This is a genomic window from Roseibium sp., assembly GCF_965216085.1.
In the GTDB taxonomy this organism is placed as follows: domain Bacteria; phylum Pseudomonadota; class Alphaproteobacteria; order Rhizobiales; family Stappiaceae; genus Roseibium.
Window position 1 is genome coordinate 1,378,470 of sequence record NZ_OZ244138.1, and the last position, 230,686, is coordinate 1,609,155.

At 54.8% G+C, this 230,686-nt stretch carries 196 protein-coding genes, 1 tRNA gene, 1 other RNA gene and 1 pseudogene (2 of these 199 only partly in view); 121 read left to right on the forward strand and 78 right to left on the reverse strand.

The features are described 5' to 3' along the window. The 4 genes from pgsA to ACOOFE_RS06365 form a co-directional block, all read left to right on the forward strand. Positions 1-75: the 3' end of a CDP-diacylglycerol--glycerol-3-phosphate 3-phosphatidyltransferase gene (gene pgsA / locus ACOOFE_RS06350; protein WP_141185627.1), read on the forward strand. It extends 507 nt beyond the left edge of the window; the window shows 75 of its 582 coding nt (coding positions 508-582); the start codon falls outside the window, past its left edge; the stop codon is at positions 73-75. Positions 76-112: 37 nt separating this feature from the next. Next, positions 113-364 (forward strand): molybdopterin converting factor subunit 1, encoded by a 252-nt coding sequence (moaD, locus tag ACOOFE_RS06355; protein WP_420414179.1) that lies wholly within the window; start codon positions 113-115, stop codon positions 362-364. A gap of 3 nt (positions 365-367) precedes the next feature. Beyond that, positions 368-835 (forward strand): molybdenum cofactor biosynthesis protein MoaE, encoded by a 468-nt coding sequence (locus ACOOFE_RS06360; protein ID WP_420414180.1) that lies wholly within the window; start codon positions 368-370, stop codon positions 833-835. Positions 836-928: 93 nt separating this feature from the next. Further along, entirely contained in the window at positions 929-2,227 is a 1,299-nt protein-coding gene (locus tag ACOOFE_RS06365; RefSeq protein ID WP_420414181.1) for a multidrug effflux MFS transporter, read from the forward strand. A 41-nt stretch (positions 2,228-2,268) separates the two neighbouring features. Here ACOOFE_RS06365 and ACOOFE_RS06370 read toward each other — a convergent pair whose 3' ends face one another. From ACOOFE_RS06370 to ACOOFE_RS06400, 7 genes are all read right to left on the reverse strand, one after another. Further along, positions 2,269-2,919: a glutathione S-transferase family protein gene (locus tag ACOOFE_RS06370; RefSeq protein WP_420414182.1), complete on the reverse strand. Its 651-nt coding sequence runs from the start codon at positions 2,917-2,919 to the stop codon at positions 2,269-2,271. A gap of 38 nt (positions 2,920-2,957) precedes the next feature. Next, positions 2,958-3,614, reverse strand: coding sequence for a ribonuclease T2 family protein (locus ACOOFE_RS06375; protein ID WP_420414183.1), 657 nt, complete (start codon positions 3,612-3,614; stop codon positions 2,958-2,960). 21 nt (positions 3,615-3,635) lie between these two features. Beyond that, positions 3,636-4,082: a cytoplasmic protein gene (locus ACOOFE_RS06380; protein ID WP_420414184.1), complete on the reverse strand. Its 447-nt coding sequence runs from the start codon at positions 4,080-4,082 to the stop codon at positions 3,636-3,638. A gap of 88 nt (positions 4,083-4,170) precedes the next feature. Continuing rightward, on the reverse strand, positions 4,171-5,019 hold the full coding sequence (locus tag ACOOFE_RS06385; RefSeq protein ID WP_420414185.1) for a 23S rRNA (adenine(2030)-N(6))-methyltransferase RlmJ: 849 nt from the start codon (positions 5,017-5,019) through the stop codon (positions 4,171-4,173). Then, positions 5,016-5,543, reverse strand: a complete 528-nt coding sequence (locus ACOOFE_RS06390) for a GNAT family N-acetyltransferase (protein WP_420414186.1) — start codon at positions 5,541-5,543, stop codon at positions 5,016-5,018. The genes ACOOFE_RS06385 and ACOOFE_RS06390 overlap by 4 nt, the downstream gene beginning before the upstream one ends. Before the next feature lie 138 nt (positions 5,544-5,681). Further along, entirely contained in the window at positions 5,682-6,518 is an 837-nt protein-coding gene (locus ACOOFE_RS06395) for a cold-shock protein (RefSeq protein WP_420414187.1), read from the reverse strand. A 211-nt stretch (positions 6,519-6,729) separates the two neighbouring features. Further along, positions 6,730-7,827 carry a DUF1176 domain-containing protein gene (locus ACOOFE_RS06400; protein WP_420414188.1) on the reverse strand — a complete coding sequence of 366 codons (1,098 nt, stop codon included), beginning with the start codon at positions 7,825-7,827 and terminating at the stop codon, positions 6,730-6,732. A gap of 242 nt (positions 7,828-8,069) precedes the next feature. On the opposite strand from ACOOFE_RS06400, the gene ACOOFE_RS06405 reads away from it, so the two are divergent. Next, on the forward strand, positions 8,070-8,690 hold the full coding sequence (locus ACOOFE_RS06405; protein ID WP_420415550.1) for an MBL fold metallo-hydrolase: 621 nt from the start codon (positions 8,070-8,072) through the stop codon (positions 8,688-8,690). Positions 8,691-8,707: 17 nt separating this feature from the next. Here ACOOFE_RS06405 and ACOOFE_RS06410 read toward each other — a convergent pair whose 3' ends face one another. The 4 genes from ACOOFE_RS06410 to ACOOFE_RS06425 form a co-directional block, all read right to left on the reverse strand. Then, on the reverse strand, positions 8,708-9,709 hold the full coding sequence (locus ACOOFE_RS06410) for a DUF1402 family protein (RefSeq protein WP_420414189.1): 1,002 nt from the start codon (positions 9,707-9,709) through the stop codon (positions 8,708-8,710). 258 nt (positions 9,710-9,967) lie between these two features. Next, positions 9,968-10,309, reverse strand: a complete 342-nt coding sequence (locus tag ACOOFE_RS06415; RefSeq protein WP_420414190.1) for a DUF6665 family protein — start codon at positions 10,307-10,309, stop codon at positions 9,968-9,970. Positions 10,310-10,353: 44 nt separating this feature from the next. Then, positions 10,354-11,610, reverse strand: coding sequence for an MFS transporter (locus tag ACOOFE_RS06420; protein ID WP_420414191.1), 1,257 nt, complete (start codon positions 11,608-11,610; stop codon positions 10,354-10,356). Between the two features lie 72 nt (positions 11,611-11,682). Then, positions 11,683-12,246 (reverse strand): chalcone isomerase family protein, encoded by a 564-nt coding sequence (locus ACOOFE_RS06425; protein ID WP_420414192.1) that lies wholly within the window; start codon positions 12,244-12,246, stop codon positions 11,683-11,685. A gap of 305 nt (positions 12,247-12,551) precedes the next feature. Between ACOOFE_RS06425 and ACOOFE_RS06430 the strand changes: the two genes are divergently transcribed. Further along, on the forward strand, positions 12,552-14,189 hold the full coding sequence (locus ACOOFE_RS06430) for a methyl-accepting chemotaxis protein (RefSeq protein WP_420414193.1): 1,638 nt from the start codon (positions 12,552-12,554) through the stop codon (positions 14,187-14,189). Positions 14,190-14,496: 307 nt separating this feature from the next. After that, a complete protein-coding gene (gene clpS, locus ACOOFE_RS06435) occupies positions 14,497-14,799 on the forward strand; it encodes an ATP-dependent Clp protease adapter ClpS (RefSeq protein WP_141185639.1) in 303 nt (100 codons plus the stop codon). Positions 14,800-14,890: 91 nt separating this feature from the next. On the opposite strand, the gene ACOOFE_RS06440 is transcribed toward clpS, so the two are convergent. Together ACOOFE_RS06440 and ACOOFE_RS06445 are read right to left on the reverse strand one after the other, a co-directional pair. After that, positions 14,891-16,369, reverse strand: coding sequence for a hypothetical protein (locus ACOOFE_RS06440; RefSeq protein ID WP_420414194.1), 1,479 nt, complete (start codon positions 16,367-16,369; stop codon positions 14,891-14,893). 282 nt (positions 16,370-16,651) lie between these two features. Further along, positions 16,652-17,800 (reverse strand): trypsin-like serine protease, encoded by a 1,149-nt coding sequence (locus ACOOFE_RS06445; RefSeq protein ID WP_420414195.1) that lies wholly within the window; start codon positions 17,798-17,800, stop codon positions 16,652-16,654. Positions 17,801-18,241: 441 nt separating this feature from the next. Between ACOOFE_RS06445 and ACOOFE_RS06450 the strand changes: the two genes are divergently transcribed. Next, on the forward strand, positions 18,242-18,451 hold the full coding sequence (locus ACOOFE_RS06450; RefSeq protein WP_141185643.1) for a cold-shock protein: 210 nt from the start codon (positions 18,242-18,244) through the stop codon (positions 18,449-18,451). Positions 18,452-18,704: 253 nt separating this feature from the next. After that, positions 18,705-18,998, forward strand: a pseudogene (locus ACOOFE_RS06455) (GIY-YIG nuclease family protein). A 793-nt stretch (positions 18,999-19,791) separates the two neighbouring features. Here ACOOFE_RS06455 and ACOOFE_RS06460 read toward each other — a convergent pair. The 3 genes from ACOOFE_RS06460 to ACOOFE_RS06470 form a co-directional block, all read right to left on the reverse strand. Further along, the gene (locus ACOOFE_RS06460) at positions 19,792-21,405 is read right to left on the reverse strand and encodes an anti-phage dCTP deaminase (RefSeq protein ID WP_420414196.1); all 1,614 of its coding nucleotides are present in this window, start codon (positions 21,403-21,405) and stop codon (positions 19,792-19,794) included. Positions 21,406-21,520: 115 nt separating this feature from the next. Beyond that, on the reverse strand, positions 21,521-24,394 hold the full coding sequence (uvrB, locus tag ACOOFE_RS06465; RefSeq protein WP_420414197.1) for an excinuclease ABC subunit UvrB: 2,874 nt from the start codon (positions 24,392-24,394) through the stop codon (positions 21,521-21,523). 98 nt (positions 24,395-24,492) lie between these two features. Further along, positions 24,493-24,858 carry a MarR family winged helix-turn-helix transcriptional regulator gene (locus ACOOFE_RS06470; protein WP_420414198.1) on the reverse strand — a complete coding sequence of 122 codons (366 nt, stop codon included), beginning with the start codon at positions 24,856-24,858 and terminating at the stop codon, positions 24,493-24,495. Positions 24,859-25,022: 164 nt separating this feature from the next. Here ACOOFE_RS06470 and ACOOFE_RS06475 point away from each other — a divergent pair, with 164 nt between their 5' ends. Continuing rightward, on the forward strand, positions 25,023-26,252 hold the full coding sequence (locus ACOOFE_RS06475; protein ID WP_420414199.1) for an alpha/beta fold hydrolase: 1,230 nt from the start codon (positions 25,023-25,025) through the stop codon (positions 26,250-26,252). Positions 26,253-26,523: 271 nt separating this feature from the next. Here ACOOFE_RS06475 and betC read toward each other — a convergent pair whose 3' ends face one another. The 4 genes from betC to ACOOFE_RS06495 form a co-directional block, all read right to left on the reverse strand. Continuing rightward, the gene (betC, locus tag ACOOFE_RS06480) at positions 26,524-28,041 is read right to left on the reverse strand and encodes a choline-sulfatase (protein ID WP_420414200.1); all 1,518 of its coding nucleotides are present in this window, start codon (positions 28,039-28,041) and stop codon (positions 26,524-26,526) included. A gap of 393 nt (positions 28,042-28,434) precedes the next feature. After that, positions 28,435-30,957 carry a methyl-accepting chemotaxis protein gene (locus ACOOFE_RS06485; RefSeq protein WP_420414201.1) on the reverse strand — a complete coding sequence of 841 codons (2,523 nt, stop codon included), beginning with the start codon at positions 30,955-30,957 and terminating at the stop codon, positions 28,435-28,437. A gap of 157 nt (positions 30,958-31,114) precedes the next feature. Continuing rightward, complete coding sequence (locus tag ACOOFE_RS06490) at positions 31,115-31,843, reverse strand: substrate-binding periplasmic protein (protein WP_420414202.1); 729 nt, start codon at positions 31,841-31,843, stop codon at positions 31,115-31,117. 155 nt (positions 31,844-31,998) lie between these two features. Further along, the gene (locus ACOOFE_RS06495; protein ID WP_420414203.1) at positions 31,999-32,838 is read right to left on the reverse strand and encodes a LysR family transcriptional regulator; all 840 of its coding nucleotides are present in this window, start codon (positions 32,836-32,838) and stop codon (positions 31,999-32,001) included. A gap of 110 nt (positions 32,839-32,948) precedes the next feature. Between ACOOFE_RS06495 and ACOOFE_RS06500 the strand changes: the two genes are divergently transcribed. Together ACOOFE_RS06500 and ACOOFE_RS06505 are read left to right on the forward strand one after the other, a co-directional pair. Continuing rightward, the gene (locus ACOOFE_RS06500) at positions 32,949-33,239 is read left to right on the forward strand and encodes a hypothetical protein (protein ID WP_141185652.1); all 291 of its coding nucleotides are present in this window, start codon (positions 32,949-32,951) and stop codon (positions 33,237-33,239) included. 5 nt (positions 33,240-33,244) lie between these two features. Then, positions 33,245-33,901, forward strand: coding sequence for a hypothetical protein (locus tag ACOOFE_RS06505; protein ID WP_420414204.1), 657 nt, complete (start codon positions 33,245-33,247; stop codon positions 33,899-33,901). Between the two features lie 49 nt (positions 33,902-33,950). On the opposite strand, the gene ACOOFE_RS06510 is transcribed toward ACOOFE_RS06505, so the two are convergent. After that, positions 33,951-34,238, reverse strand: a complete 288-nt coding sequence (locus ACOOFE_RS06510; protein WP_420414205.1) for a SelT/SelW/SelH family protein — start codon at positions 34,236-34,238, stop codon at positions 33,951-33,953. Positions 34,239-34,278: 40 nt separating this feature from the next. Here ACOOFE_RS06510 and ACOOFE_RS06515 point away from each other — a divergent pair, with 40 nt between their 5' ends. Both ACOOFE_RS06515 and ACOOFE_RS06520 read left to right on the forward strand, forming a co-directional pair. After that, on the forward strand, positions 34,279-35,196 hold the full coding sequence (locus ACOOFE_RS06515; RefSeq protein WP_420414206.1) for a phosphotransferase: 918 nt from the start codon (positions 34,279-34,281) through the stop codon (positions 35,194-35,196). A 175-nt stretch (positions 35,197-35,371) separates the two neighbouring features. Continuing rightward, positions 35,372-35,794, forward strand: coding sequence for a BLUF domain-containing protein (locus tag ACOOFE_RS06520; RefSeq protein WP_420414207.1), 423 nt, complete (start codon positions 35,372-35,374; stop codon positions 35,792-35,794). A 24-nt stretch (positions 35,795-35,818) separates the two neighbouring features. Here the strand turns inward: ACOOFE_RS06520 and ACOOFE_RS06525 are convergent, their stop codons facing one another. The 4 genes from ACOOFE_RS06525 to ACOOFE_RS06540 all read right to left on the reverse strand — a co-directional run bounded on the left by ACOOFE_RS06525 (position 35,819) and on the right by ACOOFE_RS06540 (position 38,563). Further along, positions 35,819-36,817 carry a heparan-alpha-glucosaminide N-acetyltransferase gene (locus tag ACOOFE_RS06525; protein WP_420414208.1) on the reverse strand — a complete coding sequence of 333 codons (999 nt, stop codon included), beginning with the start codon at positions 36,815-36,817 and terminating at the stop codon, positions 35,819-35,821. Between the two features lie 412 nt (positions 36,818-37,229). Beyond that, entirely contained in the window at positions 37,230-37,640 is a 411-nt protein-coding gene (locus ACOOFE_RS06530; RefSeq protein WP_141185659.1) for a DUF3775 domain-containing protein, read from the reverse strand. 260 nt (positions 37,641-37,900) lie between these two features. Further along, on the reverse strand, positions 37,901-38,101 hold the full coding sequence (locus ACOOFE_RS06535) for a hypothetical protein (protein WP_420414209.1): 201 nt from the start codon (positions 38,099-38,101) through the stop codon (positions 37,901-37,903). A gap of 252 nt (positions 38,102-38,353) precedes the next feature. Beyond that, positions 38,354-38,563, reverse strand: a complete 210-nt coding sequence (locus tag ACOOFE_RS06540) for a hypothetical protein (protein ID WP_420414210.1) — start codon at positions 38,561-38,563, stop codon at positions 38,354-38,356. Between the two features lie 327 nt (positions 38,564-38,890). Between ACOOFE_RS06540 and ACOOFE_RS06545 the strand changes: the two genes are divergently transcribed. Together ACOOFE_RS06545 and ACOOFE_RS06550 are read left to right on the forward strand one after the other, a co-directional pair. Further along, a complete protein-coding gene (locus tag ACOOFE_RS06545) occupies positions 38,891-40,018 on the forward strand; it encodes a hypothetical protein (RefSeq protein ID WP_420414211.1) in 1,128 nt (375 codons plus the stop codon). Between the two features lie 199 nt (positions 40,019-40,217). Beyond that, positions 40,218-41,417: a pyridoxal phosphate-dependent aminotransferase gene (locus tag ACOOFE_RS06550; protein WP_420414212.1), complete on the forward strand. Its 1,200-nt coding sequence runs from the start codon at positions 40,218-40,220 to the stop codon at positions 41,415-41,417. Between the two features lie 80 nt (positions 41,418-41,497). On the opposite strand, the gene ACOOFE_RS06555 is transcribed toward ACOOFE_RS06550, so the two are convergent. Next, the gene (locus tag ACOOFE_RS06555) at positions 41,498-41,806 is read right to left on the reverse strand and encodes an NIPSNAP family protein (RefSeq protein WP_420414213.1); all 309 of its coding nucleotides are present in this window, start codon (positions 41,804-41,806) and stop codon (positions 41,498-41,500) included. A 143-nt stretch (positions 41,807-41,949) separates the two neighbouring features. After that, positions 41,950-43,995: a methyl-accepting chemotaxis protein gene (locus ACOOFE_RS06560; protein ID WP_420414214.1), complete on the reverse strand. Its 2,046-nt coding sequence runs from the start codon at positions 43,993-43,995 to the stop codon at positions 41,950-41,952. 371 nt (positions 43,996-44,366) lie between these two features. Here ACOOFE_RS06560 and ACOOFE_RS06565 point away from each other — a divergent pair, with 371 nt between their 5' ends. Both ACOOFE_RS06565 and ACOOFE_RS06570 read left to right on the forward strand, forming a co-directional pair. Continuing rightward, positions 44,367-44,978 (forward strand): hypothetical protein, encoded by a 612-nt coding sequence (locus ACOOFE_RS06565; RefSeq protein WP_420414215.1) that lies wholly within the window; start codon positions 44,367-44,369, stop codon positions 44,976-44,978. A 376-nt stretch (positions 44,979-45,354) separates the two neighbouring features. Beyond that, positions 45,355-47,853 (forward strand): hypothetical protein, encoded by a 2,499-nt coding sequence (locus ACOOFE_RS06570; protein WP_420414216.1) that lies wholly within the window; start codon positions 45,355-45,357, stop codon positions 47,851-47,853. A 23-nt stretch (positions 47,854-47,876) separates the two neighbouring features. Here the strand turns inward: ACOOFE_RS06570 and ACOOFE_RS06575 are convergent, their stop codons facing one another. Both ACOOFE_RS06575 and ACOOFE_RS06580 read right to left on the reverse strand, forming a co-directional pair. Next, entirely contained in the window at positions 47,877-48,197 is a 321-nt protein-coding gene (locus tag ACOOFE_RS06575; protein WP_420414217.1) for a hypothetical protein, read from the reverse strand. Continuing rightward, the gene (locus tag ACOOFE_RS06580) at positions 48,194-49,522 is read right to left on the reverse strand and encodes an MFS transporter (protein ID WP_420414218.1); all 1,329 of its coding nucleotides are present in this window, start codon (positions 49,520-49,522) and stop codon (positions 48,194-48,196) included. The genes ACOOFE_RS06575 and ACOOFE_RS06580 overlap by 4 nt, the downstream gene beginning before the upstream one ends. A gap of 432 nt (positions 49,523-49,954) precedes the next feature. Between ACOOFE_RS06580 and ACOOFE_RS06585 the strand changes: the two genes are divergently transcribed. From ACOOFE_RS06585 to ACOOFE_RS06595, 3 genes are all read left to right on the forward strand, one after another. Further along, complete coding sequence (locus ACOOFE_RS06585) at positions 49,955-52,018, forward strand: elongation factor G (protein ID WP_420414219.1); 2,064 nt, start codon at positions 49,955-49,957, stop codon at positions 52,016-52,018. A gap of 120 nt (positions 52,019-52,138) precedes the next feature. Next, positions 52,139-53,101 (forward strand): protein-methionine-sulfoxide reductase catalytic subunit MsrP, encoded by a 963-nt coding sequence (gene msrP / locus ACOOFE_RS06590; RefSeq protein WP_420414220.1) that lies wholly within the window; start codon positions 52,139-52,141, stop codon positions 53,099-53,101. Positions 53,102-53,258: 157 nt separating this feature from the next. Beyond that, a complete protein-coding gene (locus ACOOFE_RS06595) occupies positions 53,259-55,940 on the forward strand; it encodes an EAL domain-containing protein (RefSeq protein ID WP_420414221.1) in 2,682 nt (893 codons plus the stop codon). 213 nt (positions 55,941-56,153) lie between these two features. On the opposite strand, the gene ACOOFE_RS06600 is transcribed toward ACOOFE_RS06595, so the two are convergent. Beyond that, a complete protein-coding gene (locus ACOOFE_RS06600) occupies positions 56,154-56,486 on the reverse strand; it encodes a hypothetical protein (RefSeq protein WP_420414222.1) in 333 nt (110 codons plus the stop codon). Positions 56,487-56,572: 86 nt separating this feature from the next. On the opposite strand from ACOOFE_RS06600, the gene ACOOFE_RS06605 reads away from it, so the two are divergent. Then, positions 56,573-57,358, forward strand: a complete 786-nt coding sequence (locus tag ACOOFE_RS06605; RefSeq protein WP_420414223.1) for a substrate-binding periplasmic protein — start codon at positions 56,573-56,575, stop codon at positions 57,356-57,358. Positions 57,359-57,427: 69 nt separating this feature from the next. Here ACOOFE_RS06605 and ACOOFE_RS06610 read toward each other — a convergent pair whose 3' ends face one another. From ACOOFE_RS06610 to ACOOFE_RS06620, 3 genes are read right to left on the reverse strand one after another with little or no spacing between them, the layout of a single operon-like run. Next, positions 57,428-58,324, reverse strand: coding sequence for a LysR family transcriptional regulator (locus ACOOFE_RS06610; protein WP_141185673.1), 897 nt, complete (start codon positions 58,322-58,324; stop codon positions 57,428-57,430). Positions 58,325-58,358: 34 nt separating this feature from the next. Next, positions 58,359-59,327, reverse strand: coding sequence for a thioredoxin-disulfide reductase (trxB, locus tag ACOOFE_RS06615; RefSeq protein WP_420414224.1), 969 nt, complete (start codon positions 59,325-59,327; stop codon positions 58,359-58,361). A 9-nt stretch (positions 59,328-59,336) separates the two neighbouring features. Next, on the reverse strand, positions 59,337-60,377 hold the full coding sequence (locus tag ACOOFE_RS06620) for a mitochondrial fission ELM1 family protein (RefSeq protein WP_420414225.1): 1,041 nt from the start codon (positions 60,375-60,377) through the stop codon (positions 59,337-59,339). A 199-nt stretch (positions 60,378-60,576) separates the two neighbouring features. Here ACOOFE_RS06620 and ACOOFE_RS06625 point away from each other — a divergent pair, with 199 nt between their 5' ends. Further along, a complete protein-coding gene (locus ACOOFE_RS06625; RefSeq protein WP_141185675.1) occupies positions 60,577-61,047 on the forward strand; it encodes an Lrp/AsnC family transcriptional regulator in 471 nt (156 codons plus the stop codon). Between the two features lie 14 nt (positions 61,048-61,061). Here ACOOFE_RS06625 and ACOOFE_RS06630 read toward each other — a convergent pair whose 3' ends face one another. The 4 genes from ACOOFE_RS06630 to ACOOFE_RS06645 form a co-directional block, all read right to left on the reverse strand. Next, positions 61,062-61,559 (reverse strand): hypothetical protein, encoded by a 498-nt coding sequence (locus ACOOFE_RS06630; RefSeq protein ID WP_420414226.1) that lies wholly within the window; start codon positions 61,557-61,559, stop codon positions 61,062-61,064. Positions 61,560-61,699: 140 nt separating this feature from the next. Beyond that, the gene (greA, locus tag ACOOFE_RS06635) at positions 61,700-62,173 is read right to left on the reverse strand and encodes a transcription elongation factor GreA (protein WP_420414227.1); all 474 of its coding nucleotides are present in this window, start codon (positions 62,171-62,173) and stop codon (positions 61,700-61,702) included. Positions 62,174-62,284: 111 nt separating this feature from the next. Then, a complete protein-coding gene (carB, locus tag ACOOFE_RS06640; protein WP_420414228.1) occupies positions 62,285-65,647 on the reverse strand; it encodes a carbamoyl-phosphate synthase large subunit in 3,363 nt (1,120 codons plus the stop codon). Positions 65,648-65,814: 167 nt separating this feature from the next. Beyond that, entirely contained in the window at positions 65,815-66,096 is a 282-nt protein-coding gene (locus tag ACOOFE_RS06645; RefSeq protein ID WP_420414229.1) for a helix-turn-helix domain-containing protein, read from the reverse strand. Positions 66,097-67,047: 951 nt separating this feature from the next. On the opposite strand from ACOOFE_RS06645, the gene ACOOFE_RS06650 reads away from it, so the two are divergent. Together ACOOFE_RS06650 and ACOOFE_RS06655 are read left to right on the forward strand one after the other, a co-directional pair. Next, positions 67,048-67,485: a MerR family transcriptional regulator gene (locus ACOOFE_RS06650; RefSeq protein WP_420414230.1), complete on the forward strand. Its 438-nt coding sequence runs from the start codon at positions 67,048-67,050 to the stop codon at positions 67,483-67,485. Between the two features lie 330 nt (positions 67,486-67,815). After that, positions 67,816-68,103 (forward strand): DUF6868 family protein, encoded by a 288-nt coding sequence (locus tag ACOOFE_RS06655; protein WP_420414231.1) that lies wholly within the window; start codon positions 67,816-67,818, stop codon positions 68,101-68,103. A 102-nt stretch (positions 68,104-68,205) separates the two neighbouring features. Here ACOOFE_RS06655 and carA read toward each other — a convergent pair whose 3' ends face one another. Beyond that, the gene (carA, locus tag ACOOFE_RS06660) at positions 68,206-69,387 is read right to left on the reverse strand and encodes a glutamine-hydrolyzing carbamoyl-phosphate synthase small subunit (protein WP_420414232.1); all 1,182 of its coding nucleotides are present in this window, start codon (positions 69,385-69,387) and stop codon (positions 68,206-68,208) included. 245 nt (positions 69,388-69,632) lie between these two features. Here carA and ACOOFE_RS06665 point away from each other — a divergent pair, with 245 nt between their 5' ends. Together ACOOFE_RS06665 and dnaG are read left to right on the forward strand one after the other, a co-directional pair. Then, positions 69,633-70,133 carry a GatB/YqeY domain-containing protein gene (locus ACOOFE_RS06665; protein ID WP_420415551.1) on the forward strand — a complete coding sequence of 167 codons (501 nt, stop codon included), beginning with the start codon at positions 69,633-69,635 and terminating at the stop codon, positions 70,131-70,133. Positions 70,134-70,323: 190 nt separating this feature from the next. Continuing rightward, the gene (gene dnaG / locus ACOOFE_RS06670; RefSeq protein ID WP_420414233.1) at positions 70,324-72,279 is read left to right on the forward strand and encodes a DNA primase; all 1,956 of its coding nucleotides are present in this window, start codon (positions 70,324-70,326) and stop codon (positions 72,277-72,279) included. On the opposite strand, the gene ACOOFE_RS06675 is transcribed toward dnaG, so the two are convergent. Both ACOOFE_RS06675 and ACOOFE_RS06680 read right to left on the reverse strand, forming a co-directional pair. After that, entirely contained in the window at positions 72,247-73,293 is a 1,047-nt protein-coding gene (locus ACOOFE_RS06675) for a tripartite tricarboxylate transporter substrate binding protein (RefSeq protein WP_420414234.1), read from the reverse strand. The two genes, dnaG and ACOOFE_RS06675, sit on opposite strands and share 33 nt — an antisense overlap. An 84-nt stretch (positions 73,294-73,377) precedes the next feature. Next, positions 73,378-74,349 (reverse strand): Bug family tripartite tricarboxylate transporter substrate binding protein, encoded by a 972-nt coding sequence (locus tag ACOOFE_RS06680; RefSeq protein WP_420414235.1) that lies wholly within the window; start codon positions 74,347-74,349, stop codon positions 73,378-73,380. A gap of 754 nt (positions 74,350-75,103) precedes the next feature. On the opposite strand from ACOOFE_RS06680, the gene rpoD reads away from it, so the two are divergent. The 5 genes from rpoD (at position 75,104) to ubiV (ending at position 81,168) form a co-directional block, all read left to right on the forward strand. Further along, positions 75,104-77,131, forward strand: coding sequence for an RNA polymerase sigma factor RpoD (rpoD, locus tag ACOOFE_RS06685; RefSeq protein WP_420414236.1), 2,028 nt, complete (start codon positions 75,104-75,106; stop codon positions 77,129-77,131). Positions 77,132-77,239: 108 nt separating this feature from the next. After that, the gene (locus ACOOFE_RS06690; protein WP_420414237.1) at positions 77,240-78,595 is read left to right on the forward strand and encodes a DUF930 domain-containing protein; all 1,356 of its coding nucleotides are present in this window, start codon (positions 77,240-77,242) and stop codon (positions 78,593-78,595) included. A gap of 136 nt (positions 78,596-78,731) precedes the next feature. Beyond that, entirely contained in the window at positions 78,732-79,259 is a 528-nt protein-coding gene (gene ubiT, locus ACOOFE_RS06695; RefSeq protein ID WP_420414238.1) for a ubiquinone anaerobic biosynthesis accessory factor UbiT, read from the forward strand. A 9-nt stretch (positions 79,260-79,268) separates the two neighbouring features. Further along, positions 79,269-80,267 (forward strand): ubiquinone anaerobic biosynthesis protein UbiU, encoded by a 999-nt coding sequence (gene ubiU / locus ACOOFE_RS06700; RefSeq protein WP_420414239.1) that lies wholly within the window; start codon positions 79,269-79,271, stop codon positions 80,265-80,267. Between the two features lie 4 nt (positions 80,268-80,271). After that, positions 80,272-81,168 carry a ubiquinone anaerobic biosynthesis protein UbiV gene (gene ubiV / locus ACOOFE_RS06705; protein ID WP_420414240.1) on the forward strand — a complete coding sequence of 299 codons (897 nt, stop codon included), beginning with the start codon at positions 80,272-80,274 and terminating at the stop codon, positions 81,166-81,168. 48 nt (positions 81,169-81,216) lie between these two features. Here ubiV and ACOOFE_RS06710 read toward each other — a convergent pair whose 3' ends face one another. Further along, a complete protein-coding gene (locus ACOOFE_RS06710; protein WP_420414241.1) occupies positions 81,217-81,951 on the reverse strand; it encodes a substrate-binding periplasmic protein in 735 nt (244 codons plus the stop codon). 183 nt (positions 81,952-82,134) lie between these two features. Next, the gene (locus tag ACOOFE_RS06715) at positions 82,135-82,833 is read right to left on the reverse strand and encodes a substrate-binding periplasmic protein (protein ID WP_420414242.1); all 699 of its coding nucleotides are present in this window, start codon (positions 82,831-82,833) and stop codon (positions 82,135-82,137) included. Between the two features lie 415 nt (positions 82,834-83,248). Between ACOOFE_RS06715 and ACOOFE_RS06720 the strand changes: the two genes are divergently transcribed. From ACOOFE_RS06720 to ACOOFE_RS06735, 4 genes are all read left to right on the forward strand, one after another. Then, a complete protein-coding gene (locus ACOOFE_RS06720) occupies positions 83,249-83,671 on the forward strand; it encodes a ketosteroid isomerase-related protein (RefSeq protein WP_420414243.1) in 423 nt (140 codons plus the stop codon). Positions 83,672-83,878: 207 nt separating this feature from the next. Beyond that, the gene (locus ACOOFE_RS06725) at positions 83,879-84,211 is read left to right on the forward strand and encodes an ArsR/SmtB family transcription factor (RefSeq protein WP_420414244.1); all 333 of its coding nucleotides are present in this window, start codon (positions 83,879-83,881) and stop codon (positions 84,209-84,211) included. Beyond that, positions 84,204-85,301 (forward strand): permease, encoded by a 1,098-nt coding sequence (locus ACOOFE_RS06730; protein WP_420414245.1) that lies wholly within the window; start codon positions 84,204-84,206, stop codon positions 85,299-85,301. Before ACOOFE_RS06725 ends, ACOOFE_RS06730 begins: the two co-directional genes overlap by 8 nt. 8 nt (positions 85,302-85,309) lie before the next feature. Continuing rightward, the gene (locus ACOOFE_RS06735) at positions 85,310-86,158 is read left to right on the forward strand and encodes a transglutaminase-like domain-containing protein (protein ID WP_420414246.1); all 849 of its coding nucleotides are present in this window, start codon (positions 85,310-85,312) and stop codon (positions 86,156-86,158) included. A gap of 96 nt (positions 86,159-86,254) precedes the next feature. Here ACOOFE_RS06735 and ACOOFE_RS06740 read toward each other — a convergent pair whose 3' ends face one another. Next, positions 86,255-86,944, reverse strand: a complete 690-nt coding sequence (locus ACOOFE_RS06740; protein WP_420414247.1) for a dimethylsulfonioproprionate lyase family protein — start codon at positions 86,942-86,944, stop codon at positions 86,255-86,257. Between the two features lie 178 nt (positions 86,945-87,122). Between ACOOFE_RS06740 and ACOOFE_RS06745 the strand changes: the two genes are divergently transcribed. The 5 genes from ACOOFE_RS06745 (at position 87,123) to ACOOFE_RS06765 (ending at position 92,427) form a co-directional block, all read left to right on the forward strand. Next, a complete protein-coding gene (locus ACOOFE_RS06745; protein WP_420414248.1) occupies positions 87,123-88,220 on the forward strand; it encodes an NAD(P)/FAD-dependent oxidoreductase in 1,098 nt (365 codons plus the stop codon). Positions 88,221-88,273: 53 nt separating this feature from the next. Continuing rightward, complete coding sequence (locus ACOOFE_RS06750) at positions 88,274-88,861, forward strand: GNAT family N-acetyltransferase (protein WP_420414249.1); 588 nt, start codon at positions 88,274-88,276, stop codon at positions 88,859-88,861. A 387-nt stretch (positions 88,862-89,248) separates the two neighbouring features. Then, entirely contained in the window at positions 89,249-90,433 is a 1,185-nt protein-coding gene (locus ACOOFE_RS06755; RefSeq protein ID WP_420414250.1) for an adenylate/guanylate cyclase domain-containing protein, read from the forward strand. Between the two features lie 204 nt (positions 90,434-90,637). Further along, positions 90,638-91,402 carry a substrate-binding periplasmic protein gene (locus ACOOFE_RS06760; RefSeq protein ID WP_420414251.1) on the forward strand — a complete coding sequence of 255 codons (765 nt, stop codon included), beginning with the start codon at positions 90,638-90,640 and terminating at the stop codon, positions 91,400-91,402. 284 nt (positions 91,403-91,686) lie between these two features. Continuing rightward, positions 91,687-92,427 carry a substrate-binding periplasmic protein gene (locus tag ACOOFE_RS06765; protein ID WP_420414252.1) on the forward strand — a complete coding sequence of 247 codons (741 nt, stop codon included), beginning with the start codon at positions 91,687-91,689 and terminating at the stop codon, positions 92,425-92,427. 47 nt (positions 92,428-92,474) lie between these two features. On the opposite strand, the gene ACOOFE_RS06770 is transcribed toward ACOOFE_RS06765, so the two are convergent. Further along, positions 92,475-93,245 carry an SIMPL domain-containing protein gene (locus ACOOFE_RS06770; RefSeq protein ID WP_420414253.1) on the reverse strand — a complete coding sequence of 257 codons (771 nt, stop codon included), beginning with the start codon at positions 93,243-93,245 and terminating at the stop codon, positions 92,475-92,477. 117 nt (positions 93,246-93,362) lie between these two features. Then, complete coding sequence (locus tag ACOOFE_RS06775; RefSeq protein WP_420414254.1) at positions 93,363-94,439, reverse strand: AI-2E family transporter; 1,077 nt, start codon at positions 94,437-94,439, stop codon at positions 93,363-93,365. 509 nt (positions 94,440-94,948) lie between these two features. On the opposite strand from ACOOFE_RS06775, the gene ACOOFE_RS06780 reads away from it, so the two are divergent. The 3 genes from ACOOFE_RS06780 (at position 94,949) to ACOOFE_RS06790 (ending at position 97,519) form a co-directional block, all read left to right on the forward strand. Continuing rightward, positions 94,949-95,788 carry an aspartyl/asparaginyl beta-hydroxylase domain-containing protein gene (locus ACOOFE_RS06780; protein ID WP_420414255.1) on the forward strand — a complete coding sequence of 280 codons (840 nt, stop codon included), beginning with the start codon at positions 94,949-94,951 and terminating at the stop codon, positions 95,786-95,788. Positions 95,789-96,162: 374 nt separating this feature from the next. Further along, positions 96,163-96,239, forward strand: a tRNA-Ile gene (locus ACOOFE_RS06785). A gap of 347 nt (positions 96,240-96,586) precedes the next feature. Then, the gene (locus tag ACOOFE_RS06790) at positions 96,587-97,519 is read left to right on the forward strand and encodes a GGDEF domain-containing protein (protein WP_420414256.1); all 933 of its coding nucleotides are present in this window, start codon (positions 96,587-96,589) and stop codon (positions 97,517-97,519) included. Between the two features lie 123 nt (positions 97,520-97,642). On the opposite strand, the gene ACOOFE_RS06795 is transcribed toward ACOOFE_RS06790, so the two are convergent. Next, the gene (locus ACOOFE_RS06795; RefSeq protein ID WP_420414257.1) at positions 97,643-102,226 is read right to left on the reverse strand and encodes an Ig-like domain-containing protein; all 4,584 of its coding nucleotides are present in this window, start codon (positions 102,224-102,226) and stop codon (positions 97,643-97,645) included. Between the two features lie 45 nt (positions 102,227-102,271). Here ACOOFE_RS06795 and ACOOFE_RS06800 point away from each other — a divergent pair, with 45 nt between their 5' ends. The 6 genes from ACOOFE_RS06800 (at position 102,272) to ACOOFE_RS06825 (ending at position 109,183) form a co-directional block, all read left to right on the forward strand. Further along, positions 102,272-102,469, forward strand: a complete 198-nt coding sequence (locus ACOOFE_RS06800) for a hypothetical protein (protein ID WP_420414258.1) — start codon at positions 102,272-102,274, stop codon at positions 102,467-102,469. A gap of 142 nt (positions 102,470-102,611) precedes the next feature. Then, positions 102,612-103,535, forward strand: a complete 924-nt coding sequence (locus ACOOFE_RS06805; protein ID WP_141185706.1) for a LysR family transcriptional regulator — start codon at positions 102,612-102,614, stop codon at positions 103,533-103,535. Then, positions 103,532-104,809 (forward strand): spinster family MFS transporter, encoded by a 1,278-nt coding sequence (locus tag ACOOFE_RS06810; protein WP_420414259.1) that lies wholly within the window; start codon positions 103,532-103,534, stop codon positions 104,807-104,809. The genes ACOOFE_RS06805 and ACOOFE_RS06810 overlap by 4 nt, the downstream gene beginning before the upstream one ends. 281 nt (positions 104,810-105,090) lie before the next feature. Continuing rightward, positions 105,091-105,891: a substrate-binding periplasmic protein gene (locus ACOOFE_RS06815; RefSeq protein WP_420414260.1), complete on the forward strand. Its 801-nt coding sequence runs from the start codon at positions 105,091-105,093 to the stop codon at positions 105,889-105,891. 140 nt (positions 105,892-106,031) lie between these two features. Next, complete coding sequence (locus ACOOFE_RS06820; protein WP_420414261.1) at positions 106,032-107,192, forward strand: YcaO-like family protein; 1,161 nt, start codon at positions 106,032-106,034, stop codon at positions 107,190-107,192. 35 nt (positions 107,193-107,227) lie between these two features. Then, a complete protein-coding gene (locus ACOOFE_RS06825; protein ID WP_420414262.1) occupies positions 107,228-109,183 on the forward strand; it encodes a BTAD domain-containing putative transcriptional regulator in 1,956 nt (651 codons plus the stop codon). A gap of 46 nt (positions 109,184-109,229) precedes the next feature. Here ACOOFE_RS06825 and ACOOFE_RS06830 read toward each other — a convergent pair whose 3' ends face one another. The 4 genes from ACOOFE_RS06830 to ACOOFE_RS06845 all read right to left on the reverse strand — a co-directional run bounded on the left by ACOOFE_RS06830 (position 109,230) and on the right by ACOOFE_RS06845 (position 113,622). Continuing rightward, positions 109,230-109,670, reverse strand: a complete 441-nt coding sequence (locus ACOOFE_RS06830; RefSeq protein ID WP_420414263.1) for a hypothetical protein — start codon at positions 109,668-109,670, stop codon at positions 109,230-109,232. A 33-nt stretch (positions 109,671-109,703) separates the two neighbouring features. Next, entirely contained in the window at positions 109,704-111,425 is a 1,722-nt protein-coding gene (locus ACOOFE_RS06835; protein ID WP_420414264.1) for a peroxidase family protein, read from the reverse strand. A gap of 344 nt (positions 111,426-111,769) precedes the next feature. Beyond that, on the reverse strand, positions 111,770-112,960 hold the full coding sequence (locus ACOOFE_RS06840) for a hypothetical protein (RefSeq protein WP_420414265.1): 1,191 nt from the start codon (positions 112,958-112,960) through the stop codon (positions 111,770-111,772). Further along, a complete protein-coding gene (locus ACOOFE_RS06845; RefSeq protein ID WP_420414266.1) occupies positions 112,957-113,622 on the reverse strand; it encodes a GNAT family N-acetyltransferase in 666 nt (221 codons plus the stop codon). The genes ACOOFE_RS06840 and ACOOFE_RS06845 overlap by 4 nt, the downstream gene beginning before the upstream one ends. A gap of 188 nt (positions 113,623-113,810) precedes the next feature. Here ACOOFE_RS06845 and gcvA point away from each other — a divergent pair, with 188 nt between their 5' ends. Next, positions 113,811-114,683: a transcriptional regulator GcvA gene (gene gcvA / locus ACOOFE_RS06850; RefSeq protein ID WP_420414267.1), complete on the forward strand. Its 873-nt coding sequence runs from the start codon at positions 113,811-113,813 to the stop codon at positions 114,681-114,683. A 12-nt stretch (positions 114,684-114,695) separates the two neighbouring features. Here gcvA and ACOOFE_RS06855 read toward each other — a convergent pair whose 3' ends face one another. From ACOOFE_RS06855 to ACOOFE_RS06875, 5 genes are all read right to left on the reverse strand, one after another. Then, entirely contained in the window at positions 114,696-115,865 is a 1,170-nt protein-coding gene (locus tag ACOOFE_RS06855) for a M20 aminoacylase family protein (protein WP_420414268.1), read from the reverse strand. Positions 115,866-115,903: 38 nt separating this feature from the next. After that, positions 115,904-116,719: an ABC transporter permease gene (locus ACOOFE_RS06860; RefSeq protein ID WP_420414269.1), complete on the reverse strand. Its 816-nt coding sequence runs from the start codon at positions 116,717-116,719 to the stop codon at positions 115,904-115,906. A gap of 1 nt (position 116,720) precedes the next feature. Further along, positions 116,721-117,449: an ABC transporter permease gene (locus ACOOFE_RS06865; RefSeq protein WP_420414270.1), complete on the reverse strand. Its 729-nt coding sequence runs from the start codon at positions 117,447-117,449 to the stop codon at positions 116,721-116,723. Positions 117,450-117,527: 78 nt separating this feature from the next. Beyond that, on the reverse strand, positions 117,528-118,307 hold the full coding sequence (locus ACOOFE_RS06870; RefSeq protein WP_420414271.1) for a transporter substrate-binding domain-containing protein: 780 nt from the start codon (positions 118,305-118,307) through the stop codon (positions 117,528-117,530). A gap of 131 nt (positions 118,308-118,438) precedes the next feature. Further along, complete coding sequence (locus ACOOFE_RS06875) at positions 118,439-119,212, reverse strand: ABC transporter ATP-binding protein (protein ID WP_141188706.1); 774 nt, start codon at positions 119,210-119,212, stop codon at positions 118,439-118,441. Positions 119,213-119,549: 337 nt separating this feature from the next. Here ACOOFE_RS06875 and ACOOFE_RS06880 point away from each other — a divergent pair, with 337 nt between their 5' ends. From ACOOFE_RS06880 to ACOOFE_RS06960, 17 genes are all read left to right on the forward strand, one after another. After that, entirely contained in the window at positions 119,550-120,185 is a 636-nt protein-coding gene (locus ACOOFE_RS06880) for a TetR family transcriptional regulator C-terminal domain-containing protein (RefSeq protein WP_420414272.1), read from the forward strand. A gap of 19 nt (positions 120,186-120,204) precedes the next feature. Continuing rightward, positions 120,205-121,401, forward strand: a complete 1,197-nt coding sequence (locus tag ACOOFE_RS06885) for a pyridoxal phosphate-dependent aminotransferase (protein WP_420414273.1) — start codon at positions 120,205-120,207, stop codon at positions 121,399-121,401. Further along, positions 121,392-123,005, forward strand: coding sequence for a 5-guanidino-2-oxopentanoate decarboxylase (locus tag ACOOFE_RS06890; protein ID WP_420414274.1), 1,614 nt, complete (start codon positions 121,392-121,394; stop codon positions 123,003-123,005). The genes ACOOFE_RS06885 and ACOOFE_RS06890 overlap by 10 nt, the downstream gene beginning before the upstream one ends. A gap of 603 nt (positions 123,006-123,608) precedes the next feature. Next, a complete protein-coding gene (locus ACOOFE_RS06895) occupies positions 123,609-123,869 on the forward strand; it encodes a DUF4212 domain-containing protein (RefSeq protein WP_141185723.1) in 261 nt (86 codons plus the stop codon). A 14-nt stretch (positions 123,870-123,883) separates the two neighbouring features. After that, the gene (locus ACOOFE_RS06900; RefSeq protein WP_420414275.1) at positions 123,884-125,668 is read left to right on the forward strand and encodes a sodium:solute symporter family protein; all 1,785 of its coding nucleotides are present in this window, start codon (positions 123,884-123,886) and stop codon (positions 125,666-125,668) included. A 105-nt stretch (positions 125,669-125,773) separates the two neighbouring features. Continuing rightward, the gene (locus tag ACOOFE_RS06905) at positions 125,774-127,603 is read left to right on the forward strand and encodes a DUF294 nucleotidyltransferase-like domain-containing protein (RefSeq protein WP_420414276.1); all 1,830 of its coding nucleotides are present in this window, start codon (positions 125,774-125,776) and stop codon (positions 127,601-127,603) included. Between the two features lie 55 nt (positions 127,604-127,658). Further along, on the forward strand, positions 127,659-128,180 hold the full coding sequence (locus ACOOFE_RS06910) for a hypothetical protein (RefSeq protein ID WP_420414277.1): 522 nt from the start codon (positions 127,659-127,661) through the stop codon (positions 128,178-128,180). Next, positions 128,180-129,592, forward strand: coding sequence for an exonuclease domain-containing protein (locus tag ACOOFE_RS06915; protein WP_420414278.1), 1,413 nt, complete (start codon positions 128,180-128,182; stop codon positions 129,590-129,592). The genes ACOOFE_RS06910 and ACOOFE_RS06915 overlap by 1 nt, the downstream gene beginning before the upstream one ends. 398 nt (positions 129,593-129,990) lie before the next feature. Beyond that, positions 129,991-131,727: an ABC transporter substrate-binding protein gene (locus tag ACOOFE_RS06920; RefSeq protein WP_141185727.1), complete on the forward strand. Its 1,737-nt coding sequence runs from the start codon at positions 129,991-129,993 to the stop codon at positions 131,725-131,727. Between the two features lie 128 nt (positions 131,728-131,855). Then, on the forward strand, positions 131,856-132,920 hold the full coding sequence (locus ACOOFE_RS06925) for an ABC transporter ATP-binding protein (RefSeq protein WP_420414279.1): 1,065 nt from the start codon (positions 131,856-131,858) through the stop codon (positions 132,918-132,920). 12 nt (positions 132,921-132,932) lie between these two features. Continuing rightward, positions 132,933-134,021: an ABC transporter ATP-binding protein gene (locus tag ACOOFE_RS06930; RefSeq protein ID WP_420414280.1), complete on the forward strand. Its 1,089-nt coding sequence runs from the start codon at positions 132,933-132,935 to the stop codon at positions 134,019-134,021. Beyond that, entirely contained in the window at positions 134,021-134,887 is an 867-nt protein-coding gene (locus ACOOFE_RS06935) for a carbohydrate ABC transporter permease (protein WP_420414281.1), read from the forward strand. The genes ACOOFE_RS06930 and ACOOFE_RS06935 overlap by 1 nt, the downstream gene beginning before the upstream one ends. Before the next feature lie 10 nt (positions 134,888-134,897). Further along, the gene (locus ACOOFE_RS06940) at positions 134,898-135,695 is read left to right on the forward strand and encodes a carbohydrate ABC transporter permease (protein ID WP_141185731.1); all 798 of its coding nucleotides are present in this window, start codon (positions 134,898-134,900) and stop codon (positions 135,693-135,695) included. Continuing rightward, positions 135,695-135,973 carry a DUF2160 domain-containing protein gene (locus ACOOFE_RS06945; protein WP_420414282.1) on the forward strand — a complete coding sequence of 93 codons (279 nt, stop codon included), beginning with the start codon at positions 135,695-135,697 and terminating at the stop codon, positions 135,971-135,973. Before ACOOFE_RS06940 ends, ACOOFE_RS06945 begins: the two co-directional genes overlap by 1 nt. Positions 135,974-136,073: 100 nt before the next feature. Then, positions 136,074-136,469 (forward strand): BlaI/MecI/CopY family transcriptional regulator, encoded by a 396-nt coding sequence (locus ACOOFE_RS06950; RefSeq protein ID WP_141185733.1) that lies wholly within the window; start codon positions 136,074-136,076, stop codon positions 136,467-136,469. Then, entirely contained in the window at positions 136,456-137,607 is a 1,152-nt protein-coding gene (locus ACOOFE_RS06955) for a M56 family metallopeptidase (RefSeq protein ID WP_420414283.1), read from the forward strand. Before ACOOFE_RS06950 ends, ACOOFE_RS06955 begins: the two co-directional genes overlap by 14 nt. Positions 137,608-138,678: 1,071 nt before the next feature. Continuing rightward, on the forward strand, positions 138,679-139,842 hold the full coding sequence (locus ACOOFE_RS06960; RefSeq protein WP_420414284.1) for a DUF2336 domain-containing protein: 1,164 nt from the start codon (positions 138,679-138,681) through the stop codon (positions 139,840-139,842). Positions 139,843-139,867: 25 nt separating this feature from the next. Here ACOOFE_RS06960 and ACOOFE_RS06965 read toward each other — a convergent pair whose 3' ends face one another. Continuing rightward, positions 139,868-140,494: a LysE family translocator gene (locus ACOOFE_RS06965; RefSeq protein WP_420414285.1), complete on the reverse strand. Its 627-nt coding sequence runs from the start codon at positions 140,492-140,494 to the stop codon at positions 139,868-139,870. A gap of 89 nt (positions 140,495-140,583) precedes the next feature. Between ACOOFE_RS06965 and ACOOFE_RS06970 the strand changes: the two genes are divergently transcribed. Beyond that, the gene (locus ACOOFE_RS06970) at positions 140,584-141,330 is read left to right on the forward strand and encodes an extensin family protein (RefSeq protein WP_420414286.1); all 747 of its coding nucleotides are present in this window, start codon (positions 140,584-140,586) and stop codon (positions 141,328-141,330) included. Positions 141,331-141,398: 68 nt separating this feature from the next. Here the strand turns inward: ACOOFE_RS06970 and ACOOFE_RS06975 are convergent, their stop codons facing one another. Then, positions 141,399-141,830 carry a BA14K family protein gene (locus ACOOFE_RS06975; RefSeq protein WP_420414287.1) on the reverse strand — a complete coding sequence of 144 codons (432 nt, stop codon included), beginning with the start codon at positions 141,828-141,830 and terminating at the stop codon, positions 141,399-141,401. Between the two features lie 198 nt (positions 141,831-142,028). Between ACOOFE_RS06975 and ACOOFE_RS06980 the strand changes: the two genes are divergently transcribed. Then, positions 142,029-142,811 (forward strand): HugZ family protein, encoded by a 783-nt coding sequence (locus tag ACOOFE_RS06980; RefSeq protein WP_420414288.1) that lies wholly within the window; start codon positions 142,029-142,031, stop codon positions 142,809-142,811. Between the two features lie 38 nt (positions 142,812-142,849). Here ACOOFE_RS06980 and ACOOFE_RS06985 read toward each other — a convergent pair whose 3' ends face one another. From ACOOFE_RS06985 to ACOOFE_RS07000, 4 genes are all read right to left on the reverse strand, one after another. Next, positions 142,850-143,773, reverse strand: coding sequence for a diguanylate cyclase (locus ACOOFE_RS06985; protein ID WP_420414289.1), 924 nt, complete (start codon positions 143,771-143,773; stop codon positions 142,850-142,852). A 492-nt stretch (positions 143,774-144,265) separates the two neighbouring features. Beyond that, positions 144,266-146,020 (reverse strand): methyl-accepting chemotaxis protein, encoded by a 1,755-nt coding sequence (locus ACOOFE_RS06990; protein ID WP_420414290.1) that lies wholly within the window; start codon positions 146,018-146,020, stop codon positions 144,266-144,268. A gap of 252 nt (positions 146,021-146,272) precedes the next feature. Beyond that, a complete protein-coding gene (locus ACOOFE_RS06995) occupies positions 146,273-147,190 on the reverse strand; it encodes a diguanylate cyclase (protein ID WP_420414291.1) in 918 nt (305 codons plus the stop codon). Positions 147,191-147,560: 370 nt separating this feature from the next. Next, a complete protein-coding gene (locus ACOOFE_RS07000) occupies positions 147,561-151,145 on the reverse strand; it encodes a hydantoinase B/oxoprolinase family protein (RefSeq protein ID WP_420414292.1) in 3,585 nt (1,194 codons plus the stop codon). A 193-nt stretch (positions 151,146-151,338) separates the two neighbouring features. Between ACOOFE_RS07000 and ACOOFE_RS07005 the strand changes: the two genes are divergently transcribed. The 8 genes from ACOOFE_RS07005 (at position 151,339) to arsH (ending at position 157,942) form a co-directional block, all read left to right on the forward strand. Beyond that, a complete protein-coding gene (locus ACOOFE_RS07005; protein ID WP_420414293.1) occupies positions 151,339-152,580 on the forward strand; it encodes a glycosyltransferase family 87 protein in 1,242 nt (413 codons plus the stop codon). A gap of 328 nt (positions 152,581-152,908) precedes the next feature. Further along, on the forward strand, positions 152,909-153,907 hold the full coding sequence (locus ACOOFE_RS07010) for a TRAP transporter substrate-binding protein (protein ID WP_420414294.1): 999 nt from the start codon (positions 152,909-152,911) through the stop codon (positions 153,905-153,907). A gap of 65 nt (positions 153,908-153,972) precedes the next feature. Next, positions 153,973-154,530, forward strand: coding sequence for a TRAP transporter small permease (locus tag ACOOFE_RS07015; protein WP_420414295.1), 558 nt, complete (start codon positions 153,973-153,975; stop codon positions 154,528-154,530). Then, positions 154,530-155,834: a TRAP transporter large permease gene (locus ACOOFE_RS07020; RefSeq protein WP_141188709.1), complete on the forward strand. Its 1,305-nt coding sequence runs from the start codon at positions 154,530-154,532 to the stop codon at positions 155,832-155,834. Before ACOOFE_RS07015 ends, ACOOFE_RS07020 begins: the two co-directional genes overlap by 1 nt. Before the next feature lie 34 nt (positions 155,835-155,868). Next, the gene (locus tag ACOOFE_RS07025) at positions 155,869-156,405 is read left to right on the forward strand and encodes a winged helix DNA-binding protein (protein ID WP_420414296.1); all 537 of its coding nucleotides are present in this window, start codon (positions 155,869-155,871) and stop codon (positions 156,403-156,405) included. A gap of 68 nt (positions 156,406-156,473) precedes the next feature. Beyond that, positions 156,474-156,815: an ArsR/SmtB family transcription factor gene (locus ACOOFE_RS07030; RefSeq protein WP_420414297.1), complete on the forward strand. Its 342-nt coding sequence runs from the start codon at positions 156,474-156,476 to the stop codon at positions 156,813-156,815. Between the two features lie 13 nt (positions 156,816-156,828). Next, entirely contained in the window at positions 156,829-157,242 is a 414-nt protein-coding gene (gene arsC / locus ACOOFE_RS07035) for an arsenate reductase (glutaredoxin) (protein WP_420414298.1), read from the forward strand. Further along, entirely contained in the window at positions 157,235-157,942 is a 708-nt protein-coding gene (gene arsH, locus ACOOFE_RS07040; RefSeq protein WP_420414299.1) for an arsenical resistance protein ArsH, read from the forward strand. Before arsC ends, arsH begins: the two co-directional genes overlap by 8 nt. Before the next feature lie 14 nt (positions 157,943-157,956). On the opposite strand, the gene ACOOFE_RS07045 is transcribed toward arsH, so the two are convergent. Continuing rightward, entirely contained in the window at positions 157,957-160,101 is a 2,145-nt protein-coding gene (locus ACOOFE_RS07045) for a putative bifunctional diguanylate cyclase/phosphodiesterase (RefSeq protein WP_420414300.1), read from the reverse strand. Between the two features lie 322 nt (positions 160,102-160,423). Between ACOOFE_RS07045 and ACOOFE_RS07050 the strand changes: the two genes are divergently transcribed. Together ACOOFE_RS07050 and ACOOFE_RS07055 are read left to right on the forward strand one after the other, a co-directional pair. After that, positions 160,424-161,119 (forward strand): TerB family tellurite resistance protein, encoded by a 696-nt coding sequence (locus tag ACOOFE_RS07050; RefSeq protein ID WP_420414301.1) that lies wholly within the window; start codon positions 160,424-160,426, stop codon positions 161,117-161,119. Beyond that, a complete protein-coding gene (locus ACOOFE_RS07055) occupies positions 161,116-161,877 on the forward strand; it encodes an N-acetylmuramoyl-L-alanine amidase (protein ID WP_420414302.1) in 762 nt (253 codons plus the stop codon). The genes ACOOFE_RS07050 and ACOOFE_RS07055 overlap by 4 nt, the downstream gene beginning before the upstream one ends. A 204-nt stretch (positions 161,878-162,081) precedes the next feature. On the opposite strand, the gene ACOOFE_RS07060 is transcribed toward ACOOFE_RS07055, so the two are convergent. Next, entirely contained in the window at positions 162,082-162,771 is a 690-nt protein-coding gene (locus ACOOFE_RS07060) for a hypothetical protein (RefSeq protein ID WP_420414303.1), read from the reverse strand. A gap of 348 nt (positions 162,772-163,119) precedes the next feature. Between ACOOFE_RS07060 and ACOOFE_RS07065 the strand changes: the two genes are divergently transcribed. Continuing rightward, positions 163,120-163,671, forward strand: coding sequence for a lytic transglycosylase domain-containing protein (locus ACOOFE_RS07065; RefSeq protein ID WP_420414304.1), 552 nt, complete (start codon positions 163,120-163,122; stop codon positions 163,669-163,671). Positions 163,672-163,758: 87 nt separating this feature from the next. Here ACOOFE_RS07065 and ACOOFE_RS07070 read toward each other — a convergent pair whose 3' ends face one another. Next, a complete protein-coding gene (locus ACOOFE_RS07070; RefSeq protein WP_420414305.1) occupies positions 163,759-164,421 on the reverse strand; it encodes a pyridoxamine 5'-phosphate oxidase family protein in 663 nt (220 codons plus the stop codon). Between the two features lie 83 nt (positions 164,422-164,504). On the opposite strand from ACOOFE_RS07070, the gene ACOOFE_RS07075 reads away from it, so the two are divergent. Then, entirely contained in the window at positions 164,505-165,968 is a 1,464-nt protein-coding gene (locus tag ACOOFE_RS07075) for a PLP-dependent aminotransferase family protein (protein ID WP_420414306.1), read from the forward strand. Between the two features lie 32 nt (positions 165,969-166,000). Here the strand turns inward: ACOOFE_RS07075 and ACOOFE_RS07080 are convergent, their stop codons facing one another. The 5 genes from ACOOFE_RS07080 to ACOOFE_RS07100 all read right to left on the reverse strand — a co-directional run bounded on the left by ACOOFE_RS07080 (position 166,001) and on the right by ACOOFE_RS07100 (position 170,364). After that, positions 166,001-167,602 (reverse strand): Na/Pi cotransporter family protein, encoded by a 1,602-nt coding sequence (locus ACOOFE_RS07080; protein WP_420414307.1) that lies wholly within the window; start codon positions 167,600-167,602, stop codon positions 166,001-166,003. 140 nt (positions 167,603-167,742) lie between these two features. Next, positions 167,743-168,396, reverse strand: a complete 654-nt coding sequence (locus ACOOFE_RS07085; RefSeq protein WP_141185758.1) for a 3-oxoacid CoA-transferase subunit B — start codon at positions 168,394-168,396, stop codon at positions 167,743-167,745. After that, entirely contained in the window at positions 168,396-169,049 is a 654-nt protein-coding gene (locus ACOOFE_RS07090; RefSeq protein ID WP_420414308.1) for a CoA transferase subunit A, read from the reverse strand. The genes ACOOFE_RS07085 and ACOOFE_RS07090 overlap by 1 nt, the downstream gene beginning before the upstream one ends. Before the next feature lie 102 nt (positions 169,050-169,151). Next, positions 169,152-169,742, reverse strand: a complete 591-nt coding sequence (locus tag ACOOFE_RS07095) for a TetR/AcrR family transcriptional regulator (protein WP_420414309.1) — start codon at positions 169,740-169,742, stop codon at positions 169,152-169,154. A 52-nt stretch (positions 169,743-169,794) separates the two neighbouring features. Then, on the reverse strand, positions 169,795-170,364 hold the full coding sequence (locus ACOOFE_RS07100) for a carboxymuconolactone decarboxylase family protein (RefSeq protein WP_420414310.1): 570 nt from the start codon (positions 170,362-170,364) through the stop codon (positions 169,795-169,797). A gap of 344 nt (positions 170,365-170,708) precedes the next feature. Here ACOOFE_RS07100 and ACOOFE_RS07105 point away from each other — a divergent pair, with 344 nt between their 5' ends. From ACOOFE_RS07105 to rnpB, 4 genes are all read left to right on the forward strand, one after another. Continuing rightward, a complete protein-coding gene (locus ACOOFE_RS07105; protein ID WP_420414311.1) occupies positions 170,709-171,311 on the forward strand; it encodes a Crp/Fnr family transcriptional regulator in 603 nt (200 codons plus the stop codon). A gap of 69 nt (positions 171,312-171,380) precedes the next feature. Further along, positions 171,381-172,112 carry an SDR family NAD(P)-dependent oxidoreductase gene (locus tag ACOOFE_RS07110; RefSeq protein ID WP_420414312.1) on the forward strand — a complete coding sequence of 244 codons (732 nt, stop codon included), beginning with the start codon at positions 171,381-171,383 and terminating at the stop codon, positions 172,110-172,112. Positions 172,113-172,445: 333 nt separating this feature from the next. Beyond that, a complete protein-coding gene (locus ACOOFE_RS07115; RefSeq protein ID WP_420414313.1) occupies positions 172,446-175,262 on the forward strand; it encodes a DUF2339 domain-containing protein in 2,817 nt (938 codons plus the stop codon). Positions 175,263-175,337: 75 nt separating this feature from the next. Beyond that, an RNA gene (gene rnpB / locus ACOOFE_RS07120) (RNase P RNA component class A) lies at positions 175,338-175,737 on the forward strand. 12 nt (positions 175,738-175,749) lie between these two features. Here the strand turns inward: rnpB and ACOOFE_RS07125 are convergent. Continuing rightward, the gene (locus ACOOFE_RS07125; RefSeq protein ID WP_420414314.1) at positions 175,750-177,237 is read right to left on the reverse strand and encodes a flavin-containing monooxygenase; all 1,488 of its coding nucleotides are present in this window, start codon (positions 177,235-177,237) and stop codon (positions 175,750-175,752) included. 27 nt (positions 177,238-177,264) lie between these two features. Then, on the reverse strand, positions 177,265-177,711 hold the full coding sequence (locus ACOOFE_RS07130) for a cupin domain-containing protein (protein WP_420414315.1): 447 nt from the start codon (positions 177,709-177,711) through the stop codon (positions 177,265-177,267). Between the two features lie 158 nt (positions 177,712-177,869). Between ACOOFE_RS07130 and ACOOFE_RS07135 the strand changes: the two genes are divergently transcribed. The 25 genes from ACOOFE_RS07135 to ACOOFE_RS07255 all read left to right on the forward strand — a co-directional run bounded on the left by ACOOFE_RS07135 (position 177,870) and on the right by ACOOFE_RS07255 (position 215,242). Next, positions 177,870-178,871 (forward strand): AraC family transcriptional regulator, encoded by a 1,002-nt coding sequence (locus tag ACOOFE_RS07135; RefSeq protein ID WP_420414316.1) that lies wholly within the window; start codon positions 177,870-177,872, stop codon positions 178,869-178,871. Between the two features lie 248 nt (positions 178,872-179,119). Continuing rightward, positions 179,120-182,134 carry a hypothetical protein gene (locus ACOOFE_RS07140; protein ID WP_420414317.1) on the forward strand — a complete coding sequence of 1,005 codons (3,015 nt, stop codon included), beginning with the start codon at positions 179,120-179,122 and terminating at the stop codon, positions 182,132-182,134. A gap of 460 nt (positions 182,135-182,594) precedes the next feature. Continuing rightward, complete coding sequence (locus ACOOFE_RS07145; protein WP_141185768.1) at positions 182,595-183,062, forward strand: division/cell wall cluster transcriptional repressor MraZ; 468 nt, start codon at positions 182,595-182,597, stop codon at positions 183,060-183,062. Beyond that, the gene (gene rsmH, locus ACOOFE_RS07150) at positions 183,059-184,099 is read left to right on the forward strand and encodes a 16S rRNA (cytosine(1402)-N(4))-methyltransferase RsmH (RefSeq protein ID WP_420414318.1); all 1,041 of its coding nucleotides are present in this window, start codon (positions 183,059-183,061) and stop codon (positions 184,097-184,099) included. The genes ACOOFE_RS07145 and rsmH overlap by 4 nt, the downstream gene beginning before the upstream one ends. Position 184,100: 1 nt before the next feature. Continuing rightward, on the forward strand, positions 184,101-184,457 hold the full coding sequence (gene ftsL, locus ACOOFE_RS07155; RefSeq protein WP_420414319.1) for a cell division protein FtsL: 357 nt from the start codon (positions 184,101-184,103) through the stop codon (positions 184,455-184,457). 12 nt (positions 184,458-184,469) lie between these two features. After that, positions 184,470-186,182, forward strand: coding sequence for a peptidoglycan D,D-transpeptidase FtsI family protein (locus ACOOFE_RS07160; protein ID WP_420414320.1), 1,713 nt, complete (start codon positions 184,470-184,472; stop codon positions 186,180-186,182). A gap of 104 nt (positions 186,183-186,286) precedes the next feature. Then, positions 186,287-187,756 carry a UDP-N-acetylmuramoyl-L-alanyl-D-glutamate--2,6-diaminopimelate ligase gene (locus tag ACOOFE_RS07165; RefSeq protein WP_420414321.1) on the forward strand — a complete coding sequence of 490 codons (1,470 nt, stop codon included), beginning with the start codon at positions 186,287-186,289 and terminating at the stop codon, positions 187,754-187,756. After that, the gene (locus ACOOFE_RS07170; RefSeq protein WP_420414322.1) at positions 187,753-189,183 is read left to right on the forward strand and encodes a UDP-N-acetylmuramoylalanyl-D-glutamyl-2,6-diaminopimelate--D-alanyl-D-alanine ligase; all 1,431 of its coding nucleotides are present in this window, start codon (positions 187,753-187,755) and stop codon (positions 189,181-189,183) included. Before ACOOFE_RS07165 ends, ACOOFE_RS07170 begins: the two co-directional genes overlap by 4 nt. A 10-nt stretch (positions 189,184-189,193) precedes the next feature. Next, entirely contained in the window at positions 189,194-190,276 is a 1,083-nt protein-coding gene (gene mraY, locus ACOOFE_RS07175; protein WP_141185774.1) for a phospho-N-acetylmuramoyl-pentapeptide-transferase, read from the forward strand. A 5-nt stretch (positions 190,277-190,281) separates the two neighbouring features. Beyond that, entirely contained in the window at positions 190,282-191,682 is a 1,401-nt protein-coding gene (gene murD, locus ACOOFE_RS07180; RefSeq protein WP_420414323.1) for a UDP-N-acetylmuramoyl-L-alanine--D-glutamate ligase, read from the forward strand. Further along, entirely contained in the window at positions 191,683-192,840 is a 1,158-nt protein-coding gene (locus tag ACOOFE_RS07185; protein ID WP_420414324.1) for an FtsW/RodA/SpoVE family cell cycle protein, read from the forward strand. It abuts the gene before it with no gap. 17 nt (positions 192,841-192,857) lie between these two features. Next, the gene (gene murG, locus ACOOFE_RS07190) at positions 192,858-193,964 is read left to right on the forward strand and encodes an undecaprenyldiphospho-muramoylpentapeptide beta-N-acetylglucosaminyltransferase (protein ID WP_420414325.1); all 1,107 of its coding nucleotides are present in this window, start codon (positions 192,858-192,860) and stop codon (positions 193,962-193,964) included. Continuing rightward, positions 193,961-195,376, forward strand: coding sequence for a UDP-N-acetylmuramate--L-alanine ligase (gene murC / locus ACOOFE_RS07195; protein ID WP_420414326.1), 1,416 nt, complete (start codon positions 193,961-193,963; stop codon positions 195,374-195,376). The genes murG and murC overlap by 4 nt, the downstream gene beginning before the upstream one ends. Further along, a complete protein-coding gene (murB, locus tag ACOOFE_RS07200) occupies positions 195,373-196,332 on the forward strand; it encodes a UDP-N-acetylmuramate dehydrogenase (RefSeq protein WP_420414327.1) in 960 nt (319 codons plus the stop codon). Before murC ends, murB begins: the two co-directional genes overlap by 4 nt. A gap of 111 nt (positions 196,333-196,443) precedes the next feature. After that, positions 196,444-197,370 carry a D-alanine--D-alanine ligase gene (locus tag ACOOFE_RS07205; RefSeq protein WP_420414328.1) on the forward strand — a complete coding sequence of 309 codons (927 nt, stop codon included), beginning with the start codon at positions 196,444-196,446 and terminating at the stop codon, positions 197,368-197,370. Continuing rightward, positions 197,358-198,272, forward strand: a complete 915-nt coding sequence (locus tag ACOOFE_RS07210; RefSeq protein WP_420414329.1) for a cell division protein FtsQ/DivIB — start codon at positions 197,358-197,360, stop codon at positions 198,270-198,272. Before ACOOFE_RS07205 ends, ACOOFE_RS07210 begins: the two co-directional genes overlap by 13 nt. Further along, positions 198,269-199,591 carry a cell division protein FtsA gene (gene ftsA / locus ACOOFE_RS07215; protein WP_420414330.1) on the forward strand — a complete coding sequence of 441 codons (1,323 nt, stop codon included), beginning with the start codon at positions 198,269-198,271 and terminating at the stop codon, positions 199,589-199,591. Before ACOOFE_RS07210 ends, ftsA begins: the two co-directional genes overlap by 4 nt. A gap of 112 nt (positions 199,592-199,703) precedes the next feature. Then, entirely contained in the window at positions 199,704-201,461 is a 1,758-nt protein-coding gene (gene ftsZ, locus ACOOFE_RS07220; RefSeq protein ID WP_420414331.1) for a cell division protein FtsZ, read from the forward strand. A 257-nt stretch (positions 201,462-201,718) separates the two neighbouring features. After that, positions 201,719-202,663: a UDP-3-O-acyl-N-acetylglucosamine deacetylase gene (gene lpxC / locus ACOOFE_RS07225; protein ID WP_420414332.1), complete on the forward strand. Its 945-nt coding sequence runs from the start codon at positions 201,719-201,721 to the stop codon at positions 202,661-202,663. 228 nt (positions 202,664-202,891) lie between these two features. After that, a complete protein-coding gene (locus tag ACOOFE_RS07230; protein ID WP_420414333.1) occupies positions 202,892-203,755 on the forward strand; it encodes an outer membrane protein assembly factor BamD in 864 nt (287 codons plus the stop codon). A gap of 65 nt (positions 203,756-203,820) precedes the next feature. Next, positions 203,821-205,482, forward strand: a complete 1,662-nt coding sequence (gene recN / locus ACOOFE_RS07235; protein WP_420414334.1) for a DNA repair protein RecN — start codon at positions 203,821-203,823, stop codon at positions 205,480-205,482. Between the two features lie 13 nt (positions 205,483-205,495). Beyond that, a complete protein-coding gene (gene ligA, locus ACOOFE_RS07240) occupies positions 205,496-207,667 on the forward strand; it encodes an NAD-dependent DNA ligase LigA (RefSeq protein ID WP_420414335.1) in 2,172 nt (723 codons plus the stop codon). A gap of 336 nt (positions 207,668-208,003) precedes the next feature. Next, complete coding sequence (locus ACOOFE_RS07245; RefSeq protein WP_420414336.1) at positions 208,004-210,061, forward strand: methyl-accepting chemotaxis protein; 2,058 nt, start codon at positions 208,004-208,006, stop codon at positions 210,059-210,061. A 623-nt stretch (positions 210,062-210,684) separates the two neighbouring features. After that, positions 210,685-212,664, forward strand: coding sequence for a bifunctional 2',3'-cyclic-nucleotide 2'-phosphodiesterase/3'-nucleotidase (locus ACOOFE_RS07250; RefSeq protein ID WP_420414337.1), 1,980 nt, complete (start codon positions 210,685-210,687; stop codon positions 212,662-212,664). A 133-nt stretch (positions 212,665-212,797) separates the two neighbouring features. Further along, complete coding sequence (locus ACOOFE_RS07255) at positions 212,798-215,242, forward strand: ATP-dependent helicase (RefSeq protein ID WP_420414338.1); 2,445 nt, start codon at positions 212,798-212,800, stop codon at positions 215,240-215,242. 27 nt (positions 215,243-215,269) lie between these two features. Here ACOOFE_RS07255 and ACOOFE_RS07260 read toward each other — a convergent pair whose 3' ends face one another. The 3 genes from ACOOFE_RS07260 to ACOOFE_RS07270 all read right to left on the reverse strand — a co-directional run bounded on the left by ACOOFE_RS07260 (position 215,270) and on the right by ACOOFE_RS07270 (position 216,827). Further along, positions 215,270-215,848 carry a tetratricopeptide repeat protein gene (locus ACOOFE_RS07260; RefSeq protein WP_420414339.1) on the reverse strand — a complete coding sequence of 193 codons (579 nt, stop codon included), beginning with the start codon at positions 215,846-215,848 and terminating at the stop codon, positions 215,270-215,272. A 100-nt stretch (positions 215,849-215,948) separates the two neighbouring features. Next, the gene (locus tag ACOOFE_RS07265) at positions 215,949-216,152 is read right to left on the reverse strand and encodes a hypothetical protein (protein WP_420414340.1); all 204 of its coding nucleotides are present in this window, start codon (positions 216,150-216,152) and stop codon (positions 215,949-215,951) included. A 192-nt stretch (positions 216,153-216,344) separates the two neighbouring features. Then, on the reverse strand, positions 216,345-216,827 hold the full coding sequence (locus ACOOFE_RS07270; RefSeq protein ID WP_420414341.1) for a hypothetical protein: 483 nt from the start codon (positions 216,825-216,827) through the stop codon (positions 216,345-216,347). Positions 216,828-217,012: 185 nt separating this feature from the next. On the opposite strand from ACOOFE_RS07270, the gene ACOOFE_RS07275 reads away from it, so the two are divergent. The 3 genes from ACOOFE_RS07275 to ACOOFE_RS07285 all read left to right on the forward strand — a co-directional run bounded on the left by ACOOFE_RS07275 (position 217,013) and on the right by ACOOFE_RS07285 (position 220,071). Continuing rightward, positions 217,013-217,741 (forward strand): response regulator, encoded by a 729-nt coding sequence (locus ACOOFE_RS07275; protein WP_420414342.1) that lies wholly within the window; start codon positions 217,013-217,015, stop codon positions 217,739-217,741. After that, complete coding sequence (locus tag ACOOFE_RS07280) at positions 217,734-219,065, forward strand: ATP-binding protein (RefSeq protein ID WP_420414343.1); 1,332 nt, start codon at positions 217,734-217,736, stop codon at positions 219,063-219,065. Before ACOOFE_RS07275 ends, ACOOFE_RS07280 begins: the two co-directional genes overlap by 8 nt. A gap of 115 nt (positions 219,066-219,180) precedes the next feature. Then, entirely contained in the window at positions 219,181-220,071 is an 891-nt protein-coding gene (locus ACOOFE_RS07285; protein ID WP_420414344.1) for a 50S ribosomal protein L11 methyltransferase, read from the forward strand. Between the two features lie 76 nt (positions 220,072-220,147). On the opposite strand, the gene ACOOFE_RS07290 is transcribed toward ACOOFE_RS07285, so the two are convergent. Then, entirely contained in the window at positions 220,148-221,602 is a 1,455-nt protein-coding gene (locus ACOOFE_RS07290; RefSeq protein WP_420414345.1) for an alanine/glycine:cation symporter family protein, read from the reverse strand. A 157-nt stretch (positions 221,603-221,759) separates the two neighbouring features. Here ACOOFE_RS07290 and ACOOFE_RS07295 point away from each other — a divergent pair, with 157 nt between their 5' ends. Beyond that, the gene (locus ACOOFE_RS07295) at positions 221,760-222,572 is read left to right on the forward strand and encodes a helix-turn-helix domain-containing protein (RefSeq protein WP_420414346.1); all 813 of its coding nucleotides are present in this window, start codon (positions 221,760-221,762) and stop codon (positions 222,570-222,572) included. A gap of 21 nt (positions 222,573-222,593) precedes the next feature. On the opposite strand, the gene ACOOFE_RS07300 is transcribed toward ACOOFE_RS07295, so the two are convergent. Continuing rightward, positions 222,594-223,544, reverse strand: a complete 951-nt coding sequence (locus tag ACOOFE_RS07300; protein WP_420414347.1) for an asparaginase — start codon at positions 223,542-223,544, stop codon at positions 222,594-222,596. A 227-nt stretch (positions 223,545-223,771) separates the two neighbouring features. Between ACOOFE_RS07300 and ACOOFE_RS07305 the strand changes: the two genes are divergently transcribed. Beyond that, positions 223,772-225,118, forward strand: a complete 1,347-nt coding sequence (locus ACOOFE_RS07305) for an aspartate ammonia-lyase (RefSeq protein ID WP_420414348.1) — start codon at positions 223,772-223,774, stop codon at positions 225,116-225,118. Between the two features lie 96 nt (positions 225,119-225,214). Here ACOOFE_RS07305 and ACOOFE_RS07310 read toward each other — a convergent pair whose 3' ends face one another. After that, positions 225,215-225,418 (reverse strand): hypothetical protein, encoded by a 204-nt coding sequence (locus ACOOFE_RS07310; protein ID WP_209011236.1) that lies wholly within the window; start codon positions 225,416-225,418, stop codon positions 225,215-225,217. Between the two features lie 248 nt (positions 225,419-225,666). Between ACOOFE_RS07310 and ACOOFE_RS07315 the strand changes: the two genes are divergently transcribed. From ACOOFE_RS07315 to ACOOFE_RS07335, 5 genes are all read left to right on the forward strand, one after another. Next, positions 225,667-227,481: an aminopeptidase P family protein gene (locus tag ACOOFE_RS07315; RefSeq protein ID WP_420414349.1), complete on the forward strand. Its 1,815-nt coding sequence runs from the start codon at positions 225,667-225,669 to the stop codon at positions 227,479-227,481. Positions 227,482-227,640: 159 nt separating this feature from the next. Then, complete coding sequence (locus ACOOFE_RS07320) at positions 227,641-228,405, forward strand: class II aldolase/adducin family protein (protein WP_420414350.1); 765 nt, start codon at positions 227,641-227,643, stop codon at positions 228,403-228,405. 122 nt (positions 228,406-228,527) lie between these two features. Continuing rightward, positions 228,528-229,121, forward strand: a complete 594-nt coding sequence (locus tag ACOOFE_RS07325) for a DJ-1/PfpI family protein (protein WP_420414351.1) — start codon at positions 228,528-228,530, stop codon at positions 229,119-229,121. A gap of 163 nt (positions 229,122-229,284) precedes the next feature. Continuing rightward, positions 229,285-229,635: a ribbon-helix-helix domain-containing protein gene (locus ACOOFE_RS07330; RefSeq protein WP_141185806.1), complete on the forward strand. Its 351-nt coding sequence runs from the start codon at positions 229,285-229,287 to the stop codon at positions 229,633-229,635. 386 nt (positions 229,636-230,021) lie between these two features. Continuing rightward, positions 230,022-230,372: a ribbon-helix-helix domain-containing protein gene (locus ACOOFE_RS07335; protein WP_420414352.1), complete on the forward strand. Its 351-nt coding sequence runs from the start codon at positions 230,022-230,024 to the stop codon at positions 230,370-230,372. Positions 230,373-230,386: 14 nt separating this feature from the next. Here the strand turns inward: ACOOFE_RS07335 and ACOOFE_RS07340 are convergent, their stop codons facing one another. Continuing rightward, on the reverse strand, positions 230,387-230,686 hold the end of the coding sequence (locus tag ACOOFE_RS07340; RefSeq protein WP_420414353.1) for an NAD(P)/FAD-dependent oxidoreductase. 810 nt of this gene lie beyond the right edge of the window; only the last 300 of its 1,110 coding nucleotides appear in the window; its start codon lies beyond the right edge, outside the window; it ends in the stop codon at positions 230,387-230,389.

A 230,686-nucleotide genomic window follows, 5' to 3' on the forward strand; every position in this document is an offset into this window, starting at 1 on the left:
ACTCTGACCCTATATACGGGCTATGATTATTTCCGGGCCGGTATTGGGCATTTGATTACGGAACAAGCCCCGTAAGCAGGCCTTTCAAAACCGGACAACGGTCGAGGTGTTTATGAATATTCGATATTTCGCTTGGGTACGTGAGCGTGTCGGCCTAGAGGAAGAAGCGATTGACGTTCCGACTGAAGTTGTGACCGTCGCGGATCTGATCGGCCACCTGAAATCGCTGGATGACCGGCATGCCTTTGCCTTTGAAGATGGAGATGCCATCCGCGTTGCCCTTGATCAGATGCATGTGGAGGCAGACGCCGAGATTGGCAACGCCAAGGAAGCGGCCTTTTTTCCGCCTATGACGGGGGGATAGTCGATGTCCGTTGAGGCAACCGTCCGGGTTCAAGCCAGGGATTTTGAGGCTCAGGTAGAAGCGGACCAACTGGCAAAGGGACGCAAAGATGTTGGTGCTCTCGTCAGCTTTACCGGACTTTGCCGGGATGAAGCCGGCACATTGGCCGCTTTGGAGCTTGAGCATTATCCCGGGATGGCAGAGGCGGAACTCGGACGCATTGCCGGTGAAGCTTTGAAACGATGGCCTTTGACAGGACTTACCGTAGTTCACCGGTATGGAAAAATCAGGCCGGGTGAGCAAATTGTACTCGTCGTTGCCGCGTCTGCTCACCGGCGGGCCGCTTTTGAAGCTGCAGACTTTTTGATGGATTTCTTGAAGACCCGGGCACCGTTCTGGAAAAAAGAACACTTCTTGTCCGGACAATCGGAAAGCTGGGTTGCTGCAAAGGCAGACGACGATGCCGACGCAGGCAGGTGGATAGAATCCTAACGGCCTTTCAGCCTATATGGTAGATCGGTGCAACACTTCACCTCTTCCGGCTCTCATTCCGGGAGATCTCATCGCGCTTGAACGGACCAACTTGTGAAACACAGCGATACTGCGACTGAATACTCCCCTGCCGCCTCCGGCACTGCACCGGCAGCCGGAAGGGGCAAAGCCGAGGTTCTGCGCGACCCAGGAATCCCGTTTGCCGAATTTGTGACCATCATTGCGCTTTTGATGGCGCTGAATGCCCTGGCTATCGATGTCATGCTTCCGGCGCTGCCCGCCATAGGCGAGGCGCTCAAAATTCAGGAAGAAAACAACCGGCAAATGGTCTTGCTGCTTTATCTCGTCGGCTTTGGCGGTGGGCAGCTGTTCTTCGGCCCGATTGCGGACTCCTTGGGCAGGCGCAAGGTTTTGATCGGCGGACTTGCCCTTTACAGCCTTGCCAGTGTCGCGGCGATCTTGACCAATGACCTGACCCAGTTTCTCGCTGCCCGGGTTCTGCAAGGGGTGGGCTGCGCTGCCGCCCGAGTGACAGCCCTTTCCATTGTCCGCGATTGTTTCACCGGCCGGCGGATGGCGAAGGTGATGTCTCTTGTAATGATGGTGTTTATGGCTGTGCCGATTGTGGCGCCCTCCATCGGACAGGCGATCTTGTTTGTTGCTGGCTGGCACTGGATCTTCACGATGCTGCTTGCGGCTGGTGTCGGCATGCTTGCCTGGACCGGTCTGCGTCTGCCTGAAACGCTGGCGCCGGAACACCGCCAGCCGATGGTGGTGTCAAACATCGCCGGGGCCTATTGGAAAGCGCTGACGACCCAGGTCACCTTCGGCTACACCATCGGCCTCGCGTTCATCTTCGGCGGCTTGTTTGCCTTTTTGGCCATGTCTCAGCAGATCTTCGTCGACGTGTTTGGGCTCGGCGCCTATTTCCCGCTGGTGTTTGCCGCAATTGCCATTGCCATGGCTGGGTCGTCCTTCATGAACGCGCGGTTGGTCGAGGCGATCGGTATGCGGCGCCTGTCGCATGCAGCTGCATTGGCTTTTACCGCTCTGGGATTTTCGATCGCCGCGGTTGCTGCGGCCGGATTTGAGAACCTTTGGATCTTCCTGATTTTGACCACCCTGGTCATGACGACCTTCGGTTTTCTTGGGGCAAACTTCAACACCATGGCCATGGAGCCTCTTGGTGACATTGCCGGAACCGCATCGTCGGTCATTGGCTTTGTCAGTACGCTCGGGGGCGCGATCCTTGGTTACCTGATGGGGCAGATGTTCGACGGATCGACCTTGCCCCTTGGCCTGGCATTTGGCTTTTATGGGGTTGCTGCAATCGCCTGCATCTTGTTTGCCGAAAAAGGCAGCATGTTTCATGCGCTGGAACGAGGCGAGTAAGACTAAAGAAAAAGCCGGACAGATGCCCGGCTTCTCGTGAACTACCGCAGTGGTGCGGGATCATTTTCCGGAACCGGAGCCGGAGGAAGTTTGGTGTCGGTAAAAGCCGGGACCACGGCTTCAAAAGCGTTCAACCAAGCCACAAGTTTTGGGTGACCTGAGCGCCAGTCGCCGTTGTAACGGATATCTAAATAACCGAGTGCGCACGCGAGAGTTAGCGTTCCAGCGTTGATGTCATCTGCGGACGCCGGATGGGCTGGAGCATTGGCATCGAAATGTGCCAAAGCACGCTCCATCTTGGCCCCTTGATAGGCATCCCAGGCCGGGTCACGGTACTTTGGTTCCTTGAAGCGCTTTTCATAGACCCGCAGAATTGCTGCATCCATCAGGCCGTTTGCAAGCGATTGATCGCGCAGCACCAGATACCGGCTTTCTCCTTCGGGAAAGAGCTTTCCGCCACCGGCTAGAAAGTCGAGGTATTCAAGGATCACGGAGCTGTCGTAGATCACTTCGCCGTTTTCCAGGACCAAGGCTGGGATCTTACCAAGTGGGTTCTGGTTTCTGAGTTCGTCAGACGGGTCCGCCGTGTTGGCTTCCACGATTTCAATCTTGTCCTTCAGACCGAGAATGGCCATGGCAAGCTTGATCTTACGGCCAAAGGGGGAGGGCGGCGAAGATCGCAGTTTCATCATTCTCAAACTCCTGACAGGTTTTGATATAAGCGGGAATTCTATCGGGGGGCGGGCGGTGAGACGGTCAGCTTGCCGGACCGGCATCCGCTGCGGTCGACAGATTGGCAAGACCGGAACTCCAGGTCCTTTGTCATGCAAATTCGGATCTCTTCCAGCTCTCCGCGCTCACAGACGATAGAAATTGCATCATTGGAGAGACCGGGGTTGACGCTTTTGAAAGCGTTCTCGATGGCTTGAGGTGCCGCTTGCCCCCGCTTGCTCAAAGTCCGGAACGCTTTGGGAATAGAAACCTTCTTGTAAGCCTGACGGGTGAGGTCAAAATAGTCTTCAGGTTCCAAGCCGGAACAGGTGCCGTGTTTGCGCCACTGATGGAAGATCAAGCCATGGCTTGGCATGATGTCATCCATATCGAATGCAATCTGCCGGTCGATCCGCCGGCGTGTGGCATCACAGCTCTCGGGGTAGCCGCGTTCATATTGCGGCCAAAGCCCATGAACAATAAAGCGGAAGGGATTTGCCGACTTGCACTGATGCGGATTGGCGTCTGGGCCAGCTTGTTTGCAGTAAGCAGGGGACCAGGAAAGCGCCAGGACGTAAAAATCAAAATCGCCGGGTGTGTCGGCAGAAGCGGCTGGCGCGAACAGAGCTGTGAGCAGGACTGCAGCCAACCGCCGCAGATGTTTCGCCAGACGCATAACCTATTTTCCGAATTTGAACTATTGAGCTGTCAATGAGCGGCAGGAGCCACCATAGACATACCATTTGTCACGGCCAGTCAGGCAGGTTTCTACATTCCAGCCAAGACCAAACAGGCCCGCATGCGCTTCCAACAGATATTTTACCCGGACGCGGCTGCCGTCGGACAGTTTGGCGGTGCCGCTGCAATACCGGCGGGCAACCGGACTAACGACATTGGTTCTGAACGTGGTGTCGCGAATTTTATAAAGGTCGAGGATCCGGACACCGCCATAATAGGACGGAATGGCCCGTGTGACGGTTTTCTGAACTGCGTTCTGGACAGACGTTGCACTACAGCCTGGCAACTGATTGGACCCGCTTGTTGAGAAGTAAACACGGTGTTCCCCGGCAGAAGCAGCCACGGTCATGATCCCAGAAAAGGCCAGTGCTGCTAGGGCGGTTTGAGCGATGCGGAAAAACGTCACGGCATAACCTCCGGTAGTATCTCGCCCTGACGATGGGGGAGGCCCCAGGCAAGGTCAAGGTAGGATCGTATAAAATCGGCTCATTTGGTTATTCACCGACGATTTGCTTTACGCTCCAGTCCGCTCCGGGGCCCTGATGGACCACGTCACAAAGCCATGGAAGCACTTCTTTCATTTCTCCCATTAGGGTAAACGGCGGGTTAATTATGGTCATTCCAGAGCCCAACATGCGGGTGTCAGGACCGCTTTTCCCGGCATTTAATTCCAAGGCCAGGATGTCACGCAAACCGGCATCTGCGAATTCTCTATGCATTCGTGAAATGGCACTGGCCTCTTTCATGGGGTACCAAAGCGCAAAAGTGCCAGTTGGCCATTTGCGCCAGCCCTTGATGACCGCCTCGGTCATATCGGCAAATTCGCTGGTTTTCTCAAAAGCCGGATCGATCAGAACCAGACCGCGTTTTTCTTTTGGTGGCAAGAAGCTGCCCAGAGCGAGCCATCCATCCAAATGGATGGTTTTGACGTGATGGTCTCCAGCAAACAAATTGGACAAGGTCTTGAAGTCGGCTGGATGCAGTTCAGTCAGGGTCAGCCGGTCTTGTTTGCGCAAAAGCCGCCGGGAGAGTAGCGGGGAGCCGGGATAGATCCGTAAATCGCCGTCCGGGTTTTCTTTTCTGATGACATCTAACCAAGGGGCAAGAAGATCTGCGACATCAGCTGGGATTTCGGCTGCCAGAACCTTCCCGATGCCTTGTTGCCATTCGCCGGTCTTTTGGGTTTCTTCCGACGTAAGATCGTAGCAACCAATCCCGGCGTGCGTATCAAGAACACGGAAGGCTTTGTCCTTGCGCTGGAGATAGGTGATCAGCCGCGCCAGGACCGCGTGCTTGAGAACGTCGCCAATGTTTCCGGCATGATATGCGTGGCGGTAATTCATTCAGCAGCACCCGCCTTGGCAGTCACGGGATCCTTTTTAAGAAAGACCACCGCTTTTTCTCCATGATCCGCGGTGCCAATTTCTTCAAAACCGAGGCGTTGATGGAACCGGAGTGAGCCGGGATTGGGAGGCCGGGAGTTGACCTCACATACAAAACTGCGCCCGGTGTCTTCGAAATGCTCGAACAAAGCGTGATAAAGCTTTTCGCCAATCTTCAAACCGCGCCTGGATTCATCAACGCAGATCCGGTCAGTATAGGCGAAATTTGAAACCTCTTCGCTGAGCCACTTGTAATTGAGGCTGGAATAATCCGTGCCATCTCCGATGCAAAGGAGAAAACCTGCCGGTGTCCCATTAACTTCGGCAACTAGACAGATGAGCGCTTGATTGATGAGATCCAGCATCTCCGCAGCAGTTAGTTCATTCACCGCAGGCACAGCCGCAGTGTTTAGCGGAAGCAGATGGTTCAGGTCACCGGGTTGGAATGATCGGATGGCCGCAGTGGGCTGAGATGACGAAGTCATTGGATGCTCATAAAAGACAGAATTAGGCGAGTTATAAAGTGCCGTGGGGCGCAAGAAAAGAATTGAAGATACAAATAAAAACGGGCGCACAAAGTACGCCCGTTGTCACGGTTCTTCTAACTGGGTAAAGCGCCCGGCTTATTCGTAGTCTGGCTGCTCGCCGCTTCCAGGAATTGGAGCGTCTCCGCCGTCACCGTCGCTGCCTTCTTCAATCATCTGCAGGTTGACCGCTTTCGGGCCTTTACCCCGGCGGTCCGGTTCGGTCTCAAAGGAGATCCGCTGACCGCTGTCCAGAGACGCAAGGCCGGAGCGCTCCACTGCAGAAATATGCACGAACACATCCGTTTCGCCTTCATCTGGCGTGATGAAGCCGAAGCCTTTGTCGGACTTGAAGAATTTTACGACGCCAGACTGGCGCGGCCCACGTTCGACAGGTGGGAAATCCCGGCGCGGGCGGTCTCCGCCTTCACGGTTGCCGTAGCCGCCTTGTCCGCGGTCTCCGCCGCCATAACCACCGCGTCCGCCGCCGCCATAGCCGCCTTCGCGACCGCCGCCATAACCGCCGCGACCGCCACCGCCGCCGCCATAGCCGCCACCACCTTCGCGGCCACCGCCGCCGTAGCCGCCACGGCCGCCGCCGCCGTATCCACCGCCTTCACGGCCGCCACCGCCGTAGCCGCCGCCCTCGCGGCCACCGCCGCCATAACCACCTTCACGGCCGCCGCCGCCATAACCGCCGCGGCCGCCACCGCCACGATTGCCGTAGCCGCCACGGCCACCATCCCTGTCGTCGCGGCCTTGGCCGCCACCAAAGTCATTGTCGCGTCCGCCCCGGTAGCCGCCATCACGGCCGCCGCCGTAGTCACCACCAAAATCGCTTCCGCCAAAGTCACTGCCGAAGTCTTGCGGACCGCCAAACTCACGTTTGCCGCCGCGCCGACCACGCGACCGCCGGTCCGAATCCCCATCGTGCATTACTTAATCACCTTAATTTCCGTGCCATCCAGCACTAACACCAAGTCTCACCCGCCTTCTCAGTCGAGCCAATACAGGCGAGCACACTCATGTGCACTCACCAAACTACGGGATCGGGTTGAAACAGGTCTGCCGCACCCCTATCCAGCCGCTGCGGAAACATCATAAGGGCGCGTTTGTGAAAATCGCAAGAAAATCCTGGAGCGAATCGCTATTTAGGCGTGCTTTTTAAGGGCCAGGTGTTTGACCAATTGGACAAGTCTGGCTCGGTGCTGTCACACGTTTTGCGCGAGGCTTCTTCAAGTAACACCAAGCCGGTGCCGTTCCAGAGCCATCGGTTCCAAAGGCCGCATTCGCCGACACCGGAGCCTTTGAAGTAGCTAATCAGCTGCAAATCAGCCGGAATCCAAAGGGCATTGTAGATCAAATCGGTCGCTATTGGACCGTTTTCCGACATTCTGGCCACATGTACCTGGCGGGCAGCACCATCTTTTCCAGCATAAATTGCAACATAGGGGCTGTTGTAGGCCGAAGGGGCACCGCAAGGAAGGATATAAAGCGATGCCCCATCTTCCAGCGGGACACGGACTGCATTCAAACTGGCGAAAATAGTTGGATCAATTGTCGAGCACAGCCGGTTGGCATGCCAGATAGCGGAAACCTCGGCTGGCAATTCCTCGGGCGCCATAAGCGGCAGAGCGTGCGGTGCGTTGACGGCAGGATCTGTTCCTGGTGAAACGATTGCGGTTACCGTTCCGGTGCGGTTTTGGCGGTTGTCTAACCATAAGAGGCCGGACTTCAGTCCCTGTAACGGGACAGTAACGGATAGGGTATCTGTTCCGGTTTCATCTGGCATGTGTATCGTCAGCTCGGCACCGGTCTGCAGGGCCTCCAGAAGGGCTAGCGTAACAGCGCCTGTCGGATACCAAAATCCCTCGCCGCCAAGCGGGCGGAAACCGGCTGGAGATGAGACAGTTGGCTGAATTTCCCGCAGCTGTTCGATCGGCAAAGATTCAATAGTTTGGCCGTCTACATCGAAACGCAGAGTTCCTGTCTGAGGGAGAACGGTATTTGTGGTCAGCCGCAGGAGCGGCAAAGCATCGGCTTGCCAGTCCCGGACGATCCTCAGATCCACCCAGACGGACTGGTTGCGGGTCAAGGAAGAAGAAAAACACACGCCTGTGCTGGCACAGTCAACCGACCAAGTGTCAAAGACCGGAGCAGTTCGACCAGGCTGGGCCCCTACTTCGGCCCCGCTTCCCAAAACTAGGAAGGCTCCCACTACAGCGCTGAACAGTCGAGATGTCATTCGGTTCCGAACCTGATTTTTGGGCAAATCCTACAAGGACCTCTCATCTTGTACGAAATGGAGAGGGCAAGGTGAAGCCGCCGGAATGCAGAAACATACGGTGCTGGAGATTTGTCCCGTATTTGTTACAAGGTTCTTTCAATCTGTCCAACAAGGAGAATGCTGTGGCGCAGGACAAGCCGAATTCGGGTGAGGGGGCTGGCAACAGCACACAGGCAGAAGAACTGCCGCCAATCCAGATTATGATTATTCCTGTCACCGGGTTCCAGCAGAATTGCTCCGTGATCTGGAATCCAGCCACGATGGAAGGGGCTGTAGTGGATCCCGGCGGTGATGTCGATATGATCATGCAGGCGATTGAAGACAAATCCGTCAAAGTCGAAAAGATTGTTCTGACGCATGGTCATATTGATCATATTGGCGGCGCTGCCGATCTTGCTGAGCGCTTGTCGGTTCCGGTTGAAGGACCTCATGAAGCCGATCAACCGTTGATCGACCGGGTTGCCGATCAAGCTGCTCAGTTTGGTATGGGTGAAGCTAAGCCGGTCACTCCTGACAAATGGATGCAGGAAGGGGACGTCCTGGATATGGCGGGTCGGAGTTTCGATGTTCTACATTGCCCTGGCCACTCACCCGGGCACTTGGTGTTTATCGATAAGGAACTCCGATTGGCGATTTCGGGCGATGTGCTCTTTGCCGGCTCAATCGGCCGGACCGATCTTCCAGGTGGCGATCATGCGACCTTGATCCGGTCGATCACGGAAAAACTTCTGCCGCTGGGGGATGACATTTCCTTCCTGCCTGGGCACGGACCTGCATCCTCTTTTGGTCAGGAACGTCAGACCAATCCGTTTCTGACTTAAGTACCCTTTAGAGGACCTTAAAGAAGTGCGTTGAGGTCCTCAATCCGATCATTGACCAGCCAGCCATAATAGTTCTCTCGTGGCCAGGATTTGCCGCTCCGGCGGAATTTCGCTGCGCGGCTCCAGGGATCGCCGAGATTGTAAAGCGTTGCCGTCAGGCCTGGATTTTTAGAGATATCTACCTTTCCAACTGACTTATAGGCATCGATCGCATCGCGGATGATCGCGGCCATGTAGTGCAGGGATTGGTTTGGATCCATCGTTGCCTTGTAGACGGCTTCCGGGTTCGTGGACTTGAGCTTGCGGAAGTTGCTTTGCCTTGCCACGCGGTCGGTCATTTTAAGAACCGTCAGCGGGCTGAGTTGACCGAGGCCGAAACTCTGGCCGGAATAGAGCGGTTGAAAAAAGGCTTCGTTGAAGTTCTTGGAAGGGTATTTCGTGCCGTCAACGCGTTTGCCACGGAAGCGACTGTTCCAGACCTGCTCGTAACAAGACCAGCGCCGGTCGCTGCTTTTTTGTACGTGGTCTTTGCGGCAGCGGTCGAATTGCGGCCGTTTGACAAAGTCCTCCACTTGTTCGCCATCAAGCTCAAACTCGAACCGGATGCCGGCATATGCGAGTGCCTTCACATAGTAGGACTGCGCGCTGTCGAGCGTATCGTAGTTATAGGTGTGTTCGCCGACGATCGAGCCAATGATGTGAATAGGGTCAATCTTATAGCGCTTGGCAACACGTTTGATGGAGGACATCAAACGGCGATCCCGTTTGAGGACACCTAGAACCTTATTAAACTTGGCATCGTAGGACGATTTGGACGCCGATGTTCTTCGCGCGGAGGCATAAGGAATTTTGGGTTGGGAGCGGTAACGGTTTCCTTCCGGAACCACACGAACAGATTGTGCGTAGGCTTTGTTGACCAGGAAGCCAAGGCCCGGAGAGGACAGAGCAACCGTACCGATGAGTGTTGCGGCCACAATTAGGCGAACAGAAAACCTATGGACGACAGAATTTCGTTTCATGGTAATCGCTCGGGGCCAATTCTCATGGTTATTATCGTGGACCGGACCTGCGCCCAGTGAAACTTGATACCGACAGAATGTATATCTAACGCAGCGTTATTGGGAGATATTGATTTTATTATATGCGTGCGAAAAGAGCATTCTTGCCAGCGAGATGCAACTGCCACAACGTCTTACAGGCCGTCCATCAACAAGGAAGTGATATAAATCACAAAGGCATGTCCCTTCGTGAAAATGTGGGCCTTGGTAAAACTGTCATTATCGTTTGCCGGCAATCGGTCCCATGTGCAGCCGGACGTCCTTTGGCACGTTCATATGATCATAATAGGGTTTGTGCCGGATGAGCCCGCATAGTTCCCGTTGAATGGTAACGAACCACAGAGCTTCCCGCGCCACAGCGAGTTTTTCGCCAATCAACTCCTCGTCCTTGGGATGAAGCGTTTTGGCGTGTTCCAACTGAGTGAGTGCGATTTCCAATTTCTTTTGCAACCGGCCGAGGGTTGAGGCTTTTTCATTAAATATCTCATGCTGTAACGCGGCGGATAACGGATCTTGGGCTGCGTCAGGCCGGTAATAGATTTGAGGCGGGCGGATGGACATAATCTTGTTCCAGCTTTCCGTTTCGGGAGCGCACAACGGCTGCATTATACCGCAGACTTGTTTTTGGAGAGTGTATTGTCTGCCAAAACCAATCCGAAAAGCGCAGCCAATTTCAATAGGCAAGGCAAAGCGGCATATGTAAGGCTGAGCACCCATTCCAGCTTGGGAGTGAGCTCGGTTCCCGGGACGTAGCCGAACGATCCCAAAATGGGCAGCGCTAAGCCGGTTGCGGCTGCCAACGCGACTTTCGACAACAATGCCATCAGGGAAAACAGCCGAGACGCTTCTGCCTGGCGCGTGTCGGCTTCAATATGATCGGCCAATAGGGCAGGCGGCAGAGCCAAGTCTGCGCCAAGTGCTAAGCCGGACAGGCCGCAAACGGCTGCATATGCCAACAAATCCCCTTGTCCGAGAAAGACCGCCCAAATGAATGTAATTACCGCAAGTCCGAGAGAGATTTGCCAGGCACGGATTTTCCCGGCCTTTGCAGCTACCTTTATCCAAAGCGGCATGGAGGCGGCCCCGCTCAGGAAATAGATCAGCAGAAACAACCCAGTGTAGGGTTCTGCACCCAGACGGTCTCTGATGAAAAACATTACGAGCACGGCAGGAATGGCGCTGGCGAAGGTGTTCAAAAACACCAAAGCGTAAAAGCAAGCGCGCCACCTGTTTTTCAATAGAGCGCGCCAGGGTATTTGCTGCGATGACTTTGCTGGCCGGGAGAGCTCGGCCGATTTTGTCCAAAGGGACAGCAGATAAAGAGCGCCTGTGAGCAGAGGGATATAAGCAAGAGTAAGAACATGAAACGCAAAAGCCGGATCGGTCCATTGTGTCAGCAACGCCGGAGCAATCGCGGCAGCAAGCAGCCCCAGCAGTCCGAGAGCTTCGCGAGCGCCGGTGATACGGGTTCGTTCTGCTGTCGACACCTTCCATAATCCGCCGACAGTCTGGAGATTGATGGTTACGATAGAAAAGCCCGTCGTGCAGATCAGAACGGAGAAGGCAAACCAGGTGAGGGGGCTTGATTCCAACGGATGAAACAACATCCAAAAACCGGCCCCGAGCAGCACAACACCGGCCATTAGAATTTGAGGCCGTTGCTTGTAAAACCGGTCACTTAAGCTGCCAATCAAGGGGTCCTGAAACGCGTCCACGAGCCGGAGCAATAGGAGAATGAAACCCAAAGTACCAATTGGTTGGGCGAGCGTTACCGCATAAAAATCCGGCGCATGCAGGTAGATCGGGAGACCGGCAAAAGCCAAGGGAAAAGCAAGGGCGCCATATGTGAACAGCTCGAACAACTGGATCCGAGGTGCAGGGGCAGGACTACTGGGCCGATTGTTACCGACTGTTGCTGCTTGAAGCATGAATGATCAAGAACCGGCGCCAACTAGTTTTGCACGCAGTCTGGGATTTCCAGTGCGATTCCCCAGCCATATGGCAAAGAAGCGTTTTGAGAACGCCTTATCTGAGATCGCGCCGATTTTCCGGTTGCCAAAGTAAAACACGGTACTGCCGGACGCCGTTCTGACGCCAGTGATGGATTGGCCTGCTGAAACGTTCGGGAATATGGCTTCCATTTGTTTGGACCATTTTGCCAGCTGAGCTTTTGAAGCACCTTGTTTGCGCATCTCATCAGCCGATCGTTTGGCAATCGCTTGGCCTTTGAAATTGCGAAGGTAGGTCAACTTCAAGGCAAACGGTTTTGACGGTGAATATGCTCCCCCAGGTGCGTAAAGTGCAGCATCAAATACCTTGATACCCAAAAAAGTTAGGCGTCCTTGTCCAACCAAACTTGCTGAAGGGATGGATCTGGCTGCCGAACCGAGGTCTGCCCGTGCAGTGCTTACGCTGATGGGCGATCCGAAAGTGACCAGGACGAGGGCAAAAACAATGAGGTAACGAATTTTGAGAGCGGGAAGGCGTAGGTACTGCATTGGTCACTCCTTTAGTTATGCAGGACCTTACGCAGCACCGCCATCGACGGATTTCCGAAACTTGTCACAAATCCTTTGGTGAAAGCCTGAGGCTACCAGCGGATAGTTATTTCTATCGCAATAAATCGTGAGCAGATATTTTATTGGTTGACTTGATAGTTTTGCTCTTTTTCCAAATAAAAGCTTGTAGATTTTTCCAATAATCGGCTTGTTTTTGCTTATTTTTTGGCCTCCTGCGGGCCGCCCGATTAAGAGAAAATTTGCAGACTGCCTTTATAACTTCCCCGAACCTTATGGGGGACATTATGAAGTTCTGGCAATCAGTGAAATTTACCACGACAGTGCCAATCGTGGCTGTGGTAGCGTTGGCGTTCGTCGCCTTCGCGTATGTAACATCATCGCAACGTGTATCGGGCGTTCAGCACGCTTTCGAACAACAAATCAGTATGAGTGCCAACCTGACCAATCAGGCTTTGGGCAATGCGATTTGGGATTTCGACCAAGACTTGGCGAACACGCTGCTTGATCCATTGCTGGACAACCCTGACTTTTCCTGGGCGATCGTTCAGGAGAAAAACGGTGATGTATTTGCGTCCTTGAACCGGGCAGAAGCAGCAGGATCCAATGATGAACTGATCAGCCTTATCCCTGAGGAAATGCGCGGTGAAAATGCGTCTGAAACGACAGAGTTTTTTACTGGTTCAGAGTATCAAATCGGTATTAAGCCGATCACACGCAAGGACGGTGACACGGCCGAAACGCTCGGCATCATGTATGTTGCCTTTGATATCTCCGCGATTAACAGCGCCCGCAGTGAAGCGCTCATGACCGCATTGATTATCACCGTGATTGCAATTGTTGCCGTTTCCTTGGTTTTGGTTGCCTTGATCCGCCGTATCACCGGCCAGATCGGAATGCTGTCCGACACTATGGGCACGCTTTCTGACGGCAACTATGACATTAATATCCCGTATGTTGAGCGCGTCGATGAAATGGGTCAGATGGCTCGAACGGTCGAGATCTTCCGGGACAATGGTTTGCGCCAACGGGAACTGGAACAAGAACAGCAGCAAAACATTGAAAACGAGCGCCGCCGCCAGGCTGCTCTGGACGAGATGATCTCGGATTTCCGCGATGACAGCGGACGCCTACTGGAGCCGGTCTCCCAGTCGACGGATAGCATGGCCAATATCTCTGGTGTTCTTATGGACCTGTCCACTACGAACACAGAGCGGACTGCGTCTGTGGCAGCTGCTACCGAACAGGCCTATGCGAGCGTCCAGACGGTCGCATCGGCATCAGAAGAATTGTCGGCCTCCATCGGTGAGATCTCCCGCCAGATCAATGAAACCAGTGAAGTTGTCTCTACTGCAAATGACAAAGCCAACTCTGCGAATGAGCAAGTTGCGAGCCTTGCCGCTTCTGCTCAAAAGATCGGTGCAGTGTTGCAGCTCATTCAGGATATCGCCGAACAGACCAACCTATTGGCACTGAACGCCACGATTGAGGCTGCGCGTGCTGGTGAAGCCGGCAAAGGCTTTGCAGTTGTAGCAGCCGAAGTTAAGGAGCTGGCTACCCAGACCTCCAAGGCAACGGAAGAGATTTCCGCGCAGATCAATGCCATTCAGGGTGCGTCTTCGGACTCTGTAGCAGCGATCGAGGAAATTGCGACCATTATGGAAAAGGTCAACGAGTTCACCAACTCAATCACTCAGGCTCTGGAGCAACAGGGATCGGCAACTGCTGAAATCAGCAGTTCTATTCAGGAAGTTGCTTCTGGAACACGCGAGATCAGCGAGAACATGACGGGTGTTAAGGCTGCGGTTGATGATACCAGCCAGTCCGCTGGCGAGGTTTCTGCGACATCCTCTGAAGTGGCTCAAAACACCCGCCAACTGGCTGAGCGTATTGATGATTTCCTCAAAACCGTCGCAGCCGCTTAAGGTTCAAATCAGCCCCCGCCAGAGTGGCTGAAAAACACAGACCCCGCGCATTTAGCGCGGGGTTTTTTCTTGTCGGATGAAGGCAAGCCGGTGTCATGTTTTCTTTTCTCAACCAGTGCATTATAACTTAACCATCAAGCGGACGGCGTTTGCCCCGTTATTTGTTTCGTCCATGTTACATTTTTTAATGTGAAACGGCCGTTTGGGACGGCTTAGTCTCGGTCAAGAAGCTTGAAGTATTGGCTAAGAAATGGATGAATTCGAATCTTGGTAAGGCGATGGTGTTGGACCGGGAAATGGTAATGTAATGAGCGATCCTGATCTGAAATTCCGGCTTAAGAAACGCACGAAAGTTGAAAAACCCAAGCTCTACAAGGTCGTTCTTTTGAATGACGATTACACGCCAAGGGAGTTTGTCGTTTTGATCTTGAAGGGCGAATTCCGCTTGGACACAGCTCAGGCGGAAACGGTTATGATGACGGCTCATCAAAAAGGGGCTTGTGTGGTGTCGGTTTATCCCAAAGATGTTGCCGAAACCAAAACCATGCGTGCGCTGGATGCGGCCGGGCGGCTCGGTTATCCGCTACAGTTTAATGTCGAACCGGAGTAGGGCCCGCTTCGTTTTCTTGTCTCTCTAATGCAGAAAACCCGGCCATATCATAGGCCGGGTTTCGCATTTTGATAAACCTTAAGATTGCCGATCAGTCGCGCAGTTTGACGATCTTGTCGTCGCCACCTCCTGGCGTGTCGTCGTCCGGACCTTCGTCGACCGGCTCTGTGACATCATCCAGAATATCGGTGCTCGTGTCGGTTTTCACTTCGGGCAGCGGGTCGGTGATCCCCAAATCCGCAGCGAGGTCGAAGCTTTCCGTCAAACCCAGTTCCTCAGCCGGGCCGCGGCCTTCCATGGCCATCTGATAATTGGCAATGACGGCTTTCAACTGCGTAATCTGCTCGTTGGCGGTGTCTACCTGGATCTTGTAGCGCTGCAGACGTTTGTTCTCATCGACCAGATCTTCCAGATTGTCCGCGAATTTCTGGTTTTGATTACGCTGGTGATTAAGATCTGTAAGGGCCGAGTTGTAGCGCAAGTTGACCTCGCGCAGCTTGGCAGTGGTCGCCATCAGCTCGTTGCGGTCTTTCTCGTGATTCTTCTGAGCACTGTCGAGCAGGTGCTCAATTTCCTGCATGCGCTTGACCAGTTCGCGGCTGCGCTCCTTGATGGTGGAGTTTTCACGCGCCATTTCTTGCAAGGACTGTGCGCCGATCCGGCGCTGTGACGACAGGTTTTCGATCTCGGCGTTCAGTGCATAGACTTCATTGTCGTGCTTGCGTTGTTCTTCTTCCAGCCGCGACTTGGCGTAGACCAGTTCCTGATTGGCGACATCGAGGTGGGATTTCAGGTCGATGTTGTCATTACGGAAATCAATCAGTTCACGTTTGACCGCTTCCAGCTCGCTGGAAGCCTGATTGTTCTTGCGGATTTCCTCTTCCAGAAGCGCAGCGCTTTCAGAAAGGTTCTGCTGCAGCTCTTTCTCGCGGTGTTTGACGGCTTCCAGATCTGAGTTGAGGCTTTCCGCGTGTTTTTCCAGCGTTTCGAACTTCGCTGTCAGGTCATTCAGTTTACCGGACAGATCAGCAATTTGCGCGTTGGCATCTACCAGCGTGGCGCTTTGAAGCCGGTATTCTTCGTTGATCTTTTTATTGTTGTCGCGGATCGAAACAATATCGTTGCGCGCCGTTTCCAACGCAGTCCGGGTTTCGGTCGACCGTTTGCGCAGTGAATGAACTTCTGCCTGAGCGTCTTCAAGCTGCGTGGTTAGTGACTTCACCTTGTGCTCGGCGTCGAGCAGGTCGGTGGAGATTTTGGCGTTTTCCGATTTCAGCCGGACCTCGGTCTCCACGCTGGCGCGGGAGTTTTCGAGGTATTCCGCCATCATCCGGATGCTGGTCTGGCTTTCTGCGGCAAAGGCGGCCATCTGGTCGAAGGTCTGGGTGAGCCCGCCAATCCGGCCTTTGAGGCCGTCCAGCTGGTTCATCTTCTCCTGCATTCTTAAAGCGAAGGGGGACAGTTGTTCCACATTGGTGGTTGGTTCTTGTACCGGCTGCTGTCCTGTATCCGTCTCGATCGTCTGGTCCAGGTCTTGGCCCGGGTTCGAGGATTTCGAGAAAATGCCCATTCCGTGCTCCTGATGTGCCGCGCGCCAAATCCTAGCAACGCGGGATACGCAATACTATTAAGCCTTTTTTAACCCAAATGGCGGGGCCGTACAACGACTCAGACGGTGCGCAGTCACATTACACCGGTCAGCGTTACTGCAAAAAGAACGATATCCCCGGAAAGTCGGTGAAAATGACAGGATGGTTAACGGAAATTATAGCAAAATTTGCTGATAATAAAACAACTTAAGGTGTCGGTTTTCTTTGGGGTGCAGTCGAGTTTGTTCGGCTGCTTTTGAATGTTACGCAGTGTCAACGTAATACGCGATGCCTTCATAGGTCAGGGAGCCGACCGTCTGGATGCTGTCTCTTTCAGATTCTGAGGCTGTATAAAAGTGTGTGCCGGTAGAACTGTTGTAGAAACGGTAGAGGGCCACACTGGTGCCGCTGACCTCACTTGCATACCCTTGATAGGCAATGCCTTCGTAGATGAAATCCGGGAGATTGTTGGTGACGTGCGCCCGTTCGTCTTCGCTGGCCGTGTAAAAATGAGTGCCCGTCGACGTGTTATAAAGCCGGTAAACGTTGATCAGGCTAGATGGGTTGGTTGCCGCGTCGGCCGCCGCAAAGGCAACCCCTTCATAAGACATAGAAGAGGCCGCCGCGATGATCGTATCGCGTTCCGTGGTGTCGCCGGTGTAAAAATGCGTGCCGGTGAGCGTGTTGAAAAAGCGGAAGATGGCGTTTGCGGAGGCATCGATCACCGGCGGGTTGGCCGTCTCGATGTAACTGTCATTGCTGGCCATGGTGGAAGTCAGCCAGGCTTCATGGGCCGTGACCGAAGCCGCCGCGGCGCTGGTTGAGACGACCCCGACAACGCTGACATTGTCACCACTGCCGGTGAAGATCGGACCGCCGCTGTTCCCGGAATTGATTTCCAGATTGCGGGTATCAACGTAATTGTCGATTAGATCCTTAGAAGCAAAGGCGCTGTCATAGGTCAGGTTGTTGTTATAGGCACCTGGAAAGCCCAGTACACCGACGGTTCCGGAGGTGAAGCTGTAGTTGATGCCAAACCAGCCATAGGTATCGCCAACCGCTTCATTGAGTGACAACAAGGCGATGTCCCGTTCCGCCCCGCCGAGGCTGAAGGCGCGGTTGTCGCCGCTGTAAATCAGCCCGTCATTGTCAGGGTCGAAATCATCGTAGTAGCTTTGATTGGCCGGGGTGTAATAGGTCGGGTTGCTCTCATCCGGGTCATAAGAGAAATAGACTTTGATCTCGTCGGCCAGGCCGCCCAACTCAGCGGCGTAGATGGCATGGCTGGCGGTGAGTACATCATTGCGGCCGACAAGCACGCCGGAGCTGACATAAGACTGACGGCCCCAGGTCGATACGATATAGGCAACCGCTTGACCGGGAAAACTGTCGTCGTTCGCTTCTGTTGACATGCTTTTTCGTCTGCCTTCGGCTGCCTTGCTTTTTGTCTGCTCAGTAATCTAAACCGGCAGCGGCCCTTTTCTTCCCGAACCGCGCATCTTTATTCGCGAGGCCAATCGGTCTTTACCTGATAATGGATGGATCGTTAAATATTGCTGTAACTGAAATCACAGGATTTACACACTTGAAGGCCTTGTTGCCTGCAAAGTCACTTGCAGCACAGGTATCACAGCTGCCGGGCTTAATTGTGGCTATCAGACACCGCACAGAAAATAGTCTTTAATAAACCGCAATTGTCCGCTATCACGGTCAAATCGATATTGCTTGACGAACTTTGTACGCGTGTGGACTTCCATGCTCAGAACGATCTTCCCTCTCAACGTCGACTACGCGCGCCGGGCTGCATGACGCAGGACGGACATCTTCTTATGACCGATTGAAAGGACATCGTAATGGCCATCGGTACAGTTAAATTCTTCAACACCACCAAAGGCTTCGGCTTCATTCAGCCGGAAGATGGCGGCAATGACGTGTTCGTGCACATCTCCGCTGTTGAGCGCTCCGGCATGACAACTTTGAACGAAGGCCAGAAGGTCAGCTTTGAAGTTGTTCAGGACCGCCGCTCCGGCAAGTCCGCTGCTGACAATCTGTCTGCAGTCTAAGGCTTTTTCTGGACTGCGGGTCACCGGACAGGGAACCAGGTTCAGAAAACCGCTTCGAAAAGCCGGGCCACGTGCCCGGCTTTTTTTGTATTGGGGAGGGGCATCAGACCACGCCCCGGACCTGATCCGGGATCTGTTTGTCTATCTTGTCCTGGCACGGAGGCGGGGACGGCACGCAGAGGCGTAATCTTACCACACCCCAGACGTCATCCCATGGCTTGACCATGGGATCCATACCGTTTCCTATCCAAGAATGCAGAGGCGCTACTGGGTGTACATCCTGACAACGCGCAAGGGCGGCACGCTTTATACAGGCGTGACGAACGATCTCTCGAGACGGCTCTTCGAACATACATCCGGAACCGGTTCACGGTTCACCAACCGCTATTCAGTCAAGCGGCTGGTCTGATACGAAGAACATGCGACCGCTCCTGAAGCCATTGCCCGCGAAAAGGCGATCAAGCGCTGGCCACGCAATTGGAAGATCGAGCTGATTGAAACCATGAACTCGGATTGGTTCGATCTCGGCAGGTATTTGAACCGCTGATGTCCGTTTCTTGTGCACACTGTTCTTAGAAAGTGGTGAGGTCGCTGAATGGATCCATCCAAGACGGAAATGGTCAAGCCCGAGAATGTCGCGGTGTATCTTAATGGGCCGTACCACCCGCTCCTACGTCATTACCCGGCTCGACCGGGTAATCCATCCCGTGATGGTGTCCCAAGCAAGATCGTATCGTTAGGAAACGACACGGAGTGGATCCCACGACTAGTTATGGGATGACAGCGTGCGGGTTGGAAGGTCGTGCCACAGGCTCCGTCGTCATTACCCGAACTTGATCCGGTAACCAATCAATGATGACGATTACTCAAATAGTAATTCTATGACGAAATTACTTCAGTGTAATTTGGAAGCCTTTTGAATATATGTTGGCGAAAATTCGCTATTTCATTTTTATTGTCAAAGTCATGTATAAATAAAGTTGTTCCGGATTTGGAGCAATCAAAGAATTTTTCTTTTTGTATTTGAAAATCTCTGAACTGAGATCTGGTTTTCCTCATAAATACAGCAGGGAAATAGGTTACTGAATGGGACTTAAATTCATGGAGGAGTGCTTTTTGGTTAAACTTGGGCACTTCAAAGGTTGGAAAAACTCGAAGATCGGCGACAGCGGTAACTCGGAGATTGCTGATAAAGTGTATAACATTTTCCTGATGCAGATCTTTTATGTCCTTGATTAAGAACCTTTGCCTTATCATCTCAGAGTAATCAAAAAGATCGAGCTGAATCGCTTCACGAACAATTTCGTGCGTTGGGAAGGTAAGAATGTTTGAACCTTTGATCATTCTTTCACAAGGCCAGCTGCTGCTTTCTCAATATTCTCTAGCGCGTCTAATCTAGCGCCAGAAATCGGAGAACCCATCGTCTTATAGTCGAAACTGCCAGTGTCCTCATTCTTGAGCTCACCGCGCTTTATAAAGTGATCTTCATACATCCGAGGACCAACGCCTGTAAATGGTCGTACAGCCATTCTTGTTTGCTTTTCCGGGTCAACGACTTCATCCAATTGGATAGAATCGCTATGCAATTCTATTGCTAGGCTCTTAACGTAAGGTTCTACGTAATAAACCTCTCTAATGCCAGCAGTTACTAAATGTCTTGCGCAGTTATGGCACGGAAAGGTAGTGCAATAAAGTGTAGAGCCAACTATGTTCTTACCTTGTCGAGCGGCACTGAAAAGTGCATCCATTTCAGCATGAATTGATCTTGAATACTCGATGAGATCATTCACCTTGGGTACTGAAAGGGCTTTGAAATCTATTTGTTCAACTTTTTGAATAACGTCATCTTCACCCAATCGTGGGCTTGAGTTTTGGTTGAGTATATTAAGTATTTGACTTTTTATAGATTCGGCGATTTCTTCTTTTAGATCAGCTTTAAGTCTTGTGTTGTGGCAGCCGAGGAATTTTCCTCCATCTTGCAGGTCGAATTCCCAGTAAGCGCATCGTGCGTTCTTGTTGAGGTCTTCAAGGTTTGTTCCTCCTCCGTATTTCGGAACATCATTGGATCCAATTGATATCAATTCACCGTCAGTCGAGAGAATCGCCGCTCCGACTTGTCTGGATAAGCAGGAAGATCGAAGAGCGGCAGAATAGGCCATATAAATTGCGGTTTCTGAGGGGAATGGGCGATGAAACTCATTGCCAAGGATTAAATTTAGAAACCGTTTTAGGTCGGAATTTGATTGGATGGATCCCACATTATTTTTGTTATCATCCAGAAAAAAATCGGCTTGATGGAAAACTTTTCGAACTTGTTGACCATTTTTGTTCGAATTATCCATTTCATCGCGTAAAATGAAATAGTCTACTCGTTCTTCGTCAGCTCCCGCAAATTTCGCTTGAGATGAAACGTCTCCAAATAGACGCTCTTTTCTAGTTTTTTTGTCACAGTGTACAGCGATAAGCCTGAAACTTGATCCATATACGTCCCGAAAAAGTTCGACTTCTGAAGTGTGTTTAAATGAATCTATTATGTAGGCTATTTTTTCTCGGCCGACTTCCCGTGTGCCGCGTTTTTCAATTATTTTGTCTATAGCTAATGACGCAATCTTGTAATTCTTTCCGTCTCTTAACTCGTCTCCCGCATTCTGCAGGGCGATAGCTCTTTCGAGTGTGCTTCTTCCTTTCTCCATTGGATCTTCATTGTTGATGGCGGGGGGCGAAGTTTCGGCAAGCGTATCAGCAATAATACTGCTCATTTTTATGATTTGTGGTTCGTAGCCGGCCTGTTCTAATGCCACGTGTAAGGCCTTCCCTACAGAAGTGCATCCAGAACCCGCAAAACCTACTAACCCAATCACGAGTTCCGAAGATGCTTGTGCTAGAGATTGCCTTGTTTCACTTGCAGAAGACTGATTTTGATTAGCTGCTTGCGCAGGCGCTGCTACATTCATGAGTTGCCCGTGATTCGATACTATTGCACCTATTAAGATGCAATATTTCAAAATACTTCAACCATGAATTGTCGTTCAAAGGCCGGAAAATCGTGTGGGGCCAGACAAAATACAACTACTGCCCCGGCCGCCCGCTCTTCTTTGGCCGTCCGCGGCGTTTTTTCTCGTCCACCGGATCCTCATAAGACCCGGCGCCGATCTTGCCGCGCGGTGTAAGATGCGGCGCATCGTCTGCCTGGACGACGGGTGCCGGTTTTTGCGGCAGCGGGCCTTTTGTTAGTGGGACTTCCGTGCGCCCAACGGTCATTTCGTCGAGGCTTGGCTTATGAACCTTTGATTTGGCCTTGGCTGCTCGATCCTTCGCGGTTTCCTTCTTCTTGCCCGAAGCGCCTTCCTTGGTGCCGCCGGCGCCGAATTTCTTGTCGCCCTTGTAACCGCCGGTTTTCTGGTCGACGGCAGATTGCCGGGCCATGGCGTCGTCGGCGACCGCCAACTCCGTTTCCTGCAGACGCTTGATTTCGTCGCGCAGGCGGGCTGCGGTCTCGAAGTCGAGATCGGCGGCGGCGTCGCGCATCTGTTTTTCCAGATCGGAAATGTGAGCCTGCAGATTGTGGCCGACCAGCGCCCCTTCCTCGGCGAAGCCGGCATCGACCGTGACGTGGTCCTGCTCGTAAACCGATTCCAGAATGTCGCCGATGGAGCGGCGGACGCTTTCCGGCGTGATGCCGTGTTCGGCGTTGTAGGCCATCTGCTTGTCGCGGCGGCGGTTGGTTTCGGCAATCGCCCGCTCCATGGAGCCGGTCATGTTGTCGGCATAAAGGATCACCTTGCCGTCGACATTCCGGGCTGCACGGCCGATGGTCTGGATCAGCGAGGTTTCGGAGCGCAAAAAGCCTTCCTTGTCTGCATCCAGGATCGCGACCAGCGCACATTCGGGAATGTCGAGGCCCTCGCGCAGCAAGTTGATGCCAACCAGCACGTCGAAGGCGCCGAGGCGCAGATCCCTCAGGATCTCGATGCGTTCCAGCGTGTCGATGTCGGAGTGCATGTAGCGCACACGCACGCCGTTTTCGTGCAGATATTCGGTCAGATCCTCGGCCATACGCTTGGTCAAGGTGGTGACCAGTGTGCGGTAACCTTTCTGGGCGGTCTCCCGGACTTCCCCCAGAAGATCATCGACCTGAGACGTCGCCGGGCGGATCTCCACCGGCGGGTCGATCAGGCCGGTCGGGCGGATCACCTGTTCGGCAAAAACGCCGCCGGCTTCTTCCATTTCCCAGCTGCCCGGGGTGGCCGAGACCGCAATCGATTGCGGCCGCATGGCGTTCCACTCCTCAAAGCGCAGCGGGCGGTTGTCCATGCAGCTCGGGAGTCTGAAGCCGTACTCTGCCAGCGTCGCCTTGCGCCGGAAGTCGCCCCGGTACATGGCGCCGATCTGCGGAATGGTGACATGGCTCTCGTCGGCAAAAACGATGGCATTGTCCGGCAGATACTCAAACAGCGTAGGGGGCGGTTCACCCGGCTTGCGGCCGGTGAGATAGCGCGAGTAGTTCTCGATACCGGCGCAGGACCCGGTCGCCTCCAGCATTTCCAGGTCGAACATAGTGCGCTGTTCCAGCCGCTGGGCTTCCAAGAGGCGGCCGTGGGCGTTCAACTCTTCCAGCCGGTGTTTCAGCTCTTCCTTGATCGACTTTGTCGCCTGGTTCAGGGTCGGCTTGGGCGTCACATAGTGTGAGTTGGCGTAGATCTTGACGCTCTTCAGCTCGCCGGATTTCTGGCCGGTCAAAGGGTCGAACTCGGTGATTTGCTCGATCTCGTCGCCAAACAGCGAGATCCGCCAGGCCCGATCTTCATAGTGAGCGGGAAACAGCTCAATGGTATCCCCGCGGACGCGGAAGGTGCCGCGCTGGAAGGCGGCATCGTTGCGCTTGTACTGCAGGGCAACCAGATCGGCGATCAGCTGGCGCTGGTCGATCTGCTCACCCACCTCAATCGCGAAGGTCATCGCCGTGTAGGTTTCGACCGAGCCGATACCGTAGATGCAGGACACCGAAGCGACGATGATGACGTCGTCGCGCTCCAAAAGGGCGCGGGTGGCTGAGTGGCGCATCCGGTCGATCTGTTCGTTGATCGAGGATTCCTTCTCGATATAGGTGTCTGTGCGCGGGACGTAGGCTTCCGGCTGGTAGTAGTCGTAGTAGGAAACGAAATATTCGACTGCGTTGTCTGGAAAGAAGCTCTTGAACTCACCGTAAAGCTGGGCCGCCAGCGTCTTGTTTGGCGCCAGGATCAGCGCCGGGCGCTGGGTGCGGGAGATCACCTGCGCCATCGTATAAGTCTTGCCCGAACCGGTGACACCAAGCAGCACCTGGGTCTGGTCGCCGGTGTTCATGCCTTCGACAAGATCGGCAATGGCGGTCGGCTGGTCGCCCTTGGGCTCATACTCGGAGGCGAGCACGATCTCGACGCCGCCTTCGGATTTTGGCGGGCGTTCCGGCCGGTGCGGAACCCACTCCGCGCCGTTCTTGTGCAGGGGATTGCCGCTTTCGATCAGCGCCGACAGGGCTTCCACGGTGGCCGTTGCGCCCTGATTTCCGCCGAGTTCGCCATAGCGGCCGTCGGCGGCGGATTTTTTCTTGTTGTCCTTCTTGTGCTGCTTGAGCTTGGCTTCAAGCGCCTCGGCCTCTTCCAGGCTCATGTCCAGCCCGGCGACCGGGTTCAACCCGCCGGCCGCCCGTTCGCGCGCACTTTCTGCCTTGCCGATGGACGTGCCGCGGGCGGATTTGGTGGGCTTTTCTTTTTTGGACGCTGGCTTTTTTGCTGCGGCCTTTTTGGGCGCAGGTTTGTCTGCTTCTTCCGATATCTCGGCGGCCCAATCGGAAATCGAGCCGGACAGAGGGGCGCCAGACAAGGGCTTCTGCGGGGCCTCGCCGAAGCCGTCGGGCGTCTTGGTTTCGTCTGCAGATGTTTTTGGGGGGCGCTTGCTCATGGCTGCAATATGGTCCGAGTCCGCGCGTGAGAAAACCCCTCCGTTGCGGCTTTGTTCCAGTTTCTCAGACTTCTTGCCAGTCTCCTGACAGAAGGGTGTCAGGAGAAGGGGACTTCGTTGAGTTCCTGCAAAAGGCCACGGAGCGTTTCGAGTTTCTCCCGGCCGAGTTTTTCAGCGAGTTCTTGTTCCATCTCTGCAACCAGCGCCTGGGCTTTTTTTCGCGCTTCCAATCCCTTTTCGGTGGGAACTGGCATCTTGTCCCGCAAGTTTCCGGGGACGGGGTCGAGCCGGAGGGCGCCGGCTTCGACCAGCCGGTGGACTGCCGAGTGGATCGACTGGCGGGTAACGCCCCGGTCGCGGGCCAGTTCTGACACCGTACGTGGGTGGCGGCAGATGGTCATGAACAGGTTGGCATCGGCCGGTCGAACCACATCGAGCCCAGTGCCTTTGCGTAGTTCGATCATGCGCTTATCCAATTTCTGCCAGGTGTCCTGCAACAGACCGCGGATCGTTGGGCGTGCCGAGTTTGAGTGTTTTTTGTCAGTCGAGGTTGACATTATATCCTGTGTAGCTACGTATATCGTCAGTCTGGACTGACAATTTTGCTCGCGTTAAAGAAGGACATAGCATGTGCCGAACAATATTCTTAGCTGCATGTATCGCCGCAGGATTTGCATTCACAGGAGCGGCGCCGGCTCAGGAGCTTGATGGCAACCAGTTCAGGGCTCCCAGCGAAGGTTCTTGGTATCACCCGATCGACCCGGAAACCTGGCTTCACGTTGGCGGACGACCGCAAGAAATTGCAGCCGCACTGACACGAATCAAAGAGACAGCTCCCAGCGATACACTTCCCGATGATCCGTCGCGCCGTGGGGCCGGAAGCTGGATCGAAACCTGGACCGAGTTGGGCAAAACGGCATTGGCAGAGGCTGATGACTTGAACGATGACGACAAACCGGAGGCGGCCGCCAGCCGCTACCGTGATGCATTCAGCTATTTTCTGCGGGCGTCATCGCCACATACGAATGACCCGGAACAGCGTTCGGCTTTGGCCCTGGCTTGGCAAGCCTACGAAAAGGCTGGACAGTTTTTGCCTGTACCTATCCGAAAGCTGGATATCCCGTTCGATGGCGAGGAATTTTCCACTTGGTTGCATCTTCCCAAAGGTGACGGTCCGTTTCCTGTGGTGATCGTTTCCATGGGATCGGATGTAACGAAAGAGGAACTTCTTCCGTACTTCATCAAACAGCTGGCTGTTCGGAAAATCGCCATGCTGAGTCTCGATATGCCAGGGAATGGAAGCTCAACGGCCTATTCATTTTCACCGGATCTGGACAAGTTGCACGCCGCCGCAGCCCTCCATCTCAAAACGTTGCCCGAGATCGATGGCCGAAACATCTTTGTTCAAGGCGCCAGCTTTGGCGGAACACCGGCCGCACGGGCGTGGGCTGCCCGGCCGGATCTTGACCTGGCCGGTGTCATTTACATGTGCGGCCCGCTGCACCGGCCCTTCATGGCTCCGCCGGATGCCTACAGCCAGTTTCCGGCCTTTACGATGGATGGTGTTCGCGCCCGGCTTGGCCTCGACATCAGCGCAAGCTTTGAAGAAATGTCGGTGGGTCTCCGTCCCTTGTCATTAAAAAGCCAAGGGTTGTTTGAGGGGCCGCGGATTGACACCCCGCTTCTCGCAATTCTGACAAACCGGGACCCTGTGGCGCCGTTGGGCGACGTTCAGTCGCTGATGGCTCGCGGTTCGGATGTCACCCTGCACGTGACCGACGAACCGGGCCACTGTCCGCAACGGGACCCACGGGAGGCGATCGCCGCAAGCTGGATTGCTGGAAAAATCCGCGACTAGGACAGCAGGAGAACCGTCAAGGCAGGTCGGCGTTTCACCACCTGCCTTGATCTCCTGATGCCCAATCAGGCAAGAGGTTGCTGAGATGGCGACAACAAGAGCGATCGCTAACGCTTCGCTTAAGTGGTTGGGCGATGTAGACGCCATCTCATGGGAGGTTGCTCATGGCCAGCAACAATATGCCTGTCAGCGCGCGTGTTCGCTTTTGCGATATTATTCCTGTTTCAAAACTCTCCCGCTTGTCTCCTTTGAGGAGCATCCAAAAGGAGCTTCACTCGCCACGCGGAAAGCGGTTGCCTTCCTCCACCTCATTCAAATCCATGTGGTTGCGCATGTAGCGTTCCGAAGCTTTTTGCAGGGGCTGGTAGTCCCAGGGGAAATAGGCACCGTTTCTGAGAGCCTCGTAGACGATCCAGCGGCGGGCCTGGGACTGGCGGACTTCGGCGTCAAAGGCGGCCATGTCCCATTGTTCTGATGCTTTTTTTGCAAAGCCTGCTGCGGTGTCCGCATGGGCAGGGTCATCTGCCAGATTTGTCAGCTCTTGCGGATCATCGGCCAGGTTGAACAGCTGGGGCGGGTCGAGTTCGCAGTGGATGTATTTCCAGTCGCCCTCCCGTATACCGACCAGCGGGGCATAGGAGGCTTCGGCTGCGTATTCCATCAGGACCGGTTCCATGCGCTCTTGCCCCTTGGTGAGCGGAACCAGGCTTGTGCCATCGGTCCAGGGTAGGATCTCGCTCATGTCGATGCCGGCCAGATCACAGGTGGTCGGCAGAACATCGAGCGTGCTCACCGGTGTGGTGATGTGGGACGGCGTCAGGTCCTTGTCGGCGATCATCAGCGGCACACGCGACGAGCCCTCAAAGAACGTCATCTTGAACCAAAGGCCGCGCTCTCCGAGCATGTCACCATGGTCTGAAACAAAGAGGATGGTGGTGTCGTCCGCCAGATCCATGGCGCCCAGCGCATGCAGAATTTCGCCGATCTTGTCGTCCAGATAGGAGATATTGGCGAAATAGGCGCGGCGGGACCGTCGAATGTTGTCCTCGGTGATGTCGAAGTTGCGCCAATCGTTGGCATCGAAAATCCGCTTGGAATGCGGGTCGTGGTCCTCATAGGCCTTGGCCGGAACCTCCGGCAGCAGGTGCTCACAATCCTCGTAAAGGTCCCAGTATTTCTTGCGGGCGACATAGGGATCATGCGGATGCGTGAAGCTGACGGTTAGGCAGAAGGGGCGGTCGTATTTGCCCCGGCCATAATCATAGATCTTGCGCACGGCCTGAAAAGCTACGTCGTCGTCATACTCCATCTGGTTGGAGATTTCCGCAATACCGGCGCCAGTCACGGATCCCATATTGTGATACCACCAGTCGATCCGCTCGCCCGGCTTGCGGTAGTCTGGAGTCCAGCCGAAATCGGCCGGGTAAATGTCGGTGGTCAGCCGCTCCTCAAAACCATGCATCTGATCCGGGCCGACGAAATGCATTTTTCCAGACAGGCACGTGGTGTAACCGGCGCGGCGCAGATGGTGCGCGTAAGTCGGGATATCAGAGGCAAATTCTGCGGCATTGTCATAGACCCCGGTCCGGCGCGGCAATTGGCCGGACATGAAACTCGCCCGTCCCGGGGCGCAAAGCGGGGATGCCGTGTAGGTGTTCTCAAAACGGACAGACTGTTCCGCCAGCTTTTTCAAATTTGGCGCATGAAGGAAGTCCGCCGGACCATCTGGAAACAGCGTGCCATTTAACTGATCAACCATCAGGATCAGAATGTTTTTCTTATCACTCATCGCAGCCTCCTCCCGCGTTCCCGGCGCCAATGCTTTTGGCTGTGTTGGCAGACTATGGATTTTTCCTGATTGATCAGTCAATCAAAAAAGATCCGAAGCTTGTTGGGCGAAAACTCATGGTTGGCGCCAGGTACTGAGAAACTGAAGAATGCGTCGTGACCTGAAGTGCGCTCCAGCTTTCAGGTCAAGCAAATCGTTCTGTTTCGAGACAGCAAATGGGGATCTGGAGAAATGCCTATGCTTAGCGCAGAGCCAGATCTAAATGATCTGCAGTCGCTCTGATCGCAGCGCGGATTGAATTTGTCAGCACATTCAGGTGGAAGTTCCCTCCAGCCCGCGTTCCGTCGCCAAAGAGTTCCAGTTGCCGGTCTTTTATGGCCGGGAAGGCGGCACTTATGCCGCCGCGACGTCTTTCAGGAAGCGGTCTATCCGGCTGGTGACAGTGTTGAGTTGGGCGGTGGCTTCGTCAGCGATGGATTCGACCTGTTTGGCCGATTGGCTGGTCTCACTGGATCCTTTGGACAAGTCGCCGACGTGGTTGGAGACCGTGGCCGTTTGTGCGGCAGCTTGCGAAACACCGGTCGAAATCTCGGCGGTTGCTTCGGATTGTTGCTCGACGGAATCGGCCATCGCCGCGGCGGTTTCGTTGACGTCTTCCATCATGTTCATAATTGCGCTGATTGCGTCCACAGCGGCCCCGGTGGAGTGCTGGATTTCGGACACCTGGCTGGAAATCTCATCGGTTGCCTTGGCGGTTTGACCGGCGAGGGATTTGACCTCGGAGGCGACAACGGCAAACCCTTTGCCCGCTTCGCCGGCGCGGGCTGCTTCAATGGTGGCATTGAGGGCAAGCAGATTGGTCTGTTCTGCGATTTCCTGAATGAGCTGGACCACTGCGCCAATGCGCTCTGCGGCTGCTGACAAGCCACGGATTTGGTCGTTGGATGTCCGGGTGGCACCGGTCACTTCTTCGACGCGGCCCAGGGTGGCGTTTACCTGCCGGCCAACTTCCTGAACTGAGGCGGACAGCTCTTCGGTCGCGGCCGCGATTGTCTGGACGTTCTGGCTGGTTTGGCTGGAAGCCAGGCTGGCGTCTTCGCTTTTGCCGTTCGTGGTGTCGGCAATTCCTGTCAGTTGTTCTGCGGTATCTTCCAGCTGCTGCATGTTGCCGTTAACAGTTGAGAGCGCGGTCTCAATGTCTTCACGGAAGTTGGCAACCAGATCGTCAACCGCCTGCTGGCGCTGGCGGACAGCTTCGGCGCTGGCTTCGGTTTCCGCTTCCAGCCGCACGCGTTCAACTTCGCGGTCTCGGAACGTACCAACGGCGCGTGCCATATCGCCGATTTCATCGCCGCGCTGGTCTGCTGCCAGATCAAGGTCGGTTTTACCGTCTTGCAATTGCTGCATGGCACCGGTCAGACCGCGCAAGGGCCGGATGATGGCTCCGGTTAACAGGACCACAAAGCCGATCCCCATCGCAAGGGCTACAACAAGGGCTCCCGTGATCTGGGTTTGGGCCGCGGTTGCCGACCCGACTGCCGAGTTTCCTGATGCCAAACTAATGGCTTCAGCTTGTTCGGTCAGCTGGGTAACCGCCGTAGTGAATGCAGTCTGACTTGCGTTTAGATCCCGGGTGCTTGTAATCACCGTTTCAAATGTCGCTGCGAGTGCCGGAAAACCGTCTGTGCCTGCTTTCACTAGTGTCTGCAAAGGACCGTTCAAGAGGTCCGAATAGGCTTTGTCCTTGGTCTCTTTGAGAGCGGCGACCCTAACTTTCTCCAGATCCGCGAGCTGCGACTTGGCGCCATTGAGATAGTCCTGAAAACTGGCTGCGACCGCATCTGAAGGAGTGTTCAGAAAATCGGCATAGGAACTGCGGATTCCCAACACGCTCCGGGCGATGTTCTGGGTGTTTGAAGATAGAAGTGCGATTTCGGCGGAGGCCGCTTCAAACGCGCGCAGTTCGGCACGCAGCTCCTTTATCGGGGCTTGTGCCTCGGAAATGATGCTTTCCGCCAATGTGCTGAGCTCATTCGCAAGCGGCTGAAAGTCCGATTTCCAGACATCGTCTGAGCCTGGTGCCTTATGGGCCTTGATTTTCTTGCCAAGGGCTTTGGAGGTTTTGATCAGCTTTTTGACGTCAGCCTTCAAAGCCTTGGTTTTCACGGTTCTGCGGACTGCCTTGGCATCCTTCTCCAGGTTTTTGACCCGATCCGCGAGTTTCTTGCCTGCGGCCTTGTCTGCAGACGCTACAAACGCAGATGTTTCCTGTTCGAGCATAGCTGCGGTGGTGCGCATGTTTGTAAGACGTGGCGAGACTTTGTTGAGGTCATTCATCTTGCCCTTGTTCGTAAGGGCAAGGGTCGACCGGTAGACCTCAAGGGCTGTGTAGTCCTCGAAAACCTTGTTTGTCGTTGCGACCAGATTGGTGGTCAGGGAGTTCAGCTCGTTTACGGCCATATCGCGATCGGTTCGCACAGCCGCAAGGGCGGTAAACTGGCTTTCAAGATCCGCGATGATTTTGTCGAGATTCTCAGCTTCAGCGGGCCGTGAAGCAGCCAGGTCTGCACTGTGCCCGGAAAGAGATGAAATGTCTGATTTGACAGCTGAGGCGCTGCCAATTGTGGCTGAACGGTCGTAATTCTGCGCGTTGGTTAGGAGCGTGGGGATATTCCCCAACAGTTCATTTGCCGTTTTTGCGGTGGTGACCGATGTCTGCACTTGCGATGCCGCGAACAAGCCGCTGGCCCCGACGCCAATGGCGCACAAAAGCATGGCAGCAAAGCCAATTCGCAATTGTGTTTTGATGGACCAATTCAGAAATGCCGGTTGCTTGGAATTGGAGGTGGTTGGTACCGTTGAGGAATTTTCTCTGGATCTACGGCGCTTTCCAATTTCCGGAAATGACAACTTCATGTTCTGATGTCCCAATAACAGTATCTACTGGGATTTTTACCGGTTAATACTTAAAATTTATCAAATATGTCAGTGCGATCAGAGAATGCCGTGTACTTCGAAATAACTACACCAATTGCATTTAATTTGCTCACGATGCCGTTGCTTTTGAAGTGCCTTAACGCCTGACATTCTTGGTGTCATCGACCATCGAATAGCGCAGCTTGAGAGATTTTCTCAATCTGCTTAGGACGTCGGGATTTGAATCTGGATGGCACGCCAGTGAAAGATCGACCTCTTTCAGTGTGAACACGTTCTTGATCTTAATCCCGCGCTTGTCTGCGATGTAGGGAGCTGACAACAATCCGCCAAGCCACAGGTCGGTTCTGCCGGCGAGCAGCATGTCAACGTTGAGAATGTCAGAATCAACCAAGGTCAAGCGCGGATGACCAGCTTGTTGTGCTTCCATCGTGCTGGTCCAGCCAGCGACAGCCCCGGTGCTGTAGGCGAAGGTGTCCGAATGGGCGGTCAATTTGATTTTGTTATCTGCCAGGGCGAAATACGCGAAACCGTCAATTTGCAGCGGGCCAACCCACTCGAAGTTTGGTTCGCGGGCTTCCGTCCGCCACAACGCCATGAAACACGTGTTTGGTTTTCGTTGTGTGACAAGCAGGCCGCGTTTGAAGGGAGCCAGGCGCATCGTAATGGATACACCCGCATCTTGCGCGAGGGTGCGGACTATGTTCGTCACTCGGCCCGCGATCCCGCCATTTTCGTCGCGATAATAGAAAGGCTCGTAGTTTTCGGTGTAGATAAGCAGATCGGGCTGCTCGGCGTCAGCAGCTGCATGGGATACAAGGCCAAACAAGCACACTATGAAAGCGATGCCATTGACCAAGGTTCGCATTCTGTCCGCCTCCCGCGATTCAAACATGTGCGTTTGATAGTACTCCAAAACCGCCGCCAACCACCTTATTCTTACAATCCTCTAACGTAGGTAAATCACCAACTTAGCAATGAGGCGCAGTTCCTTCGATCACGTTTGAAACTGGCAGTTGAAGTTCAGCCTTCAATATTTGGCCGGATGTCTGAAAATGATCCGTAAAGATGATCCAGAAGGACACGCACCCTCGGATTCGTTTTCAGATCGGTATGGGTGAGGATCCAGACCGCCATATCAGGAACCGGATCAAAACCCGGCAACCGCACAACGTCGGGATCATTGTCTCCCAAGTAGCACGGGATCATACCGATGCCCTGTCCCATCCGGATCATATGGGTGGCGGCGACTGCGGAATCGACCGCAGCAGCGATCCGGGCGGGTATCGCTGGCGTTTTCGATAAGGGGTAGTCGATGGAGATCCATCGATCGAGTTTCGGCCTATTCTCCAAGTAGGAGGGCGCCGCATAGAGGCACATTGGACTGTCCGCTAGTTTCCGGCCAACTGCATTATCCGGTGGTGATTTGGTGATACGAATTACGACATCGGCTTCCCGTTTCGGCAGGCTGGTCAGCTGATCAGACATAACCAACTCCAAAATGATCATCGGAAACTGTTGCAGGAAGTTTCCGAGAACCGGTGCGAGCACGCTTAAATATAGGCTCTCAGAGACGGACAATCGAACAGGGCCGGCCAGGCTGGTATCTTCTGCGAATGCGGCCCGGTCGATAGAAGCGGCGTCTTTTTCCATTCGTTCTGCAATTGGGAGAATACGACTGCCCAAAGGGGTGAGTTCCCGGTTTTTCGCGCCTGGTTCAAAAAGCGGTCCGCCCAAGTCAGCCTCAAGAGTCTTCAATTGCCGGGCGACGGTTGAATGTGTCGTTTCAAGCCGTTTTGCGGCCTGTCTGACGGAGCCTTCCCGCAAAAAAGTCAGGAATGTTTTCAGATGGTCCCACTGCATCACGCACTCTTGATGGATGATTTTTGCGACATAATGTTGCAATTATGGAGAATTTTTTATCCATTTCAACTGCGGTATCCAAAAAGCATTCCCAACGAGGAGTGCAAGGAATGACTTACCAAATCAGTTTGTTACATGCAGACATCCCGGAGCCGATGCAAGGAAGCATGCGGCTCGGTCTAATTCATGCCGGGACCCAGGTTGCCGAGCTGGACTACAGCTGGAACGAAGACCAATTTACAGCGACTTTTTTGGGCAATGCGCCAAATCTGCCGACGCCCGCCCACCCGGTCCTGCTGCTTCAAAAGCCGATTTCCGCAATCCGGGGAATGATGACGCCTGATCATCAGCGGCCAACGGATGTTTTCAAGGATCACCAAGTGGAAATCGAAGTGGAGTGATGAACATGCGTTTTCTGAATACAGCTGCCGCGTTTTTGATGGCTTTTTCGTTTACGTCAGCAGCCGTACAGGCGTCCGACAAAGTCGGTGTTTTCGCCTTGTACTCCGCTGAAAAAGGAGTGTCTCAATCTGCCTTTGACAATAGCGGATGTTCGTTGACCCGGCAGGGAACAATCGTTGCCCGTCAAGGCAATCTTGATCTTCCCGATGCCAACCGCTTTGTCCTCCTCAACTGCAATGGACCTCAGCTATCAGGCGGTGGTGCAAAGGGATTGCTGGCCAACCTCGAAGCACCCCTCATCCTGGAAGGGGGATTGGAGTTATTGGAAGATCCGGCGCAGGGTGAAGAGGTCAAGAACCGGCAGTACCTGCTAAAGGTCGCCTATTACAACAACAAGAACATCGACGCCCGAAATGTGGATCTAAAAGCCATTGGAAACGTTGTTGAGCCGCTTGAGGACCGGTATCACAATGAACTCTTCATAGACGTGCACCGGGCGTCGGGGGTACGGACACCCGATGAAGTGGTCGCGATTTATTACGACACGCCGGAGAACGGCAGCCGCTTCCGGGAGAACAATCAAGAGATCCTGGAGATGGTCGGGGCATTCAACATGAAGCACCTTGTGTCCTTCACATATCTCGTTGCCAAGCCTGACTGATAATCGCTTTCAGAGTTTCCATGATAGGCTTGGTGACCCGTCACCAAGCCTATTTCCGCTCGTTATGGCCCAAATCCATTTCCGGCCAAAGAAGATCCCGCAGGCGTTGTTTCAAGATTTTTGCCTCAGGGAAGCCGCCATCCGCCTTGCGGTCCCAAACAGTGGTCCCGTCGCAGGTGATCGTAAAGGTGCCGCCGGTTCCTGGGACAAGCGTTACAGCGCCGGTTTCTTCAGAAAACGTCGACAGGATTTCTTGCGCCAGCCAGGCGGAGCGCAACAGCCAATTGCATTGGCGGCAATAGGTGATGATGATATGGGGCGCGGGAAGGTCCTGCATGATCCTTCAATCCTGTTTTTTGCGAATTCGAAGACCTCTCTTGCCACATTCCTATTCCGATGTTCCAGCCTCCTTGCCCAAGACATTGCAGACGGCATTCCAGCAATCTCCGGAGTTGTTTGCGGTCATGGGATTACCAGTTGCGGCCGAAGTGATGGATGGTCTCAGCAATCATGTGCTTCGCGTGACGGCAGAAAAGGGCGTATTTTTTCTACGGCTGGGCACCGGAGGCGCAAAGGCGCCGGTCGACCGGTATCGGGAAGCGCATAATGTGCGCCTTGCTGCGGATATTGGTGTGGCGGTAGCGCCAATCTTCATTGAACCATCGACAGGAACATTGGTGACCCGAAGTGTAGAAGGCCTGGTGGCTTCTGGAGATGATTTGCCGGAGTTGCTTGGGAAACAACTGGCCAGCCTGCATACCTCCGGGCTGCAGTTTGAGGGGGACATCAATCCAAAGCACGTATTTGAAAGTCTTTTTTCGCAGGTAAACGGCGCTAGGGATGCCTTGGAGCCTGCACTTTTGAATAACGACTTGATGGATCAGATCGGGGACTTGGCTGCTCTGTTTGAGGCTCGTGGAACAGAAACAGGAATTGAGCCAGTGCCAAGTCATGGAGATCTGTCGCCGGGAAACTGCTTGTTTGCAACGAGGCGGGTGTGGCTGATCGATTGGGAGTTTTCAGGTATGGCAGCCCGGTCATGGGACCTGGCCTATGCAATTCAGGAGCATGGCTTTGATGCGGCAGCGGAAAGCCGTTTTCTGCAAGCCTATCAAGGTCAGGGCGGACTGAAAGTTTCAAACAGAGACCTGCAAATCACGAAGGCGCGTTGCGATAGCATCTCGGCCATGTGGGCGCTTTTGCAGATATCAAAGGGGCGGGATCGAAAGGTATTTGCTCCATTTGCTCATGACCGATTCACTCGGGCCTTTAACTCCAGCCTTGGATTTTCTTGAACAAGGGGCTCGCAGCCCGGGAAGAAACTCATCAGAATGGTTTTATTCCACTATGAGAGAAAAATTCCCTTACGGCAGAAGTAGGGTTGCACAACTCAAAATTAAGCAAAATCCCTTATGCCATTGATGGTCTGATAACATTCAGTTAGTCGACTTCAAGCTTTGGGGGCGTGCAATGCATTTGGTTTCAATGATTTATGCCAGCAAAACCAAGGATATTGATGATGTCGCGATTGACGGCATTCTTCAGAAAGCGCGGAGTAATAATCCGAAACTCGGTCTGACCGGTGTCCTCCTCTTCAATAGCAAGTTCTTTGTTCAATGCCTTGAAGGCGGCAGGATGGACGTTAATCGGCTCTACAATGCGATTGCCAAGGACCCAAGACACGAAGATCCGGTTATCCTGGATTACAGGGAGGTCCCATCTCGCAGTTTTTCAGAATGGAGCATGGCGTACATTGGCGAAAGTGAGTATCACGAACCGATGGCTTTCAAATACACAACCAAGAAGTCATTTAATCCCTATGACATGAATGGGGATCGCATCCGTGCTTTTCTGAACGAGATGGTGCAGGTCGCGAACCCCGCTTCAGGTTAAGTGCAACGTCACGGCAACAGCGTGTTATCTGGCGTAAGTCTGGGGATCGGCAAGGCACGTGCTGTAGAGAGCACTCATTTGGGTTTGCAAGCTGGGATCTTGCGGTGTTGCCAGCAACGGCTCCCATACATTCTGTGTTTTCAATCCAGTTAACGTGCAGGCGCAGGCCGCTTTGCAAAGCGGCTCGTTATCTAAGCTCTGCGTGCAGGTTGCGGTGCAATTCTTTTGGAAACTGCGGCTCGTTGTATCCATGTCTGGCCCGAGGACAGTGACGCTCCAAACCAGGCCAAAGAGCACGGGCTGATGAAGGAGATAGATCGGCAGGGAATGGCGGCCCATCCATTGCAACAGGAGGCCGGGCCGGCCGCTGAAGCGGAGTGTTGAGAGCCGCTCCAACAGTCCAGCCCTGCGGACCATCTGTGAAGCTGTGATCCCTAGCAGCGTGGCTCCAGTCCAGGGCGCTAGCGGAACATAATCAACGCTGGCACTCGCGGGGGCTCCCAATCCTGTCCAGAGCCAAAGATCGCCGTCGAAGACGTTCGTAGAAACCAGGTGGGGCAGGGCTAAAAAGGTGACGCCGGCAACAGCGGAAAAAAACATCGACAGACGGGTGAAGGGCAGTGCGATGAGGCTCGAAGCGGCGATGCAATGCAGAATGCCAAAGCGAACGAAAATCTCAGGTAAAGCGAAATAAGTGCCGAGCGAAACACTGGCCGCCGCCGCTAGAATAATGGCTTCCCGTTTCCAAAACGACCGCAATCGAATCTGGCGATGATGGGCGAGATCCAGGCTGATACCGGCCAGAAACAGAAAACTTGCTGCGATTGAGATGGCAACTGTTCGCCATCCCGCAGCGTCTGCAACTTGCCAATCGACAAAGGCAAACCAGGATAAGTCCCAGGAAAAATGGTAAATCACCATGGCGATGACGGCGAGGCCGCGCGCCAGATCCAAAAGTGCGAGCCGTCCAGACGCTTGGCCAGACGTTTCTATTGCATCGCTGTATCCGGATGAAACTGTCATGGGACCTTGCATACCGCCGGTCCGTTGCAAAAGCGATTGAAATTCCGCTCAGCGCGCTTGGCAGTTTTATGTGAAGCGCCGGAGGTCAGCCACTGAAAGCCATCATTAATGTGGTGACTAGCGCCACTGCACAAAGGATCGCACCAACGTAGGGCCAAGGAGATGGCCGATGAGTGGCAAACATATCCTGATTGACCGGATCTTGCAGCATATCCACTACCCTTTCGGTCGAGATAACCTGCCGCAGAGGTTGCTCCAGAAAGTTCGTGGCGAAAAGATGGTAAATAGAATCTGAAGCTGTTTTCCCAAGAAAAACGTCTAGTTGTGGATGGCCATGCAAAACACCATTTCCGCAATTGACTTGAAGGAAGTCCCTGGCGGGCCTTGGGAAATGCCCGCCATCAAGCGAAAATCAGAGGGACAGGGCGTCCAGACCTGCTTCCAAGTAGTCTGCCAGCATAGGCATCCCGAGTAAGTATGTCGCGGTTGACCCGACAGCGCGCTCCTTGGCTTCCTGCACGGCTTGGGTAAAATCTTCCGCTTCAAAATCGCCCCGGCCGATCCAAGCGATGGCAACCAGCTCGGCGGATTCGTCCACGTTCAGGTCTTCCAGCAACTCGCGCAGTTCTTCGTCGGAAAGGTCATCATTTTCCTCTTCCGCCAAACCGTCGTGACTGTGAGCCTCCTCAAGCGTGTCGGCATCAAACTCTACGTCGCCCTCATGCCCATCCTCAAACGTGTCGTTCGAAGATACGGCGACTGCTTTGGCCTTTTGCACCAACATCCGGATGGTATCGGCTGATAGAGAGAGATCAACGTCCATGACTGCCTCCGAAATACTACTTTCTTTATCAGTCCACTTCAGTTCCTTGGCAATGGCCATCCTGCAAATTCCTGTTTTTTGTCTCTTATTTGCTGCTTTAGGAGCTTTTGAAACCAATATTGGTCATCAATCGCAGTGAGCGCGGCTTATTGGGCCGCAGCAGCACCTCAAGGCTCCACCCTCGTTCTGGTCTAGTTTTCGGATATGAAGCAGGCTTGTCCTTGATCGGGATCAACAGCGCATAGACAAGTGCAGGATAGCTATTTGTCCATTTGAGTGGAAACCGGGATGGTCCCTCCGATCCCACTGGTTTTGAACAATTCCTTCAATTCTGTATTCGGATCGGCCAATGCCGCAGCGGCCGTCAGGACTGCGGCAAGAAAAATCCCGAGGCAAATGGCCTGCAACAACGGGCGGGCGTCTTGCACATCGTGGGTTCGAGACCTTGGCAATTTGAGCATTTTTGTATCCGCTGATTTTGCAGGAGTTCGATTGGTTGAATCGTCAGTCATGGCATCAGTCTTTTTGAACGTTGAGATAGCTAGCGGCCTAGTGGATCGAATTCGACAATTGACTCCGTTTTCGGAAAGGCTCTTTTCAGATGTCAAATTCAAAAGATCCACTAGAAACATAGGCTTGGCCAGTGGTCTTAAGACTCCAACATTTGCAAAATGAGTGTGCGTCACTGGGATGCAAATGTTGGAGTCAAACCACTAGTCGACAAAATCGCGATAAAGGCGCAGGCCGAGCATCCGGGTCAGTTGGACCATAAGAACCAGCGCCAGCACGGGCAGAATTGCGGCCGGCCGCGGCACAACAACAAGCAGCATCAGGAGTACAGTTGCAAACCCGAAGAGGATTGCGGACAGAATTGTGCTGGTGTCATCGTTATGGCTGCGGGTGTTGTCTCGGTGCTTCAGCATGGGGGCCTCCGTCATTTCCACGGCAGCACTTTTCTATGAAATTGCGCCGGTACACGGTCGCCACTTGGGCTTTGCTGGCGCCATTTCATGACAATTATGGGGCAGGTTAAGGCGGCGCAGCGAAGGCAGGAGTTCCGTAAAAAGCGGCGTTAGAAAATATTTGTCAGAAGTTCATTCTGAATATTTCAAGTTTTTCACCTATTTATTGACTAAATTGCTGATAAATCTAAATAAAGAGAGACTTTAACTGAGTGATTTTATGGTTTGTTTGCTTTTTCTGACGATACTTGAAGCTGGGTAGGTCCAATGTAGAGAGTGTGGACAAATATGTCAGTGGAAGCAGTGCGCAGTGCGCTGGCCAAAAAACCGGAAACCGACGCGCCGGAAGAAAACCAAAAGGCGATTGCTCCGGACGAGCCACCCGCGTTGGCCCTAGCCGGACTGCAGTTTTTCGTTGCCGACATCTCCAATAAAACAATTCTCTGGCACGAACTCGGTAGTCAAAGTTTTCATAGTGAAGTCAAAGATTTACAACAGGCTCCTTCGGCCCAGGCTTTGCGAAACCTGGCTGCAGAGGACCGCAAGACAATACTGCATCTGATTCAGGGCGCGCTTCGGGAGGGTTCTGCGGGACCCTTCGATGTCGGCGGAGGGCCTGATCACCGAATTCCCGGTATTCCGATTGTTGCACAACGCTATCACCTTGCAGATGGACGGACCGTTGTATTCTGCTTCCCGTCCATCGGGGAGGATGAGAACCCCGGACGTATCGTGCTGGGACTCGCGCCAATCCTTCAGCACTTTGTAGCGTCCTCCAATCGTGTAGTCCTGCTGGTCGACAATTTCGGCTATGTGCGGTTTGCCAGCGATGGTTTCGTCAAGACGTTTCAGATCGAGGATGCACGTCTGATTATCGGGCGCAATATAGCCCACATACAGAAACGGGTTGGCCGGACGATCGTTTCTCTGGCGTTGGGGGCATTGACCCGCAGGGCGAGCGCCACCGGGCGGGGGAAGTTTCTGCTGGCCTCCAATGATGCCATCGAGCTCACCTATGAAGCCATGCATTTCCGAATTGGCGGAACAGTTGGCGGGGTTCTGTTCTCGGCAGGCCGGGTCGGTGGGGATGTCGATTTTCTGAAAGTCTTTGAGGTTTGCAGCGCCCCCATGTTGGTCGTCAATTCCAAGTCGCGCATGATCATTGCGGCGAACAAGGCGGCAATGAAAACCTATCATCTGACAACAGACATTATGGACAACAAGACGATCACGGAGACCTTGCTTCATCCGAACAACTATTCGTCTTTGCTCGGTGCTGCCCAGGAAGGCGCTGAAATTCCCATGTCAGTTCCGGTTAACATGCTCAACGGCCAGACCAAAAAGAAACGCTTCCGGGCCATGCTGATTGACAAGGACAGCAAGGAGCCGAAGCTGGTTCTGGAAACCAGGAGCTAATCAGGGCTCCGCGCGTCCTCAATTCCGGCGGCAGAATGCCCTTTCTTTGGGAATGCTGGTCAGGTCCTAAATATCTGCCCGCTTCTCCTTGTAAGATTGCTCCCATGAAGCATGTTTTGCGCAAAGTTTTCCTTGTTTTCCCGGGAAAGCAGTTCTACGTTCCGCGCGCTAACTTTCCCGTTTCCCCCTGGAGGACATTATGGGCTTTCTTGCTGACGCATTGGCGCGAGTTCAACCTTCTGCGACCATCGCTGTCACCAACAAGGCACGCGAGCTGAAAGCCGCAGGCCGCGATGTGATCGGTCTCGGTGCTGGCGAGCCGGATTTCGACACCCCGGATAACATCAAGGCAGCTGCCATTAAGGCAATCAATGACGGTAAGACCAAATACACGGCTGTAGATGGCATTCCGGAGCTGAAAGCTGCGATCGTCGAAAAGTTCAAGCGGGAAAACGGACTCACGTACGAAACCAATCAGATCACGGTCGGCACCGGCGGCAAGCAGGTGCTCTACAATGCACTGGTCGCGACGCTGAACCCGGGTGATGAAGTCATCATCCCGACCCCGTACTGGGTGAGCTACCCGGACATGGTGTTGTTGGCTGGCGGTGAGCCGGTGATCGTGGAAGCGGACAAGTCCACCTTCAAAATCACACCAGAGTCTCTGGATGCTGCGATCACTTCGCGCACCAAATGGCTTATCTTCAACTCGCCGTCCAACCCATCTGGCGCGGCTTACACCGAAGACGAGCTGAAGGCGCTGTGTGAAGTTCTGAAAAAGCATCCGCATGTCTGGATCATGACCGACGACATGTATGAGCACCTGGTCTATGACGACTTCAAGTTCACCACGCCGGCCCAGGTTGAGCCGTCACTCTACGACCGTACGCTGACCGTCAATGGTGTCTCCAAGGCCTATTCCATGACCGGCTGGCGGATTGGTTATGCTGGTGGCCCGGTAGAGCTGATCAAGGCCATGGCCAAGGTACAGTCCCAGTCGACGTCGAACCCGAACTCGATTGCACAGTGGGCTGCGGTTGAGGCGATCTCCGGCACGCAGGACTTCATTCCGAAGAACAACGAAGTCTTCAAAGGCCGCCGCGATCTCGTGGTTTCCATGTTGAACCAGGCAAGTGGCATCACATGTCCGGTTCCGGAAGGCGCGTTTTACGTGTTCCCGTCCTGTGCGGGCACCATCGGCAAGACAGCGCCGTCCGGCAAGGTGATCGAGAACGACGAAGACTTCGTCACCGAGCTTCTTGAAACCGAAGGCGTTGCGGTTGTGCACGGCTCGGCCTTTGGCCTCGGTCCGAACTTCCGGATTTCCTATGCAACCTCAACGGAAGCCCTGGAAGAAGCCTGTACCCGCATCCAGCGCTTCTGCGGCAATCTGAAGTAAGACTTTCTGGATATGAAACATCAAGGGCGGCCGAGTGGCCGCCCTTTTTTATATGCTTGTAACCTGGACTTGGCGAACCTCTAACTCCGTTCTAAAGGCCGCAGGAAATGGCGGTCGTAGCGCCGGATGCAATCGGTCTTTTCCGCCAGCTCATATGCCTTCAAGCAGTCTTCATCTTCCATACTCTTTGTCCGGTACTGCTCATATTCGGCCAATGAGGGGAAGGAAAACAGGCTGACGGCCAGGTCATTCGGGCTTTCGTGCGGTAGGTAGTAGCCGTGATGAATACCGCCGAATTTCTCCACTAGCGGTATCCACATTTTTGCGTATTCCTCAAACTCGGCAATCTTGGACGGGTTGAGTTCATACTGCACATAACAGGTGATCAAATTCGGGTCTCCTAAAGCGGCTGGTGGTTTGGCATTACTTGCCAAGGAAACAGTCAGAAGTTCAACCGTTTAGGTCTGCCGACTGCTCGACCTTCTTGCGAAGCAAGCAATCAGCCTCTCAAAGGACTTGCCCTATCCGATGTCTAGCTCGCCCGGACCTGCTCGATAAAGCCGCTGACTTCAGATTTCAGCCGTTCGGATTGTGTCGACAACTCCTGCGATGCTGAGGTCACTTCGCCAGCTGCTGCCCCTGTTTCCTGGGCGGCTTCGCTGACACCGGCAATGTTGATGTTGACGTCATTGGTTCCAGAGGCAGCTTCCTGAACACTCCGTGAGATCTCCTGAGTGGTTGCGCCTTGCTCTTCCATGGCCGCGGCGATACCTGTTGCAACTTCATTTAGGTTCAAGATGCTCTCTGAAATCTGCGACATGGAAGACACCGCGTCTTTTGTTGCGGACTGAACTTCTTCGATTTGCCGGTTGATCTCTTCCGTCGCCTTGCCGGTTTGTCCGGCGAGTTCTTTGACCTCAGAGGCCACGACCGCGAACCCCTTGCCAGCTTCGCCTGCACGGGCGGATTCGATGGTCGCATTCAAGGCAAGAAGATTGGTTTGTTCAGCGATATCGGAGATGATCTTGACCACATCACCGATTTTTTCGGCCTTGTTCGACAGCACTTCAATCTGATGGCTGGTGTTTGAAGCCCGTTCAACGGCCTCTTGTGAAGCTTCAGATGCACGAACCATTTGCCCGCTGATTTCACTGATGGAAGCGGCCATCTCTTCCGCAGCCGTGGCGACGGTTTGGACATTGGCTGTTGCCTGTTCTGAGGCATCGGCAACAGTTGCGGCGCGGGTGTTGGCTTGGTCTGAAATATGGGCCATTGCTTCGGCCGTCGAATTCAGTTCTGTCGATGCGGATGAGACGGTCTCAATGATGGATCCCACTTTGGTGTCGAACTCATCGGCCAGCTGCTGCATGGTCTCGCGTCGTTCGGTGGCCGCGCGCTCGGCATCTTCAGCCTGTTGCTGTTCCAGCCGGTGTTTCTCAATGGCGTTCTCCTTGAACACCTGGACGCAATTGATCATGTCGCCGATTTCATTTGTCCGCATGGCCGGCAGCTCTACATCTGTATCTCCGTCAGCCAGACGGGTCATTGCCGCGATTAAACTCCGGAAACCAGAGCTCACCATGCGCATGATAACGAAGGCCAGGAATACCACGCCAAGAATGGTGGCGACGGCTGTCGTGGTGGCTTTCCATTGATTGGCAACGGCTTGCGTCTTCATCGTCGCCAGGGAGTTCAAGAGATCGGCGCCGAGCGTGTCTTCAATCTCTTTGAGGCCATTGATCTTCTTCGTGATCGTCGCGAACCAGATCCCGGCTTCCAGCCCCTCAAGGTCTCCAGAAAGACCACCTGCAAAGATGGTCTTGCGCATGCGGTCTACATCGCGGGCAGGGGCACCAGACATGATCTGCTCAAAAACGGCGTTTTGCTCCTTTGTCGCCTCGCTCAAAAAGACACCGTAATACGTGTTCTGCATGGAGACAAGCTGTTTGAACTTGTCCAGAAGTGCGGGCTCGAACTTGCCTGCAGCCAAACCGTTGGAGCCGACCGCGCGTTCAATACCGGCCCGTTCCTTGCCCTGCAGGTAATTGGTGTAGGCAAACAGCCTGCGAACAATGACCGGGTCGCTGCTCAGCGATGTCATGGAGCCGATCAGCGACAGGTTTTTGCCATTCAGCTGAGTATAATAACCAATCGCATCCTTGGCGGCGATCGTCTGCGCATCGACCTTATCCCGGACTGTACCCATTTGATCAACTTGTTTCAGGATTGCTGACAGAGCTTTAGAAAACACTGGTCCATACGTTTCCGGATCAAAGGATGCCAAAAAGCTGTCTAACTCATCATGTTTGCCGTCAGTCAGTTTACGCTGATTTGCCAGTTCGGTGACGAACCGGGTGCCGCCACTTCCCAGAAACACCGCAGTGGCGCCGCGTTCCTTTTGTTGTTCATGCACAACTGCGCTGAGTTTGGTTGAAAGATTGATCAGCTGACTGAGCTGTTCAGTCTCCTCAACGGTCTCGTATTCTTTAAAAACACTCTGTCCGGCAAATAGGATTGTCGCAATCAGTGGGATTGCTGCAACAAGCATGATTGCGTGAGTGATCTTGAGATTACGCATGAACATTTCTGGAATCCAGTTTTGACGAGGTGTCGTAAGGTACGTGTGCGGATTTGGAGGGTTTCTTGGTGTGTTGAGGTTTCTAACTAGTTAAAGTGGAGTGCTGGATTGTTGATATTGGCGTAATCTGATACCTTTTGTCGCTCTTCTATTATCTATTCTTGTGTTTATTGGCTAAGTATTAGTCCGTATAGCTCTTGACTTCGGTCAAGATTGATTTTGTTGATGAAATTCTTGTCTGCGTTACTTGATGCGGCTGGCCGCGGTCCAGATGCCTGATATTTCTTGCAGTGATGGTGGCTTGAAAGGCCTTAGGCTTTTCTGCTTCCAAAAGTTGCATTAGCATAAGGGCTCCTTTTGCGGAGTTCAGCATGACCCATTCAAAACAAAAGCGTTGGCTGACGGATCTTTTGGAAGGCTTGCCATCTATTGTCTTTATCCTGCTGTGGCGGCAAAGCGGGGATATTGAGACTGCGGGCTGGCTTGGGTCCGGTGTGACGTTGGGGGTATTGGCAGTCCTGGTTTATCTAAAGGCCAAAATGCATCCGGTGTTTATCGGGATAAACCTTCATATCCTTTTGGCAACTCCGATAATTGTTGGGTTGTTCCGGACCGGACAGACAGAAATTGCTGAGTTGTTGTCGGCAAATGCTCATTCCGGGGTTCTTGTGACAGTGCTGATCGTTGGGATTGGGCAAACTCTGTTTTCGGCAAGACGATTTTCGGCACTGGAAGACGTTTCAGACACTGTTCAGCTGCGGTATTCGCTGATGTTCTTGGGGGCTTGTGCGCTGGGCGCTGGCTGGGCGTTGACAACAACGGGCAGCAGTTTTGTGCCCGTAGTCGCGACGCTGACGGTGCTCTTTGTGGGCCGGAACTTCTTGCAGGCGCGTTTGAGCGACAAGAATGGGAGCGGAGCCGCAGCAGTTACCGGAAGCGCGGTTGGCGGCGGCAAGGGTTCTTCTGTAGATCCGGCCACCTGATGCTGGCGCGCTTGATTGCCACGTCCCTACACGATCAAATTCAATAAATCGGACCAGTGCCGCATTGGGTGCTCTTGTGTTTATGTCGGAATCGGCCTGATCCGTACAGCAAATGCTGGACAAGTCGTTTTGGATGACCTAAAGTAAGTCCGGTGGAGTTACCGAAATATTTTCTGCTTTCAAGTTGGTCGTTCTTAATGAAATTCCGATACTCTTATCTGTTGTTTGTGAATAAGAGTTACTTTTAAAAGTATATCTTGCGCGGTTTTCGGTGGGGTGAAGATGCCGCGGAAAGGCAATGACGAAAGCAGGCAGTAGTTCTGCGAGAATACAATCATGTGGGCAATTAAAACTGTGCTGTTCAGTGGAGGAGCTCATGGCTGACATTTTCAGGTTTTTTAATCCTGCGACAGGATCTCATTATTTCGCCGTCGGGGCGGAGGAGCGGGCAACAATCGCCGCGGCCAATCCCACCTGGTTAAACGAAGGCAAGGCTTTTGGCGCAGAGACTGTGCCGACGGAAGGTTTGGTTCCGGTCGTCCGCTATTTCAATCCGGAATCCGGCCGGTACCTGTTTACTGCGAGCACGTTTGAACAAGCGATCATCGTCACCCAAGGCTGGGTGCCGCAAGAAACCTCCTTCTATGTGGCGCAAGGCGCTCCGAACACGGGAACGGGCAATACGCTGGCGGTGGTGCGGATCTACCACCCGGTGTTGCAGGTTCATGTCTGGTCTGCAAATGCGGAGGAGATTGCCATTCTGGAAGCCATTCCGGGCGCCAGAAATGAAGGCGTGGCCTATTATATCGATCCAAATTACAGCGATGAAACGCCGACCACACCACCGACGGATCCGGGTGAGAACTCCATCGTCTTGACAGAGAATGTGGATGTGCCCGGAGCGACCCCGCCGGCGCAGGACACACAGGGCACAGATGCGGTTGATGTTTACACAGCGGTGCATGATCCAACGGGCAACGCTACGACGTTGTCAAACTCCGATACGCTGGACGGTGCAGGTGGCACCGACAAGTTCAATTTGACGGTGGTCAGCACCGGGAACGGGGATGTTACAGCGCCGACATCCAGCAATGTTGAAGAGTTCAACATCACCAACCAGGTGACCAACGGCAATACGTTCATCCTGAATTTTCAAAATATTACCGGTGAAACAAAGGTGGCGGATGTGTCGTCGACAAGCACCGGCGGCAGCGTCAGCCGGATGATCAATGTCGACGACGGCACAACTGCGGCGATGACCAACACGCTTGGGCTTTTTGAAGTCAATTTCAGCGGTTCGCGGACCGGAACCAGCGATGCTTTTGCGCTGGAACTGAGTGGCGCGGGGTCGGCAACGCAAGTTTCAACCTTCAGCACGGTTACCACAAACGGAGATTCGGACAGCAGCTTTGAAGTTGCCAACATTACAAGCTCGAGCACGGCCTCCTATGTCACACTGGACACGGGAACCGGGATGAGTTTGGCGACTGTGAATGTTTCGGGTGACGCAGCATTGACCCTGGGTGAAAGCCAGAACTTTGCTGGCCTGAAAACAGTAGATGCCAGTGCTATGACAGCCGGCGGCCTGATGATGGATGCGCGCGGCAGCACGGAAAGCGGATTTTCTTTCACGGGCGGCAGCGGAGACGACAGGATCGTTCTGCTCAATACCACAATAAACACCGCAGCCACACTTAATGGCGGTGGCGGCACCGACACTCTGGCGACCCAAACCTTCGGTGGTTTAACGACGTCAGTGGTGAATTCGGCGTCGAATTTCGAGATCCTGGAAGGCATCAATGGGGGTGAGTCCCTGGCCGCAGCTGGTTTTACCGGCATTAGCAACTTCCTGTTCTCGGGATCTGCAGCCAGCACTCAAACGACCATTTCCCAATTGGAGACTGCGGACACTGTTGCGTTCGCTTCCGATATCAGTTTTGCGGGCGACGATGCGTTGCAATTGCAGGGCAATGTTGTCGGGACGACGGCAAATCTTGAATTACGCGCAACCAGCACTTCAGGTGGCGAAGTGTCTTTTGCCGCTGCCAACACTGGAGCTGACACGCATGTGGTCGACTTGACCAATGTGTCGATCCTCAACCTCAGCAGCACGATCACGTCTGGCAGCCAGTCAAATGCCAACTTGATCCAGGCCAATCAGGCGGGAACAACGCACTTCGATTACGGTTTCGCGAACTCAGGAACACAAAACGTCAATATCTCTGGGTCGCATGCGCTGACCATTAGTGCGGTCGAAGGGCAGTCACTGGCCAGCGGTCAGAAAGTCGCCGGTTTCTCCGCAGCGGTCAATGTTGATGCGAGCAGTTTCACCGGTGAGCTGCGAATTGCCGGATCAGACAGCGCCGATTCCATCGGTGGTGGTTCTGCGGCCGATATCATCTATGGCCAGGATGGTGCAGATGTTATTACCGGTAATGGCGGGGCCGATCAGATCCGGTTCTCAGGCTTCAACAGCTCAACCGACAGACTGACGGATTTCACAGTCGGCACGGATAAGATTGGTCTGAACGACATAGATTTTGCCAACACAACGGCGACGCAAGCCGGTGCGGCACTGGATGCGGGCGACTACGGCTCGGTGGCTGCTGTCACTGATATCGCGGTCGGGAATGCATTGCAGGTTATAGAGCTGTCGACCTCTCAGACCAGTACAGAGTTGACCACCAGCTTAGGCGCGGCGGTCGCAGCCTACGTGCTGGTGCACAATTCAACCACTGGCAAGGGAGAACTTTGGTACGATACGGACTGGAGCAGCACGGCCGACAGATCGCAACTTGCTACCTTCGACAATGCTACGACACTGGCAGGCGTTCAGAGCTTCAGCAACACCGATTTTGTGGAATATCTCTACTAGCCAAGGTCGGCTTGTTATTCTGGTTAGTCCCGGCAGGCTGTGTTCGCGCCGGGGCAGGTGGAGAACGAGTTTGTCCGGCTGTTGTTTCTGTTGATCTGCTGTGTCCGGTTCAGCCGGTTGTTGCTCTCAATGCGCTGCTGGGTCGAGAAGTTGTTCTGCTGACGGTTCAAATTCTGATTGAGCTGTTGTTGTGCAGATGGGGCAAGTGTCGAGCCCGGCTGGATGACACCACGCGGCTGAATGGACTGGGCCATTGTCTGCTGGATGGGCAGAAAAACAAGCAAAGCTGCGGCGGCAAGGACGCAGCTTGAATGCTGGAAAACGGATTTGTTGTCGTGCGTCATGCGGAGACTTCCTGATCTTTCGGAGCCGGTTTGTTCAATGTGCCTGCGGGGATGGACAGGACCGCTACAATTGCGGCCAGCGCGAAAATCATCATGTAAAACGCGGGCGCCATGTCGTCTGATGTGCGTTGAATAAGATAGGTCGCAACGGCAGGAGCGGTACCGCCAAATGTTGCTAGGGCGACATTATAGCCGATGGATATCACGCTGATACGGACTGATCGCGGCGCAATCTCGGTCATGGTGCCGGGATTGCAGCCAAACAGCACACCGATCACGAGCGCAAATCCGGCCTGACCGAGCACGATCATCCAGGCCGCTTGATGGTGTATCGCCCAGAACAAAGGGTAGCACAATACCAGCAGGAGTATGTTGAACGTGAGCAAGACCTTACGGCGGCCAACGACATCGGAGAGCCAGCCGCCCAGGGGGACAATCAGCATGATCAGCACAAGTGCGAAGGTGTTGATGTCCATGGCTTCGGCCGTGGAGATATGCATTTGTTCGGTCAAATAGGTCACGGCAAACACGAACATGATGTAGAAACCGACATTGGTCGACAAAGCGAGGCCCGCGACCCGAAGAATATCGGCCCAATGAAAACGAATGGCCTTTACCAGCGGCGGTGTTTCCTCTAGCCCCTGTTCGGCTTCGCCGATCTCTTCTGTCACGTTCAAAGACCTGCGCAGCAGAACGCCAGCGGCCATAATAATGATCCCCGACAGGAACGCGATCCGCCAGATTCCATCTGCCATCTGTGCATCTGTAAACAGATTGGAGAGGACCGTGGTCAAACCAGAACCAAGCAGGAAACCGGCCATGCAGCCGCACATTGAGACGCTTGCGTAAACACCGCGCCTGCGCCGCGGTGCCTGCTCTGCAATGAAGACGATCGATCCGGTAAATTCGCCGCCGACGGAAACCCCTTGCAGTACTCTGAATATGACGAGGAGCACACCGGCTGCCGGACCAATCTGGTCGTAGGTTGGCAACAGACCAATACCGACCGTACTGATCCCCATCAATGTAATGGACAGTGTCAGGACGTATTTCCGGCCCAGGGTGTCCCCAATGTGGCCAAAAGCCATGCCGCCGAGTGGCCGGGCAAGGTAACCGGCGGCAAAGGCGCCGTAGACTGCCAGCAGTGAACTCAGCGGATCTGTTGTCGGAAAAAACTCAGATGCGATGTATTGGGCGAGGTAGCCGTAGATTGCAAAATCGAACCACTCAAGAACATTGCCGATCGCGCCGGCTGTCAGAACTTGGCGCATCGTCGGTTGCGGGGAAGTGTCGTTTCCGGCGGGCAGTGTGGCAGTTTCAGTCACGGTTGTCCTCCACCCGAAAATACTGTGTGGCCATAGTTCCATGCTGGCATTTTAGTCGTTTGATTGCCAGTTAGAGTTTTTCGCCGGTGCTGGACTTCATTAAGAAAACCGGCTGTAGGTGAGTGGCCGCAGAAAGATGAAACCTGTTCAAAACAAACTTGCTGATGCGGCTGCCAGGCTTTGGTCTTGACTCCGGTCAACGCCGAATTGGTGCGGTGCGGTGTATAATTTGCTTGCGTTGACGGGGACGTCGGCGCGACGATAAACCACCGCCCCAGACTGAAGGTTGCGAAAGCAATTGGGGCTTAGTGCCACGAGTGCTTTGCTTACGGCCTTCATTCCCATCCGGGCGAGACGCGGCAGGCCCGCGTCAATTCCGCCGGCCGCGCCGCGTTGTGACGAGGAGACCCTCGGGCAAACGGGAGGCATAGTATGGCGAATAACAATAATGGAAAGGCAACCTCGGGCGGCAGGGAACCGCGCTGCGTGGCGCTGGTCGGCCCCTTTGGCAGCGGCAAAACCAGTCTGCTGGAGGCGATCTTGGCGCGCACCGACAAGGTAGACCGGCAAGGGACGGTTGCTGACGGCAATACGATCGGGGACGGCTCTGCAGAGGCGCGTGCCCACGGTATGAGCGTGGAGCTCAACTTTGCCGATGCAGAATATCTCGGAGACCAGTTTCACTTTATCGACTGCCCGGGCTCCGTTGAGTTTTTGGGCGAGATGGATAGCGCGCTTTCTGGAGCAGATTTGGCTGTTGTCGTGGCTGAGGATGATGAACGCAAGGTTCCTGCCTTGCAGCTGATCCTCAAAGCTCTTGAAGCCCGCGCCATTCCGCGGGTTTTGTTTTTGAACAAGATCGATAAAAGTACCCGGCGGGTTCACGATGTCCTGAACCTCCTCCAGCCGGCGTCTGACGTACCGCTTGTCCTGCGGCAAATTCCGATCTGGGAAGATGGCCATGCGACCGGATTTATCGACCTGGCGCTGGAACGGGCGCATGTCTATCACGAGAAAGAAGAAAGCACCGTGATCGACATGTCCGATGAGGACCGGGCACGGGAGCACGAAGCCCGCTTCACTATGCTGGAACATTTGGCCGATCATGACGACAGTCTGATGGAAGCTCTGTTGGAAGATATTGCACCTGACCGGGACCGGGTCTTCGCTGACCTTGTCAATGAGATGCAGGATGGCTTGATTTGCCCTGTGTTCTTTGGATCTGGCGAACACGGCAACGGTGTGACACGGCTTCTAAAAGCCCTGCGCCATGAAGTCCCGGGCGTTGACCGCCTGAAAAACCGGATTTTGGACAATCAATCCGGAAGTGCGCTGCAGGTCATCAAGACCCTTCACACCCAGCACGGCGGGAAACTGTCTGTCGCCCGGATCCTGGAAGGTCAGGCAGCAGACGGCGACAATCTGGTGATGAAGGACGGCACGGAAGTCAAGATTTCCGGTCTTTTCTCCCTGTTCGGACAGCATGTGAACAAGATTGCAACGGCCGGCAAAGGGGACCTTGTTGGTCTTGGCCGCCTGGATGAAGTTCATACGGGCGACGTGTTGAGCCTTGAAGGCAATGGTCTAACCAGCCTGGATCAGCTTGAACCGCGGCAACCGGTGTTGGCAATCGCGATCGAGGCGGGCCAGCGCAAGGACGAGGTGCGGCTGTCGGCGGCACTCACCAAGCTGGTGGAAGAAGACGGCTCCCTGACGGTTCGGCAAAACCAAACAACCGGCGAAACTTTGCTCAGTGGCCAAGGGGAAATGCACCTGCGTGTCGCGCAGGAGCGGCTGTCCGGCAAATACGGGCTGGAGGTCACCGCGCATACACCGCATGTGCCTTATTCTGAAACCATCCGCGGCAGCACCAAGATCCGTGGGCGCCACAAGAAACAATCCGGCGGTCACGGCCAGTTCGGCGATGTGCTGCTAGAAATCAATCCCCTGCCGCGCGGTGAGGGCATTCAGTTCAGTGACCGGATCACCGGCGGTGTTGTACCCAAGCAGTATATTCCATCTGTGCGTGATGGTGTGCTGGATGCCTTGAGCCAAGGGTCCTTGGGGTTCCCGGTGGTGGATCTTTCGGTCTGCTTGGTCGACGGTTCCTATCATTCCGTCGACAGCTCAGATCAGGCCTTCAAGATGGCAGGTATCCTGGCCATTCGGGAGGGGCTTCCTGAGTGCAAACCAGTGCTGCTGGAGCCGATCCACAAGGTGGTTGTTGCGTGCCCGAGTGATGCGACAGCGCGGATCAATGCCATTGTCTCGGCGCGGCGCGGTCAGTTGCTTGGTTTTGACGCAAGACCAGGCTGGAACGGCTGGGACGAGGTCCAAGCATTGATGCCAGAAGCGGAAATCGGTGACCTCATTGTGGAACTGCGCTCGGCGACTGCCGGGGTTGCCAGTTACACTGATGAGTTCGACCATATGGCTGAACTCTCAGGCAAAGCGGCTGACCAGGCACTGCAGAAGTCCGGCAAACAAGCTGCTTAATGCACTGAGAAAGTGCTTACAGGTAACGGTGATCACGGAAAAGTCTTCCGTGGTCACCAGGGCGTTATTTGCCATTGAATTGCCTTTTCGGTTTTCTCTGCCGAAATAGGAGTTTGATAGATGAACATTTTCAAAAAGCGTAGCTGGGAACTTCCGGAGCGCGAGGCAACACCGGAACATGTTTATCTGAACCGGCGTGCGTTGCTTGCCGGCATTGCTGGAAGCGGCGCTTTGATTGGTTCCGGTCTTGGCATCCGTCCGGCATTTGCCGAGGAAGACCCGAGCGCAGGGCTTTACCCAGTAACACGCAATGCGGCTTTTACACTTGACCGGCCGCTGACGGACGAAGATGTCGCGTCAAAATACAACAACTTTTATGAGTTTGGTTCACATAAACAGATCTGGCCAGCGGCCCAGAGCCTTGAGATCCGTCCTTGGACCGTCACCCTTGATGGTTTGGTCGACAATCCGCAGACGCTTGATATTGATGACCTCTTGGCGAAAATGCCTTTGGAAGAGCGGCTCTACCGGCATCGCTGTGTCGAGGCCTGGTCCATGGCTGTGCCCTGGTCCGGTTTCCCTCTTTCTGAGCTGGTTAAATTGGCCGGGCCGCAAACCGCCGCCAAATACTTACGCTTTGAAACTTTCCTCAATCCGGAAGTGGCCAGTGGCCAGAAGCAATCCTGGTATCCGTGGCCCTATGTTGAAGGGCTGACACTGGCTGAGGCCACCAATGAACTCGCGTTTATGGCGACGGGGATCTACGGCAAGCCTCTTGCAAAACAATTCGGCGCTCCGATCCGGTTGGTCACGCCCTGGAAATATGGCTTTAAATGCATCAAATCGGTGGTCCGGATTTCCTTCACAGACCAGAGGCCGGTGAGTTTCTGGGAAGAAATCCAGCCAAAGGAATATGGCTTCTGGGCGAATGTGAACCCGTCGGTTCCCCATCGGCGCTGGCCGCAAGCAAGCGAAAAACTTCTCGGCACAGATGAACGCCGCAACACGCTTCTTTATAATGGCTATGAAGAGCAGGTCGCCGGATTGTACAAAAACATGACTGGTGAGCTTTTGTTCATGTAGAACATGTAGTGTTTTCGTTTTTGGAGCTAGAGAATAGTACCTACTTTCTCATAGAGAGTAGGTATTTTTGTACATTGCGGTTCATACCTTTTCCAAAATAGAATTTCGATAATACTCTTCTTTTCAAAGCGTGCTTGTGGGCGTGCAGGAGAAGTGAATGATTGTCGACTGGATTGCGAATGTTGGCGCGCTTTCTTTTGGTGCTCTCGCCTATTACTTCTTTGCGCGCCGAGAAACTCTCCAGAAAAACCGGCCTCTAAGCATCGCCTCTCTTGGTATCATCTTCGGAGTTTTGTCGGCGCTGGTGGTGTTAATGCCGGTGCATATCGCCGACGGATCCACATTTGATACGCGCGGTGGCCCAGCTATCCTGGCAGGCTATTTCCTTGGTCCGGTTGGAGGCCTGATAGCTGCCGGAATTGCGAGTGCGGCGCGCCTCTGGGTAGGAGGGCCATTTGTAATCGGTGGGGCGCTAAGTCCATTTGTTTACATGTTTTTTGGGGTTTGGTGTGGATCATATTGCGCCTATCGGAAAACAGGCCCCAGCCCTTTACGCTTATTTGCAATGGCTGTTCTTGGCACAATTGTCATTCTGCCCTGTTTCTTTGTCGATCAGGGGATCGAAGTCGGGTTCTCAGTTCTTCAAAATGCCTGGTATCTCTTACTTCTCGGCAATATCGCCGGTGTTGTCATCCTAGGCACAATGGTGGGGGAAGCACGCCGATTTGAGAAAGAGCACTCGGAACTCAAGACGACGATGCGGTTGGCAGATCTCGCGCGGTCATCAGCAGGAATAGCTATTTGGCGATTTGACATGGATGCCAACCGGCTGACTTGGGATGAGGCCATGTTTAAGCTGTTTGATGTCGATCCAGCGACGTTCCATGGTGAGTTTAATGACTGGGAAAAAACTGTTCATCCAAAGGATCTGGGTGCTGCGCGAGCGGCATTTGTTACCGCATATGAGCATAAATCGCCGTTTGCCACAGAATTCAGGATCATATTGCGCGATGGAACTATCCGGTGGATTACCGCTCACTGCGACTTTGTAGAAGATGACGACGGTAAGGTTGTTGAAGCAGTTGGTGTTAACTGGGATGTAACGGAAGAGAAAACTCTCGCAAAAAAACTGGCCGAGCAGGAACAAGAAGCTCGCCTTCGATCAGAGGAACTTGAAGTGACACTGGCGTCTGTGGTTCAGGGAGTCAGTGCTTTTGATTCCGATGGCAGTCTTCGCTTTTGCAACTCAAAGGTCTCAGAAATTACGGGTTTATCCAAGGATCGGCTTGTACCAGGCGTTTCAAGTGAAGATTACAACAGCTACCGCGCTGGTGCGGTCATCTCGGATTTTCACAATGGGACGAATTTAAGTTTGTCAGGCAAGGATTGGCCTGAAACTCATGTGCGTTCCCTTATTCATTTGACCAATGGTCGGATTTTGTCATTTTCAGCCGCGCCGATGCCCAACGGAGGTTGGGTGGAAACTTATGAAGATGTGACAGAAAAGGCGATCGCGGATCAACGCGTCAAAAAAGCCGCGGAAACTGACACACTGACGGAACTGGCGAACCGCTTGTCTTTTAAAAACGCCCTAGATACGGCATTGGCAAGAGCACACAGGGAAGATGCAGGTGATCAGTTTCTTTTGCTAATCGACCTGAACGACTTCAAGGCGGTGAATGACAGTTTTGGGCATATTGTCGGAGACCGGTTGCTTAAACATGTAGGCGACGTTCTCAGGACTATTGTTTCTGGAAGTGATCATGCAGCGCGGCTTGGAGGCGATGAATTTGCGCTGATTATGACTTCAAGGACTGAGGCGGACGTACACCAAATTGCCAAAAGCCTTTGCACGCAGTTTGAAGCGCCCGTCGATCTTGGCGGTTTGGTGATCAACAGCGGTCTATGTGTTGGCATCGCGACAATCCTGCCCAGTTACACCGAATCTGAACAAATTCTGTCGCGAGCAGATTTGGCGCTGTACAAAGCCAAAGCTGAAAAAGCATCCACGTACCGTTTTTATAACTTGGAAATTGCTGAGGAAGAAGCAGAGCGGCGGCAGACCAAAAGTGCACTCATCCAGGTCGTGCGGGACAGGGGTTTAGATGTCTATTGTCAGCCGATTCTAAACCTTGAAAACAAATCCGTAGACCATTTTGAGGCGCTAGTGCGCTGGCACAAGGATGACGCACATTACTTGCCGCCGTCGAACTTTATTCCGCTAGCTGAAGAAATCGGTTTGATCTCCGAAGTCGGGGACTTCGTTCTAACAGAGGCCTTGAAGGCGCTTTCGAGTTGGCCGGACGGCCTTTACGCGTGTGTCAATGTTTCTGTTCTCCAGTTAGGCAATGGGCAATTCGTGGAGAAAGTCATTAGTGGCTTGCAGGCGTATGGGATACCACCGCACAGGCTTGAACTCGAGGTGACAGAGAGTGTCGTAATGTCAGCGGGTTCAGGTGCGCACGAGGATTTACGCAAACTGCGGAATGCGGGGCTGACCTTGGCTCTTGATGATTTTGGGACTGGCTTTTCCTCCTTCGGATACCTTCAGGATCTCCCTTTCAACAAGTTGAAAATAGATCGCAGATTCGTCACTGAGGTTGATACCAGCGAAGGCAGTGCTTCCATTTTGCGCACCTTGGCAGCGCTTGCGCGTAACCTCGATATGACCTGCACCGCCGAGGGCGTGGAAAACGCCAGCCAAATGGATTTTGTTTCCAATTGCGGGTGCCACTATGCGCAAGGCTATTTTATTGGGCAGCCGATTCCCATTGATGATGTCCCGATCGTTCGATCCTCTGTTCCAGCAGGTTCTGCGGCGCAGCCTGCCAGCGTTTAGTTCCAAAAACTGATAATTGAATTTGGCAAAAAAAATGCCGGGTCAAAGACCCGGCAGTTTGAATTGATTCACTGTAACCAGTGGAATCACCTTCCAGAGGGGAACAGCTGGTCTGGGTATCACTGGGAGGAGGACGTGACACCCGTGTGACCAACAGTGATGCTTATATGCAGTGCACAAGCTGCATAAACAAGAGGCAGTTGCGCAGAGCTGCTATGCAATTTGTGCAGAGCTGCCGTTTTCTGCTGTTATTTCAGCTTTTTGAGCTTGTTTGAACTTACTAATTTGATGTGCGGTGCAGCAAAAAAACATCGTTTTTGGGGAACGAGTGAGCTCGTTGCTAACTTCTCGAGCAAGCAGATTGCCTGCATTTGCCTCACTTCTTGTGTCATTTGCCGGTCGAACAAACTTTGCGGCAACGTTTGCGCCTGTTCGGTAGTTTTGGATAGGGCGGCAAACAGACTTGGTAGTTTTCGCAAAATTGGCATGAGTGAATAATCTATAATGGTTATTTTCTTTTCTGCTCTGATCTACTATAGTATTCATTTAATAAAAAATCCCATTAATACTTTATGATTACTTTGGTTTTATTATCTTCTTTGTCGGAATTATTCCCCGTAAGGAGAAGTGAAATGAAAGTCTTGTCTTTAGCTCTGGTTCTAGGCGCGATGTCAGTTGCAACCGCATCGGCGCAATCTGTAAAAATCTGTGATGATGAAGCGGGCTGGCCTCCCTATGTTTACAACCCGATCGAAAACGGAAAAGCGGATAAGTCCAAGATCGAAGGTGCTGCGATTGATTTTGTGAACCGGATCTTTGAAGAAGTTGGCCTAGAGCATTCGACAGAGCTGTTGCCTTGGAAACGGTGCCTGGCAGAGGTTGAAAACTTCGGTGACCGCGGGAACTTCGAGATGTTCCAGAACGGCAGCTACAATGCAGAACGGACCAAAATCTATTACATCAGCGAGTCGATCTATGAGACCGGACGCGGCTTGTTCTATTCGACTAAAAAATTTCCGGACGGTCTCGATGTGAACAGTGTCGAAGACGCAAAAAAATACAAAGTTTGCGGTGTGCACGGTTACAACTACATCGACTGGAACCTTGCGGATAATCAGATCGAAACCTCAGCGAAATCGACGGAACAGGCCTTAAAAAAGGTTGCCGCCGGCCGCTGCGACGTGGTTCCGTCCGCGATTGAACCGATCTATGGTTCTGCCGCGATCGGAAAGCCGATTGTGCCGAATGGGGTGAAGCCGCATGTGGTTGAATTCCTGGATAAAACCACATTCCATATCTACATCGCCAAAACGTCTCCACGTGGTGAAGAATTGCGCGACAAAATCAACGCAGCGATCAAGAAATTGCGCGCGGACGGCACGCATGAAAAGATCTTCAGCCAGTACCTGAATTTCTAAGCGGGATTCAGTTTTGATTTTGAAGACCGGGCGCCAAAAGCGTCCGGTTTTTGCTGTCAAAAATTCGGCTCAATAGACCCATTTTTGAGCGTTCTGCAGCAGGAATTCCCGGAAAGCGGTGACACGGGCTGTGTTCTTCAGTTCCGAGGGGTAGACGAAATAGGTGTCAAAAGACGGCACCTTGTCTTCCTGCTCGGCAAGAACGGGAACCAAGTTCGCCCCGCTGTCGATGATGTAGTCCGGCAACATGGCAATGCCCGCGCCGGTCTGAACCGCCCGTTTGATGGCGATAATGTTGTTGACCTGAAGCACAGACCTCCGGGGACTACCGTCAGCGCGGCCAGCGGTCACCAGCCAGTTCATTGAGCGCAGATAGGCGGGGGCCTGCTCACCAAACGTGATGATGCGATGGTCGTCAATCTCTTCTATGGTCGAGGGCGCGCCGAACCGCTGGATATAGTCCGGTGAAGCAAAGACGTGAAAATGCACCGTGAACAGCTTGCGCTGGATTAGATCTGGCTGGGTCGGCTGGCGCAGCCGGATCGCAACATCGGCCTGACGCATACCGAGGTCAAGTTCATCATCATCGAAGATCAGCTGCAGGTTCACATCCGGATAGATGTCGATGAAACTCCGGATGCGCGTAGCAAGCCAGGTTGAGCCGAGGCCAACAGTCGTTGTCACACGCAAAGTACCGGATGGTTTTTCCTTGCTGTCCGTCAGGCTTGATTGCACCGCTTCCAGCTTCATCAGTACGTCGCTGGCAGTGCGGTACAGCAATTCACCTTGCTCTGTCAGCAAAAGCCCGCGGGCATGGCGGTGGAAAAGGGGCACCCCCAGATCATGCTCAAGCGCACTGACCTGGCGGCTGACGGCGGATTGACTCATGTGAAGCGTATCGCCCGCATGGGTAAAGCTGCCTGCCTTAGCGGCCGCATGAAAGATACGCAATTTGTCCCAATCCATCACAATCCCCTATCCATCTATCTGGGATACTGTGCTATTCCGCAGCTTGTTGCGTGCTGGCGGTTTCTTGCTCGGCAAGAAATTTTTCAGCTTCCAAAGCTGCCATGCAGCCCATGCCGGCCGCCGTCACAGCCTGACGGTAGATGTCGTCGGTGACGTCACCAGCGGCAAAGACACCTGGAATGGAAGTCTTCGTGGAATCTGGAGCTGTTTCAAGATAGCCATTTGATTTCAATGTCAGCTGGTCCTTGAACAGCTCGACAGAAGGTGCATGGCCGATTGCGATGAAGACGCCGTCGGCGGAAACTTCCTGGAGGTCGCCAGTTTGCGTGTTCTTCAACCGCACACCAGTCACGGCTTTCGGTTCACCGCCTCCAAGGATTTCATCGACCTGGTGATCCCAGATGATGTCGATCTTCTCGTGTGCGAACAGACGGTCCTGCAGGATTTTCTCTGCGCGCAGGCTGTCGCGGCGATGCACCAAAGTTACTTTGGAGGCAAGGTTGGCGAGATAAAGCGCCTCTTCAACAGCTGTATTGCCACCACCGACAACAACAACTTCCTTATTGCGGTAGAAGAACCCGTCACAGGTGGCGCAGGCTGAGACGCCAGCACCCATATAGTCCTGCTCGGAGGCAAGGCCGAGCCAGCGGGCCTGAGCGCCGGTGGCAATGACGAGCGCATCCGCTGTAAAGGTGGTGCCGCTGTCAGCTTCCAGACGGAAGGGGCGTTCGGACAGGTCGGCTTTGATGATGGTGTCATAGACCATCTTTGTGCCGACGTTTTCAGCCTGCTTCTGCATTTGCTCCATGAGCCAGGGGCCCATCACCGGGTCAGCGAAACCGGGGTAATTCTCAACATCCGTGGTGATGGTCAACTGACCGCCTGGTTGGATACCGGACACCAGGGTCGGCTCGATCATTGCGCGGGCTGCATAAATCGCAGCGGTATAACCAGCAGGGCCGGAGCCGACGATCAAGAGTTTGCTGTGCTGTGTACTCATGGGCGTAGTTTAATCCGTTTTTCTTGTCTCAACCGTGACTGCCGGATATTCTTCCCCAGATGAGGGCGATCCGGCATGGTGAAGCGCGCTGTAGTCTGCCAGAATCCGTTCTGCGATCACAGGCGTAGCATCAATCGGCTCGTAGGTAGTGGTTTTCATCGGCCCTGGAAAGGGGTGAACACAGCCGAGCTGTTCCAAAGTCCCCAAAAACCGGGTGATTTTGTCGTGACCACCGCTTGGATGGAACACATGAATTGGCCGTCCGGTCGCCGTTGCTTCGCCGATCATGTTTGTGGAATCGGCCGTTGCAACAAAGGCGTCGGCTTTTGCAAGGAAGTGGCCATAGGGATTAGCGCCGTCCCCTGCCCAAAAATAGTGTCCGCCGCTGATTGCCAACTCCTCGACGGCCTTCGCTAAGTCGGCAGGCGTGCGCCGGGAAACCGTGATCAGGAAATGGGCCTGGTCATCGGTGGCCATCTGTCTCAAGCCGTTAATAAATCGCGTTTGGTCAGCTTCAGTGAATGTGTGGTGCCGGCTATCCCCGCCGAGCAAAACAGCAACTATGGGGGCTGGCCGTGAATCAATCTCCGGAAATGCTTCGGATTTCAGTTCTGCCAGGCGGCTTTGCGAAAACTTATGTGGCGACGTGGGGGTGACCAGAACGTTTGGGCCACGCAATTTATCGTGCTCCGGAACCCAGATGAGGTCGGCACTTCCTGGACCGGTTCTGGGGTCTTTTAAAAACACCGTGAAGGTCTTGCCACCGGAAGCTTTTTTGAGACGCTTCAGATAGGCGGCAGCCCGGCGTCCGGAGGCGAGTGCTATGTCGGGGTAGGGTGGTGCTATTGGACTGTCTGCATGCGTTTCGCGATCTTTCGGAGGAAACGGGCCAAAGGGCAGCCACCAGGAATAGGGCGGCTTAGGTGCCACGGTCCGCATTTCATAGGGCAGGTGGAGTGCTTCGGCGACACCGACGCATTGAGCCACGTCGCCCGCCTTGCCATCTGACAGTATCCAAATGGTGCTGGGCGATGCCATCGATCTCAGCATAAATTGCAGGGTTTCCCGGTCGGAATCTTTCAAGATTGTGCGCAATTTTGTTATAGTCTTGCACAAACGCGCAAAAAGTCATAACTCGGCACCGAAGAAACACGTTTGTGTATGAATCTCAAGTCCTCCGGAACCACATGCTTAGCCTTCACCGGCGTTGTATGGCGGCACCTCGATAAAAAATCCAAAGGAGAGCGGTGTGAAAGCGCGCCTTGATGCCATTGACTGGCAGATCCTAAAGGAATTGCAAGATGATGGCCGGATGACCAACGTTGAGTTGGCTCGCCGGGTTGGAATATCCGCACCGCCCTGTCTTCGGCGGGTCCGGGCCCTTGAAGAAGCAGGGTTGATCCAGGGCTACCGGACGCTCCTTGACGAGAAACAGCTTGGCTATGATGTCACCGCCTTTGCAATGGTCGGACTTCATAGTCAGACGGAAGCAGATTTGCTTGCCTTTGAGCAGACAGTGGAAAAATGGCCGCTCGTCCGCGAGAGCTACATGCTGTCGGGCGAAGTTGATTTTCTATTGAAATGCGTGTCGCCAGATCTGCAGACGTTTCAGAACTTTGTCATCCGGGAACTGACGGCCGCGCCCAATGTCGATAGCGTGCGCACAGCGCTGACGATCCGCCGGACCAAAGACGAGCCTGTAGTTCCGATCGACGGCTGAGAATTCTGATTATTTCAAGCGTTCTGCGGATTTCCGGGGGCGGTTTTGTTACCCTTGCCAATCTTTTTCAGGCGTGAATGCAGACGACGCAAGAGCGAAATGTCCCGGAGTGCGGTTCCCACGAGCGTGAAGCTGATGGTGAGCAGGGCGCAGGTGATCAGGATCGCTATGGGCAACCATTGGTCATAGTGGAACGTGTCGAGGGCATTATCGACCGTATCGACGCCGGAATAGATCCGGTTTCGAACAACTTCCCGGTAGCTGCCGATTTGAGAATTGCCGTATTTGATATATCCGAGCAGGGCGATTAAAGCCAAGACGCTGGCACTCAGGGCGACAAGGAAACCAAATAGCTTGATGCCAAATACAAGTGCCTTTTCGTCGGCCCGCTGAAGCAGACGTTTAAAGGCGTCGCGTTCGCGCGGTTCCAATCGGGAAGACAGGTAAAACCGGTAGGCCCACAAGGGGATGGCCAGCACTAACAACCAGAAACCGATCGCCTGAAAAACCATTCCAAGACCTCCACATCTTTATGGCCGCAACTTTAGTGACTTTCGCGGCCAGATAGAAGTACCTCTGCCGAATAAGCGGCCAAGGTCAATGGGAAGTTGATTTTAACAGGCGATAATTCGGTTCTTAAGTCGCGGACGTATCAGAGGTATTTTACGTCTACGATCTCATAGGAATGTGCACCGCCGGGCGCTGCAACTTCGACGCTGTCCCCAACGGATTTGCCAATCAGTGCACGCGCGATCGGAGACGAAATCGAGACCTTGCTTTGTTTGACGTCCGATTCAACGTCACCCACGATCATGTACTTCTTTTCTTCTTCCGTGTCCTCATCAATGAGAGATACGGTTGCGCCGAATTTTACAACATCACCAGACAGTTTGCTGACGTCGATCACTTCGGCGCGGGAGAGCTTGTCTTCCAGTTCGGCAATCCGGCCTTCATTCAGGCTCTGAGCTTCCTTGGCTGCGTGGTACTCGGCATTTTCCGATAGGTCGCCATGCGCGCGTGCCTCAGAGATGGCATCTACAATCCGCGGGCGCTCAGAACCGGTACGCTCCTTCAGCTCTTCTTGGAGCATGACGTACCCGGCGGAGGTCATCGGAACTTTTTCCATGGGTCTCAGACCTTCAGCTTATTGGGTCTTTCTAAAGAAGACCGCGCTTTAAAAAAACAAACCCAGCCGGGAAAGGATCTCTTTCCCGGCCGGTGAACAACCATATTAGCCTCACGCGAAGTAGGATTGCAAAGGCCTAACTTCAAGACTCCCCGCTTTATGTGCGCAGATCCCCTTTGCCGCGGCCACAGAGCCTGCCAGCGTGGTGTAATAAGGCACCTTGTTCAAAAGTGCGGCGCGGCGCATGGAGCGGCTATCAGAGATCGCCTGGGCGCCCTCTGTGGTGTTCAACACCAACTGAACTTCGCCGTTCTTCACCGCGTCAACGATATGCGGACGGCCTTCCATGACCTTGTTGATCTTTTTTACCTCGATCCCTTGCTCTTGCAGGTACGTCTGCGTACCGGCTGTCGCAATGATGGTAAAACCAGCTTCTTCCAGGCTTCTGACGGCATCGACGACACCGGCCTTGTCCTGATCGCGCATGGATACAAACACGGTGCCCTTTTGCGGGACACCTGTGCCACAGCCGATCTGAGATTTCGCAAAGGCGCGGCCAAAACCGTTGTCGAGGCCCATGACTTCCCCGGTAGAGCGCATTTCCGGGCCGAGGATGGTGTCGACACCGGGGAAGCGCGCAAACGGGAAGACAGCTTCCTTGACCGCGATATGGTCCAGCTTTTTCTCGCTGAGACCAAATGACGCAAGGCTTTCGCCGGCCATGATCCGGCTGGCGATCTTGGCGATTGGTGCGCCAACTGTTTTGGCAACAAAAGGAACCGTTCTGGATGCGCGCGGGTTGACCTCAAGAACGTAGATCTCGTCGTCCTTGATGGCGAATTGCACGTTCATCAGGCCACCGACTTCGAGTGCAAGCGCCATTTCCGTTGTCTGGCGTTTCAGTTCATCGATCATCTCTTCTGAGAGAGAGAACGGCGGCAAGGAACAGGCACTGTCCCCGGAGTGAATGCCGGCTTCTTCGATGTGCTCCATGATGCCGCAGACAAAGACGTCTTTGCCGTCGCAGAGTGCGTCGACGTCAACTTCGATGGCGCCTTCAAGATAGCGGTCGAACAACAGCGGGTTGGTGCCCAGAACCGTGTTGATCTGGCCTGTCTTGTCGTTCGGGTACTTGGCGCGGACTTCGGCCGGAACGAGCTCCGGCAAAGTGCCAAGAAGATAGGAATTGAGTGCCTCTTCATCGCGGATGATCTGCATGGCGCGCCCACCCAGAACATAAGACGGCCGGACGACCAGTGGCAAACCGAGCTGGCTTGCAATCAGGCGCCCCTGTTCGACGGAATAGGCAATGCCATTTTCGGGCTGTTTCAGGCCGAGTTTGATGAGCAACTTCTGGAACCGGTCCCGGTCTTCCGCCAGATCAATCATGTCCGGTGAGGTGCCAAGGATCGGCACGCCCGCTTTTACCAGCGATTGGGCCAGTTTCAGCGGTGTCTGGCCACCGAACTGAACGATCACGCCGTGCAGGGTGCCGTTTTCCTGTTCCTTGCGGATTATTTCCAGAACGTCTTCCGGTGTCAGTGGCTCGAAATAGAGCCGGTCGGACGTGTCATAGTCGGTGGAGACGGTTTCGGGGTTACAGTTGACCATGATGGTCTCGTAGCCAGCGTCTTCCAGTGCGAAGGCTGCGTGACAACAGCAGTAATCGAACTCGATGCCCTGGCCAATCCGGTTTGGACCGCCGCCAAGAATGACGACTTTCTTTTTGTCAGACGGATTGGCTTCACACGCTGGCTTGCACATGAAGGGCGCTTCATAGGTGGAATACATGTAGGCCGTCGGGGAGGCGAATTCGGCCGCGCAAGTGTCAATCCGCTTGTACACCGGATGAACATCCAATTCTCCGCGCAGTTTGACGATGTCGTCCGTATCGACACCAGCCAGGCTTGCCAGGCGTGCATCGGAAAAGCCCATTCCTTTGAGTTTGCGCAGGTTTGCGGCGTCTTTGGGCAGCCCGATGTTCCGGATCTTGGCTTCCATGGCCAGGATGTCGGCCATCTGTTCCAGGAACCAGGTGTTGATGCCGCTGGCTTGATTGATTTCCTCAACGCTCATGCCAAGCCGCATGGCCTGGGCAACCGACAGAAGCCGGGTCGGTGTTGCGGTGGAAACAGCCGCGCGCATTGCATTGCGGTCATCGCCTTGGTCGAGGCCCGGGATTTCAACTTCATCCAGGCCGTTGAGGCCGGTCTCTAGACCGCGCAGCGCTTTTTGCAGGCTTTCATTGAAGGTCCGGCCGATCGCCATGACTTCCCCGACCGACTTCATTGCGGTCGTCAGATACGGCTCGGAGCCCGGGAACTTTTCAAAGGCAAAGCGCGGGATCTTGGTGACCACATAGTCGATGGTCGGCTCGAAAGACGCCGGAGTCGCGCCCCCGGTGATGTCGTTTTCCAGCTCGTCCAGCGTGTAGCCGACCGCCAGCTTGGCTGCGATCTTAGCGATCGGGAAGCCAGTTGCTTTGGACGCCAAAGCAGACGAGCGGGAGACACGCGGGTTCATCTCGATGACGACCAGTCGACCGTTTTCCGGATTGACGGCGAATTGAACATTCGAGCCGCCGGTTTCGACGCCGATTTCTCGCAGGACGGCGATCGAGGCGTCCCGCATGATCTGGTATTCTTTGTCGGTCAGAGTCAAAGCAGGGGCGACGGTGATCGAATCGCCGGTATGCACACCCATCGGGTCGACGTTTTCAATGGAACAGATGATGATGCAGTTGTCCGCTTTGTCGCGAACGACTTCCATTTCATATTCTTTCCAGCCCAAAAGGCTCTCATCGATCAAAACCTGGCCGACCGGTGAGGCATCGATGCCAGAACGGACGATCGTCTCGAATTCTTCGCGGTTGTAAGCGACACCGCCGCCAGTTCCGCCAAGGGTGAAAGCAGGGCGGATAATGGCTGGCAGGCCGATCTCATCGATCGCGCGCATCGCTTCCAGATAACCGGCATTCCGGTCATAACCTGTAATCCTGCCGTCTTCGTCCCGGATGGCCGGTGATGAGGCGATGGCAGCACGCGGGTTTTCCAGGCCGATGGCGTCCATGGCAGCGCGGAATTTCTCACGGTCTTCCGCTTTATCGATGACATCGGCACGAGCACCGATCATCTGGACACCGAATTTCTCCAGAACGCCCATCTGTTCCAGGTCGAGGGCGCAGTTCAGTGCGGTTTGACCGCCCATGGTGGGCAGCAGCGCGTCCGGCCGTTCTTTCTCAATGATCTTTGCAACCAGGTCAGGCGTGATCGGCTCGATGTATGTCGCATCGGCCAAGTCCGGATCGGTCATGATCGTCGCCGGATTGGAGTTGACCAGAATGATACGGTAGCCCTCTTCGCGCAGTGCCTTACAGGCCTGGGTTCCCGAATAGTCGAATTCGCAGGCTTGGCCGATAACAATCGGGCCGGCACCAATGATCAGGATGGAAGAAATATCTGTGCGTTTAGGCATCTGGGCTCGCAGCTCGAAGCGAGCGGTCCGGGAAAGCGGGCATTTGCTTCCGGTCTGCTCGGTCGTTAGTGAATGACGATGTTGGCTGAGCGCGTCTTATAGGCAAAACCGGGCCGCGTGGGAACCCCGATAGTGTCAAAGGTGATGTTTCTGGAAAGGAAAATGCTTCACTTGTCCGGATTATCGGGTGATGACGCTAGTTCTGTGGCCGTTTGTCCGTCGAAATCGGCAATTCCCTGGGACAGGGCATAACAAGCTAGGCGGATCGATTTGGGTATTTCTACAGGACGGCCATCCCGGTTTCCTTTCTCATAGTATTGGAGCATCCGCTTTTTGAGCCCAAGCTGCTCAGCTGCATCTTTTTGTTTCAACCCGAGCGTTCTCCGCCAGCTCCGGAACTGATCCGGTGTCATGATGGCATTGATGGATTTGGATTTTGAATCGGGCATTTTGAATACAGATGTCGAGCTTCAGTGTATGAGGGCGCCTGCATAGGCAGCCGCAAGTTCCTGACACAAATAGCTTATGCAGGTGATTGTCAATCCGGAAGTGCACATAGTGCGACTTCGGAAATGACCGCTGAAGCGCTGGGGTGCCAACTCGGATTTGCCAAGTCGGCAGAACAAGGTATGCCGAATTTTTGGATTTCCTGTCCTCAAATACTGGTTCATCCAGGTCACTTTTGAGCGAATCACCGCGGAAATTTTCCGATCAACGGAATATTCAGCGGCGTCAAAGCGCCAACAATTCCAGAAATGCGCGGTTATGAAAATTAATTTTCGGCTTATCTGGTGTCCGGTGTTTGGTCGTATGTTGGTGGCGGACAACTACTTGAATTGCAATATATCGGTTATTGTTGAAAGGCGACGGAGCAAACTTCTGGGCAGAGTTTTTTCAATTATCGATAATATCAAGTCCTAATGTAATAATTGCCAGGGTAATTATGAAGTTTACCTTATAATTAAACTTGCGAACTTGTCGTCGCGTGAGAAGTTAAATTTTGCCTGAATTTATAATGTTGATAATATATTTAATTATCGATAATTCATATTTGTCCAGAATACGTATTGATTGCTTCTGTTTTTCCCCGAAAAATGATGCATACTTCCTTTGATCAATAGAGAATATGGTTATCATTAACTCCGGTTGTGTAAAAAAAAGGCGGAGACGGGTTGGTTTCTACTGGATTTTTTCTACAAAATCGGTGTAAAGCTGTACGCGCTTAGTCTCTAGTGAGTTTGGTGCTGTGTGCCCACACTGTGAATTCCGCATTGATGCGGTGACGTGGGCTATGCTTGCAGGACGTAAATATCGGAACGACGGATGGTGGGACCCAGAGTTCAGGTGTGCTGCGGGCCAGATCAGGCTTCAAGAGGAATAAAACGATCGGGCAAGAAAGTATGAACAACGTAGCTACGAAAATGGTGGTAGTTCCGGACATAGCTGGTCCGGACACTGAAGTCCCTCAGGAAGACCGTCCTTTGGCGATCTCCGAAATGTCGGAGCGGTTCGGAGTAACTCTGCGGACACTTCGGTTTTATGAAGAAAAAGGCCTATTGAATCCAGTCCGCAAAGGCGCCCGTCGGTTCTATGGCGCACGCGATGTGTCGCGGATGCGGGTGATCTTGCAGGCCAAGAAAATCGGTCTCACCCTCGTTGAGATCCGGCGGGTAATTTCTCTGGTTGAGGGCAATTCACCGCGCGGAGATCAATTCAAGGAGCTGCAAAAGATCTGCGCTGCACAGCAGGAAATTCTGCTGGAACAAAAGCAGATGCTCGATGAGCAAATTGTCGAAGTCGACGAAATCCTGACATCTTTTGATCAGCTGATCAGCTGATCAAAACAAGCAGGTTAAAAACCACACCGGTGGCTGGTTTGGCCGCCGGTTTTTTATTGCAGTCATATTTAGAGCACGTCGAAGCACAATGGTCAGGTTTCACCTGAGAGAGCCCAAGTTCAATGCCGTGAGCTCGTGGAGCTAGCCGCTCAATTCCTTCGCATCTAGGCCGAATTTTTGAAACATTCGGTCGACTTCCCCAAACGCCCTGTTTTGCAGTTATGGCTTGGGTGCCAAAATTGTTATTTTTACCTATTCCGATATACTCGAGATGCCTTTGCTATCTAGGCTCGGCGTCAGGTGTTTCAGATTAGCGATAGGGCATGTCTGATGACCAGGAAAGAGATCACGGCTTTTGTGGGTTGGTGTTGCGTGTTGAACGTCACGCTGCTGCTCATCAGTTCTGTTGCGCTTCTATTTGAGCCGAGCTGGATACGCAGCGTATTTGCGCTTGCTTATACCACCGGGGATATGCGGGCCTTGCATTCGGAGCTTCTACACATCGATCAAAAAGAAATCGGGATGTTCTACGTAAACGTTTTGACCCAATACAAGCTCTTGATTGTTGTGTTCAATATCGTGCCCTATTGCGCACTCAAACTCATGCGCAGAACATAAATCACATGAAGACAAGGGGGCAGGTGTTTCTTGTCTCACGCAGGTTGCGCCGTTGGCGCAGCAGCGCGAAATTCGCCGCTGCGCGTCGACTTACCTGAACCGTTAAGCGGCCTTGTTGGCGTCCATCAAATCGGTGAACCGCTTGAACAGATAGCGGCTATCGCGCGGGCCTGGAGACGCTTCCGGATGGTACTGGACCGAAAAGACCGGCTTGTCTTTCATTGCCAAGCCGCAGTTTGATCCGTCAAACAGGGAGACATGAGTTTGCTCGACGTTGTCCGGAAGGCTGTCCGCGTCCACAGCAAAACCATGGTTCATGGACGTGATCTCCACTTTGCCGGAGGTCTGATCAAGAACCGGATGGTTAGCGCCATGGTGACCCTGGTGCATTTTGATGGTTTTGCCGCCGAGCGCCAGAGCGAGCATCTGGTGGCCAAGGCAAATGCCGAAAACCGGTAGCCCGGTATCAATTACGGACTTAATGGCGCCGACAGCGTATTCGCCAGTGGCGGCCGGATCGCCAGGGCCGTTGGACAGGAATATCCCGTCTGGCTTGTGGGCAAGAATATCGTCAGAGTTTGTGTTGGCCGGAAGCACAGTGACATCGCAACCGGCGTCAGTCAGAAGGCGCAAGATGTTTCGCTTGATGCCGAAGTCCAACGCAACAACCTTGAATTTGCCGCCCTTGGCATCGGAAAAGCCTTCATCCCAAACCCAGGTTTTTTGAGACCAAGTGTGAGTCTGGGCCGTCGATACGTCCTTGGCCAGATCCATACCAACCAATCCAGGCCAGTTGGCAGCGGCCATCTTCAAGTTATCCAAATCAAAGTTGCCGTCCGGATCATGGGCGATCACACCATTGGGCACACCCTTCTCGCGAATGAGGGCTGTGAGCGCGCGCGTGTCGACACCGCTGATACCGATGAGGTTGCGGCTTTTCAGCCAGGTATCTAGGTGTTGGGCAGCACGGTAATTGGCCGGGTCGGTGATGGCGGCGGCCAGCACAGTGCCGCGAATACCGCTGTCTGCCGCCATATTCACGGTCTCAATGTCTTCGCCATTTGTGCCGACATTGCCGATATGGGGGAAGGTGAAGGTGATGATCTGACCGGAATAGGACGGGTCTGTCAGGATCTCCTGATAGCCTGTCATTGCGGTATTGAAACAGATTTCACCAACGGCCTGACCGGTGGCGCCTAAGCCATATCCTTCGATAACACTGCCGTCGGAGAGCACAAGCAGGGCGGTCGCCGGGGTGTCGGACCATGCGTCTGCAGTCGTCATGTCTTGTATCCAGAGTTTGTTGGTGACATCATGCGCTGCAGGAAGGGCGATTGGAGCGTGGGATTTCCACGCATCTGGCCGCCTGCATTAAGCGCGGGACTCTATGGGAAGCGGACAGGATCGTCAACATTGATCCTCTGAAAAAAGATCTTTAAAATTCAATCACTTGGCTTGAGCGGGCCAGAGGGTGCAAAACGTACCTGCGGTTTCGCGTGGCAGAGGTGGGGCAAACCATGCGCGATGCAATGCGAGAAAGAATCAATACTGCTTTGCGGGCAGCTCAAGACGCGAGCGACAAACGCCGGTGTGCCACGCTGCGTTTGATTCAAACTGCTGTCAAAGACCGCGAAAACGCGGCCAGAGAACATGGCAAAGATGGTGTCAACGAGGATGAGGTCGTTGATATACTTCAAAAAATGCTCCGGCAACGCGATGCTTCTGCGGAAGAATTTGAAAGTGGCGGCCAGCTGGATTTGGCTGAACAGGAGCGCATCGAGCAAGCGATTATCCGGGAATTTTTGCCCGAACAATTGAGCGAAGCCGAGGTTCGCTCGGCCTGCGAGTCAACCGTTAAAGAAATTGATGCCCATGGGCTTCGGGACATTGGCCGCTGTATGAGTGAACTGAAATCCCGTTATCCAGGGAAGATGGACTTTGTTCAGGCGTCCTGCGTCATGAAGGATATGTTGCGCAATGCCGGCAACGAAAACACAGGCGGCGAGCCTGGAGATGAGGCCAGTAACTGAACTTGTGCTGGCAGCTCAAATAGCTGCCGCCGGACTGTCCTTTCCCGGTTGACCACATATCATCCCCAGATACGCCGGTCAGATGTCAATCTTCTGGTGCGGGATCGAAATACGTCCTATTTTGATCTGTCTTGCGTGCTGCCAAGGTGCGAGCACTCCTAGTTCTGCCGATACGGATTTATAAACTTTCATGCGATTTGAGCCGCGCCTACTTGATGAAATCCGGGCCCGACTGCCGCTATCCGAAATTGTGGCGCGCAGGGTTACCTGGGATCGGCGCAAGACCCAGCCGGGTAAAGGGGACTATTGGGCTTGCTGCCCGTTTCACCAGGAAAAGAGCCCGAGTTTCCACGTCGATGACCGGCGCAATCGCTACAAATGTTTTGGTTGCGGTGCCTCGGGCGATCATTTCAGGTTTCTGACCGAAACCGAAGGCTTGAGCTTTCCCGAAGCCGTGGAACGGCTGGCTGAACAGGCTGGCGTTGCCTTACCTGCTCCGGATCCGCAGGCCGCGCGGCGGGAGCAAAAGCGCGCAGGGCTTGCCGATATATGCGAGATGGCAGCGCAGTTTTTCGAAACACAATTCAAAAGCCCGCGTGGAGACGCGGCCCGCGCTTATGTCCAAAAACGCGGGCTCACTCAGGAGACTTTACGCGAATTCCGGTTTGGCTTGGCACCAGACAGCCGCGATGCACTGAAAACCCATCTCAAAGGCCAGGGGATTCCTGAGGCGGCGATGATAGAAGCTGGCCTCTTGATCAAACCGGAGGACGGCCGTCCGACTTATGATAGGTTCCGTGGCCGCTTAATGATCCCGATCCAGGATGACCGCGGCCGGGTGGTTGCCTTTGGTGGCCGGACGATGTTGCCTGATGGTCAGCCGAAATACCTGAACTCGCCGGAAACACCGCTCTTCCACAAAGGCACGATGCTGTTCAACGCCCACCGGGCGCGCGAACCTGCCTTCAAGTTGAGCCAGGCTGTGGTGGTTGAGGGCTATATGGATGCAATTGCACTCTACCAGGCTGGGATCCGCCATGTGGTGGCCTCGCTCGGAACGGCCTTTACCGAAGACCAGATCCTGCGGCTGTGGCGGTTTGCTCCTGAACCGGTGATCTGTTTCGACGGCGATGCCGCGGGAGTTTCTGCAGCTCACCGCGCCATTGACCGCATTTTTCCAGTGCTCAAAAGCGGCTATTCGTTCCAATTCAGCTTTCTGCCGGATGGCATGGATCCGGATGATCTCATCAAGCAGCGCGGTGTTTCCGGTTTTCAGGAGGAAACCGCTCGGGCAAAATCCTTGTTTGATGTGGTCTGGGACCGGGAGATTTCTGTTGCCCGGCTGGATACGCCGGAACGCAAAGCGGCCCTGGAAAAACGCTTCGACGATTTAATCGGCACCATCCGGGACGAGCGGGTTAAGCGGCGCTATCAGCTGGACCTGAAGTTCAAACTGTCGAACTTGTTTTTCGAATTGTCGCGCCAAGACCGCAAAGGTGGTCGCAAGCCTGGTGCCGAGTCTGCTGGTGGTGTCATTGGGCTTGCGCGCGAACGAGTGGCAGTCAGCGATGACTTTGGCACTGAGCGGCTCGTTCTGGGCCTTTGCATGCGCTATCCCTATCTCCTGGACAGGAATTTCGAGCGGGTCTCGGGCTTGCCCTTTGTCAATGAGTTGCACATCGGAGTTCGGGATGCGTTGTGCCGGATCGTTGATGACCTTGAAACAGCACCGGTTGCCGGTTTGATTTCCTCCTTCGATGATCCGCTCAAGGACATCATGCATGAGATGGTTCTGGAAACGATTGGCCTGCAGGAACAAAAACAGGCGGAGTTTTCAGCGCTCAACCATCGCTTTCCGCTGCTCAAAGCGAACCCGCCCGAGGATTTTGTCGAGGCGGCCTTCCTTCATTTCCTGGATGTGTTGGAACTCAATGCCTTGGAAGAGGAGTTGCAGTCAGAGCTGGCCAGTGCTGATGAGCACTTGGATGAGACGTCATGGGACCGGATTCAGGCCCTGACGCAAGATCTTGCACGGCGGCGCGAGGAATGCGCCCGTGAAGAAGGTGAACTTGCCGAACGGGCCAAGAAAATCCGATCAGCGCCCCCAGCTGCATCAGCGGATAGTAGTGCTATTGCTTCGATTTGACGAAACCTGCAGCTGGGAAGGCTCAGATTCTACTTCGCCAGTTTCTAGGGCCTGAAGAATGTCACGAAGCATTGCTTCTTGTGCCAGAAGAAAGTCCGTCATCTGTTCTCCGGCAAGATACATTGGCTCCCACTTATGCAAGCGTCGCGTGTTTTCCCAAACACGGGTCTCGGACAAAGATGCGAGCATGGTCCGGTAATGGGTTACTTCGCTATTCTCGGCATTGGCCCCGGAAAAGAAGCCACGCCAGTTCGCAAACACAACATTTAATCCAATGCTATTCAGGGCCGGGGCCGCAACGCCTTGCAATTGCCCGTCCGAGGTTACGCCGAGTATTCTAATCTTGCCTTCTTGTGCCGCCGGGAGGAGTTCTCCGACGCCGCTGACGACCGCTTTCACTTGACCTTGAAGCATGCGATTGAGTGCTTGTTCTCCGCCATCGGCAGGGGAATACCTGATCTTGTTGAGTGGAATTTCTGCCGCCTGTGCAATCAGACCAAGAGTGATGTGATCCAGTGAAAAGTACTCCGACCCTCCGGCGATTGGCACTCTTGCTGGAGAGGATTTGATTGCGGCAAAGAGGGCGTAGATGTTTTGGTATGGACTATCTGCAGGGACGGCGATTGCCTGATAGTCATTTATGAGGATCGCGACAGGTGTGGTATCCCGCCAACCTGGCTGAAAATCGCGTCGAATTGCACGGATTATGATTGGTACCGATTGAACCATCAAAGTGTTTGTATGCCGTTCCGGAGACCTAATTAGGCTTAGCAGCGCCCGGCCCCCGCCCGCGCCCGGGTGGTTTTCGTAGGTGATATCGGTGGCAAGACCTGTTGATGTGAGCGCTGCCCCAACTGCCCGCGCTGTAGAATCCCAGCCACCGCCCGGACTTCCAGGGATCAAGAACCGGATCGGCTTTGTGTCGGCACATGCTGTCGAAGTTACAATAAACCCAAGCAGAGCAGCTGTCAGAAGCCGCTGGGCAGCACGCAGAAATCTGTCACTATAAAACATGATAGTTCTCCTCCCCGAACACCCATGACCAATCGGTTGGTTAGCAGTGGCGGAGGCCGCCACTGTTTGTGTTTCGCAGTGTTGCTATTGAAGTTTATTCAGAATTTCGCCGAGATCTTTTTCCTGCTTTGCCAGAAAGGCTGTCAGTTCATCTCCCACCAAGACAAGCGGTTCCCATTTGTGTTTCCCTCGAGCCTCTGTCCAAGTGCCTGTTTCAGACATGCTCACCAACATTTGGCGGTATTCTGCAACTTGCTCTTCGCTTGCACCCGGTGCAGTGAAGAAACCGCGCCAGTTGGAAAACACGACATCTAGGCCCTGGCTTTTCATAGTTGGAACATCAAGTCCCGGAAGCGGTTCAGCCGATGTAACGCCTAAGATTCGGATACGGCCGTCTGCAGCGGCTGGCAGGAGTTCTCCAACACCGCTCACGACAGCTTTCACTTTGCCGTCGAGCATGCGGTCGAGTGCCTCTTTACCCCCGTCTGCGGAGGAGTATCTCAGCTTCTCAAGCTGAATACCGGAGGCCTGAGCGATCAATCCAAGCGTTAGGTGGTCAAGGGACAAACGGCCGGAACCACCTGCGACGACGACATCCTTCGGGCTTTCCTTCAGCGCAGCAACAAAGCTGTTCATGTCGTCAAACGAGCTAGTCGCCGGGACTGCGACCGCTTGATAGGCGGAAATCATCGTCGCAACGGGCGTGATGTCCTGCCAGTTGTTTTGATAAACTCCGGTGAGCGCACGAATGACCAAGGGTGTAGACTGAACCATCAGCGTGTTTGGATGTTTTTCCGGATCGTTTACCAGGCTGAGTAGGGCGCGTCCGCCTCCAGCGCCGGTCAGGTTTTCATACCCTTTGACCGTGGCATGATTTGTTTCTTCTAAGGCGCCTCCAACCGTCCGGGCCGTGGTGTCCCAGCCGCCTCCTTCGCCGCCTGGAATAAGGAAATTCACTTCGATTTCTTTTGCCAAAACCGGGCCGGTGAGAAAAAGCCCCATAAGAGCTGCAGTTGTGACTGATTTTAGTGTTGTCGAACGGATACCAGTGGACATGACAAGCTTTCTTTCTTCACTTCATTTTTGAGAATTTCGGCAGGTTTTTGTTTTTCTTCCTGCAAGTCAGATTTTCTCCGCATTTTTACTGCTTGCACTTAGAGTGCGTTCTGTACCTGTCAGTAACCTGTCAAACTTTCTCCGGTATATTTATTTTTGATTGGAAATTAAATTTTGAATATCTAAATTTTTACTTGATGTTAGGAACTGTAAATTTTACCTAAACAAACTATTTCTTATTGGTGTTTTGCATTTTGGAGTTGTTGCTTTTCTGGTGGGTTTATTTTCGTTTGGGCATTTGGTGAACACTCGCGGCGTTTGTATGTCTGCAGGAGGTGTCTGCCGCTAAATCCGGTAATTCACAGCGGAAAATGAAGAAATCTTATTGACCAGTCGCGAATCACACTTGCGAATCGTGCGCGTCGAGCTAAATAGATCTTTTGCAGCCCTCATGAGCCTCAGCCTTCAAGCCTGCTGACGGCCAATAGTCAGAAAAATGCTGCAACCCACTGATGAACACTGTTGTGGAGGCTTTGGCTGCCGCAACGTTGGATACTGCATGCATTGTCGATGCGATAAATGACATGGTCGATAGGTGAGCAGTTAATTGGGACTTAAGGGACACAGCTTACAACCTGTTGAAGACATTGATTCGCCTGGCTGCCGCCGCATCTTTGCTGGCGCGCTGGGGAAAATGGGTTTGAGCGGAACTGGGCGCGGCGTGGCCTGTTAAGGTCACGAATTGGAGCACGATATGGTAGCCAAAGCGACACAAGCGGACGACAACAAGGAACAAAGCGGAGACGGTCCGGACGGCCCGCTTTTGGACCTGTCGGGCGCTGCAGTCAAAAAGATGATCAAGACCGCGAAAAAACGCGGCTATATCACTTACGACGAACTTAACGAGGTTCTGCCATCTGATCAGAACTCATCGGAAAAAATCGAAGACATCATGTCGATGCTTTCCGATATGGGCATCAATGTGGTTGAGGCCGAAGAAGCCGAAGACGGACCTGAGGAGGTCGATGGTGGTGAGCTGGTCGCAGCAACCACCACTGCGGTTGCCAAAACCACCACGACAAAAGAACCTGCCGATCGGACCGATGATCCGGTGCGCATGTATTTGCGCGAGATGGGCTCGGTTGAGCTTTTGTCCCGCGAAGGCGAAATCGCCATCGCAAAGCGCATTGAGGCCGGCCGCGAGGCTATGATCGCAGGGCTTTGTGAAAGCCCGCTGACCTTCCAGGCGATTATCATCTGGCGCGACGAACTCAACGAAGCTCAGGTTCTCCTGCGCGACATCATCGATCTGGAAGCCACCTATGCTGGCCCGGATGCCAAGGCTGGCCCGACCGGGGCCAACGATGATGACCCGGACAGCGAAGGCGGTGAGCAGACCAGCCCGCAAAACCAGTCAGGCCAGCAGGACAACGCCGGTGGTGTTTCTGAAGAGACGGAAAACGAAGGCGGCGAAGGTGAGGGCGATGAGGACGACGACGACGAGTTCGAATCCAACGTCTCTTTGTCTGCAATGGAAGCTGAGCTAAAGCCGCAGGTTTTGGAAACCTTCGACAACATTGCCGACAACTACAAAAAACTGCGCCGCCTGCAGGATCAGCTTGTTGAAAACAAGCTGGCCAACCGGACGTTGTCTCCAAGCCAGGAGCGCCGGTACAAGAAGCTGAAGGAAGACATCGTCATCGATGTGAAGAGCCTGTCGCTCAATCAAAACCGTATCGATGCCCTTGTTGCTCAGCTCTATGACATCAACAAGCGCCTGATGGGCTACGAAGGCCGTCTCCTGCGCCTGGCAGACAGCTATAATGTCGACCGCCAGGACTTCCTGAAACAGTATCAGGGCGCTGAGCTCGATCCGAACTGGCTGCGTAAGGTGGCCAACCTTTCCACACGCGGCTGGAAGAACTTCATCGCCAAGGAAAAGGAAAACGTCCGCGAGCTGCGTCAGGAAATCCAGACTCTGGCGACCGAGACTGGTCTTGAAATCACCGAATTCCGCCGCATCGTCGCAATGGTGCAAAAGGGCGAGCGCGAAGCCCGCATCGCCAAGAAGGAAATGGTCGAGGCGAACCTGCGTCTCGTGATTTCCATTGCCAAGAAATACACCAATCGCGGCCTACAGTTCCTGGATCTCATTCAGGAGGGCAACATCGGCCTGATGAAGGCGGTTGATAAATTCGAGTACCGCCGCGGTTATAAATTCTCCACCTATGCGACCTGGTGGATCCGGCAGGCGATCACCCGTTCGATCGCCGACCAGGCCCGGACGATCCGTATTCCGGTGCATATGATCGAGACGATCAATAAGATCGTCCGGACCTCTCGCCAAATGTTGCACGAGATCGGCCGTGAGCCGACCCCGGAAGAGCTGGCCGAAAAACTGCAGATGCCGCTGGAGAAGGTCCGTAAGGTTCTGAAGATCGCCAAAGAGCCGATTTCCCTCGAAACGCCGATCGGCGATGAGGAAGATTCGCACCTTGGTGACTTCATCGAAGACAAGAACGCTGTTCTGCCGATCGATGCGGCCATTCAGTCGAACCTGCGGGAAACCACGACACGCGTTTTGGCCTCTCTGACGCCGCGTGAAGAGCGCGTTCTCCGGATGCGCTTTGGTATCGGTATGAACACCGACCATACGCTGGAAGAAGTTGGACAGCAGTTCTCGGTGACCCGCGAACGTATCCGCCAGATTGAGGCAAAAGCGCTCCGCAAGCTGAAACACCCAAGCCGCTCGCGGAAACTCCGCAGCTTCTTGGACAGCTGATCAGGCTCCCCATAACTTGAAAAAAACCCGGCATATTTCTGCCGGGTTTTTTGTTAAGAAGCGAAGTGAGAAATTTGCCCGTCTTCTGGGCAGGGCAAGGCGTAGCATTTGACGATACTTGAAGTCCCGGATCAGCCAATGTTGGCGCCGCGCCAGGCAACCCAAGTGGGTTTTGCTACCGGGGTTATTCTGTCGTTGATCCTGCATGCTCTGGCAGCCCTATTGCTTGTCGATGGGTTCAAAGGCCATCGGCCGACACAGCCAGTCGATTCCGTCGAAGTCGAGCTGGTCGCTCCGCCGGAGATTTCTCCACCAGAACCGGCTCCGGCTGAGGAAGAAGAGGCGGCCGTTGAAGAAGAGCTGCCGCAGGAAGAGGAACTGGTGGAAGAAGAGGAGGAAACTCCTGCCGAACCGGAACCGGAAATAGAGCCGGAACCCGAACCTCTCCCTGAAGAGGTGCCGGAAGCGCGCGAACAAGTGCGGATGATGCAGCCGGTCGAAGAATTCGGAGAAGAAGATACAGCACCTGCCAGTAGTGAAGAGGGGGAGACGCAACAGGCAGAGGCTTCGCCGGAAGAAGTGGATCCAGAAGAGCTGCCAATTGAAGAAGCTGTGACCGAAGACGCTGAGGCCGAGGAGCCGGAGACCGCGGAGACAGAGGTGGCCGAGCCTCAAGATGTTGAAGAACCGGAAATCCAGGAGACTGAGATAACAGCCTTGCAGCCGGAAGAGCCTCAAATCGAGGAGCTGTTGGAAGAAACAGAGACGGTTGAACCGGGTGAAACAGAAACGCCAGAAGAGCAGAGCATAGAAGCAGAGTCGGAGGCTGAGCTAGGGCCGCAAGAGCCTGCACCGGTCTCAGATGTTGTTGATGAAGATGTGGTCGTACCGGGTCCCTCGGAAGAGACAGAAGCGGAACCGGCTGCTGAGGAGATAGAGATAGAAAGCGGTGCTGAAGTTCCGGACGAAACCGGAGAGAGTACCGGTGAGGGCGAAACAGTCGTTGCCGGCATTCCGCGCTCTAAACCGCCAGTTCCGGCGTGGGCGGCCAGGTCCGCCCGGTCAGCCCGGGCAAGTGCGCGCGGTGGCAGCCTTGCGGGGCAACTCCGTCCGGTTACCCGCATTCTGACCGGCGATGTGATGGTGGATTCACGCACACGCACAGCAATGCGCGGAATGCCGCCCGGACAGAGATTGATCAGACTTTGTACAACTGAGCTTCGCGCGCAGTTGAATGCATCGACCCCTCCCTTCTTTCCAGATCTGATGCCGTCTCTTCGACCACGCTCAGGGACGGTGCTGGAGCCGGCGGGCTGGGTTGCGTTTCGCAGCTTTGGCCAGTGGTTCAACGTGGCTTTCCGTTGTCAGACAGATGCTGGGGTGCGGCGGGTGGAGCGTTTCAGCCTCCGGGTTGGGTCGCCTGTCCCAAGATCGCAGTGGCGTCAGCGGGGATTTCCGCTGTGACGAGATGCCTTTGCATTGGAAGAGTGGCGCAAAAGCGAATGGACTTCTTAGAGCGGAAGTGCGTCATTACGGCGCAAAAACCATCTTGATCTTGGTCAAGCCGAGGCCAGAATCCCCATGATAGCCAGATTGGGCCATGACCCAATCAACGTCCCTCTTCGATGGGCCGGAACCCGGCAAGTTGCCGTCTCCGGTCCGGTTTCCTTTGCCGCTGTTTATCCTGCAGCCGATCCTGGCGCGGATTGTTCACCGGGTTGCCCGGGATGAGCCATCCGTGTTCAACCGGCTGGGGCCGCACAAACACACAAGATACATCATAGATCCGGCCAATCTGCCGTTCGTTTTGCAGCTTCATCCGGACCCGGACAATCTGGTGTTGCGGGCCTGCCCGCGCAGTACAGTCCCGGATCACGAAGCGCGCATTTCCGGAAAATTCTTCGATCTCTTGCAGCTGGTCGATTGTGACCAGGATGGCGATGCGATGTTCTTCTCCCGCGGGCTCGATATTTCGGGAGACACAGAAGCCGTCGTCAGTTTGCGCAATGCGCTTGATGATCTCGATGGTTCCCTGGCGGCCCGCGTTGCCGACATGTTCGGTCCTCCGGGCCGTTTGATGCTGTCAACGCTACGGCGCGCTGCCGGATATTCTGCGCCCACCACATAAGAGGACACTATGCTGCGACCGGAGCTGATTTGCCCCGCCGGAACTCCCGCTGCTTTACGCACAGCTGCTGATGCTGGCGCGGATGCGATTTATTGCGGCTTTCAAAACGCCACCAATGCCCGGAACTTTCCGGGGCTCAATTTCACCGTCGAAGAGATGGAGCAATCGGTCGGCTATGCCCACGACAAGGGCTCCAAGGTGCTCTTGGCGATCAATACGTTCCCGCCTGCCGGAAAATTCGATCTTTGGAAAGACGCAATCGACACGGGTGTTCGCTTCGGCGTCGACGCGTTTATCGTGGCTGATGTCGGTGTGGCGTCTTATGCCGCAGAGAAATACCCGGAAAAACGCCTGCATCTATCAGTCCAGGCTGCGGCGTCCAGTCCGGAAGCCATCCAGTATTACTGCCGCGAATTTGGCGTTAAACGCGTGGTTCTACCGCGCATCCTGACGGTTCCGGAGATCAAGGCAGTTGCGGAGGAAATTCCGTGCGAGATCGAAACCTTCATCTTCGGCAATCACGGCCTGATGGTGGAAGGCCGCTGCAGCCTGACTAATTACGTCACAGGACTGTCGACTAACATGGACGGAGTTTGTTCGCCCGCGGCGCAGGTTAAATATGAGCGCGATACGGAAGGCAATCTGTCCAGTAAACTGGCCGATTTCACCATCGACTGTTTCTCCTGTTCCGATAAGGCGGGTTATCCGACGATCTGCAAGGGCCGTTATCTGACCGATTGCCGGGAAGGCGGCTACTACGCCTTTGAGGAGCCGATCAGCCTCAACCTTGCGCACCTCTTGCCCGATTTGATTGGCGCAGGCGTGCATGCCTTCAAGATCGAAGGCCGGCAACGGTCCCGCGCTTATGTCAAATCCGTAGTCAGTGCCTTCCGCGAAGCCGTCGATGCGGTGCTCTCTGGTGGGGAACCGAAAATTGCCGATCTGGTGGCTCTTACGGAGGGGCAAAAACAGACCGAAGGCGCGTTCAAAACCAAGAAATGGCGATAACATCATGACACGCAGTTTGACTCTCGGACCTATCCTGTTTCATTGGCCGGCCGAGCAGAAACTCGACTTTTATGCGCGGATTGCTGATGAGGCGCCGGTCGACACGGTGTATCTTGGAGAAGTAATCTGTTCCAAGCGTTCGCCGTTTTTTGAGCAGCATTATGATGAGGTCGCCGAGCGGCTGCAGCGGGGCGGGAAGAAGGTGGTTTTTTCCTCGCTGACCGAGGTTGTTTTGAAGCGGGAGCGCAAGGCAATCGAAGGTTTCTGTGAGCTGGACGATCATGAAATCGAGATTAACAACACCTCTGCTCTCCTCAGCATGAATGGCAAGGCCCACCGGGTCGGACCATTGATGAACGTCTATAATGAAATGACCATGGCTTACCTGGCCAAGGGCGGGGCAACCCATTTCTGCCTGCCGGTTGAATTGCCTGGAACCTCTGCCAAGCTCCTAGCAGACAAAGCTGCTGAACTTGGGGCTGGCGTTGAATTGCAGGTCTATGGCCGGGCGTCCCTTGCCGTTTCGGCGCGCTGTTATCATGCTCGGGCCCATGCACGGACCAAGGACAACTGCCAGTTCGTTTGCGAAGATGATCCGGACGGCATGCCGCTGAAAACTCTGGACGGCAAACCGTTCTTGGCGGTGAATGGCATTCAAACCTTGTCGCAGTCATACCTCAACTATTTGACGGACCTGCCGGAGTTGATGGCCGCAGGCATCTCGCACTACCGGCTGTCACCACACACGCACGATATGGTGGCCATCGCCCAAATCTTCCGGGATGTCTTAGATGACAAAGTCTCGAGCGAAGAAGCAGACGTGCGGCTCTCCGTGGTGACCGGCTCCCTCCCGTTTTCCAACGGGTTCTGGCATGGCAAGGCCGGGCATCTAAGGGTCTGAGCAAAAACGGCGGACAGGCACGCCACCGGCCAGGTGCCAAATAAGGAATTAGTTGATCAGCAGATAATTGCCGATAATCCGGTCGTAGGTGCCGTTTAGCTTGATTTGCTCCAAGCCTTTTCGGAATGAATCAACAAGGTCCTGTGCGGTATCCTTGTTGAACGCCATATAGGCATGGCCGCTGAGGTCGCTTATGGGCATTGTTCGCCGAACCAGTGCCGGGTCGACACCTTCTGAGCGGAGCAATTCGACGATCACGCTGTCATCGATGACCATCAGGTCGATCCGGCCGAGCAGAAGCTTGCGCAGATTGAACCGGTCGTCTTCGACTTGAGATAGGTTTTGAAAACCTTTTTGCGCCAGGTATTCGGCCTTGGCATCCCCAAGATAGACCCCAACCGACAATGGTTTGGCGTCTTCGAGCGTGCGGACATTGATCTCGGTGTTTTCCGCCAGGTGGTAGAAGGACACGCCATAGGGGGCGATCTCTCCGACCCATTTGAACTTTTCTTCCCGTTCGTCCGTTCTGAGGATGGAAAAAATCAGTGTGCCCGGTGTCTTTAAGGCCATTTGATAGCTGCGCGCCCAAGGCAAAAACTGGATCTGTGCCTCCCGGCCAGTCTCCTTCAACACTGCCTGAACAACTTCCGTTCCCATGCCCTTGGCGACACCGTCTTCCAGATAATTGAAAGGCGGCAATTGTTCGGTGACAATCTCCAAGGTGTCCGCCCGTGCTGCAAAGGAAAGGAGCAGGCAGAGCCCGGCAATGATCGGAAATTTCAAAACTCTCTCCGCTTGGTTGCCCGGCTATGATTACTTGGAGTTTCTAAATGCAAGGTTGATTTGTTGTGCGAGCCTTTAGATAAGATGCTCGTTCTTTGCGCGTGTTCTGGTATCAGTTTTTGCTAAATTTGTAAAATGAACCTGGACATTGGGACGTTCTTTAGAAAAGCCGACAATAAAATATCAGTTCACCAGCAAGTAACGCATCAAGATCTGATCAAAGAGACCGTTTTCCTTGATTGTCTCCAAACCTTCCTTAAAGGTCTTTACCAGCTCAGGATCAGAGGCTTTGTTAAAGGCCATGTAGAGCTGTCCGCTAAGTTCTTTGATCGGCATAACTTTTTTGAGCCTTTTCGGATCGATGCCCTCCTCCTTTAACAACGGGCCAATGACGCTGTCGTCTATTGCGATCATGTCGAGGCGTCCCAGCATGAGTTTTCTCAGATTTAGCCGGTCGTCATCTGTCGTCTGAAGATTTTCAAATCCATGTTCAATTAAAGTGGCTTCCTTGGCATCTCCTCGATAAACGCCGACATAAAGAAACCTGGCATCGGAAAGGGAATTTAGCTCCATCGGTGGTGCATCCGCGCGTTGATAAAGTGCGGCTCCAAAGGGTGCTATTGTCCCGATCCACGCAAATAGATCCTCCCGCTTGGGTGTCCGGGCGATCGAATAAACGAGCGTATTGGGTTTTGTTAGGGCGGTCTGATACGCCCGTGCCCAGGGCATAAACTGAATGTCGGACGTGTGCCCGGTTTCCTCAAGCACCGCTTGAACCACTTCAGTCGATAGGCCGCGGGCCTCACCTTCCTCCAGATAACTGTAAGGCGGGAGATGCTCTGTAACGACCGAGATCTGTTCCGCAGCTGCGGACAGAGTCATGAACGTCAACAAAATGATGGGTATGATCGCTTTCAAGGTGCACAAGCCCAGAATTCAGATTTTATCATTCGTTTCTCTGATCTTCTATTTTATATGTATATCGATAAATATTTCCAATTATTTTAAATAACTTTAGGTGGGTGGTGAAAATTTGCGCAACCTTTGCTAATTTCTTCCTTTGTTGTGGTTCTGACGTAAATGGAGAAGTTCGTTGAAGGTCGGCGGGCGCTTCGGCTCTGCCATGTGTCGTGCCTGAGCAAGAAAACAGTCGCATTCCTGATACTTAGGGAGCGTTAGTTTGGATTATGGCTTTTGTGATGAGGCTCCGTAAACCACCGGAGCCGCACGGACTTGTCATGGCTGGCCGGGACCGGCACACTTTGTAATACTGAAAACTCCAACCTGTTGAGTTCCAATGGCAAACAAACAGTCGCAGCTTTTGATCGACACCTATTTCGCAGCATTTAATGCAGGCGATACCCACAAGATGGAGGAATTGGTTGCCGAGGATGTGATCCACGATGTCAATCAGGGGGAACGGCGCACGGGCAAGGACAAATTCTGGTCCTTCAACGTTCACATGGCCAAATGCTATAAGGAGCGGCTCACGGACATCGAGCTGTTCGTCAATGATGCGGGCACACGTGCTGCCGCCGAGTTCATTGTTCACGGCACATACATTGCGACCGATGAAGGTCTGCCGGAAGCCAATGGCCAGACATACAACCTGCCGGCCGGCAGTTTTTTTGAAATCAAAGACGGCAAAATCGCCCGCATCACCACCTACTACAATTTACAGGACTGGATCGATCAAGTTGGTGGGGCCGCTGAGAATTAATCGGTTTCTGACCTTTTTAGTCTTGGGCTGGATTGGCTGCCAAATTCTGCAAATTCCTTGTTCCCTGAGATCAGCTTAGCTTTTGTCATTCCACCGGATGTTAGTTTTGGGGGGCGTGCGCTCCAAATTGAGGTGTTGACGGATCTGATGATTCGATATAACTAGAAATATAGTTATATTAACTTGATGATCATCGGAGACGATCACATGGTGCTGGAAGAAGCCGCGCAAGGCTTTGCGGCGCTGGGCTCGGAGGCCCGGCTGCAGGTATTGCTTACGTTGGTGCGGGCAGGGCGGTCTGGATTGAGTGTCGGCGACATTCAATCGCGCACAAGTATGGCCGCCTCAACACTCGCCCATCACTTAAAATTCTTGGCGTCCGCCGGGCTCATCCGTCAGGAAAAGGACGGCCGGACGGTGATCAACCAGGCCCAATTCGAGCATTTGGAAGCATTGGCCGGTTACATCTTGAAAGAATGCTGCGCAGACGAAAATGGGTCTGCCGCTTCTGATAGTGCAAGGAGCGCAGCAAATGACTGATATTGTCGATCTGCAAGACACGTCCTCCAGCTGTTGTTCCGGAGGCGCCAATACCGAGCCTCCGTCTAACTCCAAACTCAAGGCCGGTCTTCAATTCCTGCGCAAACATGTCTTGTCGACCTGGGCAATTGTTCTCGGGGCGCCGCTTTTGGTGTTGTTGCTGGATCAGCCGCAATTCTGGAATGTTGTCACGTTCGCGATCAAAGCCTTTGGCGGAACAGCGCCATACATAGCCTTTGCCGTTCTGCTGATTGCCTGGCTGAAGGCCGCAGGTGCCGAAGCCTATATCGGCAAAGCTTTTGAAGGACGGGAGGCCCAGGCAATTGTTCTGGCCGCGATGTTTGGCGGGTTGGCACCGTTCTGTTCCTGCGAAGTAATTCCATTTGTCGCTGGGCTTTTGGCGGTTGGCGCGCCGATCTCCGCGATCATGGCTTTCTGGCTGTCGTCGCCGTTGATCGATCCGCCCACTCTGTTGATCACAGCGGGTGCGCTTGGCTGGAACTTTGCCATAGGTAAAGCCGTCTTTGCGGTGGCGCTGGGCTTGTTTGGTGGTGTTATTGTGGCTCTAATCAGCCGGACCGGGGGGTTCAAAACTCCGGCGCGTGCGGCCTCGATTTCCGGCTGTGGCTGTGGTGCATCTCCCAAAACCGGCCGCCCGGTCTGGTCTTTCTGGAAAGAAGCCGAGCGCAGCAGCACTTTCGGCACTGAGCTTAAGAGTAATGCGCTGTTTCTCGTCAAATGGCTGGCGCTGGCTTATGTCCTGGAAGCTTTGCTGGTGACATATGTCCCAGCCGATCTGATCGCCGGTGTGGTCGGTGGCAACGGTCTTGGGTCAATCGTGATTTCCGCGCTTGTCGGCATGCCGGCCTACCTCAACAGCTATGTGGCACCGCCGCTGCTGGCTGGCTTGATGGAGCAGGGCATGAGTTCTGGCGCTGCCATGGCCTTCATGATCGCCGGTGCGGTCAGCTCCATCCCGGCCATGGCAGCTGTCTGGTCGCTGGTCAAACCGACGGTCTTTGCAACTTATCTCGGCCTTGGGTTTGTCGGGGCGGTGTTGTCTGGCCTGATCTTTCAAGCGGTTGTGTGAGGCAACTCATGACAGTTTTGGTAACTGTGCGTGTTGATACATCCAAGAACACCGGGGCCAGCTTGCTGGTCCCGGTTGGGATATCAACACCGCACCAAACACCGGTGTCCTTTGACGCCAAAGGCGGGACGTGGCGCCTTGCTGGTGAAAGTGCAACCGGCCAGATGGCGGCTGTCATAACACCGCTCGGAGATGGGCCTGTGGTCCTGGACTACCTGTTTCAAAACGGAGGAGCCCAGTATCCGGAAACCATGTTTGTACCACGGCAGACCCGCTTCACACGGGCGGCAGATGCCTTGGTGGAAGATGTCCGTGATCTGGTGGCTAATGCGGCCGATGGCAACGAATTGATCGAGAAGATCGTCAACGCAGTCGCCGAGAAATTCACTTACGGCCACCCAGAAATCCGCTTCAATGATGGCCTCGAGGAAATCCCGTATCTCTCCTGTGGTCTCACAGAAGGCTCCTGCGTCGACATCAACACCTATCTGATCGCATGTTTAAGAGCAGCCGGTATCGATGCGGGGTACGTCTACGGTTACTTCTTTCCGGAAGAGAAAAACGGTTCCTGCGATGACGGTCATTGCTGGGTGGTCACGCGTCACGATGGTGAGGTGAGGGAATGGGACATTGCCCTTCACCTGAAACTGGGCACTCGCGAGATTTGTTGTGGTCTCAATCCTAAACCCGGGCACAGGATCGCCGTTGCTCACTCCATGGGACTGAGTTTTCCGGCGCAGGGTATTGTCGAGACCAAACTGCTCGGCGAGCCCGCCTGGGTCGGGGGGGATGGCATTCTCGGCAAGGCCGAGCTTGGTATTCGCTGTGAACAAGACGGCGAAGCTGCCGCGGCATAACGAGCTGTCCCGGCCTCCGGGCCGGGACCGGGCCCTAACTGGTCCCGGATCTGTTCTGGGACGGCACGAGCAAGATGAAGTGGCGGTGGTTTTGCCTCAACTTCTTTTCCGGCTGAACACCATTTTCTGCCCAGCCAGTTTCTCCTGAGGCCCTATCCAAGCATACGCAAGAAGGGCCGGTTCCAGCTTCGACACTGTGATCCGGTGGGCGTGTTCTGGTGGGTTGAAAATCATTGAGCCAGGTGAATATACGCCCTGGTGATTTTCTGAAACCGCGCCGGAAAGACAGATGTAACTTTCCGAGATTCCATCGTGGGAGTGCGCCGGATAGGTGCAGTTGGGTGCAAACAACACCAGCCCCAGAATGACTTCGGTGGTCAGGATCGGTCCGTTCGGTCCGCAGATCTCGGCATAAGCATATTTTTTGTCGAGCCCGCGCGGCACCTTCTCGTAGCCATATTGCCAGATCAAGTGGTCCTGAACGGATTCAATGGCGCGGATCAAGGTGGCCGTGCGTTCCAACCGGCCTTCGTCCAGCGCTCGCTTTAAGTGAGCTGTCACCGGTTTTTGTGCAGGCGCATCGAAGCGGATCTCTGCATTGGATTTGATAACCCGGGAGATCGCTTCGCGCACACCGCGCTGGTGCGCGCGGATCCGGTCACTGCCGCCGGAAGACAGGAACCGGTAGACTTCATAATACTCCCGCAAGAGGTATCCCCAGTCGGGGTAATCCGATAGGCGCCGGTTGGCCAATGTTTCCGGTTCGGTGTTTTCTGATTCCAGCAAGGTCAGCGCTCCTCCTGCCCACAAGTGACTGGCCAGTGTCTCTGGATCGCAAGGTAGACGGTTTTTCCCTTGCGGCAATCGCAATCGCATATCCGGCATGTGTTCTTTTGGGAAAATCACATGTTGCGCAGGCGCTTGTGATCGCTAATCTGCGGGCCGCAATCTTAGGAAATCTCTCATGTCAGTCATTGTTGTTGGCGCCGGTATTTCGGGCCTTTCCACCGCCTGGGCACTCACCAAAAGGGGCGTGCCAGTTACCCTTTTGGAGCAGGGGCCGATTCCCAATCCGCTCAGCGCCTCCGGTGATCAGCACCGCATTATCCGCCGGGCCTATGGCGGGCAGGGCGGCTATCAGCGCCGGATCGGAGATGCCTACGCGGCCTGGGATGAGATGTGGGCTGATCTCGGGGAAAAACACTTGGCAGAAACCGGGTTTTTGCTCTTGTCCCAGCAAGTGGGAGATGGCGGTGATGAGTACCGCAGCGGCTTGATTGAAGGCGGCTATCCGGTTGATGACATGAGCGCTCAAGAAACTGCTGAGCGCTATCCGTTTATCGATCCAAAAACCATTCGCTGGGGTGCCTACAGTGAGGAAGGCGGGGTGCTGCTTTGCCAGAGAATTGCCAGTGGGCTGCGTGATTGGCTTCGGTCCAAGGGCGGGGCCGTGCGCGAAAACTGCTGTGTTGCCTCCGTTGATACGGCTGCAGGCTCAGTCACTCTTGCTGATGGGGCTGTTTTGGCCGGCGATCATGTCATCGTCACGGCTGGGGCCTGGACGCTAGGTCTTTTCCCGAATTTCCAAACGAGCCTGACCACCTACAGGACCGCTGTTGTCTACCTGACCCCGCCGGAGGGTCTGGTAGCGTCCTGGGCTAGCGCTCCGGCGATCCTTGATCCGGGCGGAACCATAGATGGTTATGTCTTGCCTCCGGTCCCTGGAACAGGTTTGAAATTCGGTGCAGGGATTCACAAACACAAAGCCAGCCCGGATCAGGACCGGGTCGCGAAACCTGGCGAAGGCGAGGCTTTGCGCAACTACTTTTCACCGCCCATTGGCCGGATTGAGGAGTATAAGGTCGACGATGTTGTTACCTGCGCCTACACCTTCACCGCTGATGAACACTTCTTCTGTTTGAGTGAAGCCAAGGCCACCATTGTCTCCGCTTGCTCCGGCCACGGTTACAAGTTCGGCGCCGTTGTGGGCCAGAAGCTTGCGGACGGTTTTCTAGCCAAGGATATGGACGCCGCCCGCATTTGGCTGGAAGCGCGTGACTAACATCACTCAGTGAAGTTCTGTCAGAATATCGACACAAAAAGAGCGGTTTAGCAATGACACTTCAGATCCGGCGGTTGATCGGCGAAGATTTGAAATTGGCGTTGGGCGGGTTGGCTCACTTGCGGATTTCGGTCTTTCGGGCCTGGCCCTATCTTTATGAGGGGACTGAAGACTACGAAACGAAGTATCTTCAACGCTATGCGGAGACTGAAGGCGCGGTGATCGTCGGCGCTTATGACGGTGACCGTTTGATCGGTGCGGCCACGGGGGAACCGCTCGGGAGTGAATATGAAGCCTTTCAGGCACCTTTGAAGGCCAAGGGGTTCGACCCGGATAACATCTTTTACATGGCCGAATCTGTCCTGGACCCGGCCTATCGCGGACGGGGGATTGGACACCTGTTTTTTGACGAACGGGAAGCGCATGCGAAGGCCCTTGGATTTGAGGAGGCAGTCTTTTGTGCTGTGATCCGTCCGGAGAGCCATCCGCTTAGACCAGCAGAATACCAGCCACTTGATCCGTTTTGGGTCAAACGGGGCTATGCCAAGCTGGAAGGGGTCACCGTGACGTTCCCCTGGCGGGATGTTGGTGAAACCGAAGAAACCGAAAAACCGATGCAGGTTTGGCACCGGCGGTTCTAGGGTTCAGACCCATAAATGAGATTGACTTGGTTTGAAGCGGTTTGTCCAAGGCCAAGGCGCGAAGGGGCAGGAAATACTGAGCCTTTTCAAGTCTTTCGCAATGTCGGCCTTGGATAAACCGGTCAAATCCATGGGACGATAAAATGACTTTAGCCAGCTGCATAAAAGCATTCGGCCGGGCAAACGCCCGCTCATCATGCTCTTCCTGTCTGTCTGGTGTCATTTTAACGCCAAACAAGCCTCATTTATGGGTCTGAACCCTAGTTTTAGCGCGTTCCACTATTGTCGTGGGCGGCTTCGCCCATATGTCTGAAGGTGGTGATCGCGAGTAGTATTTGGTGGTGATCCCGATCCAAGGGAAAGAGATGTAGCTGGGGAAGGCCGTTCATGGGCGAAACACCGGATCAACCCGTTCCCTTGACCTGGGATCCAAGAGTGGTTCGCGACTGGCTGTTGGAAGAGGGCCGGTTTTCCGAAGATCTGCATGCGCTTACACAGGCATTAGGGGACCGGCTTCTGGCAGCCGGTGCGCCGGTTTGGCGGTTGCGGCTTGCAATGCGAACGCTTCATCCATTGATGACCGCGATCGGCTCGGCCTGGGAAAGAGAACCGGGGGGCGACGAAAGGGTGCAATCCCCTCATGGGCTTGAGCACCGCCCCTCCTATATCGGCAGTCCAATGGAGAGTATCTCCAAAACGGGAAAACCCTTCCGCCGACGGTTAACTGACACCTTGGGAGAAGAAGATCATCGTATTCTTCATGAGCTGAAAGCTCGTGGGGCAACCGATTATCTTGGGATGCCGCTCCGCCTGGCAGGTGGCGCTGGTGCAGTTTTTGTGGTCACGAGTGATGCGGAAGGTGGATTGGCAGATGCTGATGTCTTGGCGTTTGAACGAGTCTGCTCCGCGGTGACACCGATCGTAGAAGTTTTCCGGTACCGTGACACCTCAGCTGCTATCGCGGAGGCCTATCTTGGCAAACGGACCGGCCAACGGGTTCTGGATGGCCAGATCACACGTGGCGATATTGAGCATATTCAAGCCGCAATCCTTGTAAGCGACATTCGGGACTGGACAGGAATGAACATGCGTCTTCCGGCGGAAGAGGCGCTGGCGTGTGCCAATCGTTACTTTGAAGTGATTGCTGAGGCTGTGGAATCTCACGGCGGGGAAATCTTGAAATTTCTCGGCGACGGCGTATTGGCGGTTTTTCCGACGCAAGGCGGTGACGCCGACGACTGTGCTGTGTGTAGCAATGCGCTTGCCGCTGCTAAGGCAGCGTTGCTGCGGGCGGACGAGATCGATCCACCTCTCGAATTGAAGTTTGGTATTGGCCTTCATTTTGGAGACGTTCTTTATGGCAACATCGGGTCCGCAACGCGGATCGATTTCACGGTTCTTGGATCGGCGGTGAACATTGCCGCACGTTTGGAGGGACTGTGCCGTCAGTTAGATCGGCAAGTCCTGTTTACGAATGAAGTGGCTGAGCGGCTCCCGTATTCCGTGGAGGCATTGGGGCTTGTTGACTTGAAAGGTGTCGAAAGACCTATTCAGGCCTGCAGTCTTTTGTGAGAATGTTTCGAACATAGTAAATTATGATATTTTTACTTATATTTCTCTAATTCAATTGTAACAAGTTGCAGTGGAATTTGTGCTGTATGTTATGTTTAATTATTTAATACTATAGTCAATATTTGGATTTACGTTCCTGTAGTTCTGGTTGAAAGCTGTTTCGGTACAGTCACAATCCCTTGGAAATTGCGGAGGATCGTTACCTTGTTCAATTGGAAAACGTTTGTAGGAGCAGGTGCCGTTGCACTTGGTATGAGCACTCAAGCCTTTGCAGTTGAGTGTCCTCGTGATGGGGCATTGATTGCCGGAGCAAGTGATTACCGGCCTTATCAAAAGGTCGATGGCAAAGAAATAAGCGGGATGGACTTCGAGGTAATCGGGGCAGTTCTGGAGAAGCTTGGTTGTCGTCTTGATGCCAAAGCGCTCCCTTGGGCGCGGCATTTGAAGGGGATCGAGGACGGCGATGTGGACATCGCGTCGCCCGTGTCCAAGACAGCGGAACGGGAAGCGTTTGCAAACTTCAGCAGTCCCTACGTGGATGCGCAGGAAGTTCTGTTTGTCCGCGCCGGCAATGAAGGGACTTACAGTTCTCTCGCCGACTTTTTCGAGAAGGGCGGGAAACTTGGTACGATCCGCGAATATGCCTATGGCGGAGATTTTTCGGCACTGAAAGACAAATATGCTGGCCAGATTCAAGAAACCGATAGCCAGGAATCAAATCTCAAAAAACTTGCGGCCGGCAGGATCGATGCAACACTCGGAGAAGTGTTTGTTGTTTCCGAAGACGTTAAACGCTTGGGATTTTCCGATAAGGTAACAAAGGCGAGCTTCCTGATTTCGTCCGACCCGTCCTACATTATGTTCAGCAAGAAAAGTGTGCCTGCAGAGTTCGTGGCCGCTTTCAGTGAGCAAATGCAGGCAATGAAAGCGTCTGGAGAATTCGAGGCGATCACCGCCAAGTATAAATAGTTGCCAGGCCGTGTCGGCGAGTTGGAGATGCAACTCGTCTGCGCGGCCAAGGTGCGCCAGCCAAAGTGATTTGACAGCCGGCGTTTGCGATTGCGAAGCTTGGCAACAATTGATTTGTCTATGATTTCATAGGTTGAAGAATTTGCGCGGCGAGTTGAGGGGCGAGGCGGCACATGTTGGATACTAATGAAGGTGTTAGGGCGGCAGTTGTTTTTCTTTTCAGGTCGGTTCTGAAAAGCTTGGTGGTGTTTGCCGCGCTTTGTTCACCTCTTAAAGCTCAGGAGATGAGACTAATCACATCTCCTTGGCCGCCGTCAGCATTCTATGATGCAAACGGACATCCGACAGGTATTGCCGTGGATATGGTAACCGCGCTGAAGGATCAGATGGGTCTGTCGACACCAATTGAAATCCTTCCCTGGGCCCGTGGTTATAAAATCGCTGAGGCCAAACCGAACATCCTTTTATTCACTGCGGGCCGCACGCAAGAGAGGCTTGATGCGGGGTTCGAATTTATCGGACCTGCGATTATGTGGACCCATGGTCTTTTGGTGAAGAACGGATCGGAACTTACTATCGAGAGCCTGGAGGATGCCCGGCAACAAGGAATAACTGCAGTCGGTGTTCGCGGATCTTGGCAGGTTAAACTCTTAAAGAAAGCAGGCATCCAAACGGTTGAAACGAGCGACCAGGGCACTGGTGCCCGGATGCTGCTTGCTGACAGGGTGGATGTGTGGATTACGTCTAGCCTGCAAGCCTCGGCGGTTTTGAAAGAAATCGGCGTGCCGACTTCGGAGGCCAAAACGGTTTTTACCGTTCGGAAATCTCCGTCTTATCTGATGATTTCGAATGGGACGGATCCGAAACTCCTCAAGAAATGGCGGACGGCTTATGAAGAGCTGAAACAGAGTGACACTTTGCAAGGTATCGCGAAGAACTGGAGTGACCGTTTGGGCGTTCCTCTGACTTACCGGCCGGAAGACGGATTTTCTGCAGTGGGAAGCGGTGAAGACGGAACCGGATAACTCGGGAAAACTATGAGCGGGCAGGAGACCCGCTCACTGAATCCCAATCAGTCGTTACTTGTAAGCTGCCACTGAATAGTCACCGACGCGCTGATGGTTTCTTCACCAGCTTCAACAGGGACGGGAGCAGCTTTCGTCATCATCATGCTCTCGGCCCGCATCATCACTGGGCGCGGCTTTTGGATGCCGGTTTCAGATATCGAAACAATGCTGCCCAGATCGACACCAGCTGCCGCCGCAAAGATCTCAGCCTTATGCCGGGCAGCCATGACGGCCTCTTTCCGCGCTTCGTCGAGTTTTTCATCCGGGTCGCTCACCTGGAACCGGATGCCGTCGACTGAATTGGCACCGCTGTCGACCACTTTGCTCAGCAGATCGCCGAGTTTGACAAGATCCCTGACATTCACCTCAACACCATTGCGCACTTCATAACCGGTAATGTCCGGTTGGCGGCCGGAATTGTCGGTCACCCGCTCATAGCGGGGATAGATCGCAAATCCGCTGGTTTGAATGTCTTTGGATTTTACGCCTGTGGCTTTGATCTGTTCAATAACCTTGGAGATATCCGCCGTGTTCCCGGCGAGCGCTTCGGCTGCGGTCTTTGCGACTGTGACAACACGTGCTGTGATGACGGCCATGTCCGGGGCGACAGTGACGGAGCCTTGCCCCTCCATTGTAATCGTACCAAAACCGGCTGAAGCTTCTTCCGATTGTGCGGGCAGGGGTGAGAGAGCCACTGCGGCGAGCGTTGCAGCGAGGGCAAACTTGCGTACAGGCGCTGACAAATAGCGGAGTTCTGGGACCGTCAATCGATGCATGGCAAATATCCTTTAATACCATTCAATTTCGCAGCAGGTTTGATCCCCCAATTGGGCAAGGGTATGGCCAGCCGGTTCATGTTGCATTCATGCAAATGCCGCACCTGGCACTCCGTGTCATGAGGCAGCGGTGTCAACCTTCGCCGGGATTGGTAAGTCACCTATCTCGCCATTTTCCGACAGAAGAACCGCAACCGGCCGGGCAGCTTCAATCTTGGAGCAGACGATGACGACCATCACTGTGAGCGGTACACATAAAACCATGCCGACCACGCCCCAGATCGCGCCCCAAAGCGCCAGGGACAACATGATGACCAGTCCGGAGAGGTTCAAATTGGCCCCCATCAGGCGCGGCTCGATCAGATTGCCAACGGAAAACTGAATCAGGCCAAGACCCGCAGCGATGGCTACAAACGGGCCAAGTGTGTCGTAGTAGACGACGGCGAGCAGGCTTGGGAACAAGACACCGATCAGAGATCCAATTGTGGGAATGTAGTTGAGAACAAAGGCGATAAAGCCGAACAAGGCCGCATAGGGGAGGCCAATGAGGATCAGCACCAGACTTGTCAAAGCGCCGGTTGCAACAGAGACAGCGGTCTTGATTGTGAAATAATGCATGATCGATGCATTGATCTCTTCACGAATGGCGAAAGCGGCCGCCGCCCGCTCTGGCGAAGCAAACAGCTTTTCGAACTTGCGGTCGAAGGTCGACTGCTCCAGCACTAGGAAGAGTACATAGATAAACACCAGGCTGGCTGATCCTGCGAGCGCTGTGACAACACTTGCTCCGGCGGTCACCATGCGCGGCACCACTGAATCTGGAAGAAGGTCCTGCAACTCTATCGGATCATGCAGCTTGAACAGTTTGGTGACTTGATCGAAGAGTTGTTCCAACCGGGCCTGATAGCTTGGGGCATCCTGCGCCAATTGCGTGAGGTTGACCGTCACAATGTCCAGCACAAATGTGCTGACACCAAAAATCGTCAGCAGCGCCAGCGGAAAGGCGACAACTCCCGGGACGTGCCATTTGCCATAGCCGACCCGCTTATAAACATTCGACAAGGCATTGATCATGTACCAGACGATCACCGCAATGATGAACGGCAAAAGCAGCGACCGCCCGACGACCAGCAGCCATCCGATCATGGACACAAGAAATACGGTCAAGGTGATGGACAACAGCGGAGAGCGCATCAATACTCCGGACGGCAAGGTGAGCAAAATCAAAGCGATGGCTAGGGTCAGGACCCTTTAATTTGGTTGAAATGGTAGGAAGGAATTTGTTCGGATACGAGACGCAAATCTGCAGGAAACCGTCCGGTTTCCAAAGGGTTGCAACGACGTTGCCGGGCAAATTCATCCTATCTTGAAAAGACGCGAAAACGGCTTCGATCTGCGGCGTCTAACCGTTCAACCGGGCAGAAGCCCGCTTTTCACGTTTTTCCTTGCAGATCATCGCCGTTTGCCGTGCCATTCCAATCAAATTAATGGGTCCTGACCCTGGACCCTAACTTGTTGGTCTTAGTTTTGAAAGCCCGGTTCTGTTCATTGCCGGTGCGGTGCTGCAGTCGCTGATCCCGCCCAGTGGACTACTGGCTTTCCGGGGCAGGGGCAGAGTTGGGCAATTTCCCGTTCTTGCGCCGGCGGCAAAGTCATGACACTGTGCGGCGCTTTTTGCTTCCGCTGAGCGGAGGCCAAACATCATGGGGTCATCGATGAATTTCAAAGCCGTTCGCCGCTTGCTGCGTGTGGTTCTTCCGCTTGCCGTTCTGTTTTGGCTGGCGCCGTGGATCGCGGCTATCTTTACCGTTTGTGGTCTGATTGATTTTGCCCGCCATAAGCGCTTCGACAGTTCGCTGATTGCCAAGTATTTTTCCGGAAACGGCCTGCTGACCTGGCTGCTGTCGCCGGTCAATCTGTTCTTCGATCTGATCTCCAAGCGCCATGCCTACCGCATGCAGCTCGATGAATTTCCGGAAGAAGAGCGTCAGGAAATCGAGGGCATGCTCCAGGTGTTTAAGGACCGCCAGGAGGAGATACTCGAGGATCTGAAATCGAGGATGGGCGACAAACGTCGCGGCATGGTGTTCTACCGCTGGTATGATGAGCGCGGCGACCAATCGATCCCTGAGTTCAACCGGGATTTCAAATACATCAAGACCATCGGCGTTTCGATTTTCAACGGCCAGGAAAAGACTTCTCTGCATTTTGGTCCGCTGCGCCTGACCATCCGGGTGCTCTACAACATGACCGCGCGCCAGAGCGATGAGATTTTTATCGAGGTGAATGGCGACAAACACTTCTGGCACGACGATCCGCTGTTCATATTTGACGACACGATCCAGCACCGCTCGGTCAACGGCGAAGAAGGTCTCAGAGCGTGTGTGTTTGTCGACGTTTTACGTCCGAGCGCCTTTACTGGACTTCAGAATGTCTGCGTGAAGATCTTCAATATCCTGCTCTCCGGCATCAACCGGGTCTTTTACAAAAACTGGGACATGCTGAAGAAGACGGATAAGGCGACACCAGCCCCGGGCGAATAGGTTTAGGTCGACGTCTTTAAACCCGGCCCGCGTATGCATGTAGGCCTGTCCTTATTGGATGGGCCTATTCGTTTGCGAAGCGAGGGCCGTTTGGTTTGGTGCACAGCGTCGTCTCGGGGTGGTGGCAGCGAGCCGTTAGTCTTAGCACTGGTCTGTCTCTCTTGGCGTATTCATCGCGAATGAAGGCGTCTAACTGTCATGTGCCAATAGCCGTTGGACAGCTTTGACGTCTCAGAGAGTGCCGGTGTGATTCAAATACTTTCCGGCTTATTTGAACTGCCCTGTTGAGGAGGATTGAAACCGCTTGAGAGGGCAGGGGCTTTGGTGTAGGTAGCAAATCAGCGCGTGTGTTTGGCATTTCCGAACCACGCCGTGGGCCTGTAGCTCAACTGGTTAGAGCCGTCCGCTCATAACGGATTGGTTGGGGGTTCGAGTCCCTCCGGGCCCACCATTTTTAATGTTCCATAAATGACATTACCCCTAACAAAATCTTGGGTTGCATAATTGAGCCGCGCGGGTTGCTCGCGCCAGCACCATATTTCTAGTTGGGCGTAAAAACATCTACGGATCGGGGAGGGGATCCAACGCTAGTGTATGCCTCCTCAACAAATTCTCGGACAAGAGTATAGTCGAAAAGCAAGTCTTTCTTAATACGGTCATGCCCAAACTGAGCTGACGGAAATTGCAGAAAAATACCTCGGTGATGGACCAATTGATTCATCCTCTCACGCAACCAAAGCCACTGCGGTTGCGGGTGTTCTTAGCAGGTGCCATCAAAGTTTTAGAGGACCGTTTAGAGTGACATGGACATGTGAACAGGTTCTCCGGGATATCAAACTTCATGACTTGGACTGCGACCCAAGGGTCTTTCATGTGCTCTTTGTCGCCCTTACCGAACCAGAGTCCGATATAGCCCGGGAAGTTCGCCGCCTTGAAGCTAACGGGACTGCGTTGACATCGAGGGATTTGGAATTTCTCTATGACGCGTATATTAACTCAGGCATCGAACCGGGACACCATATGTCTGTGGTTCAAAGTTCGCAGGCGCGGACAAGCTCGATTTCAACGTCAGCCAATACGGCGATGGACCTTTCCAAACACCTGGCTACTTGCGCACAAGCCCAATCCGAAAAAACACCATTGTGCGATACGGTCCTGCGAATAAACTCTGAATTGCAGGAGAACCTGACCAACATTACTGCTCAGGCTGAAGTCCTCGAGGCTGAGCTGCGGGCCTACCAGGCCGAACTCTTCACCGACGCCCTGACGGGGGTGCCCAATCGCCGTTTTCTGGAAGCTGAGCTGCCTGCCAGGTTGAGCGTAGCTGACCTTTCACTTCATATCGCCCTGATTGACGTCGATCATTTTAAGCAAATAAACGATCTGCACGGTCATGTTCTGGGTGATTACGCGATTCGCATAGTTGCCAATTTGATCCAAAATCACCTGCGCCCTCAAGATGTCTTGTGCCGGTATGGTGGCGAGGAATTCTGTATCTTGTTCTATAATACAGACGCGGCCGTTTGCCTGGAAATGTTGGAGACCATTCGCACTGATGTCGCCCGCCGCACCATTTATCATAGCCGAACCGGCAAATCCTTTGGACCGCTCACAGTCTCCGCCGGCCTTGCTCGCACCCAACCGGGTGACGACTTCGAAGCAGCCGTCCAACGTGCCGATGAACTGATGTACCAATCCAAAACCTCTGGCCGTAATCGCATCAGTTCCTAGAACTCGATGCTTTGAACAAGTGAAACGGTATCTTCAAGGTCTATGTCAGGATACCCGACAAGGTAATCCGTCTGGGTAGTCGGCATGCCGGTATCAACGGAACGGTCCGCCCGCCATGCTTCATCAAAGGAGAGGCGTCACGTCAGAAGGCTCGGATCCTTCAGATGTCTGATTGATGCCGATCAACGTCGTGCCATCTACGGTGCCATCGGTGACGAAGAATTCATAGCCCTCGCCTTCTGCATTGGCAGAGAACACGACCCTGCCATCACTTGTCGGAGCGAACCCGGTCGGGAAAGAACTGTTCTCACCATCATAGATGTCGACGAGCATTTGGGTGTTGTCTGCCGTACCATCGGTGATCCAGAGTTCACGGCCTGCCCCCTCGCCATCGTCCGCAGCGAACACCACCCTGCCATCGCCAAGCATGGCCATTTCGCCAACAAAGTCAAAATCTGTTTGGGCTTCAGGGACCAGATGGCCCGTGTTCGCTGCCGTGCCGTCTGTGATCCAAATTGACCTCGAGCCATCGAGCTCCTTAACGCCGAACAGAACCGACCCGTTGTTAAGCGCGGCAATTTCCGGGAGGTTGGAAACCGGGCCTGCAGACAATTCAGCCAGGGCGGTCGTTTCGCCCGTTGTGCTGTTGTAATAGAAGAAACTTTGGGTGCTGGGGCCCGGGGTCGGAGTGTACACCGAGATAAAGACGTTGCCATCAGAAGTTGGAACGATGGCCTGTATTTGCTGATAGCTGTTGTCGTTACTTTGCGGATCGGAATCGAAGTCGAACAGCAACTCGGTATTTTGTGACGTGCCGTCCGTCTGCCAAAGCTGCGAGCGTTCGCCATCCGGCGTTTCTGCCGCAAAGTAAACCAGATCCTCTGACGCCTGAGCAAAATGCGAAACAAACCCATCGCCAGTCCCTGCGACGATGTCCCGGAGCAGCGAAATGGAGTTTTGCGGCACATCATAGATCCACAATTCGCGGCCGGTAGCGGCAGTGCCAGCGGAAATCAACACCCTCTGATCGTCGATCGCATGCATGTCGCGAATGTCTGTCAAGTCGTCCTGACCTGTGCCGGTGATTTTGGCTGTGCCGGCAACCGTTCCGTCAGTCGCCCAAAGGCCCTGTCCCGTCCCGTCATTCGCTCGATAGATCGCAAGGTCATCCGATCCATCGCCGTCGGTATCCAAGGTCACAAAGTAATCCGGGAAACCGTCCCGTTCGCCCGGATAGGTGTCGCGAAGCAATTGCGTGCCGGCTTCGGTGCCATCGGAGACCCATAATTCGTCGCCATCTTCCGGGGTGGTCGCGGTGAAAAGCAGCAGATCGCCAAGAACGGCTTCTGGCGTCGCATGTGAATTCTCCACACCTGGCACCACATCTGCCAGCAGCGTAGCCGTATTTGTCGCTTCGTCGAAGCGCCACAGTTCTTTGCCATGTAGGCCGTCATTTGCGCGGAAGAAGGTTCCGTCGTTTTCACCGGCAAGGAACGATGCTGGACGTGAACTGCCGCTGGTATCGAAATCATCCAGCCGCAGGGTTCCCTGGGCGGTGCCGTCGGTGACCCAAAGTTCCAGCCCGTTTTCTCCAGCCGACCTGTTGTTTTCTCCATCGTTCCATTCGCCGGAAAAGGCCGTAAACGATACCTGCCCATTGCCAAGAGAGGTGAAATCTGTAGGGATCGACGAGCCAGGGCCGAGCGCGATATCCGCAACCAGAGCAGTCCCCTCAGCCGTGCCATCGGTGATCCAGAGCTCTTCACCATGTTCGGCATCACCTGCGCTGAAGACTGCAAGGCCATCCCGCAACTGGGCAAACTTGCTCATGATCGGGGCATCGGTGAACTCGAACGTTCCCACCCGCTGTGTTGTTTCTGGCGTGCCCTCGGTGCGCCACATCTGGTAGCTGGTACTTCTGTTCGGAGACGTAAAGTACAGGACAACGCCATCCGATAACGCCATGACCCCATGAATCGTCTGATTTTCAGGCGAGGTCTCGTTGTCGCTGAGCCGCTGTGTACCTGCCTCCGTTCCGTCTGAAATCCAGATGTGATGTCCATCCTGATTTTGAGCGGCAAACACGATGCGATCATTTCCGAACGGGACCAGGCTTTCCGGAGACGAGCTTCTCTGGATGTTGTCAGCGTTCCACAGCTCGACGACCATCCCGGTGCCTGGTATCGTTCCGTCAGTCACCCAAAGTTCCCGGCCATTGCTTGTCGTATCTCCGGGGAAAAACACTTTGCCGTCACGGGTGGAGACGAATTCCCGAGTTGAATACAGGGTGTCCGTTAGTCTCGTCGTATTTGCTGCCGTCCCATCGGAGACCCAAAGTGCGTGACCAACTAATCCGCCATCGTCTGCCATGAAAACAGCTCGGCCATTGCCAATGCCGGTTGCTATCGGAGAGGAGCCGACGCCCGACCCGGCCCCGCCCCGGATGGTTAGCACGAGTTCGGTGCCGTCCGGCGTTCCGTCGGTGACATGGAGTTCAGTGCCGCTATTGCCGTTACTCCCGTAAAAAAGTGCACGGCCGTTCCCCAAATCAGCGTAGGAACCAAAAGAATAAATATCCGTAGAAAGCTGCGTCAGCGTCTGGGTTTGAAGGTCATAGTGATAGGGCAGTTCGCGTACAGGCGCACCGGCCTCCTGTGTCACCGTAAACAACAGCCCATCGTCGCCGAACCGGGTTATATCATTTACATTTCCGCTTTCAAAACCAGGGATCGTATCAGCTTCGAGCCTTGTCCCTTCCGGGGTGCCGTCGGTAATCCCGAGTTCAAAGCCTGCACCGCCAAAGTTCGCTCTAAAGACCGCCGACACCGCGGCCACCAGCGGCGTGGTGTTCACGGTTACTGTCTCTTCTGCCGATGTGTTTCCGGCGGCGTCAGAGGCCGTAATCGTAAGGTCAACGCTATTCGGTAACGCAGCAAAATCGTTGATCGCGGCGTTAACGCCGTCAGCCGTCAATGTGATCTGGCCGTTGGCATCTATGGAGAAATAGTCGTTGTCGTCGCCATCGGTGATCTCATAGCCGTTGACGCCAACGTTATCAGTTGCCTGAACCGAACCTACGACAGTATTGGCCACTGAGTTTTCAGCCAGTTCGAATGACTGCTCCTCCGCGACGACCGGGGCTGTATTGTCGGCAGGCGGCTCTATCGAGATATCATCGGACGCCTGAATCCCGGCAATGGTGATGCCGTTTTCGTTAACATCCACCTCGATGGTAAGGGTGAGATCGCCATTGAAATCGCCGGTCGGTGTTACCGTCAAATTGCCGGACAGATCCCAATTGGTGACATTGATCGGATCGCCGTCGGAGGTCGCTGTATTCGCCTCGTCATCCGTAACTTGGAAGCCCGCAGGCAGACCGGCCAGGGTAACAAGCGTGATCTGCTCGGTGTCGCCGGGATTGTCGGTATCACTGACTTCGGCCGTCAATTGAACCGTGAAAGCCTGCCCCTCTTCGACCGTGTTGGGCACCTGGATCCCGACGGAGGGAACGTCCGGCTGGCCACTCACGTCAACGGTGATTTCGGCAGGCGTTGAAGTTTCTGCACCATCATTGGCGGTAAACTGGAACGAAGCCTCGCCGGAAAAATCTATCCCTGGCGTAAAGGTGAAATCGCCAGTCTGCCCATCAAAGCTTGTCACAGTGCCGCCAACCGCCGAGTTCACCACAATCGCATAGGTGAGCGGATCGTTCTCGGCATCCGTACCTGTGACTGTACCGGCAACGGCCACATCCTCCGCTGTCCCCAGTGTCTGTGCAGTTGCCTCCGGCACGGTGTTCTCATCCACATCGGTGATGTTGACCGTCACGGTCTCGCCAGCCGAGGTGTTTCCCGCAGCATCGCTCGCGGTCACTGTCAGGGCGAAGCTGTTGGGCCCGCTCTCGAAGTCGCCCGGCGCGGCGGCCGCGCCCGCCGCGGTCAGCGTGATCTGGCCGTTCGCATCGATCGCGAAATAACCAGCGTCATCGCCGCCGGTAATGGCAAAGCCGGTGACGCCGACGGCGTCTGTTGCCGCTACGGTTCCAACCACAGCCCCATCCGCGCCGTTCTCAGCCAGATCAAAGCTTTGGGAAGCGGTGACGACCGGTGCGGTGTTGTCAGGCCCACCGCCACCACCGCCTCCGGCACCACCGGCGCCGCCGTCGCCCCCACCGTCGCCACCATCTCCGGGATTTGGCAGGTTCTCAGGGGGCGGCGGGTCACCCGATGGCGCTAGCGGAGATCGGCCTTCAAAAATGCCGTATTTAAGGTAGTGGAGCAGCGGGTTGATACCCGCTTCAGCAACATCCGGATATTGCTCCAGATAGTAGGAGATGTCGAAATTCGGACTTGGATCCCGGCCTTCCTGTGCGCCATTATTCAGAAAATGCTCAAACGGACTGATGCCAGCGGCCGCGACATCAGGATTTTGTTCCAGATAATAAGCGGCATCGAAAAGCGCATTGGGATTACGGTTTTCACCGCCCCCCATGCTGTTGAAGTGATCGAACGGGTTTGTTCCGGCCTGCGCAACATCCGGATACTGCTGAAGATAAAAGGAGACATCGAACAACGGGTTCGGGTCCCGTCCCTCCTGAAATCCAATCAGATTGAAATGGGCTTCGGCGCTCGCGATCAACCCAGCTTCTATGGCCGCGGCCACATCCGGATTTTGGGCTAAATAGAAAGCCTCATCGAATGACAGCATGAAACACGCTCCGTTACACAGATACTCAACTGGAACTCGTGAAAATTGACGCAGGACGCGCAAAGACAGAGCCGCGCTGAACCGCGTACCGCCGGTGTGATGCCTTATGAACTCAGGGCGAACACCGCCGTTGGCAAAAGCGGTTTTGCTTTCGCCGAACATGACTTCAAATGTCAGCTGGTGGGGATTGTGTTCAACAATCCCGGATCAGATCATGCACCAACAAGTTTACGTGATGAATAATGCGAGTTTATCGCATTAACTCCTCCGACCAATACGACGCTCACACGCCTTGAAAACTTTCGATAAAAAGCTTTCTGCATTTGATTTAACTGGTTATAAAGGTTTACGGAAATTTAAAATTTGCAACACGGATATTTACACTGTGAACTTGCGTGGGCTGGACCTGAACCTGCTATTGGTGTTTGACACGGTTTACCGGACCCGGTCGAACACCAAGGCAGCAGAAGAATTGGGCTTGACCCAATCGGCGGTCAGTAATGCGGTAAAACGTCTTCGCGGACACTTGAGCGATCCGCTGTTTCAAAGAAGTGGCAACCGGTTGGAAACAACCCGGGAGGCCGATCGGATTGCGCCGGCCATTCGTGACGCCTTGCGCACGGTCCAGGAGACAATCTCCCTGGCAAACGTCTTTGATCCCAAAGCCAGCGACCGCGTTTTTACAATCGTCATGCCGGACTCCATGGAACCTATCATATTGACCGGCATGTCCCGGCAAATTCAGGCTGAGGGTCTCAACGTCAAAATCCATACCCACCCCTTTGTGGGCGTCGACATCCGGGAATCCATTCTGGAAAAGAAGATTGACGTCGCCTTGTTGCCCAACCTTTTGACCGAACCGGACATCAGTACGGCTTACCTGATGGAAGAAGATGCCTGCATCATCGTTCGGGCGGATCACCCGGTATATGGCACCAAGAACGAGTTCACGATTGAAGACATGTCGAAAGCCGATCTTGTCGGGTTCAACGACGACATTCGCAGGCACACGCATCTCGATCATGAGATGCGGGCCAAGTCTGTGAACCGGAACCACGTGGCTTTCGTCTCGCGCCTTTGGTCTGTTCCCTATCTTGTCGCCTCAACCGATCTTGTCGGTGCCTGCTCCGAAGTCATTGTTAAAGCCGTTGGCAGGCAGCTCAATCTGAAATCCTTCAAGCTGCCGCTCGATCGTCCCACCCATCATTGGCACATGGTGTGGAATGAAACCTTCAATGATGACGCCGGGCATATGTGGTTGCGTGGCCGCATTCAAAATTTAATCAAAGAGTGGACTGAACTGGAATGAATACTGAGCGCCGCTGGACCCTCGCGGTTCTCACCGCTGTATTTGCCGTAAACAATTTGGACCGGCATGTTCTGAGCATTGTCCTGGATCCAATCGGACAGGAATTTGCTCTGTCCGACACACAGCTCGGGCTGTTGTCCGGCCTCATGTTTGCCCTTGTCTATGTGCTCTTCGGATTTCCGATTGCAAAACTCTCGGCCAAAGGGAACCGGCGCAACATCATTTCCACGTGTGTCGCCCTGTGGAGCTCTTTGACCATAGCCATGGCCGGGGCGCAGAATTTTGTGCAACTCGCTGTTGCCCGTCTCGGTGTCGGAATCGGTGAAGCTGGCGCCGTCACTCCGGCTCATTCCATGATTTCTGATCTCTATCCAAAACACAAACGAACCTCGGCAATGGCGACGTTTGTGACCGGAGCAAATATCGGGATTTTGCTGGCATTCCTCATAGGCGGCATTGCTGGTCAGCTTTTGGGATGGCGGTGGGCTTTTGTAATTGCAGGTCTTCCCGGCCTTGTTCTCGCTGTTCTGTTGAAGTTTACGGTTACAGAGCCAGTGCGCGAAAAAAACGCTGTTTCCAGCGAAAAAAGCCGGTCCCTTTTTCTATCGTCCCTAAAAACCATTTATGGGCATCGCGGAATGCTGCATGCGATGCTTGGCATATCCATTGTCGGTGTCGTCACATTTGGGGCACTGGCCTGGAACCCGACCCTCATCATCCGGAGCCATGGCCTGACACAAGCTCAAACAGGGATTTTCCTGGCGCTGGTAATTGGCATCGGTGGCGGGTTTGGCACCTGGTTTTCCGGCAAACTTGCAGATTGGCTGGGTGAAAAAAATGCGAAGTGGCGTGTCGGCATAGTCGTTGCCGCAATTCTGATTTCAAAGCCGTTTGTTTTTGTATTTCTGTTGGCGGACAACACGGCTACTGCGCTTGCTGCGTTTGCTGTTGCAGCCTTCATGGGCGGTGTCTTTTGGGCGCCAACCTTTGCCTATCTGCATTCAAATCTATCGTCTGTTATGCGGCCAATGGGGACGGCAATTTACCTGTTCTGTTTCAATCTTGTTGGCGTTGGCCTTGGTCCGACAATCATCGGCATACTAAGCGATACCGTGTTTTCGGAAGCAGGCAACCGCTCTATCGCCTATGGGCTCCTGACCCTCCAGATCGCGGGTATCTGGGCTGCCTGGCACTATTGGCAGGTCGTGCGCGAAATCCCGCAAGATGCTGAAACAGAAGAAAAACGCTCACTCTTACCGTCTGCAAACTGTTGAGACTTAACGGTGATTTGAAGAAAAGCGCGTGCTCAGGATCTGAGTGTTCAAGATACGAGTACGGCTATGGAAAACAGGGCTCCAATCCGCTCAAGCCTGTCAGTTTTTCTGTTTCTATTCCGCTTCACGCCCGCCGTCTTTCATTAAGCAGAGTGAGTTAAAACTAACGTTCCTCCTTGGGAAGGTTTGGTTTGATTTCTTTTAACAGTCAGCGAGTATGTTAGAATTCAATCTCTTCGCCGCTACGGAAGACGCGTTATAAAAGAAGGCTGACAACGCCTATGCTGGCCGGTGCTTGTAGAGTTTTAATAGCTGTTTGGTTTGCCATGCACTTCATTTCAGGTGCCGCTGCGGATCAAAAAACACTGCACATCGCGTCCATAGATTGGTGCCCCCAACTTTGTATTGACGGCGATAAAGCTGGCTATATTACCGACATCGTTGAGCAGATCTTTGAAGCCAGTCCCTATGATTTGGCAATCAAGATCTATCCTTGGTCCCGCGCCATTCAATACACAAGAGCAGGGAGAGTTCATGCATTGTTGTCTCCCGCAAAAGCTGAAGCGCCTGACCTGGTCTATCCCGCAGAGGAAATCGGGGTTCAAAGGATGTGCTTCTTTGTCCTGAAGGAGAACCCTTGGACATTCGAGGGGACATCCTCACTCGAGGGGCATCTGACAGCTGTCGCAACTGACACCTCAATTGAGGAGTTGAATGAGTTCATTTCGAAGAGAACGGATTTGTTCTTTTTTGCTCCCTATAGCGATGAGTATCTGAAAAATAGTATAGATATGTTGATGTTAGGTCGCGTGAATAGCTTTTTGTTCACTCACAACTCAACCGTTCATGCCGCACGGCGGCTTGGTATGGAAAACAGAATTCGCCAAGCCGGTTGTGTCTCAGTCGCGAAAGTTTACATGGCATTTTCACCTACAGAAGAGATGGCATCTGATGTTGCGGAAATGCGAGCCTATTTTGATAGCGCAATGGCCAAGTTCAAATCGGACGGACGGGTCAGCGATGTTATGGCGCAATATGGTCTATCAGATTGGACACAGCCCGAAGACGTCCTGGAACGTTAAAATTACCTCCCAAAAGTCTTGGTTCTTTTGAACAGTCTGGCTAGCGATTAGAAATGTATTCTGGGTCGGCCACTCGAAAGGGTGTTTGTGCAAAACTCTTTGGGGCCGCCTGTTCGGTAGCATTGGCGTGGGGGAGTGCTTTGAATGAATTGAGTTTGGAACTGCCCGACGGCTCCAATCTGAATGGGGTTGCCGACTACATTCAGGACATTTTCTGTATCGACCTGCCGTATGCGCCGGGAATGGTGTTTGTCGGTGCACAGTTTCAACCGGCGAAGGGAATGGAAGCAATCTCGGCTGGGGCCGCTGACATCGATCCTCAGAGGGCCCTAGAGCGATGCTTTGGCGAGATCGCAGAAACGCTTTCGCAGTACACAGCTTTCAAACTAGACAGCACGAAGATCCAAGAAATCCTTCCGCTTGCGACATCAGACGATTTATCCGCGGAGTTTGAAGCTTTAGGATCTCATTTGGGAGAAGATGGCTGGGTTGCCGGACTGGAAGTATTGAGCCAAGCGGAGTGTTTTATTCCAGCCTCTCTGTGCTTTCGGGACCTTAAGGGACAATCAGAAACTGAAACCGCCTTCAGTTCAGGCTTCGCAGCGGGGCCTACGTTGTCTGCTGCCATCGAAGCGGCGACACTGGAGCTGATTGAGCGAGATGCTGTTGCACTGTGGTGGTATGGCGGGCGACCGCCCCGCAGCATCGCAGCCCCGTTTTTAGATCAAGCGAAGCTTTTTCAGAGAGTCATACGCAAGGGGAGGGGAGATCGGCAAACCGTTCTTCTGGACCTAAGCACTGACATTGAAGTGCCCGTAGTCGCGGCCGTATCGGCAAATGCAGACGGTGGTGATGTCGCCTTCGGCTACGCCGCACGGAGGAGCTTTTCGCAAGCGATTGAGGCGGCGCTCAAGGAGTTGGCACAGATGGAACTGGGCAGCCTCCTGTGTGATCTCAAAGTACAGTCCGGCAAAACCGACCGGCTGACTCCGGCCGACTTTAAGGTGATAAAGCGGCGTCAGCATTTGTCACTTGGATCAGCTCCTTTTGTTTGTGCTCCGCGTGAGTGCGGTTTGAAACCGACCGATCAGGATGCCGATATTGACGCAGCTTTGCAGAATGCAGGTCTAAGAAGGTTTGTTGTTGAGATGACATCGCCCCAAATAGGTGTGCCGGTTGCCCGAGTCGTCTGCCCTCAGTTGCAGCCACTTCCCGTGGTATTTGCCTCGCAAAGATTGACATGTGCGCAAACGTTGTACAATGGATGGTCCGACACTGTAGTGGTGTGTGAGCCGATTTAACATTTCTTGTTCCAGCGTGTTGATTGGGGGAACGCTTGGATCGAAATTTGTACGTCCGCGTTATCGGTCCGCCAGCATTTGAGCTGGATGGTCAAACATTTAGCACTTCGTCTCGGAAGGGCGACGCCCTACTTGCGTATCTGGCGGTAAGTGAGCGAAGCACCATTTCCCGGCAGTCTGCGGCCGGTCTTTTGTGGTCGGAATCGAGCGAAGACAAGGCCCGCATGTCTCTTCGGCAAGTCATCCGGTCCATCCGTGTGGCCTGTAAGAGTGTTGGATATGACGACTTTTTCGCAGACCCACAGAGCATTGAGTTGCGTGGCAGTGGATTTAGAATTGACGTCCAAGATCTGCTGACATCGATTGAACATTCCGAAGTGCCAAGGCGCAGCGTGCTTCACGAACTGCGGTACTCGCACAAGATTTTCGCCGGCTGTGATGAATTTGATCCCAATTTCACCAATTGGCTGCGGGTTCAACGTCAGATCTGGAGTGACAGGGTCATGGAAGCCCTGTTGCAGAAATTCAACGAAACGAAAGAGCTGCCGGCAATTGGGGGGAAATGGGCGCAAGCTTTGTTTGTCTTCGACCCTTCCAATGAACCAGCTGCACGCTATCTCATGATCGAGAAGGCGTCAGAAGGGGATTATGCAGGCGCAATCGCAATCTATGACACGCTTTGGCAAACCCTATCGGATGACTTCGACACCGAACCGGATTTTGAAACGCAGGATGTGATTGCCGACATCAAGCTGGGAAAGGTCGACCAGTCCAGGCAACACCCCGTGCCTCGGAATGTGCCGGTGTCCCAAGACTTGTCCGAACACCCGATCATCATCGTTGCGCCGGTAGACCAGTCTACTCAGGGAGAAGTCGCCAACTCATATTTGCAGGGCATGCGCTCTGAATTGATATCCCGGCTCGTAAAATTCCGCGAATGGTCTGTCGTTGATTGGGGAGCGGATCAAAAGGAGAGTAAACGGCCAACCTATTCAATTCCGCTATCCGCATGGCGCGAAGGTGGGGAAATCGCGTATTCCTTGAACCTGCGGGATGAGCATTCAGGGACGTTTGTTTGGGGGCAAACGATCCGGTGTGCCGAGGGCCAGTCCCCGCTTCAACAGCATAACTTTCTGCAAGAGATTGCCTATGCCGTGCGGGTGCAGGTATCTGCAGACCGGCTGCAAATGGCCAGCTCCGGAGATGCGTTGATGCCCGGGTTGTATGATGCCTGGATACATGCGCAGCAACGCTTGCAAAAATGGCGGGATGCTGACGACAACAAAGCCTTAGAACTGCTCCGGTTTATTGTAGAAAAGGCGCCCAACTTTGGCCCAGCCCACAGCGCGATGGCGCAATTTGCCAATGGCCGTCATATTGTCCGGCCAGGTCTTTTTCGGCGTACGGCAAATGCCGAATTCGCTTACAGTCACGCAAAAAAAGCTTTGGAGTTAGACCCACTGGATGCCCGGGCCCATTTAAGTGTTGGCTGGACCCAAGCGCTTTTGCAGAATTTTGATGAAGCTGAAAGCTCCTTTACCTCGGCCATACAATTAAACCCAAACGATCCGTGGGCGTTGATTTCCGGAACTCACGGATTGGCATTTTGCCGGTCAACAGATGAACAGGGCGTCGATACCGGCATGATCCTGGATCTTGATGTCGACCTTGCTCCGGAACATTGGAGTTATTTAGCCGGAATCCGGTTTCTCGCAAGAGACTTCGATGGATGTCTTGCTGCCTCTGCGCGTGCCGGGCAGGGGTATTACGGGATGAAAACCTGGACGATCTCCGCGCTTTCTGAGTTGGGTCGATTCGATGAGGCAAAGACAGAAGCGGAAGAGCTTTACAAGCTGCTCAAACAGGATTGGTACGGGCAAGTGGCGCCGTCACCGGAAAACGCCGGTGACTGGCTTGCTCAAATGTTTCCAATCCGGTCAAGCAGTCTCCGGCAGCGCATTCGGAAATGGTTGTCGGAAGCTGGATTGTAGGATCTAGCCGGTCAAATGGGGGATTTGATTTGGCTGGTATAACCGTTTACCGGCAGACCGAGACTGTATAGTCGGATACCCGGCAAAGGAAAAAATCAAGATTGGTCATATGGACGTTTGACGGCTCGGATTCCTGTCCGTCGGTCTGGCCACGCAGTTTGACCCGATAGAAGTTGGGTACATCGTAGCGGCCGGTGGCTTCCTCGCCGGATGAAAGCACTTTCATAGTGTTTTCGATCATTTTCTTCGGAGGCAGGCGCAGGAGAAATTCATTCGGTTCTGCTTGTACCGCGCGAACACAGTCGTCATCCTTCCAGCGGTCTGGCACCATTGCGATTGGATCTGGGCCTTCAAGAACCTTGCGCAGATCGCCAATGGTTTCCGGCGGAGTGGCCTTGCCAACGGCCCAATCGTGGATCAGTTGCCCAAACTCCACGGGTTTGATGACTTTGAAACGGCCGAACTCACCTTGGTGAATGTCAGACATAATACTCTCCTCCAGCATGATACTCTCCTCCAGTTATAAAAACGAAAGTCTGCTGCCGTCTTCCAGGGTCTTGTATTCATCTGGCAGGTGTTGGTCGATCCAGCGGATCAAATCCGGCATGGTTTGGGGAATGGGACCGGCCCCGGTTTGTTGAAATAGGATGGACGCAGCGATTTGCGGCGTATGGGAGTTTGGCAATTCCAGCTGCTGTAGACCGCGGTCGTCGTCAACTGCGCGGAAGAGGGTCTCCGCAACGATGATCGACCCGATCGGCCCGAGATGCTGTCCCTGTCCGGGCCCGCTGTTGGCTTCGATGAGCACAAACAACCCCAATGGCGGGTTGCCGCTGAGTTCATCAATCGTTTCGGTTGTCAATCTGGGAGGAAGGACACCTGAGCCGATAGGTCGTGTCGGCCGGTCTGCGAAAGATTTGATCTCAGCGGCAATGTCAGCGCTATTTGCAATTGTCTGCCGGCTTGCTGCCGGAAAATCTGGTTTTGTTGGAACCGTCTGCAGGATGTGTTGCCGCAACCGCTCGACTTTCAATACAGGTGCGGACACGCATCGCAGCAGATCCAGATAGGCAAGAGTATCATTGTCGAAATGGACGCCGTCTTTGAGCTTGCTGTTCAGAGCTCGCATATAGAGAGGCCCCAGCAGGTTGCTCTTTTGAGAAACGACAGCCGGTGTCCTGTCCGGAAGGTCAAAGAAAAAGGACCAGGCAGCAATCCAATCATCGTTGAGGGGGGCCCGGTTGGGTTCACCGTCCGAAGTTTGCCCAAGAACGTCCTCAAGCGTGAAGGCTTCGCCGTTCATTCGTTCTGACATTTCATAAAGCGGCCGGACCATCGCATGGCCAAACCGGTAAGCTGCATGGGTAAATTCACTGGTGACCGGATTGTTTTCATCAATTTCGAACAGATACCGGTCGGGGTCCTGCGACCGGCTGTAGTAGTGATAAATGTCTGGATCCAGCAGCTTTTGCAGAAAGTCATTTCTGATGATGTTGCGGTAGACGTATAAAACGACCGCTTTGGCAAAGTTGAAATGGGTGTCGATGTCCGAACCGGGATGCTGCTCCTCCGAATAGCCAACGACAATGTTGTGAAAGTGGGAGAAAAGGGCGGTGAGCTGGGAGAGGATTGGGTTGTTGTCGTTGCGCGCATCGGCAATGAGCGGACGGCCGCCCCGTTTGACACCGCTGTCGTCATATTCCTGATACCGGCAGATATCGCGCTTTGGCTGGTTCACTGTGCTCTTGTTGTGAGACACAGGACCAAGTTTTAGCCGTGCATCAATGCCTTTGAAATCACTTTTGAAATCATAACAATGTGCCGAGACCAGCGGGCCACTGCCATAGAGGGTGTTCAGCATCAAGGCATCGTTCTGAACATTCGTCCGAACCTTCGGCGCCTCCATATTGGGCCGGATTTCGCCATTGATTGTAATGTCGTGGGCAATCAGTTGGGCAAAATAGGTATAACCCGCTGGAATGCGCGGGTTTTCGCCCCAGTTGCCGTAGACCGGGCCACTTGTACCGGCGGCTTCCATCAAAAGGGCGATGTTTCTGAAAAGATCTTCTGTCTTGCGTTTGTCCAGTTTTCCATTGGCTTCGATGCCGGAATAAAGATCTGCAGGCGCTGGCCGTGTGCCAGTGGATAAGGCGGGGAAAGGAGAACGTCTTTTTAAAAAGTTCGATTGTTCAAAGTCTGAGAAGACTGTTTCCAGTCTTAAAGTGCTTTTGAGTAAATGCATTACCCTTCCCCGCCTTAACCTGCCCTTCCCGTAAGAAAATGGGAAAGACAATTCTTTCTTTGAAACGGGAAATTCCTCCTATCCGTCTCATGAAAGTTTATGCTTGTTATTTTGCGCCTGCGTCGATGAGGCTTGTTGAATTTCTGGAACCAGTAGACAGCTTGCAACGTGATTCCATCGTGATTCCTGCTTATCACGGTTGGATCACGGCGAATTTTCATGGCTTTTCGGCCATTTAATTTGTCCGCGTTCTAAAGTCGTTGGAAGATGTGAAACAGCGGTGACACAAGGTGCGGTTAATTCGCAGTTTCACCCGCCTGGATTGCCGCCTGTCTGAAACTGCCCTAATGCCCGAAGGTCCAGTAGGCCGCCAAGAGAATGGCCAAGCCGACTGCCGCCTGTAGACTAGAGCCGCTAGCCAGGATTGCAGTTGCGTGACCTTCGCGTCTGTCGCTTAGCGCGCTTTTGCGGACCAGCCAATAAAAACTGTCATTCGGCAATATGGCGACAAAGGAGCCGAGACAAATTGCCAACACCGCAGCAACTGGTGGCAATCCAGCAGCCATCACGATGGGGGCGGCGATCGGCGAAACCGCTGCAAATGTGGACATGCTCGAACCCTGAACAATCTTGAAAGAGGCGGTCAAGGCAAAGAGGCTCAGCAGGGCAAGGCTGCCACTTTGGCCTGCAAAGAAATTGCCAACCGGGACCGTCAGAGTTACGGCTGCGCTGAGGGCGCTGGCGGCCCCGATTATTACGAGGAGTGAGCCACTCCGGCTCAGACCGGTCTCAAGGCACGCACGACGGTCGCGTGCGGGAACCATTGCTAGAGCCACTCCAGCAGCACACATAAGCGCGCCTTTCGGGTTCACAAGAAAACTGGTCACGACATTCTGAGAGACGTCAAAGCTGACGCCGAATGCCAACAATGCGCACAATGTGCCAAAGGGAATGAGGACCTTGAGCCGTGTCTTCGTGGTACCTGATGAAGGTGGTGCCGTTACAGCTCGAAGTTCAACAAACCGCGCAAACGTCAGACCAGCTGCATAAACCGGCAGAAACAAAGCAAAACAAGTGATCAATAGCCAAGTGTCGCTCACGCCAATGCTGGTTGCGACAATGAGAGGCCCGGCTGGAAACAACAGTTTGAACCCGGCATAAGAACCGAAAGCTATTTCCAGGCGGCGCCGTTTGCTCATCGGTGTGAGCGCTGCATAGGCGGTATCTGGACAGACCATTCCTGCTGCAGCCAATGGGGACAGTCCGACTGCCAACAGGGGTGGTGCCTCCACTCTGATCCGGTCAATCGCGGCCGCAAGTGTGAACGAGGGGATCAGTATTAAGGCGAATTCCCCAATCGCAGCACCCCAGCCAGCGTTGAACACAGCTACGAGCTCTTTGGCGGGCAGTCCGGCGGCCAAAAGCAGAACCAGTGTCGCGAGGATTATCCAGACAGGCAACGGCAGACTTGGTGCGGTCAACCGGCGCCGCGTATTAGCTTGTTCCTGAGGGATTGTTATCGCGTTCTTGGTCATGCCCGAGCTCCATGAACACGTTGTTCCGTTTCAAGACCGGCGATCGGTGTTCCGTCAGAACTGGAACATTTGATCTCAGAGCGAGGCGGAAAAAGAGGTGGATCCGGCAGGATCAGCTGCATGTAAACAACATCAATGAACTGGCCGAACTTATATCCGAGGCCCTTGGACAGGCCCCTGCGCTTGAAGCCGAATTTTTCGTGCAACGCGATTGATCCGCTATTGGCACTGTCGCCAACCACAGCCATAACGGTCGCAAAGCGGTGTGACTGTTCCGCATACTTCAGCAGGGCAGCGAGTAGCTGTGTGCCGACGCCTTGCCTGGTCATGCTTGGGTCCATGTAGATCGAGACTTCTGCCGTGTAGCGGTAGGCAGACCGGTCTTTATGGGGGGCGAGATAAGCGTATCCCGCAATTTGGCTTGCGATGTCAGCGACGAGCCAGAGGTAGTTTTGGGCCTGAATAGCTTCGATCCGCTGGGCCATCTCCTGCTCATCTGGAGGAACTTCTTCAAAGGTGGCAGTGCCATATTTGACGTAATGCGCGTAAATTGTGCTCACCGCTGCGACGTCCGCCGGCCTAACAGGGCGGACGTTGATTGCGCTGGTTTGGGTTGGCGCAAAATCTTCGGGCTGTGTGTTGTCTTCCGTTTGGTATGCCACTCAAACCGCTCCAATCTTGTTCAAAGGGCAAAACCAATTTCGAATGCGTGCCGAACGTTTGCTGTCGGGCGATGTTTTGCCTGCGATCAGTGATCGTAGAGTGTTGAGCTGCGGGCAAAAGACGGATTATCCTCAGTGTCATTATGAGAAAAAGTCATGATACATGGTCGAAGAGCTCGCTCCGTGCGATGCGAGCCTTTGAGGCAGCAGCTCGGCTTGGCAGTTTCACGGCCGCCGCAGAGAGTTTGAATGTCACTCAAGGGGCCGTCAGCAGACAGATCAAGGAACTGGAAGGCGTCATCGGGAGGCCGTTGTTCCGGCGTTCAGGACCCCGTTTGTTTCTGACAGATCAGGGCCGGGCATTTGCAGATCAGCTGGCTGAGATATTTACCGATCTTCAGCAGGCTTTTTGGAACGTGCAAGGGTATGAGGAGACGGCTACGGTCACTATTTCGACCTTGCCGAGCGTCGCAACCCGGTGGCTTGCCGCCCGGCTAAGTGAATTCGATCGGGATTTTCCGGACGTTGACCTGAAAGTCCTTGCGTCCCGGGACCTGGCCGACTTCAGGACAGGTTCGATAGACGGGGCGATCCGCTTTGGGCAAGGCAATTGGCCGGAGGTTGAGGCTGAATATATTGGTGGTGAATCCGTGTGCCCGGTATGCACACCCGGCTTTGTTGCCGAACATAATCTCAATCATCCGGAAGACCTTCTGCAGGTTCGGCTGTTTCACAGCGATATGGAGGAAGGCTGGCAGGGATGGTTTCACCATGCCAGCGTTGTTCCGCCGCCAGCCTTACGTGGACCTCAGCTGGGCGATGATGCGGCCACGATGCAGGCTGTCTTGAATGGGCAGGGGGTGGCGCTGGGACGAACCTTGCTGGTTGCCGATGATCTTGCCGAAGGGAAGCTTGTTCAACCCTTTCCCGTCTCTTTGCCGATTTCATTTGGCTATTGGTTCGTAACCGAAAAACCTTCGCCGGATGACCCGCATCTCACGGCAGTGCGATCCTGGTTGATCGAACGGATCAGGACTACGTTGGAAGCGGAGGTCAGCTGACCGGTTTCCTGGTTATTTTTCGGCTTCGGACAAAAAATCTTCGGCAAGCTCAACCCAGAACGCCGCGCCAATGGGCAGGGCATCGTCGTTGAAATCGTATTCCGGGTGGTGCAGCGGCGGGTCATCATCCGTTTTGGCTGTGCCGAGGAGGAAGAAGCAGCCGGGTTTTTCTTCAAGGAAGTAAGCAAAATCTTCGCTGCCCATCTCCGGGCTCGGTAAGGTTTTGACCTTGTCTTCACCTGCAAAGCGACGGGCGACAGATCTCACATAATCTGTTTCGCGCTTAGGATTGTACATTGGCGGATACCCGCGCTCATAGTCCACATCGACCTGCATGCCATAACTTGTAGCCTGGCCTTCGGCTATCAGGCGGACACGGCGCTCCAACTCATCCCGCACGTTGTTATCAAACGCACGGATCGTGAGTTTCATCTCGGTGCTCGCAGGGATCACATTGCTGGCGATGCCGCCATTAAAGGCGCCGACCGTGATCACTGCCTGATCCATCGGATGCACATTTCGGGAGAGGATCGTCTGCAGCGCCATGATGATGGATGCACCACAAACGATCGGGTCGGACGCGGCTTGGGGTTGTGCACCATGCCCGCCTTTGCCGATCACCGTGATCGTGCATTCATCGGCGGCTGCCATCATCGGACCGTCGATAAAGGCGAATTCGCCGAAGGGAAGGGTCGGGTCATTGTGCAGGCCAAAAACAGCGTCGCAAGGAAAACGTTCGAACAGGCCATCTTCAATCATCAGTTTGGCACCACCGAAATTCTCTTCAGCGGGCTGGAACAGGAGATGAACCGTGCCGTTAAATTGTTTCCGGTCTGCCAGACGTTTGGCCGCGCCAAGCAGCATGGCCGTGTGCCCATCGTGGCCACAGGCGTGCATCAGGCCCGGATGCGTGCTGGCATAATCAGCGCCCGTTTCTTCCTGGATCGGCAAAGCGTCAAAATCGGCGCGGATGCCGATGCTGCGATTGGACGTGCCATTGCGCAAGGTGGCAACAATTCCGGTCTTGGCGAGGCCTCTGGTCACCTCAAAGCCCATGGCCGCCAGCTCACCTGCGACGTAATCCGACGTTTTGAATTCGGATAAGCCAATCTCCGGAATCTTGTGCAGATGGTGCCGTGTGGCAACGAGATCGGGATCGAAATTGGTGGTCTGTTTGGTCATGATCTTTTCTGAAATCATTTGTGAAATTGAGGCGTCGCTTAGGTCCCGCGGCTAGGAATGCGGTTTTCCAACAAGCGGAACAGCAATACCAGAATTCCGGTCAGGCACATATAGATAAGCGCCAGGAGAAGCAGTGGTTCGTAGGTGAGATAGGTGTCCTGGCGGACCCGGGAAATGATGGCGTAAGCGTCAACGACCGTGATGGTCGCGACGAGCGGCGTGGCTTTTAGTTGCAGCACGGTTTCGCCGCTGAGGGTTGGCAGCGCGCGGTAAATGGCCCGTGGCAACCAGATCCGCCGGAACATGGTAAAGCGGCTCATGCCAAAAGCACGGGCGGCCTCCAGCTCGCCGCGCGGGACACCGGCAAAGGCGCCGCGCATCACTTCACCTTCATAGGCGGCAAACGACAGCATCAACGCAGTGAAACCATAAGGCCAGGCTTGGCGCAGATAGGGCCAGAACATCGACTGACGGATTTCCGGGTATTGCGCAAAAACGGATCCAAGGCCGTAGTAAAGCAGCCACAATTGCAGCAGAAGCGGAGTGCCTCGGATCAGCGTGCAAAAGCCCCTCGCTATGGCCGCCAGCGGCCAAGGGCCGGTGACCTGTACAAGACCAAGTGGCAAGGCCAATAGAAATCCAGCCGCGGCCGTTGAAAACAGGAGGAACAGGGTTTCGCCGATGCCGTAAATCAACTTGCTCTGGTATTTCGGCAGCCAGTCCCAGCGCAGGAAATAAATGGCGCAGCCAACGATCACCGCAAAGACGGCAATCAGGAAAATCCTGTGTGGCTCCAACAGGCGGCGAGGCGGCGGCGGCACATAGGCCGGCATGGTGACTTTTGTCTCGCTCATGTCACACAGGCCCCGCGATGCCGCGTCTTGCGCGTCTTTCGATGATGGAGATGATCCGGTTGGATACCAGCGTTAGCGTGAGATAGAGGACCCCGGCGGCGCAGAAGAAGAGCATGTAAGCTTTTGTACTGCCGGCCGCCTGCCTTGTGACAAGCGTCAATTCGCTGAACCCGACGACGGCCAGAAGAGCCGTGTCTTTGGTGGCAATAAGCCAGAGATTGGACAGGCCGGGAATGGCGTAAGGCAACATTGCCGGCAAAGTGATGCGGCGCAGGGTTTTGAAGGGTGACATGCCGTAAGCGCGGGCCGCTTCAATCTGGCCTGGCGGTATGGCCTTGATCGCGCCGCGAAGGACTTCTGTTTGATAGGCACCTTGGACGACGCCGATGACAAAAATCCCGGCAGCAAGGCCGCTGATGTCGACCCGGGGCAATCCTGCCAGGCCGAGAATCGCGTTTACCGCATCGGACCCCGCATAATAAAGCAGAAGAATGAGAACAAGTTCCGGCACTGCGCGGATAATCGTCGTATAGATTTCCAGCAAATCCCGCAGGATCGGGCCGCCATAAAGCTTGCCGAATGCACCGGCAATTCCGATCAGAAGGCCGAGACTGAAGCCACCAACGGCAATCTGCAGAGACGCTGCAAATCCTTGCAGGAGCACGCCGCCCCAACCGGGTGGTGACAGTGCGAGGAGTTCGAGGTTCAAGAAACCGGCATCAACAGCCATCGACGGCAAATCACCTTAGTTTTATCGAAGAACCGCCGACGTCAATAAACGCCGGCGGGGTTAGGTAGGGACTGGCCGTTAGCCGCCGTAGATGTCGAAGTCGAAGTAATTCTTGGAGAATTCCTCGTATGTGCCGTTGGCACGGATCGCAGCGATCGCGGCGTTGATCTTTCCTTTCAGCTCGTCTTCGCCCTTGCGCAGACCGACGCCAACACCGGCGCCGAGAATAGCCGGATCGTCTGCAACGTTGCCTTTAAGCTCGCAGCAAGCGCCGGCTTCGGATTTCAGGAAAGCATCCAGTGCGATGGCGTCAGCTTGGACAGCATCGACACGGCCGGCAGCGAGGTCCTGGTTGGCTTCATCCTGGGTCTGATACTGCTTGATGTCGTCAGCGGTCGGGCCGAAATACTTGTCGGCATATGCGGCATGGATGGTGGACACCTGCACACCGAGGATTTTGCCCGAAAGGCCTTCCGGAGTGGCATCAAAACTGTCACCCTTGGCGCCGATAACGCTGGTCGGTGTATTGTAGTACTTGTCCGAAAAGTCGATAGTTTTCAGGCGTTCTTCAGTGATCGACATGGAGCCGACAATCATATCGATCTTGCCGGATGTCAGAGCCGGAATGATGCCGTCCCAAGCAACAGGAGTGATGACACAGTTGAGTTTGGCTTCTGCGCAAATCGCTTCCATGAACTCAACTTCCCAGCCAACCCATTTGCCGCTGGAATCTGGCGATGTGAACGGCGGATATGGTTCAGCAGCAACACCTACTTTAACGTCTTGAGCCAGCGCTCCGGTGACTGCAGTGGCACTGACTGCCGCTGCAACAAATGCTGCTTTGAAGATCTGTTTCATGCTGTTCCCCTGTTTTTCGGTTTGTTTGCCGGAAGGCCCGGCTTGACCAGCCCGCGCATGTGAGCCACGGGATGCCCGTTCTTTAAAAGCGTCCAGCCCCTGCCTTTGTCCTCCCGGCAAGGCCTGGCCCTTTAGTGGACCGAACTGATGAATTTCTTCAGTCGGTCCGATTTCGGCGCGCCAAAAACCTGGTCCGGCGGTCCCTGTTCTTCGATGATGCCGTTGTGCAGAAAGATGACATGGCTTGCGACTTCGCGGGCAAACTTCATTTCGTGCGTGACCAGCACCATGGTCCGGTGTTCCTGCGCCAGATCGCCGATGACGCTCAGAACTTCTCCGACCAGCTCCGGATCGAGGGCGGAAGTGGGCTCATCAAATAGAAGCGCAAGCGGCTGGACGGCGAGGGCTCGGGCGATCGCTGCGCGCTGCTGCTGGCCGCCGGATAAAAAAGCCGGATAGGCGTCGTGTTTTTCCTGAAGGCCGACCCGCCGAAGAAGACCCTCTGCGATTTCAACGGCCTGATCGCGTTTCATACCCAAAACATGGACGGGCACTTCAATGACGTTTTGCAGGACTGTCATGTGCTGCCAGAGATTGAAACTTTGGAAGACCATCGCCAGCTGGCTGCGGATGCGTTCGATCTGCTTGCGGTCTGCTGGGCGTAGGCCGTAGTGGCCATCGTCTTTTAATGAAATCGGCTCGCCATGGATTGTGACCGACCCGGCGCTCGGCAGCTCCAGCATATTGATGCATCTTAAAAGCGTTGATTTACCGGAGCCCGATCCTCCGATGATCGCAATGACATCGCCTTTGTTAGCTGTCAGCGAAACACCTTTGAGCACTTCAAGTGCTCCGAAACGTTTAAAGAGGTCTCGCACCTCTATGGCTGGCGCCACAGGTTCCATCATACCGCCATTGCCCGGCAACGCCGGACCGCTGTTGTTACTGTTCCCGCTGGCTTGTTGTTTTAAACGGTGCGGTGCCAGCTTTCCGTCCCGATATGTCTTGTTAGCTTTGCATCCAGTTCGTAATTATTCAAGTGTATAATTTGGGCTTGTGTGCTTATTATTCAGTCGTATAATTGAGAGCGGTTTTACGAATCTATCCAGCTTTTTTAAGCGGAGGCCATAAGGAAACGCGAATGATGAAGGGGGCGGAGATGACCAAAATCACGCAATATCTGCCGTCTTCCGGCACTGTGCTCTTGCCGTTTTTCGTTGCTGTTTCGCTCAGGAGTGCTGAATGAGCCGGCGTACTTTTCATCGCGCCAGCGAGGCAGAGCGCCGCCAGGACTTGATCAACGCGACGCTCGACTGCATCTCAGAACTTGGTTTGCAACGCGCGACCGTTCGAGAAGTCGCAACACGCGCTGGGGTCACTCCAGGCCTCATCCGGCACTATTTTTCCAGTAAGGATCAGATGCTGCAGGCCGCTTATCGCGAAGTCATGACCGGGATGACATCAAAGGTGGCAGCAGCTGCTGACGTGGGACAGACAAGCGCACGGGCCCGGTTGCATGATTTTATCGTTGCCAACCTGACACCTCCGGTCGCCGACGGCCGGTCTCTATCACTATGGGCCGCTTTTATCAGTCATGTCCGCGTAGATCCTGCTTTTGCCGAAATCCACCGGGAGAGTTATCTCACTTTTCGCTCCGCGCTCGAAGTACTTGTGTCTGAGGTGTTGGCAGAGGCTGGAGAAGTGCCTGATGACACACGCTGCCGGGAGTTGTCGATTGCTATCAACGGTGTGATCGACGGCCTTTGGCTGGAGGGCACGCTGGTTGGCGATCTTTTTTCCGAAACGCCTTTGCCTGGCATTGCCATTAAATCCGTTGAAGCCCTGTTGGGCGGCATCAAACTCGCCGCCGACGACTAACCAACCTGAGAGACCGACTATGCGTTATGCGTCGATCACCGATCGTCTGGCCCATTTGGGCTCAGGAAAATGGACTGTGCATCTCAAAGCTCGTGAGATGATGGCGGCTGGCACGTCCGTCATTGAACTCACGATTGGCGAGCCGGACATCATGCCGGATACAGCCCTGCTGGACGAAGCCAACCGGTCGATGCGGGAAGGACGGATCCGCTATTCAAATGGCCGGGGTGAGCCGAAAATCGTTTCAGCCCTGACCGAGAAATACCGGAAGCGCCAGCCTGGTGTCACTGAACGCAACATCCTCTGTTTCCCGGGAACGCAGACGGCACTGTTTGCTGTCATGCTCGGTCTCGTTGAGGGTGGTGACGCGGTTCTGGTGCCAGATCCGCTGTATGCCACATACGAAGGCGTGGTTGCAGCCACCGGGGCATCGATGGTTCCCGTGCCGCTGCGTCCGGAACAAGGATTTCATCTGCAGGCTGAAGACCTCGAGCAGGCGATTACACCAGACTGCCGGGTGCTTTTGTTGAACAATCCGCACAATCCGACCGGTGCAACTCTTTCCAAAGACGAAGTTGCGGCGATAGGTGAGGTTTGCCGCCGTCATGATCTCTGGATCGTGTGTGACGAAGTTTATGAGAAGCTGATTTTTGACGGTGAGTTCGTCTCTCCGTTCGATATCCTGGAATTGCAAGAGCGGACAATCGCGGTGTCTTCGATTTCGAAGTCTCACGCCGCTCCTGGGTTTCGCTCGGGTTGGGCCGTTGGTCCGGAGGAGTTCTGCGACCGTCTGTTGTCCGTTTCCGAAACCATGTTGTTTGGTGGTCAGCCGTTTATCGCCGATATGACCGCCATGGCGGTCTCCGGAAACTTCGATACGGCAGAGCGTATGCGTGAGAGCTACCAGCGACGCGCGGGCCTTGTCATGGATCACCTTGGCGGCCATGGCGCCTTGCGGCCGATGATGCCGGAAGCGGGCATGTTCTTGCTGGTTGATGTCCGGGAGACCGGTCTGGATGGAGAAACATTTGCGACCCGTCTGCTTGATGAAAAACATGTCGCCGTGATGCCGGGGGCCTCGTTCGGCGATCAGGCTGCCGGTTTCATTCGTTTGTCGCTGACCGTTGCGGACGAAAAGCTTTTAGAAGCTGCAGACCGGATCGCAGCCTTTGCAGATGAACTTGGTGCGGGTGCAGGAAATAAAAAATGGGCGTAGCGGAAAAGACCGTCGGCGAAGTTCTGATCGATTTGCTGGAAGTCTATGGTGTGGACACCGTTTTTGGAATTCCGGGCGTTCACACTGCAGAACTTTATAGGGGGCTCGCGACCTCCAGTATTCGCCATATCACACCGCGCCATGAGCAAGGTGCTGGATTCATGGCTGACGGCTATGCGCGTGTGACAGGCAAACCCGGTGTGGCGCTGGTTATCACAGGGCCGGGGCTCACCAACACAATCACGGCGATGGCCCAGGCATATCAAGATTCGATACCGATGCTGGTTATATCCGGCGTTAATTCGCGGGGCAGTCTTGGGCATGGTCGCGGCTGTCTGCACGAGTTGCCGGACCAGCGGGCGACCATGGCCACCGTGTCGCATATGACCCACACGTTGCTGGATCCGGCCGATCTGCCATCTGTCTTGGAGCGGGCCTTTACAATCCTTCAGTCCCGCCGCCCGGGGCCGGTTCATATTGAGATCCCAACCGATGTGATGGATTCAAAAATCGTGATTGAGGTGCCGGATCCCATAAAAACCTTCGGGCCGCGGGCATCCGTTTCTCAAGTTGCAGCTTTGGCCGAAAAATGCCGTCAGTCTCAGGCGCCGGTGATCCTGTGCGGTGGTGGGTCTATTTCGTCCGCCGAGCAGATTAAGATGTTGGCGGAAGCTCTGGATGCGCCTCTGGTCACAACGGTGAACGCCCGCGGTATGTTTGCAGGTCATCCGTTGTCGGTGCCGGCAAGCCCGAGCCTTCAGCCTGTCCGGGACATGCTTGCCAACGCCGATCTGGTGATCGCGCTGGGAACGCAAATGGGAGCAACCGACTACGACATGTATGCCGACGGCGGGTTCCCAGAGCTTGGCAATCTGGTGCGGGTGGATATTGATGCGGATCAGCTTGCCCGTGGTCCGGCGGCCTCTCTTCAAATCCTGTCCACAGTCGACCAGCTTTTGGCTGACCTTTTGCCGATGGTCGGCGGTCTGAGTGGACGCACAGGTGGCGCAGAACGCGCTGACAAGTGCCAGAGAGGTTCACTAGAAAGCCTCAGTCCGAAAATGCGCTTGGAAATCAATATCCTGGAGAATATCCGGGATGCCCTTCCTGGCTGTTTTCTTGTCGGCGATTCGACCCAGGCGATTTACTCCGGAAATCTCTATTTCGAAGCCGGCCAACCCAAGGGATGGTTTAATGCCGCGACCGGTTATGGCGCGTTGGGCTACGGACCGCCAGCCGCGATCGGGGCCAGCCTGGGTGCGCCGGAAAAGCCGGTTGTCTGCATCGTTGGCGACGGTGGGTTCCAGTTTTCCCTGGCCGAGATCGGATCGGCCAAGGATTGCGGTGCCAATGTCATTTTTCTGGTCTGGAACAATGACGGGTATGGTGAGATCAAGACCTACATGGAAGACAGCGGCATTGTTCCGGAAGGGGTAACACCGTCTGCGCCGGATTTTCTGAAGATTGCTGAGGCCTATGGCGTGCCAGCGGTGCGCTTGGATGATGTTGTCGACTTGCCAGAAGCGCTTCGGCGGCTGGCCGGTGAGGGAGGTCCTAGCCTGATCGAGATCCACGAAACGAGAACCCGTGGAGCCGGCGTTTAGAGCGCGAAAACGGTGCGCTTTTAACCAATTTGTTCGCTTATCAGATCCTTTTTGGGCGTGGCGCAATCTCCAGCGCGGCGCCCTTTTTCTCATTCATAAGTTTAATAGACTTAAGATGATCCTACGGAAGTATGGGCCTACCTAAGTAGTCTTGAGTAAATTTTGATTATCAGTAGAAAACAATCCTTAAATTCCAGTGAAGTTCGGTGGCGCTAGTCACTTTAGGTCAATTGCCAATCTAAGTTTCTCTTTTTAGAGGTTCGTGGATTGAGGTCTAGGGAAGGGGGATCCTCGACCAATACTGGATAAGGGCATGTAAAAGTTGAAACTGATTGCCGCCTTTAGTACATAAAATCGGCGGCATAAAAGTAGCAGATACAGTGCGTTTTTCGTTTTTCTGCTGTGACTGTTTTCACCATTGACATGCTGCCCAGTAATTCGGTCACGGAACTCCCGACTTTTCATCGGCTATGGAATTCAGGATCTGGCATTTGCCGGAGCTGGAGCGAGACGGTTGCTAATTGAGGGTGGCCGCCATGGAGAAATACCGGGGGCCGGTTGCCGGAGCCTCCGCGCGTGACAGGATCAAATGGAGGAGACTGTATGTCCGAAAACTCATCCAACAACGCTTATTGGTCCGCCAATATGCGCATCATCGTGGTCAGCCTCATCATTTGGGCGCTGGTCTCTTTTGGGTTTGGCATTTTGCTGCGCCCGCTCTTGAGCACAATTTCTGTTGGCGGCACTGACCTTGGTTTCTGGTTTGCCCAGCAGGGGTCGATCATCGTCTTTCTTGGGATCATCTTCTTTTATGCCTTCAAGATGAACAAACTCGACCGTGAACACGGCGTAGAAGAAGAGTAAGGGCGGCTTCAACGATGGATCAGTTTACTATCAATCTGCTGTTTGTGGGTGGCTCCTTTGCCCTCTACATCGGCATCGCGATCTGGGCCCGTGCCGGGTCCACATCTGAGTTTTATGCTGCCGGCCGCGGTGTCCATCCGGTCACCAACGGTATGGCAACGGCTGCTGACTGGATGTCGGCCGCATCTTTCATCTCCATGGCTGGCCTCATCGCTTTCACAGGCTATGACAACTCGTCCTTCCTGATGGGCTGGACTGGCGGTTATGTGCTGCTGGCGCTGCTGCTTGCCCCTTACCTGCGTAAGTTCGGCAAGTTCACCGTATCTGAGTTCATCGGCGACCGCTTCTACAGTCAGACAGCCCGGATCGTGGCCGTTGTCTGCCTGATTGTTGCGTCCGTGACCTACGTTATCGGCCAGATGACCGGTGTTGGTGTTGCCTTTGGCCGCTTTCTGGAAGTTGACAACACAACGGGCCTTCTGATTGGCGCGGCTGTTGTGTTCGCCTACGCGGTGTTCGGCGGCATGAAAGGCGTGACCTACACGCAGGTCGCCCAGTATGTCGTTCTGATCACGGCTTACACCATCCCGGCTATCTTCATCTCGCTGCAGCTGACCGGCAACCCGATCCCGGGTCTGGGTCTGTTTGGCGATGATGTTGCCGCTGGTGTTCCGCTTCTGACCAAGCTGGACCAGGTGGTTACGGAACTTGGCTTTAACTCCTACACGTCCCACCACGCTGATACACTCAACATGGTGCTGTTCACCCTGTCACTGATGATTGGTACGGCTGGTCTGCCGCACGTGATCATGCGCTTCTTCACTGTTCCGAAAGTGGCTGATGCGCGCTGGTCCGCTGGTTGGGCTCTGGTGTTCATTGCGCTGCTTTACATCACCGCTCCGGCCGTTGGTGCCATGGCACGCCTGAACATCACCGAAATGATGTGGCCGAACGGCGGTATTGCCGGCGGTGCGGTTGCAGTTGAGCAGATCGAAAATGATCCGCAGTACGACTGGATGGACACCTGGCAGAAGACCGGTCTTCTGAACTGGGAAGACAAGAACGGCGATGGCAAGATCCAGTATTACAACGACAAGAATGCCAGCATGCAGGCAATGGCTGAAGAAAAAGGCTGGGCCGGCAACGAACTGACCAAGTTCAACCGTGACATCCTTGTGCTTGCCAATCCGGAAATCGCAAACTTGCCGAGCTGGGTGATTGGTCTCGTGGCTGCCGGTGGTCTTGCCGCCGCGCTGTCAACGGCTGCCGGTCTCTTGCTGGCGATCTCGTCCGCGGTGTCGCACGATTTGATCAAGGGCGCGTTTAATCCGTCGATTTCGGAAAAAGGTGAGCTCTTGTCTGCGCGGATAGCCATGGCGGTCGCGATTGTTGTGGCAACCTATCTGGGGCTCAATCCTCCAGGGTTTGCAGCGCAAACGGTGGCCTTGGCCTTCGGTCTGGCGGCAGCCTCGATCTTCCCGGCGCTGATGATGGGTATCTTCACCAAGGTGAACAGCCGTGGTGCAGTAGCCGGCATGATCGCAGGTATCTCCGTCACCCTGATCTACATCTTCCTGCATAAGGGCTGGCTGTTCATTCCGGGCACCAACTCCTTCACGGATGCGGATCCGCTGCTGGGCACCATCAAGTCCACATCCTTCGGTGCGATTGGCGCCATGGTGAACTTCGCGGTTGCTTACTTCGTCTCGAAATCTTCCGAGCCGATCCCGGCGGAAATCGAGCAGCTCGTTGAAAGCGTGCGGGTTCCGCGCGGTGCCGGCGCAGCTCAGGATCACTAAAGCTGATATTCAGGCCGCCGCTCTGCGGCGGTCTGTCTGCTTCCGATTTTGTCCTGCCCGGTTCACATTGGGCGGGATTTTTTCTTTTTGTGTAAAGGCTTCAGCATGCCCCTGACACCTGATCGGATAGTGCGGTTTTTGAATTCAGTGCATCCCTATGATGCGCTTCCTGCAGATGTGCAAACCGCAATCCTTCAGGAGGTCGATGTCCGGGATGTCAAAAAAGACGGAACGATTTACGAGTTCGGAGCAACATTGCCCGGTCTGTTCATCATTTTTGACGGTGCGGTCGAAGTCCGGGATGAACAAGGCGCAGTACTCAGTTATCTGGGACCCCGGAATTCCTTCGGAGAACGCGGTCTTTTGAAGGACGGTGTGGCCGTAACTTCTGCCCGGGCCGACGCCGATTCAATTCTGCTGGTGGTTCCGCCAGCAACATTCCAGAACCTGATCAAGGATCATCAGCCGTTTGCCCGGTTTTTTGATCGCAGCCGCAAACCTCAGGCGCGCGACAAGGATTTGGCGACCACGCAAGTGGCAACGTTCATGGCAAATGCGCCGATTACCTGTCAGCCGGATGACAATGTGCAATTCGCGGCCCGCAAAATGCGCGATCACCACGTGTCCTCGCTGTGTGTGACGGATGGGGATGGCCGGTTGATCGGGATCGTTACCATCCGGGATTTGTCCGGCAAGGTTCTTGCCGAAGGCCTGCCGATCGAGACGCCTGTGCGGGAGGTGATGACAGCTGATCCGGTCACTTTGGCACCAAGCGCGATTGGCTCTGATGTCCTGCATTTGATGATGGAGCGGCGCATTGGTCATGTCCCCATCGTCAATGGCGATGTCTTGGCCGGTATTGTCACACAGACAGATTTGACCCGTTTTCAGGCCGTCAGTTCGGCCGAGCTGGTTGGGGAGATCAGCGCTGCTGGAACAGCAGAAGAGATCGCTAAAGTGACCGCGCGCATCCCGGACCTTCTGGTCCAGCTGGTTGCCAATGGCAGCCGCCATGAAGTGGTGACCCGCCTGATAACAGATATCGCCGATATAGCCACCCGGCGCCTTTTGGCATTGGCTGAAGAAAAACTGGGGCCGCCGCCGGTGCCCTATCTCTGGCTTGCCTGCGGCTCGCAAGGCCGCCAGGAGCAGACTGGGGTGAGCGATCAGGACAATTGCCTGTTCTTGGACGACGGCGTCACGGATGCCGACCAAACAGGCTACTTTGCAGAACTCGCCAAGTTCGTGTCCGACGGTCTCAACACTTGCGGTTATGTCTATTGCCCAGGTGATATGATGGCGACCAATCCGCGCTGGTGCCAGCCGGTCAGAGTCTGGAAAAGTTATTTTGAAGGCTGGATCGAAAAGCCAGACCCCATGGCTCAGATGCTGAGCTCAGTGATGTTTGATCTTCGGCCGATTGGTGGTCACACGCCACTATTCGCCAACCTTCAGGAAGAGACACTGGCGGCTGCGTCCAAGAACTCAATTTTCGTGGCGCATATGATCAGCAATTCGCTGAAGCATACGCCGCCGCTCAATCTCTTGCGCGGGCTGGCAACGATCCGGTCCGGAGAAAACAAGAACACACTCGATTTGAAACACAACGGGGTTGTACCGGTGGTGGATCTTGCCCGGATCTATGCGCTGCGTGGTGAAATTCGGGCGGTGAACACCCGCGCCCGGTTGGTTGAAGCCCGTGAAAATGGTCAATTGAGTCAGTCCGGGGCAGGGGATCTCATTGATGCTTATGATCTAATTGCCGAGACGCGTTTGCTGCATCAGGTTGATATGATCAAACAGGGATTGCCGCCGAACAATTTTCTGCAACCGTCGATCCTATCGGATTTTGAACGCAGTCACTTAAGGGATGCGTTTGTTGTGGTCAAAACCATGCAGTCGGCCGCCGGGCAGGGGCGCGGAATGCTCAGTTAAGAAACACCGGACAACGCGGCTGGGAGGATAGCTGCTTGCCGGGTTGGGAGAGCGAATGTTTGTAGAACTGATTGCAACGATTGTGGCCGGTGCCGCTGCCGCGGGGCTTGTCTTGCTGATCAACCGGGCGCTCGGCGGAAAGATGCCGCGCTGGCTGGCCCCCGTGATGGCTGGTGTTGCCATGCTGGCGGCAACGATTTCCAACGAATACGGCTGGTTTGAACGGACAAAGGAGACATTGCCCGACGGATTGGTTGTCGCTCATACGGTCGAAAACAAGGCGGTATACCGCCCCTGGACCTACCTCGTGCCGTATGTTGAGCGGTTTGTCGCGATCGACACCTTTTCCATCCAGACGCATACCTCTCAGCCGGGCATGAAACTCGCTGAAGCTTACTTCTTCGGCCGCTGGTCCACGGTCAACAAATTGCCGGTGCTCACCGATTGTGTTGATACCCGGCGGGCCGCTCTGATCGACGGGGTTACTTTTGAAGTTGATGGGGTCGTTGAAGGGGCTGAGTGGGTAGACGTTCCTGACGATGATCCGCTTGTTTCGACAATTTGCGGAGCTGGATGATGCTGACCACCTTCAGCTTGCGGCTGCGGATCTTTCTCCTGTTTTTGGGACTGACAGCTGTTACCTGGGGTGCCGTCAGCCTTTCTCTTTATGTTGGTTTTCTGCGTACCGAGGTAACGGGCGTTGGATCTGGTTTCCTATTTGCGGGTATTTTGGCGAACTTCGGGACGCTTGCGGTATTCGCGCTCTTCTGGCTGCTGTTTGACGAAAACGTCGCAAAGCCGATCGAACGCATTGCAGCAGCCATGCGCACAAGAGCGCATGCCGGCGTTGAGGTTTCCGTCGACCATCATGAAGCACGTTATCTTGGGGACTTGGCGCCTGCTGTGTCCGCTGTAACAGGGGAATTGTCCAAGGTCTCGGACGGGGCTGAGGACATTGTCGCCGAAGAAACGGCGCGGCTGAACGCAGAACGCGCCCATCTGGCCTTGCTTTTGACCGAGATTCCGGTCGCAATCGTCCTGGTCAGTCCGACCCATCAAATCATGCTGTATGACGGGCAGGCCGCCGATGTGCTCGGACAGGTGCACGTCCCGCGACTGAGCGCTTCGATCTTTGACTATTTTTCTGAAGATGAATTGCGGAAGGCGTGTGAGCAGCTGACAGACAAACGGCGGGAAGTTGAGGCGGATGTCCATGGTACTCGCGGGAACCTGACATTTAAGCTGCGCTTGAAGAAGCTCAGTCAGGCGTCCGGCTATATGATCCTGATCGATAATACGAGCGCGCGCATTGCTCCCGATGCCGCTCGGCCGCTGATCTATGATTTTGACCTTGAGGTGCAGGATTCAGAGCGGGCCTTTGAAAACCGGCCCCTGCAGGAAATGTCCTTCACGGTGTTTGACACGGAAACAACGGGACTTATGCCGAACAAGGACGAGATTGTACAAATTGGTGCCGTCCGCGTCGTAAATGGACGGATCGTGCCGGGTGAAGAAGTGGATCAGCTGGTCAATCCCGGCCGTCCCATTCCGCTGGCATCCAGCAAGGTGCACGGCATTACCGACGAGATGGTCACTGATGCGCCGGAGGCCCTGGATGCTGTCGAGGACTTTCACGGTTTTGCCCGGGATTCGGTGATTGTTGCCCATAACGCGCCATTCGACATGGCCTTCCTGCACCGCTATGGCAAAGTTCTTGGGCTGGATTGGGATCATCCGATCCTTGATACTGTGTTGCTCTCTGCTGTGGTGTTTGGCGCGAATGAAGAGCACACGCTGGATGCGGTGTGTTTGAGGCTTGGTATCAAAATCCGTCCCGAAGTCCGGCATACGGCGCTGGGAGATGCGGAAGCGACCGCCGAAGCCTTTTGCAAGCTTTTGCCGATCCTTGCATCCCGAGGCTACAAAACCTTCGGTGAGGTCATTCAGGAGACCCGCAAGCACGGGCGGCTGCTGAAAGACATGAACTGATTTCAGAATAATTTATCTTTTGAAGAGCATTTGGTTTGATCGATCGCCTTCGATCAGAGGGTATGCTGCAGTGCGGTGCGGTTTCGTTTGCAGTGCGAATTAACGCGATTTGATTTCATATCATGTTTCTTTTGGCTCTATTCGAAAGCATTTTTCGCTGGTTTTTTGTCAGATTTGTGTCACACTCTCCGTGTGGAGAGGAGAATTTTCGATAGGGAATTGGGATTTTTTCGCTTTAAGGTGTTTGTAATATAGTAAAAAAATCAAATCCTTGTCAGTTTTTAGGCGCGGCTAAATCATCTACTAAAAATTTAGTTTGACAATGTGATCTCCCTGTGTCCAAGTATTGGCAGCCGGATTAATGACGGCCTAGATACTCTCATGGGAGGAAATTTAAGATGCGCAAGTATCTTCTCTGCGCAGTCGCAGCTGGTGCTGTGATTGCTGGAGCCGGATCTGCTTTTGCCGATGAGGCGGCAGCACAAAAGTGGATCGATCAAGAATTCCAGCCTTCAGTTCTGTCCAAAGATGAGCAGCTTGCTGAAATGCAGTGGTTCATCGGCGCGGCTGAGCCGTTCAAGGGCATGGAAATTAACGTTCTGTCCGAAGGTATTCCGACTCACTCGTATGAGTCCGAAGTCCTGACCAAAGCCTTTGAGGAAATCACCGGTATCAAGGTGAATCACCAGATCCTCGGTGAAGGTGAGGTTGTTCAGGCCGTTCAGACCCAAATGCAGACCGGCCGGAACCTCTACGACGCATACGTCAACGACTCCGACCTGATCGGGACACATTCCCGTCTGCAGCTTGCTTACAACCTGACTGACTGGATGGCCGGAAACGGCAAAGACGTCACCAATCCAGGTCTGGACCTGGCTGACTTCATGGGCACCCAGTTCACGACTGGCCCGGATGGCGACCTCTACCAGCTTCCTGATCAGCAGTTCGCGAACCTTTACTGGTTCCGTAAAGACTGGTTCGACCGTGAAGACCTGAAAAAGGCCTTTAAGGACAAGTACGGCTACGATCTTGGCGTTCCGGTCAACTGGTCCGCTTACGAAGATATCGCTGAGTTCTTCTCCAAAGAGGTGAAGGAAATCGACGGTGTCGCGATCTACGGTCACATGGACTACGGTAAACGTGCTCCGGACCTTGGTTGGCGTATGACCGATGCATGGCTCTCCATGGCCGGTGCTGGCGACAAGGGCGAGCCGAACGGTATCCCGGTTGACGAGTGGGGCATCCGCATGGAAGCCGGTACTTGTAACCCGGTTGGTGCATCTGTCACCCGCGGTGGCGCTGCAAACGGCCCGGCGGCTGTTTACGCGATCCGTAAGTGGGATGAGTGGCTGCGCAACTACGCGCCTCCTGGCGCTGCAAGCTTCGACTTCTACCAGTCTCTGCCGGCTCTCAGCCAGGGCAATGTTGCTCAGCAGATCTTCTGGTACACCGCGTTCACCGCGGACATGGTGAAGCCGAAGTCTGAAGGCAACAACACCGTGGACGACGAGGGTACCCCGCTGTGGCGTATGGCACCGAGCCCGCACGGTCCTTACTGGGAAGAAGGCCAAAAGGTTGGTTATCAGGACGTGGGTTCCTGGACGATCCTGAAGTCCACTCCAGAAGACCGCGCGAAAGCTGCTTGGCTCTATGCTCAGTTCGTGGTTTCCAAGACTGTTGACGTGAAGAAAAGCCATGTTGGCCTGACCTTCATCCGTGACAGCTCTGTGAACCATGAGTCCTTTACCGAACGCGCTGGCCGCCTTGGTGGTCTGGTTGAGTTCTACCGCTCCCCGGACCGTGTTGCCTGGTCTCCGACTGGCGTCAACGTTCCGGATTACCCGAAGCTGGCCCAGATCTGGTGGCAGCAGATTGGTGACGTGAACTCCGGTGCATTCACCCCGCAAGAGGCGATGGACCGCCTTGCGCAGGAAATGGATATCGTTATGTCCCGCATGCAGCAGGCTGACGAGCGCGCCAATGTTTACGGTGGTTGCGGACCGCGTCTGAACGAAGAAAAAGACGCTGAGTACTGGCTGTCCCAGCCGGGTGCTCCGAAGGCAAAACTCGCCAACGAGAAGCCTCAGGGCGAGACCGTCAACTACGACGAACTGGTTGCTCGCTGGCAGAAGTGATCACCTGATCCGTCTTAAATAAAACTCCGGACCGGGGCTTGTCCCCGGTCCTTCACCGATCCGAATGTGTTAGGCGGCTGCGGCATGTGTTCCGCGCCAAAGCCTGAACGGACGCGGGCAGATATTCAATGTCTCTACAGCTTAAAAACGTCAGCAAGCGCGTGGGTTCCATCACTCATGTGAAGGAAACCAGCTTGTCTCTCGAACCAGGGCATTTCAATGTTCTGCTCGGGGAAACCGGATCCGGCAAGACATCGCTCATCAAACTGATGGCCGGTCTCGACAGCCTCGCTTCCGGACAGATTATCCTCAATGGCAAGGACGTGTCGGGTTTGAGCGCTCAAAAGCGCAACATCAGCCTGGTGCATCAGTTCTTCGTCAACTATCCGCATATGACGGTGTTCGACAACATCGCGTCTCCGCTGAAAATCGCAGGCGTGGCCAAGTCGGAAATCGAAGGCCGGGTAGAAGAAGCGGCAGGTCTCATGAAACTGGGACCTTACCTGAAGCGAAACCCGCACGAACTGTCTGGCGGTCAGCAACAGCGGTGTGCGCTGGCGCGGGCAATCGTCAAGGAAAGCGACGCGGTGTTTCTCGATGAGCCGCTTGCTAACCTTGATTATAAGCTGCGCGAAGAATTGCGCGATCAGCTTCCAGAGTTGTTTGCCGGTCGCGGTGCCGTCGTTGTCTACGCTACGTCTGAGCCGGAGGAAGCTCTGCTTTTGGGCGGCCGTACGGCACTCATGACAGACGGCAATGTGGTTCAGTTTGGCCCGACGGCTGAGATCTACCGTCAGCCGAAGGATCTGGACGCTGCCAAGGTGTTCTCAAACCCGCCGATCAACACTGCCGAAGTCAGCAAGCAGGGCGATACGGTGATCCTGAACGACCAAACCCGCTGGACGCTCTCAGGCGCTGCAGCTGGTCTATCCGACGGCATCTACACACTTGCGATCCGCCCGCACCACGTCATGCCGGTGGAATCCAAGGACCATACGGTCCGGCTCGAAGGGCATGTACAGGTGACCGAACTTAGCGGTTCGGAAAGCAGCGCCCACTTTGACATGGAAGGTCAGTCCTGGGTGTCGCTGTCGCCGGGCGTGCATCCGTATTTTGTCGGGGAGGTCCACACGTTCTATCTGGATCCGAACCATTGTTTCTTCTTTGCCCCGAGTGGCGAGCTGGTGGCGTAAGGAGAGGACATCATGGCACAAATCACGCTTTCAAATCTGCGTCACAGCTACAATCCAAATCCGCAAAGTGATGCCGATTATGCACTGAAAAAGATTGACCTGACGTGGGAAGACGGCGGCGCTTATGCGCTACTCGGTCCGTCTGGCTGCGGCAAGTCCACGCTTTTGAACATCATCTCCGGCCTCCTGGTTCCGTCTGAGGGCAAGATTCTCTTCGGGGATCAGGATGTGACCTCTTTGCCGCCGGCTAAGCGCAACATCGCCCAGGTGTTCCAGTTTCCGGTCATCTACGACACGATGACGGTGTACGACAATCTGGCATTTCCGCTGCGCAACCGCGGCCGTGATGAAGACATCGTCAAGCAACGCGTCACCGCGATCGCTGAAATGCTCGAGGTCACGGACATGCTGAATGTCCGGGCGGCGAACCTGTCGCCGGACAACAAGCAGAAAATCTCCATGGGCCGCGGCCTTGTCCGTCAGGACGTCAACGTTGTCATGTTCGACGAACCGCTGACCGTGATCGATCCGCATCTGAAATGGAAGCTGCGCTCCAAGTTGAAGGAACTCCATCAGCGGGTGAAAGCGACCATGATCTATGTGACGCACGATCAGACCGAAGCTCTGACGTTTGCGGACAAGGTTGTGGTGATGCAAGACGGTGAAATCGTTCAGATGGGCACGCCTGTCGATCTGTTCGAACGTCCGGCCCACACCTTTGTTGGTCACTTTATCGGTTCGCCGGGCATGAACGTTCTGCCGTGCGACGTGAAGGGCGGGGCAGCCTTCTTTGGCGGCGAAAAGGTGGATCTTGAAGGTCCGGCCAAAGACGTCGCTGATGGAACTGCCGAAGTTGGCATTCGTCCTGAGTTTGTCTCTATCGCATCAAACGGCCATGGCGTCGACGCTGTTGTCCGCAAGGTTGCTGATGTCGGCAGGCACAAGGTCGTTGAAGCCATCGCGCATGACAGCCGCATTCACGCGATCCTTGATGGGGAAGCGCCGAGTGCCGGTGAAACCGTCAAGCTCGAATTCAAACAATCCCAGACCCGCCTTTACAAGGACGGCTGGCTGGCCAGCGCTCCGATGGAGGGTGTCTGATGAAAACGCAAAATCAACGCGCTTGGTTATTTGTTCTCCCGGTGCTCATTCTGGTCGCGTTCAACGCGCTCATCCCAATGATGACCGTGGTGAACTACTCCGTCCAAGAAACTTTCGGCGACAACCTTTTCTTCTGGGAAGGGCTGCGCTGGTTCCAGGAAGTTCTGCAGTCCGAGCGGTTTCATAACGCTCTGGGACGCCAGTTCTTCTTCACATTCATGATTCTGATCATCGAAATTCCACTTGGCATTGCCATCGCGCTTTCCATGCCGAAAAAGGGATTTTGGGTGCCGGTCTGCCTGGTCACCATGGCTTTGCCGATGCTGATCCCGTGGAACGTTGTCGGTGCGATGTGGAACATCTTTACCCTGCCGGACATCGGCCTGCTCGGGTACTTCATGAACCACACTTTGGGCATTTCCTATGACATGACCCAGGATCCGGTTGCTGCCTGGGTGACGATCATCGTCATGGATGTCTGGCACTGGACATCGCTGGTGGTGCTGCTTTCCTATGCTGGTCTGGTGTCTATCCCGAACGCCTACTACCAGGCTGCTGAAATTGACGGCGCGTCCAACTGGGCTGTGTTCCGCTTCATTCAGCTGCCGAAAATGAAAACAGTTCTGACGATCGCGATCCTGCTCCGCTTTATGGACAGCTTCAACATCTACACCGAGCCGTTTGTTCTGACCGGTGGTGGTCCGGGTAACTCGACCACGCTGCTTTCCATCGATCTGGTGAAAATCGCCCTCGGTCAGTTCGACCTTGGCCCGGCGGCCGCCATGTCTCTCATCTACTTTGCCATCACGTTGCTTGCCTCTTGGCTGTTCTACACGCTGATGACCAAAGACGATAACAAGGCTTGAGGAATTCAAAATGAGACTGAGAAGCCTAGTTCCCATCATTTACATCCTCTTCCTGATGTTGCCGATCTATTGGCTCGTCGCGATGAGTTTCAAAACCACCAATGAAATCCTGGCCGGGTTCTCCCTGTTCCCGCAAACCTGGACTTTCGATAGCTACATCGCGATCTTCACCGATCCGACGTGGTACTGGGGTTACATCAATTCGATCATCTATGTGACGTTGAACACGTTGATTTCCGTCTCGGTGGCCCTGCCGGCAGCCTATGCTTTCTCCCGCTATTCCTTCGTGGGCGACAAGCATCTGTTCTTCTGGCTTTTGACCAACCGGATGGCGCCGGCCGCCGTCTTTGCGCTGCCGTTCTTTCAGCTCTATTCAGCTGTTGGCCTCTTTGACACGCATTTGGCTGTTGCCCTGGCGCACTGTCTGTTCAACGTGCCGCTGGCGGTCTGGATCCTCGAAGGTTTCATGAGCGGCGTGCCAAAGGAACTGGATGAAACGGCCTATGTGGATGGCTATTCCTTCCCGCGGTTTTTCATGACCATCTTCCTGCCGGCGATCAAATCCGGCGTCGGTGTGGCTGCCTTCTTCTGCTTCATGTTCTCTTGGGTGGAAATGCTGCTTTCCAAAACGCTGACAGCTGTTGAAGCAAAGCCGATTGCAGCGGTCATGACACGGACAGCATCGTCTGCGGGTTATGAGCTCGGGCTCTTGGCTGCAGCCGGCACGCTGACGATTATTCCTGGGGCAATCGTGATCTACTTTGTCCGTAACTACATTGCCAAGGGCTTTGCCCTGGGGAGGGTGTAATGCTGGGATGGATGGCCTGGACTTGGCCGACGGCCCTGGTGTTTGTAGGCATATTCGCCGCGATCGGGTTTCTAACGGTCCTGGAGTTGAAATTTCCTGGGGGCGATGAACGCCAGGGCGTTTTGGGACTGACCACGACCCGCGGTGACCGTTTGTTCATCACGCTTCTGGGCACAGCCTATATCTTCCTGGCCTGGCTGGGATTGATCGGGATGCCCTTGTGGGGACCGCTGGCAATCAGCATTGGCTGGGGCGTCTTTTGCTTCTGGAAAGTATAGAAGCCGGATAGACGTAAACATTTGACGTAGAAGTTTCGCAAGAGATGGTGCAAAGATAGAAGTGTTAGTCCCATCCGAACCGCATGAATGAAGCACAATAATGAGAAAGCGTAAAAGCCACGAGTTACTCACCGAAGTCGAACTGGAGTTCATGACTGAACTCTGGAAAATCGGCGAAGGCTCCGTGCGGGATATTCTCGCATGTTTGCCGGCGGAGAGAAAACTTGCCTATACGTCTTGTGCAACCATCATGCGGATCCTGGATGACAAGGGCTTCGTGGACAGCCGGAAAGAAGGGAAGACTTTGATCTATGCCCCGCGGCTTTCCAAAGACACCTATCAGTCCCGTTCCCTGCGAAACTTGTCTGACAAGCTCTTCGACGGGACGCCTGCTTCATTGGTGGCGCGTCTTGTCGATGACTACGATCTCTCGGAGAACGATCTGGAGGAAATAAGAGCGTTACTGGACAGGAGGAGGACAGATGACGCTACCTAACCAGATTTTCGATATTTACATCGACCTGAACATTACCTTCGCCATCACGGCGGTGGTTTGGCTGGTTGCAAAATACGTTCTGGAACGTATGGGAGTGAAACTGGCCTATTCCGTTCAGCTCGGTTTGCTGAATGGCCTGTTTGTCATCACTGCCATTTCGCCTGGGGCTGTTGCGCTCTACCGGCATCTTCTGGATGCGGGCATTGTTCCTGGAACCATGTCTGTCAATCTCGCTGATGCGGCTGTCTCGCAGTATTTGCGGGGAGGGATCGCGATATCGGCGCAGGATTTTCAGGAACTTTTGGGACTGAGGGCACGCCTGTCTGAGGAGATATTGGCGCTCAACTCGGCTCTGGGGACCGGCGTTGCCATTTTCTTTGTGGCTGGTGTTGCGTTCTTTGGTCTGAAACTCTGCAGGGCTTTCATCCGGTTGAACCAGATGCTGGCCTCTTGTCATCTCTGGCGGGAGCACGGACGTCTGCGGTTGTTGTTGTCCGATACTGCGGTGGTGCCATTTTCTGCACGTGGCCTGACCAAAAACTATGTGGTTTTGCCGACCGAACTCCTGACACAGAGCGAGGATCTAAAACTTGTTCTGAAGCACGAGTTCGAACATCTGCGCCAGGGGGATGTCACCTGGGAAATCGGTCTTGAAGTGCTGCGTCCTCTGTTCTTCTGGAATCCGTTCTTCTACATTTGGAAGTCCGAAGTCGAGCGGTTGCGCGAGTTGGCCTGCGATCAGAAGGTTGCGGAAAGCGCTCAGGTTGATCTGCGATCCTATTGCATGTGTCTCCTGCGGGCTGCCAAGTCCGGCTTGAAGAAGCGTGAAGCCATCCTGAACCGGAACCGGTCTGACGTTGCTGCTGTTGCCTTGATCGAGGTTCAGGACCGTCTCCTGCGCCGGTCTCCGGCACAAAAGCTTCGCAGCCGCGTAGAAGCCTTGATGGAACCAAACCGTGTGCAGCCGCATGCGGGATTTGCAGCCCTCGTAGTTGTTCCAATGGCGGCCATCGTCTTTGTGACGGCTTTGGCAATTCAAAAGCCTGCAGATTGGAGCCAGGACCGGTTGATGTTATCAGCGATCATCAATCTGGAGCGGTTGGAAACCATCAATTCCTTCGGTAAACGACCGCAATAACGCTCTGACAATGAAAAATCTGCCGTCCTTTTTTAGGGCGGCAGAACTGTTTGAGGGGGGAGCCGTGAAATCTTGGCGATCTCCTCCAGCCATTTACCAGCCAGATACTCTTGCTAATGTCGTCCATTGCCGGGCCTCTCGCTGTTCCAGTTACCTCCCTTATGAGCTTTTCCGGTGTGTTGTAATCAATTGGGACTTCGGTGTTCGTGGCCCGTTCCGGAGATGATTATCCAGCATGCCGTCTTAGCGTTTCCGGGCCAGCGGCCATGTGTGTTGTTGTTCTTCCATGCGGCAGCCTTGCAAGGAAGAACGGAGCGTAGCCGTCTCGAGCCAGCTCGCGAAGTTCAAAAAGTCCGCATAGATAAAGTCGACGTTCCGAGCTGGATTTGTTCCTGTTCAGGGATGGGATCCGGCCAGACGCATACAATTGCTTTCGGGACGATTGGGCGAGGGCACAATGTATTGCCGACGGGGCCAGTCAACACGAATCGGGATCTTCATGGCTCGAAGAAACACTCGGAGCAAAGCAAGAGAGACGCTGATATTAGCGATGGGGCCGCGTCAAATAGTAAAACGTGTCAAGTGAATCGCTATGCTGTCTCTCCAGACATGTCGTGCGTCGGCGGAGAGATCCCCAATTGCTGGGTTGCGCCTGCGGCTGTATCAATTTCATGCAAAACTTATGTTCGGCCGCCCGGCAGCGTTCAATCGTTTTAGTTCCCGGGAGTGTTTTTGATTTTTGATCTATCTGGTCATTTGAACCTTAGATCACGCCGAGAACGATTGCTGCCAAGAAAGCGAAAGCAGCAAAAAATGCGATCATGTTTAGGTTACGCGTAAGAGTCATCTTATTCCTCCCGTCACCTCAGTCACAGCCTGTTACACTAGTCCAGTCTGGCGCCGATGCGAAGAAAAAACGTTGCTGCAATGCAGCGACAAAAGCGCGCATAGGTTGCAAATAGGCGGAATACGGTACAATTCGGATAAAGATTAACCCGCTTAAGTAGCGGTCTATTAAGATGGTTTTAGTACTTTGAAAACAGTCGAACCGTATGGCGCTGCGGAGATGGAATGACCGAACTGGCAAAGCTTGCTGATCTTGCGAAAGATTCAAGTATCGCAGGCCGTAAAAGCCTCATTGGAACTCTTACGGATATGTATCTGGCTGCCGGGGATGCCCGCGGTGAGCAGATATCATTTTTGTTTGGCGATATCGCTCTGAAATTACTTGGCCAATTAGAGGAAGAAACCCGGGCGGCATTGGCCGAAAGGGTCTGTGCCGATGATATGGCGCCGCACCAATTAATGCTTCAATTGGCTCAGGATTCGGTGTCTGTTGCCGAGCCCGTCCTGCAGAATTCTCCAGTCTTACTGCCTGAGGATCTGGTTGCGATAGCATCAACAGCGTCGATGGATCATCTTGGAGCGATTGCTGGCCGGGAATCGGTCGAGCAGGCGGTGACGGCGGTTCTCGTAGACCGGGGAGATCAAACTGTTCTGTCGAAGGTCGCCGAAAACAAGGGAGCCGACTTTACCGAAGCATCGTTCTTTGTGATTCTGGAAAAGGCGGGAGATGTTGAACAGATCCAGGCAGCCTTGATGGTCCGTCCTGACCTCCCCGAGGAGGCGGGCCGTATGCTCTTGCCCAAGTTGTCGGATGATCTGAAAAAACGGGTGAGTTCCCTTGGAGCCGACAACAAACTGGCCAAGCTGATAAACGAACGAGCGGAAAAGGCCCGGGCAAAACAACTGGAACGGCTTAAAATCCAAACGAGCGCGCTGGTGAAGGAAATCGACAGCGGCAAAATGTTGGTCGACGACGTGGTCCGGCGAATTGCGCGGTCTGGCAAGCCTTCGGAATTAGGGATGCTGCTGGCCGGCGTAAGCAAACTGCCTTTTGATGCTGTGTCGCAATTGCTGTTTAGCCAGAACGACAAACCGCTGGTTATCGTGTGCAAAGCTGTTGGGGTCACCACAGAATCATACAAGGACGTTCTGATGATGCGGGCGCAGCGGTTACGGATCGACGGGATGGAGCTGAATGAGGCAATCCAGCGTTTCGGCCTTATGAGTGTAGAAGGCGCCTGCAGATCATTGGACGTTTTGCGGCAGTCCTGCCAGCCGGCTGCCCCTCAAAAACCTGCAGAGCAGCCAGATATGTCTCAAGAGGCTGCAAAGCAGAAACCATCGGCCCGTGCATCTAGGAAAAACGTACCTTTCGCCGCACAGCGCTAACGCCGGTTGACTGCAGGAGATGGGCTTAGCCTGAAGATCTCTGCAAGGTGGCAGTCATTGCGGCGGCAGAAATCAAGAAACCACCACCGATTCTATTGATCAGCTGGATCAAAGATGGATTGCGCAGTCTCTGACCGATTGCAGCAGCAGCCATCGCATACATAGCCGCATTGACGATCCCCAATATCACGAAAGTTGTGCCGAGCAGCGCAAGTTGCGGTACGACCGGGGCTTGCTGTGCGATGAAGTGGGGCAGGAAAGCCATAAAAAACACAATGCCTTTGGGATTGAGTGCGGTGACCACATAGGCGTGCCAGAAAATTTTCCCCGCCGGAATATCGGCGACACTGTGCGGGCCAAGGGCGGCAGGCCTGCTGCGCCACATTTTAATGCCAAGCCAGACAAGGTATGCCGCGCCAACCCATTTTAGCACGGAAAAGGCCGTTGCCGATGTCGCCAAAATGGCTCCAAGTCCCATCAGAGAGGCAATCGCAGCCGTCGCATCGCCAAGGCCAACACCCATGACACTTGCGAAAGCTGACTTGCGGCCTTGCGTGAGGGCGTAGCTGACAACCAGCATAACGGTCGGGCCCGGCACAGCGAGCACGATCAGGGTGGCTACAACATAGGCGGAATAAAGTTCAATCGTCATCTTCAGGCACCTTGGTTTGACCAGAGGATAGACGGGGCCGGTTCAATATACAATCATATGGCTCACCGGCCGATGTGAGGAGGCGAGGTTTGCGGATTGGTATTTCGGCTCTTGTTGTTGGATGGGCCATTGTTTGTTGTTGGAGTGTTCAGGCGAGCGGGCAAAGTGTTCCGTCTCCTGCAGTCAAACCCTTGCAAGGAGTTGCAAATTCTCCCGTTTCTGAAGGTGATGTGCTGCCGCCGGTAAAACCCGCGGCCAATTCAAATCCGGTTGCTGACGGTGGAAAAACATTTGCTTGCGAATTGCCGTTTGCCAAGTTCACGAAAGTCCCACCTGTTCGATCTGATGACGGCTGCGGTTTTGACAAAGCCGTCGTTTTAACGGCTCTGAAGACGCCAGACGGGGGCACGATCCGCATCTCGTCACCGGTTACCGTGTCGTGTGAATTTGCCGCACTGTTTTCTGAATGGGGCGTTTCAGATGCTTCTACCATCGCCGGTCGACTACTTGGCAGTCCGATTAGCGTGATAAACACTGGCCCAGGCTACCAATGCCGGCGCCGTAATAATCAGCCGGATGGAAAACTGTCTGAGCACGCGCTCGGGAAGGCCGTGGATATCTCCGGATTTCAAACTCTGAGTGGGCAATTGGTTTCTGTTGAGGCGGATTGGTCTTCCGACACCGCATCTGGGAAGTTTTTAAAGGAAGTGCATGCTTCGGCATGCCAGAGGTTCACCACCGTTCTGGGGCCGGACGCCGATCCCAATCACAAATCTCATTTTCATTTGGATACGGGCTGTCACGGCAAAGACTGCACCTATCTGATCTGCCAATAGGCGGCGCCTGGTCTGGAAAGCCAGCCGCCGCGGTAGGGCCGGCCGGGACCAGGGCGGCTGGAAGCGCTTTATTGGCAAAACCTTTGTACACCGCGATAGGTCGTATAGGTGCCGGTTTGTGGATTGAAAGACCGGTATTTGGCGGAACAATAGTCATACCAGGCCGGGCTCCAGGGCTGGTAACCTACAGGACCGGAAACATGTCCGGGATAAGGTGCTGGCGGATAGGCCGGGCCAGGAGGTGGTCCGGCATAAGAAGGCCGGTTGGTGGCGCTGAGCAGGATCGCACCAGCGGCGAGGCCAATAATCCCAGCAGCGACGGCCGCCCCGGCATTGTTGTTTCTGTGTTTGCGATGATGCCGCCCAGGCCGGTGTTGGTGGTGATGACCGCCATGATCGCGCCAGCCGTGACGCGGGCCAGCTTCTGCCGTGGCGATCGTTGGTACAAGAAGGGCGCCCGATAGGGCTGCGGCAAGAAGACGTTTGCTCAAAGCGTTCATTTGGTTTCTCCTTTAAGGCCTTGTGCCCCGAGGCAGGGTTTTGAATTCGTTGGAGGCAATATGGCGGCCGCGCCCTGAACCGGTTCTGAGACCGCCGTTCATCTTGCGTTCAGGTTTGACGGGGCGCGGGTATGACGCGTTTACGGCGCGGTGCTGGTGTGCGACACCTCATACTGACGAAATTGGAGGAATGTGGTTGTGAGTGGAAACGAGCCGGACAATGCAGAACCCAAGTCCGTGATCCGGACAACCGACGATGAAGCGCGCCGTCTGGCCAAGGGCCTCATCCGCTCAGCACGCTTCGGCGCTTTGGCGGTGCTTGATGCTAAGACCGCTGCCCCTTTGGCCAGCCGCGTGGCAACTGCGACCGATCTGGATGGAACACCGGTTATTTTGACCAGTACATTGTCTGGACATACGGCCGGGATCCTGGCCAATCCTGTCTGTTCGCTCCTGATGGGAGAGCCCGGAAAGGGCGACCCATTGGCACACCCGCGGATATCGTTGTTTTGTAACGCGGTTAAAATCGACCGGGAGTCAGAAAACCATGTCCGGCTGCGCCGGCGGTATCTAGCCCGCCATCCTAAGGCAGAGCTTTATGCGGATTTCGGCGATTTTTCTTTTTTCCGGATGGAGCTCGCAGGGGCCAGTCTAAATGGCGGGTTCGGTAAGGCCTTTGAACTGACAACAGATGATCTGGTCGTACCCATTGCTGACTTGGGAAGTTGGGCTGCAATGGACGGTGGCGCGTGCGCCCATATGAACGATGACCATAAGGACGCGATCAAATTGTATGCAGAGGTCCTTTGTCATTCCGAGGCCGCCAATTGGCGGCTTGCATGCCTGGATCCGGAGGGCCTGGATTTGGTTGCGGGCGATAGGGTAGCGCGCCTTTGGTTTGAGACGCCATTGGAAAACCCAGATCAGGTGAGGGCAGAACTTGTCGCGCTGGCGCAAGAAGCACGCGCGGGTTCTTCCTGAGAGGTCTGTTGAGGGGCTTCTAGCAACCCGCGACAGATTCAGTGCGCGCCAATGCTAGCTTTTTGCAGGTCCTCTGAAGCGCCAACAGGGGAAAAGATAACCTGGTTCCGGCCAGCCCGCTTGGCCGCGTACATGGCTGTGTCGGCTGCATTGATGACGCTTGTTACATCGTGGTCGGCACTCAGCCGCGTAATCCCGAAAGAAGCCGTTGTCGAAAACCGCGTTCCGTCCGGGGCTTCATAACTTTCTCTGGAAACCGCGCTGCGCAAGCGTTCGGCGACATTAGCTATTCTGTCTTCCCCGACATCACTGATGCACAACAGGAATTCTTCCCCACCATAACGGAAAAACAGATCACTGGACCGGATATGATCACGGACAACTGACGAGAAGCCTTTCAGCACCCGGTCACCAACTTCATGGCCATAGCGGTCATTGATGGACTTGAAGTGGTCCAGATCGATCATCAGAATCCAACTTGGCAAACCCGAGCCAGTTTTTGCAATCCGGTCCTCTAGCAAAGCTCGCATGTGGGACCGGTTTTGTGCCCCGGTTAGCGGGTCTGTAGCATTGATTGCCGCAATAATTGAATCATAGGCAGTGCCTATGAGTTTTTCGAATTCAGAAGCAGCGACCAGAAAATCTTCATAGGTGCGTTCCTCAATCATCGCTCCCGAATTGGCGGCCGTAACCATAGTGCGGGCGAGATCATGGATATGTTTGTGGCGTGATCTAAGCTCTTGATGCTGACCGTCATTGGAAAACAGTTTTCCAGCACGGACTTCCAGCCAATGGCCGAGAGGGCAGCGCAAATGTGCGTCCTCTTCCAGCATGTCAGCTGCAGATGAAGTTCCGCAAATCAAACTCTTGTTCAGGCGGTCGATCCAGGCTTTATGCTCTTCTAACAGAGCGTCAATTTCTTTTGCTGTTTCTACCTGCCGTTGAGTGGGGATAATCTCCATGTTCTGCAAAAATTCTCCTGAAAACACAGAAGGGACTGACAATGGGCGGATTTAACGTCATTTGTCAGATTTACACAATATGATTCATGTATAAGTTTCAAAAAATAATCTTATTATTATTTTCGAAGATTTTTATTTGTGAAATATGTATATCTTCCGTAACGGAATATAAATTATTCGGATCTGTAGATTTTTTGGAGTGTTCGTTTGTTTTTATTATAGGGTCAAAAATAGATCTCTGGTGCGTCTCTGGGAGAGGCTGTTTGTTTGGTCAGTTTTGTGTTTTTATTATGTTTCCGGGAATATTTGCCGGCTAATTATGCATTTTTTGCAAGTAAAGTCGGTTTAGGTTGCGGCGCATCATTTCAGCGTCGTCAACCCAAAACACATCAGCCTTGCTGAAATGGGTCTTTTCAACAAAGCTGGTGCTAGATAACGGCTCTTGTGTTCAGCTCGGCTCGAACAGTCCGTCCCATATTCCTGGATTTGCGGTTAGGCCGCTCTCAAATGTCCGAGGAAATCTGACAAGCCGGTGCGCACACCGTTGATCTGTTGTGAAACCGCTTCAACACGATTCACGACAAGTTTTACTTTTTCACCCGATGCGCGCGCAGCCTGATTAACTTCAGCAATGTTGGCAGTGATGTCCGAGCTGCCTTGGGCGACTTCGTTTGCGTTCTGGGCGATTTCAGATGTCACAGCATTCTGTTCTTCTATCGCAGACGCCACCGCAGATATCTGCTCTTTGATACCTGACATAGAATCAACAACCGATTGGATGGAACTGGAACATTGCCCTGCACCAGATTGGACCGCGCTCAGCTGTGAGCTTATTTGTTCGGTCGCCTGACCGGTTTGCGTTGCCAAGGCTTTGACTTCAGAGGCAACGACCGCAAAGCCCTTTCCGGCTTCTCCCGCTCTGGCTGCCTCAATTGTCGCGTTAAGTGCCAGCAGATTTGTCTGGCCCGCGATCTCTGTAATCAAGCTCAGAACTTCGTTGATTTCCTGAGCAGAACTCGACAATTCACCTACTGTATCACCGGACTTTTCCGCCTGTCCGGCAGTCTCTGTTGTTGAGGTATTGGCAAGCGTGACCTGGCGGCTGATCTCGCTGACTGAGCTGGCAAGTTCTTCGGCAGCTGATGCCACGGATTGTACGCAATTTGTCGACTGTTCAGCAGCAGCTGCCACCGTGTTCGACCGGCTGATGGTTTCTTCGCTGTAGGCGGCCAGCTGATTGGCACCGTCTACAAGTTCCGACAAGGCGTTGACAACGGCATCGCAACTGGAGGCCATAACCTTCTCAAGTTCGTCAGCTAGCCGCAACTGGCTTTCCCGTTGCTCTTCCTGAGCGCGCTGTTCTTCTTCCTTTGCCTGTGCCTGAAGGCGCTGCATTTCGACCATATTGGCTCTAAACGTATCAAACGCTGATGCCACAACGCCAATCTCATCCCGGCTGCGCACAGTGATTTTTACATCCGTGTTGCCTTTGGTGAGTTCGGTCAGTCCATTGGTGACTTCTTTCAGAGGATTGGTGATCACAAACCGGGTAAAGATCATTGACCCCAGGATACACAGAGCAAATGTTAACGCGGAAATCCAGATGATCTGCTGAAAAGCCTGTTTTTCATGCTCTTCTGCAGTGATGGCGGCTTCGAGTGTAAAGCGCTCGATCTCTTCCAACAGCGCGACCAACTCATGGTCGAGGCGCTCCTGCTCTTTTTCCAACTGTGCAACAAGCTTATTGGCGCTTTGAAGGGCATCTGTTTCAATCAGATGGAGCACCTCATCGACATGTGACTTGTACTCGGCATATTCGATTTCTATGCGTTTTAACTGTTCCAAAGCACTTGAAAACTCTGCTCTTTCCAACTCAGAGGCGGAGTTGTTGAGTGCCTTTTCAGCCAGGTGCTCTGCCTTTAAAATCTCGTCTGCGACCTGCACTTCAAGTTTCTTGATGGTCTCTTTGATTTTCCCGGCGGTGTGGTGTTCATCTGCGTCCTGCAGGCCGGAAATGCGCATATAGCGCTCAACAAGAGCTGCCTGTTCTAGCTGATGGTTGGTGACATGGCTGATCGCTTCGGTGAGGGGGATGTCTTTTTCCGCGATGTTCGCCAGTTCCTTGCCAATGGAGTGCATTTGGACGATCGCGACCGTTGCCACAACGACCAGTCCTAAACATAAGAAAATAACCAGTGACAGGATTTTCGCTGAAACGGAGGCAGCAATCGGGTTCTTGGCAATCATTTGAATCTCCGCACATTGACGGGTGTAAGTATGTGATAACGTTAAGTCAACGTGTGGATTTTTGGTTGATTCACTAAAGATTGTATTAACTTAAGAGAGAAATTACCTAGTCAATGCACCTACTGATAGAGTTAACTGCTGGTGCTATTTTTTAATAGTTGCACGTAAAAGTAGTTTTTGGATTGTAGAATTAACCTTTTGAAAAAGCGAAGTTTTCATTGAGGTCATTAAGCGAAAGAATGGGTCTTGGAACTATCCGGTTGCAACGGCTGTAGTTAGGTAATTTTGATCGTAGAAAAAACGAACGCAATTGCGCCCTGCATTTTTTGCTTCATACAAAGCCTTGTCGGCTTTGTTGATGGCCTCTTCAACACTGACATTCGGGGTGAGGCCGAAAACGCCAAAGGATGCAGTGACAGACAGGCAAGCACCATCAGTCGATTTGATTAGTGTCAGTTCGATCGATTTCCGGATGCGATCGGAGACTTCCTGCATTTTGCTTTCATCTACATTGCTGATGCAAAGCAGGAATTCTTCACCGCCATAGCGAAAAAACAAGTCGTTGGAACGAATTTGCTGGCGCACGGTGGCTGCCACGACCGTGAGGACCACATCTCCTGTTGCATGACCGTATGTGTCATTGACGGCCTTAAAGTGATCAAGATCCATCATGATCAGCCAGTCCTGAACTTGCCCGTAATTGGCACTGCTGATCCGCTCCTTCAACCGCTCTTGCATGGTTGTTCGGGTCTCAGCGCCAGTTAATGGATCCGTCGAGACAATTTCGTCGTGCAGTTCCTTATGTGTCGCCTGGATCTCATCACGCAACCGGCTTTGGGCGTCTTGATATGCGTCGTAAGCCTTTTCGGAAATCTTCTCTTCCCGCAAGGCACTGTTTGCCAGTTCACGGGCAAGGTCATGCATTTCTTTATGGTGTTGAATGATCGTGTTGAACCGCGGGTGGTTTTGAAAATACTGCTTCCCACGCCCGTTTAACCACCTGCCTAATTTACAACGGCAATGTGCATCTTCACGCAAAGTGTCGTCTTTTGGAGGAGTGCCGCAAACCAGTGTGCGGTTGAGATTGAGCGACCATTGATAGTGGTGTGCGATATTGCGCTGCAGCTCGTTCAGAGCGCAGATTTTATCATCGTTAACTGAACGGGCCACTATCGAGTTGGTCCTTACTTTTATAATTAGTGCATGGCACTAGTCGCTGGATATCATTCTTATATAGAGTCCTTTCGAAACTGTGAAAATAGGCTTGTTGGTGGTCTTTGGTCGAAGTAGTCGGGAAGGTTCTGTCTAGGGTAGTAACGTATTATTACTACTGGTTGCAGTTCGCGTTTGGGGCATTCTTACATTGTTGTGGGGCCTAATTCTTCGAACACCAACCCTCTGCCGTTCGCAATAACTTCGGAAGTGCAGGTGCTTTGGGAGCGCTCACGCGAGAACGCAAATGCAGAATGGGATAAGGCTGGCAAAGATTATTCTCTGCCAGCCTCGGTTTTTTGGTTAAGGCCTCAAAAGGGGCTCAAAGTCAGGCTTTGCCCCAGCCTCCTGCCGTTGGAGTGATAACTGTCACAGCTTCACCGGCTTCCAGGATGGTCTGGTCGCAGCCTTCCAGTTTCTCGACTGTGCCATCCAAACGACGGACTTCGGTGCGGCCAACCTGGCCGTTTTCGCCGCCTTCCATGCCTTTCGGGGCGATGGTGCGGTGAGAACCGAGGATGGCGCAGTCCATTTTTTCCAGGAAACGCAGCGTCCGTTTAGTGCCATCGCCGGCTGACCATTGGCCCTTGCCGCCGGATCCTTTGCGAATATGGAAGTCCTCCAGAAGGACGGGGAAGCGGAATTCCAGGACTTCCGGATCCGTCAGGCGCGAGTTGGTCATGTGGACATGAACGCCATCAGTGCCTTTGAACCCAGGGCCTGCCGGAGAGCCGGAGCAGATGGTTTCATAATACTGATAGGTATCATTGCCGAAGGTCAGATTGTTCATCGAGCCCTGGCTGTTGGCCATTGCGCCGAGCGCTGCAAAGACGGCGTTGGTCACATGCTGGGACGTCTCAACGTTACCTGCAACAACCGCAGCCGGGTAAGCCGGGCGGAGCATACAATCATCTGGAATGATGATGTTGATCGGCTTCAGGCAGCCGGCGTTCATCGGGATGTCACCATCGACCATCACCCGGAAGCAATAGAGGATAGCGGCCCGTGTGACCGGCTCCGGTGCGTTAAAGTTGTTCGGGCGGACGCCCGAGGTGCCGGTGAAATCAACAGTCGCTTCACGTTTGTCCTTGTCGACCGTGATCTTGACCTTGATCGTCGATCCTTGGTCGGTCGGGTATTCGTATTCGGAGTCCTTCAGGGCTTCGATAACCCGGCGCACGCTCTCTTCGGCATTGTCCTGAACGTGGCCCATATAGGCCTGAACAACATCCAGTCCGAAATGAGAGACCATTTTCCTGAGTTCTTGAATACCCTTTTCATTGGCGGCGACCTGAGCCGACAGATCGGCGACGTTCTGATGCGGGTTTCTGGCCGGATAGGCGTGATCGGTCAGAAGGTCGACCAGTTCGGCCTCACAGAACCGGCCCTGATCGACGATCTTGAAGTTGTCGAAGAGAACACCTTCTTCGTTCACGTTGGTTGCGCGCGGTGTCATCGAGCCCGGCGCCGAGCCGCCGACATCCGCGTGGTGTCCGCGCGAAGCGGCCCAGAACAGGATTTCCTTGCCCGCATTGTCGAAGACCGGGGAGACAACCGTGATGTCCGGCAGGTGCGTGCCACCGTTGTAGGGGGCGTTGAGGGCAAAGACATCGCCCGGTTTGATCTTGCCTTGGTTCAGCTTGATGACTGTTTCAACCGAACGGTCCATGGACCCGAGGTGCACCGGCATATGCGGCGCGTTGGCCACAAGAGCGCCGCTGGCATCAAAGACCGCGCAGGAGAAATCCAGGCGCTCCTTGATATTCACCGAATAAGCGGTGTTTTGCAGCGTGACACCCATCTGCTCGGCGATGGACATGAAGAGGTTGTTGAACACCTCCAGCATCACCGGATCGGCGTGGGTGCCGATGGCTTCGGCGCGCTTCAGCGCAACAACGCGGTGCAGGATCACATGGTCCTTGCCATTGATTTCAGCCTGCCAACCGTCCTCGACAGCGATGGTGGCATGCGGTTCGATGATCACCGCAGGACCCATGACCTTCATGCCGGGCTTCAATGTCTCGCGCTTGAAGATACCGGCATCGTGCCACTGACCTTCGGAATAGATCCGGGTTCCTGTGGCTGCGGCTGGAACATCGGACGCAAGAGTAAGGTCCGGTTCGACAAGGCCTGCACCGCCACCGGCGGTTTCCACTTCCAGTGCTTCGACGACGACGGGCTTGTTGTCATACGCAAAGCCGAACTGCTTCTTATGCGCTTCCTCAAAAGCAGCGCGCATTTCTTCGGTGCTGCCAAGCAGAACGGGCAGGGGCGTATCCGTGCCATCGTAGCGCAAATGCGCTGTCGCCGTGGTCTGGCGGGCATCGGCGGTAACGCCTTGCTTGTCGAGTTCTGCTTCGGTTTGAGCAGCCAGCTGATCGCGTAAGCCGCCCAGTTCCGGCAACAGATCGTCGGTCAGGGTCTTGACCACAGCCATCTGCCGATCCGCGCGGATATCGGCCAAGCCCATGCCATAGGCCGACAGGATGCCGGAGAACGGGTGCAGGATTACCGTTTTCATGCCGAGGCTGTCTGCAACTTTACAGCCGGTCTGGCCGCCTGCGCCGCCAAAACAGGTCAGGGCGTATTCGGTGACGTCATAACCGCGCTGGACCGAGATCTTTTTAATGGCGTTGGCCATGTTCTCGACAGCGATCTTGATAAACCCATCGGCAACCTCTTCCGGAGACCGGCCGTCGCCAATTTCTTGCGCCAGGTCTGCGAATTTCTGACGGACAGCATCGCCATCAAGCGGTTGATCCTGGTTCGGGCCAAAGATTTTCGGGAAGAATTCCGGAGCGAGTTTACCGGTCATCAGGTTTGCGTCGGTCACCGTCAGCGGGCCGCCGCGACGGTAACACGCCGGACCCGGATTGGCGCCGGCGCTGTCAGGTCCAACCTGGAAACGGCCAGCGGAATAATGAAGGATGGACCCACCGCCGGCGGCGACCGTGTGGATCATCATCATCGGCGCACGCATGCGCACACCGGCGACTTCTGTTTCGAAGGCGCGCTCATAGTCGCCGTCATAGTGGCAAACGTCGGTGGACGTGCCGCCCATGTCAAAGCCGATGATCTTGTCGTAGCCAGCCATGCGGGAGGTTTCGACGGCACCGACAACACCACCTGCCGGGCCGGAGAGGATCGCGTCTTTGCCCTGGAAGAGGTCGGCTGCAGTCAGACCGCCGGAAGACTGCATGAACATCAGGCGCGGGCCAGCGCCCAGCTCTTCCTGAACCTGGTCCACATAACGGCGCAGAATCGGAGACAGGTAAGCATCGACAATGGTGGTATCGCCGCGTCCGACAAGTTTCATCAAGGGTGAAACTTCGTGGGAGACAGAAATCTGCGGGAAGCCAATGTCTTCGGCGATTTTCTTCAGGGCTTGCTCGTGTGCCGGATAGGCATAGGCGTGCATCAGAACGATTGCGATGGAGCGGATACCAGCGTTCCATGCAGCCTGCATTTCTGCTCGGGCTTCGGCTTCATCGAGCGCTTGTTCGAGCGTTCCGTCAGCGCGAACCCGTTCAGTCAGTTCATGGACGCTTTCGTAGAGCAATTCCGGCTTGACGATCTCCTTGGCGAAAATCTGAGGGCGGGCCTGATAGCCGATTTCCAATGCATCGCGGAAGCCGCGGGTGATGAAGAGAGCCGTGCGTTCCCCTTTGCGCTCCAGCAAAGCGTTGGTCGCAACGGTCGTGCCCATCTTGACGGTCGCGACTTTGTCAGACGGGATCGGCGCACCTTTTTCAACACCAAGCAACTCGCGGATACCCTGAATGGCTGCGTCCCGATAAGCTTCAGGGTTTTCAGACAGCACTTTGTGCGGATGCAAGGTGCCATCTGGCGCGCGGCCAACGATGTCTGTGAAGGTGCCACCACGATCAATCCAGAAGTCCCACTTGGCCGTCATTTTTCCCTCGCATTTTTTACTGTGCCGCGCCGTCTTTGGCCGGACGGTTGATGCACGTTCTTAATGTTTCTGAGTTTATGTTGACATTTTGTAGATAAAATGTCGATGAAAAAATACAATTTCTTTTACCCGGATTTTAACGCCTGTTTTGTAAGACTTTTTTCAACTGACCTATTTGCCCGAGCAACTGCATATGAGCGACATGGACAATCAGGCATCTCGCACCGAGTCGAGCGTGGATCGTTACGGGATTAAGCCAACCAACCCGTGGACAGATGGCTTGCTCGCGGTCGTGTTCGGCATTGCAGGCGCAATCATATTGTTCCGATTGGGCTTTGAGCTCTCAAAACTGGTGTTTGTCGAATACAGGCCAATGTTCGGCGATTTCATCAGTTTTTGGACGGCAAGCTTCTTTGTGTTGGATAGCGCACCAACTCAAGCATATGACTATGAGGTGCTCCATAAACTGCAGCTCGACTTGTTCGATCAAGGTGGACTGCCGTTTATGTACCCACCGACCTGGCTATTGATTGTCGCCCCGTTCTCGGTCGTTTCGTACAATTTTTCGGCACTTTTGTTTGAAGCACTGCAAGTCATCGCATTGGTGTGGGCCTGTTTGAGCCTGACGCGATCAAAAGCCAACTTATGGATCCTGATCGCCTTTCCGGCCGTTATGTTCGGCGTCATGCATGGGCAAAATACCGCACTCAATGTGGCCCTGTTGGGCGGTGCACTGGCCGCAATGGATCGTAATAGACCGGTGCTGGCCGGAATCTTGATCGGATTGCTGAGTTATAAACCGCAAATCGGGGTGCTGATCCCGATTGCCTTGCTGGCGGGCCGGGACTACAGGGTTTTTGTGTCTGCTGCTGTAACCACGGTTCTCTTTGCTGCAACCAGCTGGATGGTCCTTGGAACTGATGTTTGGCGGGCTTTTTTTGAGAACATCGAATTCGCACGCGAGTGGCTGCAGAGCGGGCAAACGCCGGCGAACAAATATGCATCAATTCTCGGCTGGCTGCGCCAATTTGGTGTCGACAACACGATCGGCATGACTGTGCAGATGGTGTTTGCCGGTGTGGCGGTTTGTTCCGTGGTATGGGTTTGGCGCAGAGATCTTCCGCTGACTGTTAAGGGAAGTGTTCTTGTTGCCGGAACCTGCCTTACAACGCCGTACCTGTTGGACTACGACTTGGGTTTGCTGGTCATTGTAGTGCTGCTGATTATTCGCCAAGGCAACGAAACCGGATATCTCGCCTACGAAAAGGCTGGAATTGCGGTTTCGACACTCTGCCTGCTCTACAGCAGCGGGTGGGGGATTGCGATGGATTTCACCGCGATTGGCGTGCCGGTCCTTGTTCTGTTTGGATTGTGCGTCCGCAGGGCCATCGCGATGGACCGGCTGAAATCCGAACTGCGTTTGCATCCTGCATAACGGTTTCTGTTGGCCGTGAAATCCGGCCTTTTACCTCGATCGATCCTGCGCGGTGCTGGGTCAATTCTGGCTTTGATGTGCTGTTTCTCGCGTTCTACTTGCGCAGTTGCTGCGTGAAATCTATCTGGAAAAAGCCAAATCCCCCTTGGAAAGATCCCGAATTTCAACGGCTTGCAATTTTATAACGAGAATTTATCGATAAATTGTTGATGTTTTTTTCTTCTCGGATTAGCGTTTGAGTGGGAGTGTTTGATTGGCGTTCATAAGAAAATGCCGTCGCGCTGCTGTGCTCAGGTTTTAAAACCCTTGCTTCCAAGAGGAGAATACCATGTTGACGACCCGTTCCCTGGCCAAGGCCGGGATGCATCTGGCAGCTGCCGCCGCGTTTGGTGTGGCTGGCCTGACCGCCGCTGCTGCTGAAACCAAATGGGATATGCCAACCCCTTATGGTGATGGCAACTTCCACACCCAGAACATTGCCGCCTTCGCCAAAGATGTTTCTGACAAGACCGGTGGGTCTTTAAACATCCAGATCCATTCCGCGGGCTCGCTGTTCAAGCACCCGGAAATCAAAAACGCTGTCCGCAAAGGTCTGGCGCCGATCGGTGAGCTTCTTGTCTCGCGTCTTGCCAACGAAGATGCTGTCTTCGGCGTCGACTCCGTCCCGTTCCTGGCATCTTCCTACGATAAAGCGTGGAACCTCTATCAAGCGTCTAAGCCGGCCTTGGAAGAAAAGCTTGCAGAGCAGGGGCTCCAGCTTCTTTACACCGTGCCGTGGCCGCCGCAGGGCATCTACGCCAAAAAGGAAGTCACAAAAGCTGACGATCTGAAAGGCCTCAAGTTCCGTGCCTATAACGCGGCAACCGAACGTCTGGCGCTACTCGCCGATGCCGTGCCGACGCAGATTGAAGTGCCGGACATTCCGACTGCTTTCTCCACCGGCCGCGTCGAAGCCATGATCACTTCACCGTCCACCGGTGCCAACTCCAAGGCCTGGGATTTCCTGACACATTATCATGACACACAGGCCTGGTTGCCGAAGAACATGGTGATCGTCAACAAGGGCGCTTTTGATGGTCTGAGCGATGCTGAAAAAGCTGCCGTTCTGGAAGCCGCAGCTGCTGCTGAAACCCGTGGTTGGGAATCTTCCAAGGCGGAAACTAAGTCCAAAACCGCGATCTTGGTTGAAAATGGCATTACGGTTGTAGAGCCAAGCGCTCAGCTGCTTCAGGATCTGGCTGCAATCGGTGAAACCATGGCAGCCGATTGGGAAGAAAAAGCCGGAGATACCGGCACAGCAATCCTCGACGCCTACAAGGCCAACTAAAATTTCTGAAAGCGCCGGATCTCAAAAGTCCGGCGCTTTTTCGATAATAAAGTGGGGGAGAGCAGATGAGACACCTTCTCAACATGCTCTATAAAGCGGCGACGGTCCTTGCGGCCTGCTGCTTGCTGGCCATTGCTGTTTTGGTCACACTTCAGGTTCTGGGCCGGTTGCTGGACGGAGCGCGCGGCCTCTTCGGAATGGATCCGCTCGGCTTGCTTGTGCCGTCGCTTGCTGAAATTGCCGGATTTTTGCTGGTTGGCGCATCCTTTTTGGCGCTTGCCGGAACGTTGCGCAATGCAGACCATATCCGGGTTTCGATACTTCTGCAGGCCGTCACACCTAGTATAGCCCGGTTGTTGAACATCTGGTGTCTGGCCGTTGCGGCCGCATTTGCTGTCTTCTTCACCTGGCATGCTGGTGCGCTTGCATATGACAGCTATCTCTACAACGAGGTCTCATTCGGGATTATTCCGATCCCGCTTGTCTATCCGCAGATCGTCATGGCGCTCGGCCTTTTGGTTCTGGCCATCGCACTGCTGGATGATCTGATTTCGTCCGTGATGGGCGGCCCAATCAGTTTCGAAACGGTCGAACGTGACGATTTGATTGAAGGGGTGGAATGATGGACCTCTCTCTAATCGCTTTGTTTCTCGGGCTGGGCATGCTTGCTGCTCTAGCAACCGGTATCTGGGTAGCGGTGGCACTCTTTGCAGTGGCTCTCGCAGCCATCATGGCGCTGATTTCCGTTCCCGCAGGCCCCGTTTTGGCGACAACCGTCTGGGGCGCCGCCAACTCCTGGGATCTGACCGCTTTGCCGATGTTCATTTGGATGGGGGAGATCCTGTTCCGGTCCCGGTTGTCGGAAGATATGTTCGCTGGCCTGTCTCCTTGGATGCGTGGACTTCCTGGCCGGTTGCTGCACGTCAACATTCTCGGCTGCGGGATTTTTGCTGCCGTCTCCGGATCGTCTGCCGCAACCACAGCGACCATCGGGCGGATGTCATTGCCTGAGCTCAAGCAGCGCGGATATGACGAGCGCATGGCCATCGGCACCCTTGCGGGTTCCGGAACGCTTGGCCTCTTGATCCCGCCGTCGATCATTTTGATCGTTTATGGGGCTGCGACGGAGCAATCCATCGGCCGGTTGTTCATGGCCGGTGTCGTACCAGGGGCAATGCTGTGTCTTTTGTTCATGGGGTACGTTGGCCTTTGGGCTCTGATGAACCGCAGCAAAATGCCGCCGGTAGAAGAAAAAGTGCCGTTTTTTGCGCGCATTTTGGCGACCCGCCGCCTGTTTCCGGTGATTGGTCTGATCGTTGGAGTGATTGGCTCGATCTATGCTGGTGTTGCCTCGCCAACGGAAGCCGCGGCCATTGGCGTTATGTTGTCGCTTTGTCTGTCCTGGGCGTCTGGCACATTAAACCGGCGGAGTTTCACAGAGTCTTTGCTTGGTGCGACCCGGACTTCCTGCATGATTGCCTTCATTCTTGCCGGGGCCGCTTTCCTAACGGTTGCTATGGGCTATACCGGCATTCCGCGCGAACTGGCGGGCTGGATTGGTGGCATGAACCTGTCTCCATATGCCCTTCTGGTCGCGTTGACCCTGTTCTTCGTGGTCCTGGGGTGTTTCCTGGATGGGATTTCGGTTGTTGTGCTGACAACGTCTGTCATCCTGCCAATGGTTGAGCAAGCAGGGCTTGATCTGATCTGGTTCGGGATTTATCTCGTTCTCGTGGTCGAGATGAGCCAAATTACGCCGCCGGTCGGGTTTAACCTCTTTGTCCTTCAGGGCATGACCGGCCGGAATATTTTCTCCGTCGCCCGCATGGCTTTGCCATTCTTCTTGTTGATGATCCTGGCTGTTGTCCTGATTGTCGCGTTTCCAGGCTTGGCGCTCTGGCTGCCGCAGACAATGCTGACGAACTAGCCTGGAGGATACCTGCTGCTGGAGGCAGTCTTAAATGAGTGAGCGTTCGAAACCGAACCCTGATGCACAAATCGGACCTGTGGTTTCGGCCGCTCACCTGGCCTCTGGGGCGATGCCGGCCCTTTCTGAAATCGAATTTGCCGTGACCATGATGGTCAATGCCTATCACCGCTGGATGGTCCGCTGCATGGCGGCAAGCGGCTCGGAGGGACTGGGGCCGCTTGATGTTCTCGTGCTGCATTCGGTTAATCACCGCGGCCGGGCCAAAACCCTTTCCGACATTTGCCTCGTCCTTAACATCGAGGATACGCACACCGTTACTTACGCGTTGAAAAAACTGGAAAAAGCCGGCCTGATTTCTTCTGGACGCCGCGGCAAGGAAAAAACCGCAGAAATCACGGCTGACGGTGAGAAGGCGTGTATGGAGTACCGCCGACTTCGTGAAGCGCTGCTAGTCGAGCCGATGAAGGCCCTTGGATTGGATGAAAGTGAGCTGTCGCGCCTTGCAGCTACTCTCCGGCTTGTTTCTGGAAACTACGACCAGGCAGCCCGCGCGGCTGCCGCAATGTAGCCCGGTTAGTCGCAGGCAGGCAGGCTGATTTTTGTTGAATGCTACAATAATTCTTGTATAGACGAATTATGAAATCTGAAGAGGCGATATTGGCGCTTGGAGCGCTGGCTCAGGACGACCGGTTGACCGCCTTCCGGCTGCTAATGAAAGAGGGGCCTAAGGGGTTGCCCTCCGGCGAGATAGCCACGCGGCTGGATGTCGCGCCGACCCGGATGTCTTTCCACCTAACAGGACTGGAACGTGCCGGGCTTTTGGAGGCAAAGCGGGAGGGGCGCCACATTCTGTACTCGGTCAATCAAGACCGCATGCGCGCTCTTTTAGGATTCCTGATTGAAGACTGCTGCGGCAATGATCCGGCCGTTTGCTGTTTCCCGGCAAACGGCACGGCTCCACTGAATGAAACCAAATAGGGCGACTTGGCTCATGAACATTACCATCTACCACAATCCAAAATGCGGTACCTCGCGGAATACCTTGGAAATGATCCGAAAGGCCGGTGTCGAACCGGCTGTTATCGAATATCTAAAAACCCCGCCCTCCCGTGAGGAATTGGTGGATTTGATCTCCAAAATGGGTATTCCAGTCCGCGAGTTGTTGCGTCAGAAAGGAACACCTTTTGACGACCTCGGGCTTGGCGACGACAAGTGGAGTGACGATCAGCTGATCGACTTCATGATGGAACACCCGATCCTGATCAACCGTCCGGTTGTTGTCAGTGACAAGGGTGTGCGGCTGTGCCGGCCTTCGGAAAAAGTGTTGGATCTGCTGCCGGAAGACATCGGGTCCTTCACCAAGGAAGACGGTGAAATCGTCTCTTCGGGATCTTCGAATGTTTGATGAAGTTGCGTCAGACCTGCCGAATATCAGTCTGGACGATGTGAAGCAGGTTACAGCTGCCGATGTTGGCCGCGAAGCCGTGATCGGCCATCCGCCCAAAATACTGCTTCTTTATGGGTCTTTGCGCGAGCGCTCTTACAGCCGGCTTTTGGTGGAGGAAGCTGCTCGGTTGTTGCAGGCATTTGGCGCTGAAATCCGGATCTTTAATCCTTCCGGTCTTCCGCTGCCCGATGATGCCGATGTCAGTCATCCGAAGGTGGCCGAACTCCGGGACCTGAGTATTTGGTCGGAAGCACAAGTCTGGTGTTCTCCCGAGCGCCATGGGGCCATGACCGGGATCATGAAAACTCAGATCGACTGGATCCCGCTCAGCACCGGCGCGATCCGGCCAACGCAAGGCAAAACGCTTGCATTGATGCAGGTATCAGGCGGATCCCAGTCGTTCAATGCGGTCAACCAAATGCGGATCTTGGGCCGCTGGATGCGGATGCTCACCATTCCGAACCAGTCTTCAGTACCAAAGGCATACACAGAATTTGATGACGCGGGCCGGATGCTGCCATCGCCACTTTATGACCGGGTTGTCGATGTCATGGAAGAACTGATGAAGTTCACACTGCTCGTGCGCGGACGGTCTGGTTATCTAGTTGATCGGTATTCTGAACGAAAAGCAGAACGGGAAAAACAGGGGGCGGCATAGGCTGCGTTGTTTGCCTAAGTTCCTAAAGCTATGACAGGGCTTTGGACCTGCGCGTTTTCATCAAGTGTACTTTCGCTCGCTGTTTCCAGCTCTGATGTGCCCGGTTCATCCATTGCTTGGTCTTGAAGAGCCACTTTGAGTTCAATTTGAGGCTTTACGGATTTGACCATCAACTTGTTCGCGGCTGGCCGGGCCTTGATCGTCATGTCCGGCTGGTTCGTCTCATGGAATTGAACATCATCAGGTTTGCCATAGAGATAGCCTTGTACGAGATCGCAACCAGCGGCGCGTAGCAAGATGGCTTGCTCTTCAGTCTCGACCCCCTCAGCGGTGATGGTCACATCGAGGGAGCGGCCGAGGCCGACGATCGATGTTACAATTGCGTCGGTACTGGCGTCCTTGCCTAGATCTTGAATGAATGCCTTGTCGATCTTGATCTTGTCGAACGGGAACAAGCTGAGGTAGCTCAACGACGAATACCCGGTGCCAAAGTCATCCATCGCAATGGAGACACCCATGTCCCGGATTTGCCGGAGTGTGTGGATGACCGCATCCGTGTTGGAAATCAGCAGGCTTTCCGTAATCTCGATTTCAAGACGTTTCGGATCTAGTCCAGAGGATTGCAAGGCTCGAGCAACCCGCTTTTGGGTTTCTCCGGCGACGAACTGGGCAGGTGACATGTTCACCGCAACACGCCGGCTGCGATCTGGCCAAAGGGCCGCTTGCTTACAGGCATTTTCGAGAACCCAGTTGCCGATTTCCTCGATAAGGCCGGTGTCCTCTGCAACAGGAATGAACAAGTCCGGGCGGATCATCCCCTTGGTGGGATGTTCCCACCGGATCAACGCCTCGTAGCCTTTCAAAGAGCCATCGGCTAGCGCGTACTGTGGCTGATATTTCAATTTCAGCTGATCGAACTTCAGCGCCTTGATGAGCCCCTGTTCAATTTCTTTGCGTTTTTGCGCTTCGGCATCTAGTTCAGGTGTGTACCAGCAAAATGTTGATCGGCCGCTGTGTTTGGCTCGGTAAAGGGCAAGATCCGCGCAGTGAAGCAAGCGGGAAGATCGCCAAGAGCCATCCGTCGCCCTGGCTAGGCCGATGGACAAGGAAATCTTGATTTCCCGGCCGTCAATCGAACAGGGCGGTTCCGTCGCGCTGATCATGTCTGTGGCCAACCGGGTCATTCTGGCTGTGTCAGACACGGATGTCAGCATCACCGCGAATTCGTCGCCGGACAATCGCGAAACCAAATGACCGCCGAACACCGATTTCAAGCGCTCAGCAATGATCTGAAGAAACACATCGCCGATGCCGTGGCCGTGAGTGTCGTTGATTTCCTTGAATTTATCGACATCAATGATCATCACGCCGATGTTGGAAGCCTTGGCTTGAGCAAATCGTAATGCCTCGGTCAGGCGTGCGTTAAACACCGCGCGGTTTGGAAGACCGGTTAAAGTGTCGTGGTGCGCGAGATATTGGATGTTCCGGTTTGTCCGCAGTTGATCGCGGAAGCGCATCCACAAAAGGATGCCGGCGAACAGAAATGACACCAAGCACAAGGCGCCGATTGATGCGCTGACCGACAACAGTAAAGGAGCAAGGCTCGCCATGATGTCCGACGTGCCAGTCAGAACAATGAGACTGCGCCCAGAGGCATCCTGTGCTGGAAAAGTTACAATCGCAGTCGAACCAAACGTCCCGGTAAGGTTCATATCCGGGATTGCCTTGATGCCCTGTCCTCCAGACGCGGCCAACTTTGCTTTCATCAGGGTTTGTGGCGATAGGAACTTGTGGCTGCTTTCCCATTCTGGCGCAGACCATGTTGCAGCTTGCGGTCCGTCCCGCATTTCCATTGCAGAAGGTAGGATCGAAAACTCAAGAACTTCCGGGTGCGCACCTTCGGATTGAAGTGCTTCTTTCAGCGATGCGATTTGCTGGTGATACGCCTTTGATAGCCCATCGCCGGTGAGTGTTGTGCGAAGTCCAGTAAGGGTTCCCGGCCGGTTATCGGTTTCGTTTGTCTCGCTCGTTTCAAGAATGCCGTAAACAGTGTCAGACGTATCCGAATAAGCCTGCTCCAGACTGCGAACCAGCAGCCAATGGGTCAATAAACGATTGCTTGCATAAACGCCGGCAGCCAGCAGTAAAACCAGCGACATGGATATGAAAAATATAACAATGTTGCTTCTGACTAAGGAAGTAGCCATTCGGCGCGATACCATCTCGGACAAATAATTTCCCCGACGATATGGCAAAATCCTTTAACCATCATGAATCGGCTTGTTTTCCTGCGCTATCCGGAAATCGTGACGCTGCGTCGAGTGTGCGACTTTAAAACTGTCCAAAAGGTCATTGAGCACCGCGGATTTCTGGTCAAATCAGATACGGATCGATAGAACTCAATTTCCGGCTTGGGATTGAACTTCCCGGTGAGCCGACTGGTGGTGTCCAATATGGATGCTGCCGCGATGGAGGAAGTGAATGGTAAACGTCTGGAGCAGCATCGGGAGCATTGTCAGTGCCATCGGCAGTGGCGGTGCGCAAGTTGTCGACCGGCTTGTCCAGCTTGTGCTTGCCCGGCCTGAGGGAACCCGGACGGTTGGCTTTACAGTCGCAATGATCGCGCTTTCTGCAAAGATGGCCAAAGCAGATGGGGTCGTTACTGCTGATGAAGTCATTGCTTTCCGGGAACTATTCGATGTGCCGCCCAAGGAAGAGCGCAATGTTACCCGGCTGTTCAATCTGGCACAGGAAGATGTAGCTGGTTATGAAGTTTACGCAAAAAAACTTGCCGATCTTTTTCCCTATGACCGGAAGACCTTGCTCGATATCCTGGATGGTCTTTTTCACATTGCCAAAGCTGACGGCGTCGTCCATCAGAGCGAAATAGGCTACCTTTCCCATGTGGCCGAGGTTTTTGGGCTGGACGAGCGCGAGTTTTCCAAAGTACTAGCCCGTCATGTCCGTAAAGACGGCGATCCCTACGAGATTCTGGGAATAGGGGCAGGTGCCAGTGATGCGGAGTTGAAGGCCCATTACCGGCGGGAAGTTCAGGACACGCATCCTGACCGGCTGATTGCCCGCGGAGTTCCTGAGGAATTTGTTCGGATCGCCAATGACCGGCTGGCCGCCCTGAATGAAGCTTGGGCGCAGGTATGCGCGGAAAGGGGCATATGAGTGTTGCAACCGACACAGGGGTAAAAGCACGGGTCCATCCGTCTCCAAATCACGGCCAACGCCCCGATGGAGCTCCGATCGACATGCTGGTTCTGCATTACACCGGAATGCCGACCGCCCAGGACGCCCTGCAACGGTTGTGCGATCCACGCGCTGAGGTTTCAGCCCACTATTTCGTCGATGAAGATGGCTCCATATTGCAATGTGTGCCTGAAGCCCGGCGCGCTTGGCACGCGGGTCAAAGCTTCTGGAAAGGCGACACCGACATCAATTCCAGGTCGATCGGTGTTGAGATCGTCAATCCAGGCCATGAATTCGGCTATCGTCCTTTTCCCGATCTTCAGATCGACGCGGTCATCGCCCTGTGCCTGGATATATGTGGACGGCACAAGATCGATCCCTGGATGGTGCTTGCGCATTCAGACATAGCCCCCAACCGGAAGGAAGATCCTGGCGAGCTGTTTCCCTGGGCCAGGCTCGCAAAAGCAGGAGTCGGGCATTTTGTTGAGCCTGAAACAATTGAATCCGGGATGATGATGCAGGAAGGCGATCAGGGACAGCCAGTCGAAGCGATCCAGTCGATGTTGGCTCTTTATGGTTATGATCTTGATATTACCGGAGAATTTGACGGAAGGACAAAACAAGTTGTAACGGCATTTCAGCGGCACTTCCGGCCTGCGAAAGTGGATGGGGTTATCGATGAATCGACGATTGAAACCCTTCACAGGCTGTTGGCAAAGCTGCCATCGCTGGCATAAAAATTATTCTCCCAGTCAGTCGGAGTGGCCGGTACGGCGGGCAAGTTCTCTTTTCCATTTCATGATCGCAGCGTTGATATTGTGGCCAGTTTTTCATGGCGTGCGTGCAAAAAAGAAGAGCCTGGAGATCGGAGATAATCGACCTTATTGGCCGCGCGTGACGTTAGAGATGTTTATGATGGTAAACGACTTCGCCTCTCTAACTTAGTTAGAACTCACCCGGTAAAACTCTTTCTTCCATGCTGTGATCGCCCAGCTGATTTGCGGGGCCAGGTTCTTATGGCGATTATGTAGAAACAAATACCCATACTTTTTTGCAGTGACTTGCTTAGTCTGAAGGTTTCCGTAGTTTTCTTTGTAAATTGAGTAATTGAGGCTGTCGATCAACAGTCCTGATATTTGGCCTCTTTGAAGCATGGCGAGGCCAGATTTGTAATCTTGGATAAAGGACTTTGTTGCGTCTTTAGGAAAGACTTTCTCTTGCCAGACATAACCGTGCATCACACCGATGGATTTGCCTTTAAGATGTTTGAACGACGGTAGGACATCAGCGCCGGTGACAAGCAGGCCGTGTCCATCCACTATCGGCTCAGCGATCATCATAGCAAAATCAGAAACTTTGGCCTGATAGTCGCTTGTCCGCAAAAACTCTCCGTCTGCGCTATTGTCCTGCAGTAGAGCAGTTGCCTCATCTGCCCTGGCGAATTTGAACTTGGCACATATCTCATACTCGGCGAATTTGGCCTGCAATGATGGCAGAATCTGCTGCTCAGTTTTTGTGAAGGAAGAAAGAATTGTTAGGCAATCTTGGTCAGCCGATGCTGGCAACGGCAAAAACGTCAAGTAGGCGGCTACCGTGGTTGTCCAAATGCAAAGATGCGTTTGCTTGATCATTTCAAAAGGCACTATTGCGGGTGGGACCAGTCTAAGACGTCAATTTATTGCACTGGCCGGGCCGCGCACAGTTGTCCTAAAGACGGAGACAGTGTTCCCAATGTCGCCACATCAATCCTCTGTGAGGCTGGTGGTCTGAATTTGTGCACTCCTGCCCCGGTTTGAACAGGCACCTGCCCGAACTTGGTCACAAATTGCAGAAACACACGATGCTGCACTGCAAAAATCAGTAAAATATTGAAATATTTTGAAATAATTCGTGATAATTTCGCGCCAATTTTGGTCTCATAGCTCCGCCATTTCTCCGCCCCCGGAAATCGTTGAACAAGAACCAAAAGAGCTGAACGAATGTTACGGTCGATAAAAAAAGCTACTGGGGCACTCTGTGTACTTGCCTATACCCTCATCTTAACGGCGCAGTCTGTTTCTGCTGAAACCCGCAATATCGGCACGGCGGACGATGGTCCGCGTGGTCTCGCCGCACTGTTCACCCCTCGGGACAGCATTAAAACTGGTGATCCCCGCAAAGATAAGTATGCGCGGATGATTCACAAGGCGGCAAAAAAGCATGGTGTTCCCATGAAGATCGCCCGGGCTGTTGTCGAAGTTGAAAGCAACTTCAATCCGAAAGCACGCGGCGCAGCTGGTGAAGTTGGCCTCATGCAAATCAAGCCGGCGACCGCGCGGGGCATGGGCTACCGCGGCTCCACCAAGGCGCTTTATCGCCCAGAGACCAATCTGGAATGGGGCATGAAATACCTTGCTGGCGCACATAAACGGGCCAATGGCGATTTGTGCGGAACCATCTTGCGCTACAACGCTGGTCACTATGCCAAGCGCATGAACCCGATCAGTGCCCGCTACTGCAAAAAAGTAAAACGCATTCTGGCGTCCAGCTAACTTGTGACAGGGCGGTCACTCGTGGGCAGTAAACCCCGTTGCTTTCGCAGCGGGGTTTTTCTTTTCAAATTTGGTTGGCTATCCAACTCAGGCAAACTTCTGCTTCGCAGCTCGAATGGAGGCCGGCGGCTTAATGCCATCGGGGACATCTGCGGCTACAACGGGTTGTCCGAATGCAGTTGCAACGGGCACAACGCCCGCCCAGATATCCGTGCCGATATCAATTGGGTCATCCACTGGGGCGCCGTCACGCACTTTGGTGCTGAGATGCTCGATGTCGAGCACCAAAACGCCGGTTGCCTTGAGCTCCTTGGGCAGCATCTCCCGGCATTCATCCCAGCGGCCAGGCGCCATGTGATCCGTAATTGCGGCAAGAGCGGTGTGTTTTTCTTCCAGGTCTTCCACCAGTCGCGCGGTGCCATGCACGATCACACACCGGAAGTTCATGGAATGGTGGAACGCGGACCTTCCGAACACCAGGCCGTCGAGCAGTGTCACTTCCAAACTGGCTGGAACACCCGCCTCGTTGTCCTTGATGATCCGGGTCGTGCTGGCTCCGTGAATGTACAATTTGTCACCAATCCGGGCATAGACCATCGGGATCACCATTGGCCGGTCTTCGTGAATGAAGCCACAATGAGCAATGAGACCGGCATCCAGAATTTCGTAGGCTAGGTCCTTGTCATAACCACCCCGGTTCATTTGCCGGATTTTTGCATAGGGCGGCAGGTCAGGTTTTTCGTGTTTCATATCAATGTTCTTTGGATCTGGATCTTGAGTGCCTTGATTATGACCGGTAAACTGGTCCTTTAAAAAGATCCGGTTTTGGAAAAATGAAAGTACCAAAAATCCTGGAAGGGGTGTGCGACCTTGACCGCAGCACGGTGGTTCCGCTGTCCCAGCAGATCTACCGTGCGCTCCGGGAGGCGGTGGGGCAGGGCCGTCTTAAGGCGGGTATGCGTCTTCCGTCGTCGCGCAGTTTTGCGCATCAACACGCCATCTCGCGCAATACGGTCAATGCCGCGTATGAGTTGCTGAAGGCTGAGGGAATTGTCGAAATCAGGCCGGGCGCCGCACCCGTAATTGTGGAAGGGGCAAGCCCGGAGGGTTCTAAAACAGACGAGAATGTGCCGCGGCCAGTTCGAGGGCTGTCAGTCCGGGGCCGTAAGCTTGCAGCAAATCTGCGGGGTGACAGTTGGGGACAGCGCCACGGAGCACTTCAGCCAGGGGCCCCAGCTTTGGACGCCTTCCCCTATGAACTGTGGGCCCGTTGTTTGCGGCGTGCGGCCCGAACGGTGCAGACCCCGGACCTTCTTTATCAAAACATTTCAGGTTATCCGCCGCTCAAAAAGGTGCTGGCTGAGTACCTGGCCAGTGAACGGGGCGTCCGCGCGGTGCCGGATCAGGTATTGATTGTGCCATCCATGCAGGCGGCGCTTGCCGGGATTTCGGTGGCGCTGTCGGATCCGGGTGACACGGCCTGGATCGAAGATCCGGGGTATATGGGGGCGCGAACCGCTTTTTACGGTGCAGGTCTCAATATCAAAGGACTTCCGGTCGATGAGTTCGGCGTCTTGCCAGAGAGTCTTTTCAACAATGGTCCTAGCCCACGTCTTATCTATGTGACCCCTTCGCATCAGTATCCGTTTGGCGCGCGTATGCCCTTGGCCCGCCGTCTTGCGCTGATCGACGCGGCTGCCCAATTGGGCGCGACCGTTCTGGAGGACGATTACGACAGTGAGTTTTTGTTTGAAGGCCGCCCGGTAGCTGCTCTGCAAGGTCTCGCAGATGCCGGTGAAGTGATTTACATGGGTACCTTTTCAAAGAGCCTTTTGCCCGGACTGCGGGTGTCTTATGTGGTCGTTCCAAAGGATTTGGCGGATCCACTTGGCTCCGCGTTCCGGAACATGGGGCAGCTGGTGAATATTCATGCTCAGATTGCCCTGACGGATTTCATCGATAGTGGTCATTACCGGGCCCACTTGAAAAAGATCCGCACGTTGTACCAGCAGCGCGGTATGGCGCTGGTTGGCGCCTTGAAAGACGGGCTCGGCAACAAAATCTCGGTGGACCCTCCCATGGGTAATGTGCAGGTCACCGTGCGGTTGAATGAAGATCTGCAGGATCTAAAGATCGCGCGAGCCATGCAAGCGCGAGGCTACTCCGTGTCGCCCCTGAGTGTCTGTTATCTGGACGCACCGCCCAAACCTGGACTGATCATCGGGTTTGCCGGCGCCTCTGATGAGCAGATCAAAGGAGGGGTCAGTGCTTTGAAAGAGGTCCTGAACTCAGCTTAGATCCGAACCTCCTATGCAGATCGTAATCAGCGTTATTCAACCACTTTGGATGTTACTTCAAAACGGGTTCCGGATTTCGGCGTTTTACCATTCAGATGGACAGTAATCCGCCAAAGATGATAGGCGGAGCGGTGCAGCCAACGCACCGCATCGACGCGGGAGAAGGCGTTTTCAAGGTCGATCTGATCTCTGGACGCCAGGTCAAGGACGTTATGGCGGTAGCGCCACCGTTCTTCACGAAAGCATTTCCTCAAATTATCAAATTCTGCAGGCAGTTCCCTTGATGATGAGGATGCTGAAAACTCGCCTGCGAGTTTGGCTAGTTGCCGGGCAAGCCTTGTGAGTTCTTCTGTCGACTGAATGGTCAGGATGCGGTCTGTCTGCCGAAGCCGGCCAGAAAGCCTGTCCATATGGTCGAGCACATGTACAAGCTTTAGATGCTTGTCATGGGAGCGCGGATCTTCCGGCCCTGTCCGGATTCGGTTTACGAAACTTCGGAGTGTGTCGATCGATTGGTCAAACGTGTCGAGAGGGATTGCGGCTGTGCTGTCACCCACTGGTCCGAGCTGATCAGATAAAGCTTGAAACATAAGGGTTGCTTGGTCCCGAACGGCAGCGTCAGCTGCATCTAGGGCACTGGCCGGATCTTTAAGCAAAGCTTCGTCCAGACGTTCGGCCGGGTCGGTTTCACCTGATGGGATTAACAGCACGATCAGCCGCGAAAATTGATTGGTGAATCCAACGATTGCGAACACGCCGATGAGATTAAACACCGTATGGAAGCCGACGAGTGCGACCTGCGGATCGAGACTGGCCCCTGCAGAAGCAGCGAGCGACCCCAATGGAATGAGCAGCCAAAACGCTAAGAACCCGGTCAGCAGGTTGTAGACGACATGGGCAAATCCGGTGCGCCTGGAAGCAACTGATCCTCCAACAGTTGCAAGGGCAGCCGTCGCGGTTGTACCGACATCCATGCCGATGACCAGTGCAGCCGCCTGAGGAAAGGAAATAGCTCCGACAGTTAGAGCTGCCAAAGCCGTTGCTACACCGGCGCTGGATGACTGGGTGATGAGCGTGATGACAATACCGATCAAGACCAGCTGGAACCGACCAAAGAGCGTATCTCCTGGGAAATCATCGGGTGTCACTTTGCCTTCCAGGATCGAAAAGCCTTGAGTGAGTGTATCGATGCCAACAAAAAGCAGTCCGAAACCGGCAATTGCCAGCCCGAACGGTTTCCAGCGGCCCTTACCGAACAACTGCGCGAGAATACCGGCAAAGATCAAAGGCTGCGCCAGCAAGCCTATTTTGAGTTTGAAACCGAGCAGCGCGACCATCCAGCCAGTGATCGTCGTGCCGAGGTTGGCCCCGAATATGACACCCAGTGCTTGCGGAAAGGTCATCAAGCCGGCGCTGACAAATCCGACGGTGGCGACAGTGGTGGCGCTGGAAGACTGCAAGGCGGCCGTGGCCAGCGCTCCCGAGACGGCCCCTGCGAGCGGCGTTTGCGTCGATTTTTGAAGGAATTGACGGAGCCGGTTTCCGGCCAGCTGGCGTAGCCCGCTGGTCATCAAATGCATGCCAAGCAGAAACAGGCCGAGCCCACCAAATACGGTGATGATAGATTGCAACATGTCCGAGTTTAAGATTGAAGCCTGCGTTGGATCATCTGGAGATTTACCTACAAATTGAGAACAGGTTTGCCCCGCAGGCTAGTTTCAACGATTTCGAGAGCAGAGCCGATCTTTCTTTGCGCTGGTCGAAGACCGTCTTTTTAAGAAAGCTTCATTTGCGGAACGTCACCGCGAATGATTAAGTTAGCCTCTGTCGCAGAGATCACATCGTCAACACTGGTGTTTGGACCGGTCTGCTTCAGAACAAGACCATCATCGGTGGGCTCAATAACCGCCATTTCAGTGACGATGAGACTGACCCGGCGTTGAGCGGTCAGCGGCAATTCGCATTTCTGCAGGATCTTGGGTTTGCCCTTGGCGGTGTGCACCATTGCAACAATGACGTGTTTGGCGCCAGCAACCAGATCCATTGCGCCGCCCATGCCCGGCACCATCTTTCCGGGGATCATCCAGTTGGCGAGGTAGCCGCGCTCATCGATCTGAAGACCGCCCAAAACGGTTGTGTCCAGATGACCGCCCCGGATCAAGCCGAAGCTCATAGCGCTGTCAATGGATGCTGCCCCCGGTACCGCGGTCACAAACCCGCCACCGGCATCGGTTAGGTCCGGATCTTCCATACCTTCCGGCGGGCGGGCACCGAGACCAATGACACCGTTTTCCGCCTGAAAGAAAACATGGACATCCTTGGGAAGGTAGTTGGCGACCATTGACGGCAGGCCAATACCGAGATTGACCAGTGTATCGGGTTGAATTTCCTGGGCCACCCGGCGGGCAATGATTTCCTTGGCATCCATCAGTGCGCCCTCTCCAGCAGATGATCTACGAGAATTCCCGGTGTTTTGACCGCATCAGGCGAAATCACGCCGACTGGGACGATGGTTTGCGGTTCGGCGATCACAGTTGATCCGGCCATTGCCATGATCGGATTGAAATTATGCGCGGTCAGCGAATACTCCAGATTGCCGACATAATCGGCTTGATGGGCCGCAATCAGGGCAAAGTCGCCACCGAGTGGCGTTTCAAGCAGATAGGCTTTGCCATCGACCTCAATCCGCTGCTTGCCCTCTTCCACCAGGGTGCCGAGACCAGTTGGCGTCAAGATCCCGCCAAGGCCGACGCCTGCAGCGCGGATCCGCTCGACCAGCGTTCCTTGCGGCACCAGATCGACATCGATTTCGCCGGAAATCATCTTCTGCTGAGTTTCCGGGTTAAGGCCGATGTGGGAGGCAATCACCTTGGTGACGGAACCGGCACTGATCAGCTTGCCGATACCCCTGCCGGGCATCGCGGTGTCATTGGCGATTACCGTCATGTTTTTGGCGCCACGTGCGACCAAAGCGTCAATCAACCTGTGGGGAGATCCAACGGCCATGAAGCCGCCAATCAAAAGAGTTGATCCGTCCGGTATCATCTCAGCGGCTTCCGCCGCCTTGACCGCATGTTTCATCTATGCGCCCCCAAGTCCCAAATGCCGTTCGGCAAACGTGAACGCTTTCAGGACCATATGCAAATGAAGATTGTGCGACGCGGGAGGTTTGGTCGATTGAGCTTAGACGAAAAGTTCGGCTTTGAGGCTCCGGGCAGCACAGTCTGCTGCCAACGCAATCGTTTTGCCGTCGTGACCTGTTCGGGCCAGAGCATTTAGGCCCATCAACACAGTCAGAACATAGGCGGTGATGGCCTCGATACAATCCGGTCCGGCCGCATTGAGGTCCAGATCCTTTTCCAAATGACTCTTGAGGTGGATTTCCATCTTGGACATGTGCCCTGCGACAGCGCCTTTGACCGTTTGAGGTTCCGTTTTAGCGACCGCGGAAGACAGCAAAAGGCAGCCGCGGAAGGTGTTGGCCGACATGAATGCGCCAATGTGCCGGATAAATTCTGCGAGACTGTCCAGCGGCGATTTGTTTGAGGTTAAGCTGGATAGGCCCGGTTCGGTGACCTCGTCCCAATAGCGCTGAAGAGCGGCCTGAAACACCTCATCCTTGCCGCCGAAAGCCGCATAGAAGCTGCCGCGCTTGATGCCGGCGGCGGCTTGAAGATCGTCAATGGAGGTGGCGTCAAAGCCCTTGGTCCAGAACACATCGACAAAAGCTTTCATCGCCATGTCTTTGTCATAGGATTTTGGTCGTCCAGCCATACATTCCCATCAAAAGTCGGCGGCCCGGCCGGAAAACCGGCCGGGCAAAGGGCTATTCCGCAGCCGCACGATCTGGTGCTGTCCAGGCAAATTTCTGGAACGGAGCATCGATCGGCGTCTGCGCCAAGTGGTTCACATAGTTTGACATAACCTTCTGGGCCAGGCCAAGGACGATGTCGAGCACGTTGCGTTTGGTAAATCCGGCATCCAGGAAGATCTGAACGTCGGCATCATCGACAAAACCACGCTGACGGACAACTTTTAAGGTGAAGTCGCGAAGAGCCTCCAAGCGCGGGTCTGGCAGAGGAGTTTTGTTGCGCAGAGCTTCGATGACGTCGTTCGGGACTTTCTGCATATGGGCAATGCCAGTGTGGGCCGGCACACAATAATGGCACTCATGTTCCACATTGATCGTCAGCCAGACGACATTTTGTTCGACCGTTGAGAGACTGGTCTTCTGAAATAGCTCATGCAGCTTTTGATAAGCCTCCAGGTGTTCCGGCGATTCAGCCATAACAGCATGAAGGCCCGGGATCATACCAAAAGCCTTAATCGAGTTGTCGAGCAAAGCGGGCCCGCCATCCGGTGCCGTTTCTTGGGTGTGCAATTGAAAATCAGTCATCGAACTCTCCATCTTGGCGAAAGTGCCGCGCTAGAGATGGGTATTTTGTACTCTATAGTCAAAAATTAATTTGAACTCGAAAAGGGCTTGTTTCTGCGAATGAGATGCGTGCTCAAGAAATCGTGTGCTCCACTCGCAAACAGGTGACATCAATCTGCATATCCAATCGGCGATGAGGTTGACTGGTTTGTTTGATGAGCTGGACGGCGCGGAGCGCAGGCAATAGATTTTGCCGGTGATGTTGATAGGAAAGAACCAGTTCGTTTGCCCAAAATGTCACCAGTAACTCTTTGCTGATCGATTGGCGGCCTGGCCCAAACAAAAAGCAACAGAACGGAACAGAATTGACCGACCAAGAAGCTTTTGCAGCGTTTTCAAACTGGCTGCGGGAAACGGGCGGGGTTTCTTCAGAGACGGCTGCCGCCGCTCGTACCCATGCAGAGGTGCGCCGCTTTGAGCGTGAGGATAGTTTGTTCGCTGCGGGAGATCGGCCGAAGTGCTTGTACTTCGTCCAATCAGGTCTGGTCCGATTTTATTACCTGACCCGAGACGGCAAGGAATACAACAAGAGCTTTGCGACAGAAGGTGGTGTCGTGACCAGCATGTCGACCTTTCTGTCGGAAGCGCCAAGCCCGTTCCACACACAGGCACTGGAAGAGACGATCACCGTCGCGCTGCCTATGGAGTTCGTTCGCAAACTAGCAGCCACCGACTTAAGTCTGGAGCGCCTGGTGAACCGTTTTGTTGTCCAGCTTGCCGTCAAGAAGGAACAAAGGGAGGCCTCGTTCCTCTTGATGGATGCGGGCGAGCGGTACGAGTTGTTTCTGGACGATTTTGCAGATCTTGCACCGCGTTTGCCGCAATATCACATCGCGTCTTATCTCGGGATTACACCGGTCGCTCTGTCGCGGATCCGGGCACGCCGGACTGGGAGGCGTGCTTCTTAACCCAGTATAATGCCGATCTCTGGCCTGCCGGATATTGCTCCTGTCAACAGAAACAGGAGGCCGTCCGGCATGAGCATCAAAAAGACTATCATCATCACCGGGGGCGCTGTTGGGTTGGGGCTTGAACTGACCCGGATCTATGCTGGCCGCGGACACAATGTCATCGTGTGTGGCCGAACCGAGAGCGCCCTAACGGCTGTTTCGGAAGAATATCCAAATACGACCGTCTTTTGTCTTGATTTGTCAACGCCGTCTGGCCGCCGGCAATTTGTGGACGGGATCCATGATCTGGACGTCGGCGTGGATCTGTTGATCCATAATGCCGCCATTCAGGTCTCAGCCGATTTTTCCAAAGGCGCCGCAGTACCGGAACGGATCGCCGCTGAACTTTCCATCAATCTGCATGCGCCTATCGAATTGACCACGGACTTAATGCCGCTGCTCCGCAAAGCGGTACGGCCGCAGATCGTCTTCATTTCGTCGGCGCTGGGCCGTGTGCCAAAACAATCCGCGCCGGTCTATTGCGCTACAAAAGCGGGTCTTTCGACGTTCGCGCGCTGTCTACGCTATCAGCTGGAAGGGACACCGGTTTTGGTTGCTGATGTGGTTCCTGATCTGATTAGAACGCGGATGGCCGCCGGCCGGGAGGAAAACGCGCTACACCCAGCGGATGCTGCGAATGTCATTGTTCGGGGACTAGAACAGGGAAAAACCGAAATCCGGTTGGGCCGGGTGCCTGTCCTTTATACGCTTCACCGGTTCCTGCCGTCTTTGGCTTACCGGATGCTGAAAGCTGCGTAGGGGGAGAATTGGTATTAAGTTCAGGGCTTGCATGACCCTGTGTAAAAAGCCAACTTGAGTTCTCGGTGCCTTAGTCAGTCGGCAAGGTGCCGCCGGACTAAACCTATGTGGGCGACCCTGGGAAATTTGCGGGAGAATACACACGGCCCCGTCAAATGCGGTGTCAGTGATCTTTGGATGTGTTTTTGGATTACTGTTTTGGAAGGACAGTTTTTAATGGTTCAAATTGCAGTTTGACTTTTTGATGTGGCCTCGGCGGGAATGTGAATTTTTAGCTTGTCGAGCACGGATGTGCAGCGCTTTGAGGACGTTTCGAGTGCAGGAAGGACTGATGTGGATTTGTTGTTTGTAGTCGTCGGTCTTGTTGTATTTTTTATTTCCCTGGTCTTGCCCGTTGTTCTCTTGGTCCGGGTGTCCCGTGTTGAACGCCAAGTCTCAAGGCTCTCGCAGGATTTGCATAAGACGCGTGCGGAGCTTGCAAGTCTGAAGGCGGTTTTTGCAGAAAAAAAAGTAGCTCCAGATACAGATGCGGCTGAGGAGAGCGGCGGCGCAGACACCAGAAAACCCTCTGCGCGCCCGTCAGATGCTTTGGGCGAGGCTGATGAACCTCCATCGCCAAGCACGGATTTCCAAATTGGACCTTGGCGCGCGCAAAAACCTGCAAAAGCAACTGACATCCCCGAGGAAGAGAAAACTGTGCCGCCTATCGCGGCAAGTGTTTCGGAAGCCGGGGCGCAGGCATCTGCCAGTATCGAAAAGGAACAAACAATTGGCGCGCGCTGGAGCATCTGGGTTGGCGGCGTAACGCTCGCTATTGGCGGCATTTTCCTGGTCAAATACGCGGTGGACCATGGTGTGCTCGGGCCGCTTCCTCGCGTTCTTCTTGGGGCTCTGCTCGGCATGGTGCTTCTTGTCGGCGGTGAGTGGAGCCGGCGGCAGCCGCAGCGTTTCAAAGTACCTGGATATGACAATGCCAACATCCCGGCGACGCTCACCGCTTCAGGTACATTGGTTCTGTTTGGCTCCGTCTTTGCCGCTCATGCGCTTTACGGCCTGATCGGGCCACTTGCGGCTTTCGTGCTTCTTGGCCTTCTCGCGTTTTCAGCAATGCTGACAGCTCTGCTTCATGGTCCGGCGCTGGCAACAATGGGGTTGCTCGGCAGTTATGTGGTGCCGTTTCTCATCAGCTCTCAGTCTAGCGATATTCTGCCGCTGGTCTTCTACATTCTTGCAGTGTCAGCCGCCGCTGTAGCCATTGGACGGTTTCGGGGATGGCTCTGGTTTGCCGGGTCTGCAGTGGCTGGTCTGTTTCTCTATGCCGGCCTTATGGAAGTCGGCGCGGCTCCGGGTGACAGGTTGTTGCTAAATTTCTATTTCACCGGCGCGCTGATGATTGTTTATGGCGGTTTCGTTTGGCGGGTTCATGCCGTAGATCCGGGACATGCCGCGCCGATCGACCGCGCGGCAACGGTCGCCTTATCCATCTTTTCATTGCCCATGCTCGGACAGATGCAATTTCAGCATTCTGTCAGCGCCAGCGGGTTTGAAGTGGCTATGCTGCTGCTTCTGCCGTTTGCTCTTGCCTACGTTCATTCTGCACTGCGCTACGCAGTTTTTGTTCCGCTGATATGTGCTCTCATCCATGTTTTTCAGTTTCAGGCAGAGCTGGACATTACAGCTTTGATGAATGGTGCAGATGGTCTGGCGCAGGTGATATCGCCGCTGCCGCCTGAAGCAACGGATGCCCTGACCGAATTTATCAGATTTGTTCTGTTTTTCGGCGTTCTCGTTTTCTTTTCGGGCATTTTGGGTTCCGCGCGGAGCGCTGGGCGGGCTGTGATGGCAAGTGGCGCTGTTTTGGCCACATCAGGCCTGTTTGCAATTGCGTACTTGCGCATTGAATCCTGGCAGGTCTCTATAACCTTCGCGGGATTGGCGCTGGCTCTAGGGTTGCTTTATTTCGCAGTCGCCGAACGGTTCATAGATGAGCTCTCCAACGTCTTGGGCGGACCAGAATGCCTGTCCGCTTGGCTCATTGGGGGACTGTTTGCCGTCACGTTCTCAGCTACGTTGGCCTTTGAAAAGGCCGCGCTTACAGTCGCGCTTGGTTTGCTGGTACCGGCGGTAATGCTCGTTTATCAGCGGTATCCATTGCCGCAGTTGAGAGTTCTAACACCGCTCGCTGTCATTCCATATGTGCTTCGGCTTCTGTGGGATCCCTTCATCGTCGGCGATGCCCTTGGAACAACACCGGTCTTCAACGCTCTCCTTTACGGTTATGGGGCCCCGTGCGCCGGATTCGTTGTCTCGGCTGTGGTGATGACGGCAAGAAAACAGGACCGTTGGTCCGAAGCGATGCAGGCTATTGCGATTTTCGCCTTGGCTTTGACCCTATCAATGCTGTCGCTTCACGCTGTTGATCCGCTGTTCCGGTTCGATGACCCGGGGTCCCGTTTCCAAGGGTCCGCCATGCTGGTTTTGGTCGGCGCCGGTTTGTCGCTGGCGTTGACACGCTTTCTGCCAGGAAAACGGCAATCGGTGCTGGAAGTTATGGCTATGGTGTTGAGTGTTGGCGGTATGGCGATCGGCGGTTATTCGCTGTTTTTGATCAACAATCCGGTCCTGACCGGCCAGTCTGTTGGTACAGGCTTGATCATCAACTGGGTGACTTTTGCTTACGGATTGCCTTGCATCCTTTTTGGGCTGCTGTCACTTGCCGCGAGACGCCGCCGGCCCGGCTGGTACACAAAGACTGTGTTTGTGTTTGCTGTTCTATTCGGCTTCTTGTTCATCAATCTAACCATCCGCAACAGCTTCAGCCCTGACGTTTTGACCAGTTCGCCAATCCGGGATCTGGAGCAATACGTCTATTCCTTCGTCTGGCTGTTGATAGGGGTTCTCTGCCTTCTTGCCGGCCTCAAGTGGAACCAGCTGCGCTTGCGCCAGGCGTCGGGTGGGATCATTGCGGTTGTTGTATTCAAGGTCTTCCTGATCGATATGTCCGCGCTTGAAGGAGTTCTTCGAGCCATGTCCTTTATTGGACTTGGATTGACGCTCATCGGTATCGGATATCTTTACCAGCGCATGATTTTAAGAACCTCGGCTTTACAGCCGGAAACAGCCCCGGATGATGAAGCGGCTTCGAGATAGCTTTCACACAGGGAAAGACGTAGAACTTGATGGCCAGCTTGACCTGGTCCTCAAAGCAACCTAAGTCCCGGAGCGCCAGTCGGCCGGACAGCCGCTGCCGCAAGTGCCGAAAGGCCGCGGGGGAGGAAAGTCCGGGCTCCATGGAAACACGGTGCCGGGTAACACCCGGCGAGGGCGACCTTAGGGAAAGTGCCACAGAAAGCAAACCGCCCCGGCTTTGCCGGGGTAAGGGTGAAAGGGTGGGGTAAGAGCCCACCGCGCCTCTGGTAACAGCGGCGGCATGGTAAACCCCACCGGGAGCAAAACCGAATAGGGACAACGCGGACCCTGGAATGATCCAAGGCCCAGGCTGGTTTCCAGGCCAGTTGTCCGGGTTGGTTGCGTAAGGCGTCTGGCAACAGGCGTCCCAGATGAATGGCTGTCACGTCCGCTTCTGCGGGCCATACAGAACCCGGCTTACAGGCCGGCTGGCAAATTCTCCTTCCGGTTATCCGGCCGCATATTGCGGCGTGCTGGCGAGATAACCGCCATAGGCATCCGCATTCGGATAAGAGAACTGTTCGGCGAGCGGGTTGGACCGTTTTGATACGGTTGCTCCCATATCGGCCAACAGCTCATCGAAGTGCCGGAAGTGGAACGGGGCTGAACACAGGCCGCCATAGACCTGAGCCGCTGGGCGTTCCTTGCGCCGCCAATTCAGCATCATCTCGATGTTGTCCCGCATCTCCTGGTCGCTTGGCTGGTTCACCAGCTGGCCGTCTGCATAGCGCACCAGCCAATTGGCGATCATTTCAGCCGAAAGAATCGTGCAGAAGCTGGAGTTGAAGCCGACAAAGCCCATGTCCGGAAGCTCCGGGTTCACCGATAGGCGGTAGACCCGGTATTGGCCATCTGCATCGACCAGCTTGTCCTGATGTTCTTGCGCCAGATACGGCACACCAAGCTTCCATCCGACCGCCAGGACCGAGACATCGCAGGGAACCCGGTCGCCGGTAGTCAGAACTGCGCAGCCGTCCTCATAACGGTCGATGGTCCCCCGGATCGGCTTGATCGAGCCGTCCTCAAACCCCTCAAACAAGCCAGGCGTCACAATCGGCAGTGAGCAGGATGCGTCCTTCTCGATTGGAACATCGGGCACCATGTCCCATTTCTTCAGTTTCAACTGCGCTTTGAGCAGCGTCTCCAGGCCGCGGAAATTGGCCCAGATCAGAGGCTTGAAGACCGTCGACAGGATTTTGCCTAGAACGGACGGCTGCCAGCTGTTGAACTGTTGTTCCTGGGCGCGCATGTACAACAACCGTTTGAAGTTGATACCGCCAATAAAGTACGGAATCCGCCAAACCGGTTCGCGGTAGACCATGGTGACTGATTTGGCTCCGTTTTTAGCCGCATTGACGGCGATGTCGGTGGATGATTTCGATCCGCCGAGCACCACGACATTCTTTCCCTTGGCCAAAGAACTGTCGGTGTAGTCAGAGCTGTGCATCACCTGACCGCCAGCCTCAATAAATGCATCCTGGCCCGGGTGGGAGATGATGTTCTTGTCCGAGAACTGGCCGGTACAGACGGCAACAAAGTCAAAATCCTGGGTCCAGGTTTTGCCGGCAGCTTCCAGCGTCAAGGTCCAGCCCGGCCGACCGTCGGCCCGGCGGTCCATGGATAGAACATTCGTGTTGAGCTGAAACAGTCGCGCCAGATTATGTTTCTTGGCATAGGCATGAATATAGGCGTGAACCTGCGGTCCTTTCGGCCATTCCGGATAGTCGTCCGGCATGGGCAGGTCAGTAAAGCGGTAAAGGTCCTTAGGCGATTGGGTCTGGACATCCGGATAGGACCGGGAGAGCTCCCACACTCCGCCGAAATCGTGGCTGCGCTCAAACCCAAAAACCCTATGTCCGCGCTCGTCGAACGCCTTGGCAGCCGCCAAGCCGCTGACGCCGCCGCCAATGACGGCGACTGATTTCCGTTTGGTCATGTTTTCCCCTTTTGAAAGCGCGGTTGATCAGGCCTGATCGGGCGGGGGTAGAAAATCGACTTCGTGAAGGGCGGACAGGCGCACCAGTTCTTCGGGATCCGTCACGCCGTTAAGGGCGCCGAACAAGTCAAACAGCTTGCGGGCCGGGGCGACGCCAAAGACGCAAGTCGCTGTTTTTCCGGACCGGTTGAAGATGCCATGCGCTTCACCCATTGGCATGCGGACGGTGTCGCCGGGCCCGGCCTTATGGACTTGGCCGCCCATTTCGACATCAAGTTCCCCCTCCAGCATGACGATCCACTCGTCCTGGGTCGGGTGAATATGCGGCGGAACAAAGGTGTCCGCGGGCACAACTGCGTGCCAGATGAAAGCGTTGGTGCTGTGAACCTTAGGCGTGTAGGTGTGGCCGACGACATTCCAACTGACGCCGTCCAGTCCTTCAGCGGATGCGGTAACCCCGGCTCCATTTTGCATTTTTATGTCCCCTCTTGTTTAGACACCCAGAGGCTAACCTTGGCCGGTTCGAAACAATTATCCAGATTGCGAAATTACTTTGGTTGGAGCAGCAAAATGCCGCATTGCAGCAGCGAGAATGCTTGATCCTGCCCCAACGTTGAGGGCATGTATTTCTCATGGTGTTGCAGGCTCATGGCAGAACTCCGCTCAGCGATTACCAGCGCTTTCAGACACATGACGTGGATGAAGCCCGGGAGATTGTCGCGCGCCATTTCTGCAGCCATCGTTTAGACCGGATGACAGTCTCGGATCGTTTCGATGCCTGCCAGCACCGGATTGCCGGCGAGCATCTGTCTCTCAACTACCTGCGCTATGGCGCGGATGTGACCATTGAGCCGGGCGAGTTGACGGATTTTTTCCTGATCCAGATCCCGTTGAACGGAACGGCAGAAGTTACCAATGGCTGCCAGACAGTCGCTTCAGGCAGAGAGACGGCAACGATCCTCAATCCGGACCGTCACACGGCCATGCGCTGGCACGCTGGTTGCGAGCAGCTGCTGTTGCAGATCGACAAAGAATTTGTAACCGGGATCGCTGCCAAAATGAGCGGTATGTCCCTTGGCGATGGAGTGCGCTTCAAGCCCGAATTCTGTTTGCAAGGCGCGCAGTCTTCAAGCTGGTACCGTGGACTTTCGGGTGTGGTGCATGCCGCTGAAGAAGGCCATGCGTTTCAAGCTGCCCCAAGTGTGCGGCAGCGGCACATCGAAGAGGGGCTGGTAATGGCCCTACTGGAAATACAGGAAAACACGGTTTCGCCGCTGCTTTCCCGGCCGGAGTGCCGTGCAGCTCCAGCTATTTTGAAGCGAGCTGTCACCATGATCCATGACCGGTTGCGGGAGGATATCAGTCTTCTCGACCTCAGCCGGTTTGCCGGCACCACGCCGCGTAATCTGCAGCTTATTTTCAAACGGGAATTGGACCGGACGCCGGTTCAATACTTGCAAGACTGCCGGCTGAACCTGGCGCGGCATCTTCTGCTGGCGGGGAACGGACATCTTCCGATTAGCGAAGTGGCAGAGCTTTCCGGGCACCGGCATCTCGGCCGGTTTTCGGTCACTTACAAAAAACGCTTCGGAGAGTCACCGCGCATAACCGCGCGCAGCAAGATGTATTGCTAGGCCGTGAGGACGAATTGGAGATGTCTCTCAACAGTTTCGGCTATCCTGAAGGTGAAAGAACGAAAGTTTGGAATAAAACCTAGTTGGGAAGTGTTATATTCTTTGGCGTTTGAGTGAGTGGTTCGAAATAAGGCGAATTGCGGCGGTTATGCCTTGATAATTCCTTGAATTTTTAATCTTGCGTCCATGTTACGCGCGACATCGCTGCCTAGTCTTGAGTTGTTAAGTACTCAATAGGCAGGGAACACATGGCCGGAACATATCAAGACTTCTTGTCTGCTTTGCTGGCATTTGAATCTGGATGGGACCGGGCGCGCTACGACGCCGGTATCATACAGGATTGGCAACTTGATCAATGGGCTGGCGGCCCGGTGCAAGACCGGTTTCCGCAGTATTCGAGCTGGTCTCAGCTGACCGATGCCGAATGGGAGACAATGGCCTACCAGTCTCAGAATTCGCTTGGCTTTGTCGGCTTTCAGTTCGGTGAAGCACTGCTCATCGATCTTGGCTACTACGACGACACTGTTTTTTATGGAAACGGGGCTGCCACCAACACCTGGGACGGGACCTGGACCGGGAAGAACGGCGTGAACTCCTTTGCGGACTTCACAACCAAGGCCGCCCAGGATGTCGCGATCCAGGAAGCCTTTGGTTACAATCTTCAGGTCATCGAAAACCAGCTCGCAAACAGCGGCCAATCGCTGAGCGACTATATCGGCCAGACTGCGACCTACACGCAGAACGGCCAGACGGTAACGGTTGAGCTGACATTGACCGGGATAATGGCCGCAGCGCACTTGCGAGGTGCCTGGGGCACAGCATCCCTTCTGCAAAGCGGGGCGGTCAGCACCGATGAATATGGCACGTCCATTCTGCAGTATATGGAGCAGTTCGGTGGCTTCGATGCTCCGACCGTTGTCGAGGCGATTGATTTCTATGAGAGCCGTTTGACCGGGGATGAAGGGCTTGGAACACCGGACGGCGGCACGCCCGGAACACCTGGTACCCCGGGGACGCCAGGAAATGGGGGCAATGGATCGGCTGATGTCGACGAGGGTTCTGCGGACGTCGTGATTACCTGGTCGTGGGGGCAGGACACGGTTGTTTCGAACTTCGATCCTGCGACCGGCAGCATCTTCGTTGACTGGATTGGTGCGGCCGAACTCACAGTTACCCAGACGGCAAACGGTGTTGTGTTTGCCGTAGCATCCAACAATCAGACCACAACCCTTCAAGGGGTGCAGCTGTCTGATCTCAGCCCCTCCAATTTCACCGTCCTGGATTCTGGGACAGCCAGCAAGATTTTCGGTTTGATCGGTCAGGATAGCGGAACGCCCGATCCCGAAGTGCCGGTGGATCCAGATCCTGTTGATCCGGATCCAGAGGTCCCGGTTGACCCTGATCCGGTCGATCCTGATCCCGTTGACCCGGACCCTGTTGATCCCACACCGGCACCGCCCACCGATCCGGGCAGCTGGAACGGGACCGCTGGGGTTACCGCGGCCAATGCTTCGGTTGTGATCACCTGGGCGTGGGGCACGGATCGTGTCGTGTCCAACTTCAACCCTCAAAGTGACACCATTTTCATCGACTGGTTTGGGCGGGAAGCGATTGATGTCACGGAAGTCAATGGCAACGTGATTTTCACGATTGCATCGAACAATCAGACCGTGACACTCCAAGGCGTAAACTTGAGCGATCTGTCAGCGTCGAACTTCACAATTCAAAGCACGGAAACCGGCCGGGAAATCCTGTCGCAGGTGGGAACAGGCTCAGGATCTGGCACTTCGGACATGCCGGATATGCCGGGCGGGGCGCAAATGATCATGATCATGCCGAACAGCCCGTCCCGTGTGATCCCGGATTTTGATCCGGCGGGTGGGGACATGCTTCATCTTGAAGCCGGTGTCATTGCTGAACGTCTGGAGATCCAGGATACGGCAAACGGTCTGATGGTCACCGTCTACACAGCTACCGGCGAGGTTGCCAACACAACGGTGCTGACGGGCGTGTCTCTAGCGGACATGACCATGAACAATTTCATGGTTGCCGAAGAATCTGCGCTCAATGAGGTTGCAAGCCTTTTGGGTCAATCCATTGAAACACCGGATGCCGGTGGGTTCGATGTGATTTATGATGCGGACGGATCCAACACACCGGTCCCGACCGGTGCAAGTGATCTCGGCGGCGTCAAATGGGCCGCGGAGTTTGGCAAGGACGATATCGTCGGCTTTAACCCGGCCACGGATCAACTCGACTTTGGCAACGCTTCGGTTCACGGCTTAATCTTGAACATGACGCCAAACGGAGAACCGGTCGTCGACAATCCGTGGGGGCCGGACATGCAGATCCTGCAAGGGGTTCAACTCGCGGATCTCTCCATTGAGAGTTTTGGTGTGGTCGGCAACGAGCACTTGCGTCAGGATCTCGGCGGCGTTCTTTCCTGGGAAAAGGGCATCGGCCCGCGGGATGGCGACACGGTCTACATCCGCTCTCATGAATACGGGCAGGCCGAAGTCATCAACGGGTTTGATCCGGCGACACAGAAGATCAGTTTCCTCTATTTCGGTACGCGCGAGCGCTTGAGCGTTGAGGATACGCCGAATGGAATGGTCATCAGTGTTCTGCCGAGTGGTCAAAGCTTCACCTTTACTGGCGTGCAGAAGGCCGATCTTATTCCGGGCAATCTGGAGTTCCATTTCGACCAGGTGATGGAAGATAATCTGGAAGCCCCGTTCGGGATTGATCAGAACGATGTGTCGTTGGTTTCCCGGGAAGCGTTGCTGACGCCGGAAGCGCCTGCCGGTCAAGGCACAGACGGGTTCCAGGTTCGTGAAGGTGTTGGCGCTGTCCCTGGTACCGGCGCCCCGGATACACCGGACACTTCGGAAGTTCCAACGCCGCCGGCCACAACGGTCCCTCCATCGGCGTCGGACACGATCAACCTCGGATCTGGTGCCGATACAGTGGCAATTACCTGGGATTGGGGACGGGAAGTCTCTGTTTTCAGCTTCGATGCCTCTGAGGATTTGCTGGATTTCAGCAGTTTGTCAGCCAATGACATCTCGCTCCAGGAAGTCGGGACTGATCTGACGATCACCGTTCAGAACAATGGCGGACACACCTATGTGCTGGAAGGTGTTCAGGCTGAGGATTTGTCGCTCGCAAATCTGACAGCTGCAGACTGGAACACTGTTGTGACCGATGCCGGGGGCGTCGCTGACCAGCTTCGTGCACTCGGAAACACAGACTTCTTATTGTGAGACAACGAAGTGTTTTGAGCGCCGCGAAGAGCGCATGCTCAAACTTACGCCGCGGATTTTCCGCGGCGTTTTTTGTATCCACAAGTCTTTGAGTGAGGCGGAAGTCTGGGCTTCTCATCGCTGCGCCCGCGTCAAACCTCCGTATTTCTGCGACTCCGATTCTACAATTCTGTCAAGGCTTCATTAAGCATGTTGGGCGTAAGGTCGCTCGACGGGGTCGTGTGCGATCAAATCGACCAGGAATCCATGAGATTCCATTGACCGCCCATGAAAACCCATGGTATCCCATAGTTACCCAGAATGGGGAGTGCGGGCCCATATGTATTGGGCTCAGGACATGACTTAACGAGCTGGCAAGAGCTGCCGTCGCAATTTGCATGTCCTGACAGGGTTCAGCCCGTTTCTTTCATTCATGGGTGTTTATGGGGTTTGAGCGGACGGGGGTCCGCGGCGGGGATGTATGGCCGGCTTTGTTTCGCATTTTACCAACCGGCTGGATGCCAAGGGTCGCGTGTCGATCCCGGCAGCCTTCCGCGCGGTATTGGCGAGAGACGGGTTTGAAGGTCTTTATTGCATCTCATCAGCGCATTGCCCGGCAGTGGATGCCGGAGGCAATCAGCTTGTTGAAGAGATCCAGAACCGCGCCCAGCAATTTGCCAAACTCACCCCGGACCACGACATGCTGGCTGCAGCGCTCTTCGGCGCCAGTGAGATCATCAAGATCGATGGAGATGGCCGGATGATCCTCTCCGATATGATCCGGGATCACGCGGGTTTGACCGATCAGGTCACCTTTGTCGGTATGGATTACAAGTTTCAGATCTGGGAACCGGAAAAGTTCCGCGAGTATCGCGCAGAGGCCCAAAAGCGCGCACTCGCAATGTTGTCGGGTCAACTCCCGGCATCCTCACAAGGAGAGCCAGTATGATGGCGCTCGGCGACAAGAAGGACGTTCTTGACGCTGGCGGACCAGAGCGCCACGTGCCGGTTCTCCTCGATGAGGTTCTGGAATGGCTTGCTCCGCAGCCTGGAAACGTCATCGTCGATGGGACATTCGGAGCGGGTGGCTATTCCCGCAAGCTCCTGGAGGCCGGTGCGACGGTAGTCGGTATCGACCGGGATCCGGATGCCATTGCCGACGGACAGGAGCTGGTCAAGCAATCCGATGGCAGGCTCATCCTGGTGCCTGGTCAATTTGCCGATCTTGAAACCCATGCCCGCGATAGCGGTTTTGACGGCGTTGATGGCGTCGTTCTCGATCTCGGCGTGTCGTCCATGCAGTTGGATGAAGCAGATCGGGGCTTTTCTTTCCTGCGGGATGGGCCGCTGGACATGCGCATGGAGCAGGCCGGGCCATCGGCGGCCGATGTCGTCAATGAGCTGCCCGTGCGCGATCTTATCCGCATCATCGGATTGCTGGGGGAAGAAAAGCGGGCCACTTCGGTCGCGCACGCCATAGACAATGCGCGCAAGGAAAAGCCGTTTACTCGAACACTTGAGCTCGCCAAGTTGATCGAGAAGGTGCTGGGCCGGTCGCCGAAGAAGGCTCAGATCCATCCGGCGACCCGGACGTTTCAGGCGCTTCGGATTTATGTGAATGGTGAGCTGCACCAGGCGGCCAAGGCTTTGGGGGCTGCAGAGCGCATCTTGAAGCCGGGTGGCCGCCTTGTTTTGGTCAGCTTCCATTCGCTGGAAGATCGGATTGTCAAAAGGTTTTTCCAGGATCGTACTAAGACACGTGGCGGTGGATCGCGGCATATGCCGGAAGAAGAAGTGCCGCCGGCAACATTTGAAAATCTGACACGCAAGGCCGTCGAGGCGCGGGATACGGAGACCGATGCCAACCCCCGTGCACGCTCGGCCAAGCTGCGCGCTGGGCGCCGCACAGATGCTCCAGCCCGCGAGCTGGACATTCATGCGGCCGGCGTGCCGCGCCTTGCGGCATTCCATGGGCTAGGGGGCTGATATGGTTCGAGTGCTCAACATCTTGTTCGTTGTGGCCGTCGTTATCGGCGCGGCGACCGTTTACGACTTGAAGATGGCTGCAACGAAATCGGCAGAAAAAGTTGCGGAGCTACAGCGGCAAATCGATGAAGAGCGCGATGCCATCCGGCATTTGCGGGCTGAGTGGAGCCTGCTGAACAAGCCGGACCGGCTGCAGAACCTCGTTGAGCGTTACAACGAATATCTTCAGTTGGAGCCGTTGGAAGTTAAGCAGATCGTGATGCCGGATGAGCTTCCGGCGCGTCCGGTCATTCTGGAGCCGGTCGGCGGTGCGGACCAGATGGGCGGCTATGCCGGCTCTTCGGCGATGATCAGGTAGGGGCTTTGGGCAATGACTTTGGCACATGAACCAGCAAGCTTTCTCCAGGTCCGGCGCGCTCAGCCGCGGGCGGTGCGCAGCTCTGTTTCATCGAGCGCGGTAAAATCGCGGGTCTATCTGGCGATGATCGCCTTTGCGTGTGTTTATGCCGCGATTGGCGGGCGCCTGATTTATCTGGCGCAAATGGATGAAGCGCCGTCCCGGGCCTGGATTTCCGCCCAGGATTCCATTGCCGCGTCCCGGCCGGATCTGATTGACCGCAACGGCGAAATTCTCGCGACCGATATCAAGACCGCGTCCCTTTATGCCGAACCGCGCCGGATCATCGATGTCGATGAGGCTGTTGAGGGTCTCACCCGCGTTCTGCCGGAATTGGATGAGGGGCTTGTCCGTCGCCGTCTGGAAAGCGGTGCCGGATTTGTCTGGCTGAAGCGGGAAATGACCCCAGATAAGGCCGAGCAAGTGCACGATCTTGGTCTACCTGGGGTCGGGTTCCTGTCTGAAAATCAGCGCTTCTACCCGGGCGGTCCGACCGCCGGCCATATTGTCGGTGCTGTGAATGTCGACAATCAGGGCCTGAGCGGAATTGAAAAGTTCGTTGATGACGAATGGTTGGGTGATCTGCAGTCGGTGGGATTTGCAGCTGGCCGTTCAATGGAGCCAGTGCGCTTGTCGGTCGATCTGCGCGTCCAGCACGTCGTGCGCGACGAACTCGTCAAGGCGATGGAGCGCTACAAGGCTATCGCCGCAGCTGGCATCGTCTTGGACGCCAAGACCGGCGAAGTCGTCGCCATGTCGTCATTGCCGGACTATGATCCAAACGATCGCGCAGAGGCATTGGAGCGGGACCGGCTCAACCGCGCGACCGGCGGTGTCTTCGAAATGGGGTCGGTGTTCAAGGCCTTCACAACGGCGATGGCCTTAGATTCGGGCGCGGTTACCATCAATGACAGCTTCGATGCGACCCGTCCGATCCGCGCGGCAGGCCGCACGATCACCGATTTCCACGGGAAAAACCGCATCCTGTCCGTCCCGGAAATCTTCATCTATTCGTCCAATATCGGCACCGCCAAAATGATGCTGGCAACGGGTGTTGCCCGGCAAAAGGAATTCCTCGGCCGGTTGCATTTGACCAAGCGCTTGCAGACCGAACTCCCGGAAAATGCTGCTCCGCTGTTGCCGCCAAAATGGAACGAACTGGCTGCGATGACCATCTCCTTCGGGCACGGTTTGTCGGTCACGCCGATGCAAACCGCTGTTGCCGCCGCGGCAATGGTGAACGGTGGGTCCTTGCTGCCGCCGACCTTTATGCCGCGTACTCCAGATGAGGTCAACGCGCTGAAAAAACAGGTCATTTCTCCAGAGGTCAGCCGCATGATGCGCTATCTGTTCCGCTTGAATGTCTTGTCTGGATCCGGCCGCCGCGCCGACGTTCCTGGCTACACTGTTGGCGGGAAAACTGGGACCGCGGAGAAGATCGAAAATGGTGTTTATGTGAACAACAAACGCCGCAATTCTTTCTTGTCAGCTTTCCCAATGGATGACCCGAGATACGTGGTTCTGGTTGTTGTTGACGAGCCGAAACCGGAACGGGAAGGCATTGGCGCTACAGCTGGTTTGAACGCAGGCCCGACCGCTGGATCCATCATTCGCCGGGCCGCTCCAATGCTTGGCGTGATGCCGCGGTTCGGTAAAGGGGATGAACCGATCGAAATTTCCTATTAAGGAGACACTTGGGAAGTTGATTGGTCCGGCGGGGTCGCAGCCGTAATCCGGTCCAAATATAAGCTTCCGGCAAAGACGACGCACAAACCGGATGATCGGATGTTATGCACCTTGAGCACTTAGCCGACGGCATGGATTTGCCAGACACGGCAAAAGGCCTTTCGATTTCAGGGCTGACGGCAGACAGCCGCAAAGTTCAGCCGGGTTTTCTGTTTGCTGCCTTCAAAGGCTCCACGGTCGATGGCGTGCGCTTCGTGCCGAAAGCGGTCGAAGCCGGTGCGGTCGCGATCCTTTGTGCAAATGATGCTGTTGATGCCGTGCGTGCACAGGTTCCAGCATCGATGGCGGTATTGGAAGCGCAAGAGCCACGTTTCACATTCGCCAAGATGGCGGCTCGGTTTTTTGGACGTCAGCCCGACACCGTCGTCGCTGTCACCGGAACGGCCGGAAAGACGTCTGTTGCTCATTTTGTCCGTCAGATTTTTCAAGCCGCCGGACATCCCTCAGCCAGCCTCGGAACACTTGGGATCATCAAGCCGGATGGTGAGAGTTATGGCGGTCTGACAACACCTGATCCCGTGGCACTGCAGAAAGACCTCGCGGAGCTTTCGGACGAAGGCATTCAATATGCGGCCCTTGAGGCGTCGTCTCACGGTCTGGATCAATACCGTCTGGATGGCGTTCAGCTGACGGCGGCCGCCTTTACCAATCTCGGCCGGGACCACATGGACTATCACCCGAGCATCGAGGATTACCTTCAAGCGAAGCTGCGCCTCTTTGAGGAGTTGCTGCCCGCAGGCGGGACAGTTGTTGTTGATCCGGGCGAAACATATGCCGATCGGATTTTGGACATTGCCGCAAAGCGGAATTTACCTGTCTTCACGGTGGGAGAAACGGGGCAGGACCTTAAGCTCACCGGCTTGAAGCCGAGCGGGGCAGGTCAGGAGCTGACGATCGAGACAGCGCGCGGGGAATATAAGATCACCTTGCCGCTGATCGGCCGTTTCCAGGTCTCGAATGCATTGATTGCCGCAGGGCTGGCCATTTCTGCAGGCAATGAAACCGGAGCCACGCTAAGGGCTCTGGAAAATCTCAAAGGCGCGCCAGGCCGGTTGGAACTTGCAGGAAAAACCGCTTCCGGCGGCCTGGTCTTCATCGACTATGCCCATAAACCCGATGCGCTCGACAAGGCGCTTGCCGCTTTGAAGCCTTTCGCTGACGGCAGTCTGTCTGTCGTGGTCGGTGCTGGCGGTGACCGGGACCCCGGGAAACGACCGCTCATGGGCGAGGCCGCCGCCCGGCATGCGGATCTTGTGATCGTGACGGATGACAATCCAAGATCCGAGGAGCCAGCGTCAATTCGCAAAGCCGTTTTGGAGGGTGCCCCGAGAGGATTGGAAATCGGCGACCGGGCCGAAGCCATCGCCGAAGGGGTCAAGCGCCTGAAAACCGGTGATATCCTGTGTGTTGCCGGAAAAGGTCACGAAACCGGCCAGATTGTTGGCGACACAGTGATTCCGTTCTCGGACCACGACGCCGTTCGCAGCGCCATCAGCCAACTGGGAAACACATGAGCGATCCGCTTTGGACATCTGAAGCCTTTATCGAAGCCTGTGGTGGAACCGCCAAGGGGGATGTTGGCGCCGAGATCACCGGAATTTCCATCGACAGCCGGACCCTGGAGCCGGGCGACGCCTTCATCGCAATCAAGGGCGACCGGCTGGACGGACATGACTATGTCGCAGCTGCTTTGGAAGCAGGCGCGTCTTTGGCGCTCGTTGCCGAAAGCCGCTTGGAAGAATTGCCAGAAGACGGCCGCTACGTTGTGGTGGAAGATCCGCTGGAAGCGATGCGTGCTCTTGGTATCGCAGCCCGTGATCGGACCAACGCCCGCATTGTTGCGGTGACCGGTTCCGTCGGTAAGACGGGCACCAAGGAAGCCCTCCGGCTCGCTTTGGAACCGTCCGGGAAGGTGCATGCGTCCGTTGCATCCTTCAACAATCACTGGGGTGTGCCGCTGACGCTGGCGCGGATGCCTGCAGATACCGACTACGGAGTTTTTGAAATCGGCATGAACCATGCCGGAGAGATCACGCCGCTGGTCAAAATGGTCCGGCCGCATGTTGCGGTCATCACCACGGTGGAAGCCGTCCATATTGAGTTTTTCGAGTCGGTAGAAAAAATCGCCCAGGCCAAAGCCGAGATCTTTGACGGCCTGGAGCCGGGCGGTGTTGCGATCCTCAACAAGGACAACAAGCAATACGATCTTTTGCGGTTTCTGGCTGTGACGGCTGGCGTGCCGACTGTGCATACCTTCGGTCAGAGTGGATCTGAGGACAGTTCGCTCAAGATGATCGTGCCGACCGGTGAAGGAACCAGCGTGGAAGCTTCTATTCTGGGCCGGGATGTCTCTTACGGCATCGGTGCGCCGGGCAACCATCACGTCCAAAACAGCCTCGCGGTTTTAACGGCCGTTGCCGATCTTAGCGCGGATTTGGACCTTGGGGCGGCAGCACTTGGCGCCATGCGCGCGCCGAAAGGACGTGGCGAACGGTGTTTGTTGACTGTTGGGAGCGGCGAAGTCGAACTGATCGACGAAAGCTATAATGCTAACCCAGCATCTATGCGGGCAGCCTTTTCGGTTCTGGCGCAGGCTGAACCCGGCAGCTCAGGGCGGCGGATCGCCGTGATCGGCGACATGCGGGAACTCGGTACAGACGCTGACCGGTTACATGCTGACTTAGCTGCGCCAATTACTGAGGCGGCGATTGATCAGGTCTATTGCGCCGGGCCGCATATGGATGCGCTCTGGCAAAAACTTCCGGATGCGCTCAAGGCGCATTACCGCGAAGAGGCCAAAGATCTGGCTGATTTGTTGACCAAGGAAGTACAGCCCGGCGATGTGGTGATGATCAAAGGATCATTGGGAACCCGTATGGGACCGCTTGTCGAAGCGTTGAAAAAAGAATATCCGCCTGCGGACAGCACCGAAGCGGCGTGAAGGACATCTGATGTTTTATTATCTCGGCCAGTTTGCCGATCAAATTTCTGCACTGAATGTTTTCCGGTACATCACGTTCCGGACCGGCGCAGCAATCATGACCGCGCTGTTCTTCGTTTTCCTCTTTGGACCCAAGATTATTTCCAGTCTGCGCATCCGTCAGGGACATGGCCAGCCGATCCGTGCGGATGGGCCTGAAAGCCATCTGACCAAAAAAGGCACCCCGACAATGGGCGGGTTGATGATCCTTTCCGGTGCGTTGGTGGCCGCATTGCTCTGGTCGGACCTCAGCAATCCTTATGTCTGGGTGGTTATCGGCGTAACCGTCGGCTTCGGCGCGATTGGTTTCTATGACGACTATTTGAAAGTGACGAAGTCCTCCCACAAAGGGTTTGGCGGCAAGGCGCGTCTTGGCCTAGAATTTCTCATCGCCGCGACCGCTGCCTTCTCGGTCACGATCCTGGATACTTCTGAGTTTTCGTCCGCGATCACCTTTCCCTTCCTGAAGGATTTCACGCTTAACCTTGGGATCATCTTCATCCCGTTCGCAGCGTTTGTGATGGTCGGCGCCGGCAATGCGGTGAACTTGACAGATGGCCTAGATGGGCTCGCGATTGTCCCGGTGATGATCGCCTGCGCTTCCTTTGGCTTGATCGCGTATCTTTCTGGTAACGCTGTCTTCGCAAATTACCTGCAGATCCATCATGTCTCTGGCACCGGCGAATTGGCGGTGATCTGCGGGGCGGTGATCGGCGCAGGTCTCGGGTTCTTGTGGTTCAATGCACCGCCCGCCGCGATTTTCATGGGCGATACCGGTTCTTTGGCGCTTGGCGGCATGATCGGCGCGATCGCTGTTGCCACCAAACACGAGATCGTGCTGGCGATCATCGGCGGCCTGTTTGTGCTGGAAGCGGTGTCAGTCATTGTCCAGGTAATGTCGTTCAAGCTGACCGGCAAACGGGTGTTCCGGATGGCGCCGATCCATCACCATTTTGAAATCCAGGGATGGACGGAAAGCCAGGTGGTGATCCGTTTCTGGATCATTTCAGTTGTCCTTGCCCTCATCGGCCTTGCCACGTTGAAGCTGAGGTAAGGCGCATGATCCCAATCACCACATTTGCAGGAAAAACCGTCGCGCTTTTCGGGCTCGGCGGTTCCGGTCTTGCGACCGCCAAAGCCTTGAATACTGGCGGTGCACATGTGGTGTGTTTTGATGACAGCGAGACACGTGTTGCCGATGCAACGTCCGTGGGCTTGGTGACACAGGATCTGAAAACTCTGGACTGGTCTGGCGTATCCGCGCTGGTCTTGGCACCGGGTGTCCCGCTCACGCATCCGGTGCCTCACTGGACAGTCGAACTTGCGCGTGATGCCGGTGTTGAAGTCATTGGCGATGTTGAACTCTTTTGCCGGGAGCGGCGCAAACTTTGCCCGGAAGCTCCGCTGATCGCGATCACTGGGACGAACGGCAAGTCGACCACAACGGCATTGGTGACCCATCTTCTGAAAGAGCTTGGGCTTGATGTGCAGATGGGCGGCAACATCGGCACGCCGGTTCTGGAGTTGGAGCCGCCGCGGCCGGGCCGCCATTACGTGGTTGAGTGTTCCTCCTATCAGATTGATCTTGCCCCAACGCTTGATCCAACGGTCGGCATTCATATGAACCTGTCGCCGGATCATTTGGACCGGCATGGCACGCTAGAAAACTATGGGGCCATCAAGGAACGGTTGGTCGCTGGCGCCAAAGTGGCGATTGTCGGAGTTGATGACCGTTTATCTTCCGCGATTGCCGACCGGCTGGAATTGGCGCGTAAACCAGTGTGCCGGATTGCGGGTGAGCGGGAGCTGAGCGATGGTATCTATGCCCATCATGGCCGATTGATCGAAGCACACGACGGCGCGCAGACGGAAGTGGCATTGCTTGCAGGCATCGACAGCCTGCGCGGTGATCACAACGGCCAAAACGCGGCTGCCGCGTTTGCCTGTCTCAGAGCACTCGAAGTGCCCGGCGATAAGATCGCTGCGGCCATGACTAGTTTTCCAGGACTTCATCACAGGATGGAAGTTGTCGCCCACCAGGGCCGGACACTTTTCATCAACGACAGCAAGGCAACCAATGCCGATGCAGCAGCCCGGGCGCTCTCCAGTTTCGACCGGATTTACTGGATTGCTGGTGGGCGCGCCAAGTCTGGCGGCATTTCTTCGCTCGACGAATATTTCCCGAAGATCGCAAAAACCTTCCTGATTGGGGAAGCGGCCGAGGATTTTGCCAAAACGCTGGAAGGCCGGGTGCCTTTTGCCATCAGCGGGACTTTGGCTCAGGCGGTTCAGGACGCTGCGGCCGAAGCTGCCGAAGATGGCGCTGAGGAAATCGCGATTTTGCTGTCGCCAGCCTGTGCGTCCTTTGATCAATATGCCAATTTCGAACTGCGGGGCGCTGCTTTTGTAGATGCGGTGCGTGCCTTGCCGGGTGCTGGAAACACTCAGGAGGTCGCATAGATGGTGTCGCGCGCCGATCGTAGCCGGTTTGCTGAATGGTTTTGGACAGTGGATCACTATCTGCTGGCCGCCTTCGGCATTCTTCTCCTGTCGGGTGTGGTTTTTGCCTTTGCCGCCAGCCCGCCCGTTGCGGAGCGCATCGGTGTTGAGACCTTCTATTTCGTCAAACGCCAGGCGATGTTCACCATTCCGGCGCTCGGGATCATGCTCGCAGGATCGCTGATGACGCCCCGCATGGTGCGGCGGGCCGCTCTAGTCGTGTTCGGCATATCCGTGGTGTTGTTGATCGCCACTCTGTTTATGGGCTTTGAGACCAAGGGGGCCAGGCGCTGGATCTATATTGCCGGGGTGTCGTTTCAGGCATCGGAATATCTGAAGCCAGCCTTTGTTATCTTGATCGCCTTTCTTCTGTCTGAAAGCGGGCGCCGCCGCGAAGTGCCTGGTGTTCTATTTGCCTTTGTGCTGTTCGCGGTGTGCGCAATTCTCCTGGTTGCTCAGCCGGACTTTGGCCAGACAATGCTGCTCGGCATGGTGTGGGCCGCGCTGTTCTTCCTAAATGGAATTTCCTGGCTGATCATCGTGGCGCTCGGGATCATCGGCATTGCGGGTCTCTTTGCCGCTTATGCGTTTCTGCCGCATGTGACCAGCCGCGTGGACCGGTTCCTGGACCCGAGCACAGGCGATACGTTCCAGGTTGATACCGCCCTTGAATCCTTCATGTCCGGCGGCTGGTTCGGCCGCGGACCAGGAGAGGGGACCGTCAAGCGGATCCTGCCGGATAGTCATGCCGACTTTATCTTTGCGGTAGTTGGCGAGGAATTCGGCGTGATTGCCTGTCTGCTCTTGGTGATCGTCTTTGCGTTTATCGTGATCCGGGGGCTGCAACATGCCGGCCGGGATCAGGATGCCTTTGGACGATTGGCGACCGCCGGGCTTGTAGTCCTGTTTGGCTTGCAGGCGACCATCAATCTGGCAGTGAACCTGCATCTTATTCCGTCCAAGGGCATGACCTTGCCCTTCATTTCTTATGGTGGCTCGTCGCTGCTCGCCTCTGCGATGAGCGCCGGAGCTCTATTGGCGCTCACCCGAAAACGGCCGCGGCCCATGGCCCGCGATACTGTCACGGTGAGCCGCCTATCACCCTCGTCTTTGATGTAAGGCTTTGGCCCGAATTAATGAGTAAAACTGTTCTTCTTACAGCCGGCGGCACCGGCGGCCATTTGTTTCCTGCGCAAGCGCTTGCCTCCGAGCTGATCCGGCGGGGCTGGACCGTGGAGTTGGCTACCGATGAACGGGCCGACAAATATGGAACCGAATTTCCGGCCAGAAAAGTCCACATTATTTCGTCAGCGACCATTCGCGGCCGCAACCCGATTGCACTCGCCAAGACCGCTCTGAAATTGCTGTTCGGAACTCTGCAGGCGCGTAAGGTTATCAAGGATTTGAAGCCGGATGTGATCATCGGCTTTGGTGGTTATCCGACCTTTCCGCCAATGTATGCCGCGCGTCTCACAGGAACTCCATCGATCCTGCATGAAGCCAATGCGGTGATGGGCCGGGCCAACAAACTTGTGGCCAAAGGCGTGTCGGCGATTGCGACCAGTGTGCCAATCGAAGGCCTGCCGGAAGATCTGTCCTCCAAACTGATAGAGACCGGAAATCCGGTGCGCGATGCGGTGATTGCTGCGTCGGAACTCAGCTACACGCCACCGCGTGAGGGTGGCGAACTGAATCTGTTGGTCTTTGGTGGATCACAGGGCGCGCGTTTTTTTTCGGACCTCGTACCACCAGCGCTTGAGAAACTGCCGGAAGATATTCGGGCTCGTCTGCGCCTTGTCCAGCAATGCCGTCCGGAAGACATGGATAGGGTCCAAAAAGCGCTCAACGATCTTGGGGTGAAAGCCGAATGTGCCTCGTTTTTTCAGGATCTGCCGCAGCGCATCGCGCAGTCTCATTTGGTGGTCTGCCGGTCAGGCGCGTCATCAGTGAGTGAACTGAGTGTTCTTGGGCGGCCATCCATCCTGGTGCCACTCCCCGGCGCAATCGATCAAGATCAGGCGGCAAACGCCAAGGTCTTGGAAAAAGCTGGTGGCGCTTGGCCGATCCGGCAGGTCGATTTCAATTCGGACCGGCTCGCCAAGGAAATCATGAGATTTATGGAGAACCCCGGCATGCTCGCCGAGGCCGCTGCGAACGCCAGGCGCGTCGCAAAACCAGACGCCGTTGAACGGCTGGCGGACCTTCTTGAGAAAGTTGCCGAGAACAAGGGAGAACGGTCATGAAAATGCCGCGCGACATTGGACCGGTCCATTTTGTTGGGATCGGTGGCATCGGCATGAGCGGGATTGCCGAAGTTCTGAAAACCCTCGGTTATCAGGTTCAAGGCTCGGACATGGCCGAGAATGCAAACGTGCAGCGCCTGCGCTCAAACGGCATTCCGGTTACAGTTGGGCACGCTGCCGAAAACCTCGGTGAAGCGGAAGTGCTAGTCGTGTCGTCCGCGATCAAGAAGGATAATCCGGAGCTGATTGCAGCGCGGGAAAAACTGATCCCTGTGGTGCGCCGGGCGGAAATGCTGGCCGAGTTGATGCGCTTCAAACAGGCGATTGCCGTTGGTGGTACGCACGGCAAAACGACGACCACATCCATGGTGGCCGCACTGTTGGATGCCGGAAACCTGGATCCGACCGTGATCAACGGCGGCATCATCAATGCGTATGGCACCAACGCCCGCATGGGTGAGGGCGACTGGATGGTCGTGGAGGCTGATGAGAGCGACGGTACCTTCGTCAAGCTTCCGGCGGACGTTGCCATCGTCACCAACATCGACCCGGAACATCTGGATCATTACGGCGATTTTTCTGGCGTTCAGAAAGCCTTTCGGCAATTTGTCGAGAACGTACCGTTCTACGGTTTTGCCGTGATGTGCCTCGACCATCCGGAAGTTCAGACGATGATCGGCAGCATCGAAGACCGGCGTGTCGTGACCTACGGCACCAACCCTCAGGCCGATGTGCGTTTTACCGACGTCTCCATGGATGGTGGCAAGTCGGTTTTTTCGGTGACCATCCGCGACCGGCGCACCGGGGAAGAGACAGAGCTCAATCAGCTCGTTCTCCCGATGCCTGGTCTTCACAATGTCTCCAATGCAACGGCCGCCATTGCAGTTGCCTCGCAGCTGGGCGTATCGGCTGAAAACATCGAAAAAGGCATTGCGTCCTTTGGCGGGGTAAAGCGCCGCTTTACTTTCACTGGCGATGCCGGTGGCGTGCAGGTCTTTGATGATTATGGCCACCACCCGGTGGAAATCAAAGCTGTGCTGCATGCGGCACGGGAATCCACCAGCGGAAAGGTGATCGCGGTCATGCAGCCGCACCGCTATACTCGCCTTCACAGCCTGTTTGACGACTTTTCCAACTGTTTCAACGATGCCGATGCGGTCGTTATCACGCCCGTCTATGAGGCTGGTGAACAGCCCATTGAAGGCGCGCTGCATACAGATCTTGTCTCTGGCCTGAAAACACGCGGGCACCGGCTTGTGCATGCTGTTGATGGCCCGGAGGAAATACCGGTGCTGGTCAACGAACTGGCTGAACCCGGTGACTTTGTCATCTGCCTTGGCGCGGGTAACATCACCCAGTGGGCTTATGCGCTTCCGGAGCAGCTTGAAGCTTTACAAGCGGGGGGCGCATGAATTTCCCGGACCTACTGGCGGAATATCCAGAACTTGCGGACGGTATCCGCGGCAAGCTTACCCCCAATCAGCCTCTCTCGGCGGTAACCTGGTTCCGCACTGGTGGCCCCGCGCAGTTGATGTTCCAGCCAGCTGATGAAGATGATTTGGCAGCATTTTTGAAAAAGCTGTCGAAAGACATTCCGGTTCTGCCGGTCGGTCTTGGCTCCAATCTTCTGATCCGCGATGGTGGGCTGAAGGGTGTTGTCGTCCGGTTGAGCGCCAAGGGATTTGGCCAGATCGAGGACCTTGGCGGCAACCGATTGCGGGCCGGGGCGGCTGTGCCGGACAAGCGGCTGGCAGAAGCGGCAGCAAAGGCCGGGTTGGGTGGTTTTGCCTTTTACACCGGCATTCCGGGTGGTCTCGGTGGGGCTTTGCGCATGAACGCCGGTGCCCATGGCACGGAAACTTGCGAGCGTTTGGTTGAACTGACGGCCATCGACCGGGATGGCAACCGTCATGTGCTCACCAATGCCGATATGGGTTACAGTTACCGGCATTCGGACGCCAGTAAGGACCTGATCTTTACCTCTGCTGTTTTTGAAGGGGTGCCTCAGGACGAAGCGGCGATCCGTGCGGAGATGGCCGCTGTTGTCGAGCACCGGGAAAAGGCGCAGCCGATCCGGGAAAAAACTGGCGGTTCGACCTTTAAAAACCCGGAAGGCAACTCGGCCTGGAAAGTCGTTGATGCAGCCGGATGCCGCGGACTTATGGTCGGCGGAGCGCAAATGTCCGAAATGCACTGCAATTTCATGATCAATACCGGGGACGCCACAGGCCACGATCTGGAACTGCTTGGCGAAACCGTGCGTGCCAAAGCGATTGAGACCACAGGCATCCGCCTGGAGTGGGAAATCAAACGTCTTGGCGAATTTGGCCCGCAGGGCGCCATCGAACCGTTTTTGGGGCAAGCGTAAACGGGCCTTTGTGCCCGTATTTTGCCCAAAGTTTCCAGTAGTTGAGTTTTCCGGCCAGCTTCAAGTGCTGTTGGCGTGGCCGGGCTTTTGTATAATTGGGAGATTTCATCCATGAGCCAAAAACACGTCGCCGTTCTGATGGGCGGTTGGGTCAATGAGAGACCGGTGAGCCTGGCAAGTGGCAATGGCTGCGCCGACGCGCTTGAAGAGGCCGGATACAAAATCACCCGAGTTGATGTCGACCGGAACGTTTCCGCTGTTTTGAAGGATTTGAAGCCGGATGTGGCCTTTAATGCACTTCATGGACCGTTCGGCGAAGATGGCTGCGTTCAGGGAATATTAGAGTTTCTTAACATTCCCTATACGCATTCCGGTGTGATGGCATCTGCCCTTGCGATGAACAAAATCAAAGCAAAAGCGGTTATGGCGGCAGCTGGAATCCCGGTGACCGAACATAAGGTCGTCAACCGTCATGACATTGGCCGTGAACACCCGATGGAGCCGCCTTATGTGCTCAAACCTATCAATGAGGGATCCAGCTTCGGGGTTCTGATTGTCAAGGAAGATCAACAGTTTCCGCCCCAGGAGCTGCATCGCGATGATTGGCCGTACCCCGATGTCCTGATGTGTGAAAAGTTCATTCGGGGGCGCGAATTGACCTGTGCGGTGATGGAAGATAGGGCCCTTGGAGTCATCGACATCGTTCCGCTAGGGCATGAGTACTACGATTTCGATGCAAAATATGCAGAAGGTGGTTCAAAACACATTCTTCCTGCAAAAATTTCACCACTTGTTTACCAAACAGCGGAGACACTAGCGGTTAAGGCGCATCAGGCTTTGGGTTGCCGAGGGGTGTCCCGGGCCGATTTCCGATTCGACGAGCGCGAAGACGGAAGCGGGGATCTGATTTGCCTTGAAGTGAACACGCAACCAGGCATGACGCCGACCTCCCTTGTGCCGGAAATGGCCGCCTACAAGGGAATGAGCTTCAAGGACCTGGTAAGTTGGATGGTTGAGGACGCGAGTTGCTGTCGTTAGGTCGCAAACAGAAACGGGATGCTTTTGAGCCGCTGGAAGCCGAATTGGCTCCGCGCGGCCGAGGTGTTCCGCGTTTGCACCGTCAACCTGTTTGGCGGGCCGCAGGGCGGCTGGCCGATCTGCCGAACTGGGCCGGGTCTGCAGCTGCTTTAGGTTTCTTAACCTTAACGATTTCCTACGGAATAGTCATAGGCGGACATGGACGCGTCGTCAGCGATGCGCTGTTGTCAGCAGCCGGCTTCGGGATCGAGGCCGTCAAACTCTCCGGGCAGCGGGAAATCAACGAATTCCAGATTCTCGAAGCGCTCGAAATCTATGACGGGTCTTCACTGATCTTGTTTGATGCCGATGGCGCGCGAGAACGCCTGAATGAGATGGCGTGGGTCAAGAACGCATCGGTGATGAAGTTCTATCCAAATACGCTGCAGATCCGTTTGGAAGAAAAGATCCCGTATGTGCTGTGGCAGCGCGGGGATCTGGTGTCGATTGTAAATGAAGCCGGTGACGTCATCACCGACGAGGTCGATGGCCGCTATGCCAACCTGCTGCTTGTGGTCAATCATGGCGCGCAGCGCCGGGCCGCAGAAATCAACGGTGCCCTCCAGACCGTTCCAGAACTCCGCCCGCGGGTGCGCGCGGCCTTTTTGATCAGCGACCGCCGCTGGGATTTGAAACTTGAAAATGGGATTTCCGTCCGCTTGCCGGAAGAGAATATGGAAGCCGCATTGGCTGAATTGGTGAGAATGGACGAAGAAAGCGGTCTGCTGGCCCGGGATATCAAGGCAATCGACATGCGCTTGGCGGACCGTGTTACCGTCCGGTTAACGGATGATGCGGCCGAGCAGCGTAAGGTGATGACTGGCGGACGTGGCCGGTCGGGCAACGGAGGGCAGGACACATGAGCCGCTCCGATCAGCCGCTTTACCTTCCGAAAATGCGCCCACTACCGAGCCGCCGCTCGGTGGTTATGTCTGTTTTGGACGTAGGGTCGACCAAAATCTGCTGCCTGATCGCCAAGCTTATCCCGCAGGACGAAAACGACATTCTCTCCAGCCGGTCCCACAAGGTGGAAGTGCTGGGTTATGGTTATCAGCGCTCGCGCGGCATTAAATCCGGTGTTGTCGTTGACATGGATGCTGCAGAGCATGCGATCCGCTTGGCTGTTGATAGCGCGGAGCGTATGGCGGGTGTCACTGTTGAAAGCCTGATTACCAATGTCAGCTGCGGCCGTCTACAAAGCGAGATTTACAGCGCCAGTGTGCCGCTATCAGGCGAAAGCGTCTGCGAAGCCGATATTCAGCGGGTATTGTCAGCCGGCTCCAGCCATTCAGTTACTGAAGGGCGGGCAGTCACGCATGCATTGCCGATCTCCTATACACTTGACGGCAGCCGTGGCATCCGCGATCCGCGTGGCATGATGGGCCATAAACTCGGTGTTGATATGCAAGTCGTGACCGCGGAAGTGCCGCCGGTCCGGAACATGGAACACTGCATCAACCGCGGCCATTTGCATGTCGAAACCATGGTTGCGACGCCGTTCGCAAGCGGTCTGTCCACGATTGTGGATGATGAAGCTGAACTCGGCGTAGCCTGCATTGACATGGGTGGTGGCACCACAACGCTGTCGGTCTTTGTCGAAGGCCATATGGTGCATCTCGATGCCATAGCTGTCGGCGGCAATCATGTCACGATGGACATCGCGCGGGCGTTTGCAACACGTCTGCAGGATGCCGAACGGCTGAAAACACTTTACGGCTCGCCGCTGGCCTCCAGCTCCGACGATCGGGACATGCTGACTGTTCCGCCGCTGGAGAGTGACAGCGATTTGCCAAATCAAATCCCGCGCTCGGCGTTGACCCGGGTCATCCGGCCGCGCGTGGAAGAAATCCTAGAACTTGTGAGAGATCGGCTGACGGCGTCCGGATTTGCCGGGCGCGTCGGAAAGCAGATCGTCCTGACGGGGGGTGCCAGTCAGCTCACAGGTCTTGGAGAGGTTGCGCGCCATATCCTTGGCCGCAACGTCCGTCTTGGCCGGCCTCTAGGCGTCGCCGGTCTTCCCGAGGCTGCAAAGGGTCCGGCATTCGCCGCGGCCGTTGGCCTCCTGATTTATCCGCAAGTCGCCCAGATTGAGCAGTTCGAGCACAAGAGCAGCAGATCGGGGTGGGGCGGACAATCTGGCTATTTGGCCCGTATGGGCCAGTGGATCAGGGAAAGCTTCTGAGCACATGACAGACGACAAGAGCCTAGAGTTGGAACTGCCAGGGATGGCAAACGAAATTAGGGAAGAAGAGGGTTCTCCCGTATCGGGGGCGCCCGCGGGTCGCGAGGATAACATGACCATTAACCTGAAGATGCCCGACATTCAGGAGCTGAAGCCCCGCATTACGGTCTTCGGCGTCGGCGGCGCGGGCGGAAACGCCGTCAATAACATGATCACAGCTGGCCTCCAGGGCTGCGACTTTGTCGTTGCCAATACGGATGCCCAGGCACTGGCGATGAACCAGTCCGACCGGCTCGTCCAGATGGGCGTGGCGGTGACGGAAGGTCTCGGCGCCGGATCTCAGCCAGAAGTTGGCGGGGCAGCGGCCGAAGAAGTGATCGACGAGATCAATGATCACCTGTCCGGTTCTCACATGGTGTTTATCACCGCCGGTATGGGTGGCGGCACCGGCACTGGTGCAGCGCCCGTCATTGCCCGCGCCGCGCGCGAACAAGGCATTTTGACAGTTGGTGTTGTCACCAAGCCGTTCCAGTTCGAAGGTGCGCGCCGGATGCGCATCGCGGACAGCGGCATCGAAGAGCTGCAGCAAAGCGTTGATACGCTGATTGTGATCCCGAACCAAAACCTGTTCCGGATCGCCAACGCGCAGACAACCTTTGCCGATGCCTTCGCCATGGCCGACCAGGTGCTTTATTCCGGCGTTGCCTGCATCACTGACCTGATGGTCAAAGAAGGTCTCATCAATCTCGACTTTGCCGACGTCCGCTCTGTGATGCGCGGTATGGGCAAAGCAATGATGGGCACTGGTGAAGCTTCTGGCGAAAAACGTGCTCAGCAGGCTGCTGAAGCAGCCATCGCCAACCCGCTGCTGGATGAATCCTCCATGAAAGGGGCGAAAGGTCTGTTGATCTCCATCACTGGCGGCAACGACTTGACCCTCTTTGAAGTGGATGAAGCAGCAACGCGGATCCGCGAAGAAGTGGATGCGGATGCCAACATCATTCTCGGTGCGACCTTTGATGAGACGCTGGATGGTATTATCCGCGTGTCTGTTGTTGCCACTGGCATCGACCGTGAGGAGGGCCAAATGGCCGGGACATTTCCCGCCACCGCTGCACCCTCTCTGATGTCAGACGCTTTTGTTGCTCCGCGCAAGCCGGAAATCCAGACTAAGCCATCTTTGGCTGCCGCAGCGCCAAAACTTCAGGATGCTGCTGCAAAAGCCGTTGCCAACCTGGAAAAGGAACTGGCAATTCCGGAGCCACAGCCGGTTGCCGTTGCCAGTGACCCGGATGTTGAGATCAAGAAGGTTCAGCCAGCCAGCACCCCGGTAGCTGAAACCACTTCCATGATCGATCTGGAAAATGACACGCCGGCACCGGTTGTCGATGAAGCGCCGATGGCGCAGCCATACATTCCGCCGGCAGCTGAAGAGCACGCACCGGCACCGCGCATGCCGCGGGTGGAAGATTTCCCGCCGATTGCTCAGCGTGAGATCATGGCGAACACGGCTCCGTCCCCCGAAAGCGCACCGGTTGCTCAGCCGGAAGCTGTAGCAGTTCAGACTGCTGAGATGGCTGATGAGCTTGAGGGTGATGATGAGCGCCGCCCAATGGGTCTGCTGCGCCGTTTGGCCAGTGGTCTTGGCCGGCGTGAAGATGAAGAGGAGCATCATGAAGAGGCTCCTGCCCAGGATGTGCGTCCGGCTGCGCAAATGCGTGCGGCTCCACGGGCCCCACAAGCGCGCATGCAAAACGATGGTGCTGCAGGGCAACTGGATGCCACTGGACGTGCCGCCCCGGCACCTGTGAGCCAGCCTGAAGACGATCAGTTGGAAATCCCGGCGTTCTTGCGCCGTCAGGCCAACTGATCCTATTTGCGGTCTTCTTCCCTGATCGCAGCGGCCCGAAGTTACAACTTCGGGCCGTTTTGGCATTGCCAACTTAAATGGTCATAAAAATCAAATGTTTGCTGGCCTGTGGATCGTTACAAACCGTAATAAAGCTTTATTTCGCCCCACCGTGAAATAGGACTATGTTCCCCGCAGCTGGTGATCGTTAAAAGTCCGTAACTTTGCATCTGCAAATGACAGACTATTCCGACACCAAACCGGAAGGGTAGGGGATTATGACCGCATATGTAGACCGACAGACAACGCTCGCCGACCAGGTGACGCTGACAGGTATCGGTGTTCATTCCGGTAAACCCGCCTCAATTACGTTGCTACCGGCCGAAGCTTGCGTGGGGATTGTGTTCTCCCGCACCGACAGCGATGATTCACATGAGGTTCCGGCCCTTTGGGACAAGGTTTCTGCAACAGCGCTTTGTACCGTTCTTGGTGATCCGTCCAAGGACGGAATTTCAACTGTAGAGCACCTGATGGCTGCGCTTTTCGGTATGGGGATCGACAATGTGATTGTCGAGATCGATGGTCCGGAAATGCCGATCATGGATGGCTCCAGCCATGCGTTTGTTGAAGCAATTGAGCAAGTCGGCCTGAAGAAACTCGATCGCGGCCGCCGTTATCTAAAAGTCAAAAAGACTGTTCGTGTCGACAATGGCAGCGCTTGGTGTGAGCTGCACCCTTACGACGGCACGAAATTTGATATCACCATCGACTTCGATACCCCTGCCATCGGCCGCCAGGAATTTGTCTCGGACATGACACCGGACGTATTCCGCACTGAGCTGTGCCGTGCGCGGACATTTGGTAATGTCAAAGATGTCGAGCAACTCTGGAAAATGGGTTTTGCTCTGGGGTCATCCTTGGAAAACTCTGTCGCGATTTCCGAAGATAAAGTTCTCAATCCGGAAGGCACTCGCTGGCCGGATGAATTTGCCCGACACAAAGCGTTGGACGCTGTCGGCGATTTGGCCCTGGCCGGTCTACCGATCTTGGGGCTCTATCGCTCCTTCAAGGGCGGCCATAAAATGAACCACTCCATCCTGGTCAAATTGTTTGAAGATCCGTCTTCTTTTGAAATTGTCGAATCCCCTGCATTCCGCCAGGTAGGTCAGGTCGACAATGGTGGACTGGCAGCAGCTGCTGTGTTCGGCCCGGATGTTTCCTGAGTATTGACCTCGGACATAGGGGCGCATCAATCAACTAAATACAGCCGTTCCCCGCAATTCCTGTGCCTTGCCACAAAAAAGCTCAAAAAATCCGGCAGATCGCGTCTAGAAAAGCGTGACTGGGGCGGGTTGTTTCCGCTAAACACTCGTGTTGTTCGATTAAGGAAATTCCGCCTTTTGTAAGCGCGGTGTGGAATTGGGCTGACAGTGCAGCCCGGGAGATAGGGTGTGAACGGAAGACATTACGGCTTTGCAGCGTGGGCAATTCCACATCTCAAGAGCATTTTCGCCCTTGCAGTTCTTGCAACGCCTTTGGCTTTGTCGGCATGCAGTGGCAAAGAAGAACTGGATGAGCTTGCGCTCAATGACACGCCGGCGGAAGTTCTGTTCAACGAGGGCCTCGCCTTGCGCGCTCAAGGCAAGTTCAGGGATTCCACGACCAAATTCGAAGAGCTCGACAAGCTTTATCCGTATTCGGAGTATTCTAAGAAGTCGCTGGTGAACCTCGCCTATCTGAATTACACGCGTGGCAAATACACCGAAACGGTGACGACGGCGAACCGGTTTGTGACGCTTTATCCTGGCGATGAAGATTCGGCCTATATGCTCTATCTCGTTGGGCAGAGTTATTACCACCAGATGCCGGACATCACCCGCGATCAAGCCACTACGGAACGTGCAGCGTCCGCGTTTAGCGAATTGATCCAGCGTTTTCCGGAATCTGAGTATGTGCCTGACGCGGAGCGCAAGCTTCTCATCGTGCAAGATCAGCTTGGCGGCAAGGAAATGCAAGTCGGCCGGTTTTACTTGAAGAAGCGAAATTACGTGGCTGGCATCAACCGGTTCAAGACCGTGGTGACCAGCTATCAGACGACGCGCCATGTTGAAGAAGCCCTGTTCCGTCTCACCGAAGCCTATTATGCGCTCGGTGTGATCAGCGAAGCGCAAACAGCGGCAGCTGTCCTCGGCCATAACTTTCCAGATACACAATGGTACAAGGATGCCTATTCGCTTCTGAACAAGGGCGGATATTCACCGTCTGAAGACAGTGGCAGCTGGATTAGCCGCGCATTCAAGGGTATCAAGCTTTAGAACGACTCAGCCTGGCATGTGTATGACTTGCTGGGCCGTGCCGAACTCTAAGGAGCATCCCGTCTATGCTGGTCACGCTGTCTATCCGTGACATTGTTCTTATTGATCGTCTGGATCTGGATTTCGCATCCGGCATGTCTGTATTAACAGGCGAGACCGGGGCCGGAAAATCTATCCTTTTGGATTCCTTGTCTTTGGCACTTGGCGCCCGAGGCGACGCCGATCTGGTGCGCCACGGCGAGCCCCAAGGTCAGGTAACTGCGCTTTTCGATGTTGAGCCGGGCCATCCGGTGCGCGCGTTCCTGAAAGACAATGACGTTGATGACGACGGCGATGTCATTTTGCGCCGGATTCAAACAGCCGATGGCCGGACGCGCGCTTTCATCAACGATCAACCAGTCAGCGCCGGTCTCATGCGCCAGGCAGGTGCGTTGCTTGTGGAAATTCATGGCCAGCATGACGATCGCGCTCTTGTAGATCCTGATAGCCACCGGGCGCTCATCGATGTGTTTGGCGGGTTGAGTTCGGATGTTGCGTCCGTTGCGAAGGCTTACCAGACGTTCCGGTCGTCCGAAAAAGCAGTTTCAGACCATGAAGCGCGGATTGAGGCTGCGCGGAACGAGGCGGATTATCTTCGCGCTTCCGTTGATGAATTGACGCAGCTGAAGCCTGAGACCGGGGAAGAAGAGCAGCTTGCGGCCCGGCGCACCGACATGATGGCTGTCGAAAAGATTGCTGGTGATTTGAGCGAAGCGTATGAGACGCTGAATGGCTCTGCGTCACCAATTCCAGAACTTGCCAGTCTTCTAAGGCGTCTTGAGCGCAAAACGGATCAGGTTCCCAATCTGCTTGGCCAACCGGTGCAGCATCTGGCCGCAGCTTTGGATCAGCTGGAAGAAAGCCGGTCCGGGCTTGAAAGCGCTCTTCGGGAAACCGAGTTCGATCCGCGGGAGTTGGAAGCGGTAGAAGAACGGCTTTTCGCGCTTAGGGCAGCATCGCGCAAATACTCGCTGCCTGTTGATGAGCTCGCCGCGCTCGCAGACCGCATGGCGACGGACCTGGCTGATCTGGATGCCGGGGAAGACAAGCTCGCAGCTTTAATCAGCGCAGCCGAACAGGCGCGTGCTGACTATGATCAAAGGGCTGCGAAACTGTCTGACAAGCGCCGCAAGGCTGCAACACGCCTGGAAAAGGCGGTCGAGGCCGAGCTCCCTGATCTGAAACTGGAACGGGCCAAGTTTATCGTCGAAATGACGAGTGCCCCAGAACAGCGCAGCCGATCCGGCATTGATCAGCTTGAATTCCATGTTCAGACCAACCCGGGCACCAAGCCGGGCCCGATGATGAAGGTGGCCTCGGGTGGCGAACTCTCCCGGTTTTTGTTGGCACTGAAGGTGTGCCTGGCCGACAAAGGCTCGGCGCCAACGCTGGTTTTTGACGAAATCGACACGGGCGTCGGTGGTGCCGTTGCTGAGGCGATTGGTCTGCGCCTGGCGCGTCTGGCTGCCAATGTTCAGGTGCTGACTGTAACGCATGCGCCTCAGGTTGCGGCCCGCGCTGGCGGTCACTTCCTGATTGCTAAAGAAGCGACGGATCCGGAGCGTGTTGCAACCCGCGTAAAACAGATCTCTGAAGATCACCGCAGTGAAGAAATCGCCCGTATGCTGGCTGGCAGCGTGATCACAGAGGAAGCCCGTGCCGCCGCCCGCAAATTGCTGACTGTTTAGCCGGATTTCGATGATGAGCAATCAAAACCCTGAGAGTAGCCCGTCCTCAGATATCTCCGTAGCTGATCTGTCGCCGGAGACCGCCAAAGCGGAACTGGAGCGGTTGGCGGCAGAAATTGCGGACCACGACCGGCGCTACCACCAGGAAGATGCTCCGTCGATTTCGGACGCAGAGTATGACGCCCTGCGCCGCCGGAACCTAGAGATTGAAACCCGGTTCCCGGATCTGGTTTTGGCTGAGGGGCCGTCTGCGCAAGTCGGTGCTGCGCCTGCTTCCGGATTTGGCAAGATCGCTCACCGTGTGCCGATGTTGTCGCTGGACAATGCTTTCAACGATGACGATGTGCGCGATTTTGTCGGCCGGGTGCGCCGCTTCCTGAAATTCGATCCGCTAATGGGCGCATTGGCCGTCACTGCTGAGCCGAAGATCGACGGACTGTCCTTATCGCTCCGCTATGAAGGCGGAAAGCTCGTTTATGCCGCCACGCGCGGCGATGGTGCGACAGGTGAAAACGTCACCGCCAACGCAAAAACAATCAAGGATATCCCGCAAACCCTTCAAGGCACGGTTCCGGACGTCGTCGAGGTCCGGGGTGAGGTCTATATGGCCCATCGGGACTTTCAGGCGCTCAACGCGCGTATGGAGGCCAATGGCGGCAAGGTGTTCGCCAATCCGCGCAATGCGGCCGCCGGCTCGCTTCGTCAGCTCAAGTCTGAGATCACCGCGTCCCGGCCTCTGAAGTTTTTTGCCTATGCCTGGGGGGAGATGAGTGAGCTTCCCAAGGATACCCAGGACGGCATGGTCGACCAGTTGGCCGACTGGGGGTTTCAGATCAACCCGCTGATGAAACGCTGCGAGACGGTCGAAGACTTGCTCGCCGTCTATCACGGCATTGAGGAAAGCCGGGCGCAGCTAGACTATGACATCGATGGGGTCGTCTACAAGGTTGACCGGCTGGACCTGCAGGAGCGGCTCGGGTTCGTCTCGCGCTCTCCCCGTTGGGCGATTGCGCATAAATTTCCGGCCGAGCAAGCCTGGACTGTTCTCAACGACATTGAAATTCAGGTCGGCCGCACCGGAGCCTTAACACCGGTGGCCAAGCTGGAGCCGATCACGGTCGGTGGGGTGGTTGTTTCCAACGCGACGCTGCACAACGAAGACTACATCAAGGGCATTGGCCAGGACGGCGAGCCGATCCGCGGGGGCAAGGACCTGCGCCCTGGCGATACGGTCAAGATCCAACGAGCCGGCGATGTTATTCCGCAGATTGTTGACGTTGATCTCGACAAACGGTCTGCGGATGCGGAAGCCTATGCGTTTCCGGTCCGCTGCCCGATCTGCAACAGCCATGCTGTGCGCGAAGAAAACGAAAAAACGGGCCGTAAGGATGCCATACGCCGCTGTACCGGCGGCCTGATCTGCCCGGCGCAGGCAACTGAAAAGCTCAAGCACTTTGTCTCCCGAAATGCGTTCGACATCGAAGGCTTTGGCGACAAGCAGGTTGATGCATTTTATCAAGATGACCTGGTCAAAACGCCGGCAGAGATTTTCACGCTTGAAGCGCGGGACAAACAGTCCCTGACCAAACTGCGCAACCGGGAAGGCTGGGGCGCGGTTTCGGCGAAGAACTTATTTGAAGCGATCAATGCCCGGCGGGAGATTGATCTCAACCGCTTTATCTTCGCTCTCGGCATCCGTCACGTGGGGGAGGGTAATGCCAAGCTGCTGGCACGCGCCTATGGCTCTTGGGAGACCTTCGCGGCGGCCATGGAAGCAGCTGGCGAACAAACTGGAGAGGCTTGGACAGATCTCAATGATATTGACGGCATCGGCCATATCGTTGCTGAGGCGTTGGTCGAGTTCTTTGCCGAAAGCCACAATCGGGAACAGCTTGCTGCGCTTCTGGAAGAGGTCACTCCGAAGGAGGCCGAAAAGATCGAGGCCTCTGGGTCACCGGTGGCTGGCAAGACTGTCGTCTTCACTGGTTCACTGGAACGGATGACCCGGGATGAGGCCAAGGCCATGGCCGAGCGGTTTGGTGCCAAAGTTTCTGGATCCGTGTCGAAAAAAACGGATCTGGTCGTGGCTGGTCCGGGGGCCGGGTCGAAACTGAAAAAGGCCCAAGATCTAAACGTCGATGTCATTTCAGAAGATGGCTGGTTCGATCTGGTTGGGGCCAACTAGACTAGGTTATTCTGCAAGGACGGGTGCCATCATGGCCTGAAACTGACCGTATCGGGGCTGGGAACCAGCTTCAGTTCCGGGGTCCGTTAATTGTCACGAATCACGATGTAATTTGTCCCTGATGCCGTTGGGACATGGTTACAATTGGGTCCGATTTTTTCCTTACCCGTATTTCTGTCAATAGGGCTGGTAACAGGTTTTCTACCAGCAATTGTTTCTGTTGATTTTTGGCTTACCCAGCGTCGTAAAATGTCAAGTTAACGCCTTCCGTTAAGTTTTACGCAATCTCCCCTACGTCATGTTCGAGAAAATTTTTTGCTCAACGGGGCCAGTGAAATGAAGCGGATAAAAGTACAGATTGCGCTACTGGCGCTTCTTCCGATGATCGCGGTTGCGGGGTTTGCAACCCTTGCGGTGGTGGAAAAGGGAATTGAACTTTCTCATCACGAATTTATGCGTCCGCTGACACGCATTGCAGAAGATGCGGGCAATGTTGTGCATGAGATGCAAAAAGAGCGCGGAATGACGGTCGGCTGGATTAAAGCCGGGCATCCATCGGATGGAGTTGCAAAACTCGACAAACAGCGGTCCCTGACCGATGCAGCGATCAAAATCTTTGACGATCATTTGGCGGCGGCTGATCTGGGCAATAAACATGTTCAGGAAGAGCTTCAGCACGTTGCTGATGACGTGCATCAGATTACAGATGTGCGCGCTGCGATCGACAGCAAAAAATATGGCATCAAAGAAACAGTCAAAAATTATACTCACGAAATCAGCAGTCTGATCCATTTGGTTGGAATTGCGGTTGAGGCCAGCCCATCTCAAGAAATCACCTCTGAACTTCTGCCATATCTTGCGCTAGTCGAAGCCAAAGAAGCTGGCGGTTTGGAGCGGGCTCATGGTGCTGCCATGTTGGCTAATTTCCACAAAACCGGTGAAGTCGACCACAAGACCTTTCTGAATTTCATCATTCAAGAGGGCGGAGAAGTTGCCTTCTTGAAAGAGTTCAAGGCGGTTGCCTTGAAAGACCAAAAGGAAATGTTCCGGGAGATGGTTTCCGGCCCAGACGTCGACAAGGTCAACGAGTGGCGCAAGGTGATGCAAGATCTGCCGCTGACCAAAGACGCCAAAGGCATAACTGGGCCGCAATGGTTTGCGACAGCTACAAGCCGCCTGGACAAGATCAAAGCTCTGTCTGATGAACTGATCCACCGCGCCGAATATGCGGCAGACCGCGATACCGCAACATTGCAAGGCCACATTTTCTGGATCAGCCTTTCCGGGATCGTCATTTTCTTCGGAGTTGGCATTTTCACAGTTCTCCAGGTCCGGAAGATTTCTGGAACTCTGAAGAGACAGAGTGAATCCATCTCCGGCCTGGCGGAGGGCGATCTAGAATCCGAGATTCCATACCAGGACCGCCCGGATGAAATCGGCGATATTGCCAAGGCTTCAGAAGTCTTCCGGAACAAGCTTATCCGCCAGAAGGAACTTGAGGAAGAAGCGGAAGTCGGCCGGGCGCAGCGCCGCAAACGCAGTGCGCATTTGGAAGGCGCCATTCGGGAGTTCCAGACAAGCGTTGAAGCAATTCAACACCAGTTGGAAGATGAATCGAATGGCATGAGCCAAACTGCGGGCAGTATGGTTCAAATCGCCAAACATGCTTCGGAAAGTGCCGGAGCGGCGAATGCGGCGACCGAGGAAGCCACGACAAATGTCCAGACGGTTGCTTCTGCGGCAGCTGAGCTCTCTGCGTCGATCAGCGAAATTTCCCGTCAGGCCAACACAGCGATGGAGATCTCCGAGACAGCGTCCACGACCGCAATTGCTGCCGATCAAGATGTCTCAATCCTGGCGGAAACTGCCGATAAAATCGGTGAAGTGGTCGAAATCATCCGGGCGATTGCTGAGCAAACCAATCTTCTGGCTCTGAATGCCACGATTGAAGCGGCCCGTGCCGGCGAAGCCGGTAAAGGGTTCGCAGTTGTGGCAGCGGAAGTGAAGGAACTGTCGACACAAACCGCCAAGGCAACGGATGAAATTGCCAGTCAGATCACCGGCGTCCAGGGATCTACCCAGAAGTCGGTGGCAGCGATCCGCTCCATTGTCGAGCAGATCGGCCAAGTGCAGTCCGTGACAAGCACAATTGCAGCATCGGTCGAAGAGCAAAACATTGCGACAGGTGAGATTACCCAGAGCATAACACTGGCTTCTGATGGGGCTTCAGCGGCTGCATCCAATGTGGCCGGCGTATCAGGCTCTATTGATCAGACACGGGAACAATCCGAAACCATGAGCCAGTCTGCCGACCAGCTCGGCAAAGTTGCCTCGGATCTGTCAGGAGCTGTCAGTCACTTCCTCGACCAGGTTCGGGACGAAGAGGCTGCCTAGGTCCCCATATTTCGATGAGCATCTAGAAGCCCTCGCTACGTGCGGGGCTTTTTGTTTGAGATAATCGCCCTTCGTTTTTATCCGCATGGCATTTATCAAGTTTAAGTGGCGTGGCGTGGATTTTCGTGTCACTATTTTCGAACAAACGGTCAAAATATAAGGCCGAGCCTGATTTGGTGGGGAAGGGTGAACTGCAAGCGGCGCTGACGCACGTCAACGCTGAGTGGTTCATTTGATAAGCTCGAGTCCCGTCACTCAGAAACAAGAAAGATCTGTGCTGTGATCCGTCCAGTAATGGAGGATGTGCCCCTTTTCGACCGGATCAGGGTCTGATGAGTATCAGGATTTGGAGCATGGTATGAGCGAAAATCGGTCGGATCGCGAAGCAATTCCGCAGGAAAGGTCGCCCCTTTTCAAGGCTTTGCGCCATGGAGCCGGGCGATTTTCGCCATATCCCTTTCGGGACGCGGTGCATTCGGCCACTGAAGGCGTCAGCGGTATCTTGTGGAGTTTACTCCACGGCGATCCCTCTTCCTTTTCAGCGGCCGAATGCACGTCGCGCCATGCCCGAAACCTGATCCTCAACAGACCCTAAAGCGCCCGACAATAAGAGGAGACCAGCCATGTCAAACATTCTCAAAAGTTCCGTATCCCGAAGAACGCTGCTCGGGGGCATGGCTGCCACCGGTTTTGTTGCCGCCATGCATCCCTATTCGCTGCTGGCCAAGGAAAACACGGCGCATTTGCGGCTGATGGAGACAACCGACCTTCACGTTCATGTGCTGCCTTACGATTATTATGGTGACCGCCCGGTCGATACGGCCGGTCTCGCCCGGACCGCGAGCCTGATCCGAGGCATTCGCGAGGAAGCCACCAATTCCGTTCTGGTCGACAACGGCGATTTTCTTCAGGGCAACCCGATGGGCGATTTCATTGCCTATGAGCGCGGCCTGAAGGAAGGCGACATCCATCCGGTGCTCAAAGGGATGAATGTGCTGGGCTACGATGCCGGCACGCTTGGCAATCACGAATTCAATTACGGGCTCGATTTCCTGACCAAAGCGCTGGCAGGCGCCAATTTCCCGATCGTTTGTGCGAATGTTGCCCATGGCGCGTTGGCATCGAACCCGCGCGACGACAAGCTGATGCTGAAACCCTATGTCATCGTCGAAAAAACAGTGATGGACGGTGCGGGCACCAGCCATCCAATCAAGATCGGCTTCATTGGCTTTGTACCGCCGCAGATCATGAACTGGGATCGCAGGCACTTGGACGGCAAAGTCAACGCACGCGATATCGTGAGTTCCGCAAAGGCTTTTGTGCCGGAAATGCGCGAACAAGGCTGCGACATCGTTGTCGCCCTATCGCATTCCGGCATTGATGGCGGCAGCTACTCAGACGGCATGGAAAACGCCTCGCTGCATCTGGCTGCCGTTGACGGCATCGATGCGGTCTTCACCGGTCACCACCATCTGGTGTTCCCGGGACCTGCCTATGAAGGCATTCCGGAAGTCGATAGCGAAAAGGGGACGCTCTTTGGCAAACCGGCCGCGATGGGCGGGTTCTGGGGCTCGCATCTGGGCGTGATCGATCTGATGCTGGAGCGCGAAGGGTCCGGCTGGCGTGTGGCCAACTTCACCACCGAAGCGCGGTCGATCTACAAGAAGGACGGCCGTAAGAAATTACCTCTGACTGAGAGCCAGCAAGACGTTATCGATTCTGTGAAGGAAGAGCACGAGGCAACACTTGCCTATGTGCGCCGCGCGGTCGGTAAGACCTCGGCGCCACTGCACTCCTATTTTGCACTTGTGGCCGATGACCCCAGCGTTCAGATCGTCTCCAAGTCGCAGCTCTGGTATGTCGGTGAAATGCTGAAGGGCACCGAGTGGGAAGGCCTGCCGATCCTGTCGGCAGCAGCGCCCTTCAAGGCCGGCGGACGGGGTGGTCCGGACTATTACACCGATGTTCCGGTCGGCGATGTGGCGATCAAGAATGTCGCCGATCTTTACCTCTATCCAAACACGGCCCGCGCCGTTGCCATCACTGGTGCGACCGTCAAAGAATGGCTGGAGCGGTCAGCGGGCATCTTCCAGCAGATTGAGCCTGGCAAGGCCGATCAGATGCTGCTTGATCCGCAGTTCCCGAGCTACAACTTCGACATCATTGATGGGGTCACATATCAGATCGATCTCAGCCAGCCGTCGAAATACGGCCCGAAAGGCGAGCTGATCAATCCAGACGCCAGCCGCATTGTGGATCTTCAGTTTAACGGTGCGCCGATTGATCCGGAGGCGAAGTTTGTGGTTGCCACCAACAATTACCGCGCTGGCGGCGGCGGCAACTTCCCGGGCGTTGATGACAGTGTCGTCATTCTGGTGGCGCCCGATACCAATCGGGACGTTTTGGTGCGCTACATTGTTCAGGAAGGCACCATCAACCCGTCCGCCGATGCCAATTGGACCTTCAAAGCCATGCCGGGCACCAGCGTTTTGTTCGATACAGGGCCGGGCGGCAAGGAGCACGCGGCCTCAGTTGAGGGCGTTGCGATTGAACCGGCCGGTGACGGCGCCGACGGCTTCGCCCGCTACCGCATCACGCTTTAATTTAGAAAAACATCAGCCCCCGCCACCGGCGGGGGGTTTTGTCCCCACTATTTCCTTAGGTCCTGTCTCGCCAGCGCCGCATTTGTTGCTATATTGTTCTCCAAAGCGCTTGAGACAACCGGACCAGTAAACCATGACCGACCCGGACGGGTATGACGATCCCTTTGACGATCCTTTTCAGCCCATCGGGACGCGGGCGGATGCAGCTCCTGCACCTGCGCCACCTCCTTCGGGTGGCGGGATCGCGGCGCGGGCCATGGCGGCCCGGCGGGCGCCCGACTATCTGACCGGCCTCAATCCGGAACAGCGGCTGGCGGTGGAAACCACCGAAGGCCCGGTCCTAGTGCTTGCAGGCGCGGGCACCGGCAAAACCCGGGTTCTGACCACACGGATTGCCCATATTCTGGCCTCCGGCCTGGCGCGGCCGTCCGAAATTCTGGCTGTGACCTTCACCAACAAGGCCGCACGGGAAATGAAGGAACGCATTGCCACCTTTGTCGGCGGCAATGTGGAGGGCATGTCCTGGCTCGGCACGTTCCATTCCATCTGTGTCAAAATCCTGCGCAAACACGCCGAGCTGGTCGGGTTGAAATCCAGCTTTTCGATCCTGGATACAGACGATCAGATCCGGCTGATCAAGCAGATCCTTCAAGCCGAAGGGGTGGATGACAAGCGCTGGACCGCCAAGGCCTTCGCCGGCATGCTCGACGGTTGGAAAAACAGGGCTTTAACGCCGGATCAGGTGCCGGAAGGCGAAGCGCGGGCTTTTGCCAATGGCCGGGGACGACGGATCTATGAAGAGTATCAGGAGCGCCTGTCGATCCTGAATGCGGCCGATTTTGGCGATCTTCTTTTGCACGTGATCACGCTCTTCAAGACACGGCCGGATGTCTTGACCGAATATCAGAGCCGCTTCCGCTACATGCTGGTGGACGAATATCAGGACACCAACATTGCCCAGTATCTGTGGCTGCGTTTGCTGGCGCAGGGCAATCCGAATGTCTGCTGCGTCGGAGATGACGATCAATCGATCTACGGCTGGCGCGGGGCGGAAGTCGACAACATCCTGCGTTTTGAACATGATTTCAAAGGCGCAACAGTCATCCGCCTGGAGCGCAATTACCGGTCCACGAGCCACATTCTGGCCGCAGCTTCCCACTTGATTTCGTTCAACGAGGGCCGGCTCGGCAAAACCCTGTTCACCGACTTTCACGAACCGGACCATGATCTGGTCTCGGTCGCCTCTGTCTGGGATTCTGAGGAAGAGGCCCGGACGATCGGGGATGAAATCGAGGCGCTGCAATCCAAGGGGCACAGCCTCAATGAGATGGCTGTTCTGGTGCGCGCGTCCTTCCAAATGCGCGAGTTAGAAGAACGCTTCATTACGCTCGGCCTGAACTACCGCGTGATCGGCGGACCGCGTTTTTATGAGCGCATGGAAATCCGCGATGCCATGGCGTATTTGCGCTGTGTTGCGCAACCGGCCGATGATTTGGCGTTCGAGCGGATCGTCAACACGCCCAAGCGCGGTTTGGGCGATGCCACCTTGAAGCTGGTGCATGGTCTGGCACGGGCTGAGCGTATTCCGCTGATGCAGGCCGCCAGCCAGCTAATTGACACCGAGGAGCTCAAGCCGAAACCGCGCAACTCTTTGAAAACGGTTCTGGACAATTTCGAGCGCTGGCGGCGCCAGCTCGACACCATGAAACACACCGATCTGGCCGAAGTCATTCTGGATGAAAGCGGCTATACGGAGATGTGGCGCCAGGACCGGTCGGCGGACGCGCCCGGGCGATTGGACAACTTGAAAGAACTCGTAAAGTCCATGGATGGTGATGAGTCCATGCGAGGATTTTTGGAACGAGTTTCCCTTGTGATGGACCGGGACAGTGCTGATGCTTCCGACGCCGTTTCCATCATGACGCTGCATTCGGCCAAGGGGCTGGAATTCGACACGGTCTTCCTGCCCGGTTGGGAAGAAGGCCTGTTCCCCCATCAGCGTGCATTGGATGAAAGCGGCCGGGCGGGCCTCGAAGAAGAGCGGCGTTTGGCCTATGTCGGCATCACACGGGCGAAAAAACGGGCCAAACTCTATTTTGCCTCCAACCGGCGCATTCACGGGCAATGGCAATCGAGTGTGCCGTCAAGGTTCCTGGATGAACTCCCGCCGGAACATGTGGAGATCGCTGAAGCCTCGTCCAATTATGGCGGTTATGGCGGCGGCGGATATGGTCCCTCCCGCTTCGACAGTCAGGACACGTTTGAAAGCGGCAGCTATTCGACGCCAGGCTGGAAACGGGCGCAGCGCGCGTCGCAATCCTCCGGCGGGTTTTCAGATGGCGGCGGGCGTGGGTATCAATCCGCACGGCAGAAACGCCAGGGGCCTTTGACAATCGAGGGCGAACTGGTTGCCAAGTCCGTCAGCGAAACTCCCTCCGACTACTCTATCGGGGAGCGGGTGTTTCACATCAAGTTCGGCTATGGCGCGATCAAGTCGATCGAGGGCAACAAGCTGACCATCGACTTTGAAAAGGCGGGCCAGAAGAAGGTGATCGACAGTTTCGTTGAGCGCCATTGAGCGTTTCAATTGCTGGACTGGCAAAACTCACAGGTCGACACTCTTTGCCGGACGGTTTTCTGGCAAAAGCATGCCGCGTTCTTTTAAGAAGGGATGAATTTCGACCGCTTCCTTCAAAACCTCCTGCCCGAGTTTTGTGCGCCCCTGGGTTATGAAAATCATCGCCTTGCCGGAAAGGGCGCCGAAGTGCCGGGGCTCCAGCGCCAGGGTTTTTTCTATGTCGGCTAAGCTGGCCTCATAATTACCTTGCAGAAAATAGATGAAGGCACGCTGGTTCCAGCCCTCCGAATAGTCCGGCGCGGCTTCGACAACCTCATCCAAGATTGTTTCCGCGCCTTCCAGATCATAGACATGACGCCGTTGCATCGCCGTTTCGATCTTCAGGCGAATATGCATGTCGGGGGCGTCGGCCATCCACGATTCCCAGATCTGATCTTCTATCGCGCGGGCCTCTTCTTCTGTCGACGCATTTTTGAGCGCATCGAAGAGCTGGTCCCGTTTATCTTCCGCCAACGCTTGCGCGGAAAACAAAACCGCACAGGCCAACACGATCCAGGCCAATTGGGTGACGAACTGTCTCGAAGTGATCTCAGACTGATGGATCATTTGCCCGCTCCCGTAGCTTTATATTACCAAAAATGGAGCATCACCGCGCTTTGCCCAGCCCTTTGTGTGATGATCTGCCTGCCAACATAAGGCTCTGCGGTTATTCCGCAGGTTTTCGGGCGCAACCGACCCAGAGTGCCAAGCGCATGAAAACGATACCGGTCAAGATCACTGCGGAAGAGCTGGAAGCCAAGCGGATTTCAAAAGCTTTCGAATGGATTTTGAAGAGAATGGCAATCCGGTGACCACCGAATTTGGGAAAGCTGGCCTGACGAATGTCATCGACTGTTTTGTTGAGTGACATTGAGCTTTCTTGGAACGAAAAAAACCGGCTGCTTGTGCTTTCTGCACAAGCAGCCAGCCGGTTTCTTGTAGGCGTTTTGGCAGGAATTCCTTCCAATCCCATCTGAAACAGACAGGGACCAAGAAACCTCACTGAGCCTCCATTCGGGGTGGGGCGAGACCCAGTTTTCCGGTTGATGGTTCTGCTTGTTTGTCAGGCCTGGAAGTCTGCAACCAAGGCAGACACATCAGAATTGTTTTCGCCGTTCTCATCGTAAGCCGACTGGCTTTGCAGTTCACTCAATATGGCGCTCAGGAGTTCTTCGGCGCGGGATCCCTGTTCCCCGCCTTGCGGTCCGCCTGGGCCGCCGGGACCTTTGGGTTTGCCCAGCTCTCCCTCTTCGAACATTGCGCTGAGCTCGTCCGCCTGTTCTTCGGTCAAGGTTCCAGCGTCCACTTGATCAGACAGCAGCGTTTCAAAGTTTGCCTGCATTTCCTCACGGGTCGGCGGTGGAGAGCCGGACTCTGGCCGGCCTGCTGCCTTACGCTCTTCGTTCATCGCATCGAGCGCTTCCAGCATGGCATCCTTGTCGTCGGCGGAGATCTCGCCGGCTTCAACCTTTTCGTCCAGGCTGCTGATGGCTTGATCTCTGGGCGAAGGGCCGGGAGGCGGGGGAGGTGTGGATCCGATCTGCATTTTACGCTCCTGATAGGGCTTGTTCGCGTTATCGGACGAGCGTTGCGGCGGGAGGGTTAACGAGATCTTAATGCCGGAAAGCGCTTGATTTCCCTCTTTTTCGCAGATGGTTTTCAGAAACACTCTGAAACAAACTCGGGCATTTTTCAGATGTAATCGGACGCCAATCCGGCCTACATAAAACAATGACCCGGTCAGCGCATATTCTTATTGTCGAAGACGATCCAGAAATCAGACTGCTGATGAAGCGGCATCTGACAGCCCAGGAGTTCCGGGTCACGGTGGCGGCCGACGGGACTGAAATGGACCGGCTTCTTGCCAGTGGCCGTTTTGATCTCATGGTGCTCGACATCATGCTGCCTGGTGAAGATGGCATCAGCCTGTGCCGCCGGGTCCGAGCCACCAGCACGCTGCCGATCATCATTGTGTCGGCACGAACCGAAGATATCGACCGCGTGATCGGGCTGGAAGTGGGCGCTGACGACTATATGACGAAGCCCTTCAACCCGAGGGAGTTGATTGCCCGGGTCCGGGCTTTACTCCGCAGGGTCGAGATGGGCCAGGCGACACCGGCAGCCGCACCCAAAACGCTCCGGTTTGAAGGCTGGGAGATAGACTGCAATACCCGCAGCCTCACCAATCCGCAAAAAGCCATGGTGTCTCTCACACCTGGTGAGTTCAATCTGCTGCAGGTCATGGTGGAGCGCAGCGGGCACGTGCTCAGCCGGGATCAACTGGTTGATCTGACCTATGGACAGATCGGTGCCACAAACGGGCGCAGCATCGACATTCTGGTTAGCCGGTTGCGCTCTAAACTGCAGGCGGGCGGTGCGGCCTACCAATTTATCGTAACGGTGCGGTCCGGTGGTTACGAATTCGTCGCGCCAACCGAGGCGGTGGCCGCCGATGGCTAGGTTTTGGCCGCGCTCCATGGTCTTTCAGGTTCTGCTGCTATTGTGCGCGGTCGGTGTGATCATGATTTTGGCCGGTGCGGCGGGTGGGTTTTTGCTCAAACAATCCTTTGACCGATCACCATCGGCGATGACGGCACTCTTAAACTCCCTGGCAATTTCGAAACTAAATGAGGTTCCCGCCGAGTCACGTGGGGAGTTTCTGGAAGATCTCCGGGAGCAAGCGCCAAATCTGAAGATCTCAGTGATTGCAGACAGCGAAGTGCCGGATCTGAGGCCGCCAAGGTCCGACGGACGCAAAGGGCCGTTTCAGCTGGGTGAAACACTTTTCGGGATCGAGCTGATCAATGTGGCTGGCCGAGGCGAACAGCCGCCGGGTGTACCGCCAACGCTTTATTTCCGTTTAAAAGACGGTGATGTCGTTCAGGTGGTTTGGGACGCGCCCAAGCCTCCGCCGCTTCCTGGGCCGGAACCCCGGATTATGCTGCCGTTGATTTTCGTCGGGGTGACTTTTCTCGGTTTGATGTTGTGGGCCGCCCGGGGCGTTGTCCGGCCGTTGGGAAATCTCGCGGCAGCGGCGGCCGGTTTCGGCCACAAAGACACCAAACCGGTGCCTTTGGACGAACATGGCCCGGAAGAAGTGCGCGCTGCGGCCCGGGCCTTCAATCGTATGCAGGAACGGATTGACGAGTTTGTAAAACGGCGGACAGAGACACTGGCCGCGATTAGCCATGATCTTCGAACGCCGCTCACCCGGCTCCGCCTGAGGCTGGATTTGCTGGATGACGGCGAGATCAAGGACCGCAGCCTGGCCGATCTTGAATTGATGGACAAGCAGATCGGTCAGGCCCTCATGTATTTGCGGGGCGGCAGCAGCAGCGGACCCAAGGCACGGATCGATCTTCCAAGCCTGTTGCAATCGATTGTTGATCAATATGCAGATACCGGTTTGTCGGTCGATTTGAAGGTCGTACCCGGATTGGGCATCAACGCCAATGTGGATGATCTGACCCGCGCGTTGTGCAACCTGATTGACAATGCCAACCACTATGCCTCGGGTGCAGAAATAATCCTTGAACCGTCCGGCAGTTTTGCCCGGATCGACATCATTGATCACGGCCCAGGGATTCCGGAGGCGGAGAGGGCGCGGCTGCTGGATCCTTTTGAACGCGGAGACCAGGCCCGGCAAATTCGTGATGGCCAAGGGTTCGGGCTCGGCCTTGCGATCAGCAAGACGATCGTTGAGGGGAGTGAAGGCACTCTTGATCTGCTTGAGACAATGAATGGTGGCCTCACTGTCCGCTTGCAATTTCTCTTGGCAGACTGAACATCCTTGATTTCCAATGTTTACCCGGAGCGGGCGTGTTTGGCTCTGGATGTGAGGTCAACATGCGGCTATACCGCTCAGCCAAACGCCATGACAACTGAAAGCGCACAGGCTCATGAAAACGATCCGGGTCAAGATCACCGCGGAAGAACTGGAAGCCAAACGGATCTCTGAGATCCTGGAACGGGCCTTTGAAGATGAAGGCAACCCGGTGACCATCTATGAAGATTCCAAGGACGGAAAGATCTGGTCCGCGGAAATTCTTCTGTTCGGTATGGAGCCGGACGAAGCCGCAGCAACCGTGCGCGATCGGGTGGGCGCGGACGCTTTTGCTGCACCGCTGGACGCTGAAGAGCTGCCGGATATCAACTGGGTCGAAAAGAGCCTGGAGGGGCTGAAACCGGTCCGCGCTGGCCGGTTCCTGGTCCACGGCAGCCATGACCGCGACAAGGTGCCCGCTGGGGTGATCAGCTTGGAAATTGAGGCGGCGCTCGCGTTTGGGACCGGTCATCATGGAACAACGGCAGGCTGCCTAGAGGAAATCGACCGGCTGCTGTCTATGCGTGAGTATAACAGCATCCTCGATCTGGGTACCGGCACCGGTGTTCTGGCAATTGCCGCAGCCCTGAAAGCCCGGCAGACGGTTCTGGCAACAGACATCGACCCGGTGGCGACCCGCACGGCGCTGGAAAACGCGCGTTTGAACGGCGCCAGCCATCTGATCAAAGGCTTCACAGCCAACGGGGTGGAGGACCGGCGGTTCGGTCTTTATGGACCGTTTGATCTGGTGATTGCCAACATTCTGGCGCGGCCGCTCATGAAGATGGCGAAATCCATCAGCCATCAGATGACCTCAACTGCAACGCTTGTTCTATCCGGCCTTCGCGTTGAAGACGGTCCGCGGATTCTGTTTGCTTATGGCTGCCAAGGCTTTGTGCTGGACCGTCGGCGTGAGAAAGACGGCTGGCTAACATTGACTTTGGTGCGCGGCCGCAAACAGGCCTGATCGAATAAAATATCTTCCAGAAACAATCAAAGGGCCGCACGAGGCGGCCCTTTAAGTTGGCCAGAACAAGTCTGGCTTACTGGGCTGCTACTTTGGCAGCCGCTGTCTCAACAGGGGCTTTCCAAGCCTCCCGGTCGATATCCAGATCGGCATAGTCGTCTGGATTGAGAACCGGGCGGGCAATGCCTGCCTTAAGCTGCGTGCGGAAGTCCCGCAACAAGCGCATCGCGGTCGGGAACAGCATCATGATCGCCAGCAGGTTGACGAGAGCCAACACACCCATCATCGGATCTGAGAAGAAGAACACCGATGTCGCTGCTGGTGCGACGGCACCGAGAAACACAACACCGATAATCGCAGCCCGCAGAACGGTGAGTGACATCGGATGGCCGGTGAGCACAGTCAGAGCGTTTTCGCCGAGATAGTAGTTGTAAATGATCGACGAGAAGGCAAACAGCAGGATCGCGAAGGTCAGGAAGTACTGCGCCCATTCGCCCAAATGGAACACCATCGACTGCTGGGTCAGAGCGACACCGTCAATCCCTTCGGCGCCCGGTACATAGACGTCGCCCAATAGGATGACGAAGGCTGTACAGGAACAAATGACGATCGTGTCGATGAAGACCGAAAATGCTTGTGTGATGCCCTGGCTGATCGGATGGCGCACTTCAGCGGTTGCGGCAACATTTGGTGCGGAACCGAGCCCGGCTTCGTTGGAAAAAAGGCCGCGCCGCAAGCCCTGAGCGATCGCTGCACCCATGCCGCCGCCAACTACTTCCTGGAAGCCAAAGGCGTTTTGCACGATTGATGAAATGACTGCCGGAATTTCCGTGATGTTCAAAACGATGACGATCAGTGCCATGAGCATGTAACCCACGGCCATCACGGGCACGACTACATCCGCGGTTTTGGCAATCCGGTGAATGCCGCCGAAAATGATCACGCCGGCGATTGCTGCCAGAAGCAGACCGGTCCAGAGGCGGTCAATTCCAAGGCTGTCCTCAACAGCACCAGCAACTGTGTTGCCCTGAAAGGCGTTGAAACCAAAGCCAAAGGCTGCAATTAGACAGATGGCATAAACAACCGCCAGCCATTTATATTCCTTGCCAAGGCCATGAATGATTGCCCGGGCCGGACCGCCGCGGTAATCGTTTTCGCCCACTTTGCGTTTGTAAAGCTGAGCGAGTGAGCATTCGACCAAGCTGGTGGCCATTCCCAACAAAGCCGTTGCCCACATCCAGAACACAGCGCCCGGTCCACCAAGCGTGATTGCAACCGCAACACCGGCGATGTTGCCGCCGCCGACGCGTCCGCCGACAGACACTAGCAACGCTTCACGCGCTGAAATCTTGTTCGGATCCGCGGAATTATTGTCGTTTTTGAGAACGCGGAACATGCGTCCGAAAAACTCAAACTGCACAAACCCGGTTGCCAGCGTGATGAAAACGCCAAAGACGACCAGGATCGGGATAAGCGACCAGCCCCAGGTCAAATCCCCGATCAACCCAAACAATTGTTCCAGAAACCCCATCTAACTCCTCCTTTGACGCAGCAGTCCGGTTGTTTGATGCCCGGCTGTGCTGATGGGAACAGGTTAGGGGGAGAGGGCCAATTTTCCATTTGCCTACCTTGCGCAAGGCTGGGGCGACCAGATACAAAAATAGCATCAACTAGAGAAGGCTCTAAACGTGTCCCGCGACTTTCCTTCCAACTTGAGGCTGTTGTGCAGCTACCACAAATCGATCGCTGACGTTTGCCGGCAGCTGGGGGTGAACCGGTCGCAGTTCAACCGGTATCTGAATGGCAAGAGCTTTCCGTCTTTACGGCTGATGCAGAGGATGTGCGACTTCTTTGGTGTCGAAGAATCCGAAATTCTTCTGCCTGCAGGCCAGTTTACGGAGCTTGTTCGGCTTAAGCCAAGCGAGAGTGGTGTCCGTGCGGAAAAGAACATCGTCTCTGCAATCGGCGAAGACATACGCCTGGCGTCTCGTTCGACGCTGGATGCTTATGTCGGTTACTATTTTACCTATTACAACTCCATGTCCCATCCGGGCATGATCTTGCGTTCCTTGACCCGAATTTACCGGACACCCTATGGCGTCAACGTCAAAAGTATTGAGACGGTTGGCCAACCTGGCGCCAGACTCTTTACCTGCAAATATGAAGGCGCCTGTTTTGTTCTTGGTGACCGGGTCTTCATCACCGTGATGGAAATGCTGACCCGCAACGAGGTCATGCAGATCATACTGTATCCGAGTTACAACAACCGGATCCGATATATGACTGGCATTGTTTCTGGGGTTGCTGCGCGAGCGCCACGGCCACCGGCAGCAACGCAGATTGTCTATCAGTATCTCGGAGAAAATCTGGACCTTCGGAAAACCTTCAAGCTGTGCGGCCTGTTTGAACCAGATCACGAAGACGTGCCGGCCGATGTCCGCGCTATGCTGGCTGCCGGCTCTGGGCAAGGCCGGAGGCTCATGGAAGCGCCTTTGCCGTGACAGGTAAGGGCTTGAACAGCGTTAGACCGTGAATTCGCCGCAAAGGCTGGTGCTCAAATACTGGCGCTTCTCTTCCAGGTCTCCCGCTTGTGTCAGGCAGAATTGAAGCTTGGCGTAGGCCATTTCCGGTGTCATGTCGCGGCCGTCAATGACGCCGGTGTCCCGCATGACTTTTCCTGCGGCATAGGTCCCGAGTTTCATACCGCCTTCTGGGCATTGGCTGACGGCAATCACTGGTATTTGGCGGTCTTGAGCGCGGGTGAGCGCTGCCCGCATGTCTGGCGTGTCAGGAGCTGTGCCCGATCCGTAGCACCGCAGAAGCAGACCGTCACAGCGGTCTGCGGCATAGGCGACAGGATCAGTGAAAATGCCAGGCGTAACAGAAACAACCCCAACCTTGTTCCCGGCGACTGGGTTAAGGGATAGCTGCGGCGCAGGGATCACCGGCGGGGTATCCCAATCCTCGGCTTCAAACGCATCAAACGCGCGGGAGTGGGATTTGCGCACCCGCGCGCCATGCAGCCTGTGGCCGGCAAATTGAACCCAGACACCGGGAGCGGCCGTTCGGGCGGCTTGCAGTGCATCTTTCAAGTTGGCAACACCATCCGTCCCCTCGACGGTTAGCGGCAACATGGCTCCTGTCACGATCACCGGTTTGTTCAAGCCAGAAAGGGCCAGGCACAAGGCGCTGGAAGTATAGGCCAGCGTATCCGTTCCATGGGTTACGATGAAACCGTCGTAACTGGGGTAATTTTCAAAAATCGTTGCTGCGATCCGATGCCAGTCGCGCGGTGTCGAGCTTGCGCTGTCGATGAGCGGGCTAAGATTTTGAATACTTGAGGGATCTGCTGTCACCTGTTGCCGGGAAAGGTCTGCTGCCACTTGTTCCAGAACGCCTTCCCGCGGGGCAAACCCATCGGCGGTCTTGTCCATTCCAATCGTACCGCCAGTATGGATCAGCAAAGTGCTCATCAGATGTCCTTAAGTTTACGCACTACGTCTGTTCGCGGCCGCAAAGCCAGCTTCCTTGGTGGCTTAGATGAACCGCCGGAGCCAGATCCTAGCTGTGGTGCCTTTGGTGCGGAGTTTACTGCATTTAGCATCAATCAGCGCCAAATTCGCGATTGAAGCCGGTGATCGCATTGCCAAATCCCATTTGCGGCGTAAGACGCATCCCGCATTTATGGCGAGGAGGCGGTATGCGTACCGAAATCGATTCCCTTGGGTCCTTGGATGTTCCCCAAGGTGCCCTTTACGGCATTCACTCTCAGCGGGCCTTTAACAACTTTTCCATTTCCGGCGTTCCGGTTTCCGAGTTCCCGGAACTGGTCCGCGCTCTGGCTATGGTCAAAAAGGCTGCGGCGAGCGCGAATTGGAAACTGGGTGTACTACCTGAAGAAAAGGCGCAAGCGATTCTTTGGGCGTGTGATGAGCTGCTTGGTGGCAAGCACCATGAGGCCTTCATTGTCGATATGATCCAGGGTGGGGCCGGGACATCGACCAATATGAACACCAATGAGGTGATTGCCAATCTGGCCCTGCAGAAACTCGGATTTACTGCCGGTGCCTATGATCATTTGCACCCCAATGATGATGTCAACAAATCCCAATCGACCAACGATGTCTATCCGACCGCACTGCGGCTGGCGATCCTTTTGAAAATGGAGGATTTCATTTCAGAACATCAACGGCTGTGTGATGCCTTTGAAGCCAAAGCTGCCGAATTTGACGGATTGCCAAAAGTTGGCCGCACCCAGCTGCAAGACGCTGTGCCAATGACTTTGGGCCAGGAGTTCCGCTCCTTTTCCAACACGATCGAGGAGGATATTGAACGCTTGCGAGATGTCTCCAAACTTCTGCTCGAAGTGAACCTTGGCGGGACAGCCATTGGAACCGGGGTTAATACGCCTGCCAACTACATTGATGTGGCTGTTTCCCAACTGCAGAAAGTCTCTGGGTTTCCGGTGCGCCCGGCACGGAACCTGGTAGAGGCCTCCTCTGACCTCGGCGCCTTTGTCACCTATTCGGGAATATTGAAACGGGTCGCTGTTAAACTTTCCAAAATCTGCAATGACTTACGGTTGCTGAGTTCCGGGCCGCGCGCTGGCTTCGGTGAAATCCGCCTGCCTGCGGTTCAGGCCGGCTCTTCGATCATGCCGGGCAAGGTCAATCCGGTGATCCCGGAAGTGGTCAACCAGGTTGCGTTTCAGGTAATCGGCAATGATCTGACGGTGACGATGGCTGCCGAATCCGGACAGTTGCAGCTCAACGCCATGGAACCCGTGGCGATTTACAACATCCTGCAGTCGATCCGCATCCTGAAACGGGCCATGGCTTGCCTGACTGACAGGTGCGTCAAGGGGATCGAAGCGGATGAAACCCGTTGCCGGTCTCTGCTCGACAACAGTCTGGCAATGGCAACGTCGCTGGTGCCGCAGATCGGCTATGAAAGATCTGCAGAGGTCGCCAAGTATGCCCAGAAACATGGGGTTTCTGTTTCCGAGGCGTTGGTGGCGCTTGAGCGGGATACCCTCAGCCCGGCTTAGTACGGCTTGCCCAAAAGCGCGCCACAACCAAAAGAACCCGCCAGATTTCTAGCGGGTTCTTTAGACATGCACAGTCGTTTGTTTGCGCTCGGCGCCTTAGAATGCGCTGGTTGCAGAGCCTTCACGCTCCAGCTGAGCGCGGTCGTAGCCGTGAGCGCTCAAAGTGGCGTCGTCGAGCGACAGCAGGTAGCCGTTGACATAGCGGCGGGCTTGCACAGAGCGGGCTTCGATCATCCGGTCAAGAGCACGGCGCATGAAGCTGCCAGAAACACGGGTGGATGTGGTCGTTGCGATGGTCATGGTCTTTAATCCCATTTGAAGTTGAAGAGCTTCCCTAGGGAGAAACGTCTTTTTGTTCGTTGATCCCAATATGAGTGCTTCGAAGGGGCTCAGGTAGGGGGGGTGCCGCATGCCAGCTCTGCGCATTTCGCATATGCGAGATATCTTGTGCGCCGCACATAAGAAGTTGTTGTGTTCCCATAAAGCAGAGGAAACGGAAAAAATTATCCGCCTTGATTGCGTGCAGGACCCATTTTAGTTTTGCCTCCATGTTTCAAGATTTTGACGATCTCACCGATCCTTCCTGCGGGGCGCCGCATGCAGCGCTTCTCAGGGCCGAACTCAAGCGTCTCGAGCTGGATGGCTTTTTGGTTCCGCGTGCGGATGCCCACCAGGGCGAATATGTGCCCCCGCATGATTGCCGCCTTCAGTGGCTGACCGGGTTCACCGGCTCAGCCGGTGTGGCTGCGGTCCTCGGCGAGGAAGCTGCGATTTTTGTCGACGGCCGTTACACCATTCAGGTGGGGGAGCAGGTCGATATGGCGGTGTTTCCGGCACAGCATCTGATCACCGAACCGGTGACGGACTGGCTGGCCGCGCGCCTAAAGTCTGGTCAGAAACTCGGCATTGATGCGATGCTGCACACCGTGCGCGAGGTCCGGCGTCTCAGAGACATTTGCGAGGAGGCCGGTGCAGAACTGGTCACGCTCGACACGAACCCGGTCGATACCGTTTGGGAGGACCGCCCTGAACCACCTATCGGGCAAGTGTCCCTTTATCCGACTGAACTGGCCGGCCGGGTCGCGAGTGACAAAATCGCCGAAATTCAGACCGCCATTCGGGAAAAAAAGGCTGATGCCTGTGTGCTGACACAACCCGATTCCATTGCTTGGCTGTTCAATGTTCGTGGTTCCGATGTCACCCACACACCTTTGCCGCTGTCCTTTGCCACGGTTCCAGCCGAGGGCAAGCCGTCGCTTTATATCGATGGCCGCAAGCTCTCCAATTCGGTGCGCGATGAACTCTCGGAACTGACTGAAATCTCTGAGCCCGGTAGTTTTAAATCTGGCCTGGCAGCCTTGGGCGGAGCCGGCAAAACCGTATTGATCGATCCGGCGCTTGCCGGAATTGGCATCGCCGAGGCGATCACCGACGCGGGCGGTGACTTGATCGAAGCCTCTGATCCGGTGCTTTTGCCGAAAGCCACCAAAAATGACGTCGAGCTGAATGGCGTCCGGGCCGCTCATATCCGCGATGCCACCGCCTATATCGCATTCCTGGCTTGGTTCGACGAAGAAGTTGCCAAGGGCGACCTTGACGAGATTGGCGCGGCCGAGAAGCTGGAAGGGTTTCGACGGGCGACGGGCGAGCTCAAGGATATCTCCTTCGACACGATTTCCGGGGCGGGCCCGAATGGAGCGATTTGCCATTATCGGGTCAGCCGGACCAGCAACCTGAAAATTCCGAAAGACAAGCCGTTCCTGATTGATTCTGGCGCGCAATACATCGACGGCACTACCGACATCACTCGGACGCTTGCGGTAGGGAGCGTCAGCGAAGAGATGATGCGCCACTACACGCTGGTGCTCAAAGGCCATATTGCCATCTCGACGGCGAGATTTCCGGAAGGCACGACCGGCGCCCAGCTCGACACGCTGGCACGCATTGATCTTTGGAAGGCCGGGCTCGATTTTGACCATGGCACCGGTCATGGCGTCGGCAGTTATCTTGGCGTTCATGAAGGTCCGCAGCGGATCGCTAAAACCGGCCATGTCGCCCTAAAACCTGGCATGATCCTTTCCAATGAGCCCGGTTATTACCCGGCCGGTGAATACGGTATCCGTTTGGAAAACCTGGAGATTGTCACGGAGCCAAAGGATATTACCGGCGGCGAACGGCCGATGCTTGGTTTTGAGACCATCACGCTGGTGCCATTCGATCGGCGTCTGATCCTGAGCGCCATGCTGACGGCGGACGAACGCTCCTGGGTTAACCGCTATCACCTGAAAGTCCGTTCCGAAATTGGTCCGCTTCTGGGTGCCAAGGACCGCATCTGGCTGGAACAGGCCACGGAAGAAATCTAATTTTCTGTCATTTGTGGTGGCTGCCCCGGACTTGATCCGGGGCCCCTATTAAGCTTGCCTCGCCGGTCCTGTTTTCCACCTTACTGCGCTTTCGTCTAAACGTGGGTGAATGTATCGTCTCTAGTAACTATGAATCTTGTCTGTGGAGGGGCAGTTCAAATGAGTGTGGTTACGAACCTGAATACAAATGCAGACCGGCAATCGGAGCAGACACTGCGCGAAGACTTGGCGGCTGCCTTCCGGTTGGCGGTCGAGTTCGGCTGGCATGAAGGCGTTGGCAATCATTTCAGCGCGGCTGTCTCTGAAGATGGCACAAAGTTCCTGATGAACCCGAAGTGGCGGCATTTTTCAGAGGTGACTGCCTCCAATCTTCTTTTGCTGGACGCCAATGACGCCGGTGTCATGGACGGTCCAGAAGCGCCGGACCCGAGCGCCTGGTGCATTCATGCGACTGTGCACCGGGTCAATCCGGCGGCAAAGGTTCTCTTTCACGTGCATCCGCCCAATGCGACGGCGCTGGCGACCCTAAAAGACCCGTCGATGAAGCCGATTGATCTGAACACCGCGCGCTATTTTGGCAAGATTGCGATTGACGTCGGCTTTGGCGGCATGGCGGACGAAGCCGAAGAAGGCCGGCGTATTGCCGAGACGCTCGGCACCAAACCGGTGCTGATCATGGGCAATCATGGGGTGTCGGTTGCCGCTGAAACCGTCGCCGATGCCTTCGATTATCTCTATTATTTTGAACGCGCAGCGGGCACCCTTCTGACAGCCTATGCAACCGGCCAGCCTCTGGCCGTCATGTCGGATAATTTGGCCGCTAAAACGGCTGCCGAGTGGGAACCCTATAAGGGCATGGCGGAAGCCCATTTTGACTTTCTAAAGCGTCAGCTCGATAAAAAACAGCCGGATTATCGGAAATAAAAACAGGAGTTTGGCAGGCCGGATAGCATGAAATTCGGCCTGTATTACTCCTCTATTACCCATTCAGTTCTATTGCTTGTTAGCTTTTGTTCATCCGCAATTCTTCAACGGGAGGACGAAGCATGAGCGCGCAGAAGATCTTGATGATCACGGGCGATTTCACCGAAGATTATGAAACCATGGTGCCGTTTCAGGCCCTGCTGGCCATGGGCTATGAGGTGGATGCCGTCTGCCCTGGCAAGAAGGCAGGTGAGACTGTGGCGACCTGCATCCACGATTTTGAAGGGGACCAGACCTACACCGAAAAACGCGGTCACAATTTCACATTGAACGCGACTTTCGCCGATGTGGACCCTGCGAATTATGATGCGTTGGTGATCCCGGGCGGTCGGGCACCGGAGTTTTTGCGTCTAGATGACACTGTGATTGCTGCTGTCGCGCATTTTATGAACGAGAACAAACCGGTGGCTGCCATCTGCCACGGTGCTCAAATTCTGACTGCAGCGAAGGTCATTGAGGGCCGGACCGTCTCTGCCTATCCCGCTTGCCGCCCGGAAGTTGAACTTGCCGGCGCCAGCTATGCCGATATTGCTGTCGATGCCGCCGTCACCGATGGCAATCTGGTCACTGCTCCGGCCTGGCCGGCGCATCCCGCCTGGCTGGCTCAGTTCCATGCCGTCCTGAGTGGTGCCGCCGCGAACACGCTTGCTGCATAAACTAGAGCACCTGAACCAAACTATCCGCAGGTCAGCCTGGATCCCATGACACGCTGGGCAACGGATGGTTTCCTGCCTCGGTGCGGCGCTGCCCCGGGGCGGGACTTTTCCTTGAATGCGAGCGGCGGTATTCTCTCTGTGAACGCCAGATCTGGAGGCAACAATGTGCAAACTCTTTATCGAAGCCGATGTGACCCTCTGGCAAAGCACGACCAAATCGCTCCGGATCGACGGCATGGTGACCTCTGTCCGCCTGGAGACCTTCTTTTGGAAGGTGCTGGATGAAATCGCCGCCCGTGATGGCATGAACGTGGTCCAGCTGATCACCAAACTGCATCATGAGAGCATCGACGCTGGCCACGACCTGGGCAATTTTACCTCATTCCTGCGGGTGTGCTGTGGCCGGTATCTTGCCTTGCAGCTTGCTGGTGACGTTCCCTTGGATAAACGCGTTCCAATTGCCGGGCTTGATGCCGATGGCATCTTGGAAGCCGAAGACCGCCGGGTTCACTGATTAGGTTGTGCCCTTAGGGCAGGTTGCGGGTGTGCAATCCGCAGTCGGTTAACAAATTCCCATTGCGGCAATTGATCTTATTGCCATTTTGACCAAACTATGCAACGGCCACTTTTGCGAGCAAACGAGTTGTGGCTGTAGTACTCCGTTACTACCCGTCGCTTGTGTCTGCCTGCTACGACAATGTATTCGTTGTTTTTGGCGAGTGTCTCTCGCCGAAGGCCAACTAGCTGTGGCTTCGGCCACATACATAAGGTTACTTGCCGATCCTGCCATTCGATCTCTACCCACCAATTTGAGATTATGGCGGGTTTCCGGTTCCCCGCCCGGGACAGCTTTTAAACCCGGGCGGGGTTTTCTTTTTCGCGGATGGTCTGGGGGGACACATGTGCAAATTGTTTGTTGAGGCCGATTCAGAGCTCTGGCAAAGCCGGGCCCGGTCACTGCGGATTGATGGCATGGTGACGTCCGTAAGGCTGGAAAATTTTTTCTGGAATGTATTGGAAGAGCTTGCCGAACGGGACGGCATGAATGTTGTTCAACTGATTACCAAACTTCACAATGAAAGCATTGAAGCAGGCCACGACCTCGGCAATTTCACGTCCTTTTTAAGGGTATGCTGCGGACGGTTTTTGGCGCTACAGCTTTCCGGTGATGTGCCGACTGACAAGACCCAGCCTATTGCCGGCCTGAACGCGGACAAGATCCTGGAAGCTGAAGCAAGCCGGGTTCACTGAACCTTCTGGTCGAATTATTCCGTAGTTAGCCGCTGTGTAACGTAATCGCCGATTGCGAGCGAAGACGTAAGGCCGGGCGACTCAATGCCGTATAGGGCCACCAATCCGTTCAATCCATGTTCCTTAGGCCCGTCGATGCGGAAATCCGGAGCTGGATCACTGGGCGCATGGATTTTGGGCCGGAGACCACAATAATCGGGCTCCAGAGCCCCGTCGGTGAGAGCAGGCCAATACTGACGGATGGCCTCGTAGAAATTATCAGCACGGTTTGGGTCGACGTCATAGTCGAAGTTTTCGACCCATTGCATATCCGG

What these genes read in the sequence shown, in the direction of transcription:
- ACOOFE_RS07325 (WP_420414351.1), top strand. Translation starts at nt 228,528, where the DNA reads ATGAGCGCGCAGAAGATCTTGATGATCACGGGCGATTTCACCGAAGAT.
- ACOOFE_RS06450 (WP_141185643.1), top strand. Translation starts at nt 18,242, where the DNA reads ATGGCCATCGGTACAGTTAAATTCTTCAACACCACCAAAGGCTTCGGC.
- murD (WP_420414323.1), top strand. Translation starts at nt 190,282, where the DNA reads ATGATCCCAATCACCACATTTGCAGGAAAAACCGTCGCGCTTTTCGGG.
- ACOOFE_RS06870 (WP_420414271.1), bottom strand. Translation starts at nt 118,307, where the DNA reads ATGAAACAGATCTTCAAAGCAGCATTTGTTGCAGCGGCAGTCAGTGCC.
- carA (WP_420414232.1), bottom strand. Translation starts at nt 69,387, where the DNA reads ATGACGACTGCAGACGCATGGTCCGACACCCCGGCGACCGCCCTGCTT.
- greA (WP_420414227.1), bottom strand. Translation starts at nt 62,173, where the DNA reads ATGGAAAAAGTTCCGATGACCTCCGCCGGGTACGTCATGCTCCAAGAA.
- arsC (WP_420414298.1), top strand. Translation starts at nt 156,829, where the DNA reads ATGAACATTACCATCTACCACAATCCAAAATGCGGTACCTCGCGGAAT.
- trxB (WP_420414224.1), bottom strand. Translation starts at nt 59,327, where the DNA reads ATGAGTACACAGCACAGCAAACTCTTGATCGTCGGCTCCGGCCCTGCT.
- ACOOFE_RS06600 (WP_420414222.1), bottom strand. Translation starts at nt 56,486, where the DNA reads ATGAATACTATAGTAGATCAGAGCAGAAAAGAAAATAACCATTATAGA.
- ACOOFE_RS06830 (WP_420414263.1), bottom strand. Translation starts at nt 109,670, where the DNA reads ATGTCTGACATTCACCAAGGTGAGTTCGGCCGTTTCAAAGTCATCAAA.
- ACOOFE_RS07320 (WP_420414350.1), top strand. Translation starts at nt 227,641, where the DNA reads ATGAGTGTGGTTACGAACCTGAATACAAATGCAGACCGGCAATCGGAG.
- ACOOFE_RS07185 (WP_420414324.1), top strand. Translation starts at nt 191,683, where the DNA reads ATGGTGTCGCGCGCCGATCGTAGCCGGTTTGCTGAATGGTTTTGGACA.
- murG (WP_420414325.1), top strand. Translation starts at nt 192,858, where the DNA reads ATGAGTAAAACTGTTCTTCTTACAGCCGGCGGCACCGGCGGCCATTTG.
- ACOOFE_RS06745 (WP_420414248.1), top strand. Translation starts at nt 87,123, where the DNA reads ATGTCAGTCATTGTTGTTGGCGCCGGTATTTCGGGCCTTTCCACCGCC.
- ACOOFE_RS06630 (WP_420414226.1), bottom strand. Translation starts at nt 61,559, where the DNA reads ATGGTTTTTCAGGCGATCGGTTTCTGGTTGTTAGTGCTGGCCATCCCC.
- ACOOFE_RS06920 (WP_141185727.1), top strand. Translation starts at nt 129,991, where the DNA reads ATGCGCAAGTATCTTCTCTGCGCAGTCGCAGCTGGTGCTGTGATTGCT.
- ACOOFE_RS06950 (WP_141185733.1), top strand. Translation starts at nt 136,074, where the DNA reads ATGAGAAAGCGTAAAAGCCACGAGTTACTCACCGAAGTCGAACTGGAG.
- ACOOFE_RS06985 (WP_420414289.1), bottom strand. Translation starts at nt 143,773, where the DNA reads ATGGAGATTATCCCCACTCAACGGCAGGTAGAAACAGCAAAAGAAATT.
- murC (WP_420414326.1), top strand. Translation starts at nt 193,961, where the DNA reads ATGAAAATGCCGCGCGACATTGGACCGGTCCATTTTGTTGGGATCGGT.
- ACOOFE_RS06375 (WP_420414183.1), bottom strand. Translation starts at nt 3,614, where the DNA reads ATGCGTCTGGCGAAACATCTGCGGCGGTTGGCTGCAGTCCTGCTCACA.
- ACOOFE_RS07165 (WP_420414321.1), top strand. Translation starts at nt 186,287, where the DNA reads ATGCACCTTGAGCACTTAGCCGACGGCATGGATTTGCCAGACACGGCA.
- ACOOFE_RS06930 (WP_420414280.1), top strand. Translation starts at nt 132,933, where the DNA reads ATGGCACAAATCACGCTTTCAAATCTGCGTCACAGCTACAATCCAAAT.
- ACOOFE_RS06725 (WP_420414244.1), top strand. Translation starts at nt 83,879, where the DNA reads ATGGTGCTGGAAGAAGCCGCGCAAGGCTTTGCGGCGCTGGGCTCGGAG.
- ACOOFE_RS06835 (WP_420414264.1), bottom strand. Translation starts at nt 111,425, where the DNA reads ATGCATTTACTCAAAAGCACTTTAAGACTGGAAACAGTCTTCTCAGAC.
- ACOOFE_RS07250 (WP_420414337.1), top strand. Translation starts at nt 210,685, where the DNA reads ATGTCAAACATTCTCAAAAGTTCCGTATCCCGAAGAACGCTGCTCGGG.
- ACOOFE_RS06495 (WP_420414203.1), bottom strand. Translation starts at nt 32,838, where the DNA reads ATGCAGTGGGACCATCTGAAAACATTCCTGACTTTTTTGCGGGAAGGC.
- ACOOFE_RS06395 (WP_420414187.1), bottom strand. Translation starts at nt 6,518, where the DNA reads ATGCACGATGGGGATTCGGACCGGCGGTCGCGTGGTCGGCGCGGCGGC.
- ACOOFE_RS06595 (WP_420414221.1), top strand. Translation starts at nt 53,259, where the DNA reads ATGATTGTCGACTGGATTGCGAATGTTGGCGCGCTTTCTTTTGGTGCT.
- ACOOFE_RS06400 (WP_420414188.1), bottom strand. Translation starts at nt 7,827, where the DNA reads ATGACATCTCGACTGTTCAGCGCTGTAGTGGGAGCCTTCCTAGTTTTG.
- ACOOFE_RS06560 (WP_420414214.1), bottom strand. Translation starts at nt 43,995, where the DNA reads ATGCGTAATCTCAAGATCACTCACGCAATCATGCTTGTTGCAGCAATC.
- ACOOFE_RS07290 (WP_420414345.1), bottom strand. Translation starts at nt 221,602, where the DNA reads ATGGGGTTTCTGGAACAATTGTTTGGGTTGATCGGGGATTTGACCTGG.
- ACOOFE_RS06900 (WP_420414275.1), top strand. Translation starts at nt 123,884, where the DNA reads ATGGATCAGTTTACTATCAATCTGCTGTTTGTGGGTGGCTCCTTTGCC.
- ACOOFE_RS06425 (WP_420414192.1), bottom strand. Translation starts at nt 12,246, where the DNA reads ATGCAGTACCTACGCCTTCCCGCTCTCAAAATTCGTTACCTCATTGTT.
- ACOOFE_RS07075 (WP_420414306.1), top strand. Translation starts at nt 164,505, where the DNA reads ATGAAAGTACCAAAAATCCTGGAAGGGGTGTGCGACCTTGACCGCAGC.
- ACOOFE_RS06815 (WP_420414260.1), top strand. Translation starts at nt 105,091, where the DNA reads ATGCTGGCCGGTGCTTGTAGAGTTTTAATAGCTGTTTGGTTTGCCATG.
- ACOOFE_RS06445 (WP_420414195.1), bottom strand. Translation starts at nt 17,800, where the DNA reads ATGTCAACAGAAGCGAACGACGACAGTTTTCCCGGTCAAGCGGTTGCC.
- ACOOFE_RS06500 (WP_141185652.1), top strand. Translation starts at nt 32,949, where the DNA reads ATGACTTACCAAATCAGTTTGTTACATGCAGACATCCCGGAGCCGATG.
- ACOOFE_RS06810 (WP_420414259.1), top strand. Translation starts at nt 103,532, where the DNA reads ATGAATACTGAGCGCCGCTGGACCCTCGCGGTTCTCACCGCTGTATTT.
- ACOOFE_RS06665 (WP_420415551.1), top strand. Translation starts at nt 69,633, where the DNA reads ATGCGAGAAAGAATCAATACTGCTTTGCGGGCAGCTCAAGACGCGAGC.
- ACOOFE_RS06655 (WP_420414231.1), top strand. Translation starts at nt 67,816, where the DNA reads ATGACCAGGAAAGAGATCACGGCTTTTGTGGGTTGGTGTTGCGTGTTG.
- ACOOFE_RS06840 (WP_420414265.1), bottom strand. Translation starts at nt 112,960, where the DNA reads ATGACCAAGAACGCGATAACAATCCCTCAGGAACAAGCTAATACGCGG.
- ACOOFE_RS07315 (WP_420414349.1), top strand. Translation starts at nt 225,667, where the DNA reads ATGTTTCAAGATTTTGACGATCTCACCGATCCTTCCTGCGGGGCGCCG.
- ACOOFE_RS07270 (WP_420414341.1), bottom strand. Translation starts at nt 216,827, where the DNA reads ATGCAGATCGGATCCACACCTCCCCCGCCTCCCGGCCCTTCGCCCAGA.
- ACOOFE_RS06770 (WP_420414253.1), bottom strand. Translation starts at nt 93,245, where the DNA reads ATGCATCGATTGACGGTCCCAGAACTCCGCTATTTGTCAGCGCCTGTA.
- ACOOFE_RS06385 (WP_420414185.1), bottom strand. Translation starts at nt 5,019, where the DNA reads ATGAATTACCGCCACGCATATCATGCCGGAAACATTGGCGACGTTCTC.
- ftsA (WP_420414330.1), top strand. Translation starts at nt 198,269, where the DNA reads ATGAGCCGCTCCGATCAGCCGCTTTACCTTCCGAAAATGCGCCCACTA.
- ACOOFE_RS06415 (WP_420414190.1), bottom strand. Translation starts at nt 10,309, where the DNA reads ATGTCCATCCGCCCGCCTCAAATCTATTACCGGCCTGACGCAGCCCAA.
- ACOOFE_RS06570 (WP_420414216.1), top strand. Translation starts at nt 45,355, where the DNA reads ATGGCTGACATTTTCAGGTTTTTTAATCCTGCGACAGGATCTCATTAT.
- ACOOFE_RS07090 (WP_420414308.1), bottom strand. Translation starts at nt 169,049, where the DNA reads ATGAAACATGCGGTCAAGGCGGCGGAAGCCGCTGAGATGATACCGGAC.
- ACOOFE_RS06780 (WP_420414255.1), top strand. Translation starts at nt 94,949, where the DNA reads ATGGGGTCATCGATGAATTTCAAAGCCGTTCGCCGCTTGCTGCGTGTG.
- lpxC (WP_420414332.1), top strand. Translation starts at nt 201,719, where the DNA reads ATGACCGCATATGTAGACCGACAGACAACGCTCGCCGACCAGGTGACG.
- ACOOFE_RS06360 (WP_420414180.1), top strand. Translation starts at nt 368, where the DNA reads ATGTCCGTTGAGGCAACCGTCCGGGTTCAAGCCAGGGATTTTGAGGCT.
- ACOOFE_RS06775 (WP_420414254.1), bottom strand. Translation starts at nt 94,439, where the DNA reads ATGCGCTCTCCGCTGTTGTCCATCACCTTGACCGTATTTCTTGTGTCC.
- ACOOFE_RS07285 (WP_420414344.1), top strand. Translation starts at nt 219,181, where the DNA reads ATGAAAACGATCCGGGTCAAGATCACCGCGGAAGAACTGGAAGCCAAA.
- ACOOFE_RS06715 (WP_420414242.1), bottom strand. Translation starts at nt 82,833, where the DNA reads ATGACTCTGTCCGCAGCTGCGGAACAGATCTCGGTCGTTACAGAGCAT.
- ACOOFE_RS06675 (WP_420414234.1), bottom strand. Translation starts at nt 73,293, where the DNA reads ATGTTTTATAGTGACAGATTTCTGCGTGCTGCCCAGCGGCTTCTGACA.
- ACOOFE_RS06975 (WP_420414287.1), bottom strand. Translation starts at nt 141,830, where the DNA reads ATGAACGCTTTGAGCAAACGTCTTCTTGCCGCAGCCCTATCGGGCGCC.
- ACOOFE_RS06585 (WP_420414219.1), top strand. Translation starts at nt 49,955, where the DNA reads ATGGCGAATAACAATAATGGAAAGGCAACCTCGGGCGGCAGGGAACCG.
- ACOOFE_RS06485 (WP_420414201.1), bottom strand. Translation starts at nt 30,957, where the DNA reads ATGAAGTTGTCATTTCCGGAAATTGGAAAGCGCCGTAGATCCAGAGAA.
- ACOOFE_RS06955 (WP_420414283.1), top strand. Translation starts at nt 136,456, where the DNA reads ATGACGCTACCTAACCAGATTTTCGATATTTACATCGACCTGAACATT.
- murB (WP_420414327.1), top strand. Translation starts at nt 195,373, where the DNA reads ATGAATTTCCCGGACCTACTGGCGGAATATCCAGAACTTGCGGACGGT.
- ACOOFE_RS07045 (WP_420414300.1), bottom strand. Translation starts at nt 160,101, where the DNA reads ATGTCGCTGGTTTTACTGCTGGCTGCCGGCGTTTATGCAAGCAATCGT.
- ACOOFE_RS07030 (WP_420414297.1), top strand. Translation starts at nt 156,474, where the DNA reads ATGAAATCTGAAGAGGCGATATTGGCGCTTGGAGCGCTGGCTCAGGAC.
- gcvA (WP_420414267.1), top strand. Translation starts at nt 113,811, where the DNA reads ATGCGAGCCTTTGAGGCAGCAGCTCGGCTTGGCAGTTTCACGGCCGCC.
- ACOOFE_RS07135 (WP_420414316.1), top strand. Translation starts at nt 177,870, where the DNA reads ATGGTGTTGCAGGCTCATGGCAGAACTCCGCTCAGCGATTACCAGCGC.
- ACOOFE_RS06605 (WP_420414223.1), top strand. Translation starts at nt 56,573, where the DNA reads ATGAAAGTCTTGTCTTTAGCTCTGGTTCTAGGCGCGATGTCAGTTGCA.
- ACOOFE_RS07065 (WP_420414304.1), top strand. Translation starts at nt 163,120, where the DNA reads ATGTTACGGTCGATAAAAAAAGCTACTGGGGCACTCTGTGTACTTGCC.
- ACOOFE_RS06620 (WP_420414225.1), bottom strand. Translation starts at nt 60,377, where the DNA reads ATGCTGAGATCGATGGCATCGCCCAGCACCATTTGGATACTGTCAGAT.
- ACOOFE_RS06440 (WP_420414194.1), bottom strand. Translation starts at nt 16,369, where the DNA reads ATGGGCATTTTCTCGAAATCCTCGAACCCGGGCCAAGACCTGGACCAG.
- ligA (WP_420414335.1), top strand. Translation starts at nt 205,496, where the DNA reads ATGAGCAATCAAAACCCTGAGAGTAGCCCGTCCTCAGATATCTCCGTA.
- ACOOFE_RS06910 (WP_420414277.1), top strand. Translation starts at nt 127,659, where the DNA reads ATGTTTGTAGAACTGATTGCAACGATTGTGGCCGGTGCCGCTGCCGCG.
- ACOOFE_RS06460 (WP_420414196.1), bottom strand. Translation starts at nt 21,405, where the DNA reads ATGAATGTAGCAGCGCCTGCGCAAGCAGCTAATCAAAATCAGTCTTCT.
- ACOOFE_RS06475 (WP_420414199.1), top strand. Translation starts at nt 25,023, where the DNA reads ATGTGCCGAACAATATTCTTAGCTGCATGTATCGCCGCAGGATTTGCA.
- ACOOFE_RS06925 (WP_420414279.1), top strand. Translation starts at nt 131,856, where the DNA reads ATGTCTCTACAGCTTAAAAACGTCAGCAAGCGCGTGGGTTCCATCACT.
- ACOOFE_RS07010 (WP_420414294.1), top strand. Translation starts at nt 152,909, where the DNA reads ATGTTGACGACCCGTTCCCTGGCCAAGGCCGGGATGCATCTGGCAGCT.
- ACOOFE_RS07070 (WP_420414305.1), bottom strand. Translation starts at nt 164,421, where the DNA reads ATGAAACACGAAAAACCTGACCTGCCGCCCTATGCAAAAATCCGGCAA.
- ACOOFE_RS06865 (WP_420414270.1), bottom strand. Translation starts at nt 117,449, where the DNA reads ATGGCTGTTGATGCCGGTTTCTTGAACCTCGAACTCCTCGCACTGTCA.
- ACOOFE_RS06935 (WP_420414281.1), top strand. Translation starts at nt 134,021, where the DNA reads ATGAAAACGCAAAATCAACGCGCTTGGTTATTTGTTCTCCCGGTGCTC.
- ACOOFE_RS07335 (WP_420414352.1), top strand. Translation starts at nt 230,022, where the DNA reads ATGTGCAAATTGTTTGTTGAGGCCGATTCAGAGCTCTGGCAAAGCCGG.
- ACOOFE_RS06405 (WP_420415550.1), top strand. Translation starts at nt 8,070, where the DNA reads ATGATTATTCCTGTCACCGGGTTCCAGCAGAATTGCTCCGTGATCTGG.
- moaD (WP_420414179.1), top strand. Translation starts at nt 113, where the DNA reads ATGAATATTCGATATTTCGCTTGGGTACGTGAGCGTGTCGGCCTAGAG.
- mraY (WP_141185774.1), top strand. Translation starts at nt 189,194, where the DNA reads ATGTTTTATTATCTCGGCCAGTTTGCCGATCAAATTTCTGCACTGAAT.
- ACOOFE_RS06550 (WP_420414212.1), top strand. Translation starts at nt 40,218, where the DNA reads ATGGGCTTTCTTGCTGACGCATTGGCGCGAGTTCAACCTTCTGCGACC.
- ACOOFE_RS06750 (WP_420414249.1), top strand. Translation starts at nt 88,274, where the DNA reads ATGACACTTCAGATCCGGCGGTTGATCGGCGAAGATTTGAAATTGGCG.
- ACOOFE_RS06490 (WP_420414202.1), bottom strand. Translation starts at nt 31,843, where the DNA reads ATGCGAACCTTGGTCAATGGCATCGCTTTCATAGTGTGCTTGTTTGGC.
- ACOOFE_RS07050 (WP_420414301.1), top strand. Translation starts at nt 160,424, where the DNA reads ATGGTAAACGTCTGGAGCAGCATCGGGAGCATTGTCAGTGCCATCGGC.
- ACOOFE_RS07015 (WP_420414295.1), top strand. Translation starts at nt 153,973, where the DNA reads ATGAGACACCTTCTCAACATGCTCTATAAAGCGGCGACGGTCCTTGCG.
- ubiV (WP_420414240.1), top strand. Translation starts at nt 80,272, where the DNA reads ATGACACGCAGTTTGACTCTCGGACCTATCCTGTTTCATTGGCCGGCC.
- ACOOFE_RS07140 (WP_420414317.1), top strand. Translation starts at nt 179,120, where the DNA reads ATGGCCGGAACATATCAAGACTTCTTGTCTGCTTTGCTGGCATTTGAA.
- ACOOFE_RS06965 (WP_420414285.1), bottom strand. Translation starts at nt 140,494, where the DNA reads ATGACGATTGAACTTTATTCCGCCTATGTTGTAGCCACCCTGATCGTG.
- ftsL (WP_420414319.1), top strand. Translation starts at nt 184,101, where the DNA reads ATGGTTCGAGTGCTCAACATCTTGTTCGTTGTGGCCGTCGTTATCGGC.
- ACOOFE_RS06880 (WP_420414272.1), top strand. Translation starts at nt 119,550, where the DNA reads ATGAGCCGGCGTACTTTTCATCGCGCCAGCGAGGCAGAGCGCCGCCAG.
- dnaG (WP_420414233.1), top strand. Translation starts at nt 70,324, where the DNA reads ATGCGATTTGAGCCGCGCCTACTTGATGAAATCCGGGCCCGACTGCCG.
- ACOOFE_RS07205 (WP_420414328.1), top strand. Translation starts at nt 196,444, where the DNA reads ATGAGCCAAAAACACGTCGCCGTTCTGATGGGCGGTTGGGTCAATGAG.
- ACOOFE_RS07110 (WP_420414312.1), top strand. Translation starts at nt 171,381, where the DNA reads ATGAGCATCAAAAAGACTATCATCATCACCGGGGGCGCTGTTGGGTTG.
- ACOOFE_RS07275 (WP_420414342.1), top strand. Translation starts at nt 217,013, where the DNA reads ATGACCCGGTCAGCGCATATTCTTATTGTCGAAGACGATCCAGAAATC.
- ACOOFE_RS07260 (WP_420414339.1), bottom strand. Translation starts at nt 215,848, where the DNA reads ATGATCCATCAGTCTGAGATCACTTCGAGACAGTTCGTCACCCAATTG.
- ACOOFE_RS06390 (WP_420414186.1), bottom strand. Translation starts at nt 5,543, where the DNA reads ATGACTTCGTCATCTCAGCCCACTGCGGCCATCCGATCATTCCAACCC.
- ACOOFE_RS06525 (WP_420414208.1), bottom strand. Translation starts at nt 36,817, where the DNA reads ATGACAGTTTCATCCGGATACAGCGATGCAATAGAAACGTCTGGCCAA.
- ACOOFE_RS07310 (WP_209011236.1), bottom strand. Translation starts at nt 225,418, where the DNA reads ATGACCATCGCAACGACCACATCCACCCGTGTTTCTGGCAGCTTCATG.
- ACOOFE_RS06755 (WP_420414250.1), top strand. Translation starts at nt 89,249, where the DNA reads ATGGGCGAAACACCGGATCAACCCGTTCCCTTGACCTGGGATCCAAGA.
- ACOOFE_RS07125 (WP_420414314.1), bottom strand. Translation starts at nt 177,237, where the DNA reads ATGACCAAACGGAAATCAGTCGCCGTCATTGGCGGCGGCGTCAGCGGC.
- ACOOFE_RS07060 (WP_420414303.1), bottom strand. Translation starts at nt 162,771, where the DNA reads ATGATCAAGCAAACGCATCTTTGCATTTGGACAACCACGGTAGCCGCC.
- ACOOFE_RS07170 (WP_420414322.1), top strand. Translation starts at nt 187,753, where the DNA reads ATGAGCGATCCGCTTTGGACATCTGAAGCCTTTATCGAAGCCTGTGGT.
- ACOOFE_RS06940 (WP_141185731.1), top strand. Translation starts at nt 134,898, where the DNA reads ATGAGACTGAGAAGCCTAGTTCCCATCATTTACATCCTCTTCCTGATG.
- ACOOFE_RS06505 (WP_420414204.1), top strand. Translation starts at nt 33,245, where the DNA reads ATGCGTTTTCTGAATACAGCTGCCGCGTTTTTGATGGCTTTTTCGTTT.
- ACOOFE_RS06410 (WP_420414189.1), bottom strand. Translation starts at nt 9,709, where the DNA reads ATGAAACGAAATTCTGTCGTCCATAGGTTTTCTGTTCGCCTAATTGTG.
- ACOOFE_RS07160 (WP_420414320.1), top strand. Translation starts at nt 184,470, where the DNA reads ATGACTTTGGCACATGAACCAGCAAGCTTTCTCCAGGTCCGGCGCGCT.
- ACOOFE_RS06650 (WP_420414230.1), top strand. Translation starts at nt 67,048, where the DNA reads ATGAACAACGTAGCTACGAAAATGGTGGTAGTTCCGGACATAGCTGGT.
- ACOOFE_RS06915 (WP_420414278.1), top strand. Translation starts at nt 128,180, where the DNA reads ATGCTGACCACCTTCAGCTTGCGGCTGCGGATCTTTCTCCTGTTTTTG.
- ACOOFE_RS06730 (WP_420414245.1), top strand. Translation starts at nt 84,204, where the DNA reads ATGACTGATATTGTCGATCTGCAAGACACGTCCTCCAGCTGTTGTTCC.
- rsmH (WP_420414318.1), top strand. Translation starts at nt 183,059, where the DNA reads ATGATGGCGCTCGGCGACAAGAAGGACGTTCTTGACGCTGGCGGACCA.
- ACOOFE_RS07000 (WP_420414292.1), bottom strand. Translation starts at nt 151,145, where the DNA reads ATGACGGCCAAGTGGGACTTCTGGATTGATCGTGGTGGCACCTTCACA.
- ACOOFE_RS06905 (WP_420414276.1), top strand. Translation starts at nt 125,774, where the DNA reads ATGCCCCTGACACCTGATCGGATAGTGCGGTTTTTGAATTCAGTGCAT.
- ACOOFE_RS07280 (WP_420414343.1), top strand. Translation starts at nt 217,734, where the DNA reads ATGGCTAGGTTTTGGCCGCGCTCCATGGTCTTTCAGGTTCTGCTGCTA.
- ACOOFE_RS07130 (WP_420414315.1), bottom strand. Translation starts at nt 177,711, where the DNA reads ATGCAAAATGGAGCCGGGGTTACCGCATCCGCTGAAGGACTGGACGGC.
- ACOOFE_RS06765 (WP_420414252.1), top strand. Translation starts at nt 91,687, where the DNA reads ATGAGACTAATCACATCTCCTTGGCCGCCGTCAGCATTCTATGATGCA.
- ACOOFE_RS07095 (WP_420414309.1), bottom strand. Translation starts at nt 169,742, where the DNA reads ATGGCTGGACGACCAAAATCCTATGACAAAGACATGGCGATGAAAGCT.
- ACOOFE_RS06530 (WP_141185659.1), bottom strand. Translation starts at nt 37,640, where the DNA reads ATGGACGTTGATCTCTCTCTATCAGCCGATACCATCCGGATGTTGGTG.
- ACOOFE_RS07255 (WP_420414338.1), top strand. Translation starts at nt 212,798, where the DNA reads ATGACCGACCCGGACGGGTATGACGATCCCTTTGACGATCCTTTTCAG.
- ACOOFE_RS06540 (WP_420414210.1), bottom strand. Translation starts at nt 38,563, where the DNA reads ATGCTGAAGCACCGAGACAACACCCGCAGCCATAACGATGACACCAGC.
- recN (WP_420414334.1), top strand. Translation starts at nt 203,821, where the DNA reads ATGCTGGTCACGCTGTCTATCCGTGACATTGTTCTTATTGATCGTCTG.
- ubiU (WP_420414239.1), top strand. Translation starts at nt 79,269, where the DNA reads ATGCTGCGACCGGAGCTGATTTGCCCCGCCGGAACTCCCGCTGCTTTA.
- ACOOFE_RS06945 (WP_420414282.1), top strand. Translation starts at nt 135,695, where the DNA reads ATGCTGGGATGGATGGCCTGGACTTGGCCGACGGCCCTGGTGTTTGTA.
- ACOOFE_RS07100 (WP_420414310.1), bottom strand. Translation starts at nt 170,364, where the DNA reads ATGACTGATTTTCAATTGCACACCCAAGAAACGGCACCGGATGGCGGG.
- ACOOFE_RS06535 (WP_420414209.1), bottom strand. Translation starts at nt 38,101, where the DNA reads ATGCTCAAATTGCCAAGGTCTCGAACCCACGATGTGCAAGACGCCCGC.
- ACOOFE_RS07305 (WP_420414348.1), top strand. Translation starts at nt 223,772, where the DNA reads ATGCGTACCGAAATCGATTCCCTTGGGTCCTTGGATGTTCCCCAAGGT.
- uvrB (WP_420414197.1), bottom strand. Translation starts at nt 24,394, where the DNA reads ATGAGCAAGCGCCCCCCAAAAACATCTGCAGACGAAACCAAGACGCCC.
- ftsZ (WP_420414331.1), top strand. Translation starts at nt 199,704, where the DNA reads ATGACCATTAACCTGAAGATGCCCGACATTCAGGAGCTGAAGCCCCGC.
- ACOOFE_RS06680 (WP_420414235.1), bottom strand. Translation starts at nt 74,349, where the DNA reads ATGTCCACTGGTATCCGTTCGACAACACTAAAATCAGTCACAACTGCA.
- ACOOFE_RS06860 (WP_420414269.1), bottom strand. Translation starts at nt 116,719, where the DNA reads ATGAGCGAGACAAAAGTCACCATGCCGGCCTATGTGCCGCCGCCGCCT.
- ACOOFE_RS06875 (WP_141188706.1), bottom strand. Translation starts at nt 119,212, where the DNA reads ATGGAACCTGTGGCGCCAGCCATAGAGGTGCGAGACCTCTTTAAACGT.
- carB (WP_420414228.1), bottom strand. Translation starts at nt 65,647, where the DNA reads ATGCCTAAACGCACAGATATTTCTTCCATCCTGATCATTGGTGCCGGC.
- ACOOFE_RS06960 (WP_420414284.1), top strand. Translation starts at nt 138,679, where the DNA reads ATGACCGAACTGGCAAAGCTTGCTGATCTTGCGAAAGATTCAAGTATC.
- ACOOFE_RS07330 (WP_141185806.1), top strand. Translation starts at nt 229,285, where the DNA reads ATGTGCAAACTCTTTATCGAAGCCGATGTGACCCTCTGGCAAAGCACG.
- ACOOFE_RS06610 (WP_141185673.1), bottom strand. Translation starts at nt 58,324, where the DNA reads ATGGATTGGGACAAATTGCGTATCTTTCATGCGGCCGCTAAGGCAGGC.
- ACOOFE_RS06720 (WP_420414243.1), top strand. Translation starts at nt 83,249, where the DNA reads ATGGCAAACAAACAGTCGCAGCTTTTGATCGACACCTATTTCGCAGCA.
- ACOOFE_RS07265 (WP_420414340.1), bottom strand. Translation starts at nt 216,152, where the DNA reads ATGTCACTCAACAAAACAGTCGATGACATTCGTCAGGCCAGCTTTCCC.
- ACOOFE_RS07085 (WP_141185758.1), bottom strand. Translation starts at nt 168,396, where the DNA reads ATGGATGCCAAGGAAATCATTGCCCGCCGGGTGGCCCAGGAAATTCAA.
- ACOOFE_RS06470 (WP_420414198.1), bottom strand. Translation starts at nt 24,858, where the DNA reads ATGATCGAACTACGCAAAGGCACTGGGCTCGATGTGGTTCGACCGGCC.
- ACOOFE_RS07005 (WP_420414293.1), top strand. Translation starts at nt 151,339, where the DNA reads ATGAGCGACATGGACAATCAGGCATCTCGCACCGAGTCGAGCGTGGAT.
- msrP (WP_420414220.1), top strand. Translation starts at nt 52,139, where the DNA reads ATGAACATTTTCAAAAAGCGTAGCTGGGAACTTCCGGAGCGCGAGGCA.
- ACOOFE_RS06565 (WP_420414215.1), top strand. Translation starts at nt 44,367, where the DNA reads ATGACCCATTCAAAACAAAAGCGTTGGCTGACGGATCTTTTGGAAGGC.
- ACOOFE_RS06855 (WP_420414268.1), bottom strand. Translation starts at nt 115,865, where the DNA reads ATGACCAAACAGACCACCAATTTCGATCCCGATCTCGTTGCCACACGG.
- ACOOFE_RS06510 (WP_420414205.1), bottom strand. Translation starts at nt 34,238, where the DNA reads ATGCAGGACCTTCCCGCGCCCCATATCATCATCACCTATTGCCGCCAA.
- ACOOFE_RS06545 (WP_420414211.1), top strand. Translation starts at nt 38,891, where the DNA reads ATGTCAGTGGAAGCAGTGCGCAGTGCGCTGGCCAAAAAACCGGAAACC.
- ACOOFE_RS07080 (WP_420414307.1), bottom strand. Translation starts at nt 167,602, where the DNA reads ATGTTGCAATCTATCATCACCGTATTTGGTGGGCTCGGCCTGTTTCTG.
- ACOOFE_RS06795 (WP_420414257.1), bottom strand. Translation starts at nt 102,226, where the DNA reads ATGCTGTCATTCGATGAGGCTTTCTATTTAGCCCAAAATCCGGATGTG.
- ACOOFE_RS07020 (WP_141188709.1), top strand. Translation starts at nt 154,530, where the DNA reads ATGGACCTCTCTCTAATCGCTTTGTTTCTCGGGCTGGGCATGCTTGCT.
- arsH (WP_420414299.1), top strand. Translation starts at nt 157,235, where the DNA reads ATGTTTGATGAAGTTGCGTCAGACCTGCCGAATATCAGTCTGGACGAT.
- ACOOFE_RS07245 (WP_420414336.1), top strand. Translation starts at nt 208,004, where the DNA reads ATGAAGCGGATAAAAGTACAGATTGCGCTACTGGCGCTTCTTCCGATG.
- ACOOFE_RS06370 (WP_420414182.1), bottom strand. Translation starts at nt 2,919, where the DNA reads ATGATGAAACTGCGATCTTCGCCGCCCTCCCCCTTTGGCCGTAAGATC.
- ACOOFE_RS06520 (WP_420414207.1), top strand. Translation starts at nt 35,372, where the DNA reads ATGCATTTGGTTTCAATGATTTATGCCAGCAAAACCAAGGATATTGAT.
- ACOOFE_RS06430 (WP_420414193.1), top strand. Translation starts at nt 12,552, where the DNA reads ATGAAGTTCTGGCAATCAGTGAAATTTACCACGACAGTGCCAATCGTG.
- ACOOFE_RS06885 (WP_420414273.1), top strand. Translation starts at nt 120,205, where the DNA reads ATGCGTTATGCGTCGATCACCGATCGTCTGGCCCATTTGGGCTCAGGA.
- ACOOFE_RS07055 (WP_420414302.1), top strand. Translation starts at nt 161,116, where the DNA reads ATGAGTGTTGCAACCGACACAGGGGTAAAAGCACGGGTCCATCCGTCT.
- clpS (WP_141185639.1), top strand. Translation starts at nt 14,497, where the DNA reads ATGAGCGATCCTGATCTGAAATTCCGGCTTAAGAAACGCACGAAAGTT.
- ACOOFE_RS06645 (WP_420414229.1), bottom strand. Translation starts at nt 66,096, where the DNA reads ATGCCCGATTCAAAATCCAAATCCATCAATGCCATCATGACACCGGAT.
- ACOOFE_RS06890 (WP_420414274.1), top strand. Translation starts at nt 121,392, where the DNA reads ATGGGCGTAGCGGAAAAGACCGTCGGCGAAGTTCTGATCGATTTGCTG.
- betC (WP_420414200.1), bottom strand. Translation starts at nt 28,041, where the DNA reads ATGAGTGATAAGAAAAACATTCTGATCCTGATGGTTGATCAGTTAAAT.
- ACOOFE_RS06735 (WP_420414246.1), top strand. Translation starts at nt 85,310, where the DNA reads ATGACAGTTTTGGTAACTGTGCGTGTTGATACATCCAAGAACACCGGG.
- ACOOFE_RS06990 (WP_420414290.1), bottom strand. Translation starts at nt 146,020, where the DNA reads ATGATTGCCAAGAACCCGATTGCTGCCTCCGTTTCAGCGAAAATCCTG.
- ACOOFE_RS07300 (WP_420414347.1), bottom strand. Translation starts at nt 223,544, where the DNA reads ATGAGCACTTTGCTGATCCATACTGGCGGTACGATTGGAATGGACAAG.
- ACOOFE_RS06895 (WP_141185723.1), top strand. Translation starts at nt 123,609, where the DNA reads ATGTCCGAAAACTCATCCAACAACGCTTATTGGTCCGCCAATATGCGC.
- rpoD (WP_420414236.1), top strand. Translation starts at nt 75,104, where the DNA reads ATGGTAGCCAAAGCGACACAAGCGGACGACAACAAGGAACAAAGCGGA.
- ACOOFE_RS07145 (WP_141185768.1), top strand. Translation starts at nt 182,595, where the DNA reads ATGGCCGGCTTTGTTTCGCATTTTACCAACCGGCTGGATGCCAAGGGT.
- ACOOFE_RS07025 (WP_420414296.1), top strand. Translation starts at nt 155,869, where the DNA reads ATGAGTGAGCGTTCGAAACCGAACCCTGATGCACAAATCGGACCTGTG.
- ACOOFE_RS06575 (WP_420414217.1), bottom strand. Translation starts at nt 48,197, where the DNA reads ATGACGCACGACAACAAATCCGTTTTCCAGCATTCAAGCTGCGTCCTT.
- ubiT (WP_420414238.1), top strand. Translation starts at nt 78,732, where the DNA reads ATGACCCAATCAACGTCCCTCTTCGATGGGCCGGAACCCGGCAAGTTG.